This is a genomic window from Streptomyces sp. TS71-3, assembly GCF_018327685.1.
Taxonomy (GTDB): domain Bacteria; phylum Actinomycetota; class Actinomycetes; order Streptomycetales; family Streptomycetaceae; genus Streptomyces.
Genome location: NZ_BNEL01000003.1, coordinates 2,823,680 through 3,054,365, shown reverse-complemented (window position 1 = coordinate 3,054,365; position 230,686 = coordinate 2,823,680). Strand labels below are relative to the sequence as shown.

Annotated in this window: 181 protein-coding genes, 1 tRNA gene, 13 pseudogenes and 1 riboswitch (2 of these 196 cut by a window edge); of the genes and pseudogenes, 85 read left to right on the top strand and 110 right to left on the bottom strand. The window is 71.9% G+C overall.

The window, feature by feature from the left end:
• From Sm713_RS36900 to Sm713_RS36890, 3 genes are all read right to left on the bottom strand, one after another.
• Nucleotides 1–280, bottom strand: the 5' portion of a protein-coding gene (locus Sm713_RS36900) for a hypothetical protein (RefSeq protein ID WP_249416923.1). Its footprint begins 956 nt before the window's first position; the window shows 280 of its 1,236 coding nt (coding positions 1–280); the start codon lies at nucleotides 278–280; its stop codon lies beyond the left edge, outside the window.
• A 155-nt stretch (nucleotides 281–435) separates the two neighbouring features.
• Nucleotides 436–2,211 (bottom strand): lipopolysaccharide biosynthesis protein, encoded by a 1,776-nt coding sequence (locus Sm713_RS36895; RefSeq protein WP_212914288.1) that lies wholly within the window; start codon nucleotides 2,209–2,211, stop codon nucleotides 436–438.
• Nucleotides 2,208–3,419, bottom strand: a complete 1,212-nt coding sequence (locus Sm713_RS36890; protein WP_249417121.1) for a glycosyltransferase — start codon at nucleotides 3,417–3,419, stop codon at nucleotides 2,208–2,210. The genes Sm713_RS36895 and Sm713_RS36890 overlap by 4 nt, the downstream gene beginning before the upstream one ends.
• Nucleotides 3,420–3,650: 231 nt before the next feature.
• Here Sm713_RS36890 and Sm713_RS36885 point away from each other — a divergent pair, with 231 nt between their 5' ends.
• Nucleotides 3,651–4,154 (top strand): adenylyltransferase/cytidyltransferase family protein, encoded by a 504-nt coding sequence (locus Sm713_RS36885; protein WP_212914286.1) that lies wholly within the window; start codon nucleotides 3,651–3,653, stop codon nucleotides 4,152–4,154.
• Here Sm713_RS36885 and Sm713_RS36880 read toward each other — a convergent pair.
• Entirely contained in the window at nucleotides 4,114–4,848 is a 735-nt protein-coding gene (locus Sm713_RS36880; protein WP_212914285.1) for a CDP-alcohol phosphatidyltransferase family protein, read from the bottom strand. The two genes, Sm713_RS36885 and Sm713_RS36880, sit on opposite strands and share 41 nt — an antisense overlap.
• A gap of 139 nt (nucleotides 4,849–4,987) precedes the next feature.
• Here Sm713_RS36880 and Sm713_RS36875 point away from each other — a divergent pair, with 139 nt between their 5' ends.
• Nucleotides 4,988–5,527 (top strand): DUF309 domain-containing protein, encoded by a 540-nt coding sequence (locus tag Sm713_RS36875; RefSeq protein ID WP_249416922.1) that lies wholly within the window; start codon nucleotides 4,988–4,990, stop codon nucleotides 5,525–5,527.
• Between the two features lie 178 nt (nucleotides 5,528–5,705).
• On the opposite strand, the gene Sm713_RS36870 is transcribed toward Sm713_RS36875, so the two are convergent.
• Both Sm713_RS36870 and Sm713_RS36865 read right to left on the bottom strand, forming a co-directional pair.
• Nucleotides 5,706–6,461, bottom strand: a complete 756-nt coding sequence (locus tag Sm713_RS36870) for a sulfite exporter TauE/SafE family protein (protein WP_212914283.1) — start codon at nucleotides 6,459–6,461, stop codon at nucleotides 5,706–5,708.
• A 323-nt stretch (nucleotides 6,462–6,784) separates the two neighbouring features.
• A complete protein-coding gene (locus Sm713_RS36865) occupies nucleotides 6,785–7,972 on the bottom strand; it encodes a thiolase family protein (protein ID WP_212914282.1) in 1,188 nt (395 codons plus the stop codon).
• Nucleotides 7,973–8,354: 382 nt separating this feature from the next.
• Here Sm713_RS36865 and Sm713_RS36860 point away from each other — a divergent pair, with 382 nt between their 5' ends.
• Nucleotides 8,355–9,002 carry an endonuclease gene (locus Sm713_RS36860; RefSeq protein WP_212914281.1) on the top strand — a complete coding sequence of 216 codons (648 nt, stop codon included), beginning with the start codon at nucleotides 8,355–8,357 and terminating at the stop codon, nucleotides 9,000–9,002.
• A gap of 552 nt (nucleotides 9,003–9,554) precedes the next feature.
• The gene (locus Sm713_RS36855; protein WP_212914280.1) at nucleotides 9,555–10,787 is read left to right on the top strand and encodes a PP2C family protein-serine/threonine phosphatase; all 1,233 of its coding nucleotides are present in this window, start codon (nucleotides 9,555–9,557) and stop codon (nucleotides 10,785–10,787) included.
• Between the two features lie 567 nt (nucleotides 10,788–11,354).
• On the opposite strand, the gene Sm713_RS36850 is transcribed toward Sm713_RS36855, so the two are convergent.
• Nucleotides 11,355–11,810 (bottom strand): MarR family winged helix-turn-helix transcriptional regulator, encoded by a 456-nt coding sequence (locus Sm713_RS36850; RefSeq protein ID WP_212914279.1) that lies wholly within the window; start codon nucleotides 11,808–11,810, stop codon nucleotides 11,355–11,357.
• Nucleotides 11,811–11,914: 104 nt separating this feature from the next.
• On the opposite strand from Sm713_RS36850, the gene Sm713_RS36845 reads away from it, so the two are divergent.
• Nucleotides 11,915–12,475, top strand: a complete 561-nt coding sequence (locus Sm713_RS36845) for an NADPH-dependent FMN reductase (protein WP_212914278.1) — start codon at nucleotides 11,915–11,917, stop codon at nucleotides 12,473–12,475.
• A 158-nt stretch (nucleotides 12,476–12,633) separates the two neighbouring features.
• Here the strand turns inward: Sm713_RS36845 and Sm713_RS36840 are convergent.
• The 4 genes and pseudogenes from Sm713_RS36840 to Sm713_RS36825 all read right to left on the bottom strand — a co-directional run bounded on the left by Sm713_RS36840 (nucleotide 12,634) and on the right by Sm713_RS36825 (nucleotide 16,746).
• Nucleotides 12,634–13,304, bottom strand: a pseudogene (locus Sm713_RS36840) (response regulator).
• The gene (locus Sm713_RS36835; RefSeq protein ID WP_212914277.1) at nucleotides 13,301–14,608 is read right to left on the bottom strand and encodes a sensor histidine kinase; all 1,308 of its coding nucleotides are present in this window, start codon (nucleotides 14,606–14,608) and stop codon (nucleotides 13,301–13,303) included. The pseudogene Sm713_RS36840 and the gene Sm713_RS36835 overlap by 4 nt, the downstream one beginning before the upstream one ends.
• Before the next feature lie 10 nt (nucleotides 14,609–14,618).
• Nucleotides 14,619–15,791 carry an acyltransferase gene (locus tag Sm713_RS36830; protein ID WP_212914276.1) on the bottom strand — a complete coding sequence of 391 codons (1,173 nt, stop codon included), beginning with the start codon at nucleotides 15,789–15,791 and terminating at the stop codon, nucleotides 14,619–14,621.
• Entirely contained in the window at nucleotides 15,784–16,746 is a 963-nt protein-coding gene (locus Sm713_RS36825) for an alpha/beta hydrolase (RefSeq protein WP_212914275.1), read from the bottom strand. The genes Sm713_RS36830 and Sm713_RS36825 overlap by 8 nt, the downstream gene beginning before the upstream one ends.
• A gap of 258 nt (nucleotides 16,747–17,004) precedes the next feature.
• On the opposite strand from Sm713_RS36825, the gene Sm713_RS36820 reads away from it, so the two are divergent.
• Genes Sm713_RS36820 through Sm713_RS36785 form a run of 8 tightly spaced genes read left to right on the top strand, consistent with a single transcriptional unit; the run spans nucleotide 17,005 to nucleotide 30,003 of the window.
• The gene (locus Sm713_RS36820; protein WP_212914274.1) at nucleotides 17,005–19,917 is read left to right on the top strand and encodes an AAA family ATPase; all 2,913 of its coding nucleotides are present in this window, start codon (nucleotides 17,005–17,007) and stop codon (nucleotides 19,915–19,917) included.
• Nucleotides 19,914–21,212: a serine/threonine-protein kinase gene (locus Sm713_RS36815; protein WP_212914273.1), complete on the top strand. Its 1,299-nt coding sequence runs from the start codon at nucleotides 19,914–19,916 to the stop codon at nucleotides 21,210–21,212. The genes Sm713_RS36820 and Sm713_RS36815 overlap by 4 nt, the downstream gene beginning before the upstream one ends.
• 5 nt (nucleotides 21,213–21,217) lie before the next feature.
• Nucleotides 21,218–24,289, top strand: a complete 3,072-nt coding sequence (locus Sm713_RS36810) for a hypothetical protein (RefSeq protein ID WP_212914272.1) — start codon at nucleotides 21,218–21,220, stop codon at nucleotides 24,287–24,289.
• Nucleotides 24,283–25,719, top strand: a complete 1,437-nt coding sequence (locus Sm713_RS36805) for a hypothetical protein (RefSeq protein WP_212914271.1) — start codon at nucleotides 24,283–24,285, stop codon at nucleotides 25,717–25,719. Before Sm713_RS36810 ends, Sm713_RS36805 begins: the two co-directional genes overlap by 7 nt.
• A gap of 2 nt (nucleotides 25,720–25,721) precedes the next feature.
• The gene (locus tag Sm713_RS36800; RefSeq protein ID WP_212914270.1) at nucleotides 25,722–26,195 is read left to right on the top strand and encodes a hypothetical protein; all 474 of its coding nucleotides are present in this window, start codon (nucleotides 25,722–25,724) and stop codon (nucleotides 26,193–26,195) included.
• A complete protein-coding gene (locus Sm713_RS36795; RefSeq protein ID WP_212914269.1) occupies nucleotides 26,179–26,877 on the top strand; it encodes a hypothetical protein in 699 nt (232 codons plus the stop codon). The genes Sm713_RS36800 and Sm713_RS36795 overlap by 17 nt, the downstream gene beginning before the upstream one ends.
• A gap of 37 nt (nucleotides 26,878–26,914) precedes the next feature.
• Nucleotides 26,915–29,497 (top strand): Hsp70 family protein, encoded by a 2,583-nt coding sequence (locus Sm713_RS36790; RefSeq protein WP_212914268.1) that lies wholly within the window; start codon nucleotides 26,915–26,917, stop codon nucleotides 29,495–29,497.
• 5 nt (nucleotides 29,498–29,502) lie between these two features.
• On the top strand, nucleotides 29,503–30,003 hold the full coding sequence (locus Sm713_RS36785; protein WP_212914267.1) for a tetratricopeptide repeat protein: 501 nt from the start codon (nucleotides 29,503–29,505) through the stop codon (nucleotides 30,001–30,003).
• Here the strand turns inward: Sm713_RS36785 and Sm713_RS36780 are convergent.
• The 3 genes from Sm713_RS36780 to Sm713_RS36770 all read right to left on the bottom strand — a co-directional run bounded on the left by Sm713_RS36780 (nucleotide 29,975) and on the right by Sm713_RS36770 (nucleotide 34,253).
• Complete coding sequence (locus tag Sm713_RS36780) at nucleotides 29,975–32,023, bottom strand: CHAT domain-containing protein (protein WP_212914266.1); 2,049 nt, start codon at nucleotides 32,021–32,023, stop codon at nucleotides 29,975–29,977. The two genes, Sm713_RS36785 and Sm713_RS36780, sit on opposite strands and share 29 nt — an antisense overlap.
• Nucleotides 32,020–32,406: a hypothetical protein gene (locus Sm713_RS36775; RefSeq protein WP_212914265.1), complete on the bottom strand. Its 387-nt coding sequence runs from the start codon at nucleotides 32,404–32,406 to the stop codon at nucleotides 32,020–32,022. The genes Sm713_RS36780 and Sm713_RS36775 overlap by 4 nt, the downstream gene beginning before the upstream one ends.
• Nucleotides 32,407–32,648: 242 nt before the next feature.
• Nucleotides 32,649–34,253 carry a cellulase family glycosylhydrolase gene (locus Sm713_RS36770; protein ID WP_212915088.1) on the bottom strand — a complete coding sequence of 535 codons (1,605 nt, stop codon included), beginning with the start codon at nucleotides 34,251–34,253 and terminating at the stop codon, nucleotides 32,649–32,651.
• A gap of 307 nt (nucleotides 34,254–34,560) precedes the next feature.
• Here Sm713_RS36770 and Sm713_RS36765 point away from each other — a divergent pair, with 307 nt between their 5' ends.
• The gene (locus tag Sm713_RS36765; protein ID WP_212914264.1) at nucleotides 34,561–35,532 is read left to right on the top strand and encodes a hypothetical protein; all 972 of its coding nucleotides are present in this window, start codon (nucleotides 34,561–34,563) and stop codon (nucleotides 35,530–35,532) included.
• Nucleotides 35,533–35,620: 88 nt separating this feature from the next.
• Here Sm713_RS36765 and Sm713_RS36760 read toward each other — a convergent pair whose 3' ends face one another.
• Nucleotides 35,621–36,037 (bottom strand): DUF4190 domain-containing protein, encoded by a 417-nt coding sequence (locus tag Sm713_RS36760; RefSeq protein ID WP_212914263.1) that lies wholly within the window; start codon nucleotides 36,035–36,037, stop codon nucleotides 35,621–35,623.
• Between the two features lie 322 nt (nucleotides 36,038–36,359).
• Here Sm713_RS36760 and Sm713_RS36755 point away from each other — a divergent pair, with 322 nt between their 5' ends.
• A complete protein-coding gene (locus Sm713_RS36755; RefSeq protein WP_249416921.1) occupies nucleotides 36,360–38,024 on the top strand; it encodes an alkaline phosphatase in 1,665 nt (554 codons plus the stop codon).
• Between the two features lie 67 nt (nucleotides 38,025–38,091).
• Here Sm713_RS36755 and Sm713_RS36750 read toward each other — a convergent pair whose 3' ends face one another.
• Both Sm713_RS36750 and Sm713_RS36745 read right to left on the bottom strand, forming a co-directional pair.
• A complete protein-coding gene (locus Sm713_RS36750) occupies nucleotides 38,092–39,927 on the bottom strand; it encodes an ABC transporter ATP-binding protein (protein WP_212914261.1) in 1,836 nt (611 codons plus the stop codon).
• Nucleotides 39,928–40,350: 423 nt separating this feature from the next.
• Nucleotides 40,351–40,914 carry a TetR/AcrR family transcriptional regulator gene (locus Sm713_RS36745; RefSeq protein WP_212915087.1) on the bottom strand — a complete coding sequence of 188 codons (564 nt, stop codon included), beginning with the start codon at nucleotides 40,912–40,914 and terminating at the stop codon, nucleotides 40,351–40,353.
• Between the two features lie 320 nt (nucleotides 40,915–41,234).
• Between Sm713_RS36745 and Sm713_RS36740 the strand changes: the two genes are divergently transcribed.
• Genes Sm713_RS36740 through Sm713_RS36725 form a run of 4 tightly spaced genes read left to right on the top strand, consistent with a single transcriptional unit; the run spans nucleotide 41,235 to nucleotide 46,060 of the window.
• Nucleotides 41,235–41,807: a 2Fe-2S iron-sulfur cluster-binding protein gene (locus Sm713_RS36740; RefSeq protein ID WP_212914260.1), complete on the top strand. Its 573-nt coding sequence runs from the start codon at nucleotides 41,235–41,237 to the stop codon at nucleotides 41,805–41,807.
• Nucleotides 41,804–42,796: a xanthine dehydrogenase family protein subunit M gene (locus Sm713_RS36735; RefSeq protein WP_212914259.1), complete on the top strand. Its 993-nt coding sequence runs from the start codon at nucleotides 41,804–41,806 to the stop codon at nucleotides 42,794–42,796. Before Sm713_RS36740 ends, Sm713_RS36735 begins: the two co-directional genes overlap by 4 nt.
• Nucleotides 42,793–44,928 (top strand): xanthine dehydrogenase family protein molybdopterin-binding subunit, encoded by a 2,136-nt coding sequence (locus Sm713_RS36730; protein ID WP_212914258.1) that lies wholly within the window; start codon nucleotides 42,793–42,795, stop codon nucleotides 44,926–44,928. The genes Sm713_RS36735 and Sm713_RS36730 overlap by 4 nt, the downstream gene beginning before the upstream one ends.
• Entirely contained in the window at nucleotides 44,921–46,060 is a 1,140-nt protein-coding gene (locus Sm713_RS36725) for an XdhC family protein (protein ID WP_212914257.1), read from the top strand. The genes Sm713_RS36730 and Sm713_RS36725 overlap by 8 nt, the downstream gene beginning before the upstream one ends.
• A gap of 191 nt (nucleotides 46,061–46,251) precedes the next feature.
• Here Sm713_RS36725 and Sm713_RS36720 read toward each other — a convergent pair whose 3' ends face one another.
• The 5 genes and pseudogenes from Sm713_RS36720 to Sm713_RS36700 form a co-directional block, all read right to left on the bottom strand.
• Complete coding sequence (locus Sm713_RS36720) at nucleotides 46,252–49,842, bottom strand: SDR family NAD(P)-dependent oxidoreductase (RefSeq protein WP_374196112.1); 3,591 nt, start codon at nucleotides 49,840–49,842, stop codon at nucleotides 46,252–46,254.
• An 82-nt stretch (nucleotides 49,843–49,924) separates the two neighbouring features.
• Nucleotides 49,925–51,925 (bottom strand): annotated as a pseudogene (locus tag Sm713_RS36715) (acyltransferase domain-containing protein); the annotation flags it as partial.
• A 154-nt stretch (nucleotides 51,926–52,079) separates the two neighbouring features.
• Nucleotides 52,080–53,060 (bottom strand): annotated as a pseudogene (locus Sm713_RS41080) (long-chain fatty acid--CoA ligase); the annotation flags it as partial.
• A 697-nt stretch (nucleotides 53,061–53,757) separates the two neighbouring features.
• Nucleotides 53,758–55,794, bottom strand: coding sequence for a polysaccharide deacetylase family protein (locus tag Sm713_RS36705; RefSeq protein ID WP_212914255.1), 2,037 nt, complete (start codon nucleotides 55,792–55,794; stop codon nucleotides 53,758–53,760).
• Nucleotides 55,795–55,909: 115 nt separating this feature from the next.
• On the bottom strand, nucleotides 55,910–56,494 hold the full coding sequence (locus Sm713_RS36700; protein WP_212914254.1) for a helix-turn-helix domain-containing protein: 585 nt from the start codon (nucleotides 56,492–56,494) through the stop codon (nucleotides 55,910–55,912).
• A 186-nt stretch (nucleotides 56,495–56,680) separates the two neighbouring features.
• On the opposite strand from Sm713_RS36700, the gene speB reads away from it, so the two are divergent.
• From speB to Sm713_RS36680, 4 genes are read left to right on the top strand one after another with little or no spacing between them, the layout of a single operon-like run.
• Entirely contained in the window at nucleotides 56,681–57,685 is a 1,005-nt protein-coding gene (gene speB, locus Sm713_RS36695) for an agmatinase (protein ID WP_212914253.1), read from the top strand.
• On the top strand, nucleotides 57,682–59,130 hold the full coding sequence (locus tag Sm713_RS36690) for a cytosine permease (RefSeq protein WP_212914252.1): 1,449 nt from the start codon (nucleotides 57,682–57,684) through the stop codon (nucleotides 59,128–59,130). Before speB ends, Sm713_RS36690 begins: the two co-directional genes overlap by 4 nt.
• A complete protein-coding gene (locus tag Sm713_RS36685; RefSeq protein WP_212914251.1) occupies nucleotides 59,127–60,002 on the top strand; it encodes a nitrilase family protein in 876 nt (291 codons plus the stop codon). Before Sm713_RS36690 ends, Sm713_RS36685 begins: the two co-directional genes overlap by 4 nt.
• Before the next feature lie 43 nt (nucleotides 60,003–60,045).
• Complete coding sequence (locus tag Sm713_RS36680; protein WP_212914250.1) at nucleotides 60,046–60,639, top strand: GrpB family protein; 594 nt, start codon at nucleotides 60,046–60,048, stop codon at nucleotides 60,637–60,639.
• Between the two features lie 161 nt (nucleotides 60,640–60,800).
• Here the strand turns inward: Sm713_RS36680 and infA are convergent, their stop codons facing one another.
• Both infA and Sm713_RS36670 read right to left on the bottom strand, forming a co-directional pair.
• On the bottom strand, nucleotides 60,801–61,025 hold the full coding sequence (gene infA / locus Sm713_RS36675; RefSeq protein ID WP_212914249.1) for a translation initiation factor IF-1: 225 nt from the start codon (nucleotides 61,023–61,025) through the stop codon (nucleotides 60,801–60,803).
• Nucleotides 61,022–61,813 (bottom strand): N-acetyltransferase, encoded by a 792-nt coding sequence (locus tag Sm713_RS36670; protein WP_212914248.1) that lies wholly within the window; start codon nucleotides 61,811–61,813, stop codon nucleotides 61,022–61,024. Before Sm713_RS36670 ends, infA begins: the two co-directional genes overlap by 4 nt.
• A 510-nt stretch (nucleotides 61,814–62,323) precedes the next feature.
• Here Sm713_RS36670 and Sm713_RS36665 point away from each other — a divergent pair.
• The 6 genes from Sm713_RS36665 to Sm713_RS36640 all read left to right on the top strand — a co-directional run bounded on the left by Sm713_RS36665 (nucleotide 62,324) and on the right by Sm713_RS36640 (nucleotide 69,040).
• Nucleotides 62,324–63,403 (top strand): extracellular solute-binding protein, encoded by a 1,080-nt coding sequence (locus Sm713_RS36665; RefSeq protein WP_212914247.1) that lies wholly within the window; start codon nucleotides 62,324–62,326, stop codon nucleotides 63,401–63,403.
• 86 nt (nucleotides 63,404–63,489) lie between these two features.
• On the top strand, nucleotides 63,490–64,545 hold the full coding sequence (locus Sm713_RS36660) for an ABC transporter ATP-binding protein (RefSeq protein WP_212914246.1): 1,056 nt from the start codon (nucleotides 63,490–63,492) through the stop codon (nucleotides 64,543–64,545).
• Nucleotides 64,542–66,347 carry an iron ABC transporter permease gene (locus tag Sm713_RS36655; RefSeq protein WP_212914245.1) on the top strand — a complete coding sequence of 602 codons (1,806 nt, stop codon included), beginning with the start codon at nucleotides 64,542–64,544 and terminating at the stop codon, nucleotides 66,345–66,347. Before Sm713_RS36660 ends, Sm713_RS36655 begins: the two co-directional genes overlap by 4 nt.
• A 24-nt stretch (nucleotides 66,348–66,371) precedes the next feature.
• On the top strand, nucleotides 66,372–67,277 hold the full coding sequence (locus tag Sm713_RS36650; protein ID WP_212914244.1) for a glycerophosphodiester phosphodiesterase family protein: 906 nt from the start codon (nucleotides 66,372–66,374) through the stop codon (nucleotides 67,275–67,277).
• A gap of 4 nt (nucleotides 67,278–67,281) precedes the next feature.
• Nucleotides 67,282–68,319 carry a LacI family DNA-binding transcriptional regulator gene (locus Sm713_RS36645; RefSeq protein WP_212914243.1) on the top strand — a complete coding sequence of 346 codons (1,038 nt, stop codon included), beginning with the start codon at nucleotides 67,282–67,284 and terminating at the stop codon, nucleotides 68,317–68,319.
• 55 nt (nucleotides 68,320–68,374) lie between these two features.
• Nucleotides 68,375–69,040, top strand: coding sequence for an HAD family phosphatase (locus Sm713_RS36640; protein WP_212914242.1), 666 nt, complete (start codon nucleotides 68,375–68,377; stop codon nucleotides 69,038–69,040).
• Between the two features lie 92 nt (nucleotides 69,041–69,132).
• On the opposite strand, the gene Sm713_RS36635 is transcribed toward Sm713_RS36640, so the two are convergent.
• Nucleotides 69,133–69,273 (bottom strand): hypothetical protein, encoded by a 141-nt coding sequence (locus Sm713_RS36635; protein ID WP_212914241.1) that lies wholly within the window; start codon nucleotides 69,271–69,273, stop codon nucleotides 69,133–69,135.
• A gap of 47 nt (nucleotides 69,274–69,320) precedes the next feature.
• Here Sm713_RS36635 and Sm713_RS36630 point away from each other — a divergent pair, with 47 nt between their 5' ends.
• On the top strand, nucleotides 69,321–69,575 hold the full coding sequence (locus Sm713_RS36630; RefSeq protein ID WP_212914240.1) for a hypothetical protein: 255 nt from the start codon (nucleotides 69,321–69,323) through the stop codon (nucleotides 69,573–69,575).
• Nucleotides 69,576–69,732: 157 nt separating this feature from the next.
• Here Sm713_RS36630 and Sm713_RS36625 read toward each other — a convergent pair whose 3' ends face one another.
• Entirely contained in the window at nucleotides 69,733–69,975 is a 243-nt protein-coding gene (locus tag Sm713_RS36625; RefSeq protein ID WP_212914239.1) for a DUF5302 domain-containing protein, read from the bottom strand.
• Nucleotides 69,976–70,087: 112 nt separating this feature from the next.
• Nucleotides 70,088–70,291: a hypothetical protein gene (locus tag Sm713_RS36620; RefSeq protein WP_212914238.1), complete on the bottom strand. Its 204-nt coding sequence runs from the start codon at nucleotides 70,289–70,291 to the stop codon at nucleotides 70,088–70,090.
• 516 nt (nucleotides 70,292–70,807) lie between these two features.
• Between Sm713_RS36620 and Sm713_RS36615 the strand changes: the two genes are divergently transcribed.
• Nucleotides 70,808–72,220 carry an APC family permease gene (locus Sm713_RS36615; RefSeq protein WP_212914237.1) on the top strand — a complete coding sequence of 471 codons (1,413 nt, stop codon included), beginning with the start codon at nucleotides 70,808–70,810 and terminating at the stop codon, nucleotides 72,218–72,220.
• Nucleotides 72,221–72,405: 185 nt separating this feature from the next.
• On the opposite strand, the gene Sm713_RS36610 is transcribed toward Sm713_RS36615, so the two are convergent.
• The 3 genes and pseudogenes from Sm713_RS36610 to Sm713_RS36600 all read right to left on the bottom strand — a co-directional run.
• The gene (locus Sm713_RS36610) at nucleotides 72,406–72,936 is read right to left on the bottom strand and encodes a hypothetical protein (RefSeq protein WP_212914236.1); all 531 of its coding nucleotides are present in this window, start codon (nucleotides 72,934–72,936) and stop codon (nucleotides 72,406–72,408) included.
• A gap of 1,021 nt (nucleotides 72,937–73,957) precedes the next feature.
• The gene (locus Sm713_RS36605; RefSeq protein ID WP_212914235.1) at nucleotides 73,958–74,455 is read right to left on the bottom strand and encodes a peptidase inhibitor family I36 protein; all 498 of its coding nucleotides are present in this window, start codon (nucleotides 74,453–74,455) and stop codon (nucleotides 73,958–73,960) included.
• A gap of 577 nt (nucleotides 74,456–75,032) precedes the next feature.
• A pseudogene (locus Sm713_RS36600) lies at nucleotides 75,033–75,548 on the bottom strand (alpha/beta fold hydrolase); the annotation flags it as partial.
• Between Sm713_RS36600 and Sm713_RS41075 the strand changes: the two are divergent.
• On the top strand, nucleotides 75,450–76,100 hold the full coding sequence (locus Sm713_RS41075) for a MarR family winged helix-turn-helix transcriptional regulator (RefSeq protein WP_249416920.1): 651 nt from the start codon (nucleotides 75,450–75,452) through the stop codon (nucleotides 76,098–76,100). The pseudogene Sm713_RS36600 and the gene Sm713_RS41075 sit on opposite strands and share 99 nt — an antisense overlap.
• Here Sm713_RS41075 and Sm713_RS36595 read toward each other — a convergent pair.
• Together Sm713_RS36595 and Sm713_RS36590 are read right to left on the bottom strand one after the other, a co-directional pair.
• On the bottom strand, nucleotides 75,992–76,633 hold the full coding sequence (locus Sm713_RS36595) for a DUF4328 domain-containing protein (protein WP_212914234.1): 642 nt from the start codon (nucleotides 76,631–76,633) through the stop codon (nucleotides 75,992–75,994). The two genes, Sm713_RS41075 and Sm713_RS36595, sit on opposite strands and share 109 nt — an antisense overlap.
• Nucleotides 76,634–76,948: 315 nt before the next feature.
• Nucleotides 76,949–79,024: a glycoside hydrolase family 36 protein gene (locus tag Sm713_RS36590; protein WP_212914233.1), complete on the bottom strand. Its 2,076-nt coding sequence runs from the start codon at nucleotides 79,022–79,024 to the stop codon at nucleotides 76,949–76,951.
• A 665-nt stretch (nucleotides 79,025–79,689) separates the two neighbouring features.
• Here Sm713_RS36590 and Sm713_RS36585 point away from each other — a divergent pair.
• The gene (locus Sm713_RS36585) at nucleotides 79,690–80,478 is read left to right on the top strand and encodes a GntR family transcriptional regulator (RefSeq protein ID WP_249416919.1); all 789 of its coding nucleotides are present in this window, start codon (nucleotides 79,690–79,692) and stop codon (nucleotides 80,476–80,478) included.
• 30 nt (nucleotides 80,479–80,508) lie between these two features.
• On the opposite strand, the gene Sm713_RS36580 is transcribed toward Sm713_RS36585, so the two are convergent.
• Nucleotides 80,509–80,838, bottom strand: a complete 330-nt coding sequence (locus tag Sm713_RS36580) for an antibiotic biosynthesis monooxygenase (RefSeq protein WP_212914232.1) — start codon at nucleotides 80,836–80,838, stop codon at nucleotides 80,509–80,511.
• A gap of 468 nt (nucleotides 80,839–81,306) precedes the next feature.
• On the opposite strand from Sm713_RS36580, the pseudogene Sm713_RS36575 reads away from it, so the two are divergent.
• Nucleotides 81,307–81,550, top strand: a pseudogene (locus Sm713_RS36575) (alpha-galactosidase); the annotation flags it as partial.
• 76 nt (nucleotides 81,551–81,626) lie between these two features.
• Here Sm713_RS36575 and Sm713_RS36570 read toward each other — a convergent pair.
• From Sm713_RS36570 to Sm713_RS36555, 4 genes and pseudogenes are all read right to left on the bottom strand, one after another.
• Complete coding sequence (locus Sm713_RS36570; RefSeq protein ID WP_212914231.1) at nucleotides 81,627–82,523, bottom strand: carbohydrate ABC transporter permease; 897 nt, start codon at nucleotides 82,521–82,523, stop codon at nucleotides 81,627–81,629.
• Between the two features lies 1 nt (nucleotide 82,524).
• Entirely contained in the window at nucleotides 82,525–83,427 is a 903-nt protein-coding gene (locus Sm713_RS36565; RefSeq protein WP_212914230.1) for a carbohydrate ABC transporter permease, read from the bottom strand.
• Nucleotides 83,424–84,749 (bottom strand): extracellular solute-binding protein, encoded by a 1,326-nt coding sequence (locus Sm713_RS36560; RefSeq protein ID WP_212914229.1) that lies wholly within the window; start codon nucleotides 84,747–84,749, stop codon nucleotides 83,424–83,426. Before Sm713_RS36560 ends, Sm713_RS36565 begins: the two co-directional genes overlap by 4 nt.
• 445 nt (nucleotides 84,750–85,194) lie before the next feature.
• A pseudogene (locus tag Sm713_RS36555) lies at nucleotides 85,195–85,616 on the bottom strand (LacI family transcriptional regulator); the annotation flags it as partial.
• Between Sm713_RS36555 and Sm713_RS36550 the strand changes: the two are divergent.
• The gene (locus Sm713_RS36550) at nucleotides 85,591–85,758 is read left to right on the top strand and encodes a hypothetical protein (protein ID WP_249417145.1); all 168 of its coding nucleotides are present in this window, start codon (nucleotides 85,591–85,593) and stop codon (nucleotides 85,756–85,758) included. The pseudogene Sm713_RS36555 and the gene Sm713_RS36550 sit on opposite strands and share 26 nt — an antisense overlap.
• A 126-nt stretch (nucleotides 85,759–85,884) precedes the next feature.
• On the opposite strand, the gene Sm713_RS36545 is transcribed toward Sm713_RS36550, so the two are convergent.
• Nucleotides 85,885–86,820, bottom strand: coding sequence for an SDR family oxidoreductase (locus tag Sm713_RS36545; protein WP_212914228.1), 936 nt, complete (start codon nucleotides 86,818–86,820; stop codon nucleotides 85,885–85,887).
• Between the two features lie 109 nt (nucleotides 86,821–86,929).
• Nucleotides 86,930–87,562 carry an NADPH-dependent F420 reductase gene (locus Sm713_RS36540; RefSeq protein WP_212914227.1) on the bottom strand — a complete coding sequence of 211 codons (633 nt, stop codon included), beginning with the start codon at nucleotides 87,560–87,562 and terminating at the stop codon, nucleotides 86,930–86,932.
• Nucleotides 87,563–87,852: 290 nt separating this feature from the next.
• Between Sm713_RS36540 and Sm713_RS36535 the strand changes: the two genes are divergently transcribed.
• Nucleotides 87,853–88,764 carry a LysR family transcriptional regulator gene (locus Sm713_RS36535; protein WP_212914226.1) on the top strand — a complete coding sequence of 304 codons (912 nt, stop codon included), beginning with the start codon at nucleotides 87,853–87,855 and terminating at the stop codon, nucleotides 88,762–88,764.
• A gap of 88 nt (nucleotides 88,765–88,852) precedes the next feature.
• Here Sm713_RS36535 and Sm713_RS36530 read toward each other — a convergent pair whose 3' ends face one another.
• From Sm713_RS36530 to Sm713_RS36505, 6 genes are all read right to left on the bottom strand, one after another.
• Nucleotides 88,853–89,575, bottom strand: a complete 723-nt coding sequence (locus Sm713_RS36530) for an oxygenase MpaB family protein (RefSeq protein ID WP_212914225.1) — start codon at nucleotides 89,573–89,575, stop codon at nucleotides 88,853–88,855.
• An 8-nt stretch (nucleotides 89,576–89,583) separates the two neighbouring features.
• The gene (locus Sm713_RS36525; protein ID WP_212914224.1) at nucleotides 89,584–90,831 is read right to left on the bottom strand and encodes an MAB_1171c family putative transporter; all 1,248 of its coding nucleotides are present in this window, start codon (nucleotides 90,829–90,831) and stop codon (nucleotides 89,584–89,586) included.
• Nucleotides 90,824–91,291, bottom strand: a complete 468-nt coding sequence (locus Sm713_RS36520) for a hypothetical protein (protein ID WP_212914223.1) — start codon at nucleotides 91,289–91,291, stop codon at nucleotides 90,824–90,826. The genes Sm713_RS36525 and Sm713_RS36520 overlap by 8 nt, the downstream gene beginning before the upstream one ends.
• 92 nt (nucleotides 91,292–91,383) lie before the next feature.
• Entirely contained in the window at nucleotides 91,384–91,848 is a 465-nt protein-coding gene (locus tag Sm713_RS36515) for a helix-turn-helix transcriptional regulator (RefSeq protein WP_212914222.1), read from the bottom strand.
• A gap of 425 nt (nucleotides 91,849–92,273) precedes the next feature.
• A complete protein-coding gene (locus Sm713_RS36510) occupies nucleotides 92,274–93,773 on the bottom strand; it encodes an MFS transporter (protein ID WP_249416918.1) in 1,500 nt (499 codons plus the stop codon).
• Nucleotides 93,763–95,001: a LuxR family transcriptional regulator gene (locus Sm713_RS36505; protein ID WP_212914221.1), complete on the bottom strand. Its 1,239-nt coding sequence runs from the start codon at nucleotides 94,999–95,001 to the stop codon at nucleotides 93,763–93,765. The genes Sm713_RS36510 and Sm713_RS36505 overlap by 11 nt, the downstream gene beginning before the upstream one ends.
• 312 nt (nucleotides 95,002–95,313) lie before the next feature.
• Between Sm713_RS36505 and Sm713_RS36500 the strand changes: the two genes are divergently transcribed.
• The 9 genes from Sm713_RS36500 (at nucleotide 95,314) to Sm713_RS36460 (ending at nucleotide 112,815) form a co-directional block, all read left to right on the top strand.
• Nucleotides 95,314–102,525, top strand: coding sequence for a non-ribosomal peptide synthetase (locus Sm713_RS36500; RefSeq protein ID WP_212914220.1), 7,212 nt, complete (start codon nucleotides 95,314–95,316; stop codon nucleotides 102,523–102,525).
• 5 nt (nucleotides 102,526–102,530) lie between these two features.
• Nucleotides 102,531–104,234, top strand: a complete 1,704-nt coding sequence (locus tag Sm713_RS36495; protein ID WP_249416917.1) for a thioester reductase domain-containing protein — start codon at nucleotides 102,531–102,533, stop codon at nucleotides 104,232–104,234.
• Nucleotides 104,231–105,988 (top strand): fatty acyl-AMP ligase, encoded by a 1,758-nt coding sequence (locus tag Sm713_RS36490; protein WP_212914218.1) that lies wholly within the window; start codon nucleotides 104,231–104,233, stop codon nucleotides 105,986–105,988. Before Sm713_RS36495 ends, Sm713_RS36490 begins: the two co-directional genes overlap by 4 nt.
• The gene (locus Sm713_RS36485) at nucleotides 105,985–107,670 is read left to right on the top strand and encodes an acyl-CoA dehydrogenase family protein (protein WP_212914217.1); all 1,686 of its coding nucleotides are present in this window, start codon (nucleotides 105,985–105,987) and stop codon (nucleotides 107,668–107,670) included. The genes Sm713_RS36490 and Sm713_RS36485 overlap by 4 nt, the downstream gene beginning before the upstream one ends.
• Nucleotides 107,667–109,421, top strand: a complete 1,755-nt coding sequence (locus Sm713_RS36480; RefSeq protein ID WP_212914216.1) for an acyl-CoA dehydrogenase family protein — start codon at nucleotides 107,667–107,669, stop codon at nucleotides 109,419–109,421. Before Sm713_RS36485 ends, Sm713_RS36480 begins: the two co-directional genes overlap by 4 nt.
• A gap of 20 nt (nucleotides 109,422–109,441) precedes the next feature.
• The gene (locus tag Sm713_RS36475; RefSeq protein WP_212914215.1) at nucleotides 109,442–109,717 is read left to right on the top strand and encodes an acyl carrier protein; all 276 of its coding nucleotides are present in this window, start codon (nucleotides 109,442–109,444) and stop codon (nucleotides 109,715–109,717) included.
• Nucleotides 109,718–109,761: 44 nt separating this feature from the next.
• Complete coding sequence (locus tag Sm713_RS36470; RefSeq protein WP_212914214.1) at nucleotides 109,762–110,955, top strand: cytochrome P450; 1,194 nt, start codon at nucleotides 109,762–109,764, stop codon at nucleotides 110,953–110,955.
• A gap of 64 nt (nucleotides 110,956–111,019) precedes the next feature.
• Complete coding sequence (locus tag Sm713_RS36465; RefSeq protein WP_212914213.1) at nucleotides 111,020–112,255, top strand: cytochrome P450; 1,236 nt, start codon at nucleotides 111,020–111,022, stop codon at nucleotides 112,253–112,255.
• Nucleotides 112,256–112,260: 5 nt separating this feature from the next.
• Complete coding sequence (locus Sm713_RS36460; protein WP_212914212.1) at nucleotides 112,261–112,815, top strand: NADPH-dependent FMN reductase; 555 nt, start codon at nucleotides 112,261–112,263, stop codon at nucleotides 112,813–112,815.
• 140 nt (nucleotides 112,816–112,955) lie between these two features.
• Here Sm713_RS36460 and Sm713_RS36455 read toward each other — a convergent pair whose 3' ends face one another.
• The 5 genes from Sm713_RS36455 to Sm713_RS36435 form a co-directional block, all read right to left on the bottom strand.
• The gene (locus tag Sm713_RS36455; RefSeq protein WP_212915083.1) at nucleotides 112,956–114,116 is read right to left on the bottom strand and encodes a serine hydrolase domain-containing protein; all 1,161 of its coding nucleotides are present in this window, start codon (nucleotides 114,114–114,116) and stop codon (nucleotides 112,956–112,958) included.
• 697 nt (nucleotides 114,117–114,813) lie between these two features.
• Nucleotides 114,814–115,320 carry a cupin domain-containing protein gene (locus Sm713_RS36450; RefSeq protein ID WP_212914211.1) on the bottom strand — a complete coding sequence of 169 codons (507 nt, stop codon included), beginning with the start codon at nucleotides 115,318–115,320 and terminating at the stop codon, nucleotides 114,814–114,816.
• Between the two features lie 328 nt (nucleotides 115,321–115,648).
• Complete coding sequence (locus Sm713_RS36445) at nucleotides 115,649–116,185, bottom strand: hypothetical protein (RefSeq protein WP_212914210.1); 537 nt, start codon at nucleotides 116,183–116,185, stop codon at nucleotides 115,649–115,651.
• A gap of 41 nt (nucleotides 116,186–116,226) precedes the next feature.
• Nucleotides 116,227–117,459: a S8 family serine peptidase gene (locus tag Sm713_RS36440; RefSeq protein WP_212914209.1), complete on the bottom strand. Its 1,233-nt coding sequence runs from the start codon at nucleotides 117,457–117,459 to the stop codon at nucleotides 116,227–116,229.
• A gap of 491 nt (nucleotides 117,460–117,950) precedes the next feature.
• Entirely contained in the window at nucleotides 117,951–118,490 is a 540-nt protein-coding gene (locus Sm713_RS36435) for a helix-turn-helix domain-containing protein (protein ID WP_212914208.1), read from the bottom strand.
• A gap of 386 nt (nucleotides 118,491–118,876) precedes the next feature.
• Between Sm713_RS36435 and Sm713_RS36430 the strand changes: the two genes are divergently transcribed.
• Entirely contained in the window at nucleotides 118,877–120,325 is a 1,449-nt protein-coding gene (locus Sm713_RS36430; protein WP_212914207.1) for an amino acid permease, read from the top strand.
• Between the two features lie 149 nt (nucleotides 120,326–120,474).
• A complete protein-coding gene (locus Sm713_RS36425; protein WP_212914206.1) occupies nucleotides 120,475–121,632 on the top strand; it encodes an aminotransferase class V-fold PLP-dependent enzyme in 1,158 nt (385 codons plus the stop codon).
• 491 nt (nucleotides 121,633–122,123) lie between these two features.
• On the opposite strand, the gene Sm713_RS36420 is transcribed toward Sm713_RS36425, so the two are convergent.
• A complete protein-coding gene (locus tag Sm713_RS36420) occupies nucleotides 122,124–122,897 on the bottom strand; it encodes an IclR family transcriptional regulator (RefSeq protein WP_212914205.1) in 774 nt (257 codons plus the stop codon).
• 69 nt (nucleotides 122,898–122,966) lie between these two features.
• Between Sm713_RS36420 and Sm713_RS36415 the strand changes: the two genes are divergently transcribed.
• Genes Sm713_RS36415 through Sm713_RS36390 form a run of 6 tightly spaced genes read left to right on the top strand, consistent with a single transcriptional unit; the run spans nucleotide 122,967 to nucleotide 130,804 of the window.
• Nucleotides 122,967–124,205: an NAD(P)/FAD-dependent oxidoreductase gene (locus Sm713_RS36415; protein ID WP_212914204.1), complete on the top strand. Its 1,239-nt coding sequence runs from the start codon at nucleotides 122,967–122,969 to the stop codon at nucleotides 124,203–124,205.
• Nucleotides 124,202–125,314, top strand: a complete 1,113-nt coding sequence (locus Sm713_RS36410; RefSeq protein WP_212914203.1) for a cupin domain-containing protein — start codon at nucleotides 124,202–124,204, stop codon at nucleotides 125,312–125,314. The genes Sm713_RS36415 and Sm713_RS36410 overlap by 4 nt, the downstream gene beginning before the upstream one ends.
• A complete protein-coding gene (locus Sm713_RS36405) occupies nucleotides 125,311–126,189 on the top strand; it encodes a fumarylacetoacetate hydrolase family protein (RefSeq protein ID WP_212914202.1) in 879 nt (292 codons plus the stop codon). The genes Sm713_RS36410 and Sm713_RS36405 overlap by 4 nt, the downstream gene beginning before the upstream one ends.
• Complete coding sequence (locus Sm713_RS36400; protein WP_212914201.1) at nucleotides 126,186–127,706, top strand: aldehyde dehydrogenase; 1,521 nt, start codon at nucleotides 126,186–126,188, stop codon at nucleotides 127,704–127,706. Before Sm713_RS36405 ends, Sm713_RS36400 begins: the two co-directional genes overlap by 4 nt.
• Nucleotides 127,703–129,385 (top strand): thiamine pyrophosphate-binding protein, encoded by a 1,683-nt coding sequence (locus Sm713_RS36395; RefSeq protein ID WP_212914200.1) that lies wholly within the window; start codon nucleotides 127,703–127,705, stop codon nucleotides 129,383–129,385. Before Sm713_RS36400 ends, Sm713_RS36395 begins: the two co-directional genes overlap by 4 nt.
• A gap of 54 nt (nucleotides 129,386–129,439) precedes the next feature.
• Nucleotides 129,440–130,804 carry an MFS transporter gene (locus tag Sm713_RS36390; protein WP_212914199.1) on the top strand — a complete coding sequence of 455 codons (1,365 nt, stop codon included), beginning with the start codon at nucleotides 129,440–129,442 and terminating at the stop codon, nucleotides 130,802–130,804.
• Between the two features lie 177 nt (nucleotides 130,805–130,981).
• Here Sm713_RS36390 and Sm713_RS36385 read toward each other — a convergent pair whose 3' ends face one another.
• Complete coding sequence (locus Sm713_RS36385; RefSeq protein WP_212914198.1) at nucleotides 130,982–131,590, bottom strand: TetR family transcriptional regulator; 609 nt, start codon at nucleotides 131,588–131,590, stop codon at nucleotides 130,982–130,984.
• A gap of 70 nt (nucleotides 131,591–131,660) precedes the next feature.
• On the opposite strand from Sm713_RS36385, the gene Sm713_RS36380 reads away from it, so the two are divergent.
• The 9 genes from Sm713_RS36380 to Sm713_RS36345 all read left to right on the top strand — a co-directional run bounded on the left by Sm713_RS36380 (nucleotide 131,661) and on the right by Sm713_RS36345 (nucleotide 142,273).
• A complete protein-coding gene (locus tag Sm713_RS36380) occupies nucleotides 131,661–132,281 on the top strand; it encodes a hemerythrin domain-containing protein (protein ID WP_212914197.1) in 621 nt (206 codons plus the stop codon).
• On the top strand, nucleotides 132,278–133,156 hold the full coding sequence (locus Sm713_RS36375) for a TIGR03619 family F420-dependent LLM class oxidoreductase (protein WP_212914196.1): 879 nt from the start codon (nucleotides 132,278–132,280) through the stop codon (nucleotides 133,154–133,156). The genes Sm713_RS36380 and Sm713_RS36375 overlap by 4 nt, the downstream gene beginning before the upstream one ends.
• Before the next feature lie 141 nt (nucleotides 133,157–133,297).
• Nucleotides 133,298–134,095 (top strand): polysaccharide deacetylase family protein, encoded by a 798-nt coding sequence (locus Sm713_RS36370; protein ID WP_308293212.1) that lies wholly within the window; start codon nucleotides 133,298–133,300, stop codon nucleotides 134,093–134,095.
• A gap of 684 nt (nucleotides 134,096–134,779) precedes the next feature.
• Entirely contained in the window at nucleotides 134,780–136,585 is a 1,806-nt protein-coding gene (locus Sm713_RS36365; protein ID WP_212914194.1) for a CocE/NonD family hydrolase C-terminal non-catalytic domain-containing protein, read from the top strand.
• A gap of 294 nt (nucleotides 136,586–136,879) precedes the next feature.
• Nucleotides 136,880–137,533, top strand: a complete 654-nt coding sequence (locus Sm713_RS41885; protein WP_374196142.1) for an AAA family ATPase — start codon at nucleotides 136,880–136,882, stop codon at nucleotides 137,531–137,533.
• 17 nt (nucleotides 137,534–137,550) lie between these two features.
• Nucleotides 137,551–138,468: an endo-beta-N-acetylglucosaminidase H gene (locus tag Sm713_RS36355; protein WP_212914192.1), complete on the top strand. Its 918-nt coding sequence runs from the start codon at nucleotides 137,551–137,553 to the stop codon at nucleotides 138,466–138,468.
• A gap of 768 nt (nucleotides 138,469–139,236) precedes the next feature.
• Nucleotides 139,237–140,253, top strand: coding sequence for a cytochrome c oxidase assembly protein (locus Sm713_RS36350; protein ID WP_249416916.1), 1,017 nt, complete (start codon nucleotides 139,237–139,239; stop codon nucleotides 140,251–140,253).
• A gap of 483 nt (nucleotides 140,254–140,736) precedes the next feature.
• Nucleotides 140,737–140,865: a hypothetical protein gene (locus Sm713_RS41335; RefSeq protein ID WP_283249843.1), complete on the top strand. Its 129-nt coding sequence runs from the start codon at nucleotides 140,737–140,739 to the stop codon at nucleotides 140,863–140,865.
• 136 nt (nucleotides 140,866–141,001) lie between these two features.
• Nucleotides 141,002–142,273: a YcaO-like family protein gene (locus Sm713_RS36345; RefSeq protein WP_212914191.1), complete on the top strand. Its 1,272-nt coding sequence runs from the start codon at nucleotides 141,002–141,004 to the stop codon at nucleotides 142,271–142,273.
• 153 nt (nucleotides 142,274–142,426) lie between these two features.
• Here Sm713_RS36345 and Sm713_RS36340 read toward each other — a convergent pair whose 3' ends face one another.
• The 8 genes from Sm713_RS36340 to Sm713_RS36305 all read right to left on the bottom strand — a co-directional run bounded on the left by Sm713_RS36340 (nucleotide 142,427) and on the right by Sm713_RS36305 (nucleotide 148,541).
• Nucleotides 142,427–142,684 carry an HPr family phosphocarrier protein gene (locus Sm713_RS36340; protein ID WP_212914190.1) on the bottom strand — a complete coding sequence of 86 codons (258 nt, stop codon included), beginning with the start codon at nucleotides 142,682–142,684 and terminating at the stop codon, nucleotides 142,427–142,429.
• 120 nt (nucleotides 142,685–142,804) lie between these two features.
• Nucleotides 142,805–143,287, bottom strand: coding sequence for a PTS sugar transporter subunit IIB (locus Sm713_RS36335; protein ID WP_212914189.1), 483 nt, complete (start codon nucleotides 143,285–143,287; stop codon nucleotides 142,805–142,807).
• Entirely contained in the window at nucleotides 143,284–144,528 is a 1,245-nt protein-coding gene (nagA, locus tag Sm713_RS36330; RefSeq protein ID WP_212914188.1) for an N-acetylglucosamine-6-phosphate deacetylase, read from the bottom strand. The genes Sm713_RS36335 and nagA overlap by 4 nt, the downstream gene beginning before the upstream one ends.
• Nucleotides 144,525–145,808, bottom strand: coding sequence for a neutral/alkaline non-lysosomal ceramidase N-terminal domain-containing protein (locus Sm713_RS36325; RefSeq protein ID WP_212914187.1), 1,284 nt, complete (start codon nucleotides 145,806–145,808; stop codon nucleotides 144,525–144,527). The genes nagA and Sm713_RS36325 overlap by 4 nt, the downstream gene beginning before the upstream one ends.
• Nucleotides 145,799–146,530, bottom strand: coding sequence for a sugar isomerase domain-containing protein (locus Sm713_RS36320; RefSeq protein ID WP_212914186.1), 732 nt, complete (start codon nucleotides 146,528–146,530; stop codon nucleotides 145,799–145,801). The genes Sm713_RS36325 and Sm713_RS36320 overlap by 10 nt, the downstream gene beginning before the upstream one ends.
• Nucleotides 146,527–147,345: a PTS system mannose/fructose/sorbose family transporter subunit IID gene (locus Sm713_RS36315; protein WP_212914185.1), complete on the bottom strand. Its 819-nt coding sequence runs from the start codon at nucleotides 147,343–147,345 to the stop codon at nucleotides 146,527–146,529. Before Sm713_RS36315 ends, Sm713_RS36320 begins: the two co-directional genes overlap by 4 nt.
• A 39-nt stretch (nucleotides 147,346–147,384) precedes the next feature.
• Nucleotides 147,385–148,128, bottom strand: coding sequence for a PTS sugar transporter subunit IIC (locus Sm713_RS36310; protein ID WP_212914184.1), 744 nt, complete (start codon nucleotides 148,126–148,128; stop codon nucleotides 147,385–147,387).
• Nucleotides 148,125–148,541, bottom strand: coding sequence for a PTS sugar transporter subunit IIA (locus Sm713_RS36305; RefSeq protein ID WP_212914183.1), 417 nt, complete (start codon nucleotides 148,539–148,541; stop codon nucleotides 148,125–148,127). The genes Sm713_RS36310 and Sm713_RS36305 overlap by 4 nt, the downstream gene beginning before the upstream one ends.
• 626 nt (nucleotides 148,542–149,167) lie before the next feature.
• On the opposite strand from Sm713_RS36305, the gene Sm713_RS36300 reads away from it, so the two are divergent.
• Nucleotides 149,168–151,171, top strand: coding sequence for a glycoside hydrolase family 31 protein (locus tag Sm713_RS36300; protein ID WP_249416915.1), 2,004 nt, complete (start codon nucleotides 149,168–149,170; stop codon nucleotides 151,169–151,171).
• 424 nt (nucleotides 151,172–151,595) lie between these two features.
• On the opposite strand, the pseudogene Sm713_RS41070 reads toward Sm713_RS36300, so the two are convergent.
• The 14 genes and pseudogenes from Sm713_RS41070 to Sm713_RS36245 form a co-directional block, all read right to left on the bottom strand.
• Nucleotides 151,596–151,973, bottom strand: a pseudogene (locus Sm713_RS41070) (LuxR C-terminal-related transcriptional regulator); the annotation flags it as partial.
• A 17-nt stretch (nucleotides 151,974–151,990) separates the two neighbouring features.
• A complete protein-coding gene (locus Sm713_RS36290; RefSeq protein WP_249416914.1) occupies nucleotides 151,991–152,800 on the bottom strand; it encodes an RICIN domain-containing protein in 810 nt (269 codons plus the stop codon).
• A 15-nt stretch (nucleotides 152,801–152,815) separates the two neighbouring features.
• A pseudogene (locus Sm713_RS41065) lies at nucleotides 152,816–152,893 on the bottom strand (hypothetical protein); the annotation flags it as partial.
• 398 nt (nucleotides 152,894–153,291) lie between these two features.
• Nucleotides 153,292–153,435 (bottom strand): S26 family signal peptidase, encoded by a 144-nt coding sequence (locus Sm713_RS41060; RefSeq protein ID WP_374196111.1) that lies wholly within the window; start codon nucleotides 153,433–153,435, stop codon nucleotides 153,292–153,294.
• 7 nt (nucleotides 153,436–153,442) lie between these two features.
• A complete protein-coding gene (locus tag Sm713_RS36285; RefSeq protein WP_212914181.1) occupies nucleotides 153,443–153,982 on the bottom strand; it encodes a hypothetical protein in 540 nt (179 codons plus the stop codon).
• A 243-nt stretch (nucleotides 153,983–154,225) separates the two neighbouring features.
• Nucleotides 154,226–154,546: a hypothetical protein gene (locus Sm713_RS36280; protein ID WP_212914180.1), complete on the bottom strand. Its 321-nt coding sequence runs from the start codon at nucleotides 154,544–154,546 to the stop codon at nucleotides 154,226–154,228.
• Nucleotides 154,537–154,767, bottom strand: coding sequence for a hypothetical protein (locus tag Sm713_RS36275; protein WP_212914179.1), 231 nt, complete (start codon nucleotides 154,765–154,767; stop codon nucleotides 154,537–154,539). Before Sm713_RS36275 ends, Sm713_RS36280 begins: the two co-directional genes overlap by 10 nt.
• A 26-nt stretch (nucleotides 154,768–154,793) precedes the next feature.
• Nucleotides 154,794–154,991 carry a hypothetical protein gene (locus Sm713_RS36270; protein WP_212914178.1) on the bottom strand — a complete coding sequence of 66 codons (198 nt, stop codon included), beginning with the start codon at nucleotides 154,989–154,991 and terminating at the stop codon, nucleotides 154,794–154,796.
• Between the two features lie 71 nt (nucleotides 154,992–155,062).
• Nucleotides 155,063–156,265 (bottom strand): FAD-dependent monooxygenase, encoded by a 1,203-nt coding sequence (locus Sm713_RS36265; protein WP_212914177.1) that lies wholly within the window; start codon nucleotides 156,263–156,265, stop codon nucleotides 155,063–155,065.
• Between the two features lie 59 nt (nucleotides 156,266–156,324).
• Nucleotides 156,325–156,708: a hypothetical protein gene (locus Sm713_RS36260; RefSeq protein WP_212914176.1), complete on the bottom strand. Its 384-nt coding sequence runs from the start codon at nucleotides 156,706–156,708 to the stop codon at nucleotides 156,325–156,327.
• Nucleotides 156,709–157,421: 713 nt separating this feature from the next.
• On the bottom strand, nucleotides 157,422–158,078 hold the full coding sequence (locus Sm713_RS36255) for a TetR/AcrR family transcriptional regulator (RefSeq protein ID WP_212914175.1): 657 nt from the start codon (nucleotides 158,076–158,078) through the stop codon (nucleotides 157,422–157,424).
• Between the two features lie 160 nt (nucleotides 158,079–158,238).
• Nucleotides 158,239–158,319, bottom strand: a pseudogene (locus tag Sm713_RS41540) (IS481 family transposase); the annotation flags it as partial.
• 169 nt (nucleotides 158,320–158,488) lie between these two features.
• Nucleotides 158,489–158,617 (bottom strand): annotated as a pseudogene (locus Sm713_RS36250) (cytochrome c oxidase assembly protein); the annotation flags it as partial.
• An 81-nt stretch (nucleotides 158,618–158,698) separates the two neighbouring features.
• Entirely contained in the window at nucleotides 158,699–159,496 is a 798-nt protein-coding gene (locus tag Sm713_RS36245) for a LysR family substrate-binding domain-containing protein (protein WP_212914174.1), read from the bottom strand.
• Nucleotides 159,497–159,555: 59 nt separating this feature from the next.
• On the opposite strand from Sm713_RS36245, the gene Sm713_RS36240 reads away from it, so the two are divergent.
• A complete protein-coding gene (locus tag Sm713_RS36240; RefSeq protein WP_212914173.1) occupies nucleotides 159,556–159,957 on the top strand; it encodes a DUF5997 family protein in 402 nt (133 codons plus the stop codon).
• A 224-nt stretch (nucleotides 159,958–160,181) separates the two neighbouring features.
• Here Sm713_RS36240 and Sm713_RS36235 read toward each other — a convergent pair whose 3' ends face one another.
• The 3 genes from Sm713_RS36235 to Sm713_RS36225 are packed head-to-tail and all read right to left on the bottom strand — an operon-like array spanning nucleotide 160,182 to nucleotide 165,381.
• Entirely contained in the window at nucleotides 160,182–163,232 is a 3,051-nt protein-coding gene (locus tag Sm713_RS36235) for a glycoside hydrolase family 38 C-terminal domain-containing protein (RefSeq protein ID WP_212914172.1), read from the bottom strand.
• A gap of 50 nt (nucleotides 163,233–163,282) precedes the next feature.
• Nucleotides 163,283–164,620 carry a 6-phospho-beta-glucosidase gene (locus Sm713_RS36230; protein WP_212914171.1) on the bottom strand — a complete coding sequence of 446 codons (1,338 nt, stop codon included), beginning with the start codon at nucleotides 164,618–164,620 and terminating at the stop codon, nucleotides 163,283–163,285.
• Nucleotides 164,617–165,381, bottom strand: coding sequence for a DeoR/GlpR family DNA-binding transcription regulator (locus Sm713_RS36225; RefSeq protein WP_212915080.1), 765 nt, complete (start codon nucleotides 165,379–165,381; stop codon nucleotides 164,617–164,619). The genes Sm713_RS36230 and Sm713_RS36225 overlap by 4 nt, the downstream gene beginning before the upstream one ends.
• Before the next feature lie 129 nt (nucleotides 165,382–165,510).
• On the opposite strand from Sm713_RS36225, the gene Sm713_RS36220 reads away from it, so the two are divergent.
• The 5 genes from Sm713_RS36220 to Sm713_RS36200 all read left to right on the top strand — a co-directional run bounded on the left by Sm713_RS36220 (nucleotide 165,511) and on the right by Sm713_RS36200 (nucleotide 172,665).
• Nucleotides 165,511–166,530, top strand: coding sequence for a carbohydrate kinase family protein (locus Sm713_RS36220; protein ID WP_212914170.1), 1,020 nt, complete (start codon nucleotides 165,511–165,513; stop codon nucleotides 166,528–166,530).
• 61 nt (nucleotides 166,531–166,591) lie between these two features.
• On the top strand, nucleotides 166,592–167,878 hold the full coding sequence (locus Sm713_RS36215) for an ABC transporter substrate-binding protein (protein ID WP_212914169.1): 1,287 nt from the start codon (nucleotides 166,592–166,594) through the stop codon (nucleotides 167,876–167,878).
• Nucleotides 167,878–168,834, top strand: coding sequence for a carbohydrate ABC transporter permease (locus Sm713_RS36210; RefSeq protein WP_212914168.1), 957 nt, complete (start codon nucleotides 167,878–167,880; stop codon nucleotides 168,832–168,834). Before Sm713_RS36215 ends, Sm713_RS36210 begins: the two co-directional genes overlap by 1 nt.
• A 13-nt stretch (nucleotides 168,835–168,847) precedes the next feature.
• Entirely contained in the window at nucleotides 168,848–169,711 is an 864-nt protein-coding gene (locus tag Sm713_RS36205; protein ID WP_212914167.1) for a carbohydrate ABC transporter permease, read from the top strand.
• Nucleotides 169,708–172,665 carry a glycoside hydrolase family 2 TIM barrel-domain containing protein gene (locus Sm713_RS36200; RefSeq protein WP_212914166.1) on the top strand — a complete coding sequence of 986 codons (2,958 nt, stop codon included), beginning with the start codon at nucleotides 169,708–169,710 and terminating at the stop codon, nucleotides 172,663–172,665. Before Sm713_RS36205 ends, Sm713_RS36200 begins: the two co-directional genes overlap by 4 nt.
• Nucleotides 172,666–173,357: 692 nt before the next feature.
• Here the strand turns inward: Sm713_RS36200 and Sm713_RS36195 are convergent.
• Nucleotides 173,358–173,431: transfer RNA gene (locus tag Sm713_RS36195), tRNA-Pro, on the bottom strand.
• A gap of 194 nt (nucleotides 173,432–173,625) precedes the next feature.
• On the opposite strand from Sm713_RS36195, the pseudogene Sm713_RS36190 reads away from it, so the two are divergent.
• Both Sm713_RS36190 and Sm713_RS36185 read left to right on the top strand, forming a co-directional pair.
• Nucleotides 173,626–174,101: pseudogene (locus Sm713_RS36190) on the top strand (hypothetical protein).
• Nucleotides 174,102–174,239: 138 nt separating this feature from the next.
• Complete coding sequence (locus tag Sm713_RS36185; RefSeq protein ID WP_212914165.1) at nucleotides 174,240–175,151, top strand: transketolase family protein; 912 nt, start codon at nucleotides 174,240–174,242, stop codon at nucleotides 175,149–175,151.
• Here Sm713_RS36185 and Sm713_RS36180 read toward each other — a convergent pair.
• From Sm713_RS36180 to Sm713_RS36155, 6 genes are all read right to left on the bottom strand, one after another.
• Nucleotides 175,117–176,574, bottom strand: coding sequence for an MFS transporter (locus tag Sm713_RS36180; RefSeq protein WP_212915079.1), 1,458 nt, complete (start codon nucleotides 176,572–176,574; stop codon nucleotides 175,117–175,119). The genes Sm713_RS36185 and Sm713_RS36180 overlap by 35 nt on opposite strands.
• Before the next feature lie 450 nt (nucleotides 176,575–177,024).
• Nucleotides 177,025–177,384 carry an MmcQ/YjbR family DNA-binding protein gene (locus tag Sm713_RS36175; protein ID WP_212914164.1) on the bottom strand — a complete coding sequence of 120 codons (360 nt, stop codon included), beginning with the start codon at nucleotides 177,382–177,384 and terminating at the stop codon, nucleotides 177,025–177,027.
• 106 nt (nucleotides 177,385–177,490) lie between these two features.
• Complete coding sequence (locus Sm713_RS41055) at nucleotides 177,491–177,832, bottom strand: DUF742 domain-containing protein (protein WP_249417117.1); 342 nt, start codon at nucleotides 177,830–177,832, stop codon at nucleotides 177,491–177,493.
• Between the two features lie 362 nt (nucleotides 177,833–178,194).
• Nucleotides 178,195–178,629 (bottom strand): roadblock/LC7 domain-containing protein, encoded by a 435-nt coding sequence (locus Sm713_RS36165; protein WP_212914162.1) that lies wholly within the window; start codon nucleotides 178,627–178,629, stop codon nucleotides 178,195–178,197.
• A gap of 212 nt (nucleotides 178,630–178,841) precedes the next feature.
• Entirely contained in the window at nucleotides 178,842–180,863 is a 2,022-nt protein-coding gene (locus Sm713_RS36160; protein WP_212914161.1) for an ATP-binding protein, read from the bottom strand.
• A gap of 595 nt (nucleotides 180,864–181,458) precedes the next feature.
• Nucleotides 181,459–182,652, bottom strand: a complete 1,194-nt coding sequence (locus Sm713_RS36155) for an MBL fold metallo-hydrolase (protein WP_212914160.1) — start codon at nucleotides 182,650–182,652, stop codon at nucleotides 181,459–181,461.
• Nucleotides 182,653–183,001: 349 nt separating this feature from the next.
• On the opposite strand from Sm713_RS36155, the gene Sm713_RS36150 reads away from it, so the two are divergent.
• Both Sm713_RS36150 and Sm713_RS36145 read left to right on the top strand, forming a co-directional pair.
• Entirely contained in the window at nucleotides 183,002–183,595 is a 594-nt protein-coding gene (locus Sm713_RS36150; protein ID WP_212914159.1) for a carboxymuconolactone decarboxylase family protein, read from the top strand.
• A 248-nt stretch (nucleotides 183,596–183,843) separates the two neighbouring features.
• Nucleotides 183,844–184,446, top strand: coding sequence for a TetR/AcrR family transcriptional regulator (locus Sm713_RS36145; RefSeq protein ID WP_212914158.1), 603 nt, complete (start codon nucleotides 183,844–183,846; stop codon nucleotides 184,444–184,446).
• A 135-nt stretch (nucleotides 184,447–184,581) separates the two neighbouring features.
• On the opposite strand, the gene Sm713_RS36140 is transcribed toward Sm713_RS36145, so the two are convergent.
• A complete protein-coding gene (locus Sm713_RS36140) occupies nucleotides 184,582–185,385 on the bottom strand; it encodes an SGNH/GDSL hydrolase family protein (RefSeq protein WP_249416913.1) in 804 nt (267 codons plus the stop codon).
• 289 nt (nucleotides 185,386–185,674) lie between these two features.
• Nucleotides 185,675–186,502 carry a LysM peptidoglycan-binding domain-containing M23 family metallopeptidase gene (locus Sm713_RS36135; protein ID WP_212914157.1) on the bottom strand — a complete coding sequence of 276 codons (828 nt, stop codon included), beginning with the start codon at nucleotides 186,500–186,502 and terminating at the stop codon, nucleotides 185,675–185,677.
• 4 nt (nucleotides 186,503–186,506) lie between these two features.
• A riboswitch (cyclic di-AMP (ydaO/yuaA leader) is annotated at nucleotides 186,507–186,663 on the bottom strand.
• A 485-nt stretch (nucleotides 186,664–187,148) separates the two neighbouring features.
• Here Sm713_RS36135 and Sm713_RS36130 point away from each other — a divergent pair.
• From Sm713_RS36130 to Sm713_RS36120, 3 genes are all read left to right on the top strand, one after another.
• Nucleotides 187,149–187,946: a tyrosine-protein phosphatase gene (locus Sm713_RS36130; protein WP_212914156.1), complete on the top strand. Its 798-nt coding sequence runs from the start codon at nucleotides 187,149–187,151 to the stop codon at nucleotides 187,944–187,946.
• Between the two features lie 291 nt (nucleotides 187,947–188,237).
• Nucleotides 188,238–188,864, top strand: a complete 627-nt coding sequence (locus tag Sm713_RS36125) for a helix-turn-helix domain-containing protein (RefSeq protein ID WP_212914155.1) — start codon at nucleotides 188,238–188,240, stop codon at nucleotides 188,862–188,864.
• Nucleotides 188,848–189,024, top strand: a complete 177-nt coding sequence (locus Sm713_RS36120) for a DUF6126 family protein (RefSeq protein WP_308293211.1) — start codon at nucleotides 188,848–188,850, stop codon at nucleotides 189,022–189,024. Before Sm713_RS36125 ends, Sm713_RS36120 begins: the two co-directional genes overlap by 17 nt.
• Nucleotides 189,025–189,098: 74 nt before the next feature.
• Here Sm713_RS36120 and Sm713_RS36115 read toward each other — a convergent pair whose 3' ends face one another.
• From Sm713_RS36115 to Sm713_RS36035, 17 genes and pseudogenes are all read right to left on the bottom strand, one after another.
• A complete protein-coding gene (locus Sm713_RS36115) occupies nucleotides 189,099–190,541 on the bottom strand; it encodes an aspartate aminotransferase family protein (protein ID WP_249416912.1) in 1,443 nt (480 codons plus the stop codon).
• Complete coding sequence (dxs, locus tag Sm713_RS36110) at nucleotides 190,538–192,451, bottom strand: 1-deoxy-D-xylulose-5-phosphate synthase (RefSeq protein WP_249416911.1); 1,914 nt, start codon at nucleotides 192,449–192,451, stop codon at nucleotides 190,538–190,540. Before dxs ends, Sm713_RS36115 begins: the two co-directional genes overlap by 4 nt.
• Before the next feature lie 45 nt (nucleotides 192,452–192,496).
• Nucleotides 192,497–193,663 (bottom strand): flavodoxin-dependent (E)-4-hydroxy-3-methylbut-2-enyl-diphosphate synthase, encoded by a 1,167-nt coding sequence (gene ispG, locus Sm713_RS36105; protein ID WP_212914154.1) that lies wholly within the window; start codon nucleotides 193,661–193,663, stop codon nucleotides 192,497–192,499.
• 4 nt (nucleotides 193,664–193,667) lie between these two features.
• A complete protein-coding gene (gene hpnH / locus Sm713_RS36100) occupies nucleotides 193,668–194,687 on the bottom strand; it encodes an adenosyl-hopene transferase HpnH (protein WP_212914153.1) in 1,020 nt (339 codons plus the stop codon).
• Nucleotides 194,688–194,692: 5 nt separating this feature from the next.
• Entirely contained in the window at nucleotides 194,693–195,352 is a 660-nt protein-coding gene (locus Sm713_RS36095) for a 1-hydroxy-2-methyl-2-butenyl 4-diphosphate reductase (RefSeq protein WP_212914152.1), read from the bottom strand.
• Nucleotides 195,352–197,364, bottom strand: a complete 2,013-nt coding sequence (shc, locus tag Sm713_RS36090; RefSeq protein WP_212914151.1) for a squalene--hopene cyclase — start codon at nucleotides 197,362–197,364, stop codon at nucleotides 195,352–195,354. The genes Sm713_RS36095 and shc overlap by 1 nt, the downstream gene beginning before the upstream one ends.
• A 126-nt stretch (nucleotides 197,365–197,490) precedes the next feature.
• Nucleotides 197,491–198,687: a polyprenyl synthetase family protein gene (locus Sm713_RS36085; RefSeq protein ID WP_212914150.1), complete on the bottom strand. Its 1,197-nt coding sequence runs from the start codon at nucleotides 198,685–198,687 to the stop codon at nucleotides 197,491–197,493.
• Nucleotides 198,684–200,147: a hydroxysqualene dehydroxylase HpnE gene (hpnE, locus tag Sm713_RS36080; RefSeq protein WP_212914149.1), complete on the bottom strand. Its 1,464-nt coding sequence runs from the start codon at nucleotides 200,145–200,147 to the stop codon at nucleotides 198,684–198,686. Before hpnE ends, Sm713_RS36085 begins: the two co-directional genes overlap by 4 nt.
• Nucleotides 200,148–200,283: 136 nt before the next feature.
• The gene (gene hpnD, locus Sm713_RS36075; RefSeq protein ID WP_212914148.1) at nucleotides 200,284–201,246 is read right to left on the bottom strand and encodes a presqualene diphosphate synthase HpnD; all 963 of its coding nucleotides are present in this window, start codon (nucleotides 201,244–201,246) and stop codon (nucleotides 200,284–200,286) included.
• Nucleotides 201,243–202,118: a squalene synthase HpnC gene (gene hpnC, locus Sm713_RS36070; protein ID WP_212915075.1), complete on the bottom strand. Its 876-nt coding sequence runs from the start codon at nucleotides 202,116–202,118 to the stop codon at nucleotides 201,243–201,245. The genes hpnD and hpnC overlap by 4 nt, the downstream gene beginning before the upstream one ends.
• A 629-nt stretch (nucleotides 202,119–202,747) precedes the next feature.
• Nucleotides 202,748–202,954 (bottom strand): annotated as a pseudogene (locus tag Sm713_RS36065) (ABC transporter ATP-binding protein); the annotation flags it as partial.
• Between the two features lie 97 nt (nucleotides 202,955–203,051).
• Nucleotides 203,052–203,984 (bottom strand): ABC transporter permease, encoded by a 933-nt coding sequence (locus tag Sm713_RS36060; protein WP_212914147.1) that lies wholly within the window; start codon nucleotides 203,982–203,984, stop codon nucleotides 203,052–203,054.
• Nucleotides 203,985–204,112: 128 nt separating this feature from the next.
• Nucleotides 204,113–205,132 (bottom strand): glycosyltransferase family 2 protein, encoded by a 1,020-nt coding sequence (locus Sm713_RS36055; protein ID WP_212915074.1) that lies wholly within the window; start codon nucleotides 205,130–205,132, stop codon nucleotides 204,113–204,115.
• Nucleotides 205,133–205,194: 62 nt separating this feature from the next.
• The gene (locus tag Sm713_RS36050) at nucleotides 205,195–205,974 is read right to left on the bottom strand and encodes a CDP-alcohol phosphatidyltransferase family protein (RefSeq protein WP_212914146.1); all 780 of its coding nucleotides are present in this window, start codon (nucleotides 205,972–205,974) and stop codon (nucleotides 205,195–205,197) included.
• Nucleotides 205,952–207,016, bottom strand: coding sequence for an iron-containing alcohol dehydrogenase family protein (locus Sm713_RS36045; RefSeq protein WP_212914145.1), 1,065 nt, complete (start codon nucleotides 207,014–207,016; stop codon nucleotides 205,952–205,954). Before Sm713_RS36045 ends, Sm713_RS36050 begins: the two co-directional genes overlap by 23 nt.
• Complete coding sequence (locus Sm713_RS36040) at nucleotides 207,004–207,756, bottom strand: sugar phosphate nucleotidyltransferase (RefSeq protein ID WP_212914144.1); 753 nt, start codon at nucleotides 207,754–207,756, stop codon at nucleotides 207,004–207,006. Before Sm713_RS36040 ends, Sm713_RS36045 begins: the two co-directional genes overlap by 13 nt.
• Nucleotides 207,753–209,576, bottom strand: coding sequence for a DUF5941 domain-containing protein (locus tag Sm713_RS36035; protein WP_212915073.1), 1,824 nt, complete (start codon nucleotides 209,574–209,576; stop codon nucleotides 207,753–207,755). Before Sm713_RS36035 ends, Sm713_RS36040 begins: the two co-directional genes overlap by 4 nt.
• A gap of 412 nt (nucleotides 209,577–209,988) precedes the next feature.
• Here Sm713_RS36035 and Sm713_RS36030 point away from each other — a divergent pair, with 412 nt between their 5' ends.
• From Sm713_RS36030 to idi, 3 genes are all read left to right on the top strand, one after another.
• Complete coding sequence (locus Sm713_RS36030) at nucleotides 209,989–211,041, top strand: UDP-glucose 4-epimerase (RefSeq protein ID WP_212914143.1); 1,053 nt, start codon at nucleotides 209,989–209,991, stop codon at nucleotides 211,039–211,041.
• 176 nt (nucleotides 211,042–211,217) lie between these two features.
• Nucleotides 211,218–212,153, top strand: coding sequence for a cation diffusion facilitator family transporter (locus Sm713_RS36025; RefSeq protein WP_212914142.1), 936 nt, complete (start codon nucleotides 211,218–211,220; stop codon nucleotides 212,151–212,153).
• 676 nt (nucleotides 212,154–212,829) lie between these two features.
• Entirely contained in the window at nucleotides 212,830–213,423 is a 594-nt protein-coding gene (gene idi, locus Sm713_RS36020; RefSeq protein ID WP_212914141.1) for an isopentenyl-diphosphate Delta-isomerase, read from the top strand.
• Nucleotides 213,424–213,473: 50 nt separating this feature from the next.
• Here the strand turns inward: idi and Sm713_RS36015 are convergent.
• Nucleotides 213,474–213,971 (bottom strand): annotated as a pseudogene (locus tag Sm713_RS36015) (ATP-binding protein); the annotation flags it as partial.
• Between the two features lie 253 nt (nucleotides 213,972–214,224).
• Between Sm713_RS36015 and Sm713_RS36010 the strand changes: the two are divergent.
• The 4 genes from Sm713_RS36010 (at nucleotide 214,225) to Sm713_RS35995 (ending at nucleotide 218,778) form a co-directional block, all read left to right on the top strand.
• Complete coding sequence (locus Sm713_RS36010; RefSeq protein ID WP_212914140.1) at nucleotides 214,225–215,052, top strand: enoyl-CoA hydratase/isomerase family protein; 828 nt, start codon at nucleotides 214,225–214,227, stop codon at nucleotides 215,050–215,052.
• Between the two features lie 6 nt (nucleotides 215,053–215,058).
• Nucleotides 215,059–215,928: a hypothetical protein gene (locus tag Sm713_RS36005; RefSeq protein ID WP_212914139.1), complete on the top strand. Its 870-nt coding sequence runs from the start codon at nucleotides 215,059–215,061 to the stop codon at nucleotides 215,926–215,928.
• Nucleotides 215,929–216,077: 149 nt separating this feature from the next.
• A complete protein-coding gene (locus Sm713_RS36000; protein WP_283249857.1) occupies nucleotides 216,078–216,218 on the top strand; it encodes an LPFR motif small protein in 141 nt (46 codons plus the stop codon).
• A 115-nt stretch (nucleotides 216,219–216,333) separates the two neighbouring features.
• Nucleotides 216,334–218,778, top strand: a complete 2,445-nt coding sequence (locus Sm713_RS35995; protein WP_212914138.1) for a Tex family protein — start codon at nucleotides 216,334–216,336, stop codon at nucleotides 218,776–218,778.
• Between the two features lie 272 nt (nucleotides 218,779–219,050).
• Here the strand turns inward: Sm713_RS35995 and Sm713_RS35990 are convergent, their stop codons facing one another.
• On the bottom strand, nucleotides 219,051–220,688 hold the full coding sequence (locus Sm713_RS35990) for an ABC-F family ATP-binding cassette domain-containing protein (RefSeq protein WP_212914137.1): 1,638 nt from the start codon (nucleotides 220,686–220,688) through the stop codon (nucleotides 219,051–219,053).
• Nucleotides 220,689–221,019: 331 nt separating this feature from the next.
• On the opposite strand from Sm713_RS35990, the gene Sm713_RS35985 reads away from it, so the two are divergent.
• Nucleotides 221,020–222,519 carry a M1 family metallopeptidase gene (locus Sm713_RS35985; protein WP_212914136.1) on the top strand — a complete coding sequence of 500 codons (1,500 nt, stop codon included), beginning with the start codon at nucleotides 221,020–221,022 and terminating at the stop codon, nucleotides 222,517–222,519.
• Nucleotides 222,520–222,777: 258 nt separating this feature from the next.
• Here the strand turns inward: Sm713_RS35985 and Sm713_RS35980 are convergent, their stop codons facing one another.
• The gene (locus tag Sm713_RS35980) at nucleotides 222,778–223,596 is read right to left on the bottom strand and encodes an oxygenase MpaB family protein (RefSeq protein ID WP_249417116.1); all 819 of its coding nucleotides are present in this window, start codon (nucleotides 223,594–223,596) and stop codon (nucleotides 222,778–222,780) included.
• Between the two features lie 281 nt (nucleotides 223,597–223,877).
• Nucleotides 223,878–225,434, bottom strand: a complete 1,557-nt coding sequence (locus Sm713_RS35975) for an amino acid permease (RefSeq protein WP_212914134.1) — start codon at nucleotides 225,432–225,434, stop codon at nucleotides 223,878–223,880.
• Between the two features lie 367 nt (nucleotides 225,435–225,801).
• On the opposite strand from Sm713_RS35975, the gene Sm713_RS35970 reads away from it, so the two are divergent.
• The gene (locus Sm713_RS35970) at nucleotides 225,802–226,530 is read left to right on the top strand and encodes a MerR family transcriptional regulator (RefSeq protein ID WP_212914133.1); all 729 of its coding nucleotides are present in this window, start codon (nucleotides 225,802–225,804) and stop codon (nucleotides 226,528–226,530) included.
• A gap of 395 nt (nucleotides 226,531–226,925) precedes the next feature.
• On the opposite strand, the gene Sm713_RS35965 is transcribed toward Sm713_RS35970, so the two are convergent.
• The 3 genes from Sm713_RS35965 to Sm713_RS35955 form a co-directional block, all read right to left on the bottom strand.
• On the bottom strand, nucleotides 226,926–229,148 hold the full coding sequence (locus Sm713_RS35965; RefSeq protein ID WP_212915071.1) for a 3-hydroxyacyl-CoA dehydrogenase NAD-binding domain-containing protein: 2,223 nt from the start codon (nucleotides 229,146–229,148) through the stop codon (nucleotides 226,926–226,928).
• Between the two features lie 88 nt (nucleotides 229,149–229,236).
• A complete protein-coding gene (locus Sm713_RS35960) occupies nucleotides 229,237–230,457 on the bottom strand; it encodes an acetyl-CoA C-acetyltransferase (RefSeq protein ID WP_212914132.1) in 1,221 nt (406 codons plus the stop codon).
• A 73-nt stretch (nucleotides 230,458–230,530) separates the two neighbouring features.
• On the bottom strand, nucleotides 230,531–230,686 hold the end of the coding sequence (locus Sm713_RS35955; protein ID WP_212914131.1) for a CaiB/BaiF CoA-transferase family protein. Its footprint extends 1,008 nt past the window's final position; only the last 156 of its 1,164 coding nucleotides appear in the window; its start codon lies beyond the right edge, outside the window; the stop codon is at nucleotides 230,531–230,533.

Below are 230,686 nucleotides of genomic sequence, written 5' to 3'. Positions count from 1 at the left end.
CCAGCCCGCCCGCGGCGAGCGGCAGGGCGGCGGCGCAGGACGCGCAGGCGGTGAAGGCGACCGCCGAGCGGCAGGCGGCGGCGAGCCCGTTCTCGTCGCCGCGCTCCAGCACCAGGGCCTGGCCGACGAAGGCCGTGCCGAGGCCGAGGAGCACGGTGAAGGTCAGGTACACCATCGAGAAGGCGGCGAAGCCCGCGGCGGTGGAGACCCGGGCGGCGATCACCAGCACGGCGATGTTGGTCAGGCTGGAGGCCGCCTGGTCGAGCACCGAGGCGGCCACGGCTCCCGTGAGCCGCGCGTGCGGAGCGGGCCCCCGTCCGGCCCGCGGCGCGGCGGCGCGCGCCCCGGGCGTGTCCGCGCGCGTGACCGGGCGTCCGGCGGAGGGATCGTCAGGGGCGTCCGGGCGGTCTCCGGCGGGCGGTATCGGCCGGCCGCTCACCAGTCGGCCGCGTGGAAGGCGCCCGGGCCGGCGGTGCCGCTGTCCTCCTCGGGCAGGGTGCCACGGGCGCCGGGCGCGTACCGGGTGCGCGTCCCCGGCGTCCCCGGCGTCTGCGGCGTCTGCGGCGTCTGCGGCGTCTCGGAGACGGCTGGACGTCCGGCGCGGTGACCGCCGCCCGGTGCCCCGCGCCTGCCGCTGCTGCCGTCCCGGCGCTCGGAGTGGATGACGGCGCCCAGGACGGTGCCGCCCGCGCCGCCGATCAGTTCCCGGATGCGGACCAGGTCCGCGCGGTGCACGGTGCGCGGGTTGCAGACGACGAGGACGCCGTCCACCCGGTCGACGAGGGCGAGCGCGTCGGCGTAGGCGAGGACGGGCGGGGCGAGTACGACGACGGTGGCGCCGGGGTCGTCCGCCTCGGCGATCAGGCGGGTCATCCGGGCCGAGGTGAGGGCGCGCGGGACGTTGCGCACCCGCTCGCCGGGCACCAGGTCGAACATGCCCGACTCCCCCGCGTCCACCGCGTAGTGGCCGCCCGCGGGCCAGTCGGCGCCGTCCTGGCCGGCACCGGCCGACCCGCGGGCTGCCGGATCCGGCAGGGTCCACTGGGGCCGGGGGGTGGTGGTGGCGCGCAGCCGCTCGACGAGCGTAGGCGTGCGCAGGTCGGCCTCGATGAGCAGCACGTCCTTGCCGGTCTCGGCGAACGACGCGGTGAGGTTGCAGGCCACCGCGGCGGTCGCCGCGGCCGCTCCGGCGTCCGCCCGGGGCGCCACGACCAGGAGCCTGCGCCGGTCGGCGAACCGGTCGTCGTAGGCGAGCCGGAAGGCGATCGAGCGGTACTCCTCCGCCGCCCGCGAGTCGCTCTGGCTGCCCACGAGCAGCGTCCCGGTCCCGCCGTGCGGGAGGATGCCGAGCACGGGCGCGCGTACCGCCCTGGCGACCTCGCCGGCGGAGCGCGGGGTGGGGTCGAAGACGAGCCGCACCCAGGCGGCCAGCAGTCCGAGGGCGATGCCGACGGCGCCGCCGAGGCCCAGCGCCATGGGCAGTCCGAGGCCATCGGAGGCGGTGGGCGGCACGGCTTCGCGGATCACGGTGCCGGGCGTCATGTCCAGCGCCATGAGGCTGCTGATCTGGCCGTTCAGCTCGGTGATGCGGTTGAGGAGGTTGGCCTTGACGGCGTAGGCGGAGTCGGCGGCCGAGCTTCCGTCCGGGAGCCGGCCGATCTGCTTGGTGATGTCGTCCTGCTGCTTGACGAGCGGGGCGAGCTGGTCGCTGTACTTCTTGACCATGCTGGCCCGCACCTGGTCCCACTGGCTCTTGCGCAGCTCCAGGTAGGCCTTGGTCAGGGCGTTGGCGCGGCGGGCGGCCTCCTCGGGGGCGGCGGCCGTGTAGGCGAAGTGCAGGACGAGGGTCTGGGGCGGATTGGTGACCTGGAGACCCTGCTGGAGGGCGGCCGTCGGCACGGTCGTGCCGAGGTCGTGGGCGGCCACCTGGGCGACGCTGCTGCTCAGCGCGGTCTGCCGCTCGGAACCCATGTTGAGGGTCTTGTCCACCGAGACGGCCGGGTCGAACGGGTCGTTGGTGGGCGCGCGCAGCACGATGTCGCTGGTCGCGGCGTAGGAGTCGGCGCCGGTCACGCCGAGCCAGGCGCCGCCGAGCAGGCCCGCGCCGACGCCGCAGCCGAGGAGCCAGCGGTAGCGCAGCAGCTGGCGGAACTGCTCGCGGAGCTGGTCGGGCTCGTCGTCGCCCCTGGCCGGAACATGTGTGTCGGTCACGCGCCTGGTCCCCCCAAGGCCTCGTCGATGAGTGCGTCGATCCGCGCCAGGCCCGCCCGGCGCGAGAGGTGGGCGGCCACGTGACGGGGCCCCGCGGCCCCCAGCGTGTCCGCGAGGGCCGTGTCGGCGGCGAGCCTGCGCACCGCCGCGAGCAGTTCCGCCGGGTTCTCCGGGTCGACCAGCAGCCCGGCGCCCGAGCGGCGCACCTCCTGCGCCGTGCCGCCGCCCGGGGACACGGCGGCCACCACGGGGCGGCCGGAGGCGAAGTACGAGGTCAGCTTGGACGGCACGCTCATGTCCAGCACCGAGGCGCGCTGGGTGACCGCGAGCACGTCGGCGGCGGCCAGCACCTCGGGGAAGTCGTCGGTGGCGGCGGGCGGGAGGAGGTCCAGGTTGGGCACGCCCGCGGCGAGCCGGGCGAGGCCGGCGCGCTGGTTGCCGTCGCCCATCAGGACGAAGCGGACGGAAGGGTCCCGGCGGGCCGCCTCCACCAGCACCTCAAGACCCTGCTTGAGGCCCATGTTGCCGGAGTGCAGCACCACGGTCTGCCCGGCCGGCCAGCCGAGCCGCGCCCTGGTCCCGGCCCTCGGTCGTAACGGCCCGCGGACATGCGACCAGTTGGGCACCAGGCGGATCCGGTCCCGGTCCACGCCGAGGGCGGTGACGCGGTCGACGAAGGTCTCGTGGATCACGCCGACGAGGGCCGCGCTGCGCAGCGCGTACGCCTCGGCGCGCTCGGCGAGCCCCGCGGCTCGTGCGCCGCCGCGGATGCCGCTCTGTGCCGCGGCGGCGCCCATCAGGTCCTGGACGACGGGTATGTACGGCACCCGGTGCCGGGCGGCGAGACGGGCGCCGAGCAGGCCGCCGGCGAGGCTCGGCATCTGGGCGAGCACGGCGTCGAGGCGGCCGGTGCGGGGCGGTGCGAGCAGGCCGTGCGCCAGCACGGAGGCCTCGAACAGGGCGCGGCGCACGGCCGTCTGGCGGGGCGGCACCGTGTGGCGCCTGCGGTGCACCAGGACTCCGGCGCGCCGCTCCGTGCGCCGCCAGGCGCCCTGGTACGCCGGGTCGAGGCGCCAGGACGGATAGTGCGGCATGCCGGTGAGGACGTGGGTCTCGTGGCCGCGGGCGGCCCAGTGCTCGGCGATCTGCGTGGCGTAGGGGCCGATTCCGGTGTGCTCCGGCGCGTAGTTGGTGGACACGAGTAACAGCCTGCGGCGTGGCGCCCGGGCGGCAGCGTACCGCTCGACCTGCTCGTCCTCACTCACCCGGTGGTCCCCTCCCGGATCCGCGGTCCAGCGTCCCGGCCCGTCACCGGCGGAAGCTGCGGTCTCCCTCATCGTTCACCATACGGGCACGGAACGTGCACGCTATCGTCGAAGACCGCGTGCGGGCCCGCCGGTTGGGCCCGCTCAGAGCGCGGATGGCTCCGGGGGGTACGGGTGACGGCGGGCGGACCGGGCAGACGCTGGCGGGTCGGGTACGCACCCGGGGCGTACGACCTCTTCCACATCGGGCATCTGAACATCCTCCGCCATGCTCGGGCGCAGTGCGACTACCTGGTGGCCGGGGTGGTCTCGGACGAGATGGCGGAGCGGGCCAAGGGCCGGCGCCCGATGATCCCGCTGGTGGAGCGGCTGGAGATCGTGCGCAGCGTGAAGTTCGTCGACGCCGCCTTCGTGGAGACCGTCCCCGACAAGCTTCAGACCTGGAAGCAGGTCCGGTTCGACGTGCTCTTCAAGGGCGACGACTGGCGGGGCACCCCCAAGGGGGAGAAGCTGGAGCGCGACTTCGCGTCCGTGGGCGTGAGCGTCGTCTACTTCCCGTACACCGTGCACACGTCCAGCACCCAGCTCCGCCGCGCGCTGGACGCACTCGGCGGCCCGGGTGGCGCGGATCCGCCGTTCAGCGGGGAACTGCGGTCAGTTCCCGGAACCACTTCGTGAGGAACGCGAGCAGGAAGAGCCCGGCCGCCGCGCCCAGCGCCGTGTAGGCCCAGCGGAACGCCTCGCCGGCGCCCAGCAGCAGGAACACCAGGCAGAAGACGCCGTGGTCGACGGGCAGCAGCGCGACCGCGCGCAGGGTCGAGGGCGCCGGGGCCGCGGTGCCGGGGGCGGCCCCCGGTTTGAGCTTCTCCGTGAGCAGCCCGCCGAAGAAGGTGACGACGGCGGCGAACTGGAAGCCCAGCGGGACCAGCAGCCAGGCGTCGCCGGAGAACCCGAAGTACTCAGGGTGGCGGTAGAAGGTGATCAGCACGGCGGCGTGCAGCGCCGTGATCTTCGCACAGTCGACCACGTGGTCCAGCCACTCCCCCGCCGGGCCGCCGCTGCCGGTCAGCCGGGCGAGCTGGCCGTCCGCCGAGTCGAAGGCGAAGCCCACCGCGAGGCCCAGCCACACGGCGAGGCCGAGCCATGAGGACGGCGTCCCGACGGCCGTGCCGGCCACGGCCGCGAAGCTGAACACCGCGCTGACGGCGGTGACCTGGTTGGGCGTGAGCCCCAGCCCGTAGGCACCCGCCGCGAGGTAGCGCCCGGTCGGCCGGTTCACATAGCGCGCGTACAGCGACACGCCCTTGGCCGACTTCTGCGCGGACTTGAGCCGGGCGTGCGCGCCCGCGACACTCCCGATCGTCTCCCCCATGGCCATCCCACCCCCGGGCAACATCACCACAGCCCCACCAGGACGGCAAGGACACCTCAGGCCGCGGGTGCGGCCCGCGATCCCTCCGGCGGTCCGCCGCGGTGCGCCGCCCGGGGCGGCCGCGCAGGACAATGGGGTCATGGACGACGACCGAGCCGCCCCGGAGCCCGCCGGCAGCGGCGGGTGGAACCGGGATCGCGACCAGGAGGGCCGGGCCAGGAACGCCCGGCCCCGGGACGGCCTGGGCCGCCCCCTCCCGTACGGCTCCGAGGGCACCCCCAGACAGCCGGAGGGCGTCACCCGCAGCGCCTCCGCCACCATCGACGAGGCCCAGCGCCTGCTGGACGACGGCAAGCCGTTCCACGCCCACGAGGTCTTCGAGGACGCCTGGAAGACCGGCCCCGACGCGGAGCGTGCCCTGTGGCGCGGCCTGGCCCAGCTCGCCGTCGGGCTCACCCATGCGGCCCGCGGCAACGCGGAGGGCGGCGCGCGGCTGCTGCGCCGGGGGGCCGGCGCCGTGAGCGACTGGTGCAGCACCACCTCGCGGGTCCAGCCGCACGGTCTGGACGTGCCGGGCCTGACGGTGTGGGCGCGCGAGCTGGCGGACACCGTCGACGACGACGGCTCACCCGTCGACGCGGCGTCCTGGGCGCCGCGGCTGCGCGGGGTGGCGGGGTAGGCCGGGCGGACCCGGGAGCGGCCGGATCACGGGCCGGGCGGATCCGGGACCGGACGGATCCCGGGCCGGGCGGCGAGGCGGTCGCGGGCCGCGGCGGGCGTTCGCGGGCCGCGGTGGGGCGGTCTCCCGCGCGGTTGGGTCAGCGAGTGCGGTCGGGGCCGCGGCGGGGTGAGCCGCCTCAGTTCAGCAGCAGTTCCAGGCCCCCCACCACCGTCGCCGCGATCACCAGGTGCTCGAAGAGCCGCTGGTTGATCCGGGCGACGCAGGCCTTGCCGATCAGCGCGCCCGGCAGGACGAAGAGGAACAGCTCCGCGTCCAGCAGCAGCGAGTGCCCGTCGATCAGGCCGAGCCCGGCGCTGAAGGGCACCTTGGAGGTGTTCACGATCAGGAAGAACCAGGCGGACGTGCCCAGGAAGCTGAGCTTCCTGAAGCCGGCGGAGAGCAGGTAGAGCGACATCACGGGACCGCCCGCGTTGGCGACCATCGTGGTGAAGCCGCCCAGCACGCCGTAGGAGCGGGCCTTGAGCCGCTCACCGCGGGTGGCGGCGGACGTCTGCTCCTCCTGCTGCTGCGCGTTCCGTCTGCGCCACAGGGTGACACCGGCCATCAGCAGCAGGATGGCCCCGATCGAGGTGCGCACGGCCTCGTCGTCCGCCCAGAGCAGGAAGAGCACGCCGACGACGACCCCGGCGGCGACCGCCGGGAACAGCCGCCACAGGGTGGGCCAGTGCGCGTGCCGCCGGTAGGTGAGCACCGCGAGCACGTCGCCGGTGATCAGGATGGGCAGCAGGACGCCGGTCGACTCGCGGGCGGGGAGTATCGCGGCGAACACCGCGAGGCTCACGGTGTTGGCGCCGCTCACGGCGGTCTTGGCGAAGCCGACGAGCGCGGCCGCCGCGGCGAGCGCCATGAAGTCCCACAAGGTGATGTCCATACCGGACGGAGATGCTATGCCCCGAACATGACGTCTGGTAAGGGCTTTCTTCGCATCCGCGACCGCCTGCGCACCTTCCGGCCACGGCCCCGACCAGCCGCCGCGGCAGAGCGGAAGACCCGCTCACGCCCCTTCGACGCGGGCCGGGGCGCTCGGACCGGCGCGGGCGGCGCGACGGCGAACGGCGTGCGGGCGGCGCGGGCGCAAACCCGCGTCCGCCGCTCACGTCCTCGTGCGCCTCAGGCACAGGCTCGGACACGCCGAACTTGCTTCGGGGCGCCGGTTCAGGCCCCCCGCTCAAGCCCGGCACCCAGGCTCGGCGCTCAGGCCCGCTCGACGAGGACCGCGCTGCCCTGCCCCACGCCCACGCACATGGTGGCCAGCCCGCGGGCGGCGCCCGAACGCCGCATCCGGTGCAGCAGGGTGGTCAGGATGCGGGCTCCCGAGCAGCCCAGCGGATGCCCGAGCGCGATGGCGCCGCCGTCCGGGTTGACCAACTCGGGGTCGAGGCCGAGCTCGTCCACGCAGGCGAGCGTCTGGGCGGCGAAGGCCTCGTTGAGCTCCGCCTCCTCGATGTCGCCGACGGACCAGCCGGCTCGGGTCAGCGCCTTGCGGGTCGCGGGCACGGGGCCGATTCCCATCACGTCCGGGTGGACTCCGGCGGAGGCGCCGCGGACGTAGCGGCCCAGGGAGACGAGGCCGAGGTCGTTCAGCGCCTCCTCGCTGACCAGCAGCAGCCCGGCGGCGCCGTCGTTCATCGGTGAGGAGTTGCCCGCGGTGACCGTGCCACCCGGGCGGAACACGGGCTTGAGCGAGGCCAGCTTCTCGTAGGAGGTGTCGACCCGGATGCCCTCGTCGGCGTCGACCACCACGTCGTCCTGCCGGGTCACGGGGAGCAGTTCCGCGTCGAAGCGGCCGTCCTTGCGCGCCTCGGCGGCCCGCCGGTGGCTGCGGAGCGCGAAGTCGTCCTGGCGCTCGCGGGAGATCGAGTACCGCTCGGCGACCTCCTCCGCGGTCTCGCCCATGGAGAGCAGGCCGTGCAGCTCCTTCATCCGGGGGTTGACCAGGCGCCAGCCGAGCCGCGTGTCGGCGGTCTCCATGCGCTGCGGGAAGGCCTGGTCGGGGCGGGGCAGGACGAACGGGGCGCGGCTCATGGACTCGGAGCCGCCGGCCAGCACCACATCGGCGTCGCCGGAGGCGATGGCCCGGGCCGCCGTGGTCACGGCCTCCATGCCGGAGGCGCAGAGCCTGTTCAGGGTGGCGCCCGGCACCGAATCGGGCAGCCCGGCGAGCAGGACCGCCATGCGGGCGACGTTGCGGTTGTCCTCGCCCGCCTGGTTGGCGGCGCCCCAGTACACGTCGTCGATACGGGCGGGGTCGAGCCCGGGGATGTCGGCGAGCAGTCCGCGGATCACCGTCGCGGCGAGATCGTCGGGACGCACCGAGGAGAGGGCGCCGCGCAGCTTGCCGACGGGGGTGCGGCGCGCGGCGGCGAAGTGGACTGGACGCACGGGGGCACTCCTGGGATGACGAACCGGTGGGCGGCACCGGCGCCTGAGATGAGCGCCACCACCTCTTTAATTAGCGCCGCTAGTTTTGGACTATAGCCCGCCGCCCGGCGGCTGTGAAGCGTCTGTCCACCCTGTGAGGCGGTATGCCTCCCCGAGCCCTGGCGAGGCCGTGTCCGGCGCTTTCGCGCATGGCAACCGGGCCGCCGAGCGCCGGGCGCCGACCACCGCGCGTCCCACGCGGGCGTGAGGCCGGACACGGAGCCGATGCCGGGCGGGGCGGCGTTTCCGCCCCGCCCGGCCGGGCACTCGGGGCGGCGCGAGATCCCGGGCCGGGCGCCCGGGGCCCGCGACGGCGGCAACGCGACGCGAGGAGGTACCAGGCATGCCTGCCCAGAAGAGAGTGGTCCGGGAACTCCTCGCCACCGAGGGCCGCACGTTCGCCCAGGAAGCGGGCATCCGCCTCACCAACACCCCGCAGCCGCTCTACCGCACCCTCGTCCTGGCCACCCTGATGAGCGCCAGGATCCGCGGCTCGGTGGCGATCGCGACCGCGCGGGAGCTGTACGACGCGGGGATGCGCGACGCACGCAGCATGGCGGACGCCACCTGGCACCAGCGGGTGAGGGCACTGGGCAAGGGCGGCTACCGGCGCTACGACGAGCGGACCTCGAACCAGCTCGGCGAGGGCGCCCGGCTCGTCCTGGACGCCTGGGGCGGCGACCTGCGCCGGATGCGCGCCGACGCGCACGGCGACGTGGGCGAGCTGCGCCAGCTGCTCCAGCGGGTACCGGGGGTTGGTCCGACCGGCGCGGACATCTTCCTGCGCGAGGTCCAGGACATCTGGCCGGAAGCGGCGCCGTACCTGGACCGCAAGGCGCTTCAGGGCGCCCGCCGCCTCGGCCTGCCCGACGATCCCGAGGCCCTGTCCCGCCTGGCCGGCGACGGGCACCCCGCCGCCCTGGCCTCCGCCCTGGTGCGGGCCGCGCTGGACAGGAAGGTCGCAGACGAGACCCTGCGGCAGGCGGCCTAGGTCGTGTCCGGCGGATCTTCGTGGATCAGCCTGCGGCGTCTGGTGCCGTGCATCGCAAGGCGGAGGATCGTCCTCGTACTGGGCGTACTCGGATGACTCCGGCAACGCGGCGAGGTGCGGTACTGGGGGCACTCCCCCACTGCCCTGAAGGGCGTGGGAGGTACCCCCACCCACGCCCTTCAGGCAGTGGGGGAGTCGCGGGCCCACGAAGATCCGCCGGACACGACCTAGCCGCGGTGGGTGGGGGCTCACCCGGGGGCGGGGCTCACCCGAGACCGGCGATCACCCGGACCGACGTCTACGCGAGGGCGGCGTTCACCCGAGGTCGGCGTTCACCCGGGGCCGATGAGAGCGCATGCGGACCCGGGGCGCGGGGCCCGAGGGGCGGGGCCGCAGCCATTACCCAGGTGCGGCCCAGCCACACCCAGGTGCGTCCCCAGGCGGCACCGATACACCTGCACCGACACAGAGGGGCCCTTCCATGGCCGCGGAACGCACAGAACCCGCCGGCGCGGTTCCCGAGGCCGGCGCCGGGCGAGCTACCGTGGGCTGATGACGCCGGCGAGCCCGCGGCGGCTACTGCGCCGTACCGCTCATGCGGCCGGGTGGGCCACCTCGGCCTCCCGCCCCCGCTCCGGAGCGTCACAGGACGGCGTTCCCCTGCACCGGCTGGTCACCGAGCGGTACGGACCGCTCGCCGTCGGCCTGTCGATGATCGCGGTGGTACTGGTCGCCGGGCTCCTGCTGCCGAAGTCGCAGCACCTGGGCTCCCTCATGGTGGCCGTCCCGGCGGCGTGCGCCGCGCTGGCCGGCCCCCGGCTCACGGCCGTCGTCGCGGTCCTCTCCTGCGGTGCCGCACTCGGGCTCGACGCCCACGACGGGCTGCTCGGCACCTCCATCTTCGCCGTGCACCTGGTGGCGATCATCCTGGTGTCGGTGTTCGTCATCGGCTTCAGGAACCTGCGCGAACGCGGCGTGCGGGAGCTGACGGAGGTGCGCACCGTCTCCGAGACGATGCAGCGCGTCCTGCTCCGGCCGCTGCCGCCGCGGATGGGCTGCCTGCTGATCAGATCGGCGTACCACGCCTCCCATCCGCACGCCATGATCGGCGGGGACCTCTACGCGGCGGCGCGGTCCTCGGACGGCGTGCGCGTGGTGATCGGCGACGTGAAGGGCAAGGGGCTGCCCGCGGTGGAGGACGCGGCAGCGCTGCTCGGGGCATTCCGCGGGATCACGCACCCGCAGGTCTCCCTGCCGGAGCTCGCGGCCCATCTGGAGAGCCGGGTGCGCACCCACTTCGAGGAGAGCGCGCTCGTCGACCCCGACGCCCTGGAGCGCTTCATCACGGCGGTGGTGGTCGAGGTGCCGGACGGCTCGGACGAGGTCCGGGTGGTCAACTGCGGGCACCCGCCGCCGTACCTCATCCGCCGCGAAGGGGTGAGCCTGCTGCCGCCGCGGCGCTCCGCTCCCCCGCTGGGTCTGGGCGGTCTCGACGCCGAGGACCACCCCGTCGACTCGTTCGCCTTCACGCCGGGCTCCACGCTGCTGCTCTACACGGACGGCACGTACGAGGCCCGCGACGGGGACGGCCGGTTCTACGACCTGGGTGAACGCGTCGCGAGCTGGCCGGGCTCGACGCCGGAGGAGCTGCTCGCGTACGTCCTCGGGGGCCTGACCGCCCACGTCGGGGGCGAGGTGCGCCTCGACGACGACGTGGCGATGGTCGCCCTCCAGTGCGGCACGGATGTCCCGCCGGGCGCCTCCGGTGCGCAGGCCATCCGGTGACGGCGGGGTATCCGCCCCGTGGAGCAATCCGCCTCACACCTGGAGTATCCGCCTCGCCGTTGCAGGGCGGGGGAGGCCGCCGGGAGCATCGGCGTGGGACACCGAACGGAGGGTGAGATCGCCAGATCCATCGCGCGGGACTCGGCACGGAGGGTGAGATCGCCGGGCGTGCACCGGCGAAGGCCGTCCACGCGCTGGGCCCGGCGACCTCCGCCCGGTTCGCGGGCGGAGGGCCGGGGTGTGCCATCGCCCGGGTGAGGCGACGGGGCTTTCCATCCGGCGGGTCCGACGCGGCCCTCGTTCCGCGGGGCCAGCGCGGCCCGGCCCGCCCTCAGGGGAATCGGCCCAGCCGGGTGCACCGGGCCGCCGGTCGCCCGGCCGCACCGCCGGCGCCCCGCGGAACCCTGGGCAGACCGTAGGCACACGAGGAACCCGGCCGTGCGAGACGCGCCACGACGGCCGCATGCGAACCACCGGAAAGGGGGCTCCGGCCCGGCCGAGCCGGCTCTCGATCCCACCGGCTCCCGATGCCCCGGCCCCCGATCGGGGGCCGAGTCCTGATCGGCCTCAGTCCACGATCCGGCGGAGGGCCCGTGTCAGCTCCGCGAGGTCCATGCCCTCGAAGTGGTCGAGGACGTGCCGCCGGGAGGCGGCGAGATGGCTCGGCCAGGCCTCCTCCAGACGGGACAGGCCGGCATCGGTGAGTACCGCATGCCATCCGCGGCCGTCCTGCTCGCAGCGGACCCGCTGCACCAGGCCCTGGGCCTCCAGGCGGGTGACGATCCGGGTCATGCCGCTGAGGGAGAGCTCGACCGCACCGGCCAGCTCGCTCATCCGCAGACGCCTGTCGGGGGCCTCCGACAGATACATCAAGGTCATGTACTCGACGAGCGGGAGGCGCTGCTCGCGCATCAGGTCGGCGTCCATCACCCGCGGAAGGGTGTGGATCACCCGGCCCAGCGCCCGGATGAAGGCCTCCTCGTCGGTACGCAGCGGCCTCGGCGGCTCGTTCGTGATGGACATGGCACCATTGTATTTGCTTGACGAACGAAGCACATCACGCTTTGCTTGGTTGAAGAAAAAACTATCTTCTACCAACAGCCCCTGCGGCACGGAAGGAAACACCCATGACCAGGATCGGAATCATCCTCGGCAGCACCCGCCCTGGACGCAACGGCGAGGGCGTCGCCCGCTGGGTCCTCGATGTGGCGGCGGAGCGCGACGACGCCGAGTACGAGCTCGTGGACCTGCTGGACTACAAGCTGCCGCACCTCGACGAGGTCTACCCGCCGTCGCTCGGCCAGTACCAGCAGCCGCACACCCTGGCATGGGCGAACAAGATCGCCTCGTTCGACGGGTTCGTGATGGTTACTCCTGAATACAACCACTCCACGTCCGGCGCGCTGAAGAACGCGATCGACTTCCTCTACGGCGAGTGGAACAACAAGGCGGTCGGTTTCGTCAGCTACGGCGGTGTCGGCGGTGCGCGCGCCGTGGAGCACCTGCGGCTGATCGCCGGCGAGCTCCAGATGGCCGACGTACGCTCCCAGGTTGCCCTGTCGCTGTTCACCGACTTCGAGAACTTCAGCACCTTCAAGCCCGGTGACCACCAGCGTGAGGCCCTGAACACGACGCTGGACCAGGTCGTGGCCTGGAGCAAGGCGCTGGCCCCGCTGCGCGCCGCGTGAGCGATGCCGGCCTGACGGCGTGAACACGTCCGGGTCGTGGTGGCGCTCCCCAAAGGTGCGGCGCTCCATCGCGATCCGGGCATCGGGCCGCGCGCGCTCCGCGCACGGCGCCGTATGAGCGCCGCTCCGCCGGGACCGGGCTGGTGGGACCGGCCGGCTCAGTAGCCGCTCGGCCGCACCAGCCCGGTCTCGTATGCGTAGATCGCCGCCTGGGTGCGGTCGCGGAGGTCCTGCTTGACCAGGATCCGGCCGACGTGGGTCTTGACGGTCGGCTCCGCCACCACCAGCCGCTCGGCTATCTCGGCGTTCGACAGGCCCTGGGCGATCAGCGAGAGGACCTCGGTCTCGCGCTCCGTCAGGTTGCCGGCACGCCCCTTGATCCGGGCGCGGGGAGCGTCGCTCATCCGGGAGAACTCGGCGATCAGGCGCTTGGTGATGTTCGGAGCGAGCAGCGCCTCGCCGCCCGCCACCACCCGTACGGCGTTCGCGAGTTCCGTCGCCGAGGCATCCTTCAGCAGGAATCCCGAGGCACCCGCCCGCAGTGCCTCGTACACGTACTCGTCGAGGTCGAACGTCGTCAGGACGAGGACCTTGGTGGCGAGGGTGCGCGACGCCGTGATGCGCCGGGTCGCCTCGATGCCGCCGAGACCGGGCATCCTGATGTCCATCAGGACGACGTCGGGGGTCAGCTCGGCCACCTTCTCCACGGCGTCGGCGCCGTCCACGGCCTGGCCGACGACCTCGATGTCCGGCTCGGCGTCGAGCAGCCCGTGAAGCCCTGGCGGACCATCATCTGGTCGTCGGCGATCAGCCCGCGGATGGCCGTCATGCCGTGTCCTCCACAGGATCGACTCCGGCGGGGAGCTTCGCGGGCAGCATGGCGGTGACCTCGTATCCCCCGCCGGCCGTGGCTCCGAAGGCCACGGTGCCCCCCAGCATCGCAGCTCGCTCGCTGATTCCCAGCAACCCGTGCCCGGCACCGGACGAGGGTGCAGCGGGTCTGTCGGGAGCGGTGTTCCTGACCCGGACGGTCAGCTCGGAGGAGCCGTACTCGACGTCCACCCGCACCTTTGCCCCCGGCGCGTGCCGTATCGCGTTGCTCACCGCCTCCTGGACGATGCGGAACGCCGACAGCTCGACGCCCTGCGCCAGTTGGACCGGTGTCCCGGTGGTGTGGACGGTGATGCCGAGCCCGGCCCCGCGGACGTTGGCGAGGAGTTCGCCCAGCCGGTCCAGGGTGGGCTGCGGGGCGTGCAGGTCGGGGACCGGCTCGGTGCGCTCGGAGCGCAGCACGCCGAGGACCTGGCGGAGTTCGGTGAGCGCGTCCTTGGCGTTCTGGTGGATGTTCGCCAGATTCTCCCTCAGCTCCGCGGACGGGTTCTCGACGAGGTGCGGGGCGGCCTGCGCCTGGATGGAGATCACCGACATGTGGTGGGCCACCACGTCGTGCAGTTCGCGGGCGATCCTGGCGCGCTCCTCCAGCAGCGTGCGGCGGGCCCGTTCCTCCGCGGTGCGCTCCTCCTGGGCCGTCAACTGGTCGCGCGCCACCTTGCGGCCGCGCAGCAGGGCGCCGAGCAGCGTGGAGATCGCGAGGACGGCGACGGTGAGGGTGACGTACCCCCCGTAGTCCCAGACGACGACGAAGAGCAGGCCCCCCAGGACGCTCAGGGCCAGTGCCTCGGCGGCGACGCGGGGGCGGTGGCGCAGGGCGACGTGGAACAGCGCCCAGGCCTGCATGGCGAGTTCGAGCCCCGACCAGTTCGGCTGCCAGCCGGAGGCGTTGCTGAACCGTGGTGCGAACCAGGCGGCGGCGAGGGCCGCCTGCGACAGGGGCGAGATCCACCAGGCCGGGATCGGGCGGCGAAGAGCGAGCGGGAGCACGGACGCCTGGCCGGCCACGATCAGGATGCCGACCGCGCCCAACCCGTAACCGAAGAAGTACCGGTTCCAGTTGATGGCGAACAGGACGATGCCGACCAGGACGAGGGCCGGGTTCGACAGGGCCGGCCTCCAACGCCTCCGGCCGCCCCGGGTGAGGGGGGCCGCGTCGGCCGTCCAGAGGTCGCCGCGCAGCGTCCCCACCCCGGTCCGCGCGAGGATCGCGAACCTCCTGACCACACCCGGCTCCTTCATGAGGACGACCCTAGACATGCCGCGCCGTCTTGGACGGTGCCGGAACTCGCCGGCGCACGAGGCGCCCCTGCCGTTTCAAGTCCCGGCGCCGTCCTTGCTCGTAGGTGTGGAACGCGGCCAGGCAGAGCAGGAGCGCGAAGGCGAACGCCGGCAGCCAGGCCAGCCTCGCCAGCACCCAGGTCATGGTGGAGGGCACGGTGTGCAGGCCGGGCAGGGGCTCCCCGGCGAGCAGCCCGACGGCCGTGACCGCCATCATCGCCGTCTGGTGCCAGAGGAATATCGTCATCGCGGCCAGGTTCACCAGCGCCACGCCCGCCCAGAGGACGGGCCGGGCGAGGACCCGCCGCAGCGTGCCGAGCAGCAGCAGTGCGGCGCCGCACTGGGCGAGCCCGAAGGCGACCGTGACGAGGTTCGGCGGATCGAGGTTGGACACCGCCTCGCCCGGCACGCCCACCATCGAGGCGGGGTAGCCGGCCCGCAGGACGAGTCCGATGGCGCCGGCGCCGCCCCCGAGCAGGAGGACCCAGCCGGTCACGCGGCTCTGGAGGCGGCCCCGTGCCCAGGCCGCGCCGAGGCAGTACGGGACGAGCCAGCCGGCGGTCACGTTCACCTCGCCGAGCCGGCCGGGCCCGTGCAGGCCGAACCGGATCAGGTCGACGACCAGCACCACGGCGAGCGGCCACAGCGGGTGGAGCCTCGCCACCAGCGGCGTCGCCGCGGTCAGGCCCGCGAAGACGAGCAGGAACCACAGGGGGGACAGCACCCGCTTGCCGAGGGTGTACACGGTGACGGGGTCCGCTCCCGCCGCGAGCATCGCGCATATCGCCACCGTCCACACCGCCAGCAGCACGGCGGCCGGCCGGGACAGCCGCGCCACGCGGGCGCCGAGCCACTGCCCGTACGTCGTGCCCCGGGCCCGGGCCGCCGCGTGGCCCCGCGCGCCGACCAGCCCGCCCACCAGGAAGAAGACGGCGAGCGTCTGGAACACCCAGGAGACCGGTGTGAGCCCCGGCAGGTACTGGAGCGGGCTGCTGCCGCGCAGGGTGCCGCTGTTGGCGACCAGCGCGGTCACCAGCCAGTGGCCGAGCACCACGGCGAGGATGGCCAGGGCCCGCAGGGCGTCGACCGCCCGGTCGCGGTCGGCCGGGGTCGCGGCGTCCAACCGCCGGACGACGTCACGCATGAGGGACCTCCGGCCTCAGGCCGTTCACGATCCGGGCGATGTTCGCGAGCGCCGTGGAGCCCGCCGTGAGGTAGTCGCTGTGGGTTCCCCCGCCCGCCGCGAAGACCTCGGCCCCGAACTCGGGCGACACCGGATCGGTCCCGAATCCGAGGGTCACGAAGGGGAGGTGGAGGCTGAGGTGCGGGACGTTCGCGATCCAGTCGCCACTGCTGCGGCCCGCCCAGACCTCAGCGCCGGCGTGCAGGTCGCCGACGGTGCGGTAGCCCGTGCCGGGGCTGCCGGTCAGGACGAGGGCGGCGACGGGGAGTCCGGCGGCGGCACGGGCGCAGACGACGCTGCCGTAGGAGTGGCAGACGAGGGAGGTGCGTGCCGCGGGCTTGAGCCGGTGCAGCGCGTCGACGAACCTCCGGAGCCCGGGTGCGGCCTCCTCGGCCCGCGCCGTCGTGATCTCCGCCAGGCTCATCGAGGCCGGGGCCCGGTAGCCGAGCCAGGCCACGACGGCGGTGGGGTCGCCGAGTTGCCGGTGCAGCGCGGCGGCTTCGTTCCGCAGCCGCCAGTAGTCGTCGACGCTGACGCCCGCCCCGGGGACCAGCACGGCTATGCGCTCGGCCGTGGAGAGATCGCCGACGACCTCGACGGTGCGGCCCCCGTACCGGCCGTCGAAGGAGAGGAACCGGCGCCCGGGGGACGCCATGGCGCGCAGCGCGTGCGCGCGCCTGGTGTCGCCGTGGCGGCCGGCCGAGCGCGCGGCTGCCCCGATGTCGGCGCGGGTTGCGGCGTACCGCTCGGTGAGGGCCGCCGGCGTGGCGGCAGCGGGCAGCCCCGAGACGGTGGGCACGGGTGCGGGCACGTCCGCGGGACCGGCGGCGCCCGACACCGGCACGGCCACCGCGGCGGTGACGAGCGCGGCGAGCGAGGCGCGGCGCAATCGGGACATACGAGGGCGGGGCGACATGGCAGGCGGGCTTCCTTCCGCACCGGCAGATCCGGCGTGCATCGGGCACCGAAGCTACGGATCGCCCCTGGTCGTCGGCGTCCCGCCGGGGAGTGAGCCCGCGGTGTGGCTCTGAGGTACTACGGGTAGGGGTGCGGGGCGCCACCGGCGCGGGTACCGCCACCGCACGCTCGGGCGGTCCCGGCACCACCGGGCCCGCTCCGGGGACGCGCCGGAAACAGTTCCGACGGAGCACGAGCGCCCGGCGGCTGTGGAATCATGAGCCGGAGAGACGGGATGCGGCTCAGCGGGGGGCCGTGGGGTGTCTGCGGGGAGGCCACGTTGCGACCGCTCTTCACTGACGGAATCTTCGAGCCCCAGAACCTCCAGGACAGACGCACGACCGAGGTGCTCCTCGCCGCGGCCCGGCGTACGGCCCGTCCGTTACGGCCGAGCGACGTCCTGCACGCCGCTGTCGGCTCAGGTGACCAGAGCGTTCTGGCCGCGCTCACGCCGGCGCTCGCGGAGGGCTCGGAGCCCCGCCATCTGCTCGACACCATCGCGGTCTACAACCCCGGCATCCCCCCGGGGCAGCCCTCCCATTTCGGCGGCACCCGGAGCGAGTTCGCCCCGGAGACGATCGCCGCGCTCGACGCCTTCGCCGCCGACCTCGCCGCCGACCCCGAACAGCTCGTTCCGGTCGCCCTCGAATTGCTGATGAGCCGGGTGCTGGCCCATCCGGACGCCGAGGACGTGGAGTTCCTGGGAATCCTGGACCGGCAGGTCGCCGTCCGTGGATTCAGCGAGCAGGTCCGCACCCGGTCCGAACCGCTTCCGGCGCTGCTGGAGGAGGGTTCGGGCCGCTTGCGCTCCGAGGAGTTCACCGCGGACGCCTGGGCCGTTCTGGAACGGGCGGCGGCGGTGGCGGCCGACCTGGGATACGACCGGGTCCTGCCGCCGCACTGCTTCCTCGCCATGCTCCGGGAGACGGAGGGACCGGCCGAGCGTCTCGTACGCCTCCAGATCCCGCCCCGCGTCGGCCTGGCGCGCGCCGCGGAGATCGTCGGCGACGCCTTCCGGCTGCCCGGCGGCGGCGCGGAGCCGCCGCTGCTCGACCGGAACGGCCTCGGCGACCCGCTACTGGCCCTGATCCGTGCCGCCCAGCGTGCCGCGGCCCTGTGGGGTGCGGGCTCGGTCGACGTGCCCCACCTCCTCGACGCGCTGCTGGCCCAGCCCCCGGCGCGGCTGGTCTCCGCGATGGAGGCGGAGCCGCTGCGCGTCGACCTCGCCCGCATGCGAGAGCACCTCGCCCAGGAACTCCGCCACGCCGGCACGGCCGCCCCCCGCCGGTTCGCGTTCCGCCTGGCGCCCGGCTCGGCCCCCGCCGAGGACCTGACCTGGCTCGCCCAGACGCAGGGCATCACCCCGGCGCTCCACCTCGACCGGTACTTCGACCCGCTCACCCGCGCCCTGCACCGCACCGTCGCCAACAACGTGCTGATCACCGGGCCACCCGGGGTGGGCGCCACCACGCTCCTGCGCGAACTGGCGCGGCGGGCGGCCGGCGGTGAGATCCCCTTCCTGCACCGCAAGCGCTTCGTCCGGGTGGACTGCCACGACGTGGCCCCCGCCGAGAGCGGCGCCGCACTCGCCAGGATCATCGACCAGGTCGCCAGCCGGACGGACGTGGTCCTCTGCCTGGACGGCCTCGGCGCCCTGCTGCGCGGCCCGCACGACGACAACCATGTGCTGACGCTCCGCCGGGCCCTGAAGGAGCAGCGGATCCGGCTGGTGGGAGTGCTCTCCACGCAGGACCACGACGACCTGCTCGCCGGCGACCAGGCGATGCGCGAGCTCGTCACCCGCATCGAACTGATCGAGCCCGACCGGGCCGCCGCCCGCGACATGGCCCGGCAGGCGGCGGACACGCTGGAGGCGGAGTTCGGAATCGGCGTCGATGACCGGGCCGTCGACCGCGCGGTCGTCCTCTCCCGGGACTACGTCCTCAGCCAGCGGCAGCCGCTGGCCGCCGTCCGGGTGCTCAGGCGCGCCATCGAGGACCTGAACTACGAGCGGACCCAGCTGGCCGGGGCCCGGGCCACGGTCGGGACCCGGGACGTGGACCGCGTCGTCGCCGAGATATCCGGAGTGCCCGTGCAGCAGATCGCGGGAGGCGGCGGTGAGCGCATCGACTACGAGAAGGCCCTGAGCGGTTGGGTCTTCGGCCAGCGCGGCGCCGTCGACGTCGCCGCGAGCGAGTTGCGCCGCATCCGGGCCGGCCTGGCCGACGGCAGCGGCGGGCCCGCCTCCGTGATGCTCTTCGCCGGCCTGACCGGCACCGGGAAGACCGAGCTCGCCAAGGCCATCGCCCGCTTCTACTCCGCATCGAACAAGCTCCAGACCTACGCCATGGGCAACTTCGGGGAGCCGCACAGCGTGTCGGGCATCATCGGATCCCCGCAGGGCTATATCGGCTACGAGAGCGGTGGCCGGCTGATCAAGGAACTCAACGCCGATCCGTACAGCGTGATCCTGCTCGACGAGGCGGAGAAGGCCCACCCCGAGGTGTGGCGCCCGTTCCTCAACCTCTTCGAGGAGGGCTGGATCACCGACCAGCGCGGGGTCAAGGCGCACGGTGACCGCGCCATCTTCATCCTGACGACCAACGCCGGCCAGGACGTCATCGCGCGGATGATCGGCAAGGGGGCCGACCCCGAGGCGATCGAGGCCGCGGTGCTGAAGGAACTGGCCAACGTCAGCAACCACGTCCGAGGGGGCCCGGTCTTCACCCCGGAACTGCTGGCCCGTATCCGCCGCGCCATCATCTTCCGCCCGCTCGTGGCGGAGGCCATGACGGCCATCTGCCGCCGGATGGTCGAGCAGCGCCAGGACTTCTGGCGGGACAAGCGCAACCGCGAGCTGATCGTGCCCGAGTCGCTGATCGGCCACGTGGCCGCCCGCGGGCACCGGGAGAACGAGGAGGCCAACGGCAAGAAGGGCGCCCGCGTCTTCCGCCCCCTGCTCTCCGACCTCATCGACGACCCCATCCTCCGGCAGCAGGACCGCCACGAGAAGGAGTTCGAACGCTGCGTCCGCATCAAGCTGCACTTCAACGCCGATGCCGCCGCCGGCCCCGACGCTCACGGATCCGACCAGGTCACCGTCCGGTTCGTCGCGGAGGAGGAGGGGTGACGCCGGCCCCGCCCTCGCCCGAGCCCCGGCTCCGCTCGCTCGTGGGCCGCACCCTCGTGGGCCGTTACGAGCTGACCCGCTGGCTCGGCGGAGGCGCCTTCGGCGGCGTCTTCGAGGGCCGGCAGCTCATCCTCGGCCAGCCGGTACGCCGGGTGGCCTGCAAGCTCTCCCGCCGCACCGGGATGACGGAGGAGAGCGCCGCCGAGATCTTCGCCGACGCCCTGCGGCTGGCGGAAGCCCTGGACGGGATGACGGACGCCGAGGCCCGCCGCCACCTGGTGCACGTCTACGACGGGGGCGTGGCCCCGTCCATGGCGAGCAGGGCGTACCTCGTCATGGAGTACGTGCCGGGCGACAGCACGCTGGCGACCTGGTTCGGCTCGCTCCAGCCGGTCCCGGCCAACCAGATGTTCGGCTGGGCAGGGCAGGCATGCCTCGCGCTGCGCGGCCTGCACTCGCTCGACCCGCCGCTGCTCCACCGCGACATCAAACCGGACAACGTGCTCCTCGGCAGCGACCGGATGGTGCGGTTGATCGACTTCGGCCTCGCTGCCCGGCTGCTGACGACGGGAGCGGTCCCGGGCGTCGCCGGCACGCTCCAGTACATGGCCCCCGAGACCTCGCAGGGTCGGAGCGTGCCCGCCTCCGACCTGTACTCCCTGGGCGTGCTGCTCTATGAGGGCCTGACGGGCGGTCACCCCTTCGAGCACCTCAAGCCGCCCCGCGACCTGCCCGAATCGATGCACGGTGACTGGCTCCACGGCGAGAAGCGCCTCGCCGTCCCCGTGCCGCCGTCCCGGCTGACCAACACCGTCGGTCAGGAGGCCGACGAGGTGGTGCTCCGATGCCTGGAGTTCGAACCCGAACGACGGTTCCAGAGCGCGGTGGAGCTCCTCGCCGCCCTCGACTCGCTGCGTGACGGCACGTCGGCGGCGCGGCGCCCGGCGGGCGAGCGGGCGCTGGAGGAGGCCGAGGCGCTGCTCGAAGCCGACGACCCGGACGGCGCGCGACGCGTCCTGGTCCGCTTCGAGCGCGGCGAGTGGCCCCTGTCCACCGGCTGGCTGCTCCTGACCCGCCGGATGGCGGACGTCCTCGCGGCACGCGGCCGGCCTGCCGAGGCGGCCGAGCGGCTTGACGCCGTCTGGCACCTGGTGAGGGAACGGGCCCTGCTGCGGACCCGGAAGGAACGGCGCGACCTGCTCGACCGCATCGCGGCGCTGTACCGCACGGCGGGCATGACCTTCCAGGCCAACCAGTTCGCGTGGCTGAGCGAGCGCGAGGGAGGCAGGAGGTAGCGAGCATGGCGACGCCCCGCGGCGTCCTGGACGCGTTCACTCCCGTCGGGCGGCTGCGCAACCGATGGGCCGCCGCCCAGGCGGACCCGGATCCGCAGCGCGGGCTGCTCGGCATGCGTACGGTACGCGACCGGCTGGCGAGCCGGCGCGACGCGGCGGGGACGCTGTGGTGCCCCTTCGTGGTCGCCATGGTCGCCGCGCCGTTCCGCCCGCTGCTGACCGAGGAGGACTTCACCGAACTGGAGCAGGCGGGACGGCAGCTTGCCGGCCCTGGCCGGTTCTCCGTCGAGCAGGCGTGGCGCCCGCTGGTCATGGCCCGCCTCGCCCGCGGCGAGCAGGCCGCCGCCACCGCACTGCTCTCCCGCCTGTACTGGGAGACGGACGAGCCGGCCGTCGGCGCCGCCGTCGCGGCCGAGCTCGCCCGCGCCGACGAGCGGGGGGAGGAGCAGCTCCGGATCTACGCTGATCTGCTGCACCGGCCGGGTCCGCGCCCCCCGGCCGTGCTGACGCTCGTGGCACATGTGCTCGCCGTCGACCTGGCCACGGACACCGAGCGGCTGCGGCAGGCGGCCGAGCTGGCCCAGGCGGTCCACCACACGGAGCACCTCCCCCCGACCGGGCGGGCCGTCGGCCTCTACCACCTGGTGGTCCTCGACGACCCCGATCAGGCCCTGCCCCATCTGGTCGCGGCCTGCACGGCCGACCCCGGCGACCAGACCTCCCTGGCCGCCCTGATGGTGGCGTTCGTGCGGCAAGGGCGGGCCGCCGCCATCCCGCGCCGGATGCTCGACCGTGGCCGCGGCGCTCCCCCGTCCTCGGGGCTGCCCGAGCTGGTGGAGCTCTGTTCCCTGCTGGCCTGGCTCGACCCCGGCGCGGAGGCGGGCGCGGACGCCGATCCCGACGTGCTGCTCGACACGCCGCCGCCGGTCACCGCGGACCGGCTCGCCGCGCTCGGGCTGCCGCCGCTGGTCGACACCTGGCGGGCGTACGCGCGCGGGCGGCTGCACCTGCTGGACGGCGACGCGGCAGGCGCCCGCGAGCTGCTGGCCCCTCTGGCCGACAAGAGCCCCGGCACTCCGGCGTGGCTCTACCACGCCGTCTGGGCAGAACTGCTGAGCGCTGATCAGGACGCGCTGGGTCGTCGCGTCGGCGCGGTGACCGTCGGCCATCCCGACGCGTGGGCGCTCGGCTGCCTCCTGCGCGACGCCGCCCCCGAGGACGTGAAGGAAACGGACGCGGAACGGGCGATGGTGAGCCCGCCGCCCGGCTTCGAACGGATCGCCGCCGTTCGCCGTGCCCTGGCAGGCGGCCCGCGGCCCACCGGCGTCGAGCCGTGCCCGCCACCGCCCGCCGGCCCGACGCCGACCCGGCTGGAGGCCCTGCGCACCGCCCTCGGCGAGGCGTACGGCAGGGGTGGGGACGAGGGCGAGGGCTTTGCGGCACCGTCGATGGCCGAGCTGCTGCGGCATCCCCTGTACCGACGGCTGCCGCGCGCCGACCGTCTCCTCTGGTCCGGCTTGCTGTCGCTGCGCGACGAGCCGGCGGAGGGCCGTCGCCTGCTGGCCGAGGCACTGCGGCTGGGGCATCGCCGGGTACGCCTGATCCTCGCCGCGGACGAACTGGCGCACGGCCACCCCGAAGCCGCCCGTACCGCGCTCACGGAGGTGAGGGGCCCCAAAGCCGACGTGCTGGCCGCGTGGGCGGGGGCCACCGGCGCGGGCCCGGAGGGGGACACGATCGCGGCAGCGGTCGAACGTCTGGAGGAACACGGCCCCGACGCGCCGCACTGGATGCGCTACGTCCGCGGCGTCCTCCGGCTGCGCCGGGGCTCCCTGGTGCCGGACGACGCGAGTCGCCAGGCCGCTGAGGCCGCGGCAGACCTCCTCCCCGCCCTGGACGGCACGGGCAGCCGAGTCGTACCGGCCGACGCGCCGGACCTGGCCCGTGCCGCCGGATACCTGGCAGGCGTCCCGGCGCCTCGGGGCCCCGCCACGTCGTCCGGAGCACCGCGGCAGCCGTGGACCACCTGGATCCTGGGCATCGGCCTGCTCGCCGAGGACCCCGGCCGGGTGGACGTCGCCGCCTGCCAGGAGCTGGAGTACCTCGCCACCCGCACCCCGCCCCGGACCGCGGTCTCCGGCGTGCTGGCCGGGGCCCTCGCCCGGGCGATCCGTCAGGGCGGCGAGCCGGACCGCCGGCGGGCGCTCACCGGCGCGCTGTGCAGCCTCGCCGAGCTCCACCCCCTGCCGGACGTTCTGCGAGCGGCCGCCCCCGTGGTCGCGGCGGCACTGGCCGGGTCCGAGGAGCCACGCCGGCCGCCGGAGACGTTGGAGCACCATCCGCTGATCGCCCAGGCCTCCGCGGTGCGCGCCCTGGCCGTCGGCGATCGGCCGGCGGCGGTGACCAGGCTCCGGGCCGCCGCGCACGCGGCAGCGCAGGCGGGGCAGGACCACGAGAGGTACGCCCTGTTCGCGGACGCGCTGGAGGGAAACCCGCCCCAGGGACCGCCGCCCGACGGCGCCCTGCCGCGCGTGGTGTACGCCGCGGCGCTGGCCGGCACCGACCCGCAGCGGAGCCTGGACATCCTCGCCGCCGTCTCGAACGAGGTCGGCCTCGCCACCGTCGGCGACGTCGCCCGCCTGCTGCCCGCGCTCTGCGCGCGTCTCCCCCGCGGACGGCGGGCCGTCGCCGCACGGGCCCGACCGCTCGCGGCGTACATCCGGCGCCTCGCGGAGCACCCCGAACCCGGCATCGACCCGGTCGGCCTCGCCCGCTGCGCCGCCGCGGTCGGCTCGCTCGCCCTCGCCGACCGGCTGTGGCGCCGGGCGGTGGGCGAAGGAGTGGGCGAGGGAGAGGGAGCCGAAAAGGCAGAACGGATGCGGGAGTTGGTCGTTGGGGAGTATGCCTGGCTGCTGCGCCACCGGGCGGTGGCCGCCTGGTCGGACGACGACCCTCTGAAGGCCGCGGAACTGCTCCGCCGGGCCGCGTCCGCGGAGAACGGCGACGTGGCTGCCGATCCGGCCGGCGCTCCGGATGGCGCGATCGGCCCCTCGGAAGGAGGTGATGGCGCGTGGTGAGGCGTCCGAGGAAGGGCGAAGCGGCTCAGTTCGCCCGCCGGCTGGAGCTGGACGTGTGCGCCGGCCGGCTGATCGGCCACCTGCTCGCCGACGCGCCCGCCGCCCCCGGCGTCGAGCGTGTTCCCTGGGAGCGGCGCGGTCGCTATCCGGCACTGGAGCGGTTGATCGCCGGTGACGAGAGGCTGCGGCTCTCCCTGCTGGCGGAGGACCAGGAGGCGATACGGTCCGCCTGGGCGACGTGCCTCGCGGACACCGGCGCCGACACCAGGCTCCACCACACCCTTGCCGTCGTCCACCACGAACGGGCCGCCGCCCTGGTCGACGACGGTGTGGCCGCCGCCGGCCTGCTCGCCCGCACCACGACGCTGTGGGCCCTTCTCCTCGCCTCGCCCGCCTTCTGGCGGGAGTTCCCCCACCACGACGCGACCTGGCTCCGCGCCGACCTCTGCCGCGAGCTGATGGGCCGCCACCGCAGCCGTGCCGCCGCCGCGCTGGACCAGGCAGCGGCCGACCCCGGCCGGCGTACCGTGGCCAGGCGGCACCTGGAAGTGCTCGACGCCTGCCGGCGGGGCGAGTCGGCGGTGCGGGCGGACATGCCGTACGCGGGCCTCGTCGAGACCACCGGCGACACGGAGGCGTGGCAGGAGATCTCCCGCCTGGCCGCAGAGGTCCTCGACGACTGGAGCCACGAGGTCATCGGCGCGGCTGAGCGGGCCGTCGACGACCCCGAAGCGATCGCCGCGCTGCCCAGCGGCATCCCCCGGGACTTCGAGTCGGGCGTCCGTGCGCTGACGCCGCTCGTGGAACTGGGCGTCCCGCTGCCGCGCGTCCTCGTCACGGGGCTCGGCTGGTGCAACGAACTGCAGCGCAGTCTCTACAAGCAGCCGGGGTCGGAGAAGACCAGGCAGCTGAGGGTCAAGCGGGTCCTCGGCCTGGCCAGGGTCTTCGCGGAACCCCTCACATCGCTCGCCACCAAGGGCAACAGCATGCTCAAGGAGAACCAGGCACTCTCCGAGCACCACCTGTTCCGCGGCTGGGTGGACGAGGACACCGACCGCGCCGTCGCGTCCTACCAGGAGGCGCTGGCGTGGAACCCGAACAACCACAACGCGGCCGAGTTGCAGAAGCAGCGGCGCTTCACCCCCTACATCACCGCCGTGGTCAAGGCGCTCAACGACAACCGCACCGAGGCGGCCGGCCGCGCCGTGCGGGAGCTCGAACGCCATGTCACCAACGACGAGGAACGTGCCTGGGGGCTCTTCTTCACGGCCGTCGTCGCCCTGCGCGGCCTGCCCACCGAGTCCACGCTGCGCCGCGCCGACGAACTGTTCGAGCAGGCCCTGTCCCTCGGACCGCCGGCGGCCCTGCGCGAGCAGATCGAGCGCGCCCGGTCCCAGCTGCTGGTCGCCCGCTACCGGAATCGGAGGTGAGCATGGCCGCGAAGCCGAACCCGTTCCACGTGCTGGGCCTGTCCGCCGGCGCCGACGCCGCATCGGTGGTGAGGACCGGCCAGGACCTCGCGGTGACCGCGAAGGCCCACGAGGAACGCGCCCTCGTCGAGTGGGCGGTGGCCGAGCTCACCGGCCGGTCACAGACCCGTCTGCGTCACGAACTGCTGGAGCCCCCCGGTGCGGACTACCTCGCCGAGCGGTGGGACGACTTCGTCCGCCGGTACGGCGCCGCCGCGCTGCCGCGCGGCGCGCTGAACGCGGCGGACACCGCGCCCCGGGCAGAGGATTTCGACCTCCTGGCGGTGATCAGGCGCCTGGTGGAGGGGGAGCTGGCGACGCCCGGCGAGGCCGGCCTGCCTGATGTCGACGTCCGCCCGGCCCTGGAGCGCCCGCCGGTCCCCTTCGTCCTACCCGACGAGCCACCCCTGGAGGTGCGCGATGTCCTCTTCGGCTGATACGTCCGGCACGGCCTCGGCTGATACGTCCGGCACGGCCGGCGCGGCTGACACGGCCGTGCCGGAGACGGCGGAGCACGACCCCGACGGCTGGGAGGCGTTCGCCGAACGGCCGGCACCCGGGGCGATGGATCCGCCGTCGCCGGACCGCGAGGTCGCCCGCGCCGTCCAGCAGCTGCGCAAGGTCCTCGACGCGTCACGCCGGCAGACCGACGACCAGCTGTCCGCCGTCCGCGAGGTGGTCGCCGACCTGGCCCGGCAGGCGTGGCGGCTGGACGCCCTGCTCCTGGAGGCGGCCGGTCCTCTGCGGGAGGCCGGCAAGGGCAACCTGCACAAGCGGCTGGACGTGGTCCGCAAGGAGATACGCGACCGCCTCGCGGACCTGGACATCGAGGCCGAGGATCCCACGGGCCGCCCCTTCGACGCCGTGGCGGACGTGGTGGACGTGCTGCGCTGGCGCCACGAACCCGGCTTCACCACCGAGGAGGTGGCCGAGACGTACGAACCGATCGTGCGTGACGGTTCGGTGGTGGTCCGCTACGGCCAGGTCGTCGTCGGCGCGCCGCCGGCCACGGGGGACGACGAGGACGGCGCCGCCCCGGACGGTGACCGGAGCGCCGAGCACGACACCACGCCCGACGAGGCGCACCAGGTCCGGGCAGAGGACCGGCCCGAGGCATGACCGAGCGGAACGCAAAACAGGGGGAGTCACAGACACCATGACGCAGTGGATGAGCAAGGCGGTCGGCATCGACCTCGGCACGACGAACAGCGCGGTCGCCGTGATGAGCCCGTCCGACACCGACACGGTGATCCACCAGGATCCGACGACCAAGGCCCAGACGACCCCGAGTTGCCTGTGGCGCGACCGGGCGGGCAAGCTCGTCGTCGGCCGCAAGGCGTTCGCCCGGGTGGGCAGCGAGCCCCGGCCGATCACCTCCGTGAAACGCCTCATGGGGACCGGCCGCACCGTCGAGCTCGCCGGCGTCGAGATGACCCCGGCCGAGGTCTCCGCGGAGATCCTGCGGGAGATGCGCAGCCAGATCGAGCAGGACGTGCGCGGCTTCGACACGGCCACCTCGCGCTGGCTGGTGGACCGCGCTGTCGTCACGGTGCCTGCCTACTTCGACCAGCCGCAGGTCGAGGCGACCCGCGAGGCTGCGGACCGCGCCGGGCTGCGCGTCGTCGACCTGCTCCACGAGCCGACGGCCGCCGCGAGCTACCACTGCTGGAAGACCGGCGTCCGCGACGGCACGTTCCTGGTGTACGACCTGGGCGGCGGCACGTTCGACGTCAGCGTGGTGCGGTGCACCGCCGGCCACTTCCGGGTGCTGGGCATCAGCGGCAGCCCGGTCTTCGGCGGCGACGACCTCGACGCGGCGCTCGCCCACCGGCTGGTGGAGCAGTTGCGCGCGGACGGCTGGGCGCTCGACCTCGACCTGGTCAACGATCCGGAGGACGAGCTCCGCTTCCGCCGTCTGCGGCTGCTCGCCGAAGGGGCGAAGAAGGCGCTGTCCGAGCGGACCGAGTACATGCTGCGGGACGCCGGCACCGTCATCGACAAGAGTGGCGACCCGGTCGTGATCGACACGCTCATGGAGCGGGCCGAGCTGGAGGAGACCATCCGCCCGCTCCTCGAACGCACCTTCCAGTACTGCGACGAGGCGCTGGAACACGCCGCCCGCGAGGCCGACGTCACGCTCGCCTCGATCGACCAGGTGATCCTGGCCGGGGGCTCGACCCACGTGCCGCTGGTGCGGGAGATGGTGGCCGGCAGGCTGTGCTCCGGCACCCGGGCGCCCGAGCCGGTGTACGAGCGGGTCGACACGATCGTGGCGCTGGGCGCGGCGGTGCGGGCGGCGGCCGTCGGCGGCCTGGAGGCGTACGACGAGAACCGGACCGTTCGCATGTGGCTGCGCGGCTCCGGGGTCACCCCGACGGAGGAGACGACCGTCGGCGGCACGGTCACCGCGCTCGACGACGGCGTGGACCTCGCGGGCGGCTTCGTGCAGCTCACCGTCGACGACCACGAGGACGAGGCGGAGCTGACGGCCGAGGGGGACTTCTCCTTCCGGCGGGTGCCCGTCACGCCCGACGCTCAGAGCCTGCTCGCCTTCGAGGTGTTCGACGCCGCGGGCACGCCGGTGGCGGCCCTGGGCCGGCCGGTCGCCCACGACGCCGAGGTGGGTGCGCAGGGAAGCCCCGTCGCCAGCGCGATCAACGTCAAGCCCATCCGCATGGACGTGATGCGTTCCGGGGTGAAGGCACAGGAGGAACTGGTCCCGGCGATGAAGCCGCTGCCGTTCACCGCGAACTTCAGCTTCAGCCATCCCGGCAACACCGACCGTGTCGAGTTCCGGCTCTACCAGCAGAGCCGGCCGATCAAGGTCATCGTCGCCGAGGTGCCGTCGTCCACCCCCGCCGGCACCTCCATCAGCCTCGACGTGAACATGGACGAGACGCTGCTGATGACGGTCCGCGGCTCCATCGGGACCGCGAACGAGTTCGACGGCCTCGTCGAGGCGCCGCCGCTGGACGACATGCCGGGGGAAACGGAGGCCGCCGAGCTGTGGCGCCGGTTCGACGAGGCCGCCGCGTTCCTCTCCGCGGGCGAGCAGAGCGCGCCGCGTGCACGGATGAAGACCGCCGAGCGGGGTTTCCGGGAGGCCGTCGCCAACAACGACGTGGTGCGCGCGGTCCACGAGTTCGGCCAGATGGAGGACGTGGTCGCGTCCCTGGACCGCCCCCGGGTGGACCTGCGGCCCCAGAAGCAGGACTTCGACAAGCTCGTGGAGGAGTGCGGCGAGCTGAACCGCTACCTCGCCGGGCAGGTGGACAAGCTGGAGGTCGCGCACGACGCCGAGGAGATGTCGCGGGCCATCGCCGTCCAACGGGACCACGGCGACCGGGCCTTCGCCGACGGCGACCAGCGCTCGTACAGCGAGGCCATCGGTCATCTGCAGAGCTACCTTGAGCACCTGCGCGGTCTGGCGGTCGGCACCTTCCGGAACCAGCCGCAGCCCAGCGAGGAGGAGATGGCCCGTTACCGGCTCCTCAAGGCGCTCGACCTGGCCGCCGAGATGAGCCCGCTGGTGGAGGCCGGGGCGAACGACGAGCAGCGCCGCGCCTTCGAGCAGAGCACCCGCCGGCTGGCCTCTCTGGAGCCGCTGATCAACCGGGACGCCACGCGGGTGTCGCGGGAGGCATCGGAGGAGCTGCAGCGGCTCGAACAGCTCAAGAACATCCTGATCAGCGGGTCGGGGCCGGACGACGGCGGCGTGCTTCCGCAGGTGAGGGGATGACACGAGTGGAGGAGGAAGCGACGGCGGGTGAGATGACGAACGGGACGGCAGGGGAAGCAGCGCAGGCAGGGAAAGCGGCGGAAGCAACGGAAGCAACGGAAGCAACGGAAGCAACGGACGGTGGCACGGATCAGCCGTCACCGCCGCTGGTGCCGTGCCCCGTACCCCTGTGCGGGACGCCCAACGATCCGGACGCGGCGACCTGCAGTGCCTGTGACACGCCGCTGTTCGGCTACGGGCGTCTGCGTCTCTACCCGGACTACCTCTTCAACCAGGGTCTGGCCGCGGCCCGCGACAACCGCCTGACCGCCGCGCGGGACTGCTTCGCCGCCGTCGTGCACTGGTGCCCCACCGACACCGAGGCCCGCAACGCCCTGGCGCTTGCCAGCCTCCAGCTGGGTGACCGGGACAGTGCGCGGTGGCACTGGCAGGAGGTGCTGCGGCGCCGGTCGGGCGACCGGCGGGCGGCAAGCGGGCTCAGTCGGCTGGACCGAGATCCTGGCTGAGGCGTTCGGCGTCCACTCCGAACCTCTTCAGTACGGAACGGGCGCCGGACTTCTCGTCGGCGAGGAGCTCGCGCAGGATCCCGGCCTCGCCGACGGTGCCGGCGGCGTCCCGGTGGACCTTCTCCAGCGCGGCGCGGGCCCGGGCGGAGAACTCCTGACGGCGCGGGACGAACAGGCCCGACAGCTGGTCGAAGGCCTTCTCCCCCTGCTCACCCTGCTCGGCCAGCGCGCGGTGCAGCGTCTCGCTGCCCATGGCGCCGAGGGCGAGGAAGAGGGTGTGGGTCCCGATCGACTCACCGCGGGCGTTGGCGATCACCCGGGCGAGCCGCAGGGCGCCGGCGACGCCGCGGCTCAGGCCTTCCGTGCGGAGCTTGCCGTTGCCGTTGTCCGCCTGCCTGAACGGCCCGGGGTCGGGGCGCCGGCCGCCGGGCAGCAGGTGCTCGGCCGGGATGCCCAGCTGTTCCAGCAGCGACCCGGCACTGCCGCCGCCGAGCTCGACGAAGGCCGTCGCGATGTCGGCCACCGTAACCGCCGCCCTGCCCTGGGCGTTCGCCAGTGTCTCCGCCTCGTACAGCACCCGCTCGACGGTGCCGGAACGCTCCACCTCGGTGGGCGGTGTCGCGCCGTCGGCCGTGCCCCCGGCGCCTCCGTCTCCCTCCGCGCCCGCTGCCCGTCTCGCCCGGCCGTCGTCCGGCTCCGCCACCTCGTCGCCGTCCAGCAGACCGAGAACGGCGGTGAGGCCCCTGCCCCGGACGATCGGGATGATCAGCTTCGTGACCATCGTCAGCCGCTGTTCCCCGATGCCGTCCTCGACACGATCCCGGATCTCCTCCTCGTCGAGGAGCGCCTGCAGCAGTTCGAGGGAGGTGACGGAGCTGCGCCCCACGGCGTACCGGGCGGCCCGCCGGATCAGCGCGGAGGCGTCCGGCGTGAGCCCCTCCAGCACGTCCGGCAACTCGACCACCGGCTCGGTCGGCGCGTCCCCGGAGGTGCCCTCGTCGGTGAGGCACACCCGCGGATCCCCGAACAGCATGAAGGACGCCCACGCGTTGTCGGGACGGTCGCGCAGGCTGGCGCGTGCGCCGCGCACGGCGGCCCCGGCGGGCTCGCCGTCGAGCAGCCGTTCGTAGAACTCCTCCGCGAACCGCCAGGCTCCGTCGTCGGTCACGTTGGTTCTGGTGCCGATGACCGACTTGGCGCCCAGCACCATGAAGGTCCGGCACATGCTCTCCACCTGTCCGGCGGACGCGCAGCCGTTCAGGAACACGACCGGCGGCACGCCCTGGGCGGAGAGGGTGTTCAACGCCGGCTCGCCGAGCACCTCGCGCCGGTGCATCATCAACCCGACGACGCCGCCGCTGTTGACCACGTGCCCGGAGAAGTGGAAGAGGTCGTAGGGCCCCTCCAGTTCCTCGACGACCGTGGGCTTGGTCGCCTGGTCGCCCAGGAACGTCGTGCACTCGACGTCACGCGCGCTCAACCAGGAGGTGACCAGGCGCGCCTCCTCCCTGGCCGCCGGGAGGTCGCTGCACGGGTCGCCCACGACCAGGGCGCGCCTGATCCGGTCGAACCCGCGTCCGCTGATGACCTGACGCCTGCCGACGGCGCGGCGCCCCAGGTCGTACTTGAGGCCGAGGAAGTCCGTGCCGTCGTGGAGGAGTTCCCAGGGCACGGTCTGCGCCGGCTCGTTCGTCTGGATGACGACCGGCCCCGTGGCACCGCGCAGCCCGGTGATGAGATCGGGGACGTTGAGGCGGACCAGGGGGAAAAGGTGGTTGTAGAGTCGCTCGCCCGTCTTCTCGAGGATGGCGAGCGGGGCCTGGGCACCGTCTGCCGGCTTGTCCCGGAGGGCCGTGTCGATCTTCGTGCACCAGTCGTTGATGAGCGACAGGTCGACGGTGGTGTCGTACTCCGTCACGAGCGGTCCGCTGCCGGAACCGTCGTTGGCGAGCAGCTGGTAGCTGTACTTCGAGTCCTTCTCCTGTGCGCTGACGACCAGCGTCGTCAGGTGCCCGTTCATGAGTGCCGCTCGATGAAGAGGTCGATGAGCCGTTGCTCCGCCTCCGTCGACGGGTTGATGATCTCGATGGAGTCCCTGTCCCGGCCCGCGCCCACGACGATCTTCACGGAGCGTGGGCCGTCGCTCAGGTCCCCGTCGCCACGCCATGAACGCTCGGACAGCCACCGTCGGACCACGTCGATGATCGTGACGACCGTTCCGCTGAAGGTGACGGCCACCATGACGTCGTTCACGAGTTCCGCCGCGCGCTGCTCCGGCTCCGGCTCCCCGACGAGCAACGGCACCACGCGTGACGCCCCCGCTTCCCGTAGCACCCGGGCCAGATCGTCTGCCACCCCGTCGTCCGCCGGCTCACGTACGACGACCTCGCACTCGAGTCCCATCACACCCGCCCCATCAGCCTGCGTGCCCTTGCCCCATCCTTCCACAGGCCAGGCTCCTTTCCCGGGCGAACGTGGCTGCCGGGGCCCGGCAGAGGAGTGCCGGAACCGCGCCTGTCGGTCTGCTGACGGGGTGGTGGGTGGCCGTCGAATGTGATGTCGAAGGCCGCCCGTGCGGTCGTCCACCGCGAGGTGCCGGCGGGCCCCGGGCCCGGCTGAGCCGGGCCCGGGGTGGCCGTGCCGGATCAGGACACGACGCAGGTGCTGCCGCTGAGCGTGAACGCGGTCGGTGCGGAGTTGGTGCTTCCCCTGCCGGCGTTGAAGCCGATGGTGACCGAGCCGCCCACCGGGATCCTGGTGGTGTAGTCGGCGGGGGTGATGCTCACGTCGCCGCCGCTCTGGTGCGGTGTACCGCCCCACATGGTGCTGATCGTCTGGCCGTCGGCGAACGAGAAGCCCAGGGTCCAGCCGTTGATCGCGCCGGTGCCCCTGTTGGTGATGGTGATCTCGCCCTGGAAGCCCGCCGTCCAGTCGTTCACCACGCGGTAGCCGACGGAGCAGGTCCCGTCGGATGTGCCGGCCTTGTCGGTGGTGACGCTCACCGTGCCGGAGCCGGCGGAGCGATTGCCGGCCGCGTCGCGGGCGTAGACGGCGAACGTGTACGCGGTGGCCGCGTGGAGGCCCGTCAGTGTGGCTGAGTTGGTGACCGAGCCGGCCACCGCGGTCTCCGAGCCCCCGCTGACGCGAACGACGTCATAGCCGGTGACCCGGACGTTGTCGGTGGCGGCCCGCCAGGTGAGGGAGACCGAGCTGGACGTCACGGAGGAGGCGGACGGCGTGCCGGGGGCGGTGGGGTCCTCCGTGTCATCGGTACCGCCACCGAAGATCGTGGCCTCGCGCGAGGTCTGGGCGATGCCGTCGGCCCCGTTGAAGATGCGCCGCCCCCAGGAGCTGAGCTGGTCGGGCTCGAAGTTCAGCACCAGGTCGAGGATCGGATCGCTGTTGCCGCTCCAGGACCACGCGATGTAGCCGATCCCGAGCTCCTGGGCGGTGGACATCATGGTGTCCTCGTCCGGATCGCCGTACTGGTCGGCCGGGCCTCCGAACTCCCCGATGACGATGGGAAGGTGGGCGTCCACGAAGGCGTCGAGGTAGTCGGTGATCTCCGATGCCGTGTCGAACACGCTGTACATGTGGATGGAGAAGATCAGGTTGCCTGTGGTGTCGGCGTCGTGGACGGTCCTGGCGTTGGCGCGCATGACGCCCTGCCAGTCCTGGCCCCAGTTGGGTGCGTCCACCATGATCGTGTGTTGCAGGCCGGCGTTGCGCAGCTTCTGGATGGCGGCGACGGTCGGGGCGGTCCAGCCCTCGGGGTTGGTGTTGCCCCAGGGCTCGTTGCCGATGTCGATGATGACGTAGTCCTCCTGGCCGGCGAGGACGCTCTTCAGTTTGATCCAGTAGTCGGCCGCCTGGTCGAGCGTGCCGGCGGCCGCGTCCTCGCCGTAGCCGGTGGTGTCATGGACCTCCAGCACGCAGATCATCCGGTTGGCCTTGCACCGGCCGATGACGTCGGCCACGTCGGAGGCGGTGTTCTCCGTCCAGCGGTAGCCGTCGGAGAGGACCACGCGGACGGTGTTGGCGCCGTACGCCTTGATGTCGGCGAAGGACTGAGTCTGGCCGGGATACCAGGTGTGGGCGTGGTTGACACCCCGCATGACGAAGTCGTTGCCGTTGCCTTCGACGAGCCGGCCGTTGCTGATGTGCAAGCCGGTGGCTTGCGTGCCGGGCGACTCCACCTGGGCGGAGGCCGGGCCGGCGATGCCGAGGCCGAAGAGGCCGAGGAGGGTCATCAACACGGTCAGGAGGGCGGCTGCGGACCGCTTCGTTCTCTTTCTTCCCACTGCGACTCCAGAGAGTGATAGGGAAACCTGGGCGCCGATACGGCGGTACACCGAACTTGGGAGCGCTCCCATAAACGCATCGCGCCCCAGGCACGTCAAGACTTGTGCCCGCACTCCGAAGGGCGTGAGATGGCTTCCCGCCGGCGTACGCCCGGACCACCGTCGTCGGCGGCCCGATCGGCGGGCACCGGAGACGTCGACCCGCACGTCAGGTTGCGCCGCAGCCCGAGGAACGAACGAGAGAACGGGAACAACCATGGCCGACAGCCCGGACACCGCCTCCCAGCACCGTGTCGGCGAGGACACGCGCGCAGGCATGCGCGGACGGCTGCTGGGACCCGGGCAGCGCACCTGCGTGTGGATCGCCTCCGCCGACTCCGACACGCCCTCGCTCGTCCACGAGACCGACGAGATCCTGCTGGAGGCACCCAACTGGAGTGCCGACGCCGGAAGCCTGTTGCTCAACGGGGACGGCCGGCTGTGGCGCCTGGACCTCGGGTCACACCCGGCACGGCCGGTGGAGGTACCGCTCGACGGCGTCCCGCCGATCAACAACGACCACGTCCTGTCCCCTGACGGCACGCACGTCTACCTCTCCGGCATGGACGGCCACCTCTACCGGGCGCCGCTCGGCAGTGGCACGGGCATGGGCGCGGGCACCAGCACCGGCACCCGCCTGACCGCCGACGACGGGATGCTGCACTACCTGCACGGGATCAGCCCGGACGGCGGCACCCTCGCCTGCGTGGTGATCCCGCGCGACAGCAACGGCGTGCCCGGCCGGCTCGCCCTGATGCCCGCCGAGGGTGGCCCCATCCGCGTCGTTGACACCGGAGAGGGCCACATCGACGGCCCGGAGTACTCCCCCGACGGCGGGTGGATCCTCCTCAACACGGAGGCGTTCACGACCACGCCCGGACACGCGCAGATCGCCCGCCTCCCCGCAGGCACGGGCCCGCTGGAGCGCCTGGTCGCCTCCGGGACCGTGGACTGGTTCCCGCACACGGCACCCGACGGCCGCCTCGCCACCTACGTGGCCTTCCCGCCGGGCACCCTCGGCCATCCCGAGAACCTGGACGTCGCCGTCCACCTCGTGGCGACCGACGCCTGGGAGACACCTCTGCGCACTTTCCCGCTCTTCGGCGGCCAGGGCACCCTCAACGTCAACAGCTGGGCACCCGACAGCCGGCGCTTCGCCTTCGTCTCCTACCCCGTCTCGGAACACTGATCCCGGACAACCGATCCCTGGACAACCGATCCCGGACAACCGATCTCGGACCACCGGCCGGGGATTACGGTGATACCTGAGGAATCACCTAGCCGCCTTCGACGTCGTGCTTGAACTGGCGTGCGCAGTCTTCCTGGTCCGCCTGGCTGTTGGCGTGATTCACGCAGTCCTTGTAGCTGCTGAATTCGTCACTGCTGAGGAAGGAAATGCCGGCGACAAGGAGGATCACCGAAGCGACGAGACCGATTCCGCCCAGCACCGCCCCGGTGATGGACATACCGCGGTGCTTCGCCCGTCCTCCGCGTGCCCGAGCGGCGGCGATGATGCCGAGAATCAGCGCGATTATCCCGAGGACGACGCCACCCAGGATCGTCCAGAAGGATATGAGAGCGAGAACGCCCAGGACGAGTGCCGCCACCGCCAGCCCGTTGCTGCGTACGGGTGGGGCATAACCGGGCGAGTACGGAAGGGACTTCTCGGGGTCGTGGCCTTCGTGTACGGACATGACTCACCTGCTCTTTCGTGGATTGTCGGAGGGCTCGGGCAGTGGCGCCGCCGCTGCGGTCCTCAACCGTCCTAGGGGCTCCCCCTTCATTCGGTAAGGGCGGGGACGTCAACTCTTGTGCCCCTTCGCCCTGTAGGAACACCTGGAATGCACGAGCCCCGGAAACGATCAACGATCCCGTCGTATGCGGGACTCCGGTGGCCGCCGGGCACCGCGCGGTCCGCCCCACCCGGAAAGCAGGTGGGCGTTTCCGCGTTCGCCCGCTCCTCGTTGCCCACCGGCCCCTGTCCGGTCGCGCTACCGCCCCGTAGTCTCACCGCTCGTGACGAGCGAACCCACCCTGCACCGTGCCGCACCGCGCCGCCGCTCGGTCGTCAAGGCCGCCGCGGCCTCCGCCGTGCTCGCCCCCGTTGCCGCCACCGCGGCCCTGACCGCCGCTCCGGGCGCACGTGCCGCCGACGCCCCCGCCTTCCTGCACGGCCTGGCCTCCGGTGACCCTCTGCCCGACGGAGTGCTGCTGTGGACCCGGGTGACCCCGACCCCGGACGCCGTGCCCGGCTCGGGGCTCGGCCCCGACGTGGCGGTGCGCTGGGAGATCGCCGAGGACGCGGACTTCACCGCTCTCGCCGGCTCCGGAACGGTCACGGCCCGCGCCGCCTCCGACCACACCGTCCGCGCCGACGTCCGGGGCCTCGCCCCGGCGCGCGCCTACCACTACCGGTTCTCCGCCGGCGGCGTCACCTCCCCGGTGGGCCGCACCCGTACGGCGCCCGCCGCCGGCGCCGCCGTGCCGGGCCTGCGCTTCGGCGTGGTCTCCTGCTCCAACTGGGAGGCCGGCTACTTCTCCGCGTACCGCCATCTCGCCGCCCGCGCCGACCTGGACGCCGTCCTGCACCTGGGCGACTACCTCTACGAGTACGCGTCCGGCGGGTTCGACGCGGGCGGCGACGTCGTGCGCCTGCACCAGCCGCCCCACGAGACCATCACGCTGGCCGACTACCGGATACGGCACGGCGCCCACAAGACCGACCCGGACCTGGCCGCCGTGCACGCCGCGCATCCGATGATCGCGATCTGGGACGACCACGAGTTCGCGAACGACGCCTGGTCGGGCGGTGCCGAGAACCACACCCCCGGCACCGAGGGCGACTGGGCGGCGCGCAAGGCGGCGGCACGGCAGGCGTACTTCGAGTGGATGCCGGTCAGGCCCGCCACCGAGGGCACCGTCTACCGCCGGCTGAGCTTCGGCACCCTCGCCGAGCTGCACATGCTGGACCTGCGCTCCTTCCGCTCCGAGCAGTCCTCGGTCGGCAACGACGAGGTGGACTCACCGGACCGTACGATCACCGGCCGCGCCCAGCTGGACTGGCTGAAGTCGGGCCTGTCGGCCTCCACCGCCGCCTGGCAACTGGTCGGCACCTCGGTGATGATCTCGCCGGTCGCCTTCGGTGCGCTGCCCGCCGACGTGCTGGGGCCGCTGCGGGACCTGCTGGGGCTGCCCGCGGGTGGCATCGCCGTCAACGTGGACCAGTGGGACGGCTACACGCACGACCGCGCCGAACTCATCGCGCACCTGCGGGCGAACCACATCGAGAACACCGTCTTCCTGGCCGGCGACATCCACATGGCCTGGGCCAACGACCTGCCGGTGAACGCCGGCACGTATCCGCTGACGCCGTCGGCGGCCACGGAGTTCGTGGTGACATCCGTGACCTCGGACAACCTCGACGACACCCTGCACGTGCCCGCGAACACCGTCTCCACCGTCGCCGAGGCCGCCGTCAGGGCCGCCAACCGGCATGTGAAGTGGCTGGACATGGACTCGCACGGGTACGGCGTCCTCGACGTCACCGCGGCCGGCGCGCAGATGGACTACTACATCCTCTCCGACCGCACCGACCCGCACGCGACGTCGGCTTGGACGCGGTCGTACCGCACGGCGAGCGGCACCCGCAAGGTGGAGCGGGTGGACTCGCCGGTGCGGTGACGCGGCGATCGGAGGGCGCTATGGCGCCGCCGGCGGCCGGCGCGGGAAGACCCGCCGGCCGCCGGCGTCAGGGCATGTACAGGTCGGCCTGCGGCGTCGTGCTCGGGGGCGGGCCCTCGTCGAGGAAGCCGCCGGACTGGTGGTGCCACAGCTTCGCGTAGGCGCCCTCCGCCGCGAGCAGGTCCCGGTGGCTGCCCTGTTCGATGATCCGCCCGCGGTCGAGGACCACCAGCCGGTCCATGCCCGCGACCGTGCTCAGCCGGTGTGCGACCACGAGCGCGGTGCGCCCCTCCATGAGCCGCCACAGCGCCTCCTGGACGAGGACCTCGCTCTCGGAGTCCAGGGCACTCGTCGCCTCGTCGAGCAGCAGGATCGGCGCGTCGCGCAGGATGGCCCTGGCAAGAGCGATCCGCTGGCGCTGACCGCCGGACAGCTTGATGCCGCGCTCGCCCACCATCGTGTCGAAGCCGTCCGGCAGACCGTCGGCGAATTCGGTGACGTGCGCGGCCTCGGCCGCGCGGCGGATCTCGGCGTCGGTGGCGTCGAGCCGGGCGAACGCGATGTTGTCCCGCAGGCTGCGGTGGAACATCGCCGGGTCCTGCGGCACGTAGGCGATCTGGCTCCTGAGGTCGCACTGGCGCAGCCGGCTGATGTCCTGCCCACCGATCAGGATCCGGCCGCCGTCGATGTCCGTCATCCGCAGCAGCAGCCTGGTGAGCGTGGTCTTGCCGCCACCGGACCGGCCGACGAGGCCGATCTTCGCGCCGCTGGGCACGGCCAGGTCGAGGCCCTCGAAGAGCGGCCCCGCGCCGGCGTGCGCGAAGGTCACCTTCTCGAAGCAGACGTCGGCGTCCCGGGGCCGCAACGGCTCCGGCGAGGCCGGGTCGACCACGGTCGGCGGTGCCAGCAGCAGGTCGGTGAACTGCGCGGCCTCGGTCATCGAGCTCTCCAGCCTGCGGTAGATCTGGTTGAACTCGAACATGATCCTGGTGGCGTTGGTGTAGTACGTGAACGCGACCACGACCGCCTCCACGCTCTGCCCGCCCCCGCCCAGCACCACCGCCAGCAGCAGGCCCAGCGCGTTGGTCAGCACGGACATCGGCGCGACCAGCGTGTCGAGGCGCAGGTTGCCGTAGTCCCATGACCGCAGGGACAGCCGCCTCGACTCGGCGACCCGGGACCGGTGCTCCGCGGCTTCGTGCCGCTCGGCGGAGAACGCGCGGACGGTGTCCATGTTCATCAGGCTGTCGGCGACGTGGCCCGACACCCGGGCGATCGCCGCCTCACGCCGGTCGACGAGCGCCTGCCGGCGGCGGATGAGGGGCGCCACGCACAGCGCCGTCAACGCGATCATCGCCAGGAGCCCGACGACGAGCAGCGGTTCGTAGCGCCAGAGCACCACGGACCCGAACGCCAGCGGCACCAGGCTGCCGACGACCGAGAACGTCAGCGTGTCGACGAACTCCTCGAAGCGCGAGGCGAAGCTCAGGACCCGCTTGGTCAGCGACCCGGCGAAGTTGTCGTGGAAGAACGCGGCGTCCTTGGCGTACAGCTCGTCCATGCCGATGACGTAGAGGTGCTCGATGCCGTAGCCGTCGACGCGGTTCAGGCAGTGCAGGCCGACGCGCCACAGCGCCTCCGCGAGCAGCAGGACGCCGGCGAAGCCGAGGACGTAGGGCAGCGCCGATCCGGCGGTGAGACCGCGATCGTCGGCGATCCGGCCGACGAGCTTCGCGACGACCAGCGGCGCGATGTAGTTGATGCCGATGTTGCCGAACGCCGGGAGCAGCATGGCAGGCGCCGTCAGCCGCCTGAGCCGGGCTAACTCCCGTCCGTAGTAGCGAAGTGCGAGCAGCACCGAGCCCCTGCCCGGCTGAGCTTCGCGTGATTCGAGCGATCCCATCCCACATCCCGTGGTGTCGCATGGCTGAGCGCAGCGTCCGGCTGAGCCGGGCGCTGTTCCCTCAAGGTCCGTGCAGAGCTTCGATACAGAGCTTCGATACAGAGCTTCGATTCGGGCGAGTTGCCCTCGCGCCGTCCTCCTCCGGCAGGCGGGACGCAACTGAAGAGCCCCCGCGATCGCGGCGATGCCGGTATGCGAGTACGGGGGTCGGGAACCGCAGTTTCCCGTGGCGGTGGGAACCAAGTCCACGCGTTTTTTTCGGCCGCGGGCCTGCCGTACACGGGTGCGACCGAGCCGGACCGCAGGTGGGAGTCGACGGCGGCGGCCCGGCGGCTGCCGCCGGGCCGCGGGCGGGACAACCCGGGGTCGCCGCGGCGGAAGGGAGAGCGGGAGACCGCCGTCACGTGCGCCGGCGGCTGCCCGTCAGCGTCCGGGCGCTCCCGCGCGCAGGCCGTCCATGACGAAGTCCAGGAGCCGGGCGGCGCGCGGCTGCCAGTCTCCGCCGGGGTCGATCTGCCAGAGCCCGGCGATGGTGAGGAAGAAGTCGTCCGCCCTCACGCCGGGGCGGATGGTGCCCGCCTCCTCGTTGGCGCGGAGCAGGAGATCGGCCGCGTCCAGCACCGGGGTGGGGCCCGGTCCCACCGGGCTGCCGGCCGCGCGGGTGGCCTGCCGGATCGCGTCCGCGAGGCCCGCCTTGGCCATGGCGAACCGGGCGAGATGATCCATCCACTCGCGCAGGGCCCGTTCCGGATGGTCCGGGCCATGGGCGCGGAGCAACTGCTCCGCACTGTCGGTGACCTGCTGCATCTCGTAGCGGTAGATCTCCAGGACGAGCGCCTCGCGGTTCGGGAAGTTGCGGTAGAACGTGCCCTGTCCGACGCCCGCCTTCTTGGCGATCGTGCTCAACGGGACGTCGGCGCAGCATGTCAGCTCGGCGAGGCCCACTTCGAGGATGCGCTCGCGGTTGCGTTGCGCGTCCGAGCGCATGGGAGCGTCCTTGTTCTGCTGCACCCATCCTCCTCACGGGCCGCCGGTCCATGCACGGTCTTGCTATCCGGACAATCGTCCGGTACGTTTCCTCGGTATTGGACAGCTGTCCGGTTCAGTCCACCATAGCGGCGCGGGCGGCCGGCGGCGATCGCGACCGGCACTCCACCCCCACGTCCCGCATGTTCCAGAGCCGACACCGCCACACGCAGCACCTTCCCCTACCTCTTCTTTTGTCCCCCTTTGCCGTTATTTATCGTTCCGAGTCTCCCTTGTCTTCCCGCAGGTCTCCCCTCGTGTTACGCGAAAGAAGGCTGATCATGGCCCCATCGACGACCAGCGCCATCACCCTGACCATCAACGGCGAGAAATACCCGCTGTCCGTCGACCACCGCACCACCCTGCTCGACGCCCTGCGCGAGCGGCTGGACCTGCCCGGCACCAAGAAGGGCTGTGACCAGGGCCAGTGCGGCGCCTGCACGGTCCTGATCGACGGGCGCCGGGCCGTGTCCTGCCTGCAGCTCGCGGTGGCAGCCGAGGGGCGCGAGATCACCACCATCGAGGGTGTGGCGCCCGCCGCCGGGGACGACCGGCTGCACCCGGTGCAGCAGGCGTTCCTCGACTTCGACGGCTACCAGTGCGGCTACTGCACGCCCGGACAGATCTGTTCGGCGATCGCGGTGATCCAGGAGCACGCGGCGGGCTGGCCGAGCGCCGTCACCGACGACGTCCGGCCCGAGGCGGGGCCGCCGCCGCTGACGCCCGAGGAGATACGGGAGCGGATGAGCGGGAACCTGTGCCGCTGCGGCGCGTACGTGTCCATCGTCCAGGCGGTCGCCCAGGCGGCCGAGGTCGAGGCGGCGGCCGCGGCCGGCCAGGAGGTGGCGGCGTGAAGGAGTTCGGATACCAGCGCGCCCTTGACGTTCCCGGCGCCGTCGCGCTGCTCGGCGCCGATCCCGACGCCCGTTTCCTGGGCGGCGGCACCAACCTCGTCGACCTCATGAAGACCGGAGTCGAGCGGCCCAGCCAGCTCGTGGACGTCCGTCAGCTCCCCCTGGACGGGATCGAGTCGACGGGAGACGGCGGCCTGTCCATCGGCGCGACCGTCACCAACAGCGACCTCGCCGCGCACCCGGAGGTCCGCCGCCGCTACCCGGCGCTGGCCCAGGCGGTGCTGGCCGGCGCCTCCGGGCAGCTGCGCAACATGGCCACGGTCGGCGGCAACCTGCTCCAGCGCACCCGCTGCGGCTACTTCACCGACGCGACCACGCCGTGCAACAAGCGCGTCCCGGGCAGCGGATGCCCCGCCGTCGAGGGCGAGCACCACAACCACGCCATCCTGGGCGCCTCGGCGCACTGCGCCGCCGTCCACCCCTCCGACATGGGCGTGGCGCTCGCGGCCTTCGACGCCACGGTCACCTACGAGACGGCCGGCGGGCCAGGGGAGCTGCCGCTGGCCGAGTTCTACCTGCCCGTGGGCGACACCCCGCACCTCGAGACGGCCCTTCCCCAGGGCGCGCTGGTCACCGGTGTGACCCTGCCGCCCGCCCCGGTCGCCGCCCACTCGCGCTACCGGAAGGTGCGCGAGCGCGCCTCGTACGCGTTCGCCATCGGCTCGGTCGCCGCCGCGCTCGACGTCCGCGACGGGACCGTACACGAGGCGCGCCTGGCCCTCGGCGCCGTCGCCTCACGGCCCTGGCGCGCCCTGGCGGCCGAGCGCGTGCTGACCGGCGCCGCCGCCGACGCCGAGACCTTCGCCGCCGCGGCGGACGCCGAACTGGCCGCCGCCCGGCCCCTGCCCCAGAACGAGTACAAGGTGACCCTGATGCGCAACCTCATCGTGGCCGTGCTGGTCGAGCTCGCCGAGGAGGCCGGCCGATGACCACCGCCACGGACCGAACCACCACCACCACGAGCTCCGTCGGCACCTCGCACACCCGCATCGAGGGCCGCGACAAGGTCACCGGCGCCGCCCGCTACGCCGGGGACATCCCCTTCGCCGACCTCGCCCACGGCTGGCTGGCGCTGTCCACCATCGCCCGCGGCCGCATCCGCTCCGTGGAGAGTGGCCCCGTCCTGGAAATGCCCGGCGTCCTGGCGGTGCTGCACCACGGCAACGCGCCGCACGTCGACACCGGCTACACCGGCATGCTGGGAACTCCCGAACCGACCCTCGGCGCCTTCCTGGACGACCGCGTGCCGCACGTGGGGTGGCCGGTGGCGCTCGTCGTCGCCGAGACCTCCGAGCAGGCCAGGGAGGCCGCCGAGGCGCTGGTCGTGCACTACGAGCAGGAGCCGCACGACGTCGCGTTCAGCGCGCAGCACCCGGACGTGCACCCGCAGGACGGCTTCCTGCCGGCGGTGACGGAGAAGGGCGACCAGGAGGCCGCGCTCGCCGCCTCCGACGTCATCGTGGACGAGGAGTTCACCACGCCGGAGGAGCACCACCAGCCGATGGAGCCGCATGCGGCCACCGCCTACTGGGACGGCGGCCGCCTCGAGGTCTTCGACTCCAACCAGGGCGCCACCTGGGTCGCCGGCGACCTGGCCAAGCTGTTCTCGCTCGATCCGGGCTCCGTGCGGGTCCGCTCCGAGCACATCGGCGGCGGCTTCGGCTCCAAGGGCGTGCGCATGCACCAGGTGGCCGCCGTGATGGCCGCGACCGTCCTGCACCGGCCGGTCCGGGTCGTCATGACGCGCCGTCAGATGTTCACGCTGGCCGGATACCGCAGCCCCACCATCCAGCGGGTCCGGCTCGGCGCCGGTACCGACGGGCGGCTGCGCGCGCTCTACCACGACTCCGTGAACCCGACCTCGACCGGGTCCTCGTTCGTGGAGCCGAGCGCCGGGGCGGCACGGTCGATGTACGACGCCGAGGCGCACCACACCGTCAACCGGATCGTCCCGCTGGACGTGCCGACGCCGACCGCGATGCGGGCGCCGGGCGAGGCCACGGGGTCGTTCGCGCTGGAGTCGGCGCTCGACGAGCTCGCCGAGAAGTGCGGCATCGACCCGATCGAGCTGCGCGTGCGCAACGAGCCGAAGGTGGGCCCGGTGTCCGGGCTGCCGTTCAGCAACCGCAACCTGCTCACCTGCTTCGAGGAGGGCGCCCGCAGGTTCGGCTGGGCGGACCGGGACCCGCGGCCCGGCGTGCGCCGGGACGGCCGCTGGCTGCTCGGCACCGGCACCGCGGCGGCCTCCTTCCCCGTGCACGCCATGCCGTCCACGGCGGCCGTCACCGCGGAGGCCGACGGCAGCTTCACCGTGCGGATCAGCGCGGCGGACATCGGCACCGGGGCGCGGACCGCGCTCACCCTGATCTCCGCCGACGCGCTTCAGACGACGCCGGACCGGGTCCGGGTACGCATCGGGGACAGCGACTTCGGCCCCGCGATGGTCGCCGGCGGTTCGGCGGGCACCCGGTCCTGGGCGTGGGCGATCACCACCGCCGCGCGGGACCTGCGGGAGAAGCTCGCCCTCGGCGGTACCGTCCCCCCGGACGGGATCACGGCGCGCGCAGACACCGCGGAGGCCATCGGCGCCCTCGCCGAGAAGGAACGGCACTCCCTCGGAGCGCAGTTCGCCGAGGTCGCCGTGGACACCGCCACCGGCGAGGTGCGCGTGCGGCGCATGCTCGGCATCTTCGCGGCGGGCCGGATCGTCAACCCCCTCACCGCGCGCAACCAGCTGGTCGGCGGCATGATCTGGGGCATCTCCATGGCCCTGCACGAGACGGCGGTCCGGGACCGGGCCACGGGCGGGCACGTCGGCGCCGACCTCGCGGGCTACCACGTCGCCACGAACGCCGATGTGCGGCGCGTGGAGGCGGACTGGGTGGCCGACCCGGACCCGGACGACCCGGTCGGGATCAAGGGCGTCGGAGAGGTCGGCATCGTGGGCGCCGCGGCGGCGATCGCCAACGCGGTCTGGCACGCCACCGGGGTACGCCACCGGAACCTGCCGATCCTTCCCTCCCGCGTCCTGCGCGCGGGCGCGGGGGCACGCCATGCTTGACATCGCCGAGCAACTGCACCGCTGGGCCGAGGAGGGCCGGGACTTCGCCGTCGCGACCGTGGTGGCCGTCAGCGGCAGCGCCCCGCGGAGCCCCGGCGCGGCCCTCGCCGTGGACGGTGACGGCACGGCGATCGGCTCGGTCTCCGGCGGCTGCGTGGAAGGAGCCGTCTACGAGCTGTGCGTCCAGGCCCTCCAGGACGGCACGACCGTCCTGGAGCGGTTCGGCTACAGCGACGAGGACGCCTTCGCGGTCGGCCTCACCTGCGGCGGGGTCATCGACGTCCTGGTCACGCCGGTCGCCGCGGACGCGCCGGGCCGTCCGGTGTGGACGGCCGCGCTGGCGGCCGCGGCCCGGGGCGAGGCGGCGGCCGTCGCCCGCGTCGCCGAAGGCCCGGCCGAACTCCTCGGCCTGCCCCTGTACGTACGCCCCGACGGAACGCACGAGGGCGGCCTCGGCGGCCACCCCGTGCTGGACAGGACGGCGGCAGCCGAGGCCGGCGCGATGCTGGACGCCGGGCGCACCGGCCCGGTCAGCCTCTCGGAGGACGGCTCGCACTGCCCGGGCGGCCTCACCCTGTTCGTGGAGTCGAGCGTGCCACCGCCCCGCATGATCGTCTTCGGTGCGATCGACTTCGCGTCGGCACTCGTCCGCGCGGGCAAGTTCCTCGGCTACCACGTGACCGTGTGCGACGCCCGTCCCGTCTTCGCCACCCGGACCCGTTTCCCCGACGCGGACGAGATCGTGATCGACTGGCCGCACCGCTACCTGCGGGGCACCTCCGTCGACGGCCGCACCGTGCTGTGCGTGCTCACCCACGACGCGAAGTTCGACGTGCCCCTGCTGGAGGCGGCCCTCCGGCTGCCGGTCGCGTTCGTCGGCGCGATGGGCTCGCGCCGCACCCATGAGGACCGCAACCAGCGGCTGCGCGAAGCCGGCGTCAGCGAGCGGGAGCTGGCCCGGCTGCACTCGCCGATCGGGCTCGACCTCGGCGCCCGCACCCCCGAGGAGACGGCCCTGTCCATCGCGGCGGAGATCGTCGCGGCGCGCCGGGGCGGGACGGGAGTCCCGCTGACCGGCTCGGGCACACCGATCCACCGCGAGGGGGGAGTACGGGACGCGGCGGCCGCGTGACCGCGGGTCCGACGGCGTAGGGGATGCTGTCCCTTCGGGTCGCCCGGGGTCTCCCGGGCAGACCCGAACGGGACAGCCGCTCCCCGAGCCGCCGCCTGCCTCATCGTCGCGTGCCTCATCGTCGCGTGCGTGAAGCTCGGGCAGCCGGCGGCCTCTCCGTGACACCCCCGCCGCACAGCTTGAAGATCAGGTCAGCGACGCGTGTCCGCCCGGTCCCGAAGCCACTCGTGGACGGCGAGCGCGGTCGTTCCGGAGTGTTCCTCGAACACCGTGAAGTGGTCGCCGGGCACGGTGACCTCCTCGTGCGGCAGATGCCAGTCAGGCGGCGGTTCGGCGCCCGCCAGGGACTCGCCGGCCCGGACGAAGAGAGTGCGGGCCAGCAGCGGCTGGGCGCGCCAGCCGGAGAACAGCTCCATGTAGCCGCCCATCGCGGTGAGCCGGTCGACATCGCCCCCGTCCACGGACGCCCGTGGGGCGAACAGGCCGGCGGTCATGGCCGAAAGCGCTGGCGAGTCGCCGCCGATAGCGCCTGCGGGATAGGTGTCGACCAGGACGACCGCGGCCGGCCGGACGTCCCCGCTCTCCAACCGGGCGGCCACGGCGTGCGCCACCCATCCGCCGGCCGAGCGGCCCAGGAGGACGAACGGCTCGCCGGCCGCCTCCGCCAGCACCGCGGCGGCCTGCACCGACACGAGGGCATCGAGCGAGGCCGGCAGCGGCTCGCCGGTGCGGAAGCCCGGATACGACAGCGCCGACACCTCCCGCAGCCCGCGCAGGGCGGCGCCGAAACGGGCGTACTCGTGCGGGCCGGACAGCGCGCTGAGCGACGGGCAGCAGATCAGCCGCGGACCGCCGCCCCCCGTGGCGAGCCGTACCAGGGGGCCGGGCCCGGGCAGCTCCGCCGGGTCCCGGAAGACCGGCCGCAGGCGGGAGGCGAGGGTCAGCAGCCCCATGCCGTCCGAGGGCCGACCGAGCGCGTGCGCCGTACGGAACAGGGCGAACAGGCCGTCGCTGGCGGACGTCTCCCCGCCCACCGGGGCATGCGCATCCAGCGGTCCGGGCGCCGCGCCCGCGCCGGCTGCATCCGGGACGGGGCGGGGGCCCGGGACGGTTCCGGTGACGGCGTCGGGAACGGTGTCAGGGCCGGTGTCGGACTCGGTGCTCCGGGCGGTGTCGGGTGCGGCGCCCGGACCGGCCAGCGGGTCCACGGACTCCGCCCACCGATCGGCCAGGTATCCCGCGACCTCCGCCGGCGTCGGGTGGTCGAACAGCAGCGTGGTGGGCAGTGGCAGTCCGGTGGCTGCGGCGAGCAGGTTGCGCAGTTCGACCGCCGTCAGCGAGTCGAGGCCCAGCTCGATCAGGGGCCGGTGCGCGGTGACCGCGGACGGTTCCGCGGTGTGGCCCAGCACCTCGGCCGCCGCCGTGCGCACCTCGGCCAGGAGCAGCGCGCCACGCTCGCCGGCCGGGGCCTCGGCCAGCCGCCGGGGCAACCGGTCGGCGGGCTCGGGTGCCTGAGGCGGCGCCGGGGCGCGTTCCGCCCGCTCCTGGACCAGTCCGTGCAGCGCGGGGGGCACCTCGTCCCGGCGCCGGCGGGCAAGGGCCGCCTGGTCGAGCCGCGCCGCCACCAGGACCGCGTCGGTGCCGCCCAGGGCCGCGTCGAAGAGCGCGAGGCCGTCCTCGGGGGACAGCGGGACCAGGCCGGCGCGCGCCATCCGGTGCCGGTCGGCGTGGTGCAGGTGGGCGATCATGCCGTCGTTCCGTGCCCAGGGCCCCCAAGCCAGCGAGGTGCCGGGCAGCCCGCGCGCGCGGCGGTGGGCCGCCAGCGCGTCCAGGAAGGCGTTCGCCGCGGCGTAACCGGCCTGGCCCGCGGAGCCGAGGACCCCCGCCACCGACGAGAACAGGACGAACGCGGCCAGGTTCCGGCCGCGGGTCAGCTCGTCCAGGGCGATCGCCGCGTCGGCCTTCGGGCGCAGCACGCGCGCCAGGCGTTCGGGGGTCAGCGCCGGCAGCACGCCGTCGTCCAGCACCCCGGCGGCGTGCACCACGGCCGTCAGCGGGTGCTCGTCCGGTATGCCCGCCAGCAGGGTGGCGAGGGCGTCCCCGTCGGCGACGTCACAGGCGGCCACCGTCACCTCGGCGCCCAGGCCGGCGAGTTCGGTGCGCAGCGCGGCGGCTTCGGGAGCTTCCGGTCCGCGCCGGGTCGCCAGCAGCAGCCGGCGGGCACCGTGCCGTGCCACGAGGTGGCGGGCGAGCGCCCGGCCCAGGGAACCGGTGCCGCCGGTGACGAGGACGGTGCCCGCAGGGTCGAGGACGGACCCGGGCGCGCCGGCCGGCCCGGTCACCGCGCGGACCAGGCGCGGCGCATGGGCGGCCCCTCGCCGTATCACGGTCCCCGGCGGCGCGGCGGCCAGGATCCGCGGCAGCAGGCTCCAGGACTCGTCGTGGTCGTCCGCGTCGAGGAGGACGAGGCGGCCGGGGTGCTCCGCCTGGGCCGAGCGGACCAGCCCCCAAATGGGTGCCTGGGCAAGGCCGGTGATGTGTTCTTCCGGCGTTCCCCCGGCCGCGACGGCGTTCTGGGTCACGACGGCCAGCCGGGAGCCGGCGAACCGCTCGTCGGCGAGGAAGTCCTGGACGAGGCTCAGCGTGCGTACCGTCGCACGGTGGACGGCCCCGGCGAGATCCGGCCAGCCGGCCTCGGTGTCGGGGACGTGGACGATCAGGTCCGGCGGGTCGTCGCGCAGCGCGGCGAGGTCCGCCGCTTCCTCGGCGCCGGAGCCTGCGAGTACCGCGTGCAGCCGCGCGTCACCGGGGGCCAGCAGGGCCCAGCGGGCCGCGGGGCCGGGCTGGTCGGCCGGGGACGGCTCGACCGTCCAGTCCAGCCGGAACAGGCAGTCGGTGCCCGGCTTCCTGGGCGCGGCCGGCTGCTCGACGGTGCGGGGCCGCATCACCAGCTCCCGCACCGAGGCGATCGGCCGCCCCTCGCCGTCCGCCAGCTCCAGCGACGCCCGGCCCGCCCCGGTGGGCGACATCCGCACCCGGAGCCGGTCGGCGCCGGTGCCGTACAGCCGCACCCCGGCCCAGGTGAACGGCAGCAGCACCGCGCCGTCCGGCCGAGGGGACGTGGAGGCGCCGGCGATCCGGGTGTGCAGGGCGGCGTCCAGCAGCGCGGGGTGCAGGGGGAAGCGGCCGGCGGCGGCGCGTTCGTCCTGGGGCAGCCGGACCTCGGCGAAGATCTCGGCTCCGGCGCGCCACGCCGCGTGGAGTCCCTGGAATACCGGGCCGTAGTCGAGCCCGCCCGCGGCGAGCCGGGCGTAGAGGCCGCCGCCCTCGGTGTCGAGCGGCACCGGGACCGCGCCGGGCGGCGGCCATTCCCGGAGAGCGGGTGACGGGGAGGGAGAGGGCTCGTCGGGGCCGAGCACCCCTTCGGCGTGCAGGGTCCAGGGAGGGTCGGCACGGCCGCCGTCCGGGACCGGCGGGGCCGCGGGGCGGGCGTGGAATCTCAGCCCGCGCCGGCCGTGCCCGTCCGGGCCCGCCAGGTTCAGCTGCAACTCGACGGCCTCGTCCGCGGGGAGCGTCAGCGGCACCGTCAGGGTGAGCTCTTCCAGCGGGCCCGCGCCGGTTCGGCCGGCGGCGTGCAGGGCCATGTCGACGAAGGCCGCCGCGGGCAGGAGCACGGTGCCCCGCACCGCGTGGTCCGCCAGCCACGACTCGGCACGCAGCGACAGCCGGCCGGTGAGCAGCAGCCCGCCCCCGTCCGCCAACGGGGTCTCGGTACGCAGCAACGGGTGCGGCGAGGACGCCGGCCCGGTCGGCGCGTCCGCGTCCAGCCAGTACCGGCAGCGCTGGAACGGATAGGTGGGCAGGTCAGAAGACGGCTCCCCAGTCGACGTCCACGCGCTGCGCGTGGAGGCCGGCCGCGGCGGCGAGCAGGGCCTCGTCCTCCGCGCGGTCCCTGCGGAGTGCGGGGACGAGGACCGGCGGAACGGCGTGAGGGGCGCCACCGGCCGCCCCGCCGCCGGCCAGGCCACCACCACCACCACCGGCCACGCCACCACCGCCGGCCGCGCCGCCTGCTCCGGAGACCTCCTGCGGGGCGTCGGCCAGGCAGTCCCGTGCCAGCGCGGTGAGCTGCGCGTCCGGGCCGAGTTCGAGGACGTGCGTGACGCCCTGGTCCCACAGGTACCGCAGGGTGTCGGCGAAGCGCACAGGGCGGCGGGCCTGGCGTGCCCAGTGGTCCGGCGCCCGGAGTTCGTCGAAGCCTGCCGGCCGGCCGGTGACGCCGGTGACCAGCGGGATCGTCGGGGGCGCGAACGCCAGGCCGGCCGCCAGCTCGGTGAGGCCGGCGAGCGCGGGATCCATCCGCGGCGAGTGGAACGCCTGGCTGACCCGGAGCCGCGTCACCTGGCGGCCCCGCCCGCTCCAGAGGTCGGCGACGTCCTGCACCGCCGCCTCGTCGCCGGAGACGACGACCGACAGCGGACCGTTCACCGCGGCGATGTCCACCTCGGGCTCCCGGCCCGCCAGCGAGGCGCGCACCTCGTCCTCGGCGGCCCGGACGGCGGCCATCGCGCCGCCGGCGGGCAGCGCCTGCATCAGCCGGCCGCGGGCCGCGACCAGCCTGCACGCGTCCGGCAACGGGAGCGCGCCGGCGACGTGCCCGGCGGCCACCTCGCCGACGGAGTGCCCCGCCACCAGGTCCGGGCGCACGCCCCACGCCTCCCACAGCCGGAAGAGGGCCACCTCCAGGGCGAACAGGGCGGGTTGGGCGAACTCAGTGGTGTGCAGAAGCCCGGCCACCGCCGAACCTTCGGGGGCGAACACCACGTCCGGCAGCGGGCGTGGCAGCAGCGGCTCCAGGTGCGCGCAGACGGCGTCGAAGGCCCGGGCGAAGGCCGGGTGGCTCCGGTACAGGTCACGGCCCATTCCGGCCCGCTGGCTGCCCTGTCCCGTGAAGAGGAACGCCACCGCCCCGGCCGGCCGCGGGTGGCCGGCGGACACCTCGGGACGGGAACGGCCGTGTGCCACCGCGTCCAGGGCGTCGAGCAGTTCGGCCCGGTCGCGCGCCAGGGCCACCGCCCGGTGCGGGAAGGCCGCTCGGGTCGTCGCGAGGGAGAAGCCGACGTCCAACGGCCGGCAGCCGGGGTCGCCGGCGACGCGGTCGGCGATCCTGCGGGCCTGAGCCCGCAGCGCTGCCTCGCTCCGTGCCGAGAGCGGGAACGCGACCGCGGGGCCCGGCGCCCCCTCCTGGACGCCGGCCGCGGCACCGGCGGGGACGGCGGCGTCCTCGGGACTGCGGGACGGCGCCCCTCCGGTGCGGATTCCGCTTACCGACCCTCGCAGAGCGACGCTCCCGGGGCGCTCCGCTTCCGGCGCCGCCGGGGTGTCCATAACCGCGGTGTCCTGCACCGGGACGCCGGGCGCCTCCTCCAGGATCAGGTGCGCATTGGTGCCGCTGATCCCGAAGGAGGAGATCCCCGTCCGGCGCGGCTGTCCGGTGACCGGCCACGGCATGGCCCGGGTGAGCAGGGACACCGTGCCGGCCGACCAGTCGACGCGGGGCGTCGGCTGCTCGGCGTGCAGGGTCCGGGGCAGCACGCCGTGCGCCATCGCCTGCACGGTCTTGATGACGCTCGCCATGCCGGCCGCGGCCTGGGTGTGGCCGATGTTCGACTTGACCGAGCCGAGCGACAGCGGCCGGCCCGCCGGACGCCGGGCCCCGTACGTCGCCAGGAACGCCTCCACCTCGATGACGTCGCCCAGTTGCGTGCCGGTGCCGTGCGCCTCGACCGCGTCGATCTGTTCCGGTTCGAGACCGGCGTCGGCCAGTGCCGCGCGGATGACCCGCTGCTGGGCCGGGCCGTGCGGGGGACCGTGACGTACCCGGAGGCGTCGATCGCGCCACGTCGCCCGTGCGGTACCAACCGTCTCTCAGCACCTGCGCGGTGGCCTCCGGCCTGCCGTGGTAACCCTTCATGACGTTCGGTCCGAAGACCCACAGTTCGCCCTCCCGCACCGCCGCGTCGCCGGGGCCCTCGCCGTCGCCCAGGCGCAGCCGCAGCCCGGGCAGCGCCCGGCCGCAGGAGCCGGGCGGCCGGTCCTCGTCGGGCGCCGTCATGGTGACCGGTCCGGCCTCGGTCGATCCGTAGTGGTCGAGGAACGGGACCCCGCACAGCTCCTCGAAGGAGCGGCGCAGCGCTGCCGCGGCACCGGCACCGCTGCTCAGCACGGTCCGCAGCCCGGGCGACCGCAGCGGACGGCCGTCGAGTGCCGCCAGCAGCTGCTGGTGCATGGCCGGCACCGCGGCCAGCAGCGTCCAGGGGGCGTCCGGCCGGCGGAGCTCGTTGATCACCTCCTCGGCGGAGAACCGGGGCAGGATCCGCGCCGTGGCCCCGACCGCGGTCACCGCGAGCGCACCCACGATGTGGCCCAGGGCGTGGTGGAGGGGCAGCGGGCAGAGCAGCCGGTCCTCGGCCGACATCCCCATGACGCCCGCGAACCCGGCCGCCACGGGCCACAGGCGGCTGCGCTGGCTGGAGAGCACGCCCTTCGGCAGGCCGGTCGACCCCGACGTGTAGAGCAGCCACGCCGGATCGTCGAGCCCGGCGTCATCCCGGGCGGGTGCGGGCGGCGTGGTGGCGATCAGCTCCTCGTAGCGGACCGTGTCGGCGGCCTCGGCGCGCCGGTCGGCCCCACCGTGCACCAGCACGACGGTCAGCCGCGGGCGGGTCGCCCGCAGCCGCAGGAAGCGGTCCAGGTCGGCCCGGTCGGTGAACACCAGCCGGGCCCCGCTGTCGTCGAGCAGGTGGGCCAGCTCGGGGTCGGTGGAGCGCGGGTCCACCGGTACGCCGACCGCTCCCGCCCTGGTCACGGCCAGCAGCGTGGTCACCGCTTCCAACCGGTTGTCCAGGTGGATCAGCACACGGTCGCCTCGGCGCAGCCCGAGGGCGGCCAGGTGACCGGCCAGCCGCCGGGTCTGGAGCTCCAACTCCGCGTAGGTCACGCGGTGGTGGTGGTCCTCGAAGGCGATCTTGCCGCCCTGGCGCCGGGCGTGCTCCACGAGGAGCTCCGGCACGGGACGGACGAGGGCGGTGCGGGCCTCCACGATGCTTTCGCTCCCCCGGTCAGGCGTTCCCTGGACCGCTGGATGACCCCTGGATCCTTCCACCTCACCGCTCGTGCCATGTCATGGTGCGAGGAGGCCGGGCGTGCCCCGGGTCGTGCTCGGGCACGACCCGGGGCACGGGCGCCGACGGCCGCGGCGGACGGGCGCGTTGGCGCACGCTGAGAACGGTCCGGGCAGCCCGGCCCTGTGCGGTATCGGTGGCGGGGCAGGACGGGCCGGGCCGGTTCGCACGCGCCTGTAGCGGGTGCGAACCGGGGCCGGCCTGCTCGACGGGTTCACCGCCGGGACCGGGCTGACATCGCCGAGACGGAGCTGAGAATCAGGGCGCCGTGACCCATGAGGCCCTGACGCCCTGCCCCCCGTACCCCCGCGATGCCACGACGCCGCAACGCCGCGCTGAACCGAACCGGGCCAGACCGAACCGGACCGAACCGAACCGAACCGAACCGAAGAGCCCGGTGCGGGAACGCCGTTGCCTGGTTTCAGCCGGCTTGCCAGCCGCTTCCTGGCCCGGACTTGACGGTCTTTCGGCCAGGGGCCCGCTGCGGTCGCCGCCGGTGCTCGCCGGCGCTCCTCACGGCCGGGGTTTGACGGTGATCGGGTCGCTTGCCTCGTCTGTCCATGATTCGCCGTGGGCCACGAGCGCGGGTGCGTTCGTGGTCGTCGCCGGGGCGTCGCCGGCCACGTCGACCGTGACGGTTATCGGGGGGTAGGAGGAGTGGGGAGCGAGAGCGTCGGTGCGCGTGCAGCTCGTGGTGGTCGTGCCCGTGCACGTCCACCCCGGCCCGGATGCGGCCGTCGCGGTGAGCCCGCTGGGGATTGCCTCGTTCACCGTGACCGAGCTTCCGTCGCCCGGCTTGTCGCTCACGTTGGAGACGGTGAGGGTGAGCTTGTCGCCGACGTCGCCGCGCGTGAACGTCGCCGGGCTGTGCGTCGCCGACACGGACAGAGGCGACGGGACCCGGGTCCATGCACCGGGGATCTGGTCAGGGGTGCCGAACGCCAGGGGCAGGTGGTACGGCACCGGGTTGACTGCGTTCGGGATGGGGTCGCCCGAAGAGACGTTCCGGTCGGCCACCACCTGGCCGGTGTGGTCGACCACGCCGAAGCAGTAGCCGTTCGCCCGGTAGCGGTCGATCAGCTCCCCTACAGCCTTCACCGTCTGCGGACCGTTCGTCGCGTCGATCGCGCCATCGTGCATCCCCATGATCACGCCGGGTCGGGCCTGCGCGAAGATGTCGTCGGCGATGGCCTCGGCGCTCTTGTCGGGAAGCCAGTCCTCTCCGTCGATCCTGTTGAGGAAGTAGACGTAGCCCATCGAGTCCAGCAGCTGCTGCACCGCCGGGTCCGAGCCGCCGAACGGCGGGCGGCTCCCGAGGAAGGTGAGGGGCGCGCCGGCAGCGTTGAGCACCTGCTCGTTGTGGAGTATCTCCTCGCGGTTCGCGTCCGCGTTCAGCTCATCCATGTGTACGTGGGTGTAGGTGTGGTTGAGCTCGACGTACCCCTCATGCACCTGGAACCGGGCGATCCCCGGGTTCGCCTCGACTCGGACACCGTTGTCGAAGAACGTCGCCGGCACCTGCTTCTCCCGAAACACCTTCAGGAGCTGCGGCCGATATGACGATGTCCCGTCGTCGAAGGTGAAGGCGACGCGGTTCGAGCACGAGTTGTCGACCTGGTGGTCGTCCTTCTTGCCGACGTCGGAGCGCCCGGCGGCCGATTCGATCGCCTGCCGCTCCGCGGACGTCAACAGCCCCGCTTTGACGAAGCCGTCGGTGGCACCGGCGACCAGGGAGAGGAACTGGCCATGGCTGGCGAACGGCTCACCGGCCCAGATCCGGTCGAGGAGCGTGCAGCCGTTGGACTGCTGGGGGTTGGTGACGCCGGAGGGTACGCCGCCGTACAGCCCCGGGCGGAAGGGCGGGCTGAACGTGATCGGTGCCTCAGGTGACCACCCGTAGGGACAGGCGTCCAGTTTGACCTGGTGAGTGGCTGAATCGTTCGACGGGTCGACGTCGCCGCCGCCCGAGACGGTGGCGGTGTCGGTGATGTGCGCCGCCGGGTCCTCACCGACCCCGAGGCCGTTGGCCACGCTGACCTTGATCGTGATCGGCGGGTAGGACGCTCCGGGCGCCAGGGCGTCGCTTCGGGTGCAACTCCTCGTTGCCGACCCGGAACAGCTCCACCCGTCCGCCGTGGACGAGACGAAGTCGAGGTGGGCCGGGATCTCGTCCGCGACGACGACGGTTCCGGAGGTCGGCCGGTCTCCCACGTTGGTGACGCGCACGGTGAACGTGGCGTCGTTCTGGCCCTGCGAGAACATCGCCGGGCTGTTGGACTTCGAGATCGCCAGGTCGGGAGCGGGTCTGGCCGCCGAGGCAGGTGCCGCGGCCGGTGCCGCTACCGGGGCCGCTTCCAGAGCGGCGGTCTCTGGTGGCTTCACTGCCCTCGCCGCTGGCGCACTTGGTGCCATGGCCCAGATCGGCACCAGCGCGGCCGCCAGAAGGACGGCTCCCATCGCGATCAGTAAAGAGCGGGCACGCATGGGGTACCTCCAGCGGAAGTTGACGTTGCCTTTGCAGAAAATAATCCCGGGAAGCAGGTGCCGCATAGGGCGCGACGGCACGTCCGTTCGCCGCGCACGGCCGGGGCCGGGCCGCCGCCGGTGCCGCGCGCCGACCGACATGGGGCTTGCTTGCGGAGAGCGGGTACGAGAGCTCCGCGGATCAGTGCGAACCGCTCCAGGGAGCCGGCACGAACGTCCAGGTGGCCTCGGCCGGGCCGGGGCCGGAGTTGAACCAGGTGTGCGGCTCCCGGCCGGGGAAGGTCAGGGTGTCGCCCGCGGCGAGCACCTCGGTGCGGTCGGTGAAGCGGACGGAGATCTCGCCGCTGACCACGTGCAGCACTTCCACGTCGCAGTTGATCGTGTACAGATCGTCGCCGCCGTGCGCGTCCGGTTCGAGTCGCGAGCGCAGGATCTGGATCTTCGACTGGTTGCGGGGCGTGACCATGCGGTCCTCGACGCCCTGCCCGCCCATGTTGAGGCGGGGGGCCGCGTCCAGCCGGACCACCTCGGCGTCGGGGCCTTCGAAGAGCGAGCCGATCGGCAGGGACAGCACCTGGCAGAGGGTGACCAGGGAGGTGACGCTCGGCGAGGTCTCGTCACGCTCGACCCGGCTGAGGAACCCCCTGGTCAGACCGGTGGCGGCGGCGACCTGCTCGATGGTGAGACCCTGGGCCTGGCGGGAGGCCCGCAGACGCGCGCCGACACGGACCGGTTCGGCGGACGGTGTCGGGTGCAGCGCTCTCATCGAAATCCTCGCGTTATTCCTTCGGCTCCCGGAGGCCCTTGACATGGCCGTCACTCAGAGCAAACACTACCCGGAATGCTAGTTGCCCAATAGGCATCCTTTGTTGTGTATAGGTAACTTCCCGCCTGGAACAGATCCGAGGTTCCGATGGACTCAGCCGAACCCCCGCGCCCCCCGGTCGGCCCCATGGACTCAGCCGAACCCGCACGCCCCCCGGTCGGCCCCCCGGACGCGAGTCTGAGCCCCCGCTATGCGGGGATCGCCACCTTCGCCCGGTTGCCCCGCCTGGAAGACGTGCCGCGCGCCGACATCGCCGTCGTCGGCGTGCCCTTCGACAGCGGGGTGAGCTACCGGCCGGGCGCCCGCTTCGGGCCCGCGCACATCCGTGAGGCCTCCCGGCTGCTCCGGCCCTACAACCCGGCGCAGGACGTCGAGCCCTTCGCCGCCCAGCAGGTCGCCGACGCGGGCGACATCTCCGCTAACCCCTTCAGCCTCGACGAGGCGGTCGCCCAGATCCGGGCCGCCGCCGAGGACCTGGCCGCGGACGGTACCCGGCTGCTCACCCTCGGCGGGGACCACACCATCGCCCTGCCGCTGCTGCGCGCCGCCGCCCGGCGGCACGGCCCGCTCGCCGTGCTCCACTTCGACGCCCACCTCGACACCTGGGACACCTACTTCGGTGCCCCCGTCACGCACGGCACCCCCTTCCGCCGTGCGTCCGAGGAGGGGCTGATCGACCTCACCACCAGCCTGCACGTGGGCACCCGGGGTCCGCTGTACTCCCGCCAGGACCTGCGGGACGACGAACGCCTCGGGTTCGCGGTGATCTCCAGCCCCGAGATCGAGGCCGAGGGCCTGCCCCGGGCGATCGAGCGCATGCTCGCCCGCCTCGGGGAGCGGCCCGTGTACCTGTCCATCGACATCGACGTACTCGACCCGGCACACGCGCCCGGCACCGGAACGCCCGAAGCCGGCGGGATGACGAGCCGCGAACTCCTCGCGATGATCCGCGCCCTGCGCGGGACACGCCTGGTGGGAGCCGACGTGGTCGAGGTGGCCCCCGCCTACGACCACGCCCAGCTCACCGGCATCGCGGCCGCCCACACCGCCTACGAGATCCTCTCGGCGATGACGCCCGACCACCTGCCTGCGCCGGATGCCCGGCCCACGAACGAGAGGGGAAGGCGATGACCTCCTCGGACACCGCGAGGCAGCACGAGCCGGCGATCGAGCAGCACTCGATCGACTACGTGCCCGCCGTCGAGCGGCACGGCAGGGTCTGGCACCAGGGACCGTTCTGGTTCACCGGCAACTTCGTCCTGCCGACGATGGTCACGGGCTTCGTCGGCCCCTCCATGGGCCTGAACGTCTGGTACAGCGTGCTGGCCATCGTGCTCGGCGTCGCCGCAGGAACGTTCTTCATGGCCTTCCACGCCAACCAGGGCCCCCGGATGGGCCTGCCCCAGATGATCCAGTCCCGCGCGCAGTTCGGCAGTCGCGGCTCCGCGGTGCCGTTCGCCGCGACCGTCTTCGTCTACGTGGGCTTCCTCGTCTTCGACACGGTCCTCGCCGCGCAGGGCCTCGGACTGTGGCTCCCGGACAGCAAGCCCTTCTGGTACCCGGTCCTGATCGCCCTGTCCATCGTCATCGCGGTCGTCGGTCACGACCTGCTCCACTTCGTCCAGCGCTGGCTGACGTACCTGCTGGTCCTCGTCTTCGCCGTCCTCACCGTGGTCGCGATCGTCCACTTCGGCTCCCACCCCACCCCCGCCAACGTGCCCGCCGCCACGGCGGGATGGGGCCTGACGGCGTTCCTGGTGCAGTTCTCCCTCGCCGCCGGGTACAACATCAGCTACGCCGTCTACGTCTCCGACTACACCCGCTACCTGCCGGCGAAGGTGCCCGCGCGGGGCCTGATAGGCGCGGTGTACTCGGGCGCCGCGTTCTCCGCGATCTGGTTGATGTCGCTGGGCGCGATCCTCGCCGGCCACCTGCCCGATCCCGACCCGATCCTCGCCCTGCGCTCCGTCGGCGACCTGGTCTTCCCCGGCTTCGGACTCATCGCCGTCATGGCCTCGGTGCTCGCGCTGATCTCCATCATGGGGGTCAACGCCTACGGCGCGATGCTCACCGGCGCCAGCGCGCTGGACGGCTTCCGCAACGTGCGCCCCACCGTGCGGCTGCGCGTCATCGGGCTCGTCGTGGTCGGCCTGGTGTCCCTGGTGGTCGCCCTGCTGATCCCGGACGACTACATCGGCAGCTTCAACAACTTCGTGCTGATGATGCTGTACTTCCTCGTCCCGTGGACCGCGGTGAACCTGGTCGACTTCTACCTCGTCCGCCGGGGGAGGTACGCCATCGCCGAGATCCTGAAGCCGGACGGCCTCTACGGACGCTGGGCGTGGCGGGGCGTCACCGCCTACCTCATCGGGTTCGCGGCTATGATCCCCTTCTTCTCGACCAGCTTCTACGCCGGCCCGGCGGCGAACGCCCTCGGTGGCGCGGACTTCTCGTTCGTCGTCGGTCTGGTCGTCTCCGGTGGGCTGTATCTGCTGTTCTCCAGGAGCCTGGACCATGAGGCGGAGGCCGGCGCGCAGGTGGTGAGCGAAGCCGAGCTGGAGGGATCCGCCCGATGAGCCCGCAACCATCCCGCCCCGGCGCCGCCCGCGGGACCGAGGTCACCGTCGCCGTGTGCCAGATCGCGCCCCGGGTCGGCGACACCGCGGGGAACCGGCAGCGGATCCGGGGCGCCGTCGAGGCCGCGGTCGAGCGCGGCGCGCACGTCGTGGTCCTGCCGGAGCTGGCCGGTACGGGCTACGTCTTCACCGACGCGGAGGAGCTGCGGGCCGCGGCACAGCCGCCGGACGGCGACACGGTCAGGGAGTGGGAGGCGCTCGCCGCCCGCCACGACCTGGTCATCGTCGGCGGCTTCGCCGAGCGCGGCGGGGACGGGCGCATCCACAACGCGGCCGCCCTCGCCGATCCGACCGGACTGCGCGCCACCTACCGCAAGGCCCACCTGTGGAACGGCGAGAAGACCTGGGGCTTCTCGCCGGGCGACACTCCCCCGCCGGTCGTCGACACCGTCTACGGCCGCATCGGGTTCATGGTCTGCTACGACCTGGAGTTCCCCGAGTGGGTGCGGCTCGCGGCCCTGGACGGCGCGGACCTGCTGTGCGCGCCCGTCAACTGGCCGCTGTCTCCGCGGCCGGACGGCGAGCGGCCGGGCGAGATCGTCCGCGCGCAGGCCAACGCCTCCGTCAACCGCATGTTCCTCGCCGTCGCCGACCGGACCGGCGTCGAACGGGGCCAGGACTGGCTCGGCGGCAGCGTGATCGTCGACGCCGACGGCTACCCCGTGACCCCGCTGCGCCTCGGCCAGGAAGCGGTCCTCACCGCGACCCTCGACCTCGCCGAGGCCCGGAACAAGGCCATCAGCGAGCGCAACGACGTCCACGCGGACCGGCGGCCCGCGCTGTACGCGCGCCACTCACGGGAAAGGGCGTGATCCACCGTCGCCGGAGTCTGAGCGACCGCTCCATGCTGTAGGCATGCCTTTCCCCGACGAATCGGCCCCGGTAGCGCTGCTGGACTACCAGCCGCAATGGGCGCTGGACTTCGAGCAGCTGGCCACGACACTGCGCGACGCACTCGGTGACCATGCCCGGTCGATCGACCATGTCGGTTCCACCTCGGTCCCAGGTCTGGCCGCCAAGGACTGCGTGGACATCCAGGTCCGCGTCGAGGCCGTGGACGAAAGTCAGCAGGTCGAGCTGTTCGCGGCGATCGGCTTCCGCTGCCGCCACGAGTCCTGGAACCGCACCGAGGTCTGCGGCGGCCAGGAGTGTCGCAAGCTGGTGTTCGCGCCCCCGGTCGGCGCCCGACGGTGCAACGTGCACCTGCGCGAGGAGGGCGGCCCGAACGCCCGCTTCGCTCTTCTCTTCCGGGATTACCTACGCGCCGATGAAGCTGCCCGCCACTCATGGGGAGCGTTCAAGAAGCGCCTGTCCCTCAGCGTTCCGGACCTACGGGACTACGGGCAGATCAAGGCCCCGGCGACGCAGGTGCTGATGATGGCAGCCGAGCGCTGGGCAGCTGAAACCGGCTGGAAATCCGTGCCGATCACGACGGCAGGGCATTCTTGACGGAGAAACCGCTGGTCGGCAATCTCGCCGTCCCTCAGCCCCGTACATGCGCGCGGGGCGGTCGGTGATCAGCGCGGAAAAGTGCCATCCCGGGGCCCCGGTCACGAAAAACCCCTGACCGTGGCCCCAGGATCAGCTACAGCGGCAGGCGCCGGCCGCGGCTAGTTCCGGTACCGGAACACGATCCGACCGCGCGTCAGGTCGTACGGTGGGAGTTCCACCAGCACCCGGTCCTCCAGCATGATCTTGATGTAGTTCTTGCGGATCTTCCCGCTGATGTGCGCGAGCACCTGGTGGCCGTTCTCGAGCTCCACGGTGAACATGGCGCTGCGCAGGCACTCGACGACCTTGCCCTCGACTTCGATGACGTTCCTGTTCCTCGTCATCGCACCAGCTCCAGGTTGCTGCTCGTCGGCCGGGCGCCGATGCCCTCGAACAGCGCCGAGGCCGCCTGGTTGGACTCGTGGACTTCCGCCCAGGCCACGGCGGACCCGGAGCGGTGCAGCGTCCCCAGCGCGTGGGCCAGCAGCGCCCGCGCGATGCCGCGGCGCTGCTCGCCGGCCCGGACCGCGACCAGCCCGATGCGCGGCCGGATCACCGTGACCACCCGGATCAGACCCAGGTAGCGGTCCGGCGCCGCGGCCACCGCGTACTTCGACGGGTCGACAATGGTGTCGCCTTCGGGGCCGCGAACCACCTCAGTGGGCATCGACTGCCACCCCGCGGTCGCCGCGACCTCGTCACGGATCGCCCGGTCCACGGCCCGCAGCCGGCTCTCGTCCGCCTGACCGGCGGGCACGATCGTCACGCCCGAAGGCGGCAGGACCGCTTCGAGTCCTGTGACCCGCGGGTCCGTCGGCACGTCGTACTCCCACTCGCGGCGCCGGATCGTGAACCCGGCCCGCAGCCAGCCGGCCGTCAGCTCGACGTCGGCTTCGTCGACCACCGTGTACAGCGGTGCCGGCAGTTCGGCCAGCATCACCTCGGCGAGCCGGTCGAAGGTGGCGTCATGCCAGGCGTCGATGCTGACGAACAGGCGTCCGTCTGGCCGGTGGGCCGCATGCCCGCGGCCGACCACCAGGTCGTCGTCCAGTGCATGCCATTGCCTGTCCGCGACGCGCGTGATCATCACCGCGTTCTCGCTCAGGCCGGATGTGAAAGGCTTCGTGTTCATCGGCGTCTCCCTCCAGGAGTGCCTCGATCTCAGGCGCTCCTGGCGGCACCGAACGTCAGCCGCCGGACCGTGACGGGTTGAGGGAGCACCCACGGGTAACTGTGTTCACGGGGCTCACCTCCACACGACGACTTCACGGTCCACCGGGAAAGTAGCAGTGGGGCGCCGCCTCGCTCAAACGCTTTCCCGCGAGCTCGTGACGCGATCATGATCCGGGCTTCTTGAGGCATCTCGACCCGAGGCATCCCCAGCCGATGAGGCCGCACGGTCCCACGCCGGCACCCGCCGACCTGCTGCTGATCGCCGGCTGCGTCACCGGCGCGGCCACGGCGGGAGCCGCCACGGCCGCCACCACCCAGGCACGGTTGATTCTCGCCACCCCCGCGATTCATCTTCCTGTCGTCCCGAAGTCAATGAAAGCGTGTTCACTCTCCTGTGAACGCGCGTTCATGGCGTGTCTCGTGTCTCGGGAGTTCTTGGCCGCGCTGGGCGGCAAGGGGATCAGAACGGATGAAGTCGGTGCGCAAGACCATCACCGCCGCAGCGACGGTGCTTGTCACTGGACTGATGGCCACGGGTTGTACCTCGCCGGTCGCGGCGGGCGGGCAGGGCGGGACGGGGAGCACCAAGAGCCTCGTCGTGTACAGCAACTCCGTGTCGGACGGGCGGGGCGACTGGCTGAAGAAGGAGGCGGGGAAGGCCGGCTTCAAGCTCCAGTTCGTGGACCTCGGCGGCGGCGACATCCGCAACCGGCTGCTCGCCGAGCAGGCCAATCCGATCGCCGACGTCACCTTCGGCCTGAACAACGTCTACTTCGAGAACCTGAAGAAGGAGGACGTGCTGGCCCCCTACACGCCGTCGTGGGCCGGCAAGGTGGACGCCTCGGCGGGCGACCCGACCGGCAAGGAGTACTGGCCGATCGTTCGCGAACCGGTCATGCTCGTCTACGACAAGGCGGCCTACAGCAGCCCGGCCCAGGCGCCTTCCGACTGGCCCGACCTGTGGACCGAGAAGCAGTTCGCCAAGCGCTACGAGGTGCCCGCCGACCTCGGAGGCGCCACCGCGCAGATGGTCCTCGCCGGCATCCTCAGCCGCTACCGCGACGACAAGGGCGACCTCGGGGTCAGCAAGGCCGGGTGGGACGCGGTCAAGGCGTACTTCCACGACGGTGTCCCCGCGGTGGCCGACACCGACCTGTACGCGCGGATGGCGTCCCGCAAGGTCGACGCCGGGCAGATGTGGCTGGCCGGCAAGGCCACCCGCGAGCAGCAGTACAAGGTGACCACCGAGGCCGTGCATCCGAAGATCGGTGTGCCGATGACGGTCCAGCAGGTCGGGCTCGTGAAGGGCACGAAGAAGGCGGCGGACGCCAAGAAGTTCATCGACTGGTTCGGGAGCGCGACGGTCCAGGCCGCCTGGTCCAAGCAGTTCCACACCATGCCGACGAACAAGGACGCGCTGGCCCAGGCCGACCCGGCGGCGGTCAGCGACACCAACTCCTTCACCGAGCAGGACATCGACTGGTCGTTCGTGGCCGAGCACCTCGACCAGTGGATCGAGAAGGTCGAGCTGGACTACCTCGGGAGCTGACTCCGCGCCGCGCGGGGGCCCGCCCCGCGCGGCCGCTCCCCCTGGAACGCCCCCTTTCCGCCACCCGACATCTCCCGAGGACCCACATGATCACCTTTGACGACGTGACGGTGAGGTTCGGCGGCTTCACGGCGCTGCCCGCCTTCTCCCTCCAGGTCCAGGAGGGTGAGTTCTTCACACTGCTCGGACCCTCCGGCTGCGGCAAGAGCACCGCGCTGCGTGCCCTCGCCGGCTTCGTCGACCTCAGTGCCGGCGACATCCACCTCGGGGGCAGGAGGATCACCCACCTGCCCAGCGGCAAGCGGGAGGTGGGCATGGTCTTCCAGAACTACGCCCTGTTCCCCGGCATGAACGTGCGCGAGAACATCGCCTTCGGACTGCGCGTGCAGAAGCTGTCCAGGGCCGAGACGGACCGCCGGGTGAACGAGATCGCCGAGCAGGTCGACCTGTCGCAGCAGCAGCTCGACAAGCAGGTCGCCGAGCTCTCCGGCGGCCAGCAGCAGCGGGTGGCCATCGCCCGCGCCCTGGTCCTGCGCCCGAAGGTCCTGCTGCTCGACGAGCCGCTGTCGAATCTCGACGCCAGACTCCGCCGCCAGCTGCGCGGGCAGCTGAAGGACCTGCAAGGCCGGTTCGGCATCACCACCGTCTACGTCACGCACGACCAGGACGAGGCCCTGTCGATGAGCGACCGCGTCGCCGTCCTGGATCAGGGGCGCATCGAGCAGATCGGCACTCCGCAGGAGGTCTACGAGCGCTCGGCCACCGAGTTCGTCTGCACCTTCCTCGGCGAGGTCAACCGGCTCAGCCCCGCCCTGGTGGGCATGCTCGCGGCGGCCGGCGCCTCCGGTCTCGACGCCGGCGCCGCCACCTACGTGCGGATCGAGAAGGTCAAGGCGGTCCGGCCCGGCACCCCGCACGGCGGGATCGCCGTGCCCGCCACGGTGGACTCGCACACTTACCACGGCATGCACGACGTCTACCACCTGCGCACCGAGCACGACCGCCTGCGGGCGGTCCTCAGGGCCCAGGACGGCTTCCGGTCCCGGGAGGGCGAGCGGGTCGACCTCGTCATCGACCCGGCCTCGCTGCTGCAGTACCCGGGCCCCGAGGGTGCCTCCGCGGCGGGCGGGGCGCGACGGTGAACCGCTCCGCGCGGAGGATGCTCCGCTCGCCGCTGGTCCTGGTGGCCGGCGCGCTGCTGCTGTGGTTCGTCTTCGCCTTCCTGGTCTTCCCGAACCTGGTCATGCTGCGGGAGATCTTCCTTCCCGACGGCTCGTTCAGCACCCGCGCCTTCACCGAGCTGTGGTCCTCCGACCGCGCCCGCGAATCGCTGCGCAACAGCTTCCTGCTGGCCGCGGCCCTGTCCGTGACGGTCAACGCCGTCGGCGTCTTCATCGTCCTGGCCACCCGTTACTTCGCGCTGCGCGGCGCCCGCCTGCTGTGGCTCGGCTACGCCACCACGCTGGTCTACGGCGGAGTCGTGGCCGTGTCCGGTTACACCTTCGTCTACGGCGAGCACGGCCTCCTCACCCGCCTGCTCGTGGACGCCTTCCCCGGCACGGACCCGGCGTGGTTCTCCGGGATGCCGGCCGTGGTGATGGTGATGACCCTCACCGGCACCAGCTACCATCTGCTGTTCCTCACCTCGGCCCTGGGGCGGGTGGACCACCAGACCATCGAGGCCGCGCAGCAGCTCGGCGCCTCGCCCTGGCGGATCCTGCGCCGGGTGGTGCTGCCGGTGCTCAAGCCCACCCTGTTCGCCGTGACCGTGCTGACGTTCCTGGGCGGCCTGACGGCCTTCGCCGCGCCCCAGGTCATCGGCGGGCGGGACTTCCAGACGATCACGCCGATGATCCTCACCTTCGCGGGCATCCCCTCCTCCCGCGACCTGGCCGCCACCCTCGCCGTCCTCCTCGGCGCCGCCACGCTGGTCCTGCTCTCGGTCCTGAACCGGATGCAGGCCGGCGGAACCTACTTCTCCGTCTCCAAGGTGCCCTCGGCACTGCGCAGGCAGCGGATCACCAACCCGGTGGCAGGCGCCGTCGTGCACGTCCTGGCCTACGCGCTGTTCGCCGCGTACCTCGTACCGCCGCTGCTGATCGTGGTGTTCTCCTTCACCGGCGCCTCGACCATCGCCTCTGGCCGGATCACCACGAGCAGCTTCACGCTCGCCAACTACCGCCAGGTGCTGACCGACGCGACCGCCTCCTGGCCGCTGCTGGTCAGCATCGCGTACGCGACCGTCACCGCGACCGTCGTCATCGCCCTGATGCTGTTCGTCGCCCGGGTGCTGCACAAGTACCCGAGCCCGGTCACCGCCGCCGTGGAACACCTGCTGCACATCCCGTGGATGCTGCCGAGCACGCTCACCGCCCTCGGACTGATCATCACCTACTCCGAGCCACGAACGGTGGTCGGCGGCACCGTGCTCACCGGCACCCTGGTCCTGCTCGCCATCGCCTACGTCTCGGCGAAGATCCCGATCACGCTGCGCATGCTCAAGGCCGCCTACGCGGGCGTCCCCGACTCGCTGGAAGAGGCTGCCACCCTGCTCGGCGCGGGTGCCTGGCACACCTTCCGGCGCGTCCTGCTGCCCCTGGTGCTTCCCACCGCCGCGGCCGTCAGCGCCCTGAACTTCAACAGCCTGCTGGACGACTACGACATCTCCGTCTTCCTCGCCCACCCGCTGTACCAGCCGCTCGGCATCACCATCCAGAACGCCACCCGCAACGAGGGCACGAGCGACAGCACCGCCCTGACCCTGGTCTACGCCGTGCTCCTGATGGCCGTCTCCGGCCTGGTGATGTGGTTCGTCTACGGCCGTCGCGCCGACACGGGGCACCGCCGGCGGCGCCCGCGGCCGCGCCCCGGGCACGAGCACACCGCGCCCACGGCCGCGGACACCGACACGGGCGCGTCCGCCCGTCCCACCCGCACCGTCTGACCCGCACGTACACGAAGGAACACCATGTTCGGCCACCCCCGACACCAGCATGTCAACGCGCTGCTCAACACCCACCTCGCGCAGCGCACCCCGCTGATCTGCGTGCACCGCGGCACCGGGCTCGGCAACGTGCCCGAGAACACCACCGGGGCCGTCGTCGCGGCGCTCCGCCAGGGCGCCGACATGGTCGAGCTCGACGTCATCCGCTCCCGCGACGGCTCCTTCTTCGTCTTCCACGACGGCGCCGAGCCGCACGCCTTCGACCGCGCGGACGACATCCGCGCCCTGGACGCCGAGGCGATCCGCGCGCTGCGGTACCGCTGGAGCAGCCACGGCGCCGGCCTCTCCGAACTCGGCGAGATCTTCACCCGCTTCCGCGGCGAGGTGCTGTTCAACATCGACCGGTCCTGGTGGTACCTCGACGACCTGCTGCCCTTCGCCGACCGGTTCGACATCGCCGGGCAACTGGTCTTCAAGAGCCCGGTGGACCAGCAGTGGCTGGACAAGCTGCGCCGGCACCCGGTCAAGTACCCGTTCGTGCCGATCGTCTACTCCCGTGCGGACATCGACACCGTCCTCGGCGCCCCGGACCTCAACCTCGTGGGCGTCGAACTCATCGCGCGCCACCCCGACGACGAGCTCGCCGACCCCGCGGTCGTCACGGAGATGCACCGGCGGGGACTGCTGTGCCTGCTCAACGCGATCAACCTCCCCGACGGCGTGCCCCTGTACTCCGGGATCGACGACCACACCTCGGTCTTCGGCGACCCCGACGACGGATGGGGCCGGCTCATGGAGCTGGGTGCGGACATCATCCAGACCGACTGGCCCGACCTGCTCGGCCGCTACCGGCAGCAGGTGCGCGGCATCACCCCGCGCACGTACGGCAGCTGGGGGCGGTCGGCGTCCCGGCCGCAGCCGATAGGGTGACCGCGTGGCACCGAGCATGGACGACAAGGTCACCTCACCGCTGAAAGTGACCATGGCGAAGGTCGCCCTGGAAGCGGGGGTCTCACGGGCGACGGCCTCACGGGTCTTCTACGGTTCCACGCCCGTGGCCGAGCACACCCGCAGGGCCGTGTACGAGGCGGCGGAGCGGCTCGGCTACGTGCCGAACACCATGGCGCGGTCGCTGGCCGCGCGCAGCTCCGACATCCTCGGCCTGCTGCTGCGCGCCCCGGACAACCCCGCCTACGGGCTGCTCTTCGCCGAACTGCAGGCCCACGTCAGCGCCGCGGGCCTGCAGATGGTGACCGTGGCGCCCTCCCGCCACGAGGGCGCCCACTTCGAACGCCAGGCGCTGAACCGGCTGCTGGGGCTGCGCGTCGGCGGCATGTTCGTCTCCACCGGCGTCATCCGCGCCGAGATGCTCGAACCCTTCCTGGACCTGGTGCCGGTCGTGGTCGTCGGCCGGCCGGAGTCCCACCCCGACATCCACAGCGTCTCCTACGACGAGGACTACAACGCCGGCCTGCTGGTGGACGCGGTGGTGGCGGCCGGGCACCGGGGCGCCGCGGTGGTGGTGCCCGACCACTCGGTCTCCGAGCACCGGCGCGGCGTGGCGATGGTACGGGGCCTGACCGAGCGCGGGGTCAAGGTGTACGAGGTCTCCTCGCCGACGTTCGGCAGCCGGGAGGAAGGCGCGCGCGAGATCGTCGAGCTGCGGCGCGAGGAGCGGATCACCGCCGCGATGTTCCCCTCCGACTGGCGCCTGCTGGCCTTCCTCCCGCACGCGCAGGAGGCCGGGTTGAAGGTACCGGACGACCTGTCGCTCACCGGCTTCGACGGCATCCTTCCCGGCATCGACCTGATGGGTTTCACCACCGTCCGCATCCCGGTGGAGGATGCCGCACGCCGGGCCGTGGAAGTGATGCGCGCCCAGCTCGACGAGCGCACGCCGCCCCGGCACGAACTGCTCCCGGGCACGTTGGTCCGGGGCCGCACCCTGGCCCAGGCCCCGACCGCCCGCTGAACGCCGGCAGCCCACGCAGCGGCTGACGGCACGTACACCCCGGAAAGAGATGACCGTGACAGACCTCCGGGGCGGGACCCCCTTCGGGCCCGGCCCCGCCGCCGGCGACCGGCCGGCGCCGCCGTGTCCCCGCGTGGTGATCTTCGATCTCGGTGAAGTGCTCGCCACTCCGCCGGGGCTCTACCAGCGCCTTGCGGCATGCCTGCCACACAGGCCCGAGGATGTGGAAACCGCGTACTGGGCGCATCGGGAGGCGTACGACCGGGGCGGGAGTGCGACCGCCTTCTGGGGCCGCCTGCTCGCGGACCTCGGCATCTGCGCGAGGGACGGCCTCATCGCCGAGTTGACGCGCATCGACACCGAGGCGTGGACGACGATCCGCCCGGACGCCACGGCTCTGCTCGAGGACTTGTCGGAACGCGGCGTCCGGGTGGGGATCCTGTCGAACGCGACCCGCGAGATGGCGGCAGCCGCCCGTGAGACACCGTGGGCGCCGTACGTCAGTGACTGGTTCTTCTCGGCCGAGCTCCGCCTCGCGAAACCCGACGCCGCGATCTACCGGCACGTCACGGACCGCTTGGGCCTGCCCGCCGCGGACGTCCTGTTCGTCGACGACCGGCAGGTCAACGTCGACGCCGCCCTCGGTACGGGCTGGAGCGCCCACCGGTGGATCACAGGCGCACGGACCGAGGAGCTGCTCCGGAGGCTGGGAGTCCTCTGAGGCGGGACTCCCGGCGGTGGAGGCGTGCGCTTCCGGTGGCCCCGTCCACGACCCGGGAGAGCCTCGGCGCGACGCGTCAGGGACGGACTCCGTCAGGAGGTGCCGGCGGGCACGGACGGGTCCGCGGCGGCGCTCTTCGCGTAGCGCTGCTGCTGCTCCACCACGTCGATGAAGAGGCGCTTGAACTCGGCGTGGTCGTCCGCGCCGAGCCGCCGTGCGTGGCGCCTCTGCATGTCCGCCAAGATCCGGTCAGCTGCCGCCATCCGGCGGAACGGCGGGTGTGGTCGGCGTCCCCGCGTGCGGGGCGACCGCTCCCCTGGACGTCGCCGATCTCGTCAACGAGAGCAAACGCGTCATCGGAGTCGTCGAGGGCCGGAGCAATCCGCCCGAGTTCCTGCCGCGGCTGGCAGCCATGATGGGCGGCGGCCGGCTTCCGGTCGGCGAGCTCATCAAGACGTTTCCGCTCCGCGACATAGAGCGCGCGGCAGAGGAGATGAGGACCGGCCTGGCGGTCAAGCCCGTCCTGGCGCCCTGAGGGCCACGACGAGGTCTCCTACCGGCTGCTGCCCCTGTCCAGATCTCCGGGGCGCTCATCAGGGCCGCCGGCGCCTCCGTCATGTGGCAGGGACACCGCGCGACGTAGTGGCCGTCGCGCGGTGTCCTGCCGAGGCCGTCCGAACGGCGGGTCGGGCTCAGCCGCCGCTCTTGCGCCGGAACGAGCGCTGGCTCGCAGCCGGGCCGTGCGCGCCGCGGATCTTCGCCGCGTCCGTGTTCCCGGCGAGGGCCGCGGCCTCCGCCTGCATGTTGCGCTTCCGCTCCAGGGCCTCCCGGAACTTGGCCTTCAGGTCGTACTGACCGTTCTCGTCCGGCGTCAGGGCAGGATTCTCGGCGTCAGCCGAATCCGACCCCTCCGGCGCTGGAGACACTGCGGTCATGGTGAACCTCCTGGGCTCGGGCGGTAGGAAGCACAGCCTGCCATGCAATTCGCTTCTCGCCACGTTTCCTCTGGCCGAGCAACTCTATGCGCACTCCGCATCACGCTGTTGGTCAACGTCCAGGAGCGTTACCCCTGCGGCCGCGGGCCCTCCATCCCCAGAGGGCACAGGCGATGCCGATGAGCGCCACGACGATGCCCAGCACGGTGTACTGACCGTGCCCCGACATCATCGAGCCCTTCATCGCACCCGTCCCCTGGCTGATCCAGAGGGCTCCGAGGAGGAACAGAACGACCCCCGCCACGATACGGACCATGACTCACTCCCTAGTTTCCGACGAGAGTGCATACGGAGCGCAGCCTTCCGATGTTCATGGCCGGACGGGCCGGCCCGCGGGGAGCACGTCGTGGCGTCCCGGGCACGGGCCACGAGTGCGTTCTCCACCGCCTCCACCCAGCGGTGTCGACACCGGCGAACACCGACGCGGACTGTGCTGTGCATCATATCGACCAGATGTCACGGAGCGGCGGTCAGCTCCCATCCGGTCGGCACCGCGGCCGAGGCCGAGGACGCGGTCCGGGACGCCTGGATCAGGTGGGCCGGCCAGAGCGACGCCCGAGAGGATGATCCTGCGGCGACGACTCTCCGAGCCGCGCAGGTAGGCCAGGCCGTCCCCGATCGTCCGCGTCCTCTCCGCAAGCAGCGCGAAGTCACTCACCCGTGTGGACTTTCCCGCGGACCATCCGCTGGGCCCCGGCCGGCCGACACGATTCGAGGGTGACGCCAAAGCCTGCCGGCGCCCGACCACAGACCCCGTTCGGAAGGTAGCCGCATGACGACCACCACCGACCCGGCGGAGGGCCGGTCGCCCGGCTCGTCGGTCGCCGAACCGGGTCTGGACGCCTTCGGCTACAGCCAAGAGCTCAAACGCTCGCTGAAACTGTCCGACCTGGTCGTCCACGGCCTGGTGGCCATGGTCCCGATCGCGCCGTTCACCATTTTCGGCGTGGTGTTCAACGGCTCCGAAGGCATGGTTCCGCTGATCTACCTGATCGGCCTGGTCGCGATGCTCTTCACCGCGCTCAGCTACCGGGAGATGTCCCGGGCCTTCCCGATCGCCGGGTCCGTGTACACCTACGCCGGCCGCGGCATCAACGACGGGATCGGTTTCATCGCCGGTTGGGGCATCCTGCTCGACTATCTGCTCGTCCCCACGCTGGGGTGCGTGATGAGCGCGGCCGCGCTCACCTCACTGCTGCCCGCGGTGCCGCAGTGGCTCTGGGTCGTGCTGTTCGTCGTCGTCAACTCAGCGGTGAACTTCTTCGGCATCGAGTCGACCACGCGGCTGAACAAGATCTTCCTGGTCGGCCAGTTGATCGTGCTGGCACTGTTCGTCGGGTTCGGCCTGGCGGCCGTCCTCACGGGCAGGAACGGCGCGCACCTGTCGTTCGACCCCTTCCTCAAGCCCGACCTGCTGGCCCCCGGGCTGGTCTTCGGTGCGCTCTCCATCGCGGTGCTGAGCTTCCTCGGCTTCGATGCCGTCTCCACCCTGTCGGAAGAGGTCAGGGCCGGCGATCGGCGGCTGGTCGGCAGGGCCACGGTGTACGCGCTGATCGCGGTGGCGGTGCTGTTCGTCGCCCAGACCTACGTGGCGGCCCTGCTGGTGCCCGGCAAGACGGACTTCCCGGGCGACGAGGCGACCAACTCCGCGTTCTACGACATCGCCGAGATCGCCGGCGGGCACTGGCTGAAGACCACCGTCGTGGTCGCCGCCGCGCTGGCCATCGGTGTCGCCAACTCACTGGTGGCCCAGGCGGCGACATCGCGACTGCTGTTCAGCATGGCCCGGGACCGCAAGCTGCCGGCCTTCCTCGGGCATGTGCATCCGGTGCGCAGGGTCCCGCAGCGCGCGCTCCTCGTGGTCGCGGTGATCTCCCTGGTCATCGGCCTGTTCCTGGTGGGCCAGGTGGATCTGCTGTCGTCGCTGGTGAACTTCGGCGCGCTGTTCTCCTTCCTGCTGCTGCACCTCTCGGTCTTCGTCCACTTCGTGGTGCGCAACCACAGCCGCCGCTGGAACCTCCATCTCGTCGCCCCCGCCGCCGGCTTCGTGATCATCGGCTCGGTGCTGTGGAACATGGACGACCGAGCCCGTATCGGCGGTGCTGTCTGGCTCGTCATCGGCGCGTGTGCGCTGCTGTACCGCTGCCGCGGCGGGCTGGGCACCGACTCGGAAGTGGAGAGCTGACGCAGCTGCGGGCAACCTCCGCGCGTCGTGCGTGAACCCCTTACGTCTCCCCCGCGATCAGGCCGGGCCGGCAGTCGCCCAAGGAGAGGCCTCGCTCTGCGGCACAGGCTCACCCCGTGGAGTGAGTGACCGGAGGACGACCGGCGACGCCCCGTGCCGGGCGCCACCGGTCGCCGCCGATGCCGTCAGCCGATGCCGGTGACGCTGAGGGCCGTGGTCCAGTTGTTCTTGATGGCGGTACGCGCGGCGGACAGGGTGATCCGGCCGTCGCAGACCGCGTTCTTGAGCTTCGTCTCGACGCCGTCCTTGCTGTGGGCGGTCTGCGAGCCCGAGTACGGCTCCGGCCACAGGTTCTTGGGGTCGCGCGGGGAGCCGCCGAGTTCGAGCGGTATCTGGTGGTCTTCCTCGTAGTCGGCCATGTTGGTGTCCGAGTAGCCGTAGTCGATGATGCCCTGCGCCTTGAGCGGGTTGGTGTAGGACGTGGGCGGACGGACGGTCGCCGTCCAGCCGGACACGCAGATCGTGGAGTTGATCGTCGACTGGGTGACGGCGGAGTTGTAGACGCCCGGGGTGCACGACGGGTCGGGCAGCGGCAGGTAGGACCGCGAGCAGCTGGCGGCCTGCGCGGTGCCGACGCTCACGCCGAGGATGAGTCCGCTGCCCGCCAGAGCGAGGGCGGAGGCGACGGCGGTGGACGTTCGAGCGAAGGGACGCATGAGAACCTCAATCTCCTGGGTTGATCATGTCCATGACATAAAAGACATTCGGTGGACTCGGGACTGCGGACTGCGGACTGCGTGCTGCGGACCGCCGTTCGGACTGCGCCACCGCGCGATGGGCCCCCGGCTTGCCCGGCGGCATGGCCCTGGCCCGAGCCGGCAGATTCACTGCGGCCTCGGAGGCGACCTTCCGGTCAGTCCTGAGCGCAATCGGGCGCGAGCGGTATCCGGCGATGTGAACCGGCACTTCGACGGACTACGTCCGGGAGCAATCGCTGCCGTAGCCGGTCCTGGAGTGCCCGCGGTGACGGTCAGGGAGGCCAGGTGGGAGCGAGCGAGCGCGGCGCCGGCCGGATGGGTGAAGCCGACCGGGCGGAGGTGGCACGAACGACGGCGAAGGCATCGATGGCGGCCGCTGCAAGGCCGGCGAAGAGGCCCCGGCGAGCGTTCTTGCGCATGGCCCATCGACTCCCGCGTCAGGTGAGGTGGTGAAGCGCCCCTATCCTGACGCGCCCACAGCTACGCGGGTAGACCACGGAAGGTGAACAAGTTGAAGACAGGTAGCGACGCCATCTGAGCTTCTCCAGTCACTTTTCATCGGTTGCGTGATCAGTTCGTGAGATGTCTGGAGTTCAGGAGCAACCTGGTCGTCTCCGGACCGCGTTCGACCGGCAGTCCGGGGAGCTGGCGGGCGTGGCGGGCCCTCGCGCGGCGACGTGGACGGGCATGCCGTCTGGAGATCGGTGGGGCCCGGGCCGGCTTCTGGGGAGGGCACTATGCCGGCGAGATCGGCTGCGCGGGGCCGGCGTTGGCCTTCGATGATGCGGGCCGGCGGAGGTCGCCGTGTCAGCCTGCCGGTCGGCGGTGGCCGAGGAGGGCTGCGGAAGAGCCGAAGGGGCGAGCTAGTGACCGCGAACGGGAGTGACCGCACCCGGCCCGGGAAGGACCGGGTGCGCGCGTCCCGCTACGGCTGCCTGGTCGCGGCCAGGCAGCCCCACGGGTTGCGGACGTTACGACCTCAGCAGTTCCGGACGTACCAGATGGGTGAGAAGTCGTACGCGCCGAACCCGAAGATGGTGCCGTTGGCGTCCGGGCCCTTGAGCGTGGTGAGGACGGTGAACTCCCGGTTCATGAACACGGCCGCAGCCCCGAAGCTCTGGTTGTTCCACACCGAGCCGATCCCGTTCCACTGCACGAGCCGGTAGTCGCGGCAGACGTACAGGTCGAACCGGGTGCCGGTCATGTTCGCACCGGTGTAGAGGCACACGCGCAGGTACGGGCAGTCCCCGCCGTTGCCGGAGGCGGGGACGCCGTTGACGCCGTCGACCGACGCCTGGCTGTTGTCGCCCTGGATGGCGGCCGGCTGCGCGGACGGGACGGTGGCCGCCCGCGCGGACGGGACCGTAGCCGTCTGCGCGGACGCGGTTCCGACGGTGCCGGTGACCAGCGCGAGCGAGACGAGCGCCGCAGTGAGGACGGTGCGCAGGGCCCTGACGAGCGTGGTGCGTAAGGACATGGTGACTCCTGACTCGATATGACGGGACGGCCGCGGTCGGCTGTCTTGGAAGTGCCGGGCGCGGTGGCTGCCAGCGGTGGCATACCTGGCCGATGGCCATGCAGATGATCGTGAACGCCCGGACGGTGGGCTTGCGGAGGACCTCGGTGTGGTCCGCTGACCGCGGAAGAGCGCCATATATACCCTCTAGAGCGCACATAGCACGCATCCCCCATACGCGTCCGTCCTCCGAGGAGTGATGGTGCGGCACACGGGTGTCGGCGGCAAAGCTTTCTTGCTGTCGGAGTTTTCGTGTCGCGGTCCGCCTCCGCGACCCGCTTACTCACCCTGGCAGGCCGTTGAAGTGTATGGATGGCATCCCGTCAGACGCACTGCCCGAGATGGTCTGGGGAGCAGGACAGAGGTTTTTCCGGCTTCGCCGGTCACGTAGGCGTGCAGCGGGGAAGGACCCGTCCGCGTGTATGGGGCACAGCCTGGCGATCCGCCGGTCGGTGGGCTGTGAGGAGGGCCTGCGTTCTGCCTTTCGCCGGACGGTGACGCGTTGTGTGGGGCCGCACCCCAACGGGGCTCGCCCATGTCACAAGCGCTTGGCCAGGAACGGGAGGACCGCGTCGGCCATGTCGTCGGGCACTTCCTCGGCGAGGTCGTGTCCCGCTTCGAAGACGTGCCCGGTGACGTCGTGGGCCATGAGCCGCATCTGGGACTCGTCGCGATCGCCGATGAAGGCCGAACCGCCGAGTGCCAGTACCGGGATGTCCAGCTTCTCCTTCGCGGCCTGCCGGTTCTGCTCGGCGTCGACGAGCACCGCGCGGTAGATGGAGGGCATCGCACGGATGCCGCCGGGCATGGAGTAGCAGCGCACGTATTCGTCGACGCCGTCGGGCGTGGCGCTGTCGGGGCGACTGCGCTTGAACTTGATCATGTAGGTGATCAGCTCTCGCTCGTGTCCGGCGATCAGCATCTCGGGGACGTCGGGCTGGAAGTAGAAGCCCAGATGCCACAAGTGCATGCCGCTGGAGACGTTCTCGGGAGTGAGGGCGGTGTGGCCCCCGAAGCCGAATCCGGGGAACAACGCCTCGGCGAACACGAGCGCGTGCTCGCCGCGGTCGGCCCCGGTTCGCAGCGCGCACTGAGCGACCAACTGCGCATCGACCGCAGCGTCATGGTCGGCGTCTGTGGTGGACTGGAGCGAGCGGGCCACGTACGGCGCGAACGCGACGCAGGCGATCGCCGCGCCTACGCCGTCACCATCACCGAGTCACCCCGTCGACTCCTCGCCCTCGCCGAGGCCACGGTCCCCCATATCTCGACGACACCTTCGAAGCCCTCACACCAGGCGAACGCGAGCAACTCTCCGTACTGCTCGGCAAGCTCCTGCGACTCGACGCCTGACGTCCGGCCCCGGCGGCAGGGTGGCCGCCCTGGACGTGGTTCCGGTCGTGGCGTCAGGCGTCAGGCGTCAGGCGTCAGGCGTCAGGCGTCAGGCGTCAGGCGTCAGGCGTCAGGCGTCAGGCGTCAGGCGATCATGCCGTTCGTTCAGGCCTCTTCCTGCATCGCGGTGAGGGCCCGGACGACGAGGACGGCTGCCACGGCTGCGCCCACCACGGCGGCATCCGCCACCAGCAGGGGCGTCACGTTCCCGTAGGCACGCGCGATGACGTCGTCGGTGGAGTCGGCGTACATCAGGCCCACTCCACTGATCAGCCCCACCAGCCAGAGGCCCCACCACCAGTTCACGCACGCCGGCAGGCGCCGGCCGGGAGCGGTCGCGCGGTAGGCGTCCGCGACGATGCCGCGCGGGATCCACAGGTCGGCGATGGGAAGGATCCAGCCCGCGTAGACCCAGGGCCATCCGTAACGCGGGGGGCTTCCGGACAGGGCGCGCGCGTTGTCCCTGACGCGCAGCAGCCAGGCCAGGAAGGTGAGCGCGCACAGCACCGTGAGGGCGTCCGCGAAGGCTGCGACGAGGTGGTAGGCGTCTTCGAGTCCGGTCAGCACGCGGTGCCTGCCGTCACCCTGGTCCGGAGGCCCGGACGCCGGCTGTCCCACGGAGGCGAGCCGTAGCTGCCAGCCGGCCCGAGCCGTCCAGGCCGCGGCGGCGAGAACGAGGGCGCCCGTCGCCCAGGCCGCCCTCCCGCGGACGGGGAGCAGAGCGCTGTGGGGAGTGTGGTCGATCATCCTGCCATCCTCGCCCACGGCGATGTCCGGTGGAAAGGCGGCCGGTTGGGCGCCGGCGAGTGTCCTGCGCGGCCCTGTGCGACGGCGCCGAACCTGGCCGCTCCTGAATCCGGCAGAATGCCGGACCGGCCGGATGTCAGGAGAGGTCAGCGGGGTCGGCGGGATTGGCCGGGGGTGCCCGAGCGATTCACCGACGGCGATCGGCTCCTCGCCAGGCGCCCGCACAACCACCCCATGCCCGCCACCCCCGGACGACCATGAGAGCCTCCTCACATGCCGGCGCGTGCCCGGTAGCTGCCGATCTCGCGAACGAGCTCAGCCCATGGGCTCGGCCACGATGAGCTGGAACCGGTCGAAGCTCAGCTTCACGGTGTTGTGCTGAGCATCGGCAGTTCCCAGGGAGGTGCCGGTGAACGGGTCGGTCAAGCGGTACCTGCCTCGCTTCAGGCCGCGCAACTCGACCGTCCCGTCCCACCCGGGGGCGTAGAAGGCGTAGTGCAGGGTCCCTCCCTTGGCCACGACATGCGTCTCGGGCTTGTCGAAACCGATGTCGTACAGCTCGCCCCGGTACTCACCGGTGGACAGCATGTTCTCCTCGTACAGGTTCACCCACTTGCGCCAGAGCGCTTCCCTCTCCGGGGTCAGCACGATCGAGTCGTCCGGGCCGCCCGCCCCCGGGTTGGTGAACTTGGTCGACAGGACGGCTCCGACGCCGTAGCTGGAGGCGAAGTCGTCGCCGTTGTCGCTCAGTTCGACATGGTCGCCGGCGTAGCTGCTGCCCTCGCCCATCAGCGCCTTCATCGTCTTGCCCTTGCTGCGGACCTGGTAGGACGACTCCGGGTCCGAGCCCGGGTACTGGTCGACGTAGGGCAGGTTGTGGAAGGCGAAGGCGGTGCCGCACGGGCAGAGCTCCAGGAGAGCGTTCGGCTTCGCCTCGTTCGCGGCCTCGTGCACCGCCTTCCAGAACTGCGCCAGGCCCTCGGTCGACTCCTCGGGGCGGGCGTGCCCGTGCGCCGGGTTGTAGCAGGGCGCGACGGCGTTGAGGTGCTGCCCGTCGGTCTTGAGCCCTTCATAGCCCCAGTCGCCGATGAACTTCTTCACCAGGGCGACGAAGTAGTCCACCGTCGGCTGGTAGGCCGGGCACAGGGTCCAGGCGTCCCACCAGGTCACCTTCTGCTTCTTGCCGTTCCGGTCCAGCAGGAGCATGTCGGGGTGGTCCCTGAAGAGGTTGCTGTCGGGGTCCGCCGCCAGCGGTGCCCACCACAGGCGCGGCAGCATGCCGGCGTCCCGGACCTGCTGGGTGAAGGCACGCATGTCCGCGTCGCCCCGCGGGAACTTCCGCGGGTTGAGGTCCCAGTCCCCCTCGTTGGTCTGCCAGCCGTCGTCGAGCCCGGCCCATTTGAGACCGACGGCACGCGCCTTGGGAAGCGTTCCGACGACCTGGTCGACGGTGAAGTCGCGCTCGTAGCCCCAGGCGCACCAGATGGGGTCGAAGGCCGTCTTCGGGGCCTTGGAGGCGCGAAGGCCGATGTCGCCCATGTAGTCGCGGTAGCGCTGGAGCGGCACGAAGTGGTCGCCCGGGAGGGCCGTCAGGAACGTTGTCTCCGTGGCCAGCTTCTGGCCCGGCCCGAGAGTGACGGGGGTGTCGCCCTGGACGGCGAGGCTCGCCCCGCCGGACGTCCTGCGCACCGGCAGGCTCAGTATCTTCGCCACGGGTTCGACGTGCCCGACGGAAAGGCCGGCGTCCGGACGCCACACGGACGCCATCGGGGTGCCGCCGCCGTAGTCGGAGGAGTCCATCCCCAGGGAGTTCTCCTGGTAGTACTTGTCCGTCATCGGCTGCACCCAGTCGCGGCGGTCCGTGTGGGTGGTGCCCGAGAACGTGTAGAAGCCGCCGGGGGTCTCCAGGAGCTCATGGGCTCCGCTGCGCCACCCGGTCACCCTCAGCTCACCACCGGAGACGTTGGTGTAGGTCACCTTCATCACGATCATCCCGGTCAGGCGCCGGAAGGAGGTGAGCTCCACCGTCTTCCGTACTCCGGTCGCGGCGTCGCCCCAGACGGTCACCTGGAGGCCCGCACCGTGCCGGGAACCCTCGATGGCGCGGGTCTCCCGTCCGCGGTAGGCGAACGCGTCGACGGTCTTGCCGTCCAGCAGCAGGACCTCGCTGGCGTCGAAGCCCGTCACGTTGACGTCCTTCAAGGACACCCGGCTACGCAGTCTGTCGTCGAACTCCAAGGCCACCGAGGTGTCACCGACGCCTACGACGTCGGTGTCGCGGTTCGGTGCGGCGGCTACGGGTGCGGCGCCCATAACCTCGGCAGGGAAGGCGGCCAGGCCGGCGCCTCCCAGCGCCACCTTCAGTACGGTTCGCCGGTTCATATCCGTCATGCCAACTCCCTTGTGGCCACGTCAAACTGACTTCGGGCTCGCTGTGCGTGTCCGACCGCGCGGTCTCGCCTTTCCTTCGCCGCTGTTGATCATCGAAGCCGAGCCGCCGATTGCGGAGACGACGCGGATCACGGCGCCCATCGATGCCACGGGCGGGTGGATCGCCGGTCCCAGGTGATGCCACGGTCGGGTGGATGACCTGGGAGAGGATGACGGTGGACCGGATGTAAGGCATGGGTCGATCGGGTCACAACCGTCGCGTTCCGCCGGCTCGGTCAGGCCCGGAAGATGCCCGCGTTCCGTCACCGGCCCGCCGTCGCAGGCGGACGTGGTGAGGACGCTCGTCGACGTGGCCGACCAGCGCAGTTCCTTCACCGGATCGAGGTCATAGCGCCGGGCGTACACGTCGGTGGACGGGTGGACGGCCCATGGAACACTCCTTAAGCACCCACGCGGTCTGCCTCGAGAACGTAAGTGGTCTGCGACTGGCCTGTCAATGGCCCTCACACGGCATTACTGCTACTCAACTGGCTGGTGCAGGTGCCCGCCTTGAGGGCCAGGCCGTTCTTCTTGAGGGGCAGGCCGGTCTTGAGGCCGCAATGGCGTCACGCAGGTGAGCGGGTGGAGGCTGACCCGCCAATCCACCGAACCGGTATGCTTCTGGTATGACCGATGTGACGGCGCCGATGCCCAGAGGCCTGTTCACCGAAGACGCCCTCCCGCTGTACGAGCGCATCGCCGCCCGGCTGCTCGACGACCTGCGCGCCGCCGCTGCCCGTACCGGCGACCGGCTGCCCTCCGAGCGGGCTCTGGTCACGCGGTACGCCGTTTCACGCGTGACGCTGCGAGCCGCACTCGCCCAGTTGGAGTCGCGCGGCATCGTGCGGCCGTCGTCGTCGCGCGGATGGTTCGTCGCCGAACTGGGCCAGACCCCGGATCCGGCGGCGGCGTCCGCCACCGCCGGCCCCCAGATCCAGGGTTTCGCCGACTACGCCCACGCCAACGGCTTGAAGGCGACCAGCAAGGTTCTCTCCGCCACCGTCCGCCCGGCCACGGTGGCCGAGGCCGAGCAGCTCCGCATCGCCCCGGGAGCCGACCTCTTCGACCTCCACCGGCTGCGCTTCCTGGACGGCCTGCTGGTCGTGCTCGAGCACAACAGGCTCCCGTTGACGGCCTGCCCGGCCCTGGCCGAGACCGACTTCAACACTGCCTCGCTGTACGCCACCCTGCGAGCTGGGGACCCGCCGCAAGTACCGCGCGTTGCCGATTACTCGGTCGAGGCCCGGCACCCGACGCGACGGGAGATCGAGCTGTTCGAGATCGCCGACACCATGCCGATGCTCGTGGCGACCCAGCTCACCTCCAACCAGGCACACCGCCCCATCGAACTGACCGTCCAGGTCTACCGGGGGGACCGCTACCACTTCCGAGCCTCCATCACCAATCAGGCGTGAAGGCGGCTTCGGTCGGCTCCTGGATCCGCGTCAGCCCTGCTTGGGCGCGGCCTGCTGAACCACCTCGAAGGTCCACAGGGTGGACCCGGAGGCGGCGGGCTTGCGCTGAGCGCCGTCCCCACCGCTTCCCTGGTGGGCGGACTTCATCGGGCCCTCCATCCACGCCTGGAAGGAAGCCTCGTCCCGCCACCTGGTGTACACCAGATACTGGTCAGTTCCCTCCACGGGGCGAAGCAGCTCGAACCACTCGAAACCGTCCGACGACTCCACGGTCCCCGCCCTCGAAGCAAACCGCTTCTCGAGGATCTCGCGCTGCTCATCCGGCACGGTCAGGACATTGATCTTTACAACACTGGGCACGTGGCACCTCTCCAGTCGGGGATCGCTCCAGGTCCCATGCTGCCCCTACCGTCCGCGACCTGAATCACCGGCTCGCCGTCCAGGAGCATCTGCCGTGCCGTCCCGGACGGCGAACCGGGGGTGGCGCCCCCGCCGCCCGCCCCACCTGGACGACACGCTCGAGGAGCACCGGCGTGACATTCATGCGCCGGGCCTTCGGCCGACCTGCACGACCGGTCGCGACCGGCGGGCGGACGCCTCTCCTCGGCGCCGAGACGTCCGTCAGCCCGCCCGATAAGGCAGCGCACCGGCTCCGTGAACCTTCCGCTCCGACCGATGAGAGGTTGGGCAGTGAACGTTTCCGCGGCATGGTTCCGATCAGCGAGACGGTGGCTGCGGGCCGGCACGCTCGCGCTGGCCGCAACCCTGACCGCGGCCCCACCCGCCGCGGCCCTGGGCAGCGGCCTGGCCCTGACACCGCAGATGGGCATCGGCAACAGCTGGCGCACCACCGGTGACATCAATGCCGGCTTCTCCAGCATGCTGTCCATCTTCCACCGCGACGTGGGCCTCGCCCCCTACGCCGGGCCCGGCCACTGGAACGACCCGGACATGCTCGAGGTCGGCAACGGCTCATTGACCGCCGCCGAGAGCCGCTCGGAGTTCAGCCTGGGGTCGGAGATGGGCAGCGCCGCTGATCGCCGGCACCAACATCGCCTCGGTCAGCGCCTCCGGGCCTGCTCGACTCCGAACGCGAACTCACAGCACGCCTCGGACCGCGGGCCCGACACCCCCCGTATCGGTGTCGATCATCTGCTGAATCCGGCGGTCAGACCGCTGAGCATCTGACGGCGGCCCAAGGCGTACAGGACCAGGATGGGCAGCGTGGTGAGGACGACGGAGGCGAGAACGGCGGGGACGTTGACCCCGTACTGGCCCTGGAAGGTCCACAGTGCGAGCGGCAGGGTGCGGCGGTCAGGGCTCTGGGTGAGGATCAGCGGCAGCAGGAATCCGTTCCAGATGGTCAGTGCGTTGAAGATGGTCACGGTGAGGATGGCCGGTCGGGTCAGCGGTGCCGCCAGCCGCCACAGTGTCGCCCACTCGGTGGCGCCGTCGACCCGCATCGAGTCGAACAGTTCCTTGGGCACGTCGCGGATGAAGTTGGACAGCACCAGCACGGACAGCGGGATGGCGAAGGCGATCGACGGGAGGATCAGCGCCAGCAGGCTGTCGTACAGATGCAGCCTGATGATGATCAGATAGACCGGGATCACCGTCGCCTGCAGCGGGATGGCCAGGCCCATGAGGAACAGCCCGTTCATCACGCGCAGGACCCGCATGCGCCAGCCGCGCACGATGGCGTAAGCGGCCATGAAGGAGAACGCCACCGCCGGCACCACGGCGCCGGCGGTGACCACGACGCTGTTGATGAAGTAGCCGATGAAGTCGGACTCGATGACCAGCCGGTAGTTGTCCAGCGTGGGGTCGCCGGAGGGCACCAGCGGGTTGCTCGCGTAGTAGCGGCTCTGGGACTTGAGGCTGGTGATGAGGGTCCAGTACAGGGGCACGGCGACGACGACGAGCCAGAGCCATCCGGCGAGGCCGCCGAGCCAGTTGCGCCGGCGGGCCGAAGGACGGGAGGTGCCTCGCCACTCGGGGCTGGTGGCCTCGTCCGGGCGCCCGGGCTTGGCCAGTGTGGTTGTCACGTCAGGCCCCTTCGAGTTGGCTCTCACCGGCGTCCCGGCCCCCGAGCCGGCGCAGCAGCAGGGTGAGGGCGAGGCCCACCAGGACCAGGATGACCGCGATGGCGCTGGCCGGTCCCATCAGGTCGGCCTTGAATCCCCGTTTGTACATGTCCAGCGCGAGGACCCGGGTCGCGTCTCCGGGGCCGCCCTCGGTCAGGACGAAGATGAGGTCGAAGAAGGTCAGTGACCCGACCACCATCAGCGTGGACGAGGTGATGATCGTGTATTTCAGCTGGGGCAGCGTGACGCTGAAGAACTGCCGGATCCGCCCGGCGCCGTCCAACTGCGCGGCCTCGTACAGGGAATGCGGAATCTGCTGGACACCACCCTGGTAGATCAGGGAGTGGAACGGGATGAACTGCCAGGAGACGACGAAGACGACGACGCCGAACGCGAGCCCGGGCCGCCCCAGCCAGTCCTGGCCGAGCGCCCCGATCCCCAGCCCGGCACCGAGCCCGAAGTTGGGGTCCAGCAGGGCCTTGTACGCGATGGCGATCGCCGCGGAGCTGAGCAGCAGCGGGACGAAGTACACCACGCCCAGCACCGCGCGGTAGCGCTGGCGGCCGGCCAGGAACGTGCCGAGCAGAACGCTCAGCGGAGTCTGAACCGCCCAGGACACGGCCATCACCAGGAACGTCACCCAGACCGCGTGCGGCAGTCCGGGGTCGGTGAGCACCGCACGCCAGCTGGTCAGCCCCGAGGGGTGGATGGCGCCGATCCCGTCCCACGTGGTGAAGCTCAGCGCGAAGACACCGACGAGCGGGACGACGGCGAACGCGACGTAGACCACCAGGGCGGGCGTGGCCAGCCACGGCAGGATGCTGGGCGGTTTGCGACGCGGTGGATGGCTGGTGAGTGAGCTCATTTGCCGGTGACCGCGTTGAGGTTGGCCGCGAACTGCCGCGGCGAGACGGACATCTGGAACAGCTTGGCGATGTTGTCCAGCAGCGTCTCGGCAGCCGCCGGACTGAGCGCTTGGTCCCAGGACTGGCCGAACGACTTGGCCTTGCTGGCGACGTCGTAGGTGAACTGCAGGAAATCCGCGTCGTCGGAGGCGGCCAGCAGCTTCTCCGTGCCCAGCCGGATCGGGACCCCTCCGGTGTCGACCCACCCCTTCACCTCGTCGTCCGCGAGGACGCCGGTGGCGAAGAAGTCCTTGGCGACCTTCTTCTGCTCGGCAGTGGCCTTGGAGGAGATGGACAGGTACTGGCCGGGGTTGCCGACGGTGTCGCTCGGATCGCCCTTGCCGCCCTCGACGGGCGGGAAGCTCATGAAACCCAGCCCGCCGCTGGAGACGAAGTCCCCGCCGTCGGACTTCTGGATGCCGTACGACCAGGCACCCTGCAGCATCATCGCGGCCTTGCCGGTGTACAGCAGCGCCTGGTCGGCGTTGGAGTCCGCGGTGATCGAGGAGAAGCCCTTGATGAACCCGTGGGCCTTGACCAGTTCCTGCACCTTGGTCAGCGCGGTGATGGCGGCCGGGTTGGACCAGGCGTTCTTCTCGCCGTCGAAGATGGCCTGGAACACCTCGGGACCACCGATGCGGTCGAACAGGAACTCCAGCCACATCATGTTCGTCCAGCGGGACTGGCCGCCCAGGGAGAACGGCGCTATGCCCTTCGCGTTGAACTTGGGCACCAGCGCCATGATGTCGTCCCAGGACTGAGGCGGTTCCACGCCGACCTGGTCGAAGACCTTCTTGTTGTAGTAGAGGACGATCGGCTGCACCGTCTCGCACGGCATCGCGTAGATCTTGCCGTTGACCGTCGCCGCACCGAACGAGGACGGGAACAGCCGCTTCTTGACGGCGGAGTGCTCGTCGAACCACGAGGTGAGGTCCTCGACCTGGCCTGCCTCCACGTAGGTGCGCAGCGTCCCGCCGCCCCAGCCCCAGATGATGGTGGGCGCCTGCCCTGCGCCGATGGCGGTCTTGATCTTCGTCTTGTACGCGTCGTTCTGGAAGGTGGTGCCTTTGATCTGCTCCTTGGGGTGGGCCTTGTTGAACGCCTGCAACGCACTGGTCCTGACGCCTTCTTGGGGCTGGGTGCCCAGGTACCAGTACGTGGCTCCGTTGCCGCCACCGCCGCCCTTGCCGGGACCGGACGTGCCGCAGGCCGCGAGCGCCGCGGAGACCGACACGCCGGCGGCCAGGCCGAGGAGGGTACGTCGAGAGGGGGAGGTCTCCATGTTCGTTCTCCGCACTCGAGAGCCACCAGCTTCTCGTGAGTCGTGATGAAAACTTTCGAAAACCAGTCTTCTTTACGCTCTGTGAGTGCAAATTAGGTTTCGGGCGCGTACCTGTCAAGGTGTGCGCAGGCGTGTTGTTGTCCAGGAGGAAACCGAGCAGCCTCGCTCAACACCGCACTCGATAAGTATCCTGACATGTCTCGAAAACATTTCGAGAGGTCGACGCTGACGGCAGGGAGCGGGGGACGCGGTGGCTGCCAGGGCGCGTCCTGGCAGCGTCCGAAGTCGATCCCGACGGTCACGGCCGGCGGATCGGTTGCCGTGCAACGGAGCTTCCGCACAAGCGTAGGCGCGCTCAGGTGGGAACGCTGCTGCTGCGGACTATCAGCCGCGGCTCGATCACCACGCGCTCGTCGTCCGGCGATGCGCTGCCGGGCGGTCATTTGGCCACGAAGACAGCCGTCACGCCGGCAGAGCGGCGCCGTGCCCCGCTCGCGGCCACCCGCCCGGCCAGCTCCTGGCCCGCCCGGTGACCCGACAGTGGCGTCCAGTCCCCCACCAGCGTCGGCGGCACCTCGGCGCCCGCCTCCTCCAGCGTCTCCCGCCAGCCGCGCACCCGGGCCTCGGCCTCCGGCCAGTCCGACGGACCTCGCCACATGCCACACCGTACGGTGACCCGCACTCAGCAGGTGGCCGGTCGCCAGGCGGGCTCCCAGGTCCTGGTCCACCGACACGCCCGGTATCGGCAGCGAGTGCCCGCCCTCCACGGTCCCGCCCGGAACGGGCAGCCGCAGCTCAGCGAAGCGCCGCGACCGCCGCGCGGTGCGGAACGATCACCACGATGCCCTCCACCCCCCTGGAACTGAGTGTCTTCCAGGGCCAGCAGCCCCCCGACTGGGGCCAGATCCTCGCCTTCGGAGTCCTCCTGGTGCTGCCCGTCCTGATCGTCTTCGTCTTCTTCCAGCGCTGGTTCGTCCAGGGCATCGCCAGCTCCGCGGTCAAGGGGTGAGGAAGGGGCACGGCGGCGCTCCAGATCCGCAAGGTGAGGGGTCCGGAGCCTCTCCGCCGCCGGCCCGCTCCCCGGAACCGGACCGCCCTTGGACTGCCGGGCTCGTTGCGATCCGGGCCCCTGCCCTCAGCCGGCGGAGAAGTAACGGCCGTTGTCCAGATCGGCGAGCAGGCTGGGCTGAGCGGGTTCCCAGCCGAGGGTCCGGCGGGTGGTGAGGTTGGACGCCGGGTAGCTCTGCGTGACGATGTTCGCGAGGAACCCGAAGTATCCCGGCACCATCAGGACGTCCGCGGGAACGCTCACCGCGGGCAGGCCCAGACGGCTGCCAATGGCCTCGGCCACCTCGCGGAACGGGATGCCTCCGTCCCCGACCGTGTGCCAGTATCTGCCGGCCGGCCCCTTCTCCAGCGCCAGGCGGAACAAGGAGGCGACATCGCGGACGTGCACGGCGTTCCACAGGTTCGCGCCGTCTCCGGGGTAGCCGGCGAAGCCCTTCTCCTTCGCGAGCGCGATCAAAGTGGGGAGGAAGCCGGCACGATCGGTCGTGCTGTGCGCGATGTTGGCAATCCGCACGACCGAGGACCGCACTCCCCGCTCGGCTAGGCCGACTACGGCGGCTTCCACGACGTTGCGAACCCGCAGGGTGCCCTTGTGCTCGTCGCCGCCGGGAAGGGCCGGGTCCTCCTCGGTGGCGGGCCGGCCCAGGTTCCCGGGCGATCCTATGCTCCCCGCCGCGACCAGGGGCTTTCCGGTTCCCGCGAGTGCCTCGCCATACGCGAGCATGATGGGGAGCTCCGCGGCGGCCACGGCGTCGATCCCGCCGGACGGAAGCAGGTCCTGCCGGTGCGCGACGTGGATGACGCCGTCGGAGTCCGCGGCCGCTTCCTTGAGCCCGTCGAGGTCCAGGAGGTCGCCGCGACGCACCTTCGCGCCGAGCGCGGACACCGCAGCCGCGGCCGTGTCCGACCGGGCCAGGCCGGTGACCTCGTGCCCGGCGGCGATGAGCTCGGGGATGATGTACGAACCGGAATGGCCGGTCCCGCCGGCGACGAAAACGCGCATCTTGCTGTCCTTGCGAGAGTAGGCGGAGGGAGTAGGTGGAGGGGCTGTTCTCCTCGTTCCGGGGATCTACTGGCGTGACGTGGCGCGAGAAGTGGCGGTGCGGGTGCGCTCAGCCGAGAATGCTGACGCCGAGGAAGAAGTCGGTGTGCTTGACGGAATGCGCGACGAGGCCCAGCTGCAACAGGGCGACGTTCTCCAGCGCCCGCGCCATTGCCAGCTGCCCGGTGTCCATCGGGCGCAGTCCCATGCTCTCGATGAACGCCGATACGCGTGTCTTTGCCTGCGCGTCGTCGCCGGCGATGAACACGTCCAACAGGCGGCCCTCGGCTGGGCCGGCCGCCAGAACATGGGAGAAAAGGGTGTTGAACGCCTTGACGACATGCGCGCCGGCGGGGGCTTCCTTGGCTATCTCCTGCGCGCCGGAACTGCTGTCGGGCGTGACAAGGCCCTGGAAATCGGGGGTGACGGGGTTGGTGATGTCGACGATGGCCTTGCCCTCCAACGCGTCCCCGTACTCGCTCACCACCACCGCCGCGCCGGCGTACGGCACCGCGAGGATGACGATGTCCCCGGCCGGGGCGGCGCCGGGCGTCCCGGCCGTGGCACCGCCGAGCGTGGCGGCCAGTTCCTTGGCCCTGGCCGGGTCGCGGCCGATGATCTCGACGGCGTTGCCGCCGGCCAGCGCCCGGTCGGCCAGGGCGCCGGCCATGTTCCCGGTGCCGATAATGCTGATGCTGCTCATTGGCGTGCCTGCTTTCTGGAGCCGGATAGGACGCCGTGCCCACCCCGTCGTTTTCAAAGGTCGTGTCGTCGACGCCGTCGAATGACGCGATGGGCAGCGCTCGATTCCTGATGTGCTCAGTCTGGGCCTGGACCTGAGCCCTGCTATCAAATTCCGATGTCGAATTCTTGCGCCGAATTCGATTCGGCCCTATGAGGTACCTGTTCAGGTTGCCATTGGCTCTGAGCGGGTGTCCAAGACCTCTTTCAGCCGTGGTGATACCCTGGAGGCATTACCGGCTGGGAGATGCCATGGATCTGGACCTGCGCAAGCTGCGATACTTCGCCGCCGTGGCCGACCAGCTGCACTTCGGTCGCGCCGCCGATGAGCTGCATATCGCGCAGCCCGTGCTCAGCCGGCAGATCCGCGCGCTCGAACATGATCTCGGCGCCTCGCTGTTCACCAGGGATCGCCACGGCGTGGCGCTGACCGACGCGGGCCGACAGCTGCTGACCGACGCCGGTCCGCTGCTCGCCTCCGCGCACGCGGTCCGCCGCCGGGTGTCCGTGGCCGCCCGCGGCAGCCGGCGGCTGGTGGTCGGTTTCCGGGCCGGCATCCCGGTCATCCCGGCGGCGCGGGCGTTCGAGGCCCGGCACCCGGACGTGGTCGTGGACGTGCAGCGGATCGAAGGGGACGACCAGGCCCCGATGCTGCTCGACGGCCGCATCGACGTCGGCTATGTGCGGCTGCCCATCGACGAGGCCGGCCTGCGCGTCACCCCGCTGTACACGGAGCCGCGGGTGGCGGTGCTGCCTGCCGGCCACCCGTTGGCCGGCAGGGAGGAGGTCACCGAGGCCGACCTGGCCGGCGAACCGCTTATCTGGCATGCCGACCCGAGCACGCAGCCCACCAGGCGCCCGCACCCCAACGCCGGGTACCTGGTGCGCGGGGTGGACGAGACGCTCGAGCATGTCGCGGCCGGCCGGGGCATCTCGTTCCTGGCCCGTTCGGCGGCCGTGTTCTCCTCACATCCGGATGTCGTCTACGTGCCCATCCCCGAGCTGGCGCCCGACCAGGTGTGCCTCGCGGTGGCGGCATCGCGCACGTCGCCCGTGGTCGATGACTTCTTCGCCGCGGCTCAGGCGACGGCCGAGATCACGGCAGAGTGCGGGAACTATGAAATGTGGCAGCTTGCAAGCGGTGCCGTTGCACAGCACGGTTGAGCAGTCCGACTGACGACAGCAGCGCCAGCGGAGGGCACGCGGTCACAGCAATGGCGAAGGCATCGGTCTCGTGCCCCGACGGGTTTCATCAGTGCCCGGCGCGGGCGCGCGCCCGGAACCGTAGCGCGTACGTCACCAGGGCGCGGACCGGCGCGGGCGGGCGGCGTACGTTCAGGGCCGTGCGGAGTGGCTGGTCCAGCAGCGAAGCGGCGAGCGCCGGAGCGAGCGGGGCCAGGGGCGCGGGAAGTCTGGCCGCCAGCAGGCCCCTGCTGGTGGACTGCCAGAGGGCCTGGCCCTCCGCGCTGGGGGCGAAGTGACGGCTCTCGTAGTCGCGCATCCAGCTTTCCACGCCGGCCAGGGGCACCGTGGTGTGACCGCCCGGAGGCTCGGGCAGGCCGAGGGCCTTGGACAGGCTCAGATGGAACGTGAGCGCCGCGTCCCGTTCCGCGTCCGTGACGGGGCGGTGTCCGTGACGGTCGATGAACCGCAGCGGGCAGATGGTGAAACAGGCCAGGACGTAGTGCATCAGCTCGGGCGTGATGCCGGGCCGGTCGTGGACCCGGCGCAGCCCTTCGACGATCTTCCGCCCTTCGGCACTGTCAAGGCCCTGCCCGATCAGGGCGAACATGGCCACGCCCGTCGCCTTGGCGCGGCCTCGCGGGTCGCCGGTCATCCGTCCCGTGCCGTGCAACACCCGTGCGATGTCCGCAATGCCGAAGGTCCGGACGAAGCCCAGCGTGAGCCCGACGCGGGACTCCTCCGGCATCGTCTCCAGGACGAGCCGTGCGTATGCGCCGTGTGCGACGCGCATCCCCGCGGTCATCCGGCCGTTGTGGCGACGGCCAGTGCCTCGCCGGTCAGGGGGGCGTGCAGGTAGTGGGCGACCCGTACCAGGTGGGCGCGTTCCCCGGCCGGTTCGGCGTCGAGTCCCGGCAGCGGAGCCTGTCCCTCACGCGGGCGCGGCGGGATCCCGGCGTTCAGTGCCTCGACGGCGAAACGCAGGGCGGCGGCCACGGTCAGTGCCGCCCGGTCCGACGCGTCCAGGCCGGCGCGGGCGGCCACCCGGGCGGCGGCGGCCACCACCGCGGGATCAACCCACGGGCGCAGCGTCAACTGGCCGTCGCGTATCTCCAGTCCACGCCGGGCGGTGCGCCACTCCAGGTCCCGGAACGCCAGCCGCTCGTTCCAGGCGGACGGGGGCGCCTCCATCGCCAGGCGCCGGTCGGCCCGGTACACCAGGTCCCAGAGCGGGCGCAGGGCCTGGTAGTCGCTGCGCCGGCGCGTCCAGGCTGCGACGGCGGGCCCGGCGAAGCCGGTGGTGATGAGCACGGCTCCGAGCGCGGCGAACGCGGGCCCGAGGGCCGTGCTCAGCCACTCCGTCCCGGTGACCCCGGCGAAGGCCGTGCCGATCGCGACGAGCTTGCACGCGACGTAGCCGCAGGCGACGAATCCACCGACGGCGATCAGCCGGATGCCCCGGCGCAGCCACCCGAGCGGCAGCCGCGATGCGTGGCCGAGGCACACCCGGCTGATGTCGATCAGCGCGAAGCCGAACAGCACCTGATAGATGACCAGGAACAGCGCGATCTCGGGAATCGCCGCGAAGGTGGTGTCGAAGGTGAGGGGTGTCTCCGGGCTGTCCGCTCCGCCCGTCAGGAACAGGACGATCATCGCGGGGACCAGGACGGCGAACACCGCGAGCGACCACCGCACCTGGCGCCAGGTGTCCGGGCCCGCCCCGTCCCACACCTGCGAGTTGGCGCGCTCCTTCGGCGGTGTCCACATGCGTGCCAGCAGCACGGCGGCGGCGGAGAACCCCGTGATGCCCAGGTAGACCACCAGCGTCGCCAGGTTGCCGCGGTGCGCGGTCCGGTCGATCAGCCGGTACAGCACCGGGGAGGCCACCACGAAGGCGGTCGCGGGCGCGGCGATCGTCAGGGCGACGACGAGCAGTCCCTGGGACGGGTCCCGGCGCCAGGCTCGGAGCTTCAGTCCTGCCACGGCCCAGGCCACCGAGCCGATCCCGAGGTAGGCCACGTCGTATGGCGTGTCAGGCAGGTCAGACATGCTGTCCTTTACGGTGTTCCAGCGCGGGCGCCAGCTGCGACGTGGTCCCTGCCCCCGGCGCCAGCAGGAGGGTGCGCGTCAGCTCGGCGCCCAGGATCTCGGCTTCCTTTTCCGCCGCATCATCGTAGTGGGAGCGGCCGAGGACCAGTCGGATCATGTCGGCGTCGATGGTGGGCAGTTCGACCTGTGCCGCTGCCTCGTCCTCGGCCGGGGCCTCGGCCAGATGCCCGCACAGGAGGTGCGCCAGCTCGTGGCAGATGATGTGGGCGCGGTGCAGGCCGGAGGTCTCCTGCTCGAAGTGGATGACGTCGGCGTCCGCGCCGCGTTCGACGAATCCTGACGGCTCGCCGACCCTCATCCGCCGCGGTACCAGCCGGACGGGGCGCCCGGCCCGGGTCGCGACCGCGGCGCACAACTCCTCCACCGTGCTCACCCGCGGCAGATCCAGCTGCCTGACCATGGCCCGCATCCGGCGGCGGGTTCGTCCCAGATCTCGCACGTTGTCCCCATCAGCCTGCCGCCAGTGCCCCAACGGCGTTTGCTGGTACTCGGTCACGCCTCGGGTCGGCCGTCCGCCAGCCCGACTGCCTTGCGCAGTTGTTCCACCACGGTGAGGGCGGCATCCTGCATCTCGGGCGGCAGGCCGGCCGCCCGCATCGCGATGCGCTCCACGCGGCTGTCCCGCAGTGCCTCGATCTGCCGCAGGTCACGCTCGACCGCCTGAGCGGTGGCGGAGTCGCTGAAGTAGTCCAGCGGAATACCGAAGAACTTGGCGATCTTCACGGCGTTCTCCAGGCTGGGCTTCTGGGTGCCCTTGCGGAGGTTGCCGATGTAGGTGCCGCTCAGACCGGTCCCCTCGGCGATCTCCGAGTCGCGCCAGGGACGGCCCAGATCCTTCGGGTAGAGCACCGAGATCACGCGCCGGAAGCGAGCCGCGAAGTCCAGAGGGGCCGATGGGTCCTCGCCTTCGCCAGGTCGAGGAGCCGAGGCTTCTGGGAAGGAAGAATCCGTGGCCATGGCCCGAATCATAGAACGCCACGGCTGCCGGCGGGGGGCTTGCGGCCTCGGGTACTTCCACGATCGTGACGCATGAAGCGACCAAAGCCCTCAGGGGGCATGGAATCACCCCTCGACGACTCGCCAGATAATCAACGATAGTTGACTTCCGCTCGGCTCACATAGAGCATCAGCAGTGCTGGCGCGCGCACCTCATGGCCGTTCCACAGAGGTTGCCGGCTCGGCAGGCGCTGGACGCTGTTGCCCCACGGGGGTGAGCAACAGCGCCCGGCGCACATCCGTCGACCCGGAGACGGCGCGCACGAAGGCGAAGCGGTGCGGTGCACGTTCGCGGTCGCCGGCCGCGGTCGCCGTTCGAGTCCTCCGTGCCCGTCTCGGTACCCCGAGCCGGGCACGGATCCGGCGAGTGGCCGCCTTCCGCGTCCTCAGGCGCCGGCCGGAGCTGCCGCGGCCTTGCGCAGCGGGGGGACGAACGCCACGGCGAGCAAGGACAGCACCAGGTTCAGCACCAGCGTCACGGTGAAGGCGTGCGTGTAGGCGTGCCGTGAGCCGCCGTCGCCGAGGGTGCTGAAGTAGAGCAGCCCGACCAGCGTGATGCCCACGGACATGCCCAGCTGGCCCACGGTCTCCAGCACGCCCGCCGCGCTGCCGGCCTCCTGCGGCGGTACACCGGTCAGCGCGGCGCCGAGCAACGGGCTGACACCCAGGCCCTGCCCCACGCCGATGATGACGAGGGAGGGGATCAGCATCGGTCCGGACAGCGAGTCGCCCGCGGCCAGCGCCGTGAGCAGCAGGAGCAGATAGCCGAAGGCGTTGAGCCCGTACCCGGCGGTCAGGACGTGCAGGCCCAGCCGCGGCATGATCTTGGGCAGGGCCAGGGATGTGGCCGTGAACGCGACACCGAGCGGAGCGAACAGCAGACCGGACTTCAGGGCCGAGTAGCCGAGGCCGCTCTGCAACTGGATGGCGAGCACGAAGAACAGCCCGGCGTTGCAGGCGAAGAACGCGAGGAACAGCGCGTTGCCGGAGCTGTAGGCACGCAGCCGCAGCAGCGGCGGGCTGATCAGGGGCTGTCCGCCGCTCTCGGACAGCCGGCGCTGCCACCAGCCGAACGCGATGAAGCACGGCACGGACAGCACCATCATCACGAAGCACCACACGGGCCAGCCGGCCGTACGGCCCTCCGCCAGCGGAAAGGACAGCAGCAGCAGGGCCAGCGTGAGCAGGCCGACGCCCGGCAGGTCCAGCCGGGGCCGCTGGGTACCGCGGACCCCGGGCATGGTCAGCGCGGCACCGGCGACGGCGGCCAGCCCCAGCGGCAGGTTGACCAGGAAGATCGGGCGCCAGCCCCAGCCGAAGAGGTCCAGATGGACCAGGACACCGCCGATCAGCTGGCCGGTGATCGCGGCCAGTCCGATGGTGACGCCGAACAGGGCGAGGGCCCGGTCGCGCCGGGTGCCCTCGAAGGAGGTCTGGATGATGGAGAGGATCTGCGGGAAGAACAGCGCCGCCGCGAAGCCCTGGAGGCAGCGGAACGCGATCAGGGCCTCGGGGTTCGGCGCGATTCCGCAGCACAGCGAGGCGACGGTGAACAGCCCGAGACCGGTCAGGAACATCCGCTTGTACCCCACGATGTCGCCGAGCCGGCCACCGGTGACCAGGAACAACCCGTACACCAGGATGTAGCCGCCGACCGTCATCTCGGCGGCGGAGACCGAGGCGCCGAGGTCGGAGCGGATGGACGGGATGGCGACGTTGACGATGTAGGAGTCCATCATCGCCATGAACGTGGCGGCCATCGCGACCAGGACCATCGCCTTGACCCGGGCGGGCGGAAGCGGTGGCGGACCGCCGCCGGTGCCGTCCGCCGCGGTGTCCACCGTCTCGCTCGCGTCGGTGACGGAGACGGTCTTGTCATCCTGCATGTGCGGGCCTGCTCTCGTGGGTGGGGGGTGTGAGGTCGGCGTCGAACGCGGGGTGGAGCAGGTGGAGACGGGTCCCCACCAGCTCGACGCGCGAGGAGACGCCGAGCTTCCGGAAGATCTTCCGGAGATGGAAGTTGACGGTGTGGGGTGACAGGTTGACCCGGGAGGCTATCTGACGGTTTGTCAGGCCAGCCGCGACGAGCCGCGTGATGGTCTGCTCGCTGGGGCTCAGCAGACCGCGCTCCCCGCCGTCCGGCGGCTCGTGCCGCAGCAGGTCGGCGGCCTGGTGCAGCAGCGGGTGGCGGAAGCGCAGCCGGTCTCCGCCGAGGAGCAGCACGCCGGCCTCCATCGCCTCGCGCACGGAGCCCAGCACGGACACCGCCCGTCCGTCAGGCAGGCGCATCAACTCGCTCATCCGCGGCGGTAGCCGGTGTGCTGCGACCGCCTGCAGGAGGTCCCGGGTCGGGCCGGACAGCCGGGGGTCCGAGCAGAGCAGCGTGGTCACCACGCGCGGCGGGAGTGCCGCCGGCGCCAGACCGGCGACGCCGCCGCACACCCGGTAGCCGGCACAGGCGACCAGCTCGTCCAGCACGGCCCCCAGCAGGGCGGGATGGCCGCCGCAGGCCGTGATCAGACGCTCCACCGAGGCGTCCGGCGATCCGCCGAGCCGGTCCGCGGCCATCCGCTGCGCGTCACGGCGGTGCAGCGGGCCGAGCGTGAGGCCGACGGCGTCCGGATGCTGGGACAGCGCGTGCGTGACCGGTCCTCCGGCACCCGAAAGCAGCCACACCACGCGGCGGGTCGACGGTGCGGCGGGCAGGCCGCGCAGGGCGGCCAGGACGTCGGGATCGTCCCAGGCGACATCGTCCAGGGCGATGAGCACGGGCCGGTCCGCGGCCTGGCGAGGGCCCGCCAGTTCGGCGCGGAGGACCTCGTCCAGGAGCTCGGGCCCGGGCGCGGCGACATCCTGTCCGGCCGAACCGGAGAATGTCTGAAAACAGGTTGAGCCCGCCATGAAGGAAGCCGCCAGCAACAACCTCTTATGCTGCGCCACAGGGCCCTTCACGACATCGAAGCCGGCCTGTCGCGCGGTGTCCGAAATTCGCTCGACTAAAACGGTCTTTCCGTAACCTTTCGGCCCACGGAGCAGAATCAAGCCGCTCTGCCCGCGTCGTATTCGGTGTAAGCGCTCGCGTATTACCCATTGTTCATGCACGCGGCCGTACATATTCACTTCTCTCCCCCGTGTGTGCCTGGTACAGCAACCGCCTCGGCTGATGTCCACGGGGCACGATGCCGTGAACACCGCGACCGACGTTAACTGACGCCAGGTAAAGGGAAGCCCATGTCCGGCCACGTTTTCCGGTCGATCGCGAGGCCGATTCCATGTTCTGTGCGCGCCTTACCCCAAACCCCTTTGGGCCGTCAACTACTCGAACAAGTAGTGGCTGATTTCCGGATCCTTTGACAGCTTTGAACGGTCCGTGAAGTACGTCAACCGGGCCTCGAAGCGATCTCTACGGGGGAGAGTCACATCGACATGCCAGACGCTGACCGGGGCACCCGTCTGCCGTTGACCGCCGCGCAGTCAGGCGTGTGGGCAGCTCAGCGGTTGAGCCCGGCGAACCCTCGCTACAACTGCGCCAGCTATCTGGAGATCCACGGCCCCGTCGACGCCGGGCTGCTCGACCGCGCCGTGGCGGTCGCGCTCGCCGAAGCCGAAGCGCTGCGCGTGCGGCTGGATGACGACGGCCCCGGCCAGACCGTGCTGCCCCCGGCCGAAAACCCCCTCCTCGTTCTCGACCTGTCGGCCGCCGAGGCCCCCCGGGCCGCCGCCGAGGAATGGATGCGCGCCGACCTCTCCCGGCCGGTGGAGCTGACAGCCGGACCGCTGGTCCGGCACGTGCTCATCCGGGAGTCGGCCGACAGCTGGCTGCTGTACCTGCGCTACCACCACGTGGTCATGGACGGCCTCGGCCACACGGTCCACGTCCGGCGCATCGCCGCGGTGTACACCGCGCTCACGGCCGGCGTCGAACCCCCCGCCGGGCGCCCCCTGCCGCTGCGCGACCTGGTGGCCGCGGACGCGGCCTACCCGGACACGCCCGCCTTCGCACGCGACCGCGCCTACTGGCTCGACCGGTTCGCGGACCGGCCCACCCCGGTGAGCCTGGGCGACCAGCACACCGGCGCTGGGGGCGGGCTGCTGCGCCGCACCACGGATCTCACGCCGGCCGACACCGCACTGCTGCGGGACGCCGCCCGGCGGCTGGCGGCCCGCCCCTCCACGCTGTTCGTCGCGGCCGTGGCCGCCTACCAGGGCAGGCTGACCGGCAGCGAGGAGACCCTGCTGCGGGTGCCGCTGCCCGCCCGCCCCAGCAGCGCCGCCATCGGCACCCCGGCCATGTTCGCCAACGAGCTGCCCGTGCGCATCGAGGTGTCCCGCACCGCCTCCTTCGCCGAGGTGGCCGCCGACGTGTCGCGGGAACTCGGTCTCGCCCTGCGCCACCAGCGCTTCCGCGGCGAGCGGCTGCATCGGGAGCTGTTCCCGGAAGGCCGCCGCGAGCTGCTCGCGGGAACCACGGTCAACGTGGTCACCTTCGACGCCGCGCTGTTCTTCGGGGACCTGCCGAGCACCGCACACCACCTGTCCTCCGGCCCGGTCGACGACCTGCGCTTCGACGTCTTCTCCGACGCCCGCGGCGTCCGGGTGCGGCTGAACGCCGACGCCAACCCCGAGCGGCACTCGGCCGGCGCCCCCGCCGCCCACAGCCGCCGGCTGCTCACCCTGCTGCGCGCGGCCCTCGCCCACCCCGAACTGCCGGTGGGCCGCCTGCCGTTGATGGACGACGACGAGCGCCGCGCCGTGCTCGCCGCGGGAGCCCCGCGCCGGCGCGACTACCCCCTGGACACCCGGCTGCACGAACTGGTCGAGGCCCAGGCACGCCGCACCCCCGACGCCGTGGCCGCCGCCGACGGCACGACGACCCTGACGTACCGCGAGCTCGTCGACCACGCTCGTCGGCTGGCCCGCCACCTCGGCGAGCGGGACGTGGCACCGGGAACGGTCGTCGGTGTGTACCAGGAGCGCTCGGTGTACCTGGTGGTCTCCCTGCTCGCCGTCCTCATGGCGGGAGGTGCCTATCTGCCGCTGGACCCCGAACTGCCCGCGGCACGCATCGCCTTCCAGATCGAGGACGCGGCGGTCACCACCGTGCTGACGACCGCGCGGCTCGTCGACGGGCCGACCGGGACCGGCGCTCGGGTCATCGCCGTCGACGAGGTGCTGCCCACCCTGCCCGTGGCCGCTGGGCCGCTGCCCGCCGGCGGCCCCGCCGACATCGCCTACGTCATCTACACCTCGGGCTCGACCGGCACCCCCAAGGGTGTCCCCGTGCCGCACCGCGGCGTGGTCAACCGCCTGCTGTGGATGCAGGAGGAGTACGCCCTCGAACCCGGCGAATGCGTGCTGCAGAAGACGCCGTTCACCTTCGACGTGTCGGTCTGGGAGTTCTTCTGGCCTCTGCTCGCCGGCGCCCGGGTGCACCTCCTCGCCCCCGGCGCCCACCGCGACCCCAGAGCGGTGGCCACCGCCGTCCGGACCCACGCCGTGACCACCCTGCACTTCGTGCCGCCGATGCTCGACCTCTTCCTGGCGGAGCCCGGCGCCGCCGGACTGTCAGGTCTGCGCCGGGTGGTGTGCAGCGGCGAGGCGCTGCGGCCGGAGACCGTGGCCCGGTTCTTCGCCGTGTACGGGCCCTCGGCCGGCGCCCCCGGCCTGTACAACCTCTACGGGCCGACCGAGGCCTCCATCGACGTCACCCACCTGCGCTGCACCGAGCGGCACGCGGAAGGCCCGGTGCCGATCGGCCGCGCCGTCGCCAACACCGGCCTGTACGTCCTCGACCCGGGCGGTGAACCACTGCCGTTCGGCGTGCCCGGAGAACTGCACATCGGCGGCGTCCAGGTCGCCGCCGGCTACCTCAACCGGCACGAGCAGACCGCGGAACGCTTCCTCACCGATCCGTACACCCCCGGCGGTGGCGTGCTCTACCGCACCGGCGACCTGGCCGTGCTGCGCGAGGACGGCACGGTCGAGTACCGCGGCCGTATCGACCACCAGGTGAAGATCCGCGGCTTCCGCATCGAACCGGGTGAGGTGGAGTCGGCGCTGCTGGCCCTGCCCGGGGTCGAGCAGGCCGTGGTCACCGCGCCCCCGGGGGCCGGCGGACAGCACCGGCTGCTCGCCCACACCGTGGCCCCCGGAGCCGACGCGGAACTGCTGGCGGCGGCCCTGGCCGAGCGGCTGCCCGAGTACATGGTGCCGTCCACCATCGTGCTGCTCGACGCCCTCCCCCTGTCGCCCAACGGCAAGGTGGACCGTCGCGCACTGCCCGCCCCCACCACCTCCGGCGGTACCGGTGCGCCCCGCGCCGCGGACGGCGCCGGAGCACGCGACGACGCGCAACAGCGGGTCCACGACGCCTTCGCGGCGGTGCTCGGCACGGAGCGCGTCGACCTCGACACCTCCTTCTTCGCCCTGGGCGGAGACTCGCTGCTCAGCATCCGGCTGCGGACCGCCCTGGAACACGCCGGGCACACCTTCGACCTGCCGGACCTGTACGACGCGCCGACCGTCCGCGCCCTGGCCCGCCGCACCCGGCCCCACACCCCGGCCGCACCGCGCACCCGGCCCTTCTCGCTGCTGCCCCCGGCCGACCGGGACCTGCTGCCCGAGGGCCTGGACGACGCCCACCCGCTGAGCAGCATGCAGTCCGGCATGGTGTTCCACGCCGAGTACGAGGAGGACTCATCCGTCTACCGGGTGGTCACCAGCATCCGCGTCGGGTTGCCCTTCGACGAGGGGCCGCTGCGCGCCGCGCTGGACGCCACGGTCCGGCGCCACCCGGCGCTGCGCAGTTCCTTCCACCTGACGGGCTTCAGCGAACCGCTCCAGCTGGTGCACCGGGACGTACGCGTCCCCCTCGCCGTCGACGAGGCCCTGCGCGGCGCGGACGCCGGGGAACGCGACGCGCGGCTCGCCGAGTGGGCCGACGAGGCCAAGCACCACGACTTCGACCTGACCGCGGCCCCGCTGCTGGCCTTCACCGCCCACCCGCTGGACGGGGAAACGTTCCAGCTGAGCGTGGTCGAACACCACGTGGTGCTGGACGGCTGGAGCGACGCGGCCATGCTCGACGAGATCATCGCCCGCTACCGTGCGGCACTCGCGCACGAGGACCTGTTCCTGCCCGAAATACCCTCCACGTTCCGCGAGTTCGTCGCCGCGGAACAGCGGGCGGCACAGCAGCCGGAGCACCGCGCCTTCTGGGAACGGGAGCTGGCGGGAGCCGAGCCGGCACCGCTGCCCACCCGCACCACGGGCCGCCCGGCCGGGGCCCGGCACCGGCGGTTCGACGTGCTGCTGGAGCAGGCGGCCGGGGCCCGGGTCATCGAGGCGGCACGGGCCGCCGGGCTCCCGGCGAAGTCCCTGCTGGCCGCCGCCCACGCCGTCGTGCTGCACGCGGTGGCACCCGGCGACGAGGTGCTCACCGGCGTCGTCGCCCACGGACGGCTGGAGGACGACGGCGGGGACCGGGCGATCGGCGTGTTCCTCAACACGCTGCCGCTGCGGCTGACCCTGGACGGGGGTTCCTGGCTGGACCTGGCGCACCGGGTCCACGCGCACGAGCAGCGGGCGCTGCCGCACCGCCGCTACCCGTTCGCGCGCCTCCTGCGCGACCACCCGGACCTCGCGCTGGACTCGTACGTCAACTTCATGGACTTCCACCAGCAGTGGGGCTCCGACGCGGCGATCCAGGACGGCTTCGGCATCGCGGAGACCAACTTCCCACTCGCCGCGAACTTCCTGGTCGACCCGGCGGGCGGCCGGCTGCGGCTCTGGCTGGACTGCGACACCTCCCTGCTGGACACCGACTTCTGCCACCGCCTGGCCGGCTACTACGCACGTGCCCTGACCGCCCTCGCCGCCGACCCCGCGGCGAGACCGGTCACGGACCTGCGCGGCGCGCACGAACGGGCCCTGCTGGACGCCTGGAACGACACGGCGGTGCCCTACGACACCGGTGCGACCGTCAGCGGGCTGATCGACCGGCAGATCGCCGCCACCCCGGAGGCCACCGCGCTCGTCGACGGGCACGAACGCCTCAGCTACGCCGAGCTCGACGAGCGGACCGCCCGGCTCGCCCACCATCTGCGGGCGTGCGGCGCCTGGCGCGGCAGCCGGATCGGCGTGAGCGCCCGGCGCTCGGCCGACCTCGTCATCACCCTGCTCGCCATCGCCCGCACGGGCGCCGCGTACGTCCCCATGGACCCCGGCTTCCCGGCCGACCGGCTGCGCTACATCGCCGAGGACGCCGCCCTGGACTGCCTGGTCACCGGGGCCGGCGGACCGGAGGACCTGGCCGCGGGCGCCGTCGTACGGCTCGACCGGGACGCGCAGCGGATCGCCGCGCGGCCCGCCGGACCGCTGGACGACGGCCCGCGCGCCGGCGACCCGGTGTACGTCATCTACACCTCCGGCTCCACCGGCCGCCCCAAGGGGACCGTGCTGCTGCACCGCAACGTCGGCAACTTCTTCGCCGGCATGGACCGGCGGATCGGGCTCGGCGCCGGCGATGTCGTCCTGGCGCTCACGAGCGTCTCGTTCGACATCTCCGTGCTCGAACTCCTGTGGCCCCTGACCCGGGGGGCGACCGTCGTGGTGGGCGGCGAGCGGATGATCGAGCGGCTCACCCCGGCCGACGGCGAGGACTCCCTGCGGGACCTCCTCGGCCGCCACCTCGTGACCCTGGTGCAGGCCACCCCGTCGTTCCTCGCGGCGGTGGCGGCCCAGCCGGAGGCGCTGGACGCGCTGCGGCCGCTGCGGGCCCTGCTGGTGGGCGGCGAGGCCTTCCCCTCCGGGCTGGCCCAGCGGCTGCTGGCGGCGCTGCCGTCGGTGCGGGTGTTCAACATGTACGGTCCGACCGAGACGACCATCTGGTCGACCGTCCACGAGCTCGACCGCGAACGGGACGTCCACGCCGCGGCCCTGCCGATCGGCCGGCCGATCGCCAACACGACCGTGCGCGTCGTCACGGGAGACGGCCGCGAGGCGCCCGTCGGTGTGGCCGGTGAGTTGTGGATCGGCGGAGACGGTGTCGCCGAGGGCTACCTCGACCGGCCCGAGCTGACGGCCGAGCGGTTCGTCGGGGCGGCCGGGAGCCGCTGGTACCGCACCGGGGACCGGGTGCGGTGGCGGGCCGACGGGCTGCTGGAGTTCCTCGGCCGGATCGACCGCCAGGTGAAGATCCTCGGCCACCGGGTGGAGCCCGACGAGGTGGAGAGCGTCCTCTCCCGCCATCCCGAGGCCGCCTCGGTCGCCGTCGTCGCCGCGCGGCGCGCGGGCGGTGGGGCGGAACTCGTCGCCTACGTGGCCCCCGCGGCGCGGAACGAGGACACCGACGGCGAGCGTGCCCACGTCGACCGCTGGCGGGACGTGTGGGAGGGCGCGTACGGCCCCGGCACGGACGGCTCCACCGGCGCCGGGAACCCGACGGACTCCGAGACCGTCGTCGCCCCCGAGGCCCCGGCCGCCGCGCAGGGCCCGGCCGGCTCCCCGGCCCCCGCCGGCCCCGGAGCGCAGGAGGCGACGGACTTCGCCGGATGGCTCAGCAGCTACACCAAGCGGCCCATCCCCGCGCACGAGATGCGGGAGTGGGTCGGGCACACCGTCGACCGCATCCGCCGGATCGGCGGGGCCAGGATCCTGGACGTCGGCGTCGGGGTGGGCCTGTACCTGCGCCGGCTCGCTCCCGGCGCAGGCTCCTACCTGGGGCTCGACCTCTCCCCTGCCGCCCTGGCCACCGCCGCCGCATCGGTCGCCGAGGACGGCGCGCTGCCCGGACACATCACGCTGCGCCAGGCCGAGGCAACCGTCCTCGCCGAGCTGCCCGACGCCGGCGCCGACCTCGTGCTGTTCAACTCCGTCGTGCAGTACTTCCCGGGCCCGGACTACCTGCGCCGCGTCCTCGCCGAGGCGGTCCGCGTCGCCGGCCCCGAGGGCGCCGTCTTCGTCGGCGACGTCCGGGACCTGGCGCTGCTCCCCGCCTTCCACGCGGACACCCAGCTGCGCCGGGCACCCGCGCTGAGCCCGGCCAGGGAGGTGGCCGCCGCCTCGGCCCGCGCCCTCGCCGAGGAACGCGAACTGTGCCTGACCCCCGGCTTCTTCGAGGACTTCGCCGCGGCTGCCGGGCTCGGCCTGCGCATCGAGCTCAAACGCGGCCGCAACGCCAACGAGCTGACCCGGTTCCGGTGGGACGTGACCCTGTACGGCCCCGGCCGGGCCGCGGACGACGATGACGGCAAGCGACTGCCCTGGACCGGCATGGCCGGCCTCGCGGAACTGCTGGAGAGCACCGACCCGGACCGGGCCCTGACCGTCACCGGCCTGCCCGACGGGCGCCTGGTGCGCCCCCTCGCCGCGCTCGCACTGCTGCGCGGCGAGCAGGCACCCGACCGGACGGCGTGGGAGCTGGAGCGCGCGCTGTGGGAGGCCTCGGCCGGCCAGGGCGTCGACCCGGAGGACATCGCGGAACTGGCCGGACGGCACGGCCGTACCGTCCGGCTGCTGCCGGCGGGGCCCGGCGGCACCGGGGAGTTCGACGCCGTCTTCGAACCCCGGCCCGCCGCGCGGAGCGCACCACGACGGACCGGATCCGAACCGGCGGCCCGCCCGCCGAGGGAGCAGTGAGGACCGTGAACGCATCCACCCCACCTCTGGCCAACGATCCGCTGGCCCAGACGGCCTGGGCCGCCTTCCGCACCCGGCTGCGGGAGTTCGCCGCCGACCAGTTGCCGGAGGCGATGGTCCCGTCCCGTTTCATCGTCCTGCCCGAGCTGCCCAAGCTCCCCAACGGCAAGGTGGACCGCGGCCGGCTGCCCGCGCTGCCCGACGGCGAGAGCGCCGGCAGCGCCTACGTGGCGCCGCAGACGCCCCTGGAGATCCGGCTCGCCGGCATCTGGGCCGATCTGCTCGGCGTCGGCCGCGTGGGCCTGAAGGACAACTTCTTCGAGCTGGGCGGCGACTCTCTCGCGGCGGCCCAGATGGCGGCCCGGCTGCGCGCCGCGACCGGCCTGCAGGTGAGCCTGCGCGGCCTGTTCGACCACCCGACCCTGGAACGCCTCGCCCGCCACCTCGGCGCCCAGGACGTCCCGGCGCCCACCTCGGACAGCGGCCGGCACCCGCGGTCGATCGCCGGTGCGGACCTGGCGGCGGAGGCCGTCCTGCCGCCCGACATCGTCCCCGCGGACGGCGCCCTCCCGCCGGTGCCGGCGCCGTACACCGCCGTCCTGCTCACCGGCGCCACCGGCTACACCGGGGCGTTCCTGATGCGCGAGCTGCTCGACCGGTCCGACGCCCACGTGTACGCCCTGGTCCGTTCGGACACGCCCCAGCAGGCGGCGGACCGGGTCCGGGCGGCGATGGAGCTGTACGGGGTGTGGCGGGACGGCGACGAGGCACGGTTCACCGCGGTTCCCGGCGACCTGGCCCGGCCCTACTTCGGCCTCGACCACGGCACCTACCGGCGGCTCGCCCGCGACGTCCAGATGATCGTCCACAACGGTGCCTGGTCCAGCTACGCGCTGCCGTACCAGCGGCTCAAGCCGGTCAACGTGCTCGGCACCCAGGAGGTGCTGCGGCTCGCCGCGCGGCACCGGATCAAACCGGTGCACTACATCTCCTCCCTCGCGGTCTACCCGGGCCGCCCCGGCGAGCACCGCTGGTCGGAGGAGGCTGCGACCGATCCCGAGGGCGTGGTCGGCGGGTACCGGCAGACCAAGTGGGTCGGCGACCGCATGATGGCGCAGGCCCACGAACGCGGCCTGCCCACCTGCGTCTACCGGCCCGGCCAGATCACCGGCGCCCAGACCACGGGTGCCTGCGCCGAGGACACGTTCCTCAACGCCACCCTCAAGGGCTGTGTCCAGCTCGGCGCGGCGCTGGCGTTCGACGTGTTCCTGGAGATGACCCCGGTCGACTTCTGCGCCGCGGCGGTCGCCCACATCGCCCTCGGCGGGCAGGGCCACGGCACCGCCTTCAACCTGCCGGGTGGCCATCCGCTCGCCTGGGACCGGCTGGTCGAGCTGCTCGACGAGTGCGGCTACCCGCTGCGCAGGCTCTCGTACGCCGACTGGTACGCCGAGCTGACCGGGGCCGTGGAACGCGGCGAGGAGAACGAACTCGCCCGCTTCCTGCCCCTGTTCGGCTCCGACCGGCCGGCCAAGGACCTCGGCTACCGGGGCAGCCGGCCCGTCTTCGACACCACCAACCTGCGGGCGGCACTGAGCGGTTCGGGCATCGCCTGCATGCCACCCGAGCGCGAGCTTCTCGGCCGCTACCTCGACCACTTCGAAGCCACCCGCTTCCTGCCCGCGCGTGCCGAGAGGACAGCCCCGTGACCGACCGCCTGCTCGTGGACGAGCCCAGTGCCCTGCACCTGTTGCGCCGCCATGCCGGTGAACGGCCCGGCCGGGCCGCGGTCACCTTCGTCCACGACCACGATGCGCCGGACGGCGCCCGCACCCTCGACTACGCGGCACTCGACGCGGAGGCCCGCCGCGTGGCCTCCTGGCTTCAGGAGCGCTGCGCGCCCGGCGACCGCGTCCTGCTGCTGCACCCGCCGGGCCTGCCCTTCGTCACCGCGTTCCTGGGCTGCCTGTACGCGGGCACGATCGCGGTCCCCTCGCCGATGCCCGGACAGTTCCAGTACCAGCAGCGCCGGGTCACCGGCATCGCGCTGGACGCCGGGGTGAGCGTGGCGCTCACCGACACCGGACAACTCGACGAGGCACGCCGCTGGATCGACGCCGAGGGCCTCGACTTCACCGTGGCGGCCAGCGACGCCGCGGACCTGGGCGCCGCCGACCGCTGGCGCGACCCCGAAGCCGCGGCCCGCGACCTGGTCCTGCTCCAGTACACCTCCGGGTCCACCGGCGATCCCAAGGGCGTCATGGTCGACCACGGCAACCTGCTGCACAACGCCGACAGCCTGCGCCGGGCCCTCGGGCTGAGCGAGGACACCGACTTCGGCGGCTGGATCCCGCTCTACCACGACATGGGCCTGATGGGGCAGCTGCTGCCCAGCCTGTTCCTCGGCAGCAGCTGCGCGCTGATGTCGCCGATGGCGTTCCTCAAGCGACCGCACCAGTGGCTCGGCCTCATCGACCGCTACGACCTCGGGTACTCGGCCGCACCCAACTTCGCCTACGAGCTGTGCGTGCGCCGGGTGACCGATGCCCAGCTGGAGCGGCTCGACCTGTCCCGGTGGCGGTTCGCGGCCAACGGCTCCGAACCGATCCAGGCCTCCACCCTGCGCGACTTCGCCGAGCGCTTCGCCTCCGCCGGATTCCGCGCCGAGGCCCTCGCCCCCTGCTACGGGATGGCCGAGGCCACCGTGTTCGTCTCCGGCCTGGCCGGCCGCCCGCCCCGGGTCGCCCCCGTCGACTCCGACGCACTGGAGAAGCACCTCCTGCAGCCCCCGCTGCCCGATGGACCGGTCCGCGAGCTGGTGGGCTGCGGAGACGTACCGGACTTCGACGTGCGGATCGTGGACCCCCACGACGGCACGGTGCTGCCCGACGGCACCACCGGGGAGATCTGGCTGCGGGGTCCCAGCGTGGCCCCCGGCTACTGGGGCCGCCCCGACGCCACCGAGGAGACCTTCGGCGCCCGCACCGCCGGCGGTGAGGGACCCTTCCTGCGCACGGGCGACCTGGGCGCCCTGCAGGACGGTGAGATCTACGTGACCGGGCGCAGCAAGGACCTGCTGATCGTGCACGGCCGCAACCTCTACCCGCAGGACATCGAGCACGAACTGCGGTTGCGGCACCCCGCGCTCGCCACGCTGGCCGGCACCGCGTTCACCGTGTCCGTGCCGCAGGAGGAGGTCGTCGTGCTGCACGAGGTCCGCGGCCGGTTCACCGAGGAGCAGTACCAGGAGCTGGCCCGGGACATGCGCACCACGGTCTACCAGGAGTTCGGGGTGCGCACGGCCGGCCTGGTCCTGCTCCGGCCCGGGTCCGTCCGCAAGACCACGAGCGGCAAGGTGCAGCGCGGCGAGATGCGGCGGCTGTTCCTCGACGGCGCCCTCACCCCCGTCCACGCCCACCTGGAGCCGGCGGTGGGCGCGCTGGTGAGCGGGGAACCCGCGTGAGCGGCGGCGCGGCCCTCTGGCCCACCGGCCTGCCCGGCGTGCTGGAGAGCGCCATGGACGCCGCGGCGGCCGACGGGCCCTTCCACCCGGCGGCCATCGCCCGGCTGGACGACCGTGAGGAGTTCCCCGCCGAGGCCTGCGCGGTCCTGGACGCCTGCGGCCTCGCCCGCGCCTACGTGCCGGCCGCACTGGGCGGCGTACCCGGCGGCCTGCCGGAGCTGGTCGCGGCGCTGCGCACGGTGGCCCGCCGGGACGTGACCGTCGCCGTCGCGCACGGCAAGACCTTCCTGGGCTCGGCGCCGACCTGGGTGGCCGGCCGGGACGACCAGCGGCGGGATCTCGCCGCCATGGTCCTCGACGGCACGGTGGTGTCCTGGGGACTGACCGAGCCCGGGCACGGCAGCGACCTGCTGGCCGGCGAGCTGACCGCCGCGCCCGCGCCGGACGGGGGCTGGCGGCTCGACGGCGCGAAGTGGCCCGTCAACAACGCCACCCGCGGCCGCCTCGTCTCGGTGCTGGCCCGTACCGCGCCCGAGGGCGGGCCGCGGGGGTTCAGCCTGCTCCTCGTCGACAAGGAGGGGCTGGCGCCGGGCAGCTGGCGGCCGCTGCCCAAGGAGCCCACGCACGGCATCCGGGGTGCCGACATCAGCGGCGTCCGCTTCGACGGCGCGCACGTCCCCGAAGACGCGCTCACCGGCCGGGCCGGCGAGGGCCTGGACGCCGTGTTGCTTGCGCTCCAGCTGACCAGGACCGTGTGCACCTCCCTCTCGCTGGGCGCCGGGGAGCACGCGCTGGGGCTGGCGCACGACTTCGCGGCCGGGCGCGCCATGTACGGCACCACCCTGCTGCGGCTCCCGCTGGCCCGCCGGGTGCTCGGGCGGGCCGCGGCCTCGCTCGTGCTCGCCGACGCCGCCTCGCTGCTGTCGGCACGCGGGGCCCACTGCATGACCGGGGAGATGAGCGTGGTGTCGGCGGTGGTCAAGGCCGGCGTGCCGGAGATCGTCCAGCTGGCCATCGACGATCTCGCCGAGCTCATCGGCGCGCGCGGCTATCTGACGCGCCATCATGAGAATGGTCGGTTCCAGAAGCTGGAGCGCGACCACCGGGTCGTCGCCATCTTCGATGGCAGCACCGCGGTGAACCGTTCCGCGCTGATCAGCCAGTTCCCCCTGCTCGCCCGCCGGATCCGGACCGGCGAGCACGACCGCGCTGGCCTCGCCGCCGCCGTCACCGCGGGACCGGTCCCGCCGCTCGACTTCGGGGCGCTGCGCCTGATGAGCCGTACGGGCTGCAGCGTGGTGCAGGCGCTGCCCGCCGTCGCCGGCCGGCTCTCCGCGCTCGCCGCCGCCGGCGCCGTACCGGAGCGGGTCCACGACCTGGCCGGGGCCCTGGCCGAGGAGGCGGCCGCGGTCGCGGACGCCATGGCGGCCCTGGGCCCGGCCGGCCGCGACGCGCCCCCCGAGGCGTTCGAGACCGCCCGCCGCTACGAACGCTGCTACGCGGGCGCCGCGGCAGGACACCTGCTGCTCGCGGACCCCGGTGACCCGCGGCGCGTCACCCTGCTCACGGCCGCCCTCGAACGTGCCCTGGAACTGCTGCGGCCGGCCCACGAGGCACCGCAGGAGGCGTATGAGCCGATAGCGGCGACGCTCTCGGAACCGGCGAAGGAGCTGATCGCATGACCTCGGCGAGCACGGTGCGCGAGCCCGCTCCCCGGCCGGTGGCCGGGCCGGCCGCCGGCGAGGACACCGACCGCCTGGAGAAGCTCTTCGCGGACGCCGGCGACCCGGCGAACCCGGTCGGCCGCACCGCGGTCCTGGCCGCCGACGAACGCGGCGAGATGCTCCGGGCCGGCGAGGAGCTGCTGACCGCCCACGGACTGAACGCCCACTTCGTCCCCACGGAGCTGGGCGGCCGCCTCGGCCGCCTCGACGACCTCGTCCGCGTCATGCGGGCCGTCTACCGGCGCGACCCCTGCCTGGGCCTCGGCTACGGCGCCAGCTCCTTCATGGCCGCGGTCAACGTGTGGACGGCGGGCAGCGCCGAGCAGCGCGCCCTTCTCGCCCGGCGGTTGCTGTCCGGCGGCCGGGTGGCCTGCGCCTACCACGAGCTCGACCACGGCAACGACTTCACCCGTGCCGGCCTCACCGCCCTGCCCGGACCCGACGGCCGGCTCCGCCTGAACGGCCGCAAGGAGGTCGTGGCCAACCTGCGGCGAGCCGGGACCATGGTGCTCTTCGCCCGCACTGACCCGGCCCAGGGCAGCCGCAGCCACTCGCAGCTGCTCCTCGACGCCGAGGATCTGCCCGCCGGGTCCGTACGGCACCTGGACCGGTTCACCACCGTGGGCATGCGGGGCGTACAGCTCGGCGGCATCGAGTTCACCGACTGCCCGGTACCCGACGACAGCGTCGTCGGCCGCCCGGGACAGGGCGTGGAGACCGCCCTGCGCTCCTTCCAGCTCACCCGCATCGCCCTGCCCGGCATGACCGTCGGCCTGCTCGACACCGCCCTGCGCACCGCCCTGCGCGGTGCGCTCGGGCGCACCCTCTACGGCGGCCGCGCGGCCGACCTGCCGCTGTCCCGGTCGATCCTCACGGAGGTCTTCGCCGACCTGCTGCTGGCGGACACCTTCACCATGGTCGCCGCCCGAGCCGCACACACCGCGCCGGCACAGGCGGGCCCCTATGCGAGCGCCGTCAAGGCCTTCGTGCCGACGGTCCTGATCCGTGCCGTCAGCCGCCTCTCGAACCTGCTCGGCTCGCAGTTCTACCTGCGCGACGGCGAGCAGCCGCTCTTCCAGAAGCTGCTGCGGGACGTGCAGCCGTCGGCGTTCGGACACGCCTCCCGGATCTCCTGCCAGTCCGCGCTGCTCCCGCAGCTGCCGCTCACCGCGCGCCGCGGCTGGCGGGCTGGCGCCGCCAGCCCGCTGCCCGCGGACACCTTCCGCGCCGACCGGCCGCTGCCCGGCCTGCGCTTCGCCGAGCTCGCGGTCTCAGCCGCCGGACGCGATCCGCTGGCCCGCTCGCTGGTCACCGGTACCGAGGCCGCAGCCGCTGACGACCCGCTCACGGCGTCCGGCCGCGCCTGGTGCGCGGAACTGGCGGCGCTCGCCGAGGAGGCGACCGGCCTCTCCCCCACCCTCATCGGGCCCGACGCGCCCCCGTACGCCTTCGGCCTCACCACCCGCTGGACCGGCGTGCTGGCCGCCTCGGCGTGCCTGAACACCTGGTGGTGCCGCCCGGACGGGGCCGCGCCCGGCACCGCGGACCCGGCCGTCCCGCTCGCCCTGCTGCACCGGCTCGGCACCCACCTCGACCACCACCGCGAGCCCCTGCCGCGCCACCTCGCCGAGCCGCTGCACGCCGAACTGCTCCGGCGCTTCGACGCCGGTCTCACCTTCGACCTCGACAGCCGCCCCACCGGGGCCTGAACAGCCGCCAGGAGACCACCATGTCCGAACTCACCACCGAGACCCCGCAACCGGCCACCGCCGAGGTCATCGAATGGCTGCGCGGCCGGGTGGCGGCCCAGACCGGCCGCGCGGCCGAGGAGATCGCCCCCGACGTCCCGCTCAACAACTACGGCCTGGACTCGGTGTACGTGCTCGGCCTCTGCGCCGAGATCGAGGACCACTACGGCATCGAGGTGGAGCCGACGATCATGTGGGACAACACCTCCCTCGCCCCGCTGGCCGACGCCCTCCTGCCGCTCATCGCCGCACGCTGAACCGCCCGCCCCGCACGTCCCGCCACCACACCCGGAGTTCCGCGATGACCGCTGTGCTACCCGAATTCCCGATGCCGCGCGAGCATCCGCTCGACCCGCCGCCCCAGTACCGCGCGCTCAGCGCCGAACGCCCGGTCTTCCAGGTGCGCACGCCGCGCGGGGACACCGCCTGGGTCGTCACCCGCCACGAGGACGTACGGGCCGTGCTCACCCACCGTGCGTTCAGCTCGGACCCCCGCACACCCGGATTCCCCACCTACGTCACGGGGGACGTGCCCCCGCCGCCGGGCTTCTTCATGCAGGCCGACCCGCCGGACCACGGACGGCTGCGCCGCACCGTGACCAGGGAGTTCCTGATCAACCAGATGGAGGCGCTGCGGCCCACGATGCGCCACATCCTCGACGGGCTGGTCGACCTCATGAGCGCCGACGGCCGCCGTTCGGGCGATCTCGTCAGGGAGTTCGCCCTGCCCATGGCCGCCATGACCATCTGCGAGATCCTCGGCGTCCCCTTCGAGGACCACGTGCTGTTCGTGTCGCTCACCGACACCGTCCTGGACCGCACGAGCACCCCCGAGCAGGCGGTGCGGGCGGCCGGCGAGCTCATGGGCTACTTCGACCGGCTGGTCACCGCCAAGGAGGAGCAGCCGTCCGACGACCTGTTCGGCCGCATGGTCGCCCGCTCCGCCGACGGCGGCCTCACACACGAGGAACTCGTGGGCATGGCCGCGCTGCTGCTGCTCGGCGGCTACGACACCATGGCCCAGATGATCGGCATCGGCACGGTCACCCTGTTCGAACACCCCGACCAGCTTGACGCGTTGAGGCGCGACGACGCGCTGCTGCCGGGTGCCGTAGAGGAGATGCTGCGGTACCTGTCCATCAACCACGCGGGACTGCCGCGCGGCGTCACCGAGGACACGGTCGTCGGCGGTCAGCTGATCCGGGCCGGGGACGGCGTCCTGGTGATGCTGAACGCCGCCAACCGCGACGAGGCCGTGTTCGAGGACGCCGACAGCTTCGACATCCACCGCGTGAACAACGGCAAGCACCTCGCCTTCGGCCACGGCTTCCACAAGTGCGTCGGAGCCACCCTCGCCCGCGTCGAGCTCACCGAGGTCTTCGGCGGCCTGTTCCGGCGTCTGCCCGGGCTGCGCCCGGCTCGGCCCACCGGCGAGCTGCCGTTCCGCCACGACATGGTGCTCTACGGCGTCCGCGAACTCCCCGTCACCTGGTGACCCCGCCCGGGCCGTCGCCTTCTCCCCTGCCCGCGCCCCCTGCCATCTTCCGAATGGACCATCCGTGACTGCTTGTCCCCGCGCCGCCGGCGCCCTGTTCACCCCCGAGTTCGTCGCCCACCCCTACCCCACGTACGCCGCGCTGCGCGAGGAGGGCGGGGCGCAGCGCGTCACCCTGCCCGGCGGTGTCGAGGCCTGGATGCTCACCCGGTACGAGGACTGCCGCCGGGCCTTCCTCGACAGCGACTCCTACTCCAAGGACATGGCCGGCACCTGGACGGCCTTCCAGGAGCAGCGTGTCCCGATCACCGGCGACGTGGTGATCGGGATGGGCGACCACATGCTGGTCTCGGACCCACCCCGCCACACCCGGCTGCGGGCCCTGGTCTCCAAGGGCTTCACGCCGCGCCGTATCGAGGCCCTCGCCCCGAGCATCGAGGCGACCGCGAACCACCTGCTCGAGGGCCTGCTGCAGCGGCAGGGCGAGCACTCCGGCCGCGCCGACCTCACCACCGAGTTCGCCGCACTGCTGCCGATGGAGGTCATCCGGCAGCTGCTGGACGTGCCCGCGGAGGACGGGGAGCGGCTGCGGCACGCCGTGGAAGCGGTGATGAGCAACGACGAGGACAGCCGGGAGGCCGCCATGGCCGCCTTCCAGGAGGTCCACGACACCCTGCGCACCCTCGTGGCACGCAAACGTACCGAGAGCGGCGACGACCTGACCTCGGCGCTCGTCAGCGCCCGCGACGAGGACGACCGGCTCAGCGAGGACGAGCTCGTCTCGATGCTGGCGCTGCTGCTCTCCGCCGGTCACGAGACCACCGTCAACCTGCTCGGCAGCACCGTCCTGGCCCTGCTGCGCCATCCGGGCCAGCTCGCCCTGCTCCAGCGGGAACCCGGGCGGTGGGCGGACGCGGTGGAGGAGGTGCTGCGCTTCGACGGCCCGATCCAGAACGCGATCTGGCGTTTCACCCGCAAGCCGGTCACGGTCGGGGACGTCACCATCCCGGCGGGCGAGGCGGTGGCGTTGAGCGTGGCCGCGGCCGATCGGGACCCGGCCCGCTTCGTCGACGGGGAGTCGTTCGACATCACCCGCGGGGAACGCTCGCACCTCGCCTTCGGCCACGGCATCCACCACTGCCTGGGCGCGCCGCTGGCCCGTCTGGAGGCGCGCGTCGCGGTACCGCTGGTGTTCGCGAAACTGCCCGGACTCGCCCTGGACGGTGAGCCGTCCTACCGTCCCTCCACCGTCTCCCGAGCGCTTTCCTCCCTGCCGGTGACCTTCAGGAACGTAGGCTGATCGACATGAAGATCCTCGGTCTGTGCGGAAGTCTGCGTTCCGGATCGTTCAACGCGTCCGTGCTGCGCACGGCGGTGAGCCTGACCATCGCCCCGCGGGAACTCGTCGTCTGGCCGGACCTGGGCCGCCTGCCCTTCTTCAACGCCGACGTCGAGCAGACGGAAATGCCCGGCATCGTCGCCGAACTGCGCTCCGCGGTCGGCGCGTGCGACGGCATGCTCATCGTGAGCCCCGAGTACGCTCACGGCACTTCCGGCGTGCTGAAGAACGCCCTGGAGTGGATGGTGGGCGGTGGCGAGATCGCGGCCAAGCCGGTGGCCCTGGTCAGTGCCTCCACCGCGATCACCGGCGGTGACAACGCCCGGGCGTGGCTGTCGCAGACCCTCACCGTGATGGGGGCCCAGGTGATCCCGCAGGATCTGCGCATCCCGCAGGCCACGCGGAAGTTCGCGGACGGCAGGGTCACGGACGAGCCGACCGTGGCCGCCTTGCGTGACCTCCTGGACGACCTCGCCGACGCCGCCGCCAAGGCTCGCGAGAACAACGGCACCCTCGCCTGACGCGGAGGGTGTCCCCGTTCGCCGCGGGGACACCCTCGCCGCGCCGAGGGACCGGCTGGAGGACCGAGGGTGCGGTCCCAGGGTGGGGCGCCGGACGGGAACAACGGGCTCGCGGTAGCCGCCGGGCCCCCCCGCGGGCGCTACCGGTCGGCCAGGCTGCCGTGGACGGCGTTCACCAGCGCCATCTTGCGAGGATCGTCGCGTAGCAGCGGCCCCATCCGGTTCATCACGTAGCCCATGCCGATTCCCGACTCCGGGTCGGCGTATCCCGTCGAGCCGCCGAAGCCGTCGTGGCCGAAGGCCAGCCGGTTCGGGCCGAAGCTGTGCTCGTCGCTGCCGAGTGTGAATCCCAGTGCGAACTCGCCGCCCACGCCCGCGACCACGTCGACGCAGCGCCCCTGACCTGCCCTGGCCCGGTCGAGGGCGGGTGTGGACAGCAGTTTCTCCGATCCGTCCGCCAGGGCTCCGTAGATCGTTGCAAGCGCTCGCGCTGTTGCGTGTGCGCCGGCCGAGGGGATGACCGCTCGACGCCACTCGGACGCGTTGGCGTGGCGTCCCAGGGGGCGCGGATTGAGCAGAGCCGCCTGTGCCGCGGGCCCCGCCGAGGCGAACGCGGCTGCCAGCGCCGACTCCAGCTCCGGATCCGGCTCGGGCTCGACCATCTCGGAGCACCGCTCCAGATCTCCCGCGCTCAGGCCGAGATGGAAGTCGGCCCCAACCGCGCCGGCCACGTTCTCGGCGCACAGGACGTCGATGGTGCTGCCGGTGGCGCGCCGAACGATCTCACCCACCAGGTAGCCGTACGAGAGTGCCCCGTACCCGCTGACCGATCCCGGCTGGAAAAAGGGCTCTTGCACCGCGAGCAGGGAGGTCATCCGCTCCCAGTCGTAGAGATCGGACACGCGAAGAGGGTGGTCGAGATCGACTCCGCAGACTCCTGAGCGGTGGGAGAGCACCCATCGCACGGGAATGTCCTGCTTCCCGGCAGCGCCGAACTCCGGCCAGTACGCCGCCACCGGGGCGTCCAGGTCGAGCTCGCCCTGGTCGGCCAGCCTGTGGGCGACGATGGCCGTCACGCCCTTGCCCGCCGACCACACGTTGGTCAGCGTTCCGCTCTGCCAGGGCCGGCGGCGCTCCTCGTCGGCCCAGCCGGCCCACAGGTCGACCACGACCTCACCGTCCAGCGTCACGCACACGGCAGCGCCCAGTTCGCCTCGTTCCGTGAAATTACGCGTGAACTCAGCTTTTACCATCTCGAAAGCGGGATCGCAGGCACCGTTTATCCGTGTTCCATCGAACATTTCGCACAACTCCTCTTCCATCGCCAGTGCACGGTCATATCGGCCGCGAATGCGCAGGGCCGGGGCCTGACGCAACGCGAGGAGGCACTGGCACATGATCACATTCATCCGCCGCCGGCATACGGCGCAATGTGCCGCTGCTGCCGGTAAGGAATCCGTAACCTGAGCGCGCTCGTTGCGCATAGGTGGCCGGTACCGGGGTGGTGCCACCGCGTGAGTCCGAACCTGACGCCCGTTTCCCGGCAGGTCGCTGCGGTATGGGGCCCCGGATCCGGCGTCGGTTGGCGGATCGCAGCCGCGTACTCCCGATCCGACGGCCCGGTCCGGCCCACCTCTGAACGAGAGCTCAGGGGCAACCGGTCGCAGCGTTTTCCGGCCCGACCGCTATTACGCCGCGCCCATTGCCCACAATGCGACGCGCAATCGACGCCCACCCTGACCCACGATCAGACCCCACACCCCGACCCACATTCAGGCTCACACATTCCCATGGGCACCGCGGAGTGATTTGTTTCCGGGTACCCAAGTGGCCCGCTTCGGGGTACGCCGCCCCCCTGATCCGCCCTTGGACACGGCATGACCTGCCGATGTTCAGGGATGACGGAATTTCTGCGGAAGGCATGACTCCGATGGCCACCGAGGGCCGCCCATGGACCTCCTTCTCATATGGGTGACACCCTTCAGGGGTGAGCCGGGGTCACGCGCCGTCGACCGGGAGCACGTACAGGCCGGGCAGGTTCACCACGATCGCCTCCTGCGTGCTGCGGGCGATGACGACCACGGCCTCCTCCGCGGGGTCCGGGTTCTCCTCGCGGTGCGGCACGAACGGGGGGACGAAGATGTAGTCGCCCGGCGAGGTGCGCAGCCGTACCTCCTCGGGCTGCTCGCCCGTGCCGTCCAGGAAAACGAACTCGGGGTGCCCGCTCACCACGTAGATCGCGGTCTCGGACTCGCCGTGATGGTGGTCGGAGCTGGCGGTCGCAGGCGAGACATGGGTCTGCCCCATCCAGAGCCCCTCGGAGCCCACGGTCCCTCCGCTGATGGCAGCGAACCGCCTCATGCCACCGGTCTGTGCGGTGTCGCCATCCAGGCCGTCGGTGCGGATGTGGTGCAGCCGAGTGTGCGGGGGCGTAGCCGGGCGGTCCTGGGTTCCGCGGAGATGGGGGTGGAAGCCTTCACCAGGGCTCGTCAGCTCCTCGCTCATGCCGGGACGCTAGGACTGCCCCGGAAAGGATGTCAAGAGGTGCCTTTCGTGGTTCACCTGCGGCGATGTTGCCGCAGGTGAACCAACCGGGCGCGAAAAGACCATCCGCCCCGCGCCCCGGGTTCTGCCACGCCGGCCCCGGCTGCTTCTCCAAACCCGCGAACAGGACCCGCGAGCGCTCATCCAGACTGGATACACATGAGGCTGGGCCCCGGTCCATGAGGAAGTGGCCCGGGAGTCCCGCCCCCGGGCCACAGCGGGGTGCCCCTGTCCTCCCTCGACCCGCCGTCCGTCCCGACGCCGGCCGCCGTGGAGCAGAGCGGGACGGTTACTCGGTCCCCTCTCCCTCTCCCAGGCCGGGACCCGTGGTCCAGGCGGTGACGTGAGCGCCTCCCTTGTACATGTCGCTGGTTCCCGGGACTCCGAAGAACGCCGTACGGCTGCTGTGATCCGGCATGCTCAGGGTCAAGGTGCTCGCCTGGATGGTGTTCTCCGGCAGATCGGGCTTCGAGTAGGCGACGGTGGCGTGCAGCGGCGAGTTCGGCCGCAGCGTCAGGTTCCCGCCCCGGCCCTCGATCGCGACGGGGATCGGCGTCTTCTGGCTGGGCGGGCCGCCGAGTGAGATCAGCGGTGTGTCGGGAAGGCGGCAGGCGACCGCGTCGTGCGCCAGCAGGGTGATGTCGAAGGACGCCGTGCTGAGGTTCTGGCTGAAGCCGCCGTAGTAGAACGAGACGTCGTTCATGCCGCATGGGGCGACGGCCGCGGTCCTGTCCGTCCGGGCGTCGGCGGCTGCCACCGAGCCCGCGAGCAGTGTCGCGGCGAGCAGGGCTCCGGCGAGGGCCGTGGCCCGCGGGATGGTTGGCATGGGATGCCCTTTCATGTCCGTGCGGAAAAGGGGTGGAGGCGTCAGAAGGCGCTCAGGCCGCGGGGGATGCCGAGGCCCGTCGGACCGTCCCAGCCCGGGTCCGCGTTGCAGACGGAAGCGCTGAGGCCGGGGTAGGCGCCGCATTCGTGCCGGATCTCATTGTTTCCTTCCGTGATGTCCTGGAAGGCGCCGGACGGGGCCCCGTACAGCGTCCTGGGCCCGTCTACCTTGCCGAGATGGCCGCCCCGGGCGAACAGACCGGCGACGTACGGTGAGGAAGCGCTGGTGCCACCGATGACGGCCCAGTCGACCGGCTCCCCCGAACTCGGGGCGTAGCTGTCGAACACGGAGACTCCCGTGGCAGGATCGGCGTCTGCCGAGACGTCACTGGCGGCGCGGTGTCCGGCACACAGCGCCGTGACGGCGGCGGGCTGTCCCGTCGCGGAGGGGAAGGCCGTCTCGCATCCGCTGCCGGCGAACGCCCAGGCGGTGGGCGAGCCCGAGGCGGGCAGGGTGATCCCGCCGACGCTGATCACCGTGGGCAGGTCCGAGGGCCACGACTGGCGCGTGCCACCGTTGAAGCCTTCGTCACCGGAGGAGGCCGTGATGGCTATCCCTTTCCGGGTGAACGCGGCGAGGTCCTTCCCGCGGGTGTTCGTGGCGTCGGGCGAGTAGCCGTAGCTGATGCTGATGGCCGAGGCCCCCGCCGCGACCGCCGTGTTCACCGCCTTGGCGAAGTCACCGGTGGAGACATCGTTGTCATCTATGGCGTCCTGCCACGGTACGGATATCTCCAGGAGACGGCAGGTCGGGCAGGCAGCGGAGGCCATGTCCATGTCGAGCGAGGTCTCCCCCGCGACCTGTTCCTCCCAGTAGGCCCCCTCCTCCCCCGTCTGCGGGGCCGGCTGCGAGCCGCCCGTGTAGTTCTCCAGCCGCAGGCAACCGGAGGCCGTGGTGCAGGCCGGCAACCCGAAGTGCTTGCGGTACGTGGCCAGATCCCCGGCCAGCTTCGGATCCACACCGGCGTTGATGACGGCGATGGTCCGCGCGCTCGCCGAGGTGGCCGGCAGGTGATAGGCGTCGCTCAGCTCACTGGGGCCGTAGCCGGCAGGTGCGGCGGCCCGCAGAGGCGTGTCACCGCCGGCCTTGGTGGTGACGATCTCGGCCTGGCAGCGCGGGCAGACCCTGTGGACGCCGTGCCGGCTCAGCAACGACCCGGTACGCACTTCCTCGTGCAGCCTGGTCGTGGTCTCACCGGTGTTGGCCGTGGCCACGGAAGGTCCGGCATCCGATGACGGCGCGGCCGCCGCGGGACCCGCCAGCGCCGCCGTCCCCAGCAGGACGACCGGCGCGAACAGTCCTGTGAAACGCCTGACGGAATGCCGGTTCCGTTGCCCGCCGGCGGATGCCGGCCGGCCCTTCGGCGGTCTTCTCACGTGTTGTGGATCCTCTCTGTCGTGAGTTCGCGGGCGCAACCGCCCGCCCGGTCGCTGTCGAATGTGGAGATGCGACCGCATGGCCGTCGGGTTCGGAGCAGGAAGGGTTTTGGCCGGGGTTTTGCCTTCGGGGCGCCGGCGTCGTCACCTGCTCACCGGCGCGGTGATCACGAGCACCGGCGCCGGTCAGCGAGACCGCCGGAAGCCGGCGATCCTGGCCCTGAAGCGGGCGGATGATCTCGCCGGCCAGGCTCGTCGTGATCGGGCGCCGGCTCGATCCCGCGCTGTTCGGGGCCGGCGCCCCGCGGTCAGCGCGTACGACGCTCCGGTCAGTAGCTCGGCGGGGTGATCGCGATGGAGAACGACACCGCGGCGCCGGTCTCGTTGAGGTAGCGGTGCGGGAGGCGGGAGTCGAAGTAGCAACTGTCGCCGGCACGAAGTTCGTAGCGCTCGTCGGCCACCTCGGCGACGAGTTCGCCGCTGAGCACCACGGCGCACTCCTCGGACGGATGCGACCACGGCTCCTGCGACGTGGCACCCCAGGGGCCGAGCGTGCCCTCGAGCACTTCGAGCCGCCCCCCGCCGGGAGAGACCCGGCTGTAGGCGATGCCGCCGTGCGGCGAGCGAATCAGCATGCGGTCGTCGCGACGGACGACGGCGACCGCGTCATCGTCGCGCTCCCGCAGCAGGCTGAAGGCGGGTACGTCCAGCGCCTTGGCCAGCCGTCGCAGGGTTTCCAGGCTCGGGTCGGTGCGATCGCGTTCGACCTGGCTGAGCATCGCCACGGACAGGCCGGTCGCCTGCGCGAGGTCCTTCAACGTCAGGTTTCGGCTGCGCCGCAGCTCGCGCAGGCCATCACCGATGTGCATCCGAACACCGCCTCAATCACCCCGATTTTAAACCCGACCAAAACAGGTGTCGACGAGAGGCTCCCGCAAGCGTCGGCGCCGGCAGGTGCAGCGAGGTCACCGCTCGCCGGCCGGCTGTCCGTAGGACGCCTTGCGGCGCCGCCGGGCTCCGCTTCCGCCGGATTCGGAACGTGCCTCTCCGGATCGATGGACGGATCGATAGACAGTTCACTGTGGCTTAACTAGTCTCGCCCCATCATATCCGGCCCGATCGGCGTCCCCTGACCCGCGGGCGATCCCACCGCCGTGCCCGTGCCGCCGCCTGGGCCGTCCGTCGAGCTCCGGCAGTTGCCGGGCTCCGGCAGTTGCCACGGCCCTGTCGCATCCTCATGAGAGGTGTGGTTCCGATGACAGCATCGCCTACAGGGAGTCCGTCCGAGCAGGGGGCGTTGACACGGGGACTCAGCCACCGCCAGGCCACGATGATCGGCATCGGGGGCGCGATCGGTACCGGGCTGTTCCTGGGCTCGACGCTCGCGATCAGCACGGCCGGCCCCGCAGTGATCATCAGCTATCTCATCGGCGCAGGCATCGCACTGATCGTGGCGTGGGCCCTGGCCGAGATGACCGTGGTGCATCCGACCCGGGGTTCCTTCGGCGCCATCGGCCAGAGTTACCTGGGTCCCTGGGCCGGTTTCGTCATCCGCTGGACCTACTGGGTGGCGCAGATCATCGCCGTCGGCGGTGAAGTGATCGCGGCGGGCACCTACGTACGGTACTGGTGGCCGGTGATCCCGCTGTGGGTGCCGGTCGTCGTCTTCTCGGTACTGCTCCTCATACTCAACGGAACGGCGGTCAGGTTCTTCGGCGAGTTCGAGTTCTGGTTCGCGTCCATCAAGGTCACCGCGATCGTCCTGTTCGTCCTGCTCGGCATCGCCTACGTCACGGTCGGGCTACCGGACCACTCCGCCGTCGGCGTACACCAGCTGACCGCGAACGGCGGCTTCCTGCCGAACGGGCTCAGCGGAGTGTGGCTGTCGATGCTCATCGTCATCTTCAGCTTCTACGGCATCGAGGTGATCTCGGTGGCCGCGCCGGAGACGACGGAGCCGGAGCGGACCGTCCCGCACGCGCTCCGCTCGATGCTGATCCGTTTGACCCTGTTCTACGTCGCCTCGATCGCGATCATCGTCGCGGTCGTCCCGTGGAACGCGAAGTCGACGGCCAACGGCATCCTGGCGAGCCCGTTCGTGAGGATCTTCGACGTCGCGGGCATTCCGGCCGCCGCGTCGGTGATGAACTTCGTGGTGCTCACCGCCGCACTGTCCAGCATGAACACCAACCTCTACCTCACCACTCGCATGGCGCACTCGCTCTCCCACGACGGCTATGCGCCGGCGCTGCTGGGCCGCACGACGAACGAGGGAACGCCGCGCAACGCCCTCGTGATCTCCGCGCTGGGGCTGGCCATCGCCGCGTACCTGTCGGTGGTGTCACCCAACGGGGCGTACTTCGCGCTCTTCGGCATCTCCATATTCGGCGGCATCGTGGTGTGGATCCTCATCCTCACCACGCTCGTCGCCTTCCGCCGGATCCGGGACCGACGCGGACTCCGCCAGTCGCCGGTCCGGCTGCCAGGCGGAGTGGCCACCCCCGTCATCGGGATAGCGCTGCTCGTCGGCATCCTGCTCGGCTGCTTCAAACTCGGGCTCGCCATCGCCTGCGAGGCAGGCGTGCCCTACCTGGTGGTCATCTCCCTGGTCTACGCGATCGTGGCGAGGCGACGTACCGGCGCCGCGCGGACCCGCCCGCTGCTCGCCCCCGACGCCGACGTGACGCCGGCCGGACGCGACTGACGCCCGCGCGACGGACCCCCTCGTCCCCGAGCCGGCGCCCGCCGGCGGAAGTGGCAGCCCTGCCCCGGTCCTCGCCCCGTCCACGCCCTCGTTCCCCGACAGCCGGAGAACACGGCGCCCTTCCCACAACAACAAGGGAGAAGTACACCGTGCCCGACCAGTCCCTGCCCGACCTCATCCGGCACCGCTTCCCCGTGCTGGACCGCGTCACCTACCTGAACAGCTGCTCGCAGGGCGCGTTGTCGGACGCGGTCCGTACCGCATACGACGACTACCTGGCCGGCCTCGAGCGCGAAGGCTCGGCGTGGGACCACTGGGTGGCATGCACCGAGCGGCTGCGGGCGGCCTACGCCCGGCTGCTCAACGTCGACGCCGACGAGGTCGCCGTCACCACCTCGGCGTCAGCCGGTCTGAACGCGCTGGCGTCCGCAGTGGACTTCACCGGGCCGCGCGACACCGTCGTCACGACGGACCTGGAGTTCCCGACGGTCGGGCAGATCTGGCACGCGCAGGAACGGCGCGGGGCACGGATCGTGCATGTGCCGGCCGAACCGGACAACAGGCTCTGCCTCGACCGGCTCGCCGCCGCGATGGACGAGCGGACCGCCGTCGTCTCCGTCACCCACGTCTGCTTCCGCAACGGCAGCCAGCTCGATCTGGAGGCCATCACCCGCATCGCCCACGAGCGGGGAGCGCTGGTGGTCGTCGACGCGTACCAGTCGGCCGGCGCGGTGCCGATCGATGCCCGCGCACTCGGCGTGGACTTCGTCGTCGGCGGCGCCCTGAAGTACCTGCTGGCGTCACCCGGGGTCGCCTACCTGTACGCCAACGCCGCCTCGACGTCCCACCTCGTACCGCTGGCGACGGGCTGGTTCGCCGACAGCGACGTGTTCGCGATGCGGATCGACCGGTACTCCCCATCGCCGTCAGCGCGCCGCTTCGAAGCGGGCACACCGCCGATCCCCTCCGTCTATGCCGGGTACGCCGGCGTGGAGCTGATGCTCGACATCGGTGTCGAGGCGACCGCGGCCCATGTCGAGCAACTCAACACCTGGATGATCGACGAGATCGAGACTCTGGGAGCCCGCGTCGTCACCCCCAAGGCCCCCGGCTGCCGCGGCCCCCTCGTCGCGGTGCGCTCCGGCGACGCGGAGGCGCTCGTCGCCCGGCTCTCCGAGGACGGCATCGTCACCTCCTCACGCGACAACAACCTGAGGATCTCGCCGCACTGCTACAACACGGCCGACGACATCGAGCACCTGCTCACCGGCCTGCGCCGGCATGTCGCTCTGCTGCGGACGGACTGATCGCCGCGCAGGAACCGACGGCTGTGGCGGCCGCCTGCGAGACGGCTCCGCGGGAACCCCATACGCGGGCCTTCGGTTCAGATGTCATTGCCGGGCTCCAGGGGCTTGCAGGTTTGGCGGTTGGGACCTGGCCGCTCTGCTGGATTGCACCAGCAGCAGAGCGATGTCGTCGCTGCTCTGACTGACCGTCGTCTCCTGGGCGCGCGTGACGATCGCGTCGGCGAGTTCGTCCAGTGGCTGGTCGGCCTCCCTTGCGAGTTGGTCGGCCAGGTACCCCTATACCTTTTTTGATATTATTCCTCCCCTATTGTTGTATCGGCTCCTCGAATCCCTCTGCTCGACCGGCATACCGATAACCGGTGATCCCGGGTGGGCGCCCCTGCGAAACGGCGGGCGGCATCGGGTGTCCGCCTCTGCGGCGCCCGGTTCGACCGGGCCCGCAACCACGGCCCCCACGGACGGTCCGGTTCGGCCGACCGGACCGTGCCCGGTCAGCAGGCGGTGTGCAGCCACTTCTCGAAGGTGCGGACCGCGTCGAGCGTGGCGGCGCCCAGGCCGGGGGAGGCGTCCATCCGGCCCGACGGGACCACCACGGCCAGCGCGGCGACGGGCGCACCGGTGACGTCGCGTACCGCGGCGGCCACGGCGCAGATCCCCAGCTCCCCCTCCTCGCGGTTGTAGGCGAGCCCGCCTGCGCGGATCTCGGCCAGCTCCGCCTCCAGGGCCGCCCACGAGGTGACCGACGCCTCGGTCTGCCCCTCCAGCTCTCCGTCCGGGTAGCGGCGGTGCAGTTCGGCGAGGGGCAGTGCGGCGAGCAGGGCCTTGCCGGCGGCCGTGCAGTGGGCGTGCATGACCTTGCCGGTGCGCAGACCGACCCGCACCGACCGGGTGCCCTCGATGCAGTCGACGAAGCGCACGTCCCGCCCTTCGAGGAGGGACACGCTGACCGTCTCCCGGGTCCGGTCGCGCAGTTCCTCGAGGGCCGGCTGGGCCAGCTGCCGGATGTCGATGCGCCCGGTCGCCGCGAGGCCCAGCTCGATGAGGACCGGCCCGGGGCGGTAGGCGCCGTTGGCCTTGTCCTGCACCGCGAACCCGTGGGTGCGCAGCGAGGAGAGCAACCGGTGCGCGGTTGATCTGGCAACCCCCAGCAGGTCCGCCGCCTCGGCGACCCGCAGCACCCGGCGGTCGCTGAGCAGAGCGAGCAGCCGGAGGGCGTTGTCGACCGAACTGAGGGAGCCCGAGCTGCCATGCGAGGTATTCGACATAGGGGAATTCTACTCCCAAGCTTTCCGCGAATCTTCCCAGTACTGGAATTTCTTCCTACAGTCGCCAGCATGATCGACCCCAGCACTCCTCCCGTCATCGTCGTCGGAGCGGGTCCGGTCGGTATGACCGCTGCCGCCGTCCTCGCACAGGCGGGCATCCCGACCGTCGTCGTGGAGTCCGCTCCTGAACCCCAGCCCGACTGGCGCGCCTCGACCTTCCACGCCGCCACCCTCGAACTGCTGAAGGACATCGGCATCACGGAGCGGATGCACACCGAAGGCCTGGTCGTGCCCCGGTACCAGTTCCGCGACCGCCGGGACGGCCTGGTCGCCGAGTTCGACCTCGGGCTGCTCCGCGACGAGACCCGGTTCCCCTACCGCCTGCAGCTCAACCAGCAGCGCCTCGTCCGCTTCCTCCACGACCGGCTGCTCGCGGACCCCCTGGTCCGGCTGCGCTTCGGCGCCCGGCTCACCGACCTCAGCACCGGCGCCGACGGCGTCACGGTCACCGTGGAGACCCCCGAGGGCACCGAGCGGCTCCGGGGCGCGTACGTCATCGGCGCGGACGGCGCACGGAGCACGGTGCGCAGGCAACTCGGCATTCCCTTCGAGGGGTTCACCTACCCCGAGCGCTTCCTCATCGTCAGCACTCCTGTCGACATGAGCGCGCAGGTGCCCGGCATCGCCGAGGTCAACTACATCGCCGACCCCGAGCAGTGGCTGTTCATCCTGCGCACCCCCGAAGCCTGGCGGGTGCTCTGGCCGGTGCCGTCCGGAACAAGCGACGAGGAGGCCACGGCACCCGACGAGATGCAGCGCCAGTTGCAGAGCGTCGCGCCCCTCGCCGGCGGCTACCCGATCATCGACCACCAGATCTACCACGTGCACCAGCGGGTGGCCGCGACGTTCCGCAGCGGGCGGGCCCTGCTGATCGGGGACGCCGCCCACGTCAACAGCCCGGTCGGCGGTGTGGGGCTCAACAGCGGCATCCACGACGCCATGGACCTCACCCGGCGCCTGGTGCGGATCCTTGGCCAGGGAGCCGACGCGGACGCGGAACTCGACGGCTTCGCCCGGTGCCGCCGCCGCATCGCGCTGGAGTACGTCCAGGCCGACACCCAGCGCAACACGGACCGGCTGCGCGAGACGGACGAGGAGACCCGGCTCACCAACCAGCGCGAGCTGCGGGCCCTGGCCGCCGACCCGGACCGCGCCCGCGCCTGGCTGCGCCGGGTGTCCCTCCTGGAGAGCGTGCAGCGATTCGGCATAGGCACTCCGTACACCGAGCTCGAAGGGACGCCGGCATGACCGTCCGCCATGACGAGGAGAGCGCGCTCACCACCTTCTACCAGGACGTGGACGGGGTGGACCTGGCGCCGCTGTGGACCGTCACCGAGCAACTGCTCACCCCGCACCCCCGACCCGCCGCCGTCCCCTGGCTCTGGTCGGCCCGCACCTATCGCCCGCTCGCCGCCCGCGCCATCGAGCTGGTCCCCGTCGAACGCGGCGGGGAGCGCCGGGTGCTGAGCATGCGCAACCCCGGCCTCGGCGGCCGGCCCTACGCCGCGGGAACGCTCTGGGGAGCCATCCAGTGCCTCGGCCCGCGCGAGAGCGCTCCGGCCCACCGGCACACGCCCGGCGCGATCCGGTTCGTACTGTCCGGCACGGGCGTCTTCACCACCGTCGACGGCGACCCCTGCGACATGCACGCCGGGGACCTCGTCCTGACGCCAGGCTGGAACTGGCACGACCACACCAACACCGGCGACGGCGACATGCTCTGGTTCGACGGCCTGGACCTGCCGATGATCGAGGCGCTCGACGGCGTGTTCTTCGAGCCCCACCCGGAGTTCACCCAGGACGCGGCCGGGGAGCACAACCGCTCCGAGCAGCGTTACGCGGGGGACCCGCGCCGCCACACCGACCAGGCGGTCTCCACCGCGCTCGACCCCGCCCCCTCCCCGCTCCTGGTGTACCGCTGGGCCGACACCGACGCCCGCCTGCGCCGCGCCTGCGACGCGGCCCCGGACGCACCCTCCGTCGCGGTCGAGTACACCAATCCCGAGTCGGGAGCGAGCATCCTGCCGACGCTGGCCTGCGGGGTGGAACGCATCCTGGCCGGCCGCGGCACGCTGCCGGTGCGCCGAACGGGCAACCGCATCCACGTCGTCCGGGACGGGACCGGACACAGCGTCATCGACGGCGTCCGATTCGACTGGGAGCCGGGAGATGCCTTCGTCGTGCCCTCCTGGTCCGCCGTCGAGCACCACGCCGACGAGCAGGCCGACCATTTCACCCTCGCCGACACCCCGGTCCTGCGCGCTCTCGGCATCCACCGCGAGCAGCAGCTCGACACGCCGCAGCCGGTCACCGGCCTCTTCGCCCCGCGCTCCGTCCCCGGAAAGGACCACCAGTGAAGCTCGCCCTCTTCGGGGAGAACCGCCTCGGCGCGGTGACCGACGACGGTGTCGGCGGCGTCGTCGACGTAACCGCGGTCCTGCCCGCGCACGACCCCGACCCCGTCACCGCGGGCTGGTGGCGCGCCCTGTGCCGGGACTTCCAGGCACTGCGCCCCGAACTGGAGGCCGCCGCGAAGGCCGGCCCCGCGCAGCCGCTGAGCGAGCTGCGGCTCGGAGCACCCGTGCTCAACCCGTCCAAGATCATCGCCTGTGCGTGCAACTACCGCGACCACGTCGCCGAGATGCACGACGTGCAGCAGCGCACCCTCGGCCGCGTCGAGTCCTGGATGATGGACTTCGACGTCTTCCTCAAGGCGCCGTCGTCGATCAGCGGCCCCGCGGACGACATCGTGCTGCCGGCGGAGGTCGTCGCCGCCGGCCAGGAGATCCACCACGAGTCCGAACTCGTGATCGTGATCGGCTCCGGCGGCCGGGACATCCCCGAGGACACCGCGCTCGACCACATCCTCGGCTACACCGTGGGCCTGGACATCACCGTCCGCAGCGCCGCCGATCGCTCGCGCCGCAAGAGCTACGACACCTTCTCCCCCATCGGCCCCTGGGTCACCACCGCGGACGAGGCGGGCGACCCCGCGGACTTCCAGATCGACCTGGTCCGCAACGGCGACGACCACCGCCAGCACGTGAACACCCGGGACTTCATCACCCCCGTCGCCGCCATCGTCTCCTACGCCTCGCGGATGATGACCCTCCTCCCGGGCGACGTGATCTTCACCGGCGCTCCCCCCGGGGTCGGCCCGATCCAGGCCGGCGACACCTTGGAGACGCGCATCAGCCGGCTGGGCTCCATGACCCTGAGGGTCACCCGATGACCGGCACCGCGGTCGCGGGCGCCGAGGTCCTCATCGGCAACCGCGTCACCCCGCTGACCGCCTCGGCCCGCACCACCGTCCGCAACCCGGCCCGCACCGGCGAGGTCGTCGGCGAGGCCGCGCTCGGCACACCCGCCGACGTCGACGCCGCCGTACGCGCGGCACACGGCGCCTTCGGCCCGTGGTCCGGGACGTCCCCGCACGAGCGCGCCGCGGTCCTGCTCGACGCCACCGCCGAGCTCCGCCCGCTCGCCGCGGAGCTTGACCGGCTGCTCACCCGCGAGCAGGGCAAGCTCCGCTGGGAGTCCCGGCTGGACGTGGGCGGAGCGGCCCACATCCTGGAGTACTACACCTCGCTCGCCACCGAGCTCGCCGAGGACCGCCTGCTGCGCTCCGACTCCCGCGGGGCGGTCTGGCTCGCCCGCCGCCCGATGGGCGTCACCGGCGTCATCGTGCCCTGGAACTCCCCGGTCTACCTGGGCTTCCTCGGCATCGCCCCGGCCCTGATGGCCGGCAACACCGTCGTGGTCAAGCCCTCCGAGCTCGCTCCGCTGGCGCTGCACCAAGTGCTGCGCACGCTCGCCGCGAAACTGCCCGACGGCGTGCTCAACTCGGTGCCCGGCACCGGCTCCGCGGGAGCGGAGCTGGCCCGGCACCCCCTGGTCCGCAAGGTCTTCTTCACCGGCTCCACCGAGACCGGACGGCGGGTGCTGGCCGGTGCCGCGGGCACCCTCAAGCGGGTCAGCCTGGAGCTCGGCGGCAACGATCCGGCGCTGGTCCTGGACAGCGCGCGGATCACCGACCGGCTGGTGTCCGAACTCGTCCAGGGCGTCTACGGGATGAGCGGGCAGGTCTGCTTCAACGTCAAGCGGATCTATGTACACCGGGGCCACTACCGGGACTTCACCGACCGCTTCCGGGCGGCCGTGGACGAGATCACCGTCGGCGACGGCCTCGACGAGCGCGCCACCATGGGGCCGCTCAACAACCGGGCCCAGCTCGACAAGGTCGCCGCCCTGGTCGCGGACGCCCGGGCGAGGGGCGCCACCGTCCACGAACTGGGACGCAAGCTGGACCCGGCGACCTGGCAGCACGGGCACTTCCTGCTGCCCCACGTGGTCACCGGCATCGATCCGCGTGCCGACCTGGTGACCCGGGAGCAGTTCGGCCCAGCCGTCCCCGTGCTGCCCTTCGACACCGAGGACGAGGCGGTGGCCATGGCCAACGACACCGAGTACGGACTGGCCGCCTCCGTCTGGAGCGAGGACCGCGCCCATGCCCGGCAGCTGGCAGGACGCATCCGCTCCGGCAGCGTCTTCCTCAACGTCCACCGCGTCGGGGCCTCCAGCGTCGACATGCCGTTCGGCGGGTTCAACAGCAGCGGCCTGGGTCGCGGACACGGGCTTCCCGCCCTGGATGCCTGTACCGAACCGCAGACCATCGCCGACTGGACCGACAGCAGCGGACTACCCGGCCCCGCACCCGCGGGGGCCCGCACCCCCGTGGAGCCGAGATGACCGACCACCCCGACCGCACGGCGGCCGACGCCGTCCTTCAGACCCTGCTGGCCTGGGACATCCGGCGGGTCTTCATCTGTCCCGGAAGCACCGAGGCGGCCTTCCTGGACGCCACCTTGCGGCACCCGGAGTTCGAGGTGGTGCTGACCACCCACGAATCCGTGGCAGTCGCCATGGCCGACGGGTACACGCGGGCGACCGGAGAGCCCGCGGTCGCGTACCTGCACACCCACCTCGGGCTCGCCAACGGCCTCGCCCACCTGGACGCCGCACGGCTGGCGCACTCCCCGGTCGTCGTCCTCACCGGCCTCAAGCCCTCCCCCATCCAGGCCCACGGCGGATTCACCACCCTGCCGTCCACCGGCGACCTGGCCCGACCGTTCGTCAAGCGCGCCTGGCAGTCGCCGACGCCTGACGCCATCCCCGAGGACCTCACCCAGGCCCTGCGGCTGGCCACCGCCGAGCCCTCGGGACCGGTCTGGCTCGGCCTGAACCAGGACCTGATGAACGCCCCCTGCACCGCACCGGTGCCGCCACCCGCGAGGCACCGCGTCACGGCCCGTACCGCCCCCGATCCGGACCGCCTGAAGGCCGTGGCCAAGATGCTGTCGGGGGCCCGGGCGCCGGTGATCGTGGCCGGCGCGGAGGCCGGCCGGCACGGCGCCACCGCGGACGTGCTGGCGCTGGCAGAGCGGATCGGCGCCGCGGTCTGCCACGAGGACCGCACCGGCTTCGAGCGGTCCGTCGTCCCCACGGACCACCCGCGGTTCGCGGGCTCCTACGCGCCGGGCAACCCCGCCGTGGCCGGCAGCGACCTGCTGCTCTTCCTCGGCTGCCGGTGCTTCGTGGAGTTCGAGACCGGACGCGGAGCCCCCGTGCCGCCCGGTACCGCCCTCGTGCAGACGCACACCGACGCGGCCGAACTCGCCCGGGTGCAGGGCGTCGACGAGGCGCTCGTCGGGGACGAGTCGCTGATCGCCCGGGGACTGCTCGCCCTGCTCCCCGAACACCCCGCGGCACCGGCGCGGCCCGCCCCGGCCGCCGGCACCGCAGGGCCCCGGCCGGTCCCGCCGCCCCGCGGTGGGGGTACCACCCACGCCCTTGAGGCAGTGGGGCAGGGCCGTCCGGCCACCGTGGCCGAGGTCGCCGCCGCCCTCGCCGAGGTGGTGGACTCCCGCACCACGGTGGTCGAGGACGCGACCACCTCCGAGGTCGCCCTTCTGGGCGCCCTGCCGCAGACCTCCCCCCGCTCCTTCCTCACCTCGTCCTCCGGATCGCTGGGGTGGGGCATGGGCGCGGCGCTCGGCTACCAGCTCGGCGCCCCGGACCGCCACGTCGTCGCGGTCCTCGGCGACGGGGTGTTCCAGTTCGGCCCGCAGGCCCTGTGGGTCGCCGCCCGGTACCGCATCCCGGTCACCTTCGTCGTCGTCAACAACGGCTCCTACGCCGCCGTGGGAGCCGCCCTGCGCCGGTACGGCGGGCTCGCGGAACGCACCGGCGACTACCCCGGCAAGGACATCTCCGGCGTGGACATCGCCGCCGTCGCCCGCGGCTTCGGCCTGGACGGGCGCCGGCTGCACGACCCCGCCGAGATCCCGGCCGCCGTCAGGCAACTGGGCGGCCGGCCCGCCCTGATCGAGATCCTCACCGATCCGGACGACATGGGTCCCGCCCGCTAGCACCCGCGCCCCTCCCGTCCCCCCTCTCCCCCGTGCAGCCGAAGGAGCCTGACCATGGACGACAGAGTGATCGATGTCCGGGCCGAACTGGACGAGGCCCCGCTACGCCCGTTCCACTGGATGCTGGTGGGGCTCGTCCTGTTGGCCATCTGGTTCGACGGCTACGACGTGCTGGCCCCCTCCTACGTCATCCACTACGTCGCCGGCGGCTGGCACCTGGACTCCGCCCAGTCCGGGCTGCTGGTCTCCTCGGGTCTGGTCGGCGTGATGCTCGGGGCGCTGGTGCAGGGCGTCATCGCGGACCGGTTCGGCCGCCGGCCCACCATGATCGGCGGACTGCTGGTCTCCGGCGTGTTCAGCCTGCTCACCGCGGTGTTCGTGGACTCGTACAGCGGCTTCCTCGCGATCCGGGTGGTCACCGGCCTGGGTCTCGGCGTGGTCATGCCGCTGGGCACCGCGTACATCAACGAGTACCTGCCCAGCAAGAGCCGGTTCCGGCTGGCGTCGCTCGCCGCCGCCGGGTTCTCGCTCGGCGCCGTGGGCGCCTCGGTCATCGGGGTGCTGTACACCGTGGACCACGGCTGGCAGGTGCTGTTCTACGTGGGTTCCGGGGCGGGCGTGGTCGGCCTGGCGTTCCTCGCCGTGTTCCCGGAGTCCGCCGAGTACCTCGCGGCGCGCGGCCGCACCGCCGAGGCGGCCCGGCTGCTGGGCCGGGTGCGTCCGGAGCGCGCGGCCGCCTACCGCGAGGGGGTCTTCGCGGTGGTCCGTCCGGAAGCCGGGCGCGCCAGGCGGTCGCGCGAGGACTGGCTGCTGCCGCTCCGCCCGCCGTACCTGCGCACCACCGTCGGGCTGTGGCTGTCGGCGTTCCTGCTGCTCTTCGTCAACTACGGACTGTCCACCTGGACGCCCAACCTGCTGGTGGAGCGGGGCGACAGCTTCTCGCTGGGCTTCGGCACCGGCGCCGCGCTGCACAGCCTCCCGTTCCTAGGCGGCATCCTCTGCGGCTACGTCGCCGACCGCCGGCTCGGACGGCGGGGCAGCCTCGCGGTGTGGTGCACGGTGGGCGCCCTGGCGACGGTGAGCGTCATCCTCACGCACGACCCGTTCGTCATCGTCGCGGTGACCACCGCGTCCGGGTTCTTCCTGATCGGCAGCCAGTTCATGCTGAACAACACGTGCGCCATGTCCTACCCCGTCCAGGCGCGCGGCACCGGAACCGGGTACATGCTCGGCTTCGGACGGCTCGGCGGCATCCTCGGCCCCTGGATCGGCGGAGCCGTGCACGGCGCCTGGGGGACCGACGCGACCTTCATCGTGATCGCCGTCGCGGGCGCCCTCACCGTGGCGACCAGCTCGGTCATCGCACCCCCGCAGGAGGCCGCCGCGTCCAGCCGCGCGGCGCAGACCGTTCCCGCGTAACCGCGCTATGGGCCCGGCCCGCCGCTTCAGAGCGGAGGGGGCCGGGCCCTGTGGTATCTCAGCCCGTATTCGCGGGTCCGCTCCCGGCTTGATCGTTCTGGTGGGTCGGGGATGAGGCCCAGTCCGGGGCGTGAGGTAGCAGAAGCGAGGGCGATGGTGCGCGAGGGTGGACCAGGGTCAGCGGAGCAGGGCCCGCTGGGCGGCTCCGGCGAGAAACGCCTCGGCCCGGTCGAAGTCCCAGCCCCGATCGCCGACCAGGGTGTACCAGCCGGGCCGGCCCAGATAGAACCAGAGCACGTCCACGGCCGTGGCCCGGTCCAGGTCCTCCCGCAGCGCGTTGAGGGCGATCAGCCGGTCGGCCACCGCCGTCAGCGCGGCCAGGTAGCCCGCCTTGGACTCGTCCAGCACGGCCTGGGCGGACGGGTCGGCGAGGTTGCGGCGGAGCAGGCCCCAGACGAGGTCCCAATGCCGCTCGTGAGAGCTCCGGGGGCCGGCCGCGGCGAGCGCGACGACCCGGCGCGGATCATCGGTCGCCGCGATCCCGGCCAGTGTCCGATCGACCGCGGGATCGTGCATGGCCGGCTCCAGTACGGCCCGCAGGATCGCCGCCTTGCCACCCGTGCTGCCGTACACGGTGGGCACGGCCACCCGGGCCGCCGCGGCGATGTCCGCGACCGTCACTTTGGCGTACCCATCGGCAAGGAACAACCGGCGCGCGCAGTCGAGGATCGCGTCGCGGGTGGCGAGGGCGGCGTCCCGGCGGCGGGGCGAGTTGTAGGAGCGCACGACACGATGCTACATACAACATGGTGTCACATATTGACGATAGGATCCTATTACGAATACGGTCACTCGCATGAAAGACCAGCAGTCGAGGGCGGCCGTCGAGACCCGCCTCGTGCACGATCTCCACCGCACCGTCACCAAGCTGCTCGCCGACGCGGCGACTCGCCCCATGGCCTCGGCGGCCGCTCTGGCCGAGGTTCGAGACTTCCTCGTGAGCCAGCTCCCCTGCCATCACGAGTCCGAGGACGCCCTGATCTGGCCGCTGATCACGGCCAAGGAACCCGAGATCGCCGGCCGGTTCGCCGACCTCAGCGGCGAGCACGTGCGGCTGGAAACGGCGCTGCAGGCGCTCGCGACGGCCCCGGTCGCCGACTCCGACCGGACCGCCCTCGCCAAGGCGGCGGCCGCGGTGCGCGACCTGGTCCACACGCACCTGGAACACGAGGAGGCCGTCCTCTTCCCGGCGCTGCGCGACCACGTCACCGAGCAGGAGTGGCTCGATGTCGCCGAGAAGGTCATCGCGGGGATGCCCGACGTGGAGATGCATCTGGCGGTCGAGTTCCTGGAGCAAGTCGGCACCCCGCAGGAGGCGGACATCATTCTGGCCGCGATGCCGGCACCCGTCCGGGACGAGCTGCGGGAACAGGCGCGGGCAACGCTGAATCGGCTGGGCGAGGGGGCCTCGGTATGAAGATCGGCTTCAGCCTGCCGCAGAGCGGAGCGCAGAACGCTCAGTTCGCCACCATTCCCCGGTACGCCAGGACACTCGAAGACCTCGGTGCCGACAGCCTCTGGGTGTCCGACCGCCTGCTCGCCCCGGTCCACCCCACCGTGAACTACCCCGGCACCGACGGCATCCCGGCCCGGTTCCGCGCCGTCCTCGACCCGCTTCCCCTGCTGTCGGCCATCGGGGCGATCACCACGCGGGTGGAGATCGGCACCAACATCCTGCAGGCCCCGCTGTACCCGCCCATCCTGCTGGCCCGCATGCTCACCACCATTGACGTGATCAGCGGCGGCAGGCTCGTCAGCGGCTTCGGTGTCGGCTTCTCACCCGAGGAATTCGCCTCCGTCAACGTGCCCATGCGCGAACGCGGCCGACGCCTCGACGAATGCCTGGACATCCTTGAGCGCTACTGGACGGACAACCCCGTCGAGTACGCGGGGCAGTACTGGACCATCCCGGCGACGTACGTCGAACGCAAACCCGTCCGGAAACCACCCGTCTACCTCGCCGCTATCAGCCCCGCCGCCCTCGACCGTGTGGCCCGCCGCGCCGACGGCTGGCTCCCGGTCGCGTTCCCCGACCACCCCCTCGACAACACACTCGACGGACTTGACGCCATCCGCACGGCCGCCGAGAGGATCGACCGCGATCCCGCCACCATCAGCGTCATCGTCAGCATCAACCCCCAACCCGATACGACCGTCGACGCTGTCCTCACCACCATCGAGGACGTCGCCAAGCTGGGCGTCGATCACGTCGTCGTCACCGCCAGCCGCGCGCTGGACCGCCAGGAAGACAGCCTCGACTTCGCCCGCCGGGTCCTTGAACGCGCCCGCTGACTCGACCGCGACACTGCTGTAGGGGCAAGGCGTCGACCTCGTCGTCATCAACCAACTCTTCGGCCCGGAACGTCATGAATTCGTGGCGCTGCATATTGGGAATGAGGCGCCCGGCGGGGCAGGCCGTGAGGTCGGCTGGGGATGGGTACCGTTGCGTACATGTCCATCGATCGGCGGAAATTCTGGCGCCTATCCGGCGCAGCTGCCACCGGGGCCGGGCTGGCGGGGTGCACCAGCACGCGACAGGCGAGCACGCCCCCCGGCGGCACCGGTTCCCGGTCGGCCGCTGCGGTACCGTCCTCGGCGGTGCACCCGTCGGGTAGCGCGGGCATGCACCTTGGCCCGCAGGTCGTGCACGGGCCGCGACACCGGAACCTGGTGGCGCTGACCTTCCACGGCAAAGGACCTGCGTCGATGGCCGACGCGCTGCTCACCGAAGCAGAACGGCCCGGAGCGCGGGTCACGGTGCTCGCCGTCGGGACCTGGCTCGACCAGTACCCGCAGATCGCGCGGCGGATCCTGCGCGGTGGCCATGAGCTGGGCAATCACACCATGCATCATCTGGACATCAAGGCCATGGACGCCTCCGGCGCCTACGCGGAGATCGCGGGATGCGCCCGGCGGCTGCACGCCCTGACCGGATCGAACGGCCGCTGGTTCCGGCCTTCGCAAACGCAGTACTCGACACCGCTGATCGAGCAGCAGGCCCGCAAAGTCGGCTACCCGACCTGCGTGTCCTACGACGTGGACTCGCTCGATTACACCGATCCCGGGCCGGACGCAGTTGCATCCACCGTGCTCCGCTCGACGCGGCCGGGGTCGATCGTAAGCCTGCATCTTGGGCATTCCGGCACGGTGACCGCATTGCCCGCGATTGTGCGCGGTCTGACCGGTCGGGGGCTACGCCCGGTCACCCTGACCGAGCTGCTGTCCCCTTAGGCCGTGTCCGGCGGATCTTCGTGGGCCCGCGACTCCCCCACTGCCTGAAGGGCGTGGGTGGGGGTACCTCCCACGCCCGTTCAGGGCAGTGGGGGAGTGCCCCCAGCACCGCACCTCGCCGCGTTGTCGGAGTCAGCCGAGTACGCCCAGTACGAGGACGATCCTCCGCCTTGCGATGCACGGCACCAGACGCCGCAGGCTGATCCACGAAGATCCGCCGGACACGACCTAACGGCGTGCGACACCGGGGGCACGCTCCCACTCCCCCGCTCCCACCCGGGAGCGACCGAAAACCAGAAGGGGCCGCTTACGACCGCAGCCGTCCCCTCGTGGTGTCGATTCGCCTCTTCGGCAGTGCGATCGCCAGAACCGAAAGGCCCTCGGCACCCCCTGCACGTCGGTTGCGCGTCCTCAGCCTCCGTAGTCGATCAACCCCAACCCGCCGAGGTGGTCACAGACTGAAGGGCAGAGCCCTCAGGGACGCCGCGATGCCCATTGACTCGACTCGGCCGTGCAGACGACGCGGGATCCCGAACCTGGGAGCCTTTTGGGTTGCTTTCGGCCACTTTCACACGTTCGGGTTCAGCTGGCTGCCCATCAGTTTTCATGCTGTCGCTCCGGACCAGGATCCGCCTGGATGACGTCCCCTCGGGCGTCCCGGCTTCCTAGGAAAGGACGGTTCGCATGCCCACATCAGGTGGAGAGCCGATCCCGTCGATCACCGACGCGACACTCGCTGACGTCGCCACCAACGGCATCTGGCGCGGCGCGGGCCTCGACATCAACCCGTCGGTGCTCGCCGTCGCCAGAGCCCTGCTCGCGGCCGTCCAGGGCACCGCGCCGGCCAGCACGCTCCCCGAGGAGTTGCAGGAGTTGGTGGTCGGTGTCCGGCGGCAAGCCGAGATCACCTGCCCACGCGTTCCCACGACGGACGACGTCAGCCTTTCCGCGTTCGCGATCAGGCAGAACGATTCGCAGCCGCGCCCGGTGGTGATCGTGCCCGCCGGTTGGAACCCGTTCGGCTGGCTGCCGTTCATGGCCGGCTACCTCTCGCTGGCGGCCCGCGGCTACCACGTGCTGGCGTACACGCCGCGAGGGATCGGCACCCCGGGCCTGCTGTTCACGTCCGAGGGGTTCATCGACGTCGGCGGGCCGGCCGACTGGTCGGACGGATCGTGCGTGATCGACCACGCGCAGAAGCAGTTCGAGCCGAGCACGGTCGGGTTCCTGGGCCTGTCCTACGGTTCCGGGATCAGCCAGTTGGTCGCCGCGCACGATCGGAGAAACCGGGTCGCCGCCGTGGCGGCTCTGAGCACCTGGGGCAACCTGGCCACCAGCCTCTACGACAACGGCACCCGGCACGAGGAGGCCGTGCGGACACTGATCGATTTCACCGGGGGAACCGAGGAGGAGAAGTTCGACGACGAGACGCGGCAGATCCTCCAGGACTTCCGCGAGGGCCGGAACATGGAGGGCGTGGTGGCCTGGGGCGCCGAGCGCTCTCCGGAGACCTACGTGGACATCACCAACCTGCGGAACACCCCGACCTTCTACTCGAACACCTGGCACGAGAGCCTCTTCCCGGTCGGCGAGGCGATCACCGCCTTCGAGAAGATCACCGCCCCGAAACACCTGAACCTGTGGATCGGTGACCACGGCGCCCCGGAAGGCGCCGGCATCACCGGCGTGCTGACCGGTACGCCCTTCCCCGGCCTGCTGACGCCGATGCGGGAGGCCTACGCATGGCTGGACCACTTCCTGCGCGGCGAAGCCAACGAGGTGCCCGACTGGCCGGTTGTCAACAGCCAGGTCATGTTCACCTACCAGACCGCCCCGGCCATCGGCGGCGGCAAGCGGATCACCGTCCCGGCACGGCGCGAAGCGCTCAACTCCTGGGCCGAGGCCACCAACGACAGCGAGGCCTGGTACCTGAGCGGCAACGGCGGCAAAGGTGACGGCACCCTGTCCGACAAGCCGTCCACGGGCTGGAGCCGCGAGTTCACCGCCGGGCACGAGACCGCCGCCACCGCGATGGACGAGATCATGGAGACCGGACAGAAGGAGTGGTTCGGCACCTCCAGGAGCTACGAGCCGGCCGGGTTCGAGCGGACCCGGCTGCTGGTCTGGTCCACCGAGGCGCTGGCCGGCGGCCGCCGGATCCGCGGCGCCGCCAAGGTCCGGCTCTCGGTCCGAGTCGACGAGACGGATGCCGCGACCCTGGTCGCCTACCTCTTCGACGTGGCCCGGGACGGCAGCGCCCAGCTCATCGCCCACGAACCCTTCACCGCCACAGGGTTGAGCGCCGGCGCGGACCGCACCGTCAGCTGGACACTCCAACCCGCCGCCTACGACCTGCCCGACGGCCACCGCCTCGCCCTGGTCGTCAACAGCCACGACAAGCTGTACGCCTTCACGGGCAAGAAGGACAGCACCACCACCGTCACCTCCCTGCCCGGGGAGGAAGCCGTCCTGGAACTGCCACTCGGCTGACCGAAGTCGAGCGGAACAGCCACAGCTACGCCAAGAAGGTCACCGACAGCCAGGGGCGGTGGGAGCGATGAGGGCACTGTCGGACCGGGCGCTTGCCTGCCCGCACTGCCGTCCAGGGCCACTCTCGGGTTTCTGGACGGGTGACCGGGAGACACGGAGGCCATCCGCTTGAACCTGCGATCGGCGCAGCGTGCCGTATCTGGGGGCGCTGTGCCCATCGGGGTGTTCTGGCCGAGTGAGTAGCAAGGAGGTCCCAGTACGGCAGCCGATCGAGGTGGTCGCGGCCGGTTCGAGCTGAGCGCACAGCGCCGTCGCGTGGCCGAGCGCAACCTCACGGCCGACCACGGCTTGGACGCGGTGGTCGTCGTTGCCGGCAGCGGAAAGACGACACTGGTGCAGGCCTGTCGCCTGGCGTGGGATGCCGCCGGCATCACCTACGCGGGTGCGGCCCTGGCCGCGGTCACCGCCACAACCCTGGAAGCCGGCTCCGGTATCCCCTCCCGCACGCTCACCGCGTGGCGGCAGTGCATCCGCGACAGCAAGGGCCCGGCCGGTCACCCGCTGGTCCCGCCCGGCTCCAACTGTCCGACGGTACGGCCATCGACGCCGACGGCGTGGTGCTCGCCACGGGCCCGACGCACCCCTCCCCCGCAGGACTGCCGAGCGCACTGCGCACCAGTGACCGCTTCGTCGCCGACCCGTGGGCACCGGGCGCCTTGGACGCCGCGGCCGGCGAGCGATGTCGTGAGGCCATCCTGCGGATCGGCACCGGACCGACCGCCGTGGACATGGCCCTCCGGCCCCACCGTACGCGCGGCTTCGGATTGCGGCGCGACATGCGTGAGAGTCGTGAAGAGTTCCCGTACGGTTCTGGGAATTCGGTCACGGGAGCGGAAGGATCGGGGGCTCACTCGGCGCTTGCAGACGGGTCGGGCGCTGCTCCAGTGAGGGGAGACCGATCAACGATGTTCACTCTGGTGCGGAGCAGGGTACGAACGGCCGTGCTCGCGCTGTCTGCCGTTACGGCCCTCCTCTCCTGCGCGACCGCCACGACCGGCGCGGCGGAGGCCCTGGCTCCCGTGAAGGAAGGACCAACCTCGGTGGCGTACGTCGAGGTGAACAACAACAGCATGCTGAATGTCGGCAAATACACCCTCGCCAACGGCGGCGGCAACGTCTTCGACGTCGCTGTGATCTTCGCGGCGAACATCAACTACGACACGGGCACGAAGGCGGCGACCCTGTACTTCAACGAGAACGTGCAACGCGTCCTCGACAACGCAGCCACGCAGATACGGCCGTTGCAGCAGAAGGGCATCAAGGTCGTCCTCTCGGTGCTCGGCAACCACCAGGGCGCGGGCTTCGCCAACTTCCCGTCCCAGCAGACGGCTTCGACCTTCGCGAAACAACTGTCGGACGCCGTGGCCAAGTACGGCCTCGACGGCATCGACTTCGACGACGAGTACGCGGAGTACGGCAACAACGGTACCGGGCAGCCCAACGACAGCTCGTTCGTGTACCTGGTGTCGGCGCTGCGCGGTGACATGCCGGGCAAGATCATCAGCCTCTACAACATCGGCCCGGCCGCGTCGCGCCTGTCCTACGGCGGCGTCGACGTCTCGTCCGAGTTCGACTACGCCTGGAACCCGTACTACGGCACCTGGCAGGTCCCTGGCATCGCACTGCCCAAGTCGAAGCTGTCGCCGGCGGCCGTGGAGATTGGCGGGACCTCGCAGAGCACCGCCGCCGACCTCGCCCGCCGCACGGTCGGTGAGGGGTACGGCGTCTATCTGACGTACAACCTCGACGGCGCGGATCGCAGCGCCGATGTCTCCGCGTTCACCAGGGAACTGTACGGCAGTGATGCCGTCTACACGCCTTAGGCGTCCTTGCACTACGCCCGCCCGGCTCGCGCGGCCTGGCACCGCACCTCGCCGCGTTGCCGAAAGGCCCTGGTAGCTCCTCCCCCATCAAGGACTCTCCGGCGCCTTGCGATGCACGGCACCAGACCACGCGACCTATCGGACGCTCATAGTGCAAGGCCCCCCTAGGCTGACCGCATTCTCCGGCGCCCGGTGCCCCGTCGGATCCTGCTGCATCCCGCAGGCCCACCTCGGGTAGGCAGCGCTTTCGACAGCGATATCGGAGGCGCTGTCGCACGCGCCTGTGCCGCTCGGAAACTCATCGCCGCACGTCAGGCGGTATGTCTCTGCTCATTGATGAGGCCGCCGAGGATCCGGGTGCGCAGCAGTCTGCGAGTGCCGAGAGCGTGCACTTTGCACCGCGCCATCACCCTGCTCTGGGCCGGCGGCGGCTGCACCGGCTCCCTCGCCGACCGGTGCCGGAGCTTCATCACGCGGCTACGGGCCCTGGGCCCCGGCGGCGCGCGCGCAACCACGGGCGCAGCGCGGGCGCGTCGTGGTGGGATGCGGTCACCCAGTACGCCCGGTCGGTGATCGCACCAAGGACATCGACCACATCAACGTCCGGGCGGCACATCCCTTCCCGCGTCGATCCCGCAGCGGGCGCGACACCGGGGCCCGACCCCGCCGCCGGGCACCCCGCTGCCCCCTCCCGAGCCCGCGGGTACTACCGTCCCGCTGTGAAGGTGACCGGCTCATCCCACGCCGAGCGAGAGGAGGGTATTACGTATGACAGGTCCAGCGATGACCGATATGTCCGCCCTGTCATTGGCGAAGCTCACCTCAGGGCGCCTGCTGACCTCCTGGCAACCGGACGTCCCCGCCATGCTGCTGGTCGTCGCCCTGGGCGTGCTCTACGGCTGGGGTGTGGTACGGCTGCGGCGACGCGGCGAGCACTGGCCGCCCGGCCGCGTCGCGGCGTTCGCGCTGCTCGGACTCGGTGCGCTGGTGGTGGCCACGATGTCCTCGCTGGCCGTCTACGACCACGTGCTGTTCTGGCCGGCCGCTGTCCAGAACATCCTCCTCGACCTGGTCGCGCCGCTCGGCCTCGCCCTCGGCGATCCCCTTAGGCTCACCGTCGAGGCGCTGCCGGAGGCCCCCGCGGCGCGGGTCCGGCGCGTCATGACCGGCCGCCTGGTGCGTGTGCTGACCTTCCCCTTGGTCAGCACGGCCCTGGTCCTCGCCACCGAGCTGACCGTGTACTTCACGCCGTACTTCGCCACCGCCCTGCGCATCGGCTGGCTGCACCAGCTGATGTACCTGCACCTGCTCGCCGCCGGATCCCTGTTCGTCATCCCGGTACTCACCCACGAACAGACGCTGCCCTCCTGGTGCACCCACCCGATACGAGCGGCGCTGGTCTTCCTGGACGGCATCGTCGACGCGGTCCCGGGGCTCGCAGTGATGACGCACGGCACGCTGATCGCGGGCGCCTGGTACCTGCACCACGCGCCGGCCTGGTCACCGAACGTCCAGCACGACCAGCAGATCGGCGGCGGCGCGATGCTCAGCATCGCCGAGCTGACCGCTCTGCCCTTCCTGCTGGCCATCCTGGTGCAGTGGGCGCGCGCCGAACGCGTCCAGACCGCGGCGCTCGACCGCCGCCTCGACGCGGAACTCGCCCGGGTCCCCACCCCGGCGCCGGCCCATGGCCAGACATCGTCACCGGAACTCGTGCGCCCCTGGTGGGAAACCGAGCAGAACGAGGTGGCGGCCTCGATCCGACGCCAGCGCCGGCACGACTGAGCCGGCCCAGGGTCTGGGCCTGGGTCCCGGGTCCGCACGGGTTTCGGTCGATCACGCCACCACTCGCCGGCCCCTGCGCGGGCCAGTCATGATCCCCGTGACCTGTCGCGTGTCGGGCGTCAGGGTCTCGGCGTGCGGACTCGGTTGATCGCGTTCACGTCGCAGGAGCGCACTTCGACGACCTGTACGCCCAGGCCCTCGCGTGGCGTCCGGCACAGGATGCCCACCTTGCCACTGCGCGCGCCGCGGTGAGCCTGTCGCACCGCCTCACCGACGGCGGCAAGCGGGAATGCGGGGGAGGGTGCGGGATGTGCGGAGACGCCGGGCAGCCGCGTGCTCTTCGGCCCCTCGGGTGGGCTGGGTCGCCGTGCGGCGAAGGCCCGATACTTCGATCATCTGTTGGCGTGAATGCAACTGATCTCGCAAGCGCAACCCGCACCAGACTAAGAAAGGTAAAGAAATAGCCAAGCCGGGAGGTTTGCTGTGGGCCTTGCGATCAACGTCGACATCTCGGGTTTCCGCAACCCTGAGGAGCCCGAACTCGCCACCAGCGAGGTGCGGATGCTGAGCGACATCGAGGCGGAGAGCACCAGCGACGCGGACGCCGCGTAACCGGTGGACGGGGGCCGAGGCCAGTGCAGATGGCCTCGGCCCCTCCGTCGATTGTGCCCCCGTGGCCTACCGCGTGCAGCGGTACGCCACAAGGAGGACAGCCGAACGCCCCATGTGCGAGACAGGAGAGGGACCCGTGACCGCTTCAGCCCACACGACCGTCGCCGGCGTGCCGCAGTACGGCGAACGGGCCGCCTCCCTCGAAGAAGCCGAACGGCACGCGCTGGCCGCCGTCGCCGAGTTGGGGATGACCCATTCCCTGCGGCCGCTGCCCGCCGGGGCCACCGAACCCGGCGCCTGGCGATGCGACCTGCGTCGCGAGGGGGCGCCGGTGCCCGCCGGAGTCGGCTTCGGCAAGGGGGCGGGAGCGGCGCCGCGAGTGGGCGCCGTCTTCGAGGCGTTGGAGCACCACCTCAGCGAGATGCCGCCCCCCGGCCAGATCGTGCTGCGCGACGCCCACCGCGTCGTAGCCGCCCTCGGCAGACATGACGCGGTGCTCGCCCTGCTGGCCGACGGCCCCGACCAGCCGCTCGCCTGCCTGCCCTACCGGTCCGTGACCGGCGGCCGGGACACGGACGTGCCCGCGTTCCTCTCGATGCCCGCCTACCTGGAACAGCCGGCCTCGGCGCGTCAGGCCGGCGGCGACGCCTATGACTACCGGGTGCTCTGCCGCTACTCGCTCAACAGCGGCTGGGCGGCCGGCGTGACACGCGCCGATGCCATGGTGCACGCGATCAACGAGATCATCGAGCGGGACGCGATGTCCCTGCTCCTGATCCGCCAGTTCCTCTCCCGAACACCGCCGCCCCTGCGGATTCTCGACGCCGCGACACTGCCCGTGGCGCTGGCCGCGCTGCACCGCGCCGCAGAGCAGTACGTCGGCGGCCGGGTGTGGCTGCTGGACATGACCAGCGACCTGGGCGTACCGGCCTACTGGGCCTATCTGCCCGCCGAGCCCGGCGCCGCAGCCCGGGTGCGCGGCTGCGGCGCGTCCCTTTCACCGGCGTACGCCGTGGAGCGCGCACTGCACGAACTGATCCAACTCGACAGCGGTGTCGCCGACGCCGCGGAGGAGGCCGCGGCGAGGATCCATACTGAGGCCCATCCGGCCCTGCACCGCTGCTACCTCGCCGATTTCTCCGCCCGTCTCGGGGACGCGGTCACCGTGCCGTTCCGCGCCGCCGAGAGCCCGGCCACACCCGAGGGCCACCTGGAGGCCCTGCTGGCGCTGCTCCGCCGGCACGGTCACCGCGCATGGGTGTGGGACAGATACGTCAGCGACCACCTGGCCGTCGTCAACGTCCTCGTGCCGGGGATGGAACGCTTCATGGTCGTCACCGACGGCCAGGTCGTCCTCCCGGGCCCGCGTGGCCTCGCCGCGCGTGTCCAGGGGAACGGGGCAGGCTGAGGACCGCCGTGACGCACGGTCCAAGGCCCGGGGCACCGATTTCCTCAAAGCCCAGGCCTCCGCAAGCATGTTCGCCTTGAGATGTCTCCTGCCGATGAGCGACCGTGGCAAGGACGCCGAGATCCTGGCGCTGCGCCACCACGTCGCTACCGCTCATGCCGTCTCCAGCAGCACCGCGAGCCGGTCCAGGACGTCGTCGGCCGTCGGGCCCTGTGCGGCGACCACCACCTGATCGCCCTGCTGAACGCTGAGGGACAGGACGGCGAGGATGCTGCGCGCATCCACGGGGACGCCACCGGCTCGGGCCAGGGTGACCGGGATGCCGGCGGCCGCGACCGCTTTGACGAAGGCCGCGGCGGGTCGGGCGTGCAGCCCGACCGGGGAGGCAATCGTCACCTGACGTTCAGACATCGGGTACTCGCTCTCACTCTGTGCTGTCGGTCACTGCTTCGTCGCCATCGGTTCTGCCTCCACATATGACGCGCCCACCAGCCAGTCTCCGTTCCGGGCGCCCATCGTTGCTCGGCTTGGTCATCCGCGCTGCACGATGGGGCCGAGGTCGGTGCGTGCCTGATCGGGCAACCATTGAGCGAAGAGTTGCACGCCGGCCTGTATCAACTCGCGCCATGTCGCCAGCTCCTCGGCGCTGGCGTACACCTCCTTGGTGAGCTTGCTGCGGCCGGGACCGGAGTGCACGTTGCCCACGTTGACCCGGTCGAACGGCACGCCGGCCCGGCGCAGCTGCGACAGCTCGGCGGGTCCGCGCACCAGCGCCAGGACCCGGTCTCCGTCGAACTCCCCACCGCCCAGTGCTGCGGCGGCCTTCTCTATCGAGAGAATGGAAACCTTCACACCGGTCGGCGCCGCCATCCGCATCAGCGTGGACTGCAAGGGGTCGGCGCCCACCTTGTCGTCCGCCACCATGATGTGGTCGACACCCAGCGACCGGGTCCAGCCGACCAGTACCTGGCCGTGGATGAGCCGGTCGTCCACCCGAATCAGTTCCAGTGTCACGATGCGTCCTCCTGTGAGCTGCTGTAGATCACGCTGCCGTGTGCGAGGGTGCGTTGCACGCGCAGGTCGTCGCCCAGGACGACGACGTCGGCGCAGGCCCCGGCCGCCAGGGTGCCGCGATCGGTCAGGCCGAGCGAACGTGCCGGGGTCTGGGCGGCCATCCGCAGCGCGTCGGCCAGGTCGACCCCGGCGGTGTCCACCATCAGGCGGACCATGTCGGCGAGCCGCGTCACGCTTCCGGCGAGCCCGCCGGACGGGGTGCGGGCCTGCCCGTCGTGGACCACCACCTCGGTTCCCTCGTACCGGCGGTGCCGGCCGTCGGGCAGACCGGCCACGTCGGTGCCGTCGCTCACCAGCATGATCCGATCAGGTCCCGCGACGTCCACAGCGAACCGCAGCATCCGCGGAGCGACGTGCAGCCCGTCGGCGACCACTTCGCAGCGCACCCGCTCGTCGGTCAGCAGCACCGGAACGGGGCCCGGGTCGCGGTGGTGGATCGGCGGCAGCCCGTTGAACAGGTGGGTGGCTCGTCGTACGCCGGCCTGGACGGCGTCGCTCGCCTCGGCATCGCCCGCACCGGAGTGGCCGAGGGCGACGACCACTCCGGCGTCGTCAAGCCGCCGCACCGCCTCGGGGCCGCCGGGGAGCTCAGGGGCGAGCGTCACCACCCGCAGCGCGCCGTCGGCGAGGTCGAGCAGGCGGTCGAGTTCGGCGGCCGTCGGGGCGCGCAGATGCTCGCTGCGGTGGACGCCGCGAAACGACGGGTTGAGGAAGGGACCCTCCAGGTGGATGCCGAGCATGGTGATGCCCGGGGTGTCGCCGCCGGTACCGGCGAGCCGCCCGGTGAGCGCGGCGAGTGCGGCGACCGCGTCCGCGGTCCGTGTCACGTCCAGGCTCGCGGTCCCCGCGAGGCACGACGTGACCCCACCGGCCGCGAGGTACGCCGAGATCCGCCCCAGCAGCGCCGGATCGGCGGACATGAAGTTCGCGCCCTGCCCGCCATGGACGTGGGTGTCGACGAATCCGGGGGCGACGACACAGCCGGTGACGTCGAGGGCCTCGGCACCATCCAGGGCGGCACCAGCCGGTAGCACGGCCTCGATCCGCTCGCCGTGCAGCACCAGTTCACCGCGGCGCAACCGGCCGTCGGGCCATAGCAGCCGGCCGCCCGTCAGAGCCCGTCGCACGTCGGGCCGCCGCCCCGATCCCGTTCCGGTGCCGACCGACCACCTGCCGTTCACCGGTCCTCATCTCCTCGGTCCTCCAGGGCATGTAGTCCTTCGATCAGTGCCGCAGCCGCGAGTTCAGCTGCGCCGGGCGCGGTCAACGCAGCTTCCGCCTCGTACCCGGTGGTCATGTCGGCCGTTGTCAGGTAGCCGATGTAGTCGCCGGCGTAGCCGATCTCCAGGGTGACCGGATGCCGACTGGCGGCGCGTACGGCGCGACCCACCGCCGCGACCGGTTCGCCGGGCAGGGCAGCCAGTGCGAGGTCGCCGAGGACGATCGTGTGCGCCTCGGCGAGCACCGGCTTGGCGGGTTCGCCGGAAAGCGGCCGGGACAGGCGCCGCCGCAGTCCCTGGATCCCGGTTTCCCGTACCCGCCGACGTGGGCCGTCGGGCACGTCCGCCAGGGCCAGGGTGGCGGCCGCAAGCCGGCGGTGCGTTGCCGCGGGATCGTGAGAGGCCGCGGGCAACCCGATCAGGTCCCTGCGTACCCGCGGCGGTGCGAGCCGTAGCGGTCGCCAGGGGCCGGTCCATGCCCGCGTGATCAGGCCGGCCAGCCGGGTCAGTTCCCGCGGGGTCTGCTCGCGGCGGGTGAAGCGGGTGCTGATGTCCCCTGCGGCGCCGTTGAGGTACAGCACCGGCAGGTCACCGCGCCCGTGGCGGAGCGCAGCCCGGACGTCACCGGGCAGGTCGGGAGTCAGGAGAGTGTTGCCGGCACCGAGGACCGTGGGGTGGCAGGCGAAGTGCCACAGGTACCCGATGGTGATCTCGCAGGAGTCGGCGATACGTAGGAGCGTGGCAGTCCCGTCGACCGGCCGGAGCGGGTCGTTGCGGTCGGCGGCGACGCCCTCGACCCGGCCCGAGCGTACGGTCACGTGCACAGGCCCGAGCATGGCGAGCGCGGCGTCAACGGCACCGCGGATGGCATCGAGATAGCCGACCGCCACTACCGGATCCGTCTTCGCCGCCTGCTCGGCGCCGCCCACACGCAGCCCTGCTGGTCCCGAGTGGGTGTGGGAGGCCGCGACGAGCACGTGGTCGGCGTCGATGCCGTATCCGGCGGCCAACTTCCGCACCTGGTGGACGAACCCCCGGTCGACGGCGATCACGTCCAGTGTGACGAGCAGGCTGGGCTGGTCGCCGCATGCGACGGCCAGCACGTTGACCTCCAACGGTCGCAGTACCCCTGAGCTGCAAGTCTTGCGCGCCCCGTACCCGGCCATGGGCAGTGGGTCGGGCAGCGCGACCGTCGCGCTGCCCAGCCCGGCCCGTACCGGGGGCTCTGCGTTCACATCCACCGCAGCTCCGGCAACCGGTCAAGGTAGCGGGCGGCGACGGCGGTGTTGTGCTCCGCACCGCCGGGCAGGTTGCGGCTGCGCCGGATCGGCGGCTCGTGCCCGTGATCGACCAACCACCGGGACGCCTCGACCAGGGTTGCGTGGACCAGCGCCGAGGCGGCGACGGTGGAGGCCGGGCCGAGCGGCGCGGTGTGCGCCGGATGGAACAGGGCGTCACCCGCGGGTACCCCGGTGTCCAGGAAGACGTCAACGATGTCCATGAGGCGTGCGCCGCTGCCGTGCCGGCTCGTTCCGGCCTGAGAGTGTGCCGCCGACCCGACCCCGACGACGGTGGCCTCCCGGGCGATGCCGCCGAGTGCCACCTCGATCGGCAGCGGGTTGAGGCCGGACTGGGAGATGACGACGAGGACCTCGCCGGCCCGGATGTCCGAACGTTTCAGCACGATCTCGCCGATGCCTTCGACGCGTTCCACCCGTCCGACCCACTCGTCCGGGCAGATCGCCACCGCGTTGGTCATCGTCGCGGCGCGGACCGCCGCGTCGATGGCGACCAGTCGGGAGTGCCCGGAGCCGAACAGGTGGATGATGCCGCCGGCCGCCACGCACGCGCCGATCGCCTCTGCGGCGGCGCCGATCTGCTCGGCGCACTCGATGCCGCGACGGGAAATGATGTCGGCCAGTTCGGTGAGGTAGTCCGCCGCACGTGGCGTGTCGCTCGTCACGCCAATATCCCGAAGTAGCCGCCGACGAGCCCTACCACGGTGATGCCGAGCAGGATGACGACCGCGGAGACGCGTCGGCGAACCAGCCAGAACACGAGCAGGGCCGCCGCCAGCGGCAGCATGCCCGGCAACACCTGGTCCAGTGAGTCCTGGAGCTTGAGGGTCTGGTGTCCCTTGTGGTAAGCGAGCGGTGTGCTGACCGTCAGGAGTGTGGCGACCAAGGCTCCGGTCACCGCCAGGCCGACCATCGTGGCACCGGCCTTGACCTGGTCGACCGCCGCAGTGTCCAGTCGTTCGAAGAACCGGGTGCCCTGCCGGTACCCCAGGGAGGTGCCGTAGAAGCGGGCGACGATCTGCAGGGCCAGCAGCGCGACGAAGAAGATGATCGGCCCGGCGATGTTGCCGCTCACGGCCAGTGTTGCGCAGACGCCACCCAGGATGGGGCGGATCGTTCCGAACAGGAGGGAGTCGCCGATGCCGGCCAGCGGCGCCATCATGCCGACCTTGACGGAGTTGATTGCTTCGTCATCGAGGCCCTCGGCGCCCTGGGCGCGGCGGCGCTCCATGCCGACCACAATGCCGAGAATCGGGCCGACGATCCACGGGTGGGTGTTGAAGTACGCGAGGTGCCTCTTGTAGGCAGCGGCTCGCTCGTCCCGGTCGCGGTACATGCGGTCGAGGAACGGGCGCAGCGTCCACCACAGGCCCAGGTTCTGGAACCGTTCGTAGTTGAACGCACCCTGCAGCAGCACGGAACGGAGTGCCAGTCGGCGAATGTTCCGCCGGCCGTCCGGCTCGGTGGCCTCCTCGGTCACCGGGTCAGGCACGCTGGTAGTCATCTCGTTGCCTTCCGGTTAGGACGTCTGCGTGGTGGACCGGTTACGGAACATGATCACGAGCACCACCGCCGTGGCCAGCAGTCCGACGCCGATGACGGTGAACTTGGTGTAGACGGCGATGAGGAACCCGATGACGAATATCGGGAAGAGCCTCTTGGTGTAGAGCGCCGACAGGAGGATGCCGAAGCCGACCGCGGGCAGGATCGCGGCGGCGGCGTTGAGACCGTTGCCGACGTCGCCGTCCAAGGCGTGGCTGATGGAGTTGACCGCGCCGGATCCGAAGTACAAAGCGAGGAACGTCGGGACGGCGTAGGCGAGGAAGTGGATGGCGTTGGCGGTCCAGACGATCCCCATGATGCGGGATCCGGACGCCGACTCGGCCGCCCTGTCGGCCGGGTGGACCAGGAACGAGCAACTGGTCTTGGCGAACAGCTCGAAGAGCGTACCCACCACTGCGGCGGGGACCGCCGCCAGCAGTGCGGCTTGGACGCCCTGGTGACTCTCCACCGCGAACGCCGTACCCACGGCGGTGGCGATCGCAACGTTGGGCGGCGCGGTGCCGCCGAACGGAGCGGCGCCGATGAAGATGAGTTCCAGGGTGCCGCCGACGATGACACCGCTGTGCAGGTCGCCGAGGATCAGTCCGATGACCGGGCCGAGGATGATGGGGCGTTCTAGCTGCGGATCACCGCCGATGCGCCGTGCTATGTAGGCGAGACCGACGACAACAGCTCCCAAGAGGGCCTGAAGCGCGCTCATGGCAGGACTCCCTGATCGCGAAGGGTCCGGCCGAGGTCCTGGACACCGTCACTGCCGGCCCGTACGGCGATGGCCGCGAGTTCCGCGGCGGGTTGTGCCGCATCGGCGAGTAGGACCTCGACCAGCATCGAGAGATTGACGCCGGCAACGGTCTCCGCCCGTCCGGCCGCGGTCATGGTCGCCGCGATCCGGGCAGGCGTGCCGCCGACCAGGTCAGTGAGGATCAACGGTGGAACAGGCCCGTCGGCCTCCGACCGGAGAGTCGCTTCCACGGCTTCGGTCAGTTCGTCGGGACCCATGCCAGGGGTGAAGCGGACTGGTGTCACACGTCCGGCATCCCCCACGATCATCCGAGCGGTGTCGACGAGTGCGGGGGCGAGATCACCGTGACACACGACCAGTACCAGTGACATGTGCAAATGCATACGGCATACAAAATCAGCCGTCAATCCGTTAATTAGTTTTACTAACATTGCCCTGAGGGGAGGCCACTCCTCCGTCGCCGACGCAGTCGCGGAGGTGCACAGCAGTCAGATGCGTGCTGACCTGAGCGTTCGTTGGTGAGCAGGCGTCTCGGAGCAGTGCTCGCCGATCAGTCGGGCCACGGCCTTTCCGTCACGTGACGGCCGCCGACGAGGGATCCGGTGGTCATGCCGGGCCCCCCGAACCGCGCAAGGGTCCACGCGCCACGCCGCTCCGCGAACGTGTTCGCCCGAGACGGCTGTACGGGCATCCTGATGATCCGCACGCCCAGCGGCGGACACCCTCGTCGGAGCACCGCCTGGGCCCGCGGACCGCCGCACGCCCGCCGCCTGTCGAACTCAGTACGCGCATGGGGGTGTTGATCCCTGCATGAACGCGAGTTATGGTCCCGCAAGACTGGTCACATACGTTCAGGCGCGTGCACGTTTGCGCGAGAGGCTGGTGGTCAATGTCCACCGCACGATGTCGGCCCTCCACGCCCGTGATCGCCGGATTGCTGAGTATTCTCCTGCTTTCCGTCTCCCTGCTCGCAGGAGGTTCGGCGACTGCGGCTCCGGTGGCTACCGCTCCAGACTCAGCCCAGGTCACGCAGGCGACGGACACCATCACGATCACGGAACCGGCCCAACAGGGTTCCCCCGCCTACACGATCACGGTGCACAAGGATCCCTTCCAGATCACCGCCAGCCGCGGAGGTCGGACAGTCCTGGCCACAACGACCCGGTCCAGCTCGGCGTCCTCGTCACCGGTGACGTTTACGGCCGGGGACTCGACGTATGCGGCGACACGTGTCACCGGCTCCCGTTGGACCCAGGGAAAGCTCACCCTCTCGCTGGCGACCACCGACCCGGGCTACCACGTCACCTACAACCTCACCCCTCAGGCAGGCCAGTACCGAGATGCCTGGACGGTCACGGGAGACGGTGCCGGCCCGGTCAGTGCCGTCGGCGAGAACTACGTCCTGTCCTCCGCGGGCCACTGGTACGGGCAGGGACTGACCACGACTCCGCAGGGTGGTCCCATCACAGATCAGCCCTGGCCACTCGACGCGGGCGACGTCGACAACCAGGCAATGGGGCCCTCCTCGCACGACAGGAACAACCCGTTCTGGTACACGTCCAGTGCGGCCGGACTCTGGGTCGACACCAACAACGACATGAACGTGCAGATCAACCACGGTCAAAGCGGGCTGGGCAGCTTCACTGTGACCGGGACGAACACCTACGACAGCACGGTCTTCGTCGAGTCCACGCCGCGGTCCGTGTACGACGACTACGTCGCCATCGCGGGAACACCCCAGACCATCGACGACCCTGACGACTACTTCCGCACCCCGACCTGGAACAGCTGGGCCGAGTTCGGCACGGGCGTCACCCAGGACGGCTTCCTCACCTATGTGCGTCAACTGGCGTCCCACCACATCCCGGGTCACGCCGTCCAGATCGACGACGGATGGAACGGCAACTACGGGGACTACACCTTCGACAGCGACAAGTTCCCCGACCCGAAGGCCATGTCGGCCGAGGTCCACAAACTCGGCTTCGACCTGGGGCTGTGGATGACGATGTGGATCAACAAGGGAACGAAGAACTACGACTACGCCAAGGACCACGGCTTTTTCTTCAAGTCGAAGTCGAACCCGGACGATGTGTGCCTGGTGCCGTGGTGGAACGGGGAGCAGGGAGCGGGAATCGTCGACTTGGCGAACCCGGAGGCCCGGGCCTGGTTCAGCGGCATCATGCACGACCTCATGTCCACCTACGACGTCCAGGGCTTCAAGTTCGACACCCGGTTCTACGACCCCTCGTGTGAGCCCGACCCGGGGTACACGACCCGCGACTACCTCGAACTCGCCCACGAGTTCGCCAACGATTTCGACATGGAGGGACTCGGACTCACCGCTGCCTGGACCGGCACCCAGCGCTACGGCTACGCGATGCGGGACAACGACAAGGGCACCGACTGGCACTCTTACCAGGCAGCTCTTGCCCAGGTCCTCTCCCTCAGCACCGTCGGCTATCCCTTCGTGGAGACCGACATGATCGGGGGCTCGTCCGGCGCACCCGAGGACCCGCCCACCAAGCAGGTCCTGATCCGGTGGGCCCAGGCCGCCGCCCTCATGCCGTTGGAGTACGCCTCCACGTCACCGGCCAACGCACGATACGACCAGGAGACGATCGACCTGTACCGGGCGGCGATGACGCTCCACGAACGCCTGGCCCCCTACATCCTCGAGCAGGCGCATGCGGCCGTGAAGACCGGCGATCCCATCATGAAGCCGATCTTCTTCGACTTCCACGAGGACAAGGCAAGCTACACCCTCAGCAACGAATGGCTACTTGGTGATTCCTTGCTGGCCGCGCCGGTCGACAGCGACACCACTGCGCGGGACGTCGACGTGCCGGCGGGACAGTGGTACGACGTGTTGCACCATCGCACGGTCCATGGCCCCACCACCTTGCGGGCCTACGGGGCAGACCTTGCCCAAGTGCCGATGTTCGTACGCCTCGGCACCTCGGACACGCGGATGCTCATGAAGGCTCTTCACACCGGCGCATAACAGGACAACTGCGATCGACCTGCGGCGTTGAGCAAGATACAGCCACTGGCCCTTCACCGATTGCGCCCGCCTCCGGCATGTGCCCGAGTCGGGCGCGGCGGGTGCGTGTCCTGCGAGACGTGATCGGAGGCTGGGCCCCGGCACGGCCAGCTCCATGCTGGAGAGGGCGTTGTGCGTGCCGAGAAGTCCATCCGCGCTGGTCAAAACCTGTGCAGCGTAGGAAGTCAACGATGCCGGCCACATGAGTGCGGGTGATCGCCGACGTGCGCGAAAGCCTCACGGATCATCCGGGCGAGCTTGCGGGCCGTGGTCCCATCTGGGCTTTTCGGCAGTGTTCGTGGCGGAGCCATCCGCACTTTTCCATCTGCACTTCTACCGATGAACGGCGTGCCGCCACCCTCTTACCGCGGACAGCACGGTGGGAGATGCCGCGCTGCAGCGCCACGGTGACCGCCGCTGTACGGTCCGAGACGCCCAGCTTCCCGAACGTCCGCAGCAGGTGCGTCTTCACCGTCGCCTCGCTGACGAGCAGCTCCCGGCCGATCTCCGCGTTCGTCCGGCCCGCGCCGACCAGGCGCAGCACCTCGATCTCGCGCGGGGTCAGGTCGACGGGTGAACGCATCCGTGACACGAGCCGCGCCGCGATGGCCGGGGCGAGCACCGTCTTCCCGCGCGCCGCCTCGCGGATCGCACCGGCCAGATCGCTCCGCCCGGCATCCTTCAACAGGTATCCGGTGGCGCCGGCCTCCACCGCCCGCAGGATGTCCGCGTCGTTCTCGTAGGTGGTGAGCACCACCAAGCGGGGCCGGGTCGCCGGATTCAGTTCGTGCCGGATTTCTTCGGTGCGGCAACGGTGCCCGGAGGCGGGATCAGTTCGATCTGGAAATCCTGGTCGGCGGCGCCGGAACAGCGGCCCTGAACGATCTCCGTGCCCTCCTCGGTGTCCTGGTCGCGCAGGCTCAGGCACTGACCGGTGACGGCCGGACGGATGAGGAGATGTGCGGTGGTGCGCGGGCCGAAGGACTCGATGCGGAACTGTCGGGCCTGGTTGTCGTCGGCGCACTCGTCGCGGGGTTCCAACAGGTTGCGCGCCGGCCCCTTCGACAGGACGGTGAGGCAGCCGATGCCGTACTTCGGGTGGTGCCACTGGATCTGCACCGTGTTCTTGCCCACCGGTTCGAGGTACACCTGCGGCAGACCGGCCTCCTCGCAGGGCCGTTGGGCGGCGACAGCGGTCTGGTAGCGGCGGGTGCGGTCCCTTCCTTCGTTGACGCAGAGCTCGGGCGTGCGAGCGGGGTGGATACGCGCCCAGCTCCCCACGGCCAGCATGCGCAGCCCGGTCACCGGCATCGCGGGCAGGGCACCCGGTGCCGACTCGTGGAACCGGCTGCCGAGACCAAGTGTGCCCGCGGCGGCGATGCACACGGCACCGAGCAGACCGGCCATGCGACGCCACCGCGGTGCGTGCGCCGGGGCGGAGGCGCCAGCGGCCGATACCGGCGTGCCGCGTACGCCACCGGCATCGTCCCCGGTCGGTGCGGGCACGTGGGTGGCGATACGGTGGCGTGCCGCGAGCCACTTGCCCACTTCTTCCTCGCCGAGGCCGCAGGCGCGGGTGAATGCCTCCACGAACCGTTCCCGGGGCAGGGTGGTGCGGCCGAGCGTACTCGCGATCGTGCTGGCCGGGAGGGGGTCGGTGCGTGCGCCGGCCTGGTCTTCCAGCTCGCGGTAGGTCAGCCCGGACCTGATGCGCAGCGCGCGGAGTGCCTCCGTGACTCGGCTGGGGTCCTGGCGTACGCCGGCTGCGGTGGCTCCTGCGGTAACTTGGCGAAGCCTTCGCTCTGACTCATGGCGTCAGCATGGCCCCGCGGATGGTGATCGGTCACCCGTGCAATTCGGCCTTGTCCGCGCACGTTCACAGCGTGTGCCCCGTTTCGGACACGTTCGACGACAGGGGGCTCCCGCACATGCTCTTGACTGGGGGAGGTCGGTCGGGTGATGCGCCGCCATGAACCGGGGCGCTCGCTCACGATGGGCAAGCAGTTCCGGTCCGCGCTCCGTGTGGCCGTGCGGTTCCCATGGGCGGCGGACGCGGAGAACAACCACCGGACGAGTGGAGCTCACCCGCGGTCCGCACCCTCGGGCCGGGGTAGGGACCGCGTCACCACCCCGAGTACGTCGCCCAGCGGAAAGAAGCCCAACTGGCGTGAGTCCACGCTGGCGGCGGTGTTGTCGCCGAGGAGCACCACGCGGCCCGGCGGCACCCGCCCCTCATGGCCCTCCGCGAGCGGCGGCACCGGCTCCCCCGGCACCGCTGCCACCCTCTTCACGATCAGCGGACTGCGCCAGTCCTCCCGCCAGACCGCGGTCTCGCAGGAAGCCGCCGATGGCGAAGAGGCGCACCTCCTTGGCCGCCTCGGCATCCGCCAGGAGACCGGCGTAGAACCACTCCCGTCGCTCCGTCGCCCCCACCCGCCAGGCCACGCCGGCCCGCCGACGGGAAAGGGCGACCTCCGCACAGAGCGTGGGCACCCCGGCGGCGGCCACCAGCATCGTCAGTACCGGGTTCAGCACCAGCAGGGAACCCAGGAAGCCGGTGACCGTGATCGCGGATCTGGCCAGGCCGAGCACCGCGTTCATCACCTGCGCGGGGACGCGGCCGCCACCCGGCCGGGCCAGTTGCAGCCGGTCGAGGAAGTCCGGGTCCTCGAAGCGGCCCAGCCCGGGGAAGCGCCGCCTTCGTGAAGAGCCGGGCGTCGGCGCGGAGTGCGGTACGCCGGTCCACCTCCGCGGACAGGTAGCGGCACACATGCGGCAGCAGGGCGGCGACGGCGCCGACGAGCGTGAGACCGAGCGCCGGGACGAGCAGCGCGCTCATCCCCGCGTCCGATCCCAGGTTGTCCAGGACCGACTTGGTCAGCCACGCCGCGGCGACCGTGAGCGGACCAGCGGTCAGACTCAGCACGCCGTACAGCACGAACGCGACCGGAGCGGCCCCGGCTGCCAGGGTGGCGGCCAACAGCAGCCCGCCCCGGCGGGCGGGCTCGGACGGACTCATCGCCGGGACGCCTCCCGCGCCAGGTCCACCACATGACCGATAACGACTGTACGGTCCCGGTCCGCGTGGACGCGCAGTGTCGCGGGGAACGCGTCCACGCGCAGGGCGGCGCACACCGGCCCGCCCTTCGGCTCCACGACCACCCGGGCCACCGGGCTCAGCTCCCGGACGAAGCGCTCGCACTCCTCCGGTTCACCGACCACCACGGCCAGCATCCGGTCCGGGCCACCGGGCTCGGCGGTCGCGTACGCGACGAGTTCGGGCAGCTTCGTGCGGCACGGCGCGCAGTTCGGGGAAAGGAAGGCGATCAGTGACACGTCCGGCAGCGAGACGGGCTGACCAGTGCGCCGTCCTCCGCCACGGCGGTGAAGGCGGGCAGTTCCTCTCCGGGGCGCAGCGGTGTCATCCCCTTGCCCGGCGCCCCCGTAGGCCCGGCCGGGCCGTACTCGCGCAGCTTCTTGATCACTCCGATGGTGAGCAGCAGGTCCAGTACGCACAGGATGCCGACGAGCACCACTGCCGAGGTCAGAGCAGCCATTCAGTACCTCTCAGTCACTCAGTCACTCAGTCAGTCACGGAAGGGGCAACGGGCCGGAACAGGCTCATCAGGTCCTCCAGCACGGTGACCAGGCCGCCTGCGACCGCGCCCGCGCACCACACCACCGCGACCAGTCCGGCGTTCGATCCACCCGCCGGGTCGACTGCCACCGCCGCCGCACCCGCCCCGGCGACGGATGCCAGCAGCCCGTTCCGCACGCCCATGAGCCGCGGGGCAGCAGTCGTTTCATAGGTGGTCCCCGTCGTCCCGGACGAGCAGCCCGGGCAGCGGTTCCTCAGGCGTCATCGGGAAGGCGCAGGGCGTTGTACGGGACCGGCGGTCTGTCGGCGGGGAGGGTGGCGAGGGAGCGCAGGGTGGTGTTGCGCTGCTGGATGGCCTCTTCGGTGGAGGGGAAGAGAGCCACCGCGCCGTCATCGTCCACAAGCCCCTGGTTCAACGTCACGAAGGGTCTCATCGCTTTCTCATAGGCTGCGAAGGCCTCGACGTGGTCGGCGTACGTGGCCAGCTCGCGCGCGAGCACGTAGGCGCCGATGAGCGCGAGGCTGGTGCCCTGGCCCGTCAGGAAGGAAGGAGCGTAGGCGGCGTCGCCGACCAGGGCGACACGGCCCCGGGTCCACTCGGTCATCCGGATCTGGCTGACGACATCGAAGAACAGGTCGTCGGCGGCGTGCATCGCCGCGACCATCCGCGGAAGCTCCCAGGCAGTCTCCGGGAAAGCCTCGGCGACCATGTCGCACTGCCTCTCGGGGGAACGGAAGGCGTCGTACGGCAGTTCGGGGTGGGCGAAGGTGAGCAGCCCGTGGACGAGTTCGCCGGAGCCGACCGCGTAGAGGGCCGCGGTGCGGCCGGGAACGCTCCAGAGCATGACCTCGTGCGAGAGCGTGAGCGGGTTGGGCACGGTGAAGCCCGCGAAGCATCGGCCGAGGTAGTGGTGAAACCGCTCCTCCGGCCCGAGGACAAGGCCGCGGGTGTGGGAGTGGATTCCGTCGGCGCCGACGACGAGGTCGAAGGTGCGGCGGGCGCCACCGCGGAAGGTCACCCTCGCACCACCGGAGCCGTCGTCGAGCGTGGCGATGGAGTCGTTGAAGACGAACTCGACGGAGTCACGGACGGCTTCGTACAGCGCTCCGGTCAGATCACCGCGCGGCACTTCGATGTCTTCGTTGGCGCCGACGGCCACGGCTTCCGGACGAAGCGCCGCAATGGTGCCGCCGTCGGCATCGAGGAAGGTGATGCGGCGCGTGTCGACGTGGGCCTTCTGCAACCGGGGCAGGAGCTCCATGCGCCGTATCGCCTCCAACGCGGCTCCACGGATGTCGATGGGGTACCCGCCGCCCCGCACGGAGTCCGACTTCTCCACGACGGTCACACGGAATCCGTAGCGGTGCAGCCGGCAGGCGATCGCCAGGCCGGCGACGCTGGCGCCGGAGACGAGGACGCTGCGGTGGTGGGAGTTGGGATGGTGGGTGTCAGTCATGGTCCGTCCCTGGAACGGTGTGTTGGCATCGGCGTCCGGTCGTGTGGTGCGGCCGCCTGTCAGACGTCTTCGGTGTTCTCCACCGGCGCACTCTGCGACCCCGGTGTGATGAAGTGGCTGTCACCCACCGGACCGAGCAGCGTCACGGCGAGCGCGAGACCGATGGAAACGTAGAGCGAGACGTTGTCGACGGATCCCTTGAGGCCCTGCTCGACCACGGCCGCGATCGCCACCAGAACGGCCTTGTACGCGATCAACCGGCCCAGATGCAGCTCGATGCCCTTCCGCGTGAGCCGCACCTTCAAGATGAACATCACGGCCGCGAAGACGGCGATGGTGCGCAGCGCGCCCTCCAACGGAGGCCTGCCACGGTTGATGTACCAGAAGGCCCCGATCACCAGGCCACCGATCAGGTATCGGATGACTTTGGCGCTCGATGTCATGTGCGGCTCCTGATGAATGTCTCAAGTGAGGTCCGCCCGGCACCGCGGGTGGCAGCGTCCAACATCGGGACAGACGGATCCGGTTGCCCCGCATGCGCGCCCAGCGGCAGACCGAGCAGTTGGCTCGTGTCGCGGCTGCCGCCCTGACCAAGCGCCGAGGATGCGACCGACCCGCTTTCGGATAGCGACATTATTCAAATAGCATCCCTATGTCAACGACGCTGGTCCTTCCCCCGGGCCGCCACGTCTGGGCTCATGTCCAACTCAATGCCCGGCTCCGGTCGGGACGTTGGACCTCACGCAACCGGGCGGCCCGGTGCTCCGGCAGCGGTTCGCGTCCTGAGCCGGCAGTTGTCGCAGTCCTGGCGTGGAGTGGGGGGAATGGGCGGAGGGGGATCGAGTGAAGTCGAGGATCGGTCAGCGGAGTTGGACGCCGCGCCGCTCCGATCGTGTGCCGGTACGCCAGGGGATCCGCGGTTGCGGATGAGGGGTCATGTCCAAGGCCTGCCAGGACACGCAGCGCGCAGGAAGGGAAGGGAAGGACAGGGCGCCGAGCGCAACGGGCCGGCGGTACACCGGTGCCCAGCCCGCGCAGTGCGGCAAGGGCCTGCGGCATCACGGCAACGCCGCACACGGCCGGGAATGGACCCGGGAGGACCGGACCAAAACCTTCGCGAAGGGGCGCCGACACTGAGGGAACCTCGGCCCGGCTGTCAGTCCTGTGGTCTGCACTCGGGGGCGGACGAGGTGGTGAGTCCCAGGAACAGCCAGTGGAGGGCGGTTCCGTACAGGTCGTCGGGGACCAGGTCGGGCTCCACGCGGCGCAACTGCGTAAGGCCCCGGAACAGGGCGAGCACGACGGTGGCGGCCTGGTCGTAGGGGGCGTCGGCGCTCTGGTCGCGGTCCTCGGCCCGCCTGGTCAGTACCTGAGCCAGCGTGTCCCTGTGAGAGTGGAACTGGGCGACGAAGCGCTCCCGGAACTCGGGATGGGCGATGGCGTGGAGCCAGAACTCCACTTGCAGCGGGACCATGTCCTTGTCCGCGTCCGTCAGATCGAGGAGGAACTCGGACAGCCTCCTCCTGGATTCTTCGAGACCGTCCGCCCGGTCGGAGGCGATCGCCGCGGCCTCGGCGAGCTGCTCGCTGTTGCGGCTCGAGAGAAGTTCGAAGAACAGATCCTTCTTGCCGGCGAAGTTCGAGTACAGGGCACCGGTCGAGAAGCCGGCACTCCCCGCGATCTCGTCGACGGACGCCGCGGCGTATCCCTTGCGCGCGAAGACGCGCGCCGCGGCCTCCAGCAGCAGGGACCGGGTGCGCGCCTTGGTCTCCGACCTTGAGAGGCGACGTGGCCGCGACTCGCCATCATCCATACGGCTCACGCTATCGATGCCAGAAATCTAGAGTCAAGAATGAAGCTTTTGTGTATGATTGGTTGGTTGAGGAGTCCCACCCGACCTCTTACGTCGAGATCCGGCACGCGCGCCTGCCCGCCGGCAGGACTGCTTCAACGCACACCGGCAAGCGGCGGGCGCGGAGAGCGTTGAGGAGATGGTGCTGGTTCCAGATGAGGGTGCGGTCGAGTAGTTCATGGCGGCAGGTGCCTACCGTTCGGGTCCTGTTTGCTGGCGCCAGGCGTCTGTGGAACGTGGCCCGGCGGCACTCACACCCCGAGCCGGTCACCAATCCCGACCGCATTGCCCACCTGAAGATACGCAGACGCGACCGCTTCGGTGGGAGCCTCCACGAGTACCGCCACGCGGCCTGACCAGTTCGGACGGCCCTCGCCGGGTGCCAGGCCGAGAGGTGCAACCAGGTCGAGCAGGACGTTCTGCACGCCGGCCGGCCAGAACAGCACGTGGTCGTAGACGGCGAGGGACGACATCGTCGCCACCACCAGCACGCCCAGCCCGCCGCAGGCCCCGTCCGCGTTCCGGCCCGTGACCGGCACGCCGCACAGGGATCAGGCGGCAGGGTCCCGATGGGCCGACCGCTACGACCGGCGGCGGGGCTTGCGGCGCCTGCCGCTCGTGGGAGTGTGGGAACCGGTCCGTGAGCCCTTGGCCGTCGACGTTCCGACGGACTTGCCACCCGGCTTCCCTGCCCGCTTCCCGGCCTGCTTCCGCACCTCGGGCTTGTCCTTCGACCGCCCCTCCTGCCCCTCGCTGGGGGGCCGGGGCGAGCGGCCGCGGGAACTGTTGACGGTCCGGCCGCGGACGATGCCGATGAAGTCGTCCACCAGGTCCGTTGTCTCGTCCTCCCGCCAGGACAGGGCGACCCGGGACTGGGGGGCGTCCATTACCGGCCGGTAGGTGAGGTCCCTGCGGTGGTGCAGGCGGGCGAGCGACTGCGGGACGACGAGGAGCCCCACCCCTGCCGCCACCAGTTCGATGGCGGCCGCCGTGGTCGCGGGACGCTCCAGCGCCGGGCGGCCGGGCAACTGCTCCCAGTCGAGGGTGTCGTCGAGGGGATGCAGTACGACCTCGTCGGCCAGGTCCGCCACGGACACCTCGTCCGCCGCCGCCACGAAATGGTCCTTCGGGATCACGACCACCGTCGTCTCGGAGTACAGGGGGATCACGCTGAGGTCGGTCCGGTCGACGGGCATCCGTACGAAACCCGCGTCCGCGGCCCGGTCCCGCAGCAGGTCGGCCGCCTCGGCGGCGGGTACCGCTGTGAGGGCGAGGGGGACGTCAGGCAGCCGCTCGTTCCAGATCCGCACCCACTTGGCGGGTGTCACGCCCGGGACATAGGCGAGCCGGAACGAGGGGGTTGCTTCCGAGCCTGTCACGCCGCAAGGCTATCGGTGAGGGTCAGGAGGCGGCACACACGCTCGCTACCCTGGACGCCATGACGTCGCAGAAGACCACCCAGACGATGAAGCCCGCGACCGCGGCGAAGAAGCTGGGTGTGTACCTCCAGGCCACCCCCGCAGAGTTCCAGGAGGGAGTCGTCTCCCGCGCCGAACTGAACGCCCTCCAGGCCGATCCGCCCCAGTGGCTTTCGGACCTGCGGCGCGACGGCCCGCATCCCCGCCCGGTCGTCGCGGCGAAGCTGGGCGTGTCCATCGCGGGTCTCGCCCGCGGCGGGGCCGCCGAACCCCTCACCACGGAACAGATCGACGCGCTGAAGCAGGAGAGCCCCGGCTGGCTCCAGCGAGAGCGCGCGATCCAGGCCGAGGCCCGCAAGGAAGCCGTGCGCATCAGGAGGATGCACGCAGAGCGCGCCGACCAGCAGCCCCAGTCCACGTGAGCAGCCCTGAAGGGCGGGGGCAAGCCGACCGCAGGCAGCACCCGGCCGGCTGCCGGGCGGACTCCTCGGTCCAGTAGGACCGGGCGCCCGGCGGCGGCCTGGCTCCGCGCACGCGCGGCAGTGGGCGGCCGGCCAGGCGTTGGGGGCCGGGGTGGGGCCGGGCGCCGCGAACCCGGAGAGGGCGTTCGCGGCCGCCCGGCCCTGTTCACCGCATCGCCACCCGGTCAGCCCCTGCGCAGCCGGAGCGTCAGGATCTGGAAGGGGCGCAGCGCGACGGGGACACCGCCGTCGGCGACCACGGCGGCCTCGGCGTTCTCCAGCGGCCTCTCCAACAGGTCGGTCACCTGGGCGCCGGCCAGCGGGAAGCCGGTGCGCAGCACGCCCTGCGCGCGGCCGCCGAGGGACTCGTAGAGCCGTACCACGACATCGCCCGAGGCGTCGTCGGCGAGCTTGACCGCCTCGACGGTCACGCCCTCGCCGTCCACGGAGACGGCGGGCTCGGGCGCGCCCACCGCATCCGCCACGCGCAGCGGGAGGTTGAGGGCGTAGCCCTCGGCCACGGCGTCGTCGATGCTCGCGCCGGGCAGGAGGGAGTAGACGAAGCGATGGCTGCCCTGGTCGGCCTCGGGGTCCGGGATGCGCGGGGCACGCACCAGGCTGAGGCTGACGCGGGTCGTCGTGCCACCGTCGTCGCGGACCGTGCGGGAGACATCGTGGCCGTAGGTCGAGTCGTTGATGATCGCCACGCCGTAGCCGGGCTCGGCCACGTGCACCCAGCGGTGGGCGGAGACCTCGAAACGGGCTGCCTCCCAGCTCGTGTTGGTGTGCGTGGGCCGCTGGACGTGACCGAACTGGATCTCCGCCGAGGAGTGCGGGGCCCGGATGTCCACCGGGAAGCCGGCCTTCAGGATCTTCTCGGTCTCGTGCCAGTCGATGTCCGTCTCGAAGTCGATCCGGGGGCTGCCCGCGCGCAGCGTGATCGTCTGCGTGATCCGCGAGCCCTTGCCGAAGGCCCGCTCCACCCGGATCGAGCCGATCAGCGGGTCCGCCTCGGTCACGGTGACCGACCCGGCCTGGAGCAGGTCCGTGTAGCGGTTCCTGTAGTGCTTGTCGATGTCCCAGGCGTCCCAGTTGTTCGGCAGGTCGGTGTGCAGGCGGAGCAGGTTGCCCCGCTCGGCGAGGACTTCGCGGTCCGCGCGCAGATCGCGGACGGACGACAGGGTGCCGTCCTCGGCCACCTCGACCCTGACCAGGCCGTTCTCCAGGACACGGCCGTCGACCCGCACCGGCTGCGCGGGCTCGGCGGCCACGAGGGGGGCGCTGCCGTTCGCGGGGACGCTCACATACGCGGGTGCGCCCTCGGGCGTGCGGATCACTTCGGTGCGCTCATAGGGGCTGGTGTTGAAGACGCGGGCGCCGCCGGCGCCGAGCGCGCCGACCGCCTGAGCCGTCAGCACCTCCAGCTCCTGTGCCACGCGGGCGTATTCGGCCTCCGCCTCACGGTGCACCCAGGCGATCGACGAGCCCGGCAGGATGTCGTGGAACTGGTGCAGCAGCACCGTCTTCCACAGCCGGTCGAGCTTCTCGTGCGGGTAGCGGTAGCCCGGCGCGAACAGCGCGGCCGTCGTCGCCCACAGCTCGGCCTCGCGCAGCCGGTGTTCGCTGCGTCGGTTGCCCTGCTTGGTGCGGGCCTGCGAGGTGTAGGTGGCGCGGTGCAGCTCCAGGTACAGCTCGCCGTTCCAGACAGGGGCGTCCGGGTACTCCGCGCGGGCCTTGGCGAAGAACGTGTCGGGGTGTTCGACGACGACCTTGGGTGAGCCCTCCAGGTCGGCGAGCCGGCGCGCCCGTTCCATGATCTCGCGGGTGGGGCCGCCACCGCCGTCGCCCCAGCCGAAGGGCGCGAGCGAGCGCTGCCCTACACCCTTCTCCGCGTAGTTGCGCACCGTGCGGTCCATCTCCTCGCCGCTGAAGCAGGCGTTGTAGGTGTCGATCGGGGGGAAGTGGGTGAAGATGCGGGTGCCGTCGATGCCCTCCCACCAGAAGGTGTGGTGGGGGAAGGTGTTGGTCTGGTTCCAGGAGATCTTCTGGGTGAGGAACCACTCGTTGCCGGCGAGCTTGGCGAGCTGCGGGTAGGCGGCGTTGTAGCCGAAGGAGTCCGGCAGCCAGACGCCCTTGGTCTCGATGCCGAAGTGCTCGATGAAGAACCGCTTGCCATGGACGAGCTGGCGGGCGATGGCCTCGCCGCCGGGCAGATTGCCGTCGGACTCCACCCACATGCCGCCGACCGGCGCCCACTGGCCCTTCTTCACGGACTCCTGGATGCGCGCCCACACCCCCGGGTGGTTGTCGCGCACCCACTCGTACTGCTGGGCCTGGGAGCAGGCGAAGATGAAGTCGTCGTACTCGTCGGCCAGGGACGTCACGTTCGAGAAGGTGCGGGCCGTCTTGCGCTTGGTCTCGCGGATGGGCCACAGCCAGGCGGAGTCTATGTGGGCGTGGCCGACGCCGGAGACGGTGTGCGCGCTGGCGTGGGCGGGCTTCGCCAGGACGGGCGCGAGCACCGCCCGGGCGGCGGCGGCGCTGCCGGAGACGTCGTCCAGGTCGAGGGCGTCCATGGCCCGGTCGAGGGCGTGCAGGATCTCGTGGCGGCGCGGTTCGTGCTCGCCCAGGTGGACCATGAGCTCGCGCAGCACCGTCAGGTCCAGGTCCAGGTGCCAGACCTGCTCGTCGAGTACGGCGAGGTCGGCGCGCCGGAAGGTGTAGAGCGGCTTGTCGCCGGCCGTCAGCACATCGCCCAGGAGCGTGGGCGCGGCGAAGTCGTCCGCCAGGATGTCGGGGTTGGAGGCGGCCTCGACCAGGTAGTGGATCTCCTCGCCGCCCATCGCCGGGTTGGCGATGGGCACGTACTGGTTGAGCGGGTTGACCGCCTTCAGCGGCCGCCCGTCGGTGAGGTGGACCAGCGCCTCGGCCTGGTTGCCCGGCCAGTCGCCCACGAAGCCCAGGTCGATGACGGCCTCGACGCGCCTGCCGGCCCACTCGGTGGGGACCTGCCCGCGCATACGGAACCAGGTGGTGCCCCAGGGCGGGCCCCACGGGGTGTCCGTCGCGAAGGGCTCGTAGGGCGCGGCCGCGGCCTCCTCGAAGGGGACCGGCTCGCCCGGCGCCCGCCAGGCCTCGACCGTCAGGGGGACGGTGGCCGCGTAGATCGCGGTCTTGATGCGCTGGTCGTGGAGGCGCTGGGCGCGCTCCTCGATTCGGCGGCGTTCGTCGTGCATCAGGGGTCTCCAGGGAGAAAGAGACGAGCGGTGGAAAGCGCTTGGCGGGGTTACCTGAGGTAGGACAGTCCCGGATGGACCTCGGTGTAGCCCTCGACCAGCCGTCGGGCCACGTTCACGGAGTCGACCAGCGGGTGCAGCGCGAACGCCTTCACCGCCGTCGTACGGGAGCCGGACTCGGCGGCGGCGAGCACCTCGCGCTCGACCGCCTTCACCGCGCAGACCAGGCCGGTGGCGTGGCCGGGCAGCGGATCGACGGCGACCGGGTGCGCGCCGCCTGCGTCGACCAGGCACGGGACCTCGATGACGGCCTCCCCGTCGAGCGCCGAGAGCGTGGTGCGGTTACGGACATTGAGGATCAAAGTGGTGCGTTCGTCGCGGGCGATGGCCCTCATCAGGGCGAGGGCGACCTTCTCGTAACCGCCGGAGAGGTCGTCGGCGTCGCGTTCGCCGGCGCCCGCGCTCTCCCGGTTCTCGGCCATGTAGGTCGCCTCGCGCTCGGCACGGGTGCGGTCCCAGACGGTGAGGGCGTGCGCGTCGGGCCTGCGCACCTCCTCGTAGAAGTGGGCCTGCTGGTCGCGCAGGAAGGCGCCGCGGGTCTTGTCCGCCTGCTGGTAGGCGCGGACGGCCTCGCGGTTGAAGTAGTAGTAGTGGAGGTACTCGTTCGGGATCGCGCCGAGGGACTGGAGCCAGGTGACGCCGAAGAGCTTGCCCTCCTCGAAGGAGCCGAGCAGGTCCGGGTCCCCGAGCAGGCGCGGCAGCACGTCTCGGCCCGCGACGCGCAGGCCGCGGACCCAGCCGAGGTGGTTCAGGCCGACGTAGTCGATCCACGCCTGTTGCGGGTCGGCGCCGAGGACACGGGCGATGCGGCGGCCGAGGCCGACCGGCGAGTCGCAGATGCCGATGACGCGGTCGCCGAGGTGGCGGGACATGGCCTCGGTGACCAGGCCCGCCGGGTTGGTGAAGTTGATGACCCAGGCGTCGGGGGCGAGCCGGGCCGCGCGCCGGGCGATGTCGACGGCGACGGGGACGGTCCGCAGGCCGTAGGCGATGCCGCCCGCACCGACCGTCTCCTGGCCGAGCACACCCTCGGCGAGCGCCACTCGCTCGTCGTTCGCCCTGCCCGTAAGGCCGCCGACGCGGATCGCGGAGAAGACGAAGTCCGCCCCGCGCAGGGCCTCGTCGAGGTCGGTCGTGGCGGTCACCTCGGGGGCGTCCCCAGCCCGGGCCCCCTGTTCGGCGAGTACTCGGGTCACCGCGGAGAGCCGGGCGGCGTCCAGGTCGTGCAGCACCACCTGGGTGACGCGTCCCTCACCGCGATCGCCCAGCAGCGCCCCGTACACGAGCGGCACCCGGAAACCGCCGCCACCCAGTATCGTCAGCTTCACCCCTGCACCTTTCCTGCCAGTACGACCTCGACGCCGGCCTCCTCCAGGGAAGCTCGGGTCGCCGGGTCGACCGGCGCGTTCGTCACCACCACGTCAAGGTCCTCGGGACCGCAGACCCTCGCCATTCCCGTGCCGGGGAACTTCGCCGTGTCCGCGAGCAGCGCGACCTTTCCGCTGGCCTTGATCATGGCGCGCTTGACCGGCACCTCGACGACCGTGGTGTCCATCACCTGCCCGTCGGGGCGCACTCCGCTGGTGCCCAGGAAGAGCCAGTCCGCGTGCAGCTCACGCAGGTTGTCCTCGGTGAGGAAGCCGACCAGGGAGCGGTACTTGCGGCGCACCATGCCGCCGAGCAGCACCAGTTCGATGCCCTCGTCGTCGGCCAGTTCCTCGTAGACCACCAGGTTGCTGGTGATCACGGTGAGGTGGCGGCCGTGCAGTTGGCGTGCCAGTCGGTAGGCCGTGGTGCCGATGTCGAGCAGGACCGGCTGGCCGTCCTCGATCATCGCGGCGGCGCACTCGGCTATCGCGTCCTTCTCGGTCACGCGCACCTCGGCGACCTCGGCGAAGGGCTGGTCGCCGTCCTCCACGACGGCGCCGCCGTGCACCCGGGTGAGCAGCCCGTCCTCCTCCAGTTTGACCAGGTCGCGCCTGATCGTGGCGGGGCTCACGTCCAGTTGCTCGGAAAGATCGGTCACGGCCGCGGGCCCGCCGGAGCGCAGGGCCTGCAGGATGAGTTGGTGTCGTCGTTCTGCCAGCACGCCGTGAACATTACTCGTCATCTTCAATCATTTCTATGCTCGATTCTGCTCAGGTATTGACCAATCGCCGATGAGCAGCGCACGATTCCGGTCATTAAAAATGGACAAGCTCTGGCGAGAGGGTGTCGCGTGGACGACGACAGGCCCGATGTACTGCTGACCGGGCTGCTCTTCTACGACCTCGTCCTCACGGGGCTCGGCAGGCCGCCGACACCGGGGGAGGAGATCTGGACGGCCGGCATGGGCTGCGGCCCCGGCGGCATCGCCAACCTCGCGGTGGCCGCGTCCCGCCTCGGGCTGCGCACCTGCCTGGCCACGGTCTTCGGCGACGACTTCTACGGCCGGTACTGCCGGGACGTCCTGCGCCGGCAGGAAGGCGTCGACCTCTCGCTGTCCCGTACCGCGGACGGCTGGCCCACCCCCCTCACCGTCTCGCTGGCCGTCAGCGACGACCGGGCCCTGGTCACCCACGGCCGGCAGCCGCCGTACTCGCAGGACGCACTGGTGGGCGACCCGCCCCAGGCGCGCACCGCACTCGTGCACCTCGAAGCCGAACCGCACGCGTGGCTCGCCAAGGCCGCCGCGAACGGCACCCGGATCTACGCCGACGTGGGCTGGGATCCCACCCAGGAGTGGTCCAAGGACCTCCTGGAGCAGCTCGCCCTGTGCCACGCGTTCCTCCCGAACGAGACCGAGGCGATGGCCTACACCCGCACCGACAGCGCTGACGCGGCCCTCGGCAGGCTCTCCGAGCTGGTGCCCGTGGCCGTGGTCACCCGCGGTCGGGACGGCGCGGTGGCCGTCGACCAGCTGACGGGCGAGTACGCGGACGTCCCGGCGCTCGACATCGATGTCCTGGACGCGACGGGCGCCGGAGACGTCTTCGGCGCGAGCTTCGTCGCGGCCTCGCTCGGCGGCTGGCCGCTGGCCGAGCGGCTGCGGTTCGCCGTGCTCGTGGCCGGGCTGTCCGTCCAGCACCATGGTGGCGCGCTCGCCGCCCCCGGCTGGCACGGCGTCGAGAGCTGGTGGCGCTCGCTGACCGACCCCGAGCTGAAACGGGCGTACGGCTTCCTCGCGGACCGTCTCCCCGCGGACGTGGGACCCCCGGTGCACCACGCGCCCGTGACCCCGCCCGCTCGGTCGTGCTGACCCCCACCCCCCACGTCCCCTCAAGCGAAGCGACGAAAAGATCCGAAAGGCGGTGGGAGCTGTGCGGCTCTCACGAAGAGGCCTGCTGCGCGCGGGCCTGGCCGGTACGGCCGCCACAGCGCTCGGCGGCCTGACCTCCGGCTGCGCCGTTCCGACCGGCTCAACGGGCCGGAACATGGTCCTGTGGTGTTGGGACGGTGGCTTCAGCGACACGGTGCTGAGGAAGGCCAGGGCCCGTTACGGCTCGAAGGTGAACCTCCAGGCCATCAAGATCGGCGGCTACTACCGCTCCAAGCTGATCACCACCATGACCGGCCGGGCCCACATCCCCGACATCGCCGGCCTCAAGGGCGAGGACATGGCGTCCTACCTGCCCAACGCTGACCAGTTCGTGGACCTGAGGTCGCTGGGCGCGGAGAAGTACCGGAGCCAGTACCTGGCGTGGAAGTGGAAGCAGGGCATCGCCGACGACGGCACGATGGTCGGCTTCCCGATCGACTGCGGTCCGGTCGTGCACTACTACCAGTACGGCGTCTTCAAGAAGGCCGGGCTGCCCTACGAACCGGACGACGTCTCCCGGGAGTTGAACACCTGGGAGAAGTTCTTCGCGGCGGGCGAGCAACTGGGCAAGCGCATCCCGGGCACGCACCTGCTCTCCGACGTCAACTCCGTCTTCGAGAACCTGGTGCTGCAAGGCCCCGACCGCTACGTGAACAAGGACCGCCACTTCATCGGCGACCAGGAACACGTGCGCCGGGCCTGGGCACTGGCCGTCGAGGCCAAGCGGCGGGGAATCGTCTCGGACCTGGTCAGCGGCACGCCGGACTGGCTGTCGGCGGTCCAGGACGGCAAGCTGCCCAGCGAACTCAACGCCTCCTGGGCAACGAGCGACCTCAAGAGCGGCGTCCCGAAGACCAAGGGCCGCTGGCGGGTCGCCCAGATGCCGGTGCGGCCGTCCAACAACGGCGGCTCGTTCCTGTCGATCACCAGGGAGTGCCGGGAGCCCGAGCTGGCCTTCGAGATCATCACCTGGCTCCTCAACGCGGCCAACCAGGCCCAGGGATTCGTCGACGCGGGCCTCTTCCCCTCCACGCCCACCTCCTACGACATGAAGCTGCTGCGTGAGCCCGACCCGTTCTTCGGCGGCCAGGTCACGATGGATGTCTTCGGGCCCGCCGCGCAGAAGATCGCCCTCGCCTACGACAGCCCGTACGACACCGCGCTCGGGCAGCCCCTCAAGGACGAGATCAGGAACGTCGGCGTCCTCGGCAAGAACCCGGACACGGCCTGGAGTGACGCCATGAGCAAGTGCCGGCGCATCGCACAGCACCTGGGGGTGGCGTACTGATGGCCACCGCGCTTGAGAAGCCCCCGGTCACCGTGGAGACGGCGGCCCCCGCGCGGCCCCGCAGGGGCCTGCGCAAGTACTGGCATCTGTACGCCGCTATCTCGCCCTTCTACCTTCTCTTCCTCGGCTTCGGCCTGGTCCCGGTCGGCTTCTCGCTCTACGTCTCCCTGCACCGCTGGGACGGCCTGGGCTCCATGGAGTGGGCGGGCCTGTCGCAGTACCAGTACCTGGTCACCGACAGCGACTTCTGGCAGTCCGTCGGCAACACCGTCGTGATCTGGGCGATCTCCACCTTCCCCATGATCTTCCTGGCGATGGTGACGGCCGTGATGCTGAACTCGGCGGTGCGGTTCAAGAACGTCTACCGCTTCGCCTACTTCCTGCCGAACGTCACCTCCGTGGTGGCCATCGCGATCATCTTCGGCTCGGTGTTCTCCACCAACTTCGGCCTGGCGAACGCCCTGCTCCAGGCCCTGGGCCTCGATCAGGTGGCCTGGCTGAACACCCCCTGGGGCATCAAGGCCGCCGTCGCGACACTGATGACCTGGCAGTGGACCGGCTACAACGCGATCATCTTCCTCGCGGGCCTGCAAACCATCCCGAGCGAACTGTACGAGGCGGCCCGCATGGACGGCGCGGGGCCCGTGCAGACCTTCTTCCGGATCACCCTGCCGCTGATGCGCCCCGTGCTGCTGTTCGTGCTCGTCGTCTCGACGGTGACCGGCTTGCAGAGCTTCTCCGAGCCGCAGGTGCTGCTCCAGAACGCGACCAACGAGTCGACGTTCTCCGGAGGTCCGGGGCACGCGGGCCGGACGATGGTCCTCTACTTCTTCCAGCAGACCTTCGACAACAACGACTTCGGCTACGGCGCCGCCGTGGCCTGGGGGGTCTTCCTCGTCGTCATCCTGTTCTCGATCATCAACTGGCGCCTGGTACAGCGCCGGGACGAAGACTAGGGAGGCCGTCCACATGGCATCCGTCCAGGCAATACGCAGGCCCCGGGCCATCCGGGGCACCCGCAAGCGGGCCGTCGCCCTGCACGTCGTACTCGTCGTCGGTCTGCTGCTGTCGGCCTTCCCCTTCTACTGGGCCGTCATCATGTCGACGCACGCGTCGAACGAGATCTTCTCCTACCCGCCGAAGCTGCTGCCCGGCTCGCACTTCCTGCAGAACGTCCACCATCTCTTCCAGAACGTCGACTTCTTCGGGTCGATGCTGAACTCGCTGCTGGTGGCCGGCTCGGTGACCTTCCTGGTCCTGTTCTTCGACTCGCTCGCGGCCTTCGTCTTCGCCAAGTTCGCCTTCCCCGGCAAGAACGTGCTGTTCGCGCTGCTGATGGTCATCTTCATGGTGCCGGCGCAGCTGTCCGCCATCCCGCAGTTCGCGATCATGGCGAAGCTCGGCTGGATCGGCTCGATGACCTCGCTGATCGTGCCGGCGGCGGCCAACGCATTCGGCATCTTCTGGATGCGCCAGTACATGAAGGGCGCCATCCACGACGAACTCCTCGACGCCTCCCGCATCGACGGCGCCAACTTCCTGCGCCAGTACTGGCACGTGGCCCTGCCCGTGGTCCGTCCCGGCCTGGCCTTCCTCGGCATCTTCACCTTCATGGGCCAGTGGAACGACTACGCCTGGCCCCTGATCGCCCTGACCAACCCGGACAACGTCACCCTCCAGGTGGCCCTGTCCCAGCTGAACGGCACCCACGGCACCACCGACTACGGAATGGTCATGACCGGAGCTCTGCTCGCCCTCGTCCCCCTGCTGCTGGTCTTCGCGATCGGCGCCAAGCAGATCATCGGCGACCTCGGTAAGGGAGCGATCCGTTGACGGACCCGCTCGTGGCGCTGCGCCCCTGGGAGGCGCCCGAAGTGACCTCCTGGGGGCGCCTGCCGATGAACGCCGCGGTCCGGCGGCCCGAAGCCCGCTGCCTGGACGGCGACTGGCGTTTCCAGTTGCTGCCCGCGCCCGACGCGCCGCTCGGCGACGTCTGGTCGTCGTCGCAGGTCCCCGGTGCCTGGACCCTTCAGGACACCGGCGACCTGCCGCAGTACACGAACGTCCGCATGCCGTTCGCGCAGTTCCCGCCGGGCACCCCCGCGGCCAATCCGACCGGTGTCTACGAACGGGAGGTGGAGGTCCCCGGCGACTGGGTGGGGCGCCGGATCGTGCTCCAGGTCGGGGCCGCCGAGAGCGTGCTGCTCGTGCACGTCGACGAGCAGCCGGTCGGGATCTCCAAGGACTCGCATCTGGCCGCCGAGTTCGATCTCACGGACGTGGTGCGTCCCGGGTCCGGGTCGGTGGTCAGGCTGACCGTCGTGAAGTGGTCGGACGCCTCGCACATCGAGGACCAGGACCAGTGGTGGCACGGCGGCATCACCCGCTCGGTCATGCTGTACGCGACCGATCCCCTGCACCTGGCCGACGTGACCGTGCGGGCCGGGCGGAGCGGCGAGCTGCGGATCGACTGCACGGTGCGGGACGCTCGCGGTGCGCTGCCCGGGGGATGGCACGTCAGCGGTGACCTGGAGGGCCTCCCCCTCACCCAGGACGCGGAGTTCGACCGCGTCAACGCCGAGGACGAACGCGTCTCCGACTTCCTCGGCGAGGCTCGCCTCCACACCACCGTGGCGGACGTGCGCGCCTGGAACGCCGAGACGCCCGAGCTGTACGACCTCGCCGTGCGTCTGCACCGTCCGGACGGAACCGTCGCCGACGCCTCGCACCACCGCATCGGCTTCCGCGACGTCGAGATAGCCGGACGGGACCTGCTGATCAACGGCGAGCGGGTGTTCATCCGCGGCGTCAACCGGCACGACTTCCACCCGCTGACCGGCCGGACACCGTCGGGCGACGACATGCGCGCGGACCTGGTGCTGCTGAAGCGGTTCGGCTTCAACGCGATCCGCACCTCCCACTACCCGAACGATCCGGCGCTCTACGACCTCGCCGACGAACTCGGCTTCTACGTCGTGGACGAGGCGGACATCGAGTCCCACGACCACGCGCACGAGATCGCCGACGACCCGCGCTATCTGAACGCCTTCGTGGACCGGGTCTCGCGGATGGTGCTCCGCGACAAGAACCACCCGTCGGTCGTCATCTGGTCGCTGGGCAACGAGTCGGACTACGGGGCGGGCCACGACGCGGCGGCGGGCTGGGTGCGCCGACACGATCCCACCCGGCCCCTCCAGTACGAGGGCGCGGCGAAGCTCGACTGGGCCGCGACCGACGACGCCTCCGACATCGCCTGCCCCATGTACGCGCCCATCGAGGACTGTGTCGCACACGCCCTGTCCGGCCGGCAGACCAGGCCGCTCATCCAGTGCGAGTACTCACACGCCATGGGCAACAGCAACGGCACGCTGGCCGACCACTGGGCCGCCATCGAGTCCACCCCGGGCCTCCAGGGCGGCTTCATCTGGGAGTTCTGGGACCACGGGATCCTGCAACGCCTGAGCGACGGCAAGCCCGTCGGCCGCGCGGGGACCGGGCTGTACGGGGGCGGTGTCGCCGCGCCCGGCCACCGCTGGGCGTACGGCGGTGACTTCGGCGAGACGATCCACGACGGAGCGTTCATCGCCGACGGGGTGGTGTTCCCGGACCGTACTCCGAAGCCCGCGCTGTACGAGCACCGGGAGATCGCCGCGCCCGTACGGATCGAGGGCGTCCGGCATGAGGGCATCGTGCTCGGCAACCACCAGCACTTCCGCGGCCTGGACTGGCTGGCCGGCCAGTGGGAGCTGTCCCTGGCCGACGGCCCGGGGCTGACCGCGCCCGCCCGGCTGCCGGATCTGCCGCCGGGCGAAACGGCCGCGGTACGGCTGCCCTTCGAGCTGCCCCGCGACGGTGGTGAGGCCTGGCTGACGCTGCGGGTGACCACCGCCGAGGACCAGCCGTGGGCCCCGCGCGGCACGGAGCTGTGCCTGCCACGGGTGCGACTGCGGGAGGCCGCCGCACGCGAGGACTCTCCCGCGGACCAGCCGGTCGAGGTGGACGACGAGGGCCTGCTGCGCCACCCGCTGCTGGCGGCCGCCCCCACGCTCTGTCTGTGGCGGGCGCCCACCGACAACGACGAACTCGGCGGCATCGCGGCGCGCTGGCGGGACTGGGGGCTCGACGCCCTCGCCCGCACGGTGGTGTCGGTGCGGCGGGACGGCGGGCGTACGACGGTGGACGCCGAGTACGCCGGGACGACCGGCGTGGTACGGCACCGGCAGGTGTTCACGGCGGTCGAGGGCGGCATCCGGGTCGACGAGGAGGCCGAACTGCCGGACGAGTTCCACGATGTGGCCCGGGTCGGAACGGTCTTCGAGACGGCGAGCGGCCTCGATCTTCTGGAGTGGTTCGGGCAGGGGCCCTGGGAGTCGTATCCCGACCGGAGCGCGGGCGCGCCCGTGGGCCACCACTGCCTCCCCGTCGAGGAGTTGTTCACACCGTATCTGCGTCCGCAGGAGAGCGGCGGACGGCATGGAGTGCGACGCTTCACCCTGTCCGCGCCGGACGCGACCGCTCTCGCCGTCGAGCTGGACGCACCGCGGCAGGTCTCGGTGACCCGGTTCCGTGCCGAGGACCTGACCGCGGCGGCACACCACGACGAACTGGTGCCGCGGTCCGGATGCGTGGTGCACCTCGACGCGGCACACCGGGGACTCGGCACGGCGTCGTGCGGGCCGGACACCTCTGCCTCGTACCTCGTCCCGCCCGGGGTGCACCGCTGGAGCTGGACCCTGCGCGGCGGGCGGGCGGCCGGCGGGGTGACGCCGGCACCGGCGGGTGACTGAGGCACGACCGTGGAGCGGGCGCCGGGCACGCCGGAGGCCGGTTGACCGGCGGTGTGGACGGCGGCCCGCTCCGTGGCCGGCGCCAGTGGCCCGCCCCGGAGCAGAGGCAGGATGGCTCCTACGACACCCCCCTGTCTCGCCGAGTACCTTGCCGGCTTGGCGCCGTCGACTGATCGCCAGGAGACGGGACCGCTCCACCTGCCACGGCCGCATCCGACGCCGGCCCCTTACGATCCCCCTCGCCCGCCACTCCCCACCGCCCCGCCTGCAACCACGTTCAACATCTCCATGCGCCCAGCAACCGCCACCACCGAAAACCGAAATACCGACCAGAGAAAACCGGAAATGGGGTCAAGGATTCGCATGGTCCCTTACCACGGATTCCGGATATGGGGCCGCCGCTCCCCATCCCGCTTCTGGAGGGAGCGCGGGTGACCAGCAACAAAAGCGGAGGCCCGTACCCACGAGGCCACCCGATCGACGGGCCGCCCCCCCCCCCGGTCACAAACCGGGCACGAATGTGAACATGCACGCAAGAAATCGAATATGTGCGCAGCGACCCGAGCAGGAGTAAACAGACAAGGGGACACGCGAGAGTCGCTCCCACTCCCCCGCTCCCCGGGAACCGGGAAAACGAGAAAGGGCCGTTCAAAGAACGGCCCTTCACCCGCGACTTTCGAATGTCCGAAAAGTCGGGACGACAGGATTTGAACCTGCGACCCCTTGACCCCCAGTCAAGTGCGCTACCAAGCTGCGCCACGTCCCGTTGCTCGTCTGACCTGGGCTTCCCTGGCCGAACGCGCACGGAAACCATACCGCACTCCGGACCGTGGTCGCGCATCCCTTTCGCGGGGGCCCTCCGCGCGGCACCGTCGGCGGACGCGGAGCGCGTGGTCGCCGTCGGCGCTCTCCGTAGTCGGCGCTTGACTTGAAGTGCCGTTCAGGTTGCACGCTCCCGGTATGACGACGACAACGGACCAGCACGGCACGGACGTGTACGCCTACGAGGACCTGCCCTCGCTCATGGAGCTGATGACGGGCGACGAGAAGCACGGGCCGGCGGCCACCTCCACCCTCGACGCCCTCTGGGTGCTCTACGACCGGGTGCTGCGGGTCTCCCCCGGCACCGTCGACGACCCCGACCGCGACCGGTTCCTGCTCTCCAAGGGGCACGGGCCGATGGCCTACTACGCCGTGCTCGCCGCCAAGGGCTTCCTGCCGGCCGGGTGGCTGCCCGGCTGGGCACCGTCCTGATCGACAACGCCTCGGCCACCCACGGCAGCAGCGGCGGCAGCGCGGCGCGCTTCGCGGCTGCCGGCTGGGCGGTGCGGGTGGTCGACGGCCGCGACCACGAGGCGCTGTGCGACGCCTTCACCGGGCCTCACCCGGGGCGGCCCCTCGTGGTCGTCGCCCGGGTCGAGCCGAAGAACGGCTGAGGTGCGCGGACGTGCTGGTGCATTCCTGCCTGCCGCTCTCGCTGTTCCCTCCCCCGGCCTCCGCTCCACCGGCCTCCGCTCCACCGCTCCCGCACGCTCGTGCACCGCAGCTCACGTTCCGGAAGGACACCACCCGTCATGGACACCATGCGTGACCGGTTCGCTCCCACCCTCTCCCGACTCCTCGACGAGGACCCGCGGGTCGCTGTCGTGCTCGCCGAGATCGGCAGGGACGGCTTCGCCCGGGCCGCGAGCAGGCATCCGGACCGTGTGATCAACGTCGGGATCCGTGAACAGCTCCTGATCGGCGCGGGCGCGGGCCTCGCGCTCGCTGGGCTGCGGCCGGTCATGCACACCTTCGCCAGCTTCCTGGTGGAGCGGCCCTTCGAGCAGGTGAAGCTGGACTTCGGGCACCAGGGCCTGGGCGGGGTGCTGGTCAGCGCCGCGGCCTCGTTCGACTGGCCCGCCGGCGGCTTCACCCATATGGCACCGGGCGACGTGGCTCTGATGGACACCCTGGACGGCTGGACGGTGCATGTGCCCGGTCACCCGGACGAGGCGGAGACCCTGCTGAGGCATGCCGTGGCGGCGGGCGACGACAAGGTGTACGTCCGCCTCTCGGTGCAGCGGAACGCGGCGGGGCGTGTGGTCGACGGCGCCCGCTTCCTCACGGTTCGCACGGGCAGGGCGGGGGTGGTGGTCGCGGTCGGGCCGATGCTGGAGAACGTCCTCGCGGCCACGGAGGGTCTCGACGTGACCGTCCTGTATGCCACGACCGTGCGGCCCTTCGACGCGCGGGCGGTGCGCGGCGCCACGGAGGCGGCCGGCACGGATGTGGTGATCGTGGAGCCCTTTCTGGCGGGCACCTCCACCGGTGCGGTGAACGACGCGCTCATCGAGGTGCCCCACCGAGTGCTGGGCCTCGGCGTGGGGCGCCGCGAGCTGCGCGGGTACGGCGAATTCGACGAGCACCTCGCGGCCCACGGCCTGACCCCCGGTCCGCTGCGGGAGCGGATCACCGGCTTTCTGAGCCGGACGTCCCGGGGGTGACGGGAGTGACGGGGGCCGTCGCGCCGTGGTGGGCGTGCCCTGGGGCCGTGGCGGCGGCTCCGTCCGGACGGTGCTCGGGTCCGGACGGCGGGCGACGGCCGTACTCCGGTGCGGCCGACGGGCCGGGTCCGTAGCGCGAGACGGACTGGTCGACGCGGACCAGGTTCCGGATGGCCGGGACGGCGAGGAGGGCCGTGGCGACCGCGAGGGTCACCACGCTTCCGGCGAGCAGCACGTGCTCCGTGCCGAAGGCACCGGCGGCGGGGCCCGCGAGGGCCTGGCCCACCGGCATCATCGCCAGGGATCCCGCGACGTCGTAGGCGTGGATGCGGTTGAGGACCCCGGGCGAGACCTGCGTCTGGACGCTGGTCGCCCACATCACCGCCCAGAAGGACTGGCCGGCACCCGCGACCGCCGCTCCCGCGGCCATGGCGCCGACACCGAACTGGGCGCCGACCACGGCGGGGAAGAGCGCGAACAGGTACAGCGCCAGCGCCCCGGACCGCAGCATCCGGCGCGGTCTGGCCCGCAGTGCGGCCAGGCCGCCGATGACGGTGCCCGCACCCAGGGCGGAGTTGACGAGGCCGTAGGCGCGGGGGCCGTGCTCCTGGACGATCTCGGTGGCGACCAGCGGCACCGTCGGCCCCGAGGCTCCGATCATCAGGACGCACCAGATCGCGATGACTCCCCAGAGCCAGGTGCGCGCCCTGAACTCCTGCCAGCCTTCGACGAGATCGGCCCGGAAGCCGGTGGTGCGCTCGCGGGTGCCCGTGGCCGCGGGAGGCATCCGGAGCAGCAGCAGGCACAGGGCGCTGAGGGCGTAGGTGGCCGCGTGGGCCGCGAAGACGCCGCCGGGTGAGGCGAACGCGACCAGCAGGCCCGCGAGCGCCGGGCCCGCGAGCTGCGCCGTCGACTCCGCGATGCGTATCGCGCCGTTGGCCGCCTGCACGTCGGCGGCGAGGCGGGGCACCGTGCTGGCCACGCCGGGCTGGAAGACGGCGGACGCCGCGCCGTTGACCGCGCCGATGGCGCAGACCTCCCAGAGGACCACATGGCCGGTGAAGAAGAAGACGGCCGCAAGCGACTGGCTGACCAGCCGGACCAGGTCGGCACCGATCATCAGGCCGCGGGTGCCGAGCCGGTCGGCGAAGACGCCGCCGAAGATGACGAGGCCGGCGAAGCAGGCGACCGAGGAGGCCATGGCGAGGCCGACCGCGCCCGCGCCGTAGCCGTGTTCGAGCAGGCCCGCCGCGAGGGCGACCGGCAGCATGGTCTCGCCGAGCTTGGCGACGGCACGGGCGGAGAAGAACAGGGCGAAGTCCCTCGACCAGAGGCGCCTGCCGCCGTCACCGGGCGGCAGCGGCACGCCCCCTGCTCGGGTCCCGTGGGCGGGACCCGGGAGCCCCTCCGCGGCGGACCGCATCGCCTTGCCGGCGGCCGGGATCGGCTCATCCGCGGAACGGATCCGCTCACCGGCGGTCGGGATCCACTCCCCGGTCGTCTCAAACCGGTCGCCGGCGTCCGGCGGCCCACCGGCGGGCTGCCGGGAGTCGGGGGCGTCCGGCCGGATCTCCGCGCCGGGGGCGCCCGGGCGCGCGTCGCCGCGCCTGCCGCGGGCGCGGGCCGGGGTCGGGCGGGTGCCGTCCGGGACCGGACGGGTGTCATCCGGGGTCGGACGGGTGTGGTCCGCGCCGGGGCCGTCCGGGCCGGGTACGGGCGGGTGTGCGGTGCCGTGTCCTGTCATGGTCCCCGGTGTCCTCCCCCTGTGAGCCGGCGGCCGCCGCGCTCGCACCGGCACTCAGGCGCGCACCGCGCCTCCACCGGCACCTTGATCATGCCATGCGGCCCCGCCCCGCCCCGGCGGCGAACGGGGTCAGGGAGTGCCCGGCACGCCCAGCTCCGGGTATGCCTCCAGCAGCCGTGGGGAGGCCGCCTGCCGCCAGGAGTCGGAGAGGATGTCGCGCAGTTCGGCGGTGTCCTCCAGTGCCGTGAGACGGACCCGGACCCAGGCGAAGCTGGCCTCGTGCCCCGCGATCCAGAACTTTCCCGGCTCGGCCATGACGAGTTCGTCCCGCTCCTCCTTGGGGCAGCGGACCGCTATGGACGTCTCGTCCTCGGGCAGGGTGGCGAACATCTTCCCGGCGACCCGGAAGGTGGGCATGCTCCAGGCGGTCTTCTCCGCCGTGTCCGGCAGGGAGAGTGCGATACGGCGTACGTCGTCGGCGTCCGGCATGAGACGAACGGTAGCCAAGGGCACTGACATCCGGGCCGATTCGGGGCGGCAGCGGGCTCCGAGGCGGGCCGCGACGGCCCCGGGGGTCGTCGCAAAGGCCCCGGAGTCAGAGGCTGCGTCGCAGGCCGGCGAGGACCGCCTCCAGGAGGGCGAGCTCCGTGTCGTCGTGAGGGGCCGGCGCCAGGACGGTGAGGACCCCGCAGTCGAGGAGATCGCCGATCAGCACCTTGGTCACGGCCACGGGCAGGCGCAGCCGGCCCACGACCTCCGTCACCGGCCGCGGCACCGCGCACAGTTCGACCACCTGCCGGTGCTCCGGACCCAGCCGGACGGGCGGTGCGCTGCCGGTGGCGGCGAGGGACACGAGCGGGCCGAGGTCGGCGGTGGGCCTGGTGCGGCCGTTGCTGACGGCGTAAGGGCGAACGATTCGCCCGGCGGCGCCGTCCAGCCGCGCGCCGTCGTGCGCTGCGTCGTCGTACCGGGCGCCGTCAAGCCGTGCGCCGAGCCGCGCACGGTCGTGCCGCGCACCGTCCACCCCTGCACCGTCCAGCCGCGCGCCGTCGTGCCATGTCCCTGCCGGCCGGGCGCCGCCTCGCCGTGCACCGTCGGGCCGTGCGCCGGCCCGCTGCGGGTCGTGGTCGTGGTGGGTGCCGGGTACTCCGGCAGGCGCGGCGGTCGCGGCTGGCCGCGGCGCCGGCGGCCTGACGGCGGGGCCGCCCGAGGGTGCCGTGCCGGCCGCCGCGGAGCCGGTGCCGTCGACGGCGGCGGGACGGGTCCGGGCGTGGCGCGCGGACTGCCCCGGCGGGGCGGTCATGACCGGACCGCCGCGGTGCCGGTAGGGGTCCGCCGCAGCGGCGGCGCCAGATGGGGCCGTGCGCTGGCGACGAGTGTCGCCATCTCGAATCCCAGCACCGTCGGGTCGGCGGTCGGCCCGGTGAGTACGGCCAGGCTGGCGCCGGCGTCCACGGTGGAGACGAAGAGGAGCGCGGAGTCGAGCTCCACGACGACCTGGCGGACCGTTCCGCCATCGCAGAGGCGGACGCCCGCGCTGCGGCCGAGCCAGCAGAGGCCGGAGGCGAGTGCGGCGAGGTGGTCGGCACGATCGGTGTCGAGGCCGTGCGCGGCCTTGACCAGCCCGTCGGACGAGAGCAGCACCGCGCTGCGGGTGTCCGGCACGCGCCGGATCAGGCCGATGAGCAGCCGTTCGAGGGCGAAGGCGCGGGCGGTCGGCGGATCGCTCGCCATGGGGAACTCCTTGCGTACGAAGAACTGTGGGGGCCGGTGGTCGGGGAACGGGCGGGAGGAAGCAGGCCGGGCCGGGCGGTTGCGGGCTCTCGCCGGGTCGGCAAGGCCCGGGGATGGGGATACGAACGAGTGCCCGCGGGCGGAAACGGTGGAAGGGGCCCGGTGCCCGGCACGGGTATCTGAGCGCCCTGGGAGCGGCGAGGGATGGCCGGTCAGCTCCCGCCCGGGCCCGCGCCGGGCCCCGCCTCGGACCCCCGCTGCGCCGCCCCGAGGTCACTGCCGCGCCGGAAGGCGGCCATCAGCTCCGGATTGGGCCCGGTGGTGGCCCGCTGGCCGGCCGGCCGCGTCTCCGGGCCGCCGAGCGGCGGCGGTGCCATGTGCTCCTGCGCGTGTCGCCTCGGCAGTCCGGCGCCCTCCCTGGGAGCGCTCGCCGTGGGCCGTGCGGCGGCCGCCGGCGTGCGTGCGTCCGGGCCTGGGCGCGCCGCGGGCACGGGCCCTCCGGGAGCGGAGGTGCGCGGCATCCCGGTGGCGCGCGCGGAACCGCCGTGGCCGGCCGCGGGCGGTGCGACGGCGGGCGCGGGCGTGCCGGAGCCCGGCGTCCGTGGTTGCGCCCCTTCGGGTGCCGCGCCGGGCGCGACCCCAGCGTGAGCGCCGGACCCACCACCGGTGCTGTGAGCGGCAGGCGCCACGCCGGCGCTGTGAACGTCGGGCGCGATGCCGGTGTGCACGCCGGGCGCGGGCCTCGGGCGTGCCGGCTCGGGCGGGGTCGCGATGCCGTGTACCGCCGCGGTCGCCTCGGCGGTGTGCTCCCGCGCGGCCTCTTCGGGCAGCGCACCGCCGGGCTGTGCGTGCGCGGGGCCGCCGGGCAGGGGCCGGGCGCCGGTGGGTCCGGACGGGGCGGCCATCGGCTGGAGCCGCCGGGTGCCGCCCTCCGCGGCCGCCGGGGATGCCTCGGCGCCGAGGAGCGCGCGGGGAAGGACGAGGACGGCCTGCACGCCGCCGTAGATGTTGCTCTGCAACCGGACCGAGATGCCGTGCCTGCGGGCCAGGCGGGACACGACGTACAGGCCGGTCCTGCCGCTGTGCAGCAGCGTGGTCACGTCGGTGCCCGCGGGATCGGTGAGCAGCATGTTCATCCTGGCCCGCTCGTGTGCGGCCATGCCGAGGCCGCGGTCCTCCACCTCGACGGCGAGGCCGGCCGTGACGGCGGCGGTGCGCAGCATCACATGGGTGCCGGGGGCGGAGAACACCGTGGCGTTCTCGATGAGTTCGGCGAGCACATGGGCCACGTCGGTGACGGCGTGCCCGCGCACCGAGCCGTCCAGGGGCGGCACCAGCACGACCCGCTGGTACTGCTCGATCTCCGCCATGGCCGAGCGGAGCACCTCGATGAGCGGGACCGGACGGCTCCACCGGCGGCGGGCCGGGGCGCCGCCGAGCACCGCGGCGTTCTCGGCGTGCCGCCGCAGGCGCGTGGCCAGGTGGTCCACCTGGAACAGGCCCTGGAGGAGATCGGGGTCCTCGATGTCCTTCTCCAGGTCGTCGAGGACCGCGATGCCCCGGTGCACGAGGGACTGCATCCGCCGCGCCAGGTGGGTGGAGACGGCGACGGTCTGTGCCAGCTGCGTCAGGTCGCCGCCCCTGCCCGCGGGACCGCCCGCGGCGCTCCCCGCGCGCGTCCCCTGGCCGCGGCCCCGCTCGTCCGCGCCGTCGGCCTGGTCCTCCGGTGCCCGCCACGCGGCGCGGAGCATGGCGGCGACGGCGGCGTCACGGGCGCGGTCTAGATCCGCCGCCAGCCGGCCCAGCTCGTCGGGCACGGCGGCGCGCGGTACCGGCGGGCGCGCCGTGCGGGCCGAAGGGGGTGCGCCGCGCCGCAGCGCCTCGGCGAGGTCGTACAGCTCTGCCTGCCCGCGTGCGGTGCCGCGGCGCAGCGCCACGATCCGGCCGGACAGGTTCACCGCCGTCCGGTGCCCGGCCACCGCCGCCCCGGCCAGGACCGACAGGACCGCGGCGGTGAGCACCGCCCAGGTGGCGGCCGGAGCGGTAGTCGCGGTCAGGGCGAGGGCGGCGGCAGCGCAGAGCGCCACGGCCGCGGCGGGCAGCACCGCGAGGCCGAGCAACCTGGCGCGTATGGTCAGGGGCGCCCAGCCGGTGCGGATGCCGGGTCTGCCGTGCCGGCTGCCGCCGCCCTCGCTGCGGTCAGCGGGTGGGGCCGGGGCGGGAACGTGCGGCATCGGAGTCCTTCGGTGGGTGAGCCCGCCGGGCGGCGGTCAGGCGCGTCGAAGCTGGTGCGACGCCGTGCGGGCGTGCGACCGCGCCACAGCGGTGGCAGGCACGCACAGCGACCCTACGCGATCCAGCGGGCACACACGGTAGTTGCATGCGGGACCTCTGTGGCGCACAGTTCACAAACTCGGGTGGATAACGCCCCTCTGTGGTATGAGGCCTCGCACATCAGGCCGACTCGGACACGGCCGGTAGGGCGTCCGAAGCCACGGCGGGTCCGGGACGCCCGCAGGCACGGCACCCACGACGCCCCCGCGCCCGATCAGGGGCGCGGGGAACTGCGCAAACGCCCACAGTGGGAAAGCCAAGGAACAAGGCGGACCCGCCCCATCCAGGGGGCGCGGGGAACTGCGCAAACACCCACGCCGGGAAAGCCAAGGAACAAGGCGGACCCACCCCATGCAGGGGCGCGGGGAACTGCGCGAACCACCCCGACGACGGGAAAGCCGAAGAACCAGGGCGAGCCCACCCCTCACCCAAGGGGCGCGGGGAACCGCGCAAAGCACCGTGACCGACGCGAATGGGCCCGGCCCCGCGCAGCGGTCAGCTCACTGCCGATGCCGTCTCGGGGTCACCGGTGCCCTCCGACGGAGCTCCGCCGGAGGCCTGCTCGGGCCAGCCGCCCTCCGGCGCCTTCGCCACAGGCCGCCACCAGGGCTCGGACGGCAGCTCGGCCGCGGCGGGCTCGAACGGCTCGCCCGGCCTCGGCAGGGCGGCCCGTGCTCCGGCGTCGCGCGCGGCCGTGACCGTGCCCTCGCCGGGCTCGGCCCAGGCGTGCGGGGCCAGGTTGAAGGTGCCCCAGTGGATCGGCAGCATCACGCCTTCGGGCCGGCCGCCCTGGAGGTCGAGGTGCGCCCGCATCCCCTCCTGGGGGGTCATATGGATGTCGGGCCAGAACTCGCTGTAGGCGCCGATCTGGATCATCGTGGCGTCGAAGGGGCCGTGCGCAGCGCCGATGTCCTTGAAGCCGGGGAAGTAGCCGGTGTCGCCGCTGTGGTAGATGCGGTGCCGCTCGCTCACGACCGTCCAGGAAGCCCACAGGGCGTGCTGCGGGTTCCGCAGGCCCCGGCCGCAGAAGTGCCGGGCGGGAGTGGCGGTGAGCGTCAGGCCGCCCACCTTGGTGGACTCCTGCCAGTCGAGCTCTCGCAGCCGCTCCCGGGACACCCCCCAGCGCTCCAGGTGGGCACCGACCCCCAGCGGCACAGCGAAGACGGTGTCCGTGCCGGCCAGCTTTTTTATCGTGGGCATGTCCAGGTGGTCGTAGTGGTCGTGGGAGATCACCACCACGTCCACGGGGCCCAGCGCGGCCAGCGGCAGGGGCACCGGGTGCAGCCGCTTCGGGCCGATGAAGGAGAACGGTGAGCAGCGCTCCCCCCAGACCGGGTCGAAGAGCACCCGGCTGCCGTCGATCTCGGCGAGGACGCTCGAATGGCCCATCCACGTCAGCCGCAGCCCCGTGGCCGGCGGGGCGGCCAGGGCGGCCGCGGTCCCGTCGTGCACGGGCACCGGGCGCACCGGGGCGCGGCGGCCCCGGCCGTCTCCGCGCAGGTAGGTCCGCACCAGATCCAGGCCGGAAGCGGAAGGGCGGGTACGGGACGCGACGGGATTCCGGAACGAGCCGTCCGCGAAGTTCGGCGAGCTGCGGACGCGCTCAAGCCTGGGGCCTGCCGGATCCGCGCCGAAGGCGGCGGGCCGCAGCGCGCGTAGCCCGGAGCTGAGGGAACGGGAACCGGTCACAGCGCCTCCTGATCGGGCGGAACGGCGCCTGTGGGGCCCTTTCCGCACCTTCGTCCATGCCCTTGTCCGCACCGTCCACGAGGGACGTCCGGTGCGGCGCCGCCGTCCGCGGGGTGGCGTACGTACGACGATGTCACTTCCATTATGTGTTGCTCGGGTGACAGCGCCCCGGCTCAGAGGTTCCTGCGGCGGACGAGCGGAGACCCGGAGGGCGGTCACCGCGCCCGGACCGGGGCGGCCCGCTCCGCACCGCGGGTGCCGCACCCGCCCGTGCCGGTGATGTCACATCCACCGGGGCCCGGTCCGTCGTACCGGTGACAGCACATGACACGCCCAGGAGGTGGACCTCATGGCCCGCGTTTCGCTCACCCCGCACCGCACCCCGTTCTTCCGCGTCATGGAGTGGTACTCCCGGCGCACCTACGGACGGGTTCTGGACCCCGGCAAGGCCATGGCGCACCAGCCCAGGGTCCTGTGGAGCTACCTCCGCTTCGAGCAGTCCCTGGCTAAGTGGAACCGGCTCGACGGGGATCTCAAGGTGCTCGCGGAGATGACCTCCGCGGCGGCGATCGGCTGCTCGTGGTGCATGGACTTCGGGTACTGGGTCGGTCACGGCCGCGGTATGGACCCGGAGAAGCTGCGCGCTGTGCCGGCGTGGCGGGACAGCGAGCTGTTCTCACCGCTGGAGCGCGATGTCATGGCATACGCCGAGGCGGTGTCCGCCACGCCGCCCGAGGTCACGGACGAGCTGGCGGCCCGCCTCCGGGAGAGCCTCGGCGAGCCGGCGCTCGTCGAGCTCACGGCCATGATCGCGGTGGAGAACCTGCGCTCCCGGATGAACTCGGCGCTCGGACTGACCAGCCAGGGCTTCAAGGAGGTCTGCGACCTGCGGGACCGTGCCGCGGCAACGGGCACGGCGGCGGGTACAGCCCGGCGCGGCTAGCGGGAGGGGCGCGGCCCGACGCCGTGCGGCCGGCAGCGGCGCGCCCCGGCCACGCGGCCGCCGGCAGCGCAACCTGCCCCCCTCCCGGCCTGAAGCGGCACGCCGGCGGCGCGGCGGGCAGGCATCCGTCCCGGCCCGCCCGTGGAGGGGAGGCGGGCCGCACGAGCCGCCGTCCGGCCCGGCCCACGACCGCTCGGGGGCCGCCTGATCCTGGGCCGGGGCAGTACGCCAGCAACTAGGGTGACCGGATGGCGAGAGAGCGGATGAGCGTGGCGGAGCGGCGGGAGGAGCTGCTGTGCGCCACCGTGGAGCTGATCGAGGCGCGCGGGGTGGACTCCGTGCGCATCGGCGACATCGCCGCGGCCCTCGGCATCAGCAACGCACTCGTGCTGTACCACTTCTCGACCAAGGAGAACCTCGTCGCCGCGGCCTTCTCGCACGCCGCCGAGCGCGACCTCGAGCGGCTCGGCAGGCTGGTGGGGCGGCGCACCACCGCCGCACGTCGCCTGCGTGCGGCGGTGCACTGGTACGCGCCGCTCGGGCCGGCCAAGGGCTGGCGGCTGTGGATCGAGGCGTGGGCGGCCGCCCTGCGCGAGCCCTCGCTGCGCGAGGTGGCCCACGGCCTGGACCGGCAGTGGAAGGCCGCGCTGGCGGAGGTCATCGGGGAGGGCGTGGCCGCGGGCGAGTTCGACTGCCCCGACCCCACGGCCGCCGCACAGCGGCTGACGGCTCTCCTGGACGGCCTCGCGGTCCAGGTGACGGCCTACGACGGCGCCCTGCCGCGTGCCAGGGTCCGAAGATGGGCGGACGAGGCTCTCGCCAGGGAACTGCACCTGGACCAGACGGCCTGACGCCGCCGGCACCGGCCCCGCACACAGCGGTCACGCCCCTTCGGGGCCCCGGCGCTCCCAGGGCCCACCCCCTCCGTTCCGCCCCCTCGTTCCCAGGCCCGCGGGCCGCACCCCGGACCGTCGAGGAGTCCGCCATCAGATGAGCGGCAGCAGGTCCGGCCGCTTCGCCACGGCGTGGTCCCCGGAGGACCTCCCGCGCAGCCGGCGGCCTATCCACGGCACCATGTACTCGCGCGCCCAGGCGATGTCGTCCCGGCGCCGCTGGAGGACGGTGCGCGGGGGCTCAAGCGGCCAGGGGCGGTCCGGGTCGCCGGGCACGTCCAGGCCGAGGACCCGGCCGGCCCGCAGCGCCACCCGCTCGTGTCCCTCGGCCGACAGGTGCAGCCGGTCGGCGATCCAGGCCCGCCGGTCCTGCACGGACTTGAAGGACCACATGTCGAGGACGGGGCAGCCGTAGCGGTCGGCGATGGCGCGGACATGACCGTTGTAGGTGGCGACCTTGCCGCGCACCCGGCTCAGTACGGGAACGTCCCGGGTGTCGAAGCCGGTCGTCACCATGACCGTGCCGGCCGCCGAGGTGAGGTCCGCGACCGCCTTCTCGAAGCGCTCGGCGAGGGCGTCGGGGTCGGCGCCGGGGCGGATGAGGTCGTTGCCGCCCGCGGCGAGGGTGACCAGCTCCGGGCCCAGTTCCTTGGCCCTCGGGACCTGGTCCGCGATGATCTGGTCCAGGAGCTTGCCGCGTACGGCCAGGTTGGCGTAGCGGAAGTCGTGACCGGACGCGTGGTCGTTGAGCAGGACCGCCAGCCGGTCGGCCCAGCCGACGTAACGGCCGTCGGATCCCGGGTCCCCCACGCCCTCGGTGAAGCTGTCGCCGAGGGCCGCGTAGGAACGGATCGCAGGGATGCGGGGATTTCTGGAAGCTGTTGACTTGTCTGCCACGTCGCATCATCATCCCCCTCTCCCCTCGACCTACGCGAGCGTAACCAGGGGTCGACGCCAGGTGAGATGCGCCACCGTCGGCACTGGCGGGCGGGTCGGGCGGAGTTCGCCGGGGTGCGGTCCGGCGGGGCCCCGCAGCACCCCGGCAGCGCGCGAAGCAGGGGCCCACCGTCCCCTGGTGAGCCCCTGCTTCGGGAGTCCGCAGTCGTTTCAGGCCGCGGGACCGGGAGGCGCCCGGGCCTACCGGAGTCGAACACGGTCCCCTGGGCGTCCCCCGGGGACGCGCCGGTCAGACGTTGACGCCGTGCGAGCGCAGGTACGCCACCGGGTCGATGTCGGAGCCGTAGTCGGGAGTGGTGCGGATCTCGAAGTGCACGTGCGGGCCCGTGACGTTGCCCGTCGCGCCGGAGACGCCTATCTCCTGGCCTTCCTTGACGGTCTGCCCGGCCGTGACCTTGAGCGCCGACATGTGCGCGTACTGGGAGTACTTGCCGTCGCTGTGCTGGATCACGACCTGGTTGCCGTAGGCGCCGCCCCATCCGGCGGTGACCACGGTGCCGTCGGCCACCGCGTGGACCGGGGTGCCGGTGGGCACGATGAAGTCCTGACCCGTGTGGTAGCCGCTGGACCACATGCTGCCCGCCTGGTGCCAGGGGGTGCCGAGGGTGGCGCCGTCGACCGGCAGCGTGTAGCCGGAGCCGGAGGTCTGGGCAGCCGTGTCGGTCCCCTTCGCGGCGGAGGACTGTGCGGCCGAGGACGGCGAGGCCTTGGCCTTGGCCGCTCCGGCCGTGTGCTTGGCGCCCAGCACCAGCTTCTCGCCCGGGTGGATCAGGTCGGGATCGCTCCCGACGACCTTGCGGTTGAGGTGGTACAGGTGCTTCCAGCCGCCGCGGACGTGCTTCTTGTGGGCGATCTTGGCCAGCGTGTCGTGCGGCTTGACCGTGTACGTCGCGGCCGCGGCCTTCTTGCCGTCCGCCGGGTGGGAGGCGGTGGTCGCGTGCGCGCCCGTGGCCGCCATCAGGGGCAGGGCGAGTGCGGCACCACCGGTGCCGGCGACGGCCAGCTTCCGGGTGATCCGCTGTGACTTGGGACGACGGTGCTTACCCTTCGCGGGCATGGCGCATTCCTCTCCGGCGCCTGCGAGGTGAGCTGTCGGGTTCGAGCTGGAGATGCCCGGCCGCGGATGTCCCGTGGCTTCACCCCAAGCCGTTCCGGAGTCCGGACCGGCGTACTGCGTGCGGTTCCCCCGCTCCTGCCAGGCGTGGGTGGTGTGTGGGGCTCCGGGGCGGTGGCAGGACTCGGCGTCCGCCCGGAGTGAGCGCGACGCTAGGCGAAGCCGATTGACGATCACAAGCCGCTGTGCACCGCCATGGACCCCGTACGCAGGGATTTCCATGATCCATCGACGGCTTTCCGGTCACCCTCCGTCGTACGACGATCTTCGGCTCGATCCAACGCCGCTCGCCCGGAACGGAGTTGTCGCAGGCCCGAGCGCCACCCACCGTCACGACTATGATCCTGCTCACGGCCAGCCCGCCCAGGTAGCCGCATTCCAGGGCTACTTGGCCATAAACGGCCAATACGGTCAGATGCCGCATTACCGGTGGTCGGCGCATCCGCCGAGGACGACGTGTGGCCTCGACCTCGCCCGGCCGTGGCCGACGTTTCGCTCGCCGGGGGAAGATCGCCGCGGGGGCGGTGCCGTATCGTCGGCAGGGCCTCCGCCGGCAGTGGCGCCGGCGGTCCGACCGGGAGGAGCACCCGTGACGCAACAGGTCCCGTCCATCGAGCCTGAGCTCACCGGTGTGCGCAACTTCCGCGACGTGGGCGGCCTGCCGACCGCCGACGGCCGGCGCGTGCGGTACGGGCGCCTGTTCCGCAGCGGGCACCTCGCCCACGCCACCCAGGAGGACGCGCGCTACCTGTCCTCCCTGGGCCTGCACACGATCTTCGACTTCCGCAACGCCGCCGACCGCAAGCTCGAGGGCCCGGACGTCGAGCTGGACGGCGTGCGCAACGTGAACGTGCCGCTGACGGACCCGGCACAGGGCGCCGAGTTCTGGACGATGGTCCGCGAGGGCAGCCTGGACGATCTGCGGGGCCTGCTGGACGACGGCAAGGCCGCGCGGCGGATGATCGCGTCCTACCGGATCATCGTCCGCACCCGCACCGAGGAGCACGGGGCGATGCTGCGGGCGCTGGCCGGCGGCAGCGTGCCCGTGCTGATGCACTGCGCGGCGGGCAAGGACCGCGCCGGCATCTCCGTCGCGATCACCCTGCTGGCGCTGGGCGTGGAGCGGGACGCCATCGAGGCGGACTACCTCAAGTCGAACGCCACGCACCGCCGTTACAAGGTGCGCCGCAGCAGCTCCTCGCCGGACGCCATGTCGGCCGAGGTCATGGAACTCCTGTCGCCGCTGTTCGATGCCCGCACCGAGTACCTGGCCGCCGCGTTCGACGAGATCGAGCAGCAGTGGGGCGACGTCGAGGGCTACCTCGCGAACGGTCTGGGCCTCACTCCGGAACAGCGCGAGAGGCTCCGCGAGCAGCTGCGCGACTGAGCGGGGCGGCGGCGCGGCGGGGCCGCCGCCGCGGGACCACCGGCACGGGGGCTGCGGCGGGGCGGTGGCGGTGGCGACCGGGAACGTCCCCGGGGCGGAGCCCCTGCGGCGGAGCAGCGCTCTCGTGCCGGAACGGTGCTCCCATCGCGGACCGGCGCTTCCGAAGCGGATCGGCGCTCCCGAACCGGAATCGGCCCTCCCGCGCCGGAGGATCGCCGTCAAACTCCGAGACTTTTGCCTTAGAGGCAAAAAATTTGCCCCAGGGGCATCCCCTCTGGCTTCATCAAGAATATGAGCCCCGCCGACGAGACCATGCCCTCCGTGGCGGTGCGCCTGAGGGAGCTGCGCCGCCGAGCGGGGCTGACCCTGGAGGCCGCCGCCCGCGCGGCCGAACTCTCCCCCGCGCACCTGTCCCGGCTGGAGACCGGCCGGCGGCAGCCCTCGCTGCCCCTGCTGCTCACCCTCGCACGCGCCTACGCCACCACCGTCTCGGAACTGCTCGGCGAGACCGCCGCGGCGCCCGGCGCCGTCGTCCGCGCCGCCGACGCCGAACCGCGCCCCACCGGCGGCTGGACGTACTGGCAGGCGGGGTCACCCGGCAGGGGCATGCAGGCGCTGCGCGTGCTGATCCCGCACGGTTCGCAGAGCGACGTCGTCCGCGTGCACCCGGGCGAGGAGTGGCTGTACGCGCTGAAGGGCCGGCTGCGGCTGCGCCTCGGCGACTCCGAGCACGTCCTGGCCCCCGGCGACAGCGCCCACTTCGACTCGCTCACCCCGCACCGGTTCGCCCCCGTCGACGCGGACGGGGCCGAGCTGCTCTTCGTCCACACGCTGCTGCAGAGCCCGGCCGAGGCGCTGTGCCTCGATGGCGGGAGCGGCGGCCGAACCGCAGGAGGCGGACATGACCGACACGCCTGAGCGCCGACGGGACGCCACGGGCTCCCTGATCGACCCCACGCACCCGATCGAGGACCGGATCCCCAGGGGGATCTGGGTGCGCGTGCTGATCTACGTGGCCGCCGGGCACCTCCTGGCGGGCTTCCTCTTCCTCCTCTTCAGCATCGGAGCCAAGAGCTGAGCCCCGCGGCAGGAGCCGCGGGGCCGTGCCGCGAGGAGACGGGGTGACGGCCGCCGGGCGGGCGGCCGTTCCCGCTACCGGTTGGCCATCGCCTGCTTGACCAGCGTCTTGCCGAAGTCCCACATCAGCCCGCCGCCGTTGTGCGCGTCGTCCATCACGGCGGTGAAGGCCGTCACGAAGCGGTCGACATCCCCCTCATCGACGACGAGCGGCGGGATCAGCTTGATGACCTCCAGGTGGTCACCGGAGACCTGGGTGAGGATCCGGTGCTTCTGGAGCAGCGGCACGACGACCATCTGCGCGAAGAGGCCCTTGCGGGCCGCCTGGAGCATCGTCCAGCGGCTGCGGAGCTTCAGCGAGGTGGGCCTGCCGAACTCGATGCCGATCATCAGGCCCCGGCCGCGCACGTCGCTGAGCAGCTCGTAGCGGTCGATGAGCGCGGCCAGGCGGGACTTCAGCAGCTCGCCGGTGGCTCGGGCGTTCGCGACGATCTGCTCGTTCTCCATGACCGACAGGACCGCGAGCCCGGCCGCCATGGCCTGGGCGTTGGCCCCGAAGCTCGCCGAGTGGACCAGCACGCGGTCCATCGACGAGTACACCTTCTTGAAGATCCACTCCTTGCCGAGCGTGGCGCTGACCGGCACGTAGCCGCCGGAGAGCGCCTTCGCCACGCACACCAGGTCCGGCTCCACGCCGTCCTCGTGCTGGTAGGCGTAGAAGTCCCCGGTGCGGCCGAGACCGGTCTGCACCTCGTCCGCGATGAGCAGCGCCTTGTGCTGGTGCAGCAGGTCCTGGGCGGCCCGCAGGAAGCCCGGGGGTGTCTCGTGGACCCCCTTGCCCTGGATCGGCTCCACGATCAGAGCCGCGACGTCTCCCTTCTTGAGTTCCCTGGCGAGCGCGTCCAGATCACCCAGCGGTATCGGCGTATCGGGGAGCAGGGGTGCGAACCCGTCGCGGAAGCCGCTCTCGCCGTTGACCGACAGGGAACCGGTGGTCAGCCCGTGGAAGGCGTGCGTGCAGTAGAGCACCCTGGGCCGCCCGGTGGCGTACCGGGCGAACTTGAGCGCCGTCTCCACGGCCTCCGTGCCGCTGTTGCCGAAGAACACCCGGTCCAGGTGCGGGCTGTGGGTGAGCAGCTTCTCGGCGAGCAGGCCGGGCAGCGGCTGGCAGTCGAAGCGGGTCAGGTCGGCGAGCGAGGCGTCGAGGACGTCGTGCAGCGCCTTGCGGACGACGGGGTGGTGGCGGCCGAGGCCCATGACGCCGAAGCCGGCGAGCATGTCCAGGTAGTCGTTGCCGTCCGCGTCCCAGAAGTGCGCGCCCTCGCCCCGTTCGTAGACCTTGTCGAAGCCGATGGTGCGCAGCATCCGGGGAAGCTGCGGGTTGACGTACTTGCCGTGCAGCTCGTAGCGCTCGGAGCCGCGCTCGGCGAGCAGCTTGCCGAGGTCGAACTCCTTGCCGCCGCCGGACCGCCCCCCGGAGGCGTCGCCGGTCTCGTGAGCGGGGGGTGGGGTGGTCATGCGTGTTTCTCCTTGGCTGCCGGCCTGGCTGCCGCCTTGCCCTGCGGGGCGGCGGGCGGTCCGCCGATGCGGCCGGCGATCTCGACGGGCGTGAGCCCGATGTCGGCAAGCACCTCGCCGCGCTTGGCGTGCGGGAGGAACTGCTCGGGAATGCCGAACCGCCGTACGGGGACGTCCACCTCGGCGTCGCCGAGCGCCAGCGCCACCGCGGCGCCGACGCCGGAGGCCCGGCTGTTGTCCTCGACGACGGCGACGATGCGGTGCTCGGCGGCGAGCGGGGCGAGCGCCGGGTCGACGGGCTTGACCCACCGCGGGTCGACGACCGTGCACCCCTGCCCGCGAGCCTCCAGCAACTCCGCGACCTGGAGGCAGACCGGGGCCATCACCCCGACGGCGACCAGCAGCACCTCGGGCCGCTCGGAGCGGTGCAGCACGTCCAGGCCGCCGATCCGGTCGATCGCGGGCACCGCCGGGCCCACCGACTCCTTGGGGAACCTCAGCACGGTCGGCGCGTCCTGCACGTCGACCGCCTCGCGGAGCTGCGCGCGCAGCTGGTCCGCGTCGCGCGGTGCGGCGATCCTGAGGCCTGGCACCACCTGGAGGACGGACATGTCCCACATGCCGTTGTGGGAGGGCCCGTCGGAGCCTGTGACGCCGGCCCGGTCCAGCACGAAGGTGACGCCGCACCGGTGCAGGGCGACGTCCATCAGCAACTGGTCGAAGGCGCGGTTGAGGAAGGTGGCGTAGACGGCGACCACCGGGTGCAGGCCGCCGGTGGCGAGGCCGGCCGCGGAGACGGTGGCGTGCTGCTCGGCGATGCCCACGTCCCACACCCGGTCGGGGAACCGCTCGGAGAACGGGGTCAGGCCCACCGGGTCCAGCATGGCCGCGGTGATGGCCACGATGTCCTCGCGCTCCTCGCCGAGCCGGACGATCTCCTCGCCGAACACCGACGTCCACGAGGGACCGCCCGCCGGCGCCAGCGGCTCGCAGGTGAGCGGGTCCATGACGCCGACGCTGTGGAAGTGGTCGGCCTCGTCGGCGAGCGCGGGCTCGTAGCCGCGGCCCTTCTCGGTGAGGCAGTGCACCAGGACCGGTCCCGAGAACCGCTTGGCCCGGCGCAGCGCCGCTTCGACGGCGGCGGTGTCGTGTCCGTCGATCGGACCGACGTACTTCAGTCCCAGGTCCTCGAACATGCCCTGGGGGGCGAAGGCGTCCTTGAAGCCCTTCTTGGCGCCGTGCAGCGAGTCGTAGATCGGCTGCCCCACGACCGGGGTGCGCTGGAGGACGTCCTTGCCCCAGGCGAGGACCCGCTCGTAGCCGTCGGTGGTGCGCAGGGCGGCCAGGTGGTTGGCGAGGCCGCCGATGGTGGGCGCGTAGGAGCGCTCGTTGTCGTTGACGACGATGATGAGCGGGCGGTCCTTGGCGGCGGCGATGTTGTTGAGGGCCTCCCACGCCATGCCGCCGGTCAGCGCGCCGTCGCCGATGACGGCCACCACGTGGCCGCTCTCGCCCCGCACCTCGCGCGCCTTGGCGAGGCCGTCGGCCCAGCCGAGCGCGGTGGAGGCGTGGCTGTTCTCGACGACGTCGTGCTCGGACTCCTCCCGCGACGGGTAGCCGGACAGGCCGCCCTTGCGGCGCAGCTTGGAGAAGTCCTGCCGCCCGGTCAGGAGCTTGTGGACGTAGCTCTGGTGACCCGTGTCCCACACGATGCGGTCGACGGGCGAGTCGAAGACTCTGTGCAGGGCGATGGTGAGCTCCACCACCCCGAGATTGGGCCCGAGGTGTCCGCCGGTCCTGGCGACCGCCTGTACCAGGAACTCCCGGATCTCCTCGGACAGTATGCCGAGTTCCGCCTCGGACAGCGCCTTCAGATCGCGCGGCCCCCGGATGGTCTCGAGAATCGTCACGCTCGGGCCCCCTCTCTGTGCCTGCTTGGGCTTCAGTGCCTGCTGTCAGCTCACGGTGACGGCGGGTTCCCCCGAGGTGACGCCGTCGTTCTCCATCTGCTCGGCGATCTTCATCGCCTCGTCGATCAGCGTCTCCACGATCTTCGACTCCGGCACCGTCTTGATGACCTCGCCCTTCACGAAGATCTGCCCCTTGCCGTTGCCCGAGGCCACCCCGAGATCCGCCTCACGCGCCTCACCCGGACCGTTCACCACGCACCCCATGACCGCCACCCGCAACGGCACCTCCATCCCCGTCAACCCGGCGGTCACCTCCTCCGCCAGCTTGTACACGTCCACCTGCGCACGACCGCACGACGGACACGACACGATCTCCAGACCCCGCTGCCGCAGATTCAACGACTCCAGAATCTGAATACCGACCTTCACCTCCTCCACGGGAGGCGCCGACAACGACACCCGAATCGTGTCCCCGATCCCCTCCGACAACAGCGCACCGAACGCCACCGCCGACTTGATCGTCCCCTGGAACGCGGGCCCCGCCTCCGTCACACCCAGGTGCAACGGATAATCACACCGCTCAGCCAACAACCGGTACGCATTCACCATCACCACCGGATCGTTGTGCTTCACCGAGATCTTGATATCCCGGAAACCATGCTCCTCGAACAACGACGCCTCCCACAGCGCCGACTCCACCAGCGCCTCAGGCGTCGCCTTCCCGTACTTCTCCAGAAGCCGCCTGTCCAACGACCCCGCATTCACCCCGATACGAATCGGCGTCCCCGTGTCAGAAGCCGCCCTCGCAATCTCGCGAACCTTGTCGTCGAACTGCTTGATATTCCCCGGATTCACCCGAACCGCCGCACACCCCGCGTCAATGGCGGCGAACACGTACTTCGGCTGGAAATGAATATCCGCGATCACCGGAATCTGCGACTTCCTCGCAATCGCCGCCAGCGCGTCCGCATCATCCTGCGTCGGACACGCCACCCGCACGATCTGGCAACCCGACGCGGTCAGCTCCGCGATCTGCTGCAACGTCGAACCGATGTCGGACGTGCGCGTCGTCGTCATCGACTGCACCGACACCGGGGCGTCCCCGCCCACGGGAACGGACCCCACCTGGATCCGCCGGGACTTGCGGCGCTCGGCGAGGGGGCGGGGCGGCAGCTCGGGAAGGCCGAGGGAGACCGGAACGGCTGAGCTCATGGTGTCACCGGCTTCCGGCGACGGTCTCGCGGGCCGCGCGCAGCGACTCCTTGAGGGAGCCCATGGTGGCCAGCACGGCGGTGGGCTCGTAGCCGCAGTGGGCCATGCAGTTGGCGCACCGGGGGTCCTTGCCCCTGCCGTAGGCGTCCCAGTCGGTCTTCTCGATGAGCTCCCGGTACGTGGGCACGTACCCGTCGCTCATCAGGTAGCAGGGCTTCTGCCAGCCGAAGAGCGAGTAGTTCGGGATCGCCCAGGCGGTGCAGGGGAAGTCCACCTTGCCCTCGAGGAAGTCGAGGAACAGCGGTGAGTGGTTGAGCCGCCAGCGCAGCCTGTTGCCGCCGGCGAAGGCCTTCTTGAAGAGCTCCCTGGTCTGCTCGACGCCGAGGAAGTGCTCCTGGTCGGGCGCCTTCTCGTAGGCGTAGGCGGGCGAGATCATCATCTCGTCGACCTTCAGCTCGTCATTGAGGAAGTTCATCACCTCGATGATCGTCTGAGGCGTGTCGGTGTTGAAGAAGGTCGAGTTGGTGGTGACACGGAAGCCCTGGCGCTTGGCCTCCTTGATGGCCTCCACCGCCTCGTCGAACACGCCCTCCTTGGCCACTGACTCGTCGTGGCGCTCGCGCAGCCCGTCGATGTGGACGGCGAAGGCGAAATAGGGCGACGGGGTGAAGTTCTTCATCTTCTTGCGGAGGAGCATGGCATTGGTGCAGAGGAAGACGTATTTCTTCTTCGCCACGAGCTGCCGCACGATCTCGTGGATCTGCGGGTGCATCAGCGGCTCACCGCCGGCGATGGAAACCATCGGAGCACCCGACTCCAGCACCGCTCCCACGGCCTGCGCCACCGGCATGCGCTGCTTGAGCACGCCTGCCGGGTGCTGGATCTTTCCGCACCCCTCGCACTTCAGGTTGCAGGCGAACAGCGGCTCAAGTTCCACGATGAGGGGGAACTTGTCGCGCCGGCGGAGCTTCTGTTCAAAGAGATACGTCGCGACCTTGATGGTCTGACGGAGCGGCATGGCCATAGAGCTCACCTCCGAGGGAGCAGCACATTACGGTGCCATTCAAAGAAAGTGGGAAGTACGGCACGGAGGACACGGAAGGCTGATATTCCCCCGCGCACCGTGCTGATACGGACAAGTTCGTGCTCTGGAGCGTCCACGACCACCCGGACGGCCGCAACCGGACGGGGTCCCACCCGGCTCGCGCTGTACAGCGTGGCCGCGGACTCCATGTCCACCGCGATCGCGCCGGTGGCCCGCAGGTCGGCGCGCTCCGCGCCGCGCACCACGTGGTCGGACCCGATGAGCGGCCCGGTGTGCACGGTGTGCCCGGCCGTCGCCCGGCCCAGCAGGTCGACCAGCAGCCCCGTGCCCGTGCACGGGGTGGTGCCGCGCGGCTCTCGGGTCTCCTCGGCCACGATCACGTCACCCGGGTGTATCCCGGGTGCGAGCCCGGCGCAGAAGCCGGCGGCGATCACGGGTGCGTCCCGCAGCTCCGGCGCCGTCAGGGCCTGGGTCACCGCGCGGTCGGCGGCCTTCGGGCCCATCCCCGTGCGCAGCACGGTCACGGGCCCGAGGGCGCCGCCACGGGTGGAGGAGCGCAGCGCGAACTGCTCGATGCCGAGCGCGCAGGCGATCAGCAGCGGCGCTGGCCCTGGCGGGCCCTGGGACGCCGAGGTCTGGGCCATCAGCTCCCCTTGCCGGAGAAGGGCTCTCCGTGGACGTAGCGGCCCAGTGCGGTGAGGGGGAACACCTGGCGGTAGAGGTGGTAGTTGATGGAGAAGTCCCAGGGGAAGCCGGTACCGGTGAAGTACGGCTCGTCCCAGGAGCCGTCCTCGCCCTGGGTCTCGGCCAGCCAGGCCACGCCGCGCTCGACCGCCTTGGACTCCCGCTCGCCGGCCGCGAGCAGCGCCATCAGGGACCAGGCGGTCTGCGAGGCGGTCGACTCGCCGCGGCCCGACCACTCGGCCACGTCCCGGTAGGAGCGCAGGTCCTCGCCCCAACCGCCGTCGTCGTTCTGCACCTGCTCCAGCCAGGCGACGGCGCGCCGGATCGCGGGGTGCGAACCGGGCAGCCCGGCCTGCACCAGCGCAGGCACCACGGAACCGGTGCCGTACACGTAGTTGACGCCCCACCGGCCGAACCAGGACCCGTCCTTCTCCTGCTCGGCGAGCAGCCAGTCGATACCGCGCCGGGTGCGCGGGTCGTGCGCCTTGCCCTCGACGGCGAGCATCTCCACGACGTGCGCGGTGACGTCCGAGGACGGCGGGTCGATGACCTCGCCGAAGTCGCAGAACGGCAGCCGGTTCGGGAAGGCGCTGGTGTTGTCGACGTCGAACGCGCCCCAGGCACCGTTCCTGGACTGCATGCCGAGGTTCCAGCGCACCGCGCGCTCGATGGCACGGTCGACGCGGTCCTGCTGCGGGTGCTTCACCCGGCGCAGCGCGAGCACCACCTCGGCGGTGTCGTCGATGTCCGGGTAGTTGTCGTTGTCGAACTCGAAGGACCAGCCGCCGGGCACGAGGTCGGGCCTGCGGACCGTCCAGTCACCGGGCCGCACCACCTGCTCGGCGAGCATCCAGTCGGCGGCCTTCACCAGCTGCGGGTGGTCGGCGGGCACGCCGGCGTCGGCCAGCGCGATGGTCGCCAGGCAGGTGTCCCACACGGGCGACTGGCAGGCCTCGATCATCCGGGCGCCGTCCTCGCGCCACACCGCGTACCGGTCCAGGGACGCGAGGCCCTCGCGGAGCACCGGGTGCTTCAGGTCGTAGCCGAGCAGGTGCAGCGCGATGATCGAGTAGACGGCCGGCGGCTGGATGCCGCCCCAGCAGCCGTCGTTCTCCTGCCGTTCGATGATCCACTGGGCCGCGCTGCGCATGGCGGCCTTGCGCAGCCGGCGCGGCGCGACCTTGTGGTAGGCGTGCAGCGCCTTGTCGAGGCGCTGGAAGACGCCGTCCCAGCTCGCCACCGGGGCCAGCGGCTGATGGGGGTTCGGGTCGCGGGGGTGGGCGTGCAGCTCCGCCAGCGGGAACGGCGCGGGGCGCACGGGCTGCTTCGCGGAGACGATGGTGAGCGGCACGATGGTCTGCCGCGCCCAGCAGCCGAAGTCGTAGATGTTGAGCGGGAACCACTTGGGGAAGTAGATGAGCTCCGGCGGCAGGTCCGGCAGGTCGTCCCACTTCCACCAGCCGAAGAGGGCGAGCCAGATCCGGGTGAAGACCCGGCTCGCGGCGACGCCGCCCTGCCCGCGGATCCACGCGGAGGCGCGGGCCATGTGCGGCTCGTCGGGCGCGTCCCCGGCCAGCCGCAGCGCCACGTACGCCTCGATGGTGGTGGAGAGCTCGCCGGGGCCGCCGTAGAAGGTGGCCCAGGTGCCGTCCTCGCGCTGCTCGCCGCGGATGAAGAGGCCCGCGGCCTTGGCGGTGTCCGTGTCGAGGATGCCCAGGAACTGGCGGAGCAGCAGGTCCTCGGCGTCCATGGTGACGTTGGTCTCCAGGTCGCCCTTCCACCAGCCGGCCTCGTCCTGCCGGGCGAGCAGGAAGTCGGTGGCCCGCTGCACCGCACGGCGGGCGGTGTCCTGGGCGGTGGCGGCGGCTTCGGGGGCCGCGTCCTCCTCGTTGTCGGCGGTGGTGGTGTTCTCGCTGGCCGAGGCAGCGCGGGGCGGTACCGCTCCGGTGCTTCCGTCGGTCGTCGCTGTCATGGCTTCCCCTTCATGCAGTGGTTCTGCCGGGTCCGCCGTCGGTCGTCCCGTGGGACACCGGCAGGCGACTCGCTACGGGTGGTGGAGTGCCGTCCGAGGACGGCAGGTGCATCCGGCCGATACCGATCATCTCTTCCGCACAACGACGAAGTCGGCGAGCGCGACCAGCTCCGCGCGTACCCTGCCCGGCATGTCCACGGCACTGAGCGCCTCGATGGCGATGGTGTGCTGGCGCCGCGCCTCCTCGCTGGTCCACCGGCGGCCGCCGGCCTCCTCGATCAGCGCGGCGCGGGTGGCGAACTCCTCCTCGGAGAAGTTCTCGAAGTCACTGCTCTTGGCGTCCTCCGCGAGCAGCTCGCCCAGCCGCTCCGAGGCCGGGCCGCCCGCGGCGAGCGCCGCCACCACGGGCAGCGACTTCTTGCGCTGGCGCAGGTCGCTCCAGGTCTGCTTGCCGGTGGCCTGCGGGTCGCCCCAGATGCCGAGCAGGTCGTCCACCGCCTGGAACGCGAGGCCCAGGTGGTAGCCGAAGTCGGCGAGGGTGTCCGCGGCGCGGTCGTCCGCGCCGCCGAGCACGGCGCCGATGGAGACGGCGCAGGCGAGCAGGGCGCCGGTCTTGTTGCCCTCCATCTCCAGGCACTCCTCGACGGTGACCCGCTCGCGGTGCTCGAAGGAGATGTCCTGCGCCTGACCGTCGATCAGCGCCCGGGTGGCGGCGATCAGGCGGCGCGCGGCGCGGCCGGCCTCCACGGTGCCGAGCTCCAGCAGGACCTCGTTGCCGAGCGCGAAGAGGGCGTCGCCGACCAGGATCGCCTGGGAGGGCCCGTGCACCTTCCACACGGTGTCCCGGTGCCTGCGCTGCTCGTCGCCGTCCATGAGGTCGTCGTGGAGCAGCGAGAAGTTGTGCACCAGCTCGACGGCGACCGCTGCCGGCACGCCCACCTGAGGGGCGGCACCGGCGGCCTGGGCGGAGAGCACGGCGAGCGCGGGGCGCACCGCCTTGCCGCCGTCGCCCTCCGCGGGATTGCCCTCGGCGTCGATCCACCCGAAGTGATAGGCGGCGACGGTGTCCATCGGCGGCGCGAGGCGGTCGACGGCGGCCCGCAGGACCGGGGTGGTCAGCGTACGGCCACGCTCCAGCAGCGAGGCCACATCGACCGTCTCGGCGGTGTACTCGCCCGGGGGCACAGTGGGCACGGTCTCTCCTTCTGTTGCAGTGCCGGTGCCGGCCGCGGCGACGGCACCGCCGGCGAGTCCGGCGGTGCCGTTGCGGGGCGCGGCGGTGGCGGAGGTCCGGGTGACCGCCCCGTGCAGTTCGGGTGTCATGCCGCCTCCTCGTGAAGGTGCGCGCTCGGGCGGCCGAGGGCGGTGAGGGCGGCGCGTGCTGCGGAGATCCCGCTGCGCACCGCGCCCTCCATCGTCGCGGGCCAGCCCGTGGCGGTCCACGCACCGGCCAGGTAGAGGCCGGGCGCTTCGGTGCGGGCGCCGGGGCGGAGCCTGCCGACGCCGGGGGTGGGGGCGAACGTGGCCGTGCGCTCCCGGGTGACGAAGAAGTCCTCCACCCGGGCCGTGCGGGCGGGCGGCAGCAGCCGCTCCAGCTCCGGCAGGAAGCGCGCCCGCAGGGCGGCGACCGGCTCGTCGACGATGTCCTGCGCCGCCGACTGCGACAGCGCCAGGTACTGGCCCTTCGTCAGGCCCGACGCCTCGGTGCGGTCGAAGACCCACTGGACGGGCGAGCCGATCGCGGCGAAGAAGGGCCGCCGCAGGACCGGCCGGTCGTAGACAACGTGGAGGTTGAGGATGGGGGCGGTGCCGATGGCGAGCAGCCGGTCGGCACCGTCGAGGGCACCGGCCGGCAGCAGCGTGTGCGTCTCCCGCTGAGCGGTCGCCAGGACGACGGTGTCGGCCCGGATCCGCTCGCCGGGAACCTCCACGGTCCAATACCCGTTCTCACTATCGGGAGTGTCCGACGTCGATGACGACCGCGATACGGAGGTGACGCGTGTTCGCAGTTCGGTACGGACGCCCGCGGAGTCGAGCGCCTTGCGCGCGAGCGAGTCATGGATGTCACCGAGGGGCACCCGCGCCCAGCCGATGTCGGCCGCGCCGGGCTCGGACAGCAGCCCGGTCTTGAAGACCTTGGCCGCCAGTGCGAGTGAGGCGTCGCCCGCGGGGGCGTTCAGGGTGGCCACACCGACCAGGTCCCACAGCGCCTCGATCGCGCGCGGCGACTGCCCGTGCCGCGCCAGCCAGCTGCCGAAGTCCTGACCGTCCAGGGCGGGGTCAGCGGGGTCGAGCCGGCCGAGGGCCAGGGCGGCACGGCCCACCTTGGCGCGTTCGGCGAGCGAGAGGTGCGGGTAGGTCGCCAGGCTCTGTGCCAGATGCAGCGGTACCGGAAGAGCGGTACGGCTCAGCCGGCCCAGGCGTGGTCCTCTCGAAGACGACGCGGTAACCGCAGCGTCGAGTACGGGAACGTCCAGGCGTCTTTGCAGCGGCGCGAGCGAAGTGGCCTCGACGCGGTCGAGAAACCACTGGTACGCCGTGCAGCAGCGCAAGTAGACGTGCTGGCCGTTGTCGACGGTCAGCCCATCGCGCTGGAACGAGAAGGCGAGCCCGCCCAGCCGCGGGCGCCCCTCCAGCAGGGTGACCTGCATTCCGGCATCGGCGAGCGCCAGTGCCGAGGTGATCCCGGCGAGCCCGCCGCCGACCACTACGGCGGCCGCCCTCCCGGGGCGGCCTTCGGCATGGGTGTCGGCAGGGGCGGACTGCGTGGTGTCCTCGCTCATGCACGCTCCTTGCCGGCCGGCTCCGGGACCCGCTCGGGTCCCTCGGGTCGGGCCGTCTCAATCTGGGACGCGGTGTGCCCGCGCGAGGTTGACCGGCGCCGTGAGCGAGGTGGGCGGTGCGTGCTGCGCACATGCATCATGCACGCCTCCTGACGCTCTGCCGGGAGACGGTACGGGAGACATGACGGGCGTCGACGCCCGACAGGCCGCGCACTGCCACGTATGCCTTCTCATGGCCGGGCAGGGAGACCCGACCGCGGAGCACGGCGCCCGGGTCGCGCTCGATGCGGTCCAGAAGTCTGCGGTAGATCCCGGCCATGGCGGCGACGCAGGCACCGCTGCGGCGGTCGAGCATCGGCAGCAGCCGGTAGCCCTCGGCGAACAGCGCCCGTGCGCGGCGCACCTCGAAGTGCACCAGCCCGGGGAAGTCGGAGCCGGCCGGCGGTGTGGGCCCCCCGAAGCCGGCGGAGCAGCCGAACTTCCCGAGGTCGTCGGCGGGCAGGTAGGTGCGTCCGCCCTCGGCGTCCTCGCGGATGTCCCGAAGGATGTTGGTGAGTTGCAGGGCAAGGCCCAGCGTGTCGGCGTACTCCGAGGCGTGCTCGACGCTGTCCGCGCCCGGCTCGGTGCCGAACACGCCGAGCGACAGGCGCCCGATGGCTCCGGCGACACACCGGCAGTACAGCTTGAGGTCGTCCCAGGTCTCGTAGGTCGCGCCGCGGACATCCATGAGAACACCGTCGATCAGCTCGTCGAGCCCGTCGAGCGGGATCGGGAACTGCTGGGCCGCATGGCTGAGCCCGACGGCCACCGGGTCGGTGTCGTCCTCGGCCACCTCGCCGGCCTGGACCCGGGCCAGCACGGCACGGGTGGCGTCCAGTCGCTGTTCCTTGGCTTCCGGGTCGAGGTCGCCGTCGCCGATGTCGTCCACCCGGCGGGAGAACGCGTACAGCGCGGACATGGCCCGGCGCTTGGGCGTCGGGAGCAGCCTGATCCCGTACGCGAAATTCCGGGCCTGCTGCCCGGTGACGGCCTCGCAGTAACTGTATGCGGCGAGTACCGGCGCGGACACGGGCTGATCGAGCTCCACGGTCCGACTCACCCCTTTCCTCGCAGAGTCGCTCCCACCTCGCGCAGCAGCTGAACCTTGCCCGCCTTGGGTGGTCTGGGAAGTACGTCGTAGGAGACGGCCTCGATGGCGCGGACCGCCGCCCGCCCCCCGCCCACGAACCCCGCGAGCAACAGCTTCAGCCTGCCGTGGACGCTACCCACGAGGGGGGTCCCTTCATTCAGCAGGCCTCTGGCGCGGTCCGCCTCGAAGGCGATCAGCGCGCGCACCGGCTCGCCGGCCGTGGCCGCGGCGAGGTCCTCCTCCTGGACCTGATGCCGCTTCATGTCCTGAGCGGGGAGGTAGATGCGGTCGCGCCGCAGGTCCTCCGAGACGTCCTGCAGGTGCTCGACGATCTGCAGGGCGGTGCAGACGGCGTCGGACAACCGGATCCGCTCGGGCGTCGCGGTGCCGGTGATGGCCAGAACCAGACGGCCGACGGGGTTGGCCGACAGCTCGCAGTAGGCCAGCAGGTCGTCGTAGCTCTCGTAGCGGCCCACCAGCTGGTCCTGACGGTTGGCCGCGATCAGCCCGAGGAAGGGCTCGGGGCTGATGGAGTGCCGGTGCACCGTCGGGGCGAGCCTGCGCAGCACCGGGTGCCGGGGACCGTCCCCCGTGCGCTCGAAGATGCGCCGCAGGTCCGCCTCGAAGGCGTCCAGCATGGCGATGCGGTCCTCGGCCTCCTCGGTGCCGAGGCCCAGATGGCGGGCATCGGCGCCACCGGGGGCGAGGTCGCCGTCGCCGATGTCGTCCACCAGGCGGGCGTAGCCGTAGACGGCCATGAGGTCGTCCCGCCAGGCACGCGGCAGGAAGAAGGGCGCCACAGGGAAGTTCTCGTGGGCCGCCTTGTCGAGCGTGCCGCGCACGACCGCCTCGGTGCCCGCGGCCCCGCCCTCGGCGGCTTCCCCGGCGGCTGTCCCAGCGCCCGCGGCCTCGGATCCCGTCACCGCGTGCTGCCCGGCGCGGGGACGGCACAAGCGCCGCGGAGCTGGGGACTTCCCGTAGCCATTGCCGTCACATCTCCCGTTCTACACTGCCGACCCAATACATCCTCTTTCGGACACGCCGCCCGGGCCTGCACTCCGCGCCCCGTCCCCCGCGCCGAGGCGTCGGGCGTTATCGCCCCAGTTGGCGCCTTTCAGCACCGCTACAGCTTACGTTGTACAACGCATCAGAGATCGTCGGGGTGTCCTGCACATCACAAGAACACACCGATCGGCGTCAAGATTCCAACATCGACCGGGAAGATCGGGAAACGCTTTTCCGGACACCCTTCGGACGGCGGCGGATCAGATCCGTGTCAATACCACGCAGTTGACCGCAAGTTGGTCCCGCACGTGCGGCCGGGCTGCCTGACGTGCTCCGACGGCTCCAGCCCGGGTCGTTGGCGGATTCTCTACTGGTGGGATGGATCACACCGGTGGGCCGGAATACCCCGCGCCACGGGCAGGGCACGGCAACATGGCCGGATTCCCCCTACCGGTCCCCGCGGGCGCTACTTCTCCGTGAACTTCTCGTACGCGTCGAGCACCTCGACGGTGGGTCCGTCCATGCGCAGTTCGCCGCGCTCCAGCCAGAGCACCCGGTCGCAGGTGTCGCGTACGGACGTGTTGTCGGAGCCCACCAGGGAGACCGTTCCGGCCTCCTCGTTCAGCTCCCGGATGCGTTCCTCGAACGCCCCCCGGAACGTGCGGTCGCCGGTCGTGGGCCAAGCCCGTCGCGAGGCGGCGCCGTTGACGCGGTGGACGGCGTGCGGTTCGTCCGCGATGAGGGCGGGGACGTGCGCTCCGGTGTCCCGCTCAGCCACGGCCGTACTGCTCCTCGGCCCTCCAGAAGTACACGAATCCGCCGCCGATGAGGAGCACGGCCCAGGCCAGCGCGACGGCCCAGACGTGCGGCGGCAGGTTCGAGGAGCCGTAGCCGTCGATGAGGGCGTAGCGCATCAGGTCCATGTAGACGGCGGCCGGATTCCACTGCAGGACGTCGGCGATCCAGCCCGGCCGACCCTCCAGCATCACGGGGATGGAGAACATCACGCCCGAGGCGTACATCCAGGTGCGCAGCACGAACGGCATCAGCTGGGCGAGGTCGGGCGTCTTGCTGCCCAGCCTGGCCATGATCAGCGCGAGGCCGGTGTTGAACAGGAACTGCAGGAAGAGCACGGGCAGGATCAGCAGCCAGGACAGGCCGGGGTAGCTGCCGAAGGCGATCGTGATCACGAACAGCACGATCATCGAGAACAGCAGCTGCTGGAGCTGCTGGAGCGAGAAGGAGATGGGCAGCGAGGCCCGGGGGAAGTGCAGCGCGCGGACCAGGCCGAGGTTGCCCGAGATCGCGCGGACGCCCGCCATCACCGAGCTCTGGGTGAACGTGAACACGAAGACGCCGGTCACCAGGAACGGGATGTAGACCTCGTGCGGCATGCCGCGGCTGGCCTGGAGGATGAGCCCGAAGATCAAATAGTAGACGAGCGCGTTCAGCAGCGGGGTGGCGACCTGCCAGACCTGGCCCAGCTTGGCCTGGCTGTACTGGGCGGTCAGCTTGGCGCTGGAGAAGGCGAGGATGAAGTGGCGCCGCCCCCAGAGCCGGCGGACGTACTCGGCCAGGCCCGGCCGGGCGCCGCTCACGGAGAGTCCGTACTTGGCGGCCAGTTCCGCGGGGGCAAGTCCGTCGTCGGGTGACGACGGGCCGGAGCCCACCGTGACACCGGCGTCGTGTGCTGTCTCACTCACAGGCGGATGCTTTCGTCTTCTTCGGCCCGGTCTTCCCAGGCGCGGGAGAAGCCCGGGGCCTTGGCGTGTGCGGGGCCGCCGGCCCTTCACGGCACGGCCGGCCACCCGCTGCTACGGATTCGAGCTTCTCAGATGATGGGGGGTCGGCCCAGTCGGGTCAGCCGCCACACGGTGCGCCACTTCATGGGCCGGCGCGGCCCGGACGGCGTCGTCCAGCCCTCCCGGAAACCGCCGAACCAGGCCCTGAGTCCGGCCCGCGACGGCCGCCTGAGCAGCGTCAGCAGCAGCCAGACCGCCAGGTAGGGAGGGACCAGCGGGGCGGGAAGGTTGCGGCGTGCCAGCCAGACGCGGTTGCGGGCCACCATCCGGTGGTAGACCGCGTGCCGTGACGGGGCGGTGGTGGGGTGCAGCAGGACCAGGTCGGAGCGGTAGTCGATCTCCCAGCCGGCATCCAGGGCACGCCAGGCGAGATCGGTCTCCTCGTGGGCGTAGAAGAAGTCGCCGGGCAGCCCGCCGACCTCGGCGATGACCTCCGTGCGCACGGCGTTGGCCCCGCCGAGGAACGTGGTCACGCGGGAGGAGCGCATCGGGTCGGAGGCGCGCAGCCGGGGGACGTGGCGGCGCTGGGTGAGGCGGGTCTCGGGGTCGGCGATGCGGAAGCTGATGATGCCGAGCTCGGGGTCGGCGGCGAAGGCCTCCCGGCAGAGCTGGGCGGTGTCGTGGTGGGCGAGCAGGCCGTCGTCGTCGAGGAAGAGCAGGATGTCCACGTCGAAGGGGCCGCTGCCCACGGCGTCGCCGATGAGGGGCTCGGGGGCGCCCGCCCCGTCCGGGTCCCCGGCGCCGGTCGCGCCGGGACCGACGGTGGAGGCGCCGACGGGGACGCGTACGGGGGCGCCGGTCGGGGCGCCGGTGAGCTCGTCCGCCGGCACGGCCCGGTCGGAGCCGCTGCGGAAGGCGGCGATGCCTACGTTGCGGCCGCCCGGAATGCCGAGGTTCTCGGGCACCTCCACGGTCCGCACGGGGCAGGACAGGCCGGAGACGTCCGGTACCGGGGAGCCGTTGCCGACCACGACCACCTCGACCGGATCGCCGTCCTGCTTGGCGATCGAGTCGATGAGTGCGCGCAGCTCGGCCGGGCGGGTGCCCATGGTGATGATCACCGCACCCACCTTCAGCGGCCTGCTCTCGGTGGCAGCGCTCACGGCCGTCCTCACTTCAGCCTGCTGGACGCCATGATGGAGACCAGGTGGAGCAGGGTCTGCACGAGCGCGATGGCGGCGAGCACGGCGGTGCCGAGACGGGTGAAGAACAGGTCTCCGCGGGCCGCGTCGATGACCGCGAGGACGAATATGAGCATCGAGGCCTCGATGCCGAGGACCAGCCGGTGGAACCTGAGGGCCGCAGCGGCCCGGCGCACCAGCGCGACACCGGAGGAGCGCGGCTCGCTCGCGGCCTCCTTGACCGGCGGCAGCCCGCCCTGGTGGCGGGCGACCCCGACGAGGTCGGTCTCCGCCTTGATCAGCACGGCGCCGAGCGCGGCGAGCGTGCCGAGGAAGGCCCACAGCCAGTCGATGCGCCCGGTGCCCCAGGGGTCCGAGGCACGCAGGCCGAGGCCGACCAGGACGGCGGCGTCGCACAGGTAGGCACCGACCCGGTCCAGGTAGACCCCGCCGAGGGAGAACTGCTTCTTCCAGCGGGCGACCTCGCCGTCCACGCAGTCGAGCAGCAGGTACAGCTGGACCGCGATCAGGCCGAGGACCGCGCCCGGGATCCCCGGCACCAGCAGTGCCGGGGCGGCCAGGACACCGAAGAAGGTCATCAGGTACGTGAGCTGATTGGGCGTGACCCTGGTGCCCACCAGGTGCCGGTCGATCCGGAGCGAGACCTCCCGCATGTACAGGCGTCCCGCCCAATGCTCACCGCTGCGCCGGTCCTTCACCCCTTCGGGGTGAACGACGGGGCGGAGTTCAGCTACTGATGGCCTTGGCATAGTCGGTGTATCGGTCCTTGATCTGGTGGGTGGACAAATCGAGGTGCTCGAGAATCGTGTAACGGCCGGGGCGGGTCTGCGGCGCGAACTCCACCACCTGGACGAACTCGTCAGCCGTGAAGCCGATCTCCTCGGGCAGTACGGGCAGCCCGTGCTGGCGCAGCACGCCGACCATCTGCATGGCCATCGCGTGGTCGCCGCGCAGGAAGGTGGCGAACGCACCGCCCAGACCGCACTGCTCCCCGTGCAGGGCGCTGCGCCTGGGGAAGGTCAGGTCGAACGCGTGGCTGATCTCGTGGCAGGCACCGGAGGCCGGGCGGCTGTCGCCGGCCACGGCCATCGAGATGCCGCACAGCACCAGAGCCTCGGAGAGCGTCGTCAGGAAGTCGTCGTCCCCGATGCCTCCGGGATGGCGCAGCACGGCCTCGGCGGCCTGCCGGGCCATCGCGGCGGCGAGCCCGTCGACGGGCTCGCCGGTCTCGCGGTGCGACAGCTCCCAGTCGGCCACGGCGGAGATCTTGCAGATCACGTCGCCGATGCCGGCCCGGACGTAGCGCACCGGTGCGTCGCGGATGACGTCCAGGTCGATGACGATCCCTATCGGGTTCGGCACCCCGTACGAGCCGCGGCCCGCGTCGTTGTCGAGCGTGGCCACCGGGGAGCACAGGCCGTCGTTCGCCAGGTTGGTGGCGACCGCGACCAGCGGCAGGCCCACCCGTGCCGCGGCGTACTTCGCGCAGTCGATGACCTTCCCGCCGCCGAGCCCGACGATCGTGTCGTAGTGGCCCGCCTTCTTGATCGAGTCGGCGAGCCGGACCGCGCCGTCGATGGTGCCGTCGGCGTCGTCGAACCAGTCCGCGCCGGGCAGCGCGGGTGCGAAGCGCTCGCGCAGGGCCTGCCCGGAGCCGCCGCTGATGGCGAAGGCCATCCGGCCGGAGGGGGCGATGCGCTGGTCGGACAGGATCTCGGCCAGGTCGTCGAGCGCGCCCCGCCGGATGTCGACGACGACGGGTGAGGGGATCAGCCTGGTCAGTACAGGCATACGATCTCCCGTCCCCGGGCCAGGTCGGCGTGGTTGTCGATCTCCACCCACGGCACGTCGCCGATGGGCGCCACGTCGATCCGGAAGCCGCGATGGACCAGCTCCTGGTAGCCGTCCTCGTAGTAGAGCTGGGGGTCCCGCTCGTAGGTGGCCCGCAGGGCGTCGGCCAGCTCCGCGGCGGCGGCGGCCTCGATGAGGGTGACGCCGATGTACTCGCCGGTGGCCTCGGCGGGGTCCATGAGCTTGGTGATCCGCTGCACGCCCTTGGCCGGGTCGGCGACGACCTTCATCTCCTCGTCGGCCAGTTGCTTGACGGTGTCCAGCGCGAGGACGACCTTCTTCTCGCCGTCCCGGGCGGCCAGCAGCTCCCGCTCGACCGAGACGGGGTGCACGGTGTCGCCGTTGGCCAGGATCACGCCCTCCGCGAGGACCTCACGGGCGCACCACAGGGAGTAGGCGTTGTTCCACTCCTCCGCCTTGTCGTTGTCGATCAGCGTGAGCCTGACGCCGTACGCGGCCTCCAGTGCCGCCTTGCGCTCGTACACGGCCTCCTTGCGGTAGCCGACGACGACGGCGGCCTCGGTGAGGCCGACCTCGGCGAAGTTCCGCAGGGTCAGGTCGAGGACGGTGGGGCCGTCCTCTATCCCCGCACGGCCGACCGGCACCAGAGCCTTGGGGAGGCTGTCGGTGTAGGGACGCAGGCGCCGTCCGGCGCCGGCCGCCAGCACGAGGCCGATCATGCGGGTTCTCCTTCGTCGTGTACGGCGGGGGCTCCCGACGGCATCCGGGTGATCCAGAAGCGGATGCTCTCGGTGAGCACCACGAGGGCCACGAGCACGGCCAGGGCCGTGAGCGCGGCGGTGAAACCGGTGGCGGTGAGCCCCGCGGCGAGAACAGTGACCAGGAGTGTCCGGCCCTCGTGCCCGCCGATCGAGCGCACCAGCCAGGTGGGCGGTGCCCCGGCGTTCCCGCGGATGCGGTACACCGTGTCGTAGTGATGGTAGGCGACCCCGGCCACCAGGCCGAAAGCTGCGGGCAAGGCCCCGTTCACCTGTGCGTGGGCCGCGAGCGCCAGGACGGTGCCGTATTCGGCGGCGCGGAAGAAGGGCGGCACCAGCCAGTCCAGGGGGCCCTTCAGGGGGCGCGCGATGGCCAGACCGCTGGTGGCGCAGTACAGGCAGGCCGCCACGATCGGCCAGGCGTCCCCGAACGGGGTGAGGGCGCTCACCGCGACGACGGCCGCACCGCCCAGCAGGGCCGCCGCGGGCGACGTGAACGACGGCAGCCGGGGTGCGACGCGCTGCGCCGCGGCGGAGAACGCCTCGGCGAGCACCCCGCAGTCGGCGAGGTCGGTGAGCGCCCGCGCCGCACGGTCGGTCCTGGCGGCGCGCCGGGTCAGCGAGCGCAGTACCCGGCCCGCGGTGGTGTAACAGGCCGCGAACGCCGACCCGATGAGCAGGACCACCAGGGTGATCCGGGGCGTCGCGGCGGCGGTGAGCACGGCTATCAGGGCCCAGCGCTCGCCGATGGGCAGCACGATCATGCGGCGCAGCCAGACGGTCCAGCCGACGCTGTCGAGACGGTCCGAGAGCGCGGCGGTGGGGCTGGTGTTCGCGCTCGCGTCGTGGTTGGCCTCGTTGAAGGAGAAGTCCACGACGTGCCGGCAGGTCTGGAGCACCATCGCGCCGAGCGCCAGCGCCCACACGTCGTCGCCGTTGCTCGCAGCGCCGAGCGCGAGGCCCGCGTAGAAGGCGTACTCCTTGGCACGGTCGAACGTGGCGTCGAGCCAGGCGCCGAGCGTCGAGTACTTGAGCGCGTAGCGGGCGAGCTGCCCGTCGGTGCAGTCCAGCACGAAGGAGGCGAGCAGCAGGATGCCCGCGGCGATGTAGCCGCCCCGGGTGCCGGTCGCCGCGCAGCCGGCCGCGATCAGGGCGGTGAGCAGCGAGGCGGTCGTCACCTGGTTGGGGGTCAGGCCGCGGCGGGCGCACCAGCGGGCCAGGTAGCGGGAGTAGGGGCTGACGCAGAAGGTGGTGAAGAAGCCGTCGCGCGCCTTCACCGCGCTGCGCAGCCGGACGTCCTCCTCGTCCACGGCGGCGACGGCCTGCCGGGCCTCGTCGGCGGCCTCCTGGTCGCCGGGGACGGCGGCGACGAGCGAGCCGAGCTCCGGGCGGTGCACCTGCGTGCCGGTGGCCTCCAGAGCGGTTGCCAGGCGGTCGGCGGGCGCGTCCGCGAGGGTGGCGGCCGGCCCCCCGGGGCCGGCCCCCGCCTCGTCGCGCAGCGCGTGGTCGAGCGCGGCCCGTGCGCCGGCCTGGACGGCGACGGCGCCGGGCACCGCTCCGGCCGGGAAGCGCGGGTCGGTCAGGCCGAGCCGCAGGGCGTGACGGTGTCCCACGAAGCGGCTGTCGACGACGGCGACGCGCTGGCCCGCCGGGGTGCCGGCGAGCGCCTCCCGGGCGTCCGCGGTGCCGGCGGCATGGCGCACATCGAATCCGATCGACCGCAGATCGCCTTCGAGCGACGATCCGGGGACCGGCTGGCCGATGAGGATGGCGGTCGACAGACGAACTCACTCCTTGGGTGCCGGCGCAGGGGCACCGGGGCGTGTGCGGGGCAAGGGCGCTGCCGGCCTGGACGGCCGGTAGGCATGTCGGCAGAGGTTATCGGATGCTGGACGGCAGGCGTTCACCGACCGTTCATGTACCGATCAACGGAGTGCGACATTCCGGTCTCTAGTGGTCGGCTCGGGCATCAGGGCGGCGGAACGGGAGCAGCCGCGACCCGGCCAAGCCCAGCGTTACACCCGGCCAGGGGCGCGAAGGCGTACGACGCGCGCCCGGGGCGTGAGCCGGTGATGGCAGGGCGCCGCCTGGCGAGCGCAGGAGCCGGCGGGGCGCCCGGCAGCGGTGGGGCACCGGCGCAGGCGGCGGGCCGGGCCGCCTTCCGGCCCCGCGGCCCGGCATAGTCTGGCGCCCATGACGTGGCTAATCACCGGCGGAGCCGGATACATCGGAGCCCATGTGGTGCGGGCCATGACGGGCGCGGGCGAGCGGGTGGTCGTGCTGGACGACTTCTCCTCCGGGGTGCGCGAGCGGCTGGCGCCCGGGGTGCCGGTGGTGCGCGGGTCGGTGGCGGACGAGGGGGTGCTGAAGCGGCTCTGCGTGGAGCACGAGGTCTCCGGTGTGGTGCACCTCGCGGCGCACAAGCAGGTCGGCGAATCGGTCGAGCAGCCGCTGCGCTACTACCGGGACAACGTCGGGGGCCTCACGACGCTCTTGGAAACGGCGGCCACTGCGGGTGTCACCCGGTTCCTCTTCTCCTCGTCGGCCGCCGTCTACGGCAACCCGGATGTGAATCTGATCACCGAGGACACGCCCTGTGCCCCGATGAGCCCCTACGGCGAGACCAAGCTCGCCGGGGAGTGGCTGGTCCGCGCGGCCGGGCGGGCGCACGGCATCCGGACGGCCTGCCTGCGCTACTTCAACGTCGCCGGGGCCGCCGAGCCGGAGCTCGCCGACACCGGCGTCTTCAACGTGATCCCGATGGTCTTCGACCGGCTCACCCGGGACGAGGCCCCGCGGATCTTCGGGGCCGACTACCCGACGCCGGACGGCACCTGCATCCGCGACTACATCCATGTCGCGGACCTCGCGGACGCGCACCTGGCCGCGGCCCGCCTGCTCACCGCCGAGGGCGCGGCGGATGCTTCGCGCGCGCCGGGCGCGACGGGCTCGGAGGGTGCGCCGGGCGTGCACGGCGCGGACGGCGCCGGTGACGTCACGCTGAACATCGGCCGGGGCGAGGGCGTCTCCGTGCGGGAGCTGATCAGCCTCGTCGGCGAGGTCACCGGCGACACCCGGCCGGCCGTGGTCGAGGCGCGCCGCCCGGGTGACGCGCCGCGCGCCGTGGCGTCGGCGCAGCGGGCCGCGGAGGTACTGGGCTGGCGCGCCACGCGCGGGGTGCGCGAGATGGTCGAGTCCGCCTGGCGCGGCTGGCTGCTGCACCATCCGGGGGCGACTGCCGGGTGAGGCCCCGCCGGCCGGGGAACACTGGCGTCGACGCTCTGACCTGGGCTTCGTTTTCGCAGGTCAGGACAGTGACAACGGTGTTCAGTACCAGGTTGCCCGGAATTGCGCGCCCGTAGTTCACTGAAGGCGTCCGGCAGATCTTGGACGTCCACTCGGCGAGGCGGAGGCAGCGGCACATGGGGGCTGGGCACGATCACGGGCATGCGCACGGCGCCCACACGGGCACCGTGGCGCACGCCTACCGCGGGCGGCTGCGGATCGCGCTGTCGATCACGCTCGCCATCACGTTCGCGGAGATCGCCGGCGGCCTGCTGGCCGACTCGCTGGCACTGATCGCGGACGCGGCGCACATGGCCACCGACGCGCTGGGCCTCGCCATGGCGCTGCTCGCGATCCACTTCGCCAGCCGCCCGCCGACCGGCAGACGCACCTTCGGCTACGCCCGTGCGGAGATCCTGGCCGCGCTCGGAAACTGCCTGCTGCTGCTCGGCGTCGGCAGCTACGTGGTCTACGAGGCGATCAGCCGGTTCATCACGCCCATCGCGACCACCGGTGGCGTGGTGGCGGTCTTCGCCGCGTTCGGCCTCGTCGCGAACCTGGTCTCGCTCCTCCTGCTGATGCACGGCCGACGGGAGAGCATCAACGTCCGCGGCGCCTTCCTGGAGGTGACCGCCGACGCGCTGGGCTCGGTGGCGGTGCTGGTGTCCGCGGCGGTGATCCTGACGACCGGCTGGCAGGCCGCCGACCCCGTGGCCTCGCTGCTGATCGCCCTGATGATCGTGCCGCGGACCGTGAAGCTGCTCCGCGAGACGCTGAACGTGCTGCTGGAGGCAGCGCCCGAGGACGTCGACATGAGCCAGGTGCGGTCCCACATCCTGGCGCTGCCCGGTGTGGAGGACGTGCACGACCTGCATGCCTGGACGATCACCTCCGGTATGCCGGTGCTCTCCGCGCACGTGGTGGTCAGCTCGGAGGCGCTCAGCGACATCGGGCACGAGCGGATGCTGCACGAGTTGCAGAACTGTCTCGGGGACCACTTCGACGTGGCGCACTGCACCTTTCAGCTGGAGCCTGGGGGGCATGCGGAGCATGAGGCTGGGCTCTGTCTCTGAGGGGGCCCCTGACGGGGCCGGTTAGCCGGGATGGGCGGGTGCCCGGGGCCGGTCGGTTCCCCTTCCCCTGGCGGGGGGCCTGGCGGGCGGCCGTCCCTGGCGGGGGCCATCCCTGGCGGGGGCTGGGGTTTGTGGCTTTGGGGTGCGGGGCTTCGGCGACAGGGACTGCCCCCTTGGGCTGTGGCGATGTGCGGGGTTCGTCGTGGCTGGTCGCGCAGTTCCCCGCGCCCCTCTCAAGGCGCTCCGCACCCCACCAGGTCCGCCTGGCAGCCCCAAACGACCACGACCGCCCCCTCACGGCCGTGGCGGACTGCCGGTCTCGTCGTGGCTCGTCGCGCAGTTCCCCGCGCCCCTTTCAGGGCGCTTCGCGCCCGACAGGGTTGGAGTCTTGTGTACAGTCGCCCCCCGCGCCCCCGGGTGCGGCCGTGCGCCGGGGGCAAGGGCGCGTGGGGGTGCGGGGCGGCGCTCTGCTCGTAAGGGGACCGCGTGGTGTCGCGGGTGCGTCCATGGGGGTGGTGTGGACGGTTCCCGGGTGGGGTGCGGGGGCATGTTCAGGTCTCCGGCACGCCCGGCGGGCCCGCCCGTGCGGGACGGGACATGCGGGGGCCCGGCCGGTACCGGGAGTGTCGGCACCGTACGGCAGACTTGAGGTTCGATGACGAGGCGAAGGATGGGTATGGCGATCACACCTGCCACCGCGGACCACCGTGCACCGGAGGGTTCCGCTGACGCGATCCTGCTCGAGCTGGTCGACGAGGACGGCACCACGATCGGCACAGCGGAGAAGCTCGCCGCCCACCAGCCGCCGGGCCGGCTGCACCGCGCCTTCTCCGTGTTCCTGTTCGACTCCGACGGCCGGATGCTGCTCCAGCAGCGGGCCCTCGGCAAGTACCACTCCCCCGGCGTCTGGTCGAACTCCTGCTGCGGCCACCCGTACCCCGGCGAGTCACCCTTCGCCGCGGCCGCCCGCCGTTCCCACGAGGAGCTGGGTGTCTCGCCCTCGCTGCTCGGCGAGGCCGGCACGGTGCGGTACAACCACCCGGACCCGGCCTCGGGTCTGGTCGAGCAGGAGTTCAACCACCTCTTCGTGGGCCTGGTCCGCCGGCCCCTGCGGCCGGACCCCGACGAGATCGGCGCGACGGCCTTCGTGACCGCGCAGGAGCTGGCCGAGCGGCATGCTCAGGACCAGTTCTCCGCCTGGTTCATGACCGTGCTGGAGGCCGCGCGGCCCGCGATCAAGGAGCTGACCGGGCCCACCGGCGGCTGGTGAACCGGCCCTCCGACGGCGCGCCGGCGCCCCTGGCCGCGGCCGTCCAGCGGAGGGCTCAGCGGCAGGGCGGCCCAGATGATCTTTCCGCCGTTCGCGGTCTGGGCGACATCGCAGACGCCTCCGGCCTCCCGGGCGATCTCGCGGACCAGCAGCAGCCCGCGCCCGCCGGTCTGACCGTGGTCGGCCACCAGCGCGGTGGGCCGGTAGGGGTGGTTGTCCTCCACGGACACCCGGACCCACTCGGAGCCCACGCCGACCTCGACGGCCAGTATCGGTGAGAGCAGCGCCGCATGGCGCACGGCGTTGGTGACCAGCTCGGAGACGATCAGCAGCAGTCCGTGCAGCACCTCGTCGCAGGCCGGGACGCCCTGCCGGGCCAGCAGGTCCCGCACCGCGTGCCTGGCCTGGGGCACCGAGGCGTCGACGGACGGGGCGGTGAAGCGCCACACGCCCTCGTACGGCTGGGCGGTCCCTCTGCCGCCCACACCGGGTGGTGCTCCCCTGCTGCCCTGGGGGAGTGGACGGTCTCTCCACCCGTCGCTGTCCATGGTCAGCTCGCCGTCCTCACGCTCGGTTGTCAGCACATGCCGAGTGTCGGGAACCCGGGGCGCCGACACGAATGTCTGCACAGAAGTCGGCGTGTATCGACGGGAATCGACCATCGGCGCCTGGCGGGGACGGTGTGGTGAACGGTCCTGTCCGCGTTTCTCCCACTTGCGGTCTTTTTCGGGTTGTACGGGTTTTCGTCACGCTCCGTAGCCACCAGCGAGGCCGGGGGTAGGCCCCCGATAGCATCCGGGCATGGAGCCACGGCTACTGCACAGCGTCGACGCCGGTGTGGCCACCGTCGTCATCCACCACCCGGCCAGGCGGAACGCCATGACCCCCGGCATGTGGCAGGCGCTGCCGCCGCTGCTGGAGAAGCTGGCCGCCGACCCCGAGGTGCGGGTCCTGGTCCTCACCGGCGAGGGCGGCACCTTCTGCTCGGGTGCCGACATCGCCTCGCTGCGGGAGCCGGAGGACGCGGCGCCGGACGCCCTGGGACCTCCTGAGCTCGCCGTGCTCGCGGAGGAGGCCCTCGCGGCGTTCCCCCGGCCCACCCTGGCGGCGGTGCGCGGCCACTGCGTGGGCGGCGGCTGCCAGCTGGCGGCGGCCTGCGATCTGCGCTTCGCGGACGAGAACGCGCTCTTCGGGGTCACCCCGGCCCGCCTCGGCGTGGTCTACCCGCCGGGCAGCACCCGGCGCCTGGTCGATCTCGTCGGGCGCGCCACCGCCAAGTACCTTCTCCTCTCAGGCGAGTTGATCGACGCGCCGGGCGCCCTGCGGACCGGGCTGGTGAACGAGATGCTGCCGGAAGGCCGGCTCGGCGCGCGGGTCACCGAGTTCGCCGGGATCCTGGCGTCCCGTTCGCAACTGACCCAGACGGCCGCCAAGGAGTTCATCGCCGGCCTCCCCCACGACCGTGGGACGTACCCCCAGGAGCGCGCCGCCCTGTGGGCCGAGGAGGCGCGGGCCAGCGGCGAGACGGCGGAGGGGGTGGCCGCCTTCCTGGAGCGCAGGCCACCGCGGTTCCCCTGGCGGCCGGGACCGCCCCGAACTGGAGGGCATACCAACCAGTCAGTAACATGACAGCCCATGACCTCCACAACGCTGCCCGAGCGCGCCGGGCGCCGCTGCCACAACGTTGTCAACCCGCTGCACTCGACCCACTACTTCTCCCCCGATCTCGGCCACGAGCTGGCCGCACTGGGCATCGAGGACCCCAGCGCCGCCTACCTCGCGGCACGCGCCGCGGCACTCGGACCGGTGGGCGCGGGCACCGTTGCGGCCACGTTCTACAACTTCAACCCCGAGCTGGTCGCCCGGCACCTGCCCGGGGTGTGGCGGAAGGCGTCGGTGGAGCAGGTGCTCGCCGCGCGGGAGCGGGCCGTGGACGCCACGCTGCGGCGGCTGCTCGGTGACGAGGTGGTCGGCTCCCCCGCCATGGCAGAGGCGGCCGACCTGGCGCTCCGCGCCACCGAGGGCTGCACCCGTCCGGCCCGCCCGCTGTACGCGGCCCACGCGGACCTGCCGGTGCCCGGCGCGCCGCACCTCGCGTTCTGGTACGCGGCCACCCTGCTGCGGGAGCACCGCGGCGACGCGCACCTGGCCGTACTCCTCGCCGCGGAACTCGACCCCGTCGAGGCGCTGATGACCCACACGGCCACGGGCAAGGGCATGTCGCCCAAGTGGGCGATCGGCACCCGCGGCTGGAGCCGGGCCGACTGGGACGCGGCGGCCGGGCGCCTGCGGGAGCGCGGGCTGCTCGACGCCGACGGCGGGCTGACCGATGAGGGCGTGGAGTTCCGCCGGGGCATCGAGGTCGAGACCGACCGGCTGGACCGCGGCCCCTACGAACGGCTGGGCGCGGCCGGTGTCGAACGCCTCACCGAACTCGCCACCGGCTTCCTCATGCCGGCGCTCGCGGCCGGAGCCTTCCCCGAAGGAATGCTCGGCCGCAACTGAGGTACTCGAATCCCCTCCGGCCGGGGTCGCGTTGGCCCCGCACCTGCGTGCCCCGGAACCACGCCCCGTCGACGACGGGCCCGGGGCCCGCGCCGGAACCACGCCGGATCCGCAGCGGATCGCGGCGACCACAAGGGAAGGGGATGTTCGTGCTACGTGCCATTGCCGACGTACTGCGCCAGATCGCGGGTGCCATCGCAACGGTGGTGACCCTGCCGTTCCGCGCGGTCGCCCGCCTGTTCGGCGGCCTGTCCGATGCGGGCCGGGGCGGCCGGACCCGGCGGATCTGACGCCTGAGCCCTGCGCCGGGTTCCCCGCGGCTCGCGAGGGTGCCCTGGGCCCGGGCTGTCGGTGCCGCCTGCCACAATTGCCGCGCAACCACAGTGGAGAAGGCGGTACGGGATCGTGACGACACCCGCGGCACCCCAGGTAGGGTCCATCGAAGGCAGGATCGCCGAGGAGCTCGGCGTACGGGAGCGGCAGGTGAAGGCGGCCGTCGAGCTGCTCGACGGCGGTTCGACGGTGCCTTTCATCGCCCGCTACCGCAAAGAGGCGACCGAGATGCTCGACGACGCGCAGCTGCGCACGCTCGACGAGCGGTTGCGCTATCTGCGTGAGCTGGAGGAGCGCCGGACCGCGATCCTCGACTCGGTGCGCGAGCAGGGCAAGCTCACCGAGGAGCTGGAGGCGCAGATCCGCTCGGCGGAGACCAAGGCGCGCCTGGAGGACATCTACCTCCCCTTCAAGCCCAAGCGGCGCACCAAGGCCCAGATCGCCCGTGAAGCGGGGCTCGAACCCCTAGCGGACGGCCTCCTCGGCGACCCGTCGGTGGATCCGACGGCCGCCGCCGCGGCGTTCGTCGACGAGGAGAAGGGCGTGCCCGACCCGGCGGCCGCGCTGGAGGGCGCGCGGGCGATCCTGGCCGAGCGGTTCTCGGAGGACGCCGACCTGATCGGCGAGCTGCGCGAGCGGATGTGGGGCCGCGGGCGGCTGGCCGCCCGCGTGCGCGAGGGCAAGGAGGAGGCCGGCGCCAAGTTCTCCGACTACTTCGACTTCGCCGAGCCGTTCACCGAGCTCCCCTCGCACCGCGTCCTCGCGATGCTGCGCGGCGAGAAGGAGGAGGTCCTCGACCTCGTCCTGGAGCCCGAGGAGCCCTCGCAGGAGGACGCGGCCACCGCCGCGGCCTCCGCCGCCACCTCGTCGTACGAGCCCATCATCGCCTCGCGGTTCGGTATCGCCGAGCGCGGCAGGCCCGCGGACAAGTGGCTGGGCGAGACGGTTCGCTGGGCGTGGCGGACCCGCATCCTGGTGCGCCTCGGCCTCGACCTGCGGATGCGGCTGCGCACCGCCGCGGAGGACGAGGCGGTGCAGGTCTTCGCCACCAACCTCCGCGACCTGCTGCTGGCCGCCCCCGCGGGCACGCGCGCGACCCTTGGCCTCGACCCCGGGTTCCGCACCGGCGTGAAGGTCGCCGTGGTGGACGCCACCGGCAAGGTGGTCGCCACCGACGTGATCCAGCCGCACGTCCCGCAGAACAGGTGGGACGAGTCCATCGCCAAGCTGGCGAAGCTCGCCAAGGAGCACGCCGTCGAGCTGATCGCGATCGGCAACGGCACGGCGTCCCGCGAGACCGACAAGCTCGCCGGAGACCTGATCTCCCGGCACCCCGACCTGAAGCTCACGAAGGTGATGGTCTCTGAGGCGGGCGCCTCGGTGTACTCGGCCTCCGCGTTCGCGTCGCAGGAGCTGCCGGACATGGACGTCTCGCTGCGCGGCGCGGTGTCCATCGCGCGCCGGCTCCAGGACCCGCTCGCGGAGCTGGTGAAGATCGACCCGAAGTCGATCGGCGTGGGCCAGTACCAGCACGACCTCTCCGAGGTGAAGCTGTCGCACTCGCTGGACGCGGTCGTGGAGGACTGCGTGAACGGCGTCGGCGTGGACGTGAACACCGCCTCGGCCCCGCTCCTGGCCCGGGTCTCCGGCATCGGCGGCGGTCTCGCGGAGAACATCGTCTCGCACCGCGACGCGAACGGCCCGTTCCGCTCCCGCACCGCCCTGAAGGACGTCTCGCGGCTCGGCCCCAAGGCGTACGAGCAGTGCGCGGGCTTCCTGCGCATCCGCGGTGGCGACGACCCCCTGGACGGGTCCAGCGTGCACCCCGAGGCGTACCCGGTCGTGCGCCGGATGGTGCAGAAGAGCGGCGGCGAGGTGGCCTCACTGATCGGCGACACGGCCACGCTGCGCTCGCTCAGGCCGGACGACTTCGTGGACGACACCTTCGGCCTGCCGACCGTGACGGACATCCTCCGCGAGCTGGAGAAGCCGGGGCGGGACCCGCGTCCGGCCTTCAAGACGGCCACGTTCAAGGAGGGCGTCGAGAAGATCGCGGACCTGACCCAGGGCATGGTGCTGGAGGGGGTCGTCACCAACGTCGCGGCGTTCGGCGCGTTCGTGGACGTCGGCGTCCACCAGGACGGCCTGGTGCACGTCTCGGCGATGTCCAAGACGTTCGTCAAGGACCCGCGGGACGTCGTCAAGTCGGGTGACATCGTGCGGGTGAAGGTGCTCGACGTCGACATCCCGCGCAAGCGGATCTCGCTGACGCTCCGGCTCGACGACGAGGCGGGCGCCGCCGCGCCGTCCTCCGGCGGCGGGCGGGGACGCGGCAACCGCCAGGGCGGCGGAGGCGGAGGCGGCGGCCGTCAGGGCGGCGGCCGTCAGGGCGGCCAGCAGGGCGGCGGCCGTCAGGGCGGCCAGCAGGGCCGCGGCCGCCAGGGCACGCCGGCCCCGGCGAACAGCGCGATGGCCGACGCGCTGCGGCGGGCCGGCCTGGTGGATCCCAAGCGGTAGGCGGAGCGGGGACGGCCGGCGCGGGGGCTCTACGGATCGCCCGCGCCGGCCGTGTCCCGGATACCCACGGGCCCACGAGCGGGTTGCGTGCCGGCGCAGGGGCCTGCGAGGGCGTCACGCTCGCTGGTACCGGCAGGCAGGGCCGTGTTTCAGCGCCGCGCGACCTGAACCCCGTGGCCGGCCGACACGCCCCCGTGCCGCCTCGCTGCCGCCGGCGCCCGGCCGGACCTCCGTCACCTCCGACGCCGGCCGGACCGCGGTCGTTCCGGGCTTCAGAGTTCGGTGATCTTGCCGGCGGTCACGTCGATGCGGCGGGCGGTGTGGACCGCGTCCAGCATGCGGCGGTCGTGGGTGACGAGCAGCAGCGTGCCCCGGTAGCCTGCGAGGGCGGATTCGAGCTGTTCGATCGCCGGCAGGTCGAGGTGGTTGGTGGGCTCGTCCAGGACGAGGAGGTTGACGCCGCGGCCCTGGAGGAGCGCGAGGGCCGCGCGGGTACGCTCGCCGGGCGAGAGGGTGGCGGCCGGGCGCAGTACGTGGTCGGCCTTCAGCCCGAACTTGGCCAGCAGGGTGCGCACGCCCGCGGGGTCCATGTCGGGCACCGCGGCACGGAAGGCGTCCAGCAGCGTCTCGGGGCCGTGGAAGAGCGCCCGTGCCTGGTCCACCTCGCCGACCACCACCCCGGAGCCCAGCGCCGCGTGCCCCGAGGCCAGCGGGATGCGGCCCAGCAGGGCACCGAGCAGCGTGGACTTGCCCGAGCCGTTGGCCCCGGTGATCGCGATCCGGTCCGCCCAGTCGACCTGGAGCGTCGCCGGGCCGAAGTGGAAGTCGCCGCGGCGCACCTCGGCGTCCCGGAGCGTCGCGACCACGTCTCCGGAGCGGGGCGCCGCCGCGATCTCCATGCGCAGCTCCCACTCCTTGCGGGGCTCCTCCACGACGTCGAGCCGCTCGATGAGGCGCTGGGTCTGGCGGGCCTTGGCGGCCTGCTTCTCGCTCGACTCGGTGCGGAACTTCCGGCCGATCTTGTCGTTGTCCGGTGCCTTGCGGCGGGCGTTCTTGACGCCCTTGTCCATCCAGGAGCGCTGCATCCGGGCCCGGCCCTCCAGCGCGGCCTTCTTGTCCGCGTACTCCTCGAACTCCTCGCGCGCGTGCCGCCGGGCCGTCTCGCGTTCCTCCAGGTAGGCCTCGTATCCGCCGCCGAAGAGGTTGATCTGCCGCTGGGCGAGGTCGAGCTCCAGCACCTTGGTGACGGTACGGGTGAGGAACTCGCGGTCGTGGCTGACGAGCACCGTTCCGGCGCGCAAGCCTCCGACGAACCTCTCCAGGCGCTCCAGGCCGTCCAGGTCCAGGTCGTTGGTGGGCTCGTCGAGCAGGAAGACGTCGTAGCGGGAGAGCAGCAGGGAGGCCAGCGAGGCGCGGGCGGCCTGGCCGCCGGAGAGGGACGTCATCGGCTGGTCGAGGCCGATGGCGAGGCCGAGCGCGTCGGCGGTCTCCTCGGCACGCTCGTCGAGGTCCGCGCCGCCCAGGCCGAGCCAGCGCTCCAGGGCGGTGGCATAGGCGTCGTCGGCGCCCGGCGCGCCGGCGACCAGGGCCTCGGTGGCGGCGTCCATGGCGCGCTGCGCCTCGGCCACGCCGGTGCGGCGGGCGAGGAAGGCGCGGACGCTCTCGCCGGGGCGGCGGTCGGGCTCCTGGGGCAGGTGGCCCACCGTGGCGGTGGGCGGTGACAGGCGGAGCTCGCCCTGCTCGGGTGTGTCCAGGCCGGCGAGCAGGCGCAGCAGGGTCGATTTGCCGGCGCCGTTGGCGCCGACCAGGCCGATCACGTCGCCGGGGGCGACGACGAGGTCGAGCCCGGCGAAGAGGGAACGGTCGCCGTGGCCCGCGGCGAGGTCCTTGGCGAGGAGGGTCGCAGTCATCAGAAGGTCGATCCTAGCGACCGCGGCGGCATGGTTTCCGCCTGTTTCTTCCCGGCCCCCGGTCCAGGGACAGCGTCCTGGGCACATCCCGTGCGGCGGTGGCCGCGCAGCCGCGCCCACCGGCGGGAGGTACCGCGGCCCGGAACCCCTCGGGCCGCCCGCCCAGGGTCCCGGCCGCGCTCCCTGGGATACCTGGGGCGCAGCGGTTTTCTGGGCCTGTGGCCTGCGTATGGCGGGCTTGTGACATATGGGGCCATGGACATGACCGGTTGTTCAGGGCTCAATAAGGTCGGATTCAACAGACCTGGCCCCTCTACGACTTGGAGCTTTCGTGTACCGCAGACTCATCGTCCCGGGCGCTCTGGCGGTCTCCCTGATGCTGGCGATCCCGGCGTCGGCGGCCAGCTACACGCCCGGCGCCCCGGGTATCGGCGATCCCTACTACCCGGTCTACGGCAACGGCGGTTACGACGTCTCGCACTACGACCTCCGCCTGAAGTACCAGCCCGAGACGGACCAGCTGGACGGGACGGCGACCATCCTCGCCACCACCACGCAGGACCTGTCCCGCTTCGACCTCGACTTCGGCCTCAAGGTCAGCGAGGTGCGCGTCAACGGCATCAAGGCCGCCTTCACCACCACCGGCGACGAGGAGCTCCAGATCACCCCGGTCGCGGGGCTGCCGAAGGGCACCCCGATCACGGTCGTGGTGCGCTACTCCGGCCAGCCGTCGAAGGTGAAGCTCTTCGGCTTCACCTCCTGGACGCGCACCGCGGACGGAGGGGTCGCGGCGAACGAGCCGGAGTCGGCGGCGTGGTGGTTCCCCTCCAACGACCACCCGCTCGACAAGGCCACGTACGACGTGTCGGTCGCGGTGCCCGACGGCACCCAGGCGATCTCCAACGGTGTGCTCACCTCGACCACCTCGCAGCTCGGCTGGACCCGCTACAACTGGCGCTCCGACAAGCCCCAGGCCACCTACCTGGCGACCCTCGCGGTCGGGAAGTTCGACGTCGAGACGGGCACGACCGCGAACGGGCTGCCCGTGATCAACGCCTACGGCAAGAACCTGGACCCGGCCACGAAGGCCGCGGCGCGGGCCTCCGTGGGGCGGACCACCGAGGCCGTGGAGTTCCTGGAAGGCGTCTTCGGCCCCTACCCCTTCAACGCCGTCGGCGGCTACGTCCCGGATGTGACCAGCGGTTTCGCCCTGGAGACGCAGACCCGTCCGTTCTACAGCCCCAAGTTCTTCGCCAAGGGCTCGAACGTCTCCGTGGTCGTGCACGAGCTGGCGCACCAGTGGTACGGCGACGACGTGTCGGTCCACGGGTGGGCGGACATCTGGCTGAACGAGGGATTCGCCTCGTACGCCGAATGGCTCTGGTCGGAGAAGGAGGGCGAGGGGACGGCCCAGGAGCTGGCGGACTACGTGTACGCCCAGCACCCGGCGGACGACCCGTTCTGGACCGTCGCCCCCGGCGACCCCGGTGCTGAGCACCAGTTCGACGACGCGGTCTACGACCGGGGGGCGCTGGCGCTCCAGGCCCTGCGCAACGCGATAGGCGACGACGCGTTCTTCGCGATACTCAAGGGGTGGCCGAAGGAGCACGCGTACGGCAACGCGAAGGTGGCCGACTTCGTGAAGTACGCCGAGCGCGTGTCCGGCAAGCCGCTCGCGGACCTCTTCGACACGTGGCTGTACCAGCCGCAGAAGCCGGCGGCGCCCGCGGTGCGGGCGATGGGCTTCGCGGGGTCGCATGCGGTCCCGCAGCCGAAGTCCTGGCCCGAGATCGCGCGAGCCCACGCGGGTCGGCCCCACGGGGCCGTCTGAGCCACCGGGACGGCCTACGGCCACCGCCAAGGGGCGCGGGGATGGGGGTACCTCCCACGCCCTCAAGGCAGTGGGGGAGCGGCCAGCCACGACGAGACCGGCACGTCGCCACCGCCCCAAGGGGGCAGTTGCTGTCACCTCCGGACCACCGGCAGGTGAATGGCTGCTCGCACCCACGCGGCGGAGCCGCAAATCTGACAGAGCCCCGCGCCCCTGCGGGGCGCTGTCGATGGGCGCGGCAGCGCCCTCAAGGGGCCGTCAACCGGTGGCGCGGCGTGCCTGCGGAAGGTAGCGGAGGCGGGCCGGCAGGAGCGGGACCACGGTGGCCGTGGCCCGGCCGAAGCGCCGTAGGCGGCGTTCCTGCCGGTCGCTCCAGGGCAGCCCCAGGGCCTCGCGGGCGTCCGGCGGCATCAGGCCGATGGTGAGGAAGCGCCGGAAGCGGGCCGCCGGGGGCCACAGCACCGGCCACAGGACGCGCAGCACGCGCCGCAGGGCACGCGGGCCGCGGTCCGGCGGCGGTACGAGAGCGTGGACGTCGACCAGTTCCGCGGCCACCGCCGTCAGCTCCAGCTCGTCACGGACCACTCTCCGGTAGTAGGGCCAGAACGCGTCCACGTTCGGCGGCATGTCCGCGTCGTGGATGCCGAGCACCCGGCCCACCTGCCGCCACTCCGCGTACATCCGGTCCTCCTCGGCCCGGGTGAACGGCCGCCGGTTCAGGAAGCGGTGGCTGCGCCGGGCCACGGGGAACCCGGTGGCGTGCACCCATGCGTAGGTGGGGGGATCCAGCGCGTGGTACGGGCGGCCGTGGGCGTCCGTGCCGTGGATGCTCTCGTGCACCTCGCGGAGCCGGCGCCCCTCCTCGGCGGCGGCCGTCCCTCCGTACACCCAGGTCAGCATGGAGCGGAGCGACCGTTCGCCGCGGCCCCAGGGGTCGGTGCGGAACACCGAGTGGTCGCCCACCCCGGCCCCGACCGCCGGGTGCGCCACCTGGAGGGTGAATGCCGCGGGCAGGCTCAGCAGGGTGCGGATGTCGCCCAGCGTCTCCCAGAGGATGCCGCCGGGCGGCGGGGGCATGGGCGCGTCGTCCGCGCGCCGCCCCGGCCCGGCGCCGCTGTCGCCCGGCCTGGTCTGCGGTATGTGTGCCTGTGCGGGTTCGTGCCCGGACATGGTGCACTCCGGATCCGCGCCCGGCCGGTCGCCGGTTCCCTGTCCCGGGAGGCCCGGGAGGCCCGAAGGCCCGGGAGTGGCCGGCATCGGCCGCGGCCGCCGTCGGCGTCGTCCGTCCTCACGTCCAGTATGAGCACGGCCGCGGACGGCCCGGAAACGACGGACGGCGACGGCCCCGTTCCCGATCGTCAGGAGCCCTTCGGCCCGCCCTGACCGCCGTCCGCACCGCCCCCGGGCCCACCGCCGAGACCACCACCGGGACCACCACCGAAGCCGCCTCCCGGACCGCCGCCACGGCCACCGCCCGGACCGCTGCCGGGCCCCCGGCCCGCCACCTCGGCGACCCGTTTGCGCACCCTGAACCAGCCGACCACCAGGGCCGCCACGACGAACGGGATCAGGTAGAGCGTCTTGCGGCCCACCTCCGGATCCTTGCCCATCAGGACGAGGACGGAGATCAGGAAGGCGATGGTGACGATCTCGGTGACCGGGCTGCCGGGCAGGCGGAAGTGCGGCCGTTCGAGGAGCCCCTCCTTGGCGCGCCGCACGAAGGCGAGGTGGCAGACCATGATGATCACCCAGGTGCTGATGATGCCGAGCGAGGCGATGTTCAGGACGATCTCGAAGGCGTCGGCCGGCACCAGGTAGTTCAGCCCGACACCCGCCACGCACACCGCGCAGGTGAGCATGATGCCGCCGTAGGGCACCTGGTTGCCGTTCATCCGGGCCGTGGCACGCGGGGCGGATCCGGCGCTCGCCATGGAGCGCAGGATGCGGCCGGTGGAGTACAGGCCGGAGTTCAGGCTGGACATGGCGGCGGTGAGCACGACGAGGTTCATCACGTCGCCGGCGGCCGGGATGCCGATCTTCGAGAGCACCGTGACGAAGGGGCTCTCGTCGGCCGAGTAGAGGGTCCCGGGCAGCAGCAGCGCCAGCAGGACCACCGAGCCGACGTAGAAGAGGCCGACCCGCCACATGATGGAGTTCACGGCGCGCGGCACCACCTTCTGGGGCTCCGCCGTCTCGCCCGCGGCGACGCCGACCAGCTCCAGCGACGCGTAGGCGAAGACCACGCCCTGCATGACGATGACGGCGGGCATCAGCCCGTTCGGCAGCAGGCCGCCGTGCTGGGTGATCACGCCGAGGCCGGGGGCGCGGCCGTCCACCGGGTGCCGCGTCATCAGCAGGAAGATGCCGATGAGCATGAAGCCCGCCAGGGCCGCGACCTTGATGATCGCGAACCAGAACTCCATCTCGCCGAAGATCCGGACGGAGATCAGGTTGACCGTGAGCACCACGGCGAGCGCGATCAGCGCCAGCACCCACTGCGGCACCGGGGTGAAGACCGCCCAGAAGTGGGTGTAGAGCGCGATCGCGGTGATGTCCGCGACGCCGGTGGTGGACCAGTTGAGGAAGTACATCCACCCGGCGGTGTAGGCACCCTTCTCACCGAGGAACTCGCGGGCGTACGACACGAAGGAGCCGGACGAGGGACGGTAGAGGACCAGCTCGCCGAGGGCCCGGACCACGCAGAACGCGAAGACACCGCAGACGAGGTAGGCGAGGGCGAGCGCGGGGCCCGCCGAGTGCAGGCGGCCGCCGGCGCCGAGGAAGAGCCCGGTTCCGATCGCTCCGCCGATGGCGATCATGTTCACATGGCGGGCCTTGAGGCCCTTGCGGTAGCCCGCGTCGCCCGCGTCCCCGGGCCCGCGGGTGGCCTCGACACGGGTGACCGCTGCTGCCATGTCCCCGGAGCGGTCCGTGTCCGCGTCTGGCCCGGGGTCTTCGGGGTTCTCGCTCAAGGGGGGCTTTCACTTTCTGGTGCGCCGGTTCCGCGCGCCGGGGATCGTCCGTGTGGGGGTGTGCCAGGGCCGGTGGCACACCGGCACGACGCGCCTGACATGGCGTGGCGCCCCTTCGGACGGCAGGACCGACGGGGGCGCCCTTCCGGGTGACCGCGCCGCGCGCGGTGGCGCCGATCACACGACGGGAGTTCTCACATGCTGGTCAGAGGCCTGTATGGAGCATTCACATTACTGGTGAGACAGCAATACTGTTGCACCGGATCGCCGGGCAACGCTCGCCGCACACCGGGAAGGAGGGCAGGCCGTCGTGACCACCGAGGCACAGCAGCCGACGCTGACGGTCGACGAGCTGGCGGCGCGCGCGGGTGTCACCGTGCGCACCGTGCGCTTCTACAGCACCCGTGGCCTGCTGCCGCCGCCGGTGATAGGCCCACGCAGGGTCGGCCGGTACGGGCAGGAGCACCTGTCGCGGCTTGCGCTGATCGAGGAGCTCCAGCACCAGGGGATGACGCTGGCCGCCATCGAGCGCTACCTGGAGCGGCTGCCGGCCGACCTCAGCGCCCACGACCTGGCGATCCACCGCGCTCTGGTGGCGTCCTGGGCGCCCGAGGGGGCGGAGGAGATGTCACGCGCGGAGCTGGAACGCCGCGCCGGGCGCGCCCTCACCGACGGTGATCTCCAGCGGCTCGCGGCCTTCGAGGTGATCGCACGGTCCGGGGAGCAGGAGTCGTTCCGGGTGGACCGGGGGCTGCTGGGCCTGGGCCTGCAGTTGCTGGACGTGCCGATCGCGCACGAGACGATCCTCGCGGCCCGCGCCGTGCTGCTGGAGCACAGCCGTGCCGCGGCCGCGGCACTGTCCCGGCTGCTCAGGGACGAGGTGGGCGAGCCGCGGCCGGACAGCGGGACGGACCCCGAGCGGGCGGCGGCGGTGCGGTCGCTGTCGGCGCACATGCAGCCGCTGGTGGTGCAGGCGCTGGTGACGGCGTTTCAGCGCTCGCTCCAGCAGGAGGTCCGGGAGTGGCTGAAGGAGACGTGAGGGGCGCCCCCGGCCCTCGGTAGGGGCGCGGGGAACTGCGCGAGCAACCACCACCGGCGGACGATCCGGACACGACCGAAACAGCCCTCCCGGACGGTGGCGCCCTGAAAGGGTGCTGGACTGCATATGCGGCTCCGCCGCGTGGGCGCGAGCAACCACCCACCGGCCGGTGGTCCGGACACGGCAGGGCCAGCCCCCTCGGGACGGTGACGACCCGACGGTCACGTCGTAGCTGAGCGCGCCCACGCGGCGGAGCCGCACATCGACACAGCCCCCCTGGGCAGCCGAGGCGCAGCCCCACATACAGCCGCCCCCCCCGGGGGCACCTGGGCCGCCCCCGCCCGGAGGGCACCGTGCCGGGGCCGCCCCGCCCGGAGGGCGCGGGGAAGCGGGGGTTACCGCGAGTCGCTGAAGCGCTCCCCCCGCTCGGCCTTCTCCACCAGCAGCGCCGGCGGCGCGAACCGCTCGCCGTACCGCTCCGCCAGCTCCCTGGCACGGGCCACGAAACCGGCGGGCCCGCCCTCGTAGCCGTTGATGTACTGGAGCACTCCACCGGTCCAGCCGGGGAAGCCGATGCCCAGGATCGAGCCGATGTTCGCGTCGGCCACCGAGGTCAGCACGCCCTCCTCCAGCAGCCGCACGGTGTCCAGCGCCTCGGAGAAGAGCATCCGCTCCTGCATGTCGTGGAACGGCACCTCGGGGGCATCGTCTCCGGTACGGGTGAAGTGCTCGCGCAGGCCAGGCCAGAGCCGGGCGCGGCGGCCGTCCTCGTAGTCGTAGAAGCCGGCGCCTCCGCTCCTGCCCGGACGGCCGAACTCGTCGACCATCCGGTCGATGACCGCCTCGGCGGGGTGCGGCTGCCAGGCGCCGCCGGCGTCCTCGACGGCGCGCCGGGACTCGTCGCGGATCCTGCGGGGCAGGGTGAGGGTGAGCTCGTCCATCAGGGAGAGCACCTTGGCCGGGTAGCCGGCCTGGGCCGCTGCCTGCTCGACGGAGGCGGGCTCGATGCCCTCGCCGACCATGGCCACGCCCTCGTTGATGAACTGCCCGATGACGCGCGAAGTGAAGAAGCCGCGGGAGTCGTGGACCACGATGGGGGTCTTGTTGATCTGCCGGACCAGGTCGAAGGCGCGGGCCACCGCGCCCTTAGAGGTCCGCTCGCCCCTGATGATCTCGACCAGCGGCATCTTGTCGACGGGCGAGAAGAAGTGCAGCCCGATGAAGTCGGCGGGCCGCTGCACGCCCTCGGCCAGCAGGCCGATGGGCAGCGTGGAGGTGTTGGAGCAGAGCAGCGCGTCGGGCTCGACGATGCCCTGGATCTCCTGGAACACCTTGTGCTTGAGCGCGGGGTCCTCGAACACCGCCTCGATCACGGCGTCGCACCCGGCGACGTCCTGGGGGTCGGCCGTGGGGGTGATCCGGGCGAGCAGCGCGTCGGCCTTCTCCTGGGTGGTGCGGCCCCGTTCGACGGCCTTGGCGCACAGCTTCTCCGAGTAGCCCTTGCCCCGCGCCGCGGTCTCGGCGGCGACGTCCTTGAGGACGACGTCGATGCCGGCCCGCGCGCAGGCGTAGGCGATTCCCGCGCCCATCATGCCGGCGCCGAGGACCGCGACCTTCCGTACCGTGGCCGGCTCGATGCCCGAGGGCCTGCTCGCGCCGGAGTTGACGGCCTGGAGGTCGAAGAAGAAGGCCTGGATCATGTTCTTCGCGGTCTGGCCGGTGACCAGGCCCGCGAAGTAGCGGGCCTCGATCGTCTCGGCCGTCGCGAAGTCGACCTGGGCGCCCTCGACGGCGGCGGCCAGGATCGCCCGCGGCGCCGGATAGGGGGCGCCGCCGGTCTGCTTGCGCAGGTTGGCGGGGAACGCGGGGAGGTTCGCGGCGAACTTGGGCTGCGCGGGGGTACCGCCGGGGATGCGGTACCCGGGGGTGTCCCAGGGCTGCTGCGACTCCGGGTGGGCGTCGATGAAGGCGCGGGCCTTGGCGAGCATCTCCTCGCGGGTGGCGGCGACCTCGTGCACCAGACCGGCTTCCAGGGCCTTTCGGGGGCTGTGCCGGTTGCCCTGGATGAGCACCTTGAGCAGCGCGTCGGCGATGCCGAGCAGGCGCACCGTGCGCACCACGCCGCCGCCCGCGGGCAGCAGGCCGAGGGTGACCTCCGGCAGGCCGATCCGCGAGCCGGGCGCGTCGAGCGCGATGCGGTGGTGGCAGGCGAGGGCGATCTCGTAGCCGCCGCCCAGGGCCGCGCCGCCCAGCGCGGCGACGACCGGCTTGCCGAGGGTCTCGATGCGGCGCAGGTCGCGCTTGACGCGCATGCTCCCCTCGAACGCTTCCTGGACGTCCTCGGGCCGCACCGCCAGCAGGTCGCGCAGGTCCCCGCCGGCGAAGAAGGTCTTCTTGGCGGAGGTGACGACGATGCCCCGCACGCTGTCCCGTTCGGCCTCCAGCCGGTCGGCGACGGCGGAGAGCGAGGTGATGAAGACCTCGTTCATGGTGTTGGCGGACTGGCCGGGGTCGTCGAGGACGAGGGTGACCACGCCGGTGTCGTCCTGTTCCCAGCGCACGGCCGGGTGCTCCGGGGGTGCGGGCGCCGCTGCGGACGGGGACGGCTCTGCGGGCATTGCTGACTCGCTCATCTGGCTTTCTCCGTGAGGGTGGGGCGGGAGGTCGGGCGACACCGCTCGGGGCGGGGCGGGCTCGGTGTCCGGGTCACAGGCGCTCGACGACGGTGGCGACGCCCATGCCGCCGCCGACGCAGAGGGTGGCCAGCCCGTAGCGCTTGTCCTGGCGCTCCAGCTCGTCGACGAGGGTGCCGAGGATCATGGCGCCGGTGGCGCCGAGCGGGTGGCCCAGGGCGATCGCGCCGCCGTTCACGTTCACCCGGTCGAGCGAGAGCCCCATCTCCTTGACGTAGCGGAGCACCACGGCGGCGAAGGCCTCGTTGATCTCGACGAGGTCGATGTCGTCGATGGTCAGGCCGGCCTTGGCGAGCGCCTTTCGGGTGGCGGGCGCGGGCCCGGTGAGCATGATGGTGGGCTCCGACCCGGAGACGGCCGCCGAGACGATCCGGGCGCGGGGCCGAAGGCCGTACCGCTCCCCCGCCGCCTTGGAGCCGACGGCGACCAGCGCGGCGCCGTCCACGATGCCGGAGGAGTTGCCGGCGTGGTGGACGTGGTCGATGGCCTCCACCCAGTGGTACTTCTGGAGGGCCACCGCGTCGAAGCCGCCCAGCTCGCCGATGTCGGCGAACGACGGCTTCAGCCTGGCCAGCGTGTCGGCGGTGGTGCCGGGGCGCATGTGCTCGTCGTGGTCGAGGACCACCAGGCCGCCGGCGTCCCGCACCGGCACCACGGACTTCTCGAACCGCCCGTCCTTCCAGGCCGCCGCGGCGCGCTCCTGGGAGAGGGCGGCGAACTCGTCGACGTCCCGCCGCGAGAAGCAGTCCAGGGTGGCGATGAGGTCGGCGCCGACGCCCTGCGGGACGAAGCCGGCGGCCAGGTTGGTCATCGGGTCGGCGAACCAGGCGCCGCCGTCCGACGCGATCGGGACCCGCGACATCGACTCGACGCCGCCCGCGAGGACCAGTTCCTCCCAGCCGGAGCGGATCTTCATGGCGGCCAGGTTGACGGCCTCCAGGCCGGAGGCACAGAAGCGGTTCTCCTGCACGCCGGCGACGGTGTCGGGCAGGCCGGCGGCGATGGCGGCGATCCTGGCGATGTCGGAGCCCTGATCGCCGACGGGGCTGACGACGCCGAGCACGATGTCGTCGATGGCGGCCGGGTCGAGTCCGGGGAAGCGGGAGCGCATCTCGTGGATCAGGCCGACCACGAGGTCGATCGGCTTGGTGCCGTGCAGCGCGCCGTTGGCCTTGCCGCGCCCGCGGGGGGTGCGGATCGCCTCGTACACATACGCTTCGGTGGGCGCGGTCATCGTGGGGCCTCCTCGGGCCGGTGCCTGGCTGTGCTTGTCTGGGCCGATCTGCGCCGGCGGTTTCGGGTGGTCGTCAGGGTCGTACGGGGTCAGCCGCGGTGAGGCCGGGCACGTGCCAGTCGCGGGCCACGCCCGCGGTGTCGGCGCCCGGGCGCGCGGGTGCGGACCGCACCGCGGCGGGGGTGTCCGAGAAGCGGGGGGCGGGGGCGGGCTGGGTGATGCCGGCGTG

Excerpts from the sequence above, each read along its gene's own strand:
- Sm713_RS35990 (WP_212914137.1), bottom strand. The coding sequence starts at position 220,688 with ATGACTGCGACCCTCCTCGCCAAGGACCTCGCCGCGGGCCACGGCGAC.
- Sm713_RS36505 (WP_212914221.1), bottom strand. The coding sequence starts at position 95,001 with ATGTACGGCCGCGTGCATGAACAATGGGTAATACGCGAGCGCTTACAC.
- Sm713_RS36880 (WP_212914285.1), bottom strand. The coding sequence starts at position 4,848 with ATGGGGGAGACGATCGGGAGTGTCGCGGGCGCGCACGCCCGGCTCAAG.
- Sm713_RS36855 (WP_212914280.1), top strand. The coding sequence starts at position 9,555 with ATGACGCCGGCGAGCCCGCGGCGGCTACTGCGCCGTACCGCTCATGCG.
- Sm713_RS36160 (WP_212914161.1), bottom strand. The coding sequence starts at position 180,863 with ATGCCGCACGTTCCCGCCCCGGCCCCACCCGCTGACCGCAGCGAGGGC.
- Sm713_RS36350 (WP_249416916.1), top strand. The coding sequence starts at position 139,237 with ATGACAGGTCCAGCGATGACCGATATGTCCGCCCTGTCATTGGCGAAG.
- Sm713_RS36340 (WP_212914190.1), bottom strand. The coding sequence starts at position 142,684 with ATGTCTGAACGTCAGGTGACGATTGCCTCCCCGGTCGGGCTGCACGCC.
- Sm713_RS36205 (WP_212914167.1), top strand. The coding sequence starts at position 168,848 with ATGGCATCCGTCCAGGCAATACGCAGGCCCCGGGCCATCCGGGGCACC.
- Sm713_RS36540 (WP_212914227.1), bottom strand. The coding sequence starts at position 87,562 with ATGAGCAGCATCAGCATTATCGGCACCGGGAACATGGCCGGCGCCCTG.
- Sm713_RS36125 (WP_212914155.1), top strand. The coding sequence starts at position 188,238 with ATGAGCCCCGCCGACGAGACCATGCCCTCCGTGGCGGTGCGCCTGAGG.
- Sm713_RS36780 (WP_212914266.1), bottom strand. The coding sequence starts at position 32,023 with ATGAACGGGCACCTGACGACGCTGGTCGTCAGCGCACAGGAGAAGGAC.
- Sm713_RS36795 (WP_212914269.1), top strand. The coding sequence starts at position 26,179 with ATGTCCTCTTCGGCTGATACGTCCGGCACGGCCTCGGCTGATACGTCC.
- Sm713_RS36535 (WP_212914226.1), top strand. The coding sequence starts at position 87,853 with ATGGATCTGGACCTGCGCAAGCTGCGATACTTCGCCGCCGTGGCCGAC.
- Sm713_RS36390 (WP_212914199.1), top strand. The coding sequence starts at position 129,440 with ATGGACGACAGAGTGATCGATGTCCGGGCCGAACTGGACGAGGCCCCG.
- Sm713_RS35975 (WP_212914134.1), bottom strand. The coding sequence starts at position 225,434 with ATGGCAGCAGCGGTCACCCGTGTCGAGGCCACCCGCGGGCCCGGGGAC.
- Sm713_RS36025 (WP_212914142.1), top strand. The coding sequence starts at position 211,218 with ATGGGGGCTGGGCACGATCACGGGCATGCGCACGGCGCCCACACGGGC.
- Sm713_RS36820 (WP_212914274.1), top strand. The coding sequence starts at position 17,005 with ATGAGCCGGAGAGACGGGATGCGGCTCAGCGGGGGGCCGTGGGGTGTC.
- Sm713_RS36395 (WP_212914200.1), top strand. The coding sequence starts at position 127,703 with ATGACCGACCACCCCGACCGCACGGCGGCCGACGCCGTCCTTCAGACC.
- Sm713_RS36545 (WP_212914228.1), bottom strand. The coding sequence starts at position 86,820 with ATGCGCGTTTTCGTCGCCGGCGGGACCGGCCATTCCGGTTCGTACATC.
- Sm713_RS36705 (WP_212914255.1), bottom strand. The coding sequence starts at position 55,794 with ATGCGGCACCTGCTTCCCGGGATTATTTTCTGCAAAGGCAACGTCAAC.
- Sm713_RS36745 (WP_212915087.1), bottom strand. The coding sequence starts at position 40,914 with ATGCGCTCGGACGCGCAACGCAACCGCGAGCGCATCCTCGAAGTGGGC.
- Sm713_RS36635 (WP_212914241.1), bottom strand. The coding sequence starts at position 69,273 with ATGCAGAGGCGCCACGCACGGCGGCTCGGCGCGGACGACCACGCCGAG.
- Sm713_RS41075 (WP_249416920.1), top strand. The coding sequence starts at position 75,450 with ATGCCACAAGTGCATGCCGCTGGAGACGTTCTCGGGAGTGAGGGCGGT.
- Sm713_RS36085 (WP_212914150.1), bottom strand. The coding sequence starts at position 198,687 with ATGACACCCGAACTGCACGGGGCGGTCACCCGGACCTCCGCCACCGCC.
- Sm713_RS36750 (WP_212914261.1), bottom strand. The coding sequence starts at position 39,927 with ATGGGATCGCTCGAATCACGCGAAGCTCAGCCGGGCAGGGGCTCGGTG.
- Sm713_RS36605 (WP_212914235.1), bottom strand. The coding sequence starts at position 74,455 with ATGTCCTTACGCACCACGCTCGTCAGGGCCCTGCGCACCGTCCTCACT.
- Sm713_RS36040 (WP_212914144.1), bottom strand. The coding sequence starts at position 207,756 with ATGATCGGCCTCGTGCTGGCGGCCGGCGCCGGACGGCGCCTGCGTCCC.
- Sm713_RS36380 (WP_212914197.1), top strand. The coding sequence starts at position 131,661 with ATGAAAGACCAGCAGTCGAGGGCGGCCGTCGAGACCCGCCTCGTGCAC.
- Sm713_RS36775 (WP_212914265.1), bottom strand. The coding sequence starts at position 32,406 with ATGGGACTCGAGTGCGAGGTCGTCGTACGTGAGCCGGCGGACGACGGG.
- Sm713_RS36660 (WP_212914246.1), top strand. The coding sequence starts at position 63,490 with ATGATCACCTTTGACGACGTGACGGTGAGGTTCGGCGGCTTCACGGCG.
- Sm713_RS36725 (WP_212914257.1), top strand. The coding sequence starts at position 44,921 with ATGCTTGACATCGCCGAGCAACTGCACCGCTGGGCCGAGGAGGGCCGG.
- Sm713_RS36185 (WP_212914165.1), top strand. The coding sequence starts at position 174,240 with ATGGACACCATGCGTGACCGGTTCGCTCCCACCCTCTCCCGACTCCTC.
- Sm713_RS36690 (WP_212914252.1), top strand. The coding sequence starts at position 57,682 with ATGACCTCCTCGGACACCGCGAGGCAGCACGAGCCGGCGATCGAGCAG.
- Sm713_RS36045 (WP_212914145.1), bottom strand. The coding sequence starts at position 207,016 with ATGCCTGTACTGACCAGGCTGATCCCCTCACCCGTCGTCGTCGACATC.
- Sm713_RS36835 (WP_212914277.1), bottom strand. The coding sequence starts at position 14,608 with ATGAAGGAGCCGGGTGTGGTCAGGAGGTTCGCGATCCTCGCGCGGACC.
- Sm713_RS36825 (WP_212914275.1), bottom strand. The coding sequence starts at position 16,746 with ATGTCGCCCCGCCCTCGTATGTCCCGATTGCGCCGCGCCTCGCTCGCC.
- Sm713_RS36680 (WP_212914250.1), top strand. The coding sequence starts at position 60,046 with ATGCCTTTCCCCGACGAATCGGCCCCGGTAGCGCTGCTGGACTACCAG.
- Sm713_RS36850 (WP_212914279.1), bottom strand. The coding sequence starts at position 11,810 with ATGTCCATCACGAACGAGCCGCCGAGGCCGCTGCGTACCGACGAGGAG.
- Sm713_RS36845 (WP_212914278.1), top strand. The coding sequence starts at position 11,915 with ATGACCAGGATCGGAATCATCCTCGGCAGCACCCGCCCTGGACGCAAC.
- Sm713_RS36150 (WP_212914159.1), top strand. The coding sequence starts at position 183,002 with ATGGCCCGCGTTTCGCTCACCCCGCACCGCACCCCGTTCTTCCGCGTC.
- Sm713_RS36595 (WP_212914234.1), bottom strand. The coding sequence starts at position 76,633 with ATGATCGACCACACTCCCCACAGCGCTCTGCTCCCCGTCCGCGGGAGG.
- Sm713_RS36050 (WP_212914146.1), bottom strand. The coding sequence starts at position 205,974 with ATGCCAAGGCCATCAGTAGCTGAACTCCGCCCCGTCGTTCACCCCGAA.
- Sm713_RS36670 (WP_212914248.1), bottom strand. The coding sequence starts at position 61,813 with ATGAACACGAAGCCTTTCACATCCGGCCTGAGCGAGAACGCGGTGATG.
- Sm713_RS36525 (WP_212914224.1), bottom strand. The coding sequence starts at position 90,831 with ATGTCTGACCTGCCTGACACGCCATACGACGTGGCCTACCTCGGGATC.
- Sm713_RS36445 (WP_212914210.1), bottom strand. The coding sequence starts at position 116,185 with ATGCCAACCATCCCGCGGGCCACGGCCCTCGCCGGAGCCCTGCTCGCC.
- infA (WP_212914249.1), bottom strand. The coding sequence starts at position 61,025 with ATGACGAGGAACAGGAACGTCATCGAAGTCGAGGGCAAGGTCGTCGAG.
- Sm713_RS36800 (WP_212914270.1), top strand. The coding sequence starts at position 25,722 with ATGGCCGCGAAGCCGAACCCGTTCCACGTGCTGGGCCTGTCCGCCGGC.
- Sm713_RS36770 (WP_212915088.1), bottom strand. The coding sequence starts at position 34,253 with ATGACCCTCCTCGGCCTCTTCGGCCTCGGCATCGCCGGCCCGGCCTCC.
- Sm713_RS36135 (WP_212914157.1), bottom strand. The coding sequence starts at position 186,502 with ATGCCCGCGAAGGGTAAGCACCGTCGTCCCAAGTCACAGCGGATCACC.
- Sm713_RS36475 (WP_212914215.1), top strand. The coding sequence starts at position 109,442 with ATGTCCGAACTCACCACCGAGACCCCGCAACCGGCCACCGCCGAGGTC.
- Sm713_RS36095 (WP_212914152.1), bottom strand. The coding sequence starts at position 195,352 with ATGGCCCAGACCTCGGCGTCCCAGGGCCCGCCAGGGCCAGCGCCGCTG.
- Sm713_RS36685 (WP_212914251.1), top strand. The coding sequence starts at position 59,127 with ATGAGCCCGCAACCATCCCGCCCCGGCGCCGCCCGCGGGACCGAGGTC.
- Sm713_RS36810 (WP_212914272.1), top strand. The coding sequence starts at position 21,218 with ATGGCGACGCCCCGCGGCGTCCTGGACGCGTTCACTCCCGTCGGGCGG.
- Sm713_RS36790 (WP_212914268.1), top strand. The coding sequence starts at position 26,915 with ATGACGCAGTGGATGAGCAAGGCGGTCGGCATCGACCTCGGCACGACG.
- Sm713_RS36650 (WP_212914244.1), top strand. The coding sequence starts at position 66,372 with ATGTTCGGCCACCCCCGACACCAGCATGTCAACGCGCTGCTCAACACC.
- Sm713_RS36400 (WP_212914201.1), top strand. The coding sequence starts at position 126,186 with ATGACCGGCACCGCGGTCGCGGGCGCCGAGGTCCTCATCGGCAACCGC.
- Sm713_RS36480 (WP_212914216.1), top strand. The coding sequence starts at position 107,667 with ATGACCTCGGCGAGCACGGTGCGCGAGCCCGCTCCCCGGCCGGTGGCC.
- hpnH (WP_212914153.1), bottom strand. The coding sequence starts at position 194,687 with ATGGCCATGCCGCTCCGTCAGACCATCAAGGTCGCGACGTATCTCTTT.
- Sm713_RS36260 (WP_212914176.1), bottom strand. The coding sequence starts at position 156,708 with ATGACATCGAGCGCCAAAGTCATCCGATACCTGATCGGTGGCCTGGTG.
- Sm713_RS36240 (WP_212914173.1), top strand. The coding sequence starts at position 159,556 with ATGACGTCGCAGAAGACCACCCAGACGATGAAGCCCGCGACCGCGGCG.
- Sm713_RS36310 (WP_212914184.1), bottom strand. The coding sequence starts at position 148,128 with ATGAGCGCGCTTCAGGCCCTCTTGGGAGCTGTTGTCGTCGGTCTCGCC.
- Sm713_RS36560 (WP_212914229.1), bottom strand. The coding sequence starts at position 84,749 with ATGGAGACCTCCCCCTCTCGACGTACCCTCCTCGGCCTGGCCGCCGGC.
- Sm713_RS36145 (WP_212914158.1), top strand. The coding sequence starts at position 183,844 with ATGGCGAGAGAGCGGATGAGCGTGGCGGAGCGGCGGGAGGAGCTGCTG.
- Sm713_RS36515 (WP_212914222.1), bottom strand. The coding sequence starts at position 91,848 with ATGGCCACGGATTCTTCCTTCCCAGAAGCCTCGGCTCCTCGACCTGGC.
- Sm713_RS36860 (WP_212914281.1), top strand. The coding sequence starts at position 8,355 with ATGCCTGCCCAGAAGAGAGTGGTCCGGGAACTCCTCGCCACCGAGGGC.
- Sm713_RS36765 (WP_212914264.1), top strand. The coding sequence starts at position 34,561 with ATGGCCGACAGCCCGGACACCGCCTCCCAGCACCGTGTCGGCGAGGAC.
- Sm713_RS36235 (WP_212914172.1), bottom strand. The coding sequence starts at position 163,232 with ATGCACGACGAACGCCGCCGAATCGAGGAGCGCGCCCAGCGCCTCCAC.
- Sm713_RS36870 (WP_212914283.1), bottom strand. The coding sequence starts at position 6,461 with ATGGACATCACCTTGTGGGACTTCATGGCGCTCGCCGCGGCGGCCGCG.
- Sm713_RS36565 (WP_212914230.1), bottom strand. The coding sequence starts at position 83,427 with ATGAGCTCACTCACCAGCCATCCACCGCGTCGCAAACCGCCCAGCATC.
- Sm713_RS36420 (WP_212914205.1), bottom strand. The coding sequence starts at position 122,897 with ATGTCGAATACCTCGCATGGCAGCTCGGGCTCCCTCAGTTCGGTCGAC.
- Sm713_RS36585 (WP_249416919.1), top strand. The coding sequence starts at position 79,690 with ATGACCGATGTGACGGCGCCGATGCCCAGAGGCCTGTTCACCGAAGAC.
- Sm713_RS36210 (WP_212914168.1), top strand. The coding sequence starts at position 167,878 with ATGGCCACCGCGCTTGAGAAGCCCCCGGTCACCGTGGAGACGGCGGCC.
- Sm713_RS36730 (WP_212914258.1), top strand. The coding sequence starts at position 42,793 with ATGACCACCGCCACGGACCGAACCACCACCACCACGAGCTCCGTCGGC.
- Sm713_RS36255 (WP_212914175.1), bottom strand. The coding sequence starts at position 158,078 with ATGGATGATGGCGAGTCGCGGCCACGTCGCCTCTCAAGGTCGGAGACC.
- Sm713_RS36030 (WP_212914143.1), top strand. The coding sequence starts at position 209,989 with ATGACGTGGCTAATCACCGGCGGAGCCGGATACATCGGAGCCCATGTG.
- Sm713_RS36365 (WP_212914194.1), top strand. The coding sequence starts at position 134,780 with ATGCCCACATCAGGTGGAGAGCCGATCCCGTCGATCACCGACGCGACA.
- Sm713_RS36375 (WP_212914196.1), top strand. The coding sequence starts at position 132,278 with ATGAAGATCGGCTTCAGCCTGCCGCAGAGCGGAGCGCAGAACGCTCAG.
- Sm713_RS36005 (WP_212914139.1), top strand. The coding sequence starts at position 215,059 with ATGACCTCCACAACGCTGCCCGAGCGCGCCGGGCGCCGCTGCCACAAC.
- Sm713_RS35980 (WP_249417116.1), bottom strand. The coding sequence starts at position 223,596 with ATGCCCCCGCCGCCCGGCGGCATCCTCTGGGAGACGCTGGGCGACATC.
- Sm713_RS36265 (WP_212914177.1), bottom strand. The coding sequence starts at position 156,265 with ATGACTGACACCCACCATCCCAACTCCCACCACCGCAGCGTCCTCGTC.
- Sm713_RS35960 (WP_212914132.1), bottom strand. The coding sequence starts at position 230,457 with ATGACCGCGCCCACCGAAGCGTATGTGTACGAGGCGATCCGCACCCCC.
- Sm713_RS36615 (WP_212914237.1), top strand. The coding sequence starts at position 70,808 with ATGACGACCACCACCGACCCGGCGGAGGGCCGGTCGCCCGGCTCGTCG.
- Sm713_RS36520 (WP_212914223.1), bottom strand. The coding sequence starts at position 91,291 with ATGGTCAGGCAGCTGGATCTGCCGCGGGTGAGCACGGTGGAGGAGTTG.
- Sm713_RS35965 (WP_212915071.1), bottom strand. The coding sequence starts at position 229,148 with ATGCCCGCAGAGCCGTCCCCGTCCGCAGCGGCGCCCGCACCCCCGGAG.
- Sm713_RS36500 (WP_212914220.1), top strand. The coding sequence starts at position 95,314 with ATGCCAGACGCTGACCGGGGCACCCGTCTGCCGTTGACCGCCGCGCAG.
- Sm713_RS36830 (WP_212914276.1), bottom strand. The coding sequence starts at position 15,791 with ATGCGTGACGTCGTCCGGCGGTTGGACGCCGCGACCCCGGCCGACCGC.
- Sm713_RS36590 (WP_212914233.1), bottom strand. The coding sequence starts at position 79,024 with ATGACGGATATGAACCGGCGAACCGTACTGAAGGTGGCGCTGGGAGGC.
- Sm713_RS36610 (WP_212914236.1), bottom strand. The coding sequence starts at position 72,936 with ATGCGTCCCTTCGCTCGAACGTCCACCGCCGTCGCCTCCGCCCTCGCT.
- Sm713_RS36115 (WP_249416912.1), bottom strand. The coding sequence starts at position 190,541 with ATGACCACCCCACCCCCCGCTCACGAGACCGGCGACGCCTCCGGGGGG.
- Sm713_RS36285 (WP_212914181.1), bottom strand. The coding sequence starts at position 153,982 with ATGTGTGCCGCTACCTGTCCGCGGAGGTGGACCGGCGTACCGCACTCC.
- Sm713_RS36275 (WP_212914179.1), bottom strand. The coding sequence starts at position 154,767 with ATGGCTGCTCTGACCTCGGCAGTGGTGCTCGTCGGCATCCTGTGCGTA.
- Sm713_RS36625 (WP_212914239.1), bottom strand. The coding sequence starts at position 69,975 with ATGACCGCAGTGTCTCCAGCGCCGGAGGGGTCGGATTCGGCTGACGCC.
- Sm713_RS36455 (WP_212915083.1), bottom strand. The coding sequence starts at position 114,116 with ATGTTCGATGGAACACGGATAAACGGTGCCTGCGATCCCGCTTTCGAG.
- Sm713_RS36180 (WP_212915079.1), bottom strand. The coding sequence starts at position 176,574 with ATGCGGTCCGCCGCGGAGGGGCTCCCGGGTCCCGCCCACGGGACCCGA.
- Sm713_RS36740 (WP_212914260.1), top strand. The coding sequence starts at position 41,235 with ATGGCCCCATCGACGACCAGCGCCATCACCCTGACCATCAACGGCGAG.
- Sm713_RS36875 (WP_249416922.1), top strand. The coding sequence starts at position 4,988 with ATGGACGACGACCGAGCCGCCCCGGAGCCCGCCGGCAGCGGCGGGTGG.
- Sm713_RS36415 (WP_212914204.1), top strand. The coding sequence starts at position 122,967 with ATGATCGACCCCAGCACTCCTCCCGTCATCGTCGTCGGAGCGGGTCCG.
- Sm713_RS36530 (WP_212914225.1), bottom strand. The coding sequence starts at position 89,575 with ATGCGCGTCGCACACGGCGCATACGCACGGCTCGTCCTGGAGACGATG.
- Sm713_RS36120 (WP_308293211.1), top strand. The coding sequence starts at position 188,848 with ATGACCGACACGCCTGAGCGCCGACGGGACGCCACGGGCTCCCTGATC.
- Sm713_RS36270 (WP_212914178.1), bottom strand. The coding sequence starts at position 154,991 with ATGGGCGTGCGGAACGGGCTGCTGGCATCCGTCGCCGGGGCGGGTGCG.
- Sm713_RS36620 (WP_212914238.1), bottom strand. The coding sequence starts at position 70,291 with ATGGTCCGTATCGTGGCGGGGGTCGTTCTGTTCCTCCTCGGAGCCCTC.
- Sm713_RS36510 (WP_249416918.1), bottom strand. The coding sequence starts at position 93,773 with ATGCAGGATGACAAGACCGTCTCCGTCACCGACGCGAGCGAGACGGTG.
- Sm713_RS36355 (WP_212914192.1), top strand. The coding sequence starts at position 137,551 with ATGTTCACTCTGGTGCGGAGCAGGGTACGAACGGCCGTGCTCGCGCTG.
- Sm713_RS36700 (WP_212914254.1), bottom strand. The coding sequence starts at position 56,494 with ATGAGAGCGCTGCACCCGACACCGTCCGCCGAACCGGTCCGTGTCGGC.
- Sm713_RS36550 (WP_249417145.1), top strand. The coding sequence starts at position 85,591 with ATGCCCTCCACCCCCCTGGAACTGAGTGTCTTCCAGGGCCAGCAGCCC.
- Sm713_RS36175 (WP_212914164.1), bottom strand. The coding sequence starts at position 177,384 with ATGCCGGACGCCGACGACGTACGCCGTATCGCACTCTCCCTGCCGGAC.
- Sm713_RS36305 (WP_212914183.1), bottom strand. The coding sequence starts at position 148,541 with ATGTCACTGGTACTGGTCGTGTGTCACGGTGATCTCGCCCCCGCACTC.
- ispG (WP_212914154.1), bottom strand. The coding sequence starts at position 193,663 with ATGAGCTCAGCCGTTCCGGTCTCCCTCGGCCTTCCCGAGCTGCCGCCC.
- hpnE (WP_212914149.1), bottom strand. The coding sequence starts at position 200,147 with ATGAGCGAGGACACCACGCAGTCCGCCCCTGCCGACACCCATGCCGAA.
- idi (WP_212914141.1), top strand. The coding sequence starts at position 212,830 with ATGGCGATCACACCTGCCACCGCGGACCACCGTGCACCGGAGGGTTCC.
- shc (WP_212914151.1), bottom strand. The coding sequence starts at position 197,364 with ATGACAGCGACGACCGACGGAAGCACCGGAGCGGTACCGCCCCGCGCT.
- Sm713_RS36450 (WP_212914211.1), bottom strand. The coding sequence starts at position 115,320 with ATGAGCGAGGAGCTGACGAGCCCTGGTGAAGGCTTCCACCCCCATCTC.
- Sm713_RS36435 (WP_212914208.1), bottom strand. The coding sequence starts at position 118,490 with ATGCACATCGGTGATGGCCTGCGCGAGCTGCGGCGCAGCCGAAACCTG.
- Sm713_RS36370 (WP_308293212.1), top strand. The coding sequence starts at position 133,298 with ATGGGTACCGTTGCGTACATGTCCATCGATCGGCGGAAATTCTGGCGC.
- Sm713_RS36760 (WP_212914263.1), bottom strand. The coding sequence starts at position 36,037 with ATGTCCGTACACGAAGGCCACGACCCCGAGAAGTCCCTTCCGTACTCG.
- Sm713_RS36410 (WP_212914203.1), top strand. The coding sequence starts at position 124,202 with ATGACCGTCCGCCATGACGAGGAGAGCGCGCTCACCACCTTCTACCAG.
- Sm713_RS36430 (WP_212914207.1), top strand. The coding sequence starts at position 118,877 with ATGACAGCATCGCCTACAGGGAGTCCGTCCGAGCAGGGGGCGTTGACA.
- Sm713_RS36665 (WP_212914247.1), top strand. The coding sequence starts at position 62,324 with ATGAAGTCGGTGCGCAAGACCATCACCGCCGCAGCGACGGTGCTTGTC.
- Sm713_RS36010 (WP_212914140.1), top strand. The coding sequence starts at position 214,225 with ATGGAGCCACGGCTACTGCACAGCGTCGACGCCGGTGTGGCCACCGTC.
- Sm713_RS36165 (WP_212914162.1), bottom strand. The coding sequence starts at position 178,629 with ATGGCGAGCGATCCGCCGACCGCCCGCGCCTTCGCCCTCGAACGGCTG.
- Sm713_RS36470 (WP_212914214.1), top strand. The coding sequence starts at position 109,762 with ATGACCGCTGTGCTACCCGAATTCCCGATGCCGCGCGAGCATCCGCTC.
- Sm713_RS36055 (WP_212915074.1), bottom strand. The coding sequence starts at position 205,132 with ATGGGCACCCGCCCGGCCGAGCTGCGCGCACTCATCGACTCGATCGCC.
- speB (WP_212914253.1), top strand. The coding sequence starts at position 56,681 with ATGGACTCAGCCGAACCCGCACGCCCCCCGGTCGGCCCCCCGGACGCG.
- Sm713_RS36460 (WP_212914212.1), top strand. The coding sequence starts at position 112,261 with ATGAAGATCCTCGGTCTGTGCGGAAGTCTGCGTTCCGGATCGTTCAAC.